Source organism: Streptomyces sp. AK02-01A (genome assembly GCF_033795305.1).
Taxonomy (GTDB): Bacteria; Actinomycetota; Actinomycetes; order Streptomycetales; family Streptomycetaceae; genus Streptomyces.
Map to the genome: position 1 here is coordinate 1 of NZ_JARBAE010000002.1, position 229,499 is coordinate 229,499.

At 70.0% G+C, this 229,499-nt stretch carries 199 protein-coding genes, 1 tRNA gene, 1 other RNA gene and 6 pseudogenes (1 of these 207 running past the window's edge); 110 read left to right on the top strand and 97 right to left on the bottom strand.

Annotation, left to right across the window (positions count from 1 at the left end; genetic code table 11):
* Positions 1 to 445 precede the first annotated feature (445 nt).
* Complete coding sequence (locus tag PV679_RS02425) at positions 446 to 1,756, top strand: NAD(P)/FAD-dependent oxidoreductase (protein WP_319678524.1); 1,311 nt, start codon at positions 446 to 448, stop codon at positions 1,754 to 1,756.
* 49 nt (positions 1,757 to 1,805) lie between these two features.
* On the opposite strand, the gene PV679_RS02430 is transcribed toward PV679_RS02425, so the two are convergent.
* Positions 1,806 to 3,257: a regulator gene (locus PV679_RS02430; RefSeq protein ID WP_319678525.1), complete on the bottom strand. Its 1,452-nt coding sequence runs from the start codon at positions 3,255 to 3,257 to the stop codon at positions 1,806 to 1,808.
* Positions 3,258 to 3,530: 273 nt separating this feature from the next.
* Here PV679_RS02430 and lipB point away from each other — a divergent pair, with 273 nt between their 5' ends.
* From lipB to PV679_RS02450, 4 genes are all read left to right on the top strand, one after another.
* Positions 3,531 to 4,328, top strand: a complete 798-nt coding sequence (lipB, locus tag PV679_RS02435) for a lipoyl(octanoyl) transferase LipB (RefSeq protein ID WP_319678526.1) — start codon at positions 3,531 to 3,533, stop codon at positions 4,326 to 4,328.
* Between the two features lie 133 nt (positions 4,329 to 4,461).
* Entirely contained in the window at positions 4,462 to 5,427 is a 966-nt protein-coding gene (gene lipA / locus PV679_RS02440) for a lipoyl synthase (protein ID WP_319678527.1), read from the top strand.
* A gap of 249 nt (positions 5,428 to 5,676) precedes the next feature.
* The gene (locus PV679_RS02445; RefSeq protein WP_319678736.1) at positions 5,677 to 5,922 is read left to right on the top strand and encodes a hypothetical protein; all 246 of its coding nucleotides are present in this window, start codon (positions 5,677 to 5,679) and stop codon (positions 5,920 to 5,922) included.
* A 9-nt stretch (positions 5,923 to 5,931) separates the two neighbouring features.
* Positions 5,932 to 6,630: a DUF4191 domain-containing protein gene (locus tag PV679_RS02450; RefSeq protein ID WP_319678528.1), complete on the top strand. Its 699-nt coding sequence runs from the start codon at positions 5,932 to 5,934 to the stop codon at positions 6,628 to 6,630.
* Between the two features lie 202 nt (positions 6,631 to 6,832).
* Here PV679_RS02450 and PV679_RS02455 read toward each other — a convergent pair whose 3' ends face one another.
* Positions 6,833 to 7,300 (bottom strand): RDD family protein, encoded by a 468-nt coding sequence (locus PV679_RS02455; protein WP_319678529.1) that lies wholly within the window; start codon positions 7,298 to 7,300, stop codon positions 6,833 to 6,835.
* A 230-nt stretch (positions 7,301 to 7,530) separates the two neighbouring features.
* On the opposite strand from PV679_RS02455, the gene glnA reads away from it, so the two are divergent.
* The gene (glnA, locus tag PV679_RS02460) at positions 7,531 to 8,940 is read left to right on the top strand and encodes a type I glutamate--ammonia ligase (protein WP_319678530.1); all 1,410 of its coding nucleotides are present in this window, start codon (positions 7,531 to 7,533) and stop codon (positions 8,938 to 8,940) included.
* Between the two features lie 32 nt (positions 8,941 to 8,972).
* Here the strand turns inward: glnA and PV679_RS02465 are convergent, their stop codons facing one another.
* From PV679_RS02465 to PV679_RS02475, 3 genes are all read right to left on the bottom strand, one after another.
* On the bottom strand, positions 8,973 to 9,293 hold the full coding sequence (locus PV679_RS02465; RefSeq protein ID WP_319678531.1) for an integrase: 321 nt from the start codon (positions 9,291 to 9,293) through the stop codon (positions 8,973 to 8,975).
* Between the two features lie 166 nt (positions 9,294 to 9,459).
* Positions 9,460 to 10,179, bottom strand: a complete 720-nt coding sequence (locus PV679_RS02470; RefSeq protein ID WP_319678532.1) for a hypothetical protein — start codon at positions 10,177 to 10,179, stop codon at positions 9,460 to 9,462.
* A 203-nt stretch (positions 10,180 to 10,382) separates the two neighbouring features.
* Positions 10,383 to 10,817: an ATP-binding protein gene (locus tag PV679_RS02475; protein ID WP_319678533.1), complete on the bottom strand. Its 435-nt coding sequence runs from the start codon at positions 10,815 to 10,817 to the stop codon at positions 10,383 to 10,385.
* Between the two features lie 185 nt (positions 10,818 to 11,002).
* Here PV679_RS02475 and PV679_RS02480 point away from each other — a divergent pair, with 185 nt between their 5' ends.
* From PV679_RS02480 to PV679_RS02490, 3 genes are read left to right on the top strand one after another with little or no spacing between them, the layout of a single operon-like run.
* The gene (locus PV679_RS02480) at positions 11,003 to 12,265 is read left to right on the top strand and encodes a hypothetical protein (protein WP_319678534.1); all 1,263 of its coding nucleotides are present in this window, start codon (positions 11,003 to 11,005) and stop codon (positions 12,263 to 12,265) included.
* Positions 12,266 to 12,297: 32 nt separating this feature from the next.
* Positions 12,298 to 12,789 (top strand): hypothetical protein, encoded by a 492-nt coding sequence (locus tag PV679_RS02485; protein ID WP_319678535.1) that lies wholly within the window; start codon positions 12,298 to 12,300, stop codon positions 12,787 to 12,789.
* A gap of 58 nt (positions 12,790 to 12,847) precedes the next feature.
* Positions 12,848 to 13,492, top strand: a complete 645-nt coding sequence (locus PV679_RS02490; protein WP_319678536.1) for a hypothetical protein — start codon at positions 12,848 to 12,850, stop codon at positions 13,490 to 13,492.
* Between the two features lie 463 nt (positions 13,493 to 13,955).
* On the opposite strand, the pseudogene PV679_RS02495 reads toward PV679_RS02490, so the two are convergent.
* The 3 genes and pseudogenes from PV679_RS02495 to PV679_RS02505 form a co-directional block, all read right to left on the bottom strand.
* Positions 13,956 to 14,186 (bottom strand): annotated as a pseudogene (locus PV679_RS02495) (integrase); the annotation flags it as partial.
* Between the two features lie 564 nt (positions 14,187 to 14,750).
* The gene (locus PV679_RS02500) at positions 14,751 to 15,230 is read right to left on the bottom strand and encodes a hypothetical protein (RefSeq protein ID WP_319678537.1); all 480 of its coding nucleotides are present in this window, start codon (positions 15,228 to 15,230) and stop codon (positions 14,751 to 14,753) included.
* 196 nt (positions 15,231 to 15,426) lie between these two features.
* Positions 15,427 to 16,230 (bottom strand): hypothetical protein, encoded by an 804-nt coding sequence (locus PV679_RS02505; RefSeq protein ID WP_319678538.1) that lies wholly within the window; start codon positions 16,228 to 16,230, stop codon positions 15,427 to 15,429.
* 225 nt (positions 16,231 to 16,455) lie between these two features.
* On the opposite strand from PV679_RS02505, the gene PV679_RS02510 reads away from it, so the two are divergent.
* Entirely contained in the window at positions 16,456 to 17,541 is a 1,086-nt protein-coding gene (locus tag PV679_RS02510; protein WP_319678539.1) for a Gfo/Idh/MocA family protein, read from the top strand.
* A 75-nt stretch (positions 17,542 to 17,616) separates the two neighbouring features.
* Here PV679_RS02510 and PV679_RS02515 read toward each other — a convergent pair whose 3' ends face one another.
* Positions 17,617 to 18,474: an NAD(P)-dependent oxidoreductase gene (locus tag PV679_RS02515; protein WP_319678540.1), complete on the bottom strand. Its 858-nt coding sequence runs from the start codon at positions 18,472 to 18,474 to the stop codon at positions 17,617 to 17,619.
* A 198-nt stretch (positions 18,475 to 18,672) separates the two neighbouring features.
* Here PV679_RS02515 and PV679_RS02520 point away from each other — a divergent pair, with 198 nt between their 5' ends.
* Entirely contained in the window at positions 18,673 to 20,544 is a 1,872-nt protein-coding gene (locus PV679_RS02520) for an SMI1/KNR4 family protein (protein WP_319678541.1), read from the top strand.
* A 168-nt stretch (positions 20,545 to 20,712) separates the two neighbouring features.
* Here PV679_RS02520 and PV679_RS02525 read toward each other — a convergent pair whose 3' ends face one another.
* A complete protein-coding gene (locus PV679_RS02525; RefSeq protein ID WP_319678542.1) occupies positions 20,713 to 20,979 on the bottom strand; it encodes a hypothetical protein in 267 nt (88 codons plus the stop codon).
* Positions 20,980 to 21,114: 135 nt separating this feature from the next.
* Complete coding sequence (locus PV679_RS02530; protein ID WP_319678543.1) at positions 21,115 to 21,786, bottom strand: hypothetical protein; 672 nt, start codon at positions 21,784 to 21,786, stop codon at positions 21,115 to 21,117.
* 173 nt (positions 21,787 to 21,959) lie between these two features.
* Here PV679_RS02530 and PV679_RS02535 point away from each other — a divergent pair, with 173 nt between their 5' ends.
* The 3 genes from PV679_RS02535 (at position 21,960) to PV679_RS02545 (ending at position 26,466) form a co-directional block, all read left to right on the top strand.
* On the top strand, positions 21,960 to 23,168 hold the full coding sequence (locus PV679_RS02535; RefSeq protein ID WP_319678544.1) for a HupE/UreJ family protein: 1,209 nt from the start codon (positions 21,960 to 21,962) through the stop codon (positions 23,166 to 23,168).
* A gap of 128 nt (positions 23,169 to 23,296) precedes the next feature.
* Positions 23,297 to 25,273 (top strand): metallophosphoesterase family protein, encoded by a 1,977-nt coding sequence (locus PV679_RS02540; RefSeq protein WP_319678545.1) that lies wholly within the window; start codon positions 23,297 to 23,299, stop codon positions 25,271 to 25,273.
* 113 nt (positions 25,274 to 25,386) lie between these two features.
* Positions 25,387 to 26,466 (top strand): WxL protein peptidoglycan domain-containing protein, encoded by a 1,080-nt coding sequence (locus PV679_RS02545; RefSeq protein WP_319678546.1) that lies wholly within the window; start codon positions 25,387 to 25,389, stop codon positions 26,464 to 26,466.
* A 153-nt stretch (positions 26,467 to 26,619) separates the two neighbouring features.
* Here PV679_RS02545 and PV679_RS02550 read toward each other — a convergent pair whose 3' ends face one another.
* Complete coding sequence (locus PV679_RS02550) at positions 26,620 to 27,534, bottom strand: Gfo/Idh/MocA family protein (RefSeq protein WP_319678547.1); 915 nt, start codon at positions 27,532 to 27,534, stop codon at positions 26,620 to 26,622.
* A gap of 565 nt (positions 27,535 to 28,099) precedes the next feature.
* Here PV679_RS02550 and glnII point away from each other — a divergent pair.
* Both glnII and PV679_RS02560 read left to right on the top strand, forming a co-directional pair.
* Entirely contained in the window at positions 28,100 to 29,119 is a 1,020-nt protein-coding gene (gene glnII / locus PV679_RS02555) for a glutamine synthetase (protein ID WP_319678548.1), read from the top strand.
* 367 nt (positions 29,120 to 29,486) lie between these two features.
* A complete protein-coding gene (locus PV679_RS02560) occupies positions 29,487 to 30,098 on the top strand; it encodes a winged helix-turn-helix domain-containing protein (protein WP_319678549.1) in 612 nt (203 codons plus the stop codon).
* 73 nt (positions 30,099 to 30,171) lie between these two features.
* On the opposite strand, the gene PV679_RS02565 is transcribed toward PV679_RS02560, so the two are convergent.
* Together PV679_RS02565 and PV679_RS02570 are read right to left on the bottom strand one after the other, a co-directional pair.
* Positions 30,172 to 31,650: a PepSY domain-containing protein gene (locus PV679_RS02565; protein WP_319678550.1), complete on the bottom strand. Its 1,479-nt coding sequence runs from the start codon at positions 31,648 to 31,650 to the stop codon at positions 30,172 to 30,174.
* 56 nt (positions 31,651 to 31,706) lie between these two features.
* The gene (locus PV679_RS02570; protein WP_319678551.1) at positions 31,707 to 32,399 is read right to left on the bottom strand and encodes a hypothetical protein; all 693 of its coding nucleotides are present in this window, start codon (positions 32,397 to 32,399) and stop codon (positions 31,707 to 31,709) included.
* Between the two features lie 115 nt (positions 32,400 to 32,514).
* Here PV679_RS02570 and PV679_RS02575 point away from each other — a divergent pair, with 115 nt between their 5' ends.
* Positions 32,515 to 33,501 carry an NAD-dependent epimerase/dehydratase family protein gene (locus PV679_RS02575; RefSeq protein WP_319678552.1) on the top strand — a complete coding sequence of 329 codons (987 nt, stop codon included), beginning with the start codon at positions 32,515 to 32,517 and terminating at the stop codon, positions 33,499 to 33,501.
* An 87-nt stretch (positions 33,502 to 33,588) separates the two neighbouring features.
* Here the strand turns inward: PV679_RS02575 and PV679_RS02580 are convergent, their stop codons facing one another.
* Entirely contained in the window at positions 33,589 to 34,038 is a 450-nt protein-coding gene (locus PV679_RS02580) for a DUF4259 domain-containing protein (RefSeq protein WP_319678553.1), read from the bottom strand.
* A 181-nt stretch (positions 34,039 to 34,219) separates the two neighbouring features.
* On the opposite strand from PV679_RS02580, the gene PV679_RS02585 reads away from it, so the two are divergent.
* Positions 34,220 to 34,870, top strand: a complete 651-nt coding sequence (locus PV679_RS02585; RefSeq protein WP_319678554.1) for a response regulator transcription factor — start codon at positions 34,220 to 34,222, stop codon at positions 34,868 to 34,870.
* A 175-nt stretch (positions 34,871 to 35,045) separates the two neighbouring features.
* Positions 35,046 to 36,515 (top strand): DUF1996 domain-containing protein, encoded by a 1,470-nt coding sequence (locus tag PV679_RS02590; protein WP_319678555.1) that lies wholly within the window; start codon positions 35,046 to 35,048, stop codon positions 36,513 to 36,515.
* A gap of 16 nt (positions 36,516 to 36,531) precedes the next feature.
* Here the strand turns inward: PV679_RS02590 and PV679_RS02595 are convergent, their stop codons facing one another.
* Positions 36,532 to 36,972, bottom strand: coding sequence for a hypothetical protein (locus PV679_RS02595; protein WP_319678556.1), 441 nt, complete (start codon positions 36,970 to 36,972; stop codon positions 36,532 to 36,534).
* Positions 36,973 to 37,059: 87 nt separating this feature from the next.
* Here PV679_RS02595 and PV679_RS02600 point away from each other — a divergent pair, with 87 nt between their 5' ends.
* Positions 37,060 to 38,994, top strand: a complete 1,935-nt coding sequence (locus PV679_RS02600; RefSeq protein WP_416069636.1) for a hypothetical protein — start codon at positions 37,060 to 37,062, stop codon at positions 38,992 to 38,994.
* Positions 38,995 to 39,035: 41 nt separating this feature from the next.
* On the opposite strand, the gene PV679_RS02605 is transcribed toward PV679_RS02600, so the two are convergent.
* The 8 genes and pseudogenes from PV679_RS02605 to PV679_RS02640 form a co-directional block, all read right to left on the bottom strand.
* A complete protein-coding gene (locus PV679_RS02605) occupies positions 39,036 to 39,353 on the bottom strand; it encodes a hypothetical protein (RefSeq protein ID WP_416069637.1) in 318 nt (105 codons plus the stop codon).
* Positions 39,354 to 39,484: 131 nt separating this feature from the next.
* The gene (locus tag PV679_RS02610; RefSeq protein WP_319678557.1) at positions 39,485 to 40,168 is read right to left on the bottom strand and encodes a DUF4230 domain-containing protein; all 684 of its coding nucleotides are present in this window, start codon (positions 40,166 to 40,168) and stop codon (positions 39,485 to 39,487) included.
* 52 nt (positions 40,169 to 40,220) lie between these two features.
* Entirely contained in the window at positions 40,221 to 42,317 is a 2,097-nt protein-coding gene (locus tag PV679_RS02615; RefSeq protein ID WP_319678739.1) for a regulator, read from the bottom strand.
* A gap of 135 nt (positions 42,318 to 42,452) precedes the next feature.
* Positions 42,453 to 43,829 (bottom strand): annotated as a pseudogene (locus tag PV679_RS02620) (alpha-amylase); the annotation flags it as partial.
* Positions 43,830 to 43,968: 139 nt separating this feature from the next.
* Positions 43,969 to 45,660, bottom strand: a complete 1,692-nt coding sequence (locus PV679_RS02625) for a glycoside hydrolase family 13 protein (RefSeq protein WP_319678558.1) — start codon at positions 45,658 to 45,660, stop codon at positions 43,969 to 43,971.
* 114 nt (positions 45,661 to 45,774) lie between these two features.
* Positions 45,775 to 46,656, bottom strand: a complete 882-nt coding sequence (locus tag PV679_RS02630; RefSeq protein ID WP_416069638.1) for a sugar ABC transporter permease — start codon at positions 46,654 to 46,656, stop codon at positions 45,775 to 45,777.
* On the bottom strand, positions 46,650 to 47,660 hold the full coding sequence (locus PV679_RS02635; RefSeq protein ID WP_319678560.1) for a sugar ABC transporter permease: 1,011 nt from the start codon (positions 47,658 to 47,660) through the stop codon (positions 46,650 to 46,652). The genes PV679_RS02630 and PV679_RS02635 overlap by 7 nt, the downstream gene beginning before the upstream one ends.
* Before the next feature lie 19 nt (positions 47,661 to 47,679).
* Positions 47,680 to 48,954 carry an extracellular solute-binding protein gene (locus PV679_RS02640; protein ID WP_319678561.1) on the bottom strand — a complete coding sequence of 425 codons (1,275 nt, stop codon included), beginning with the start codon at positions 48,952 to 48,954 and terminating at the stop codon, positions 47,680 to 47,682.
* A gap of 325 nt (positions 48,955 to 49,279) precedes the next feature.
* Between PV679_RS02640 and PV679_RS02645 the strand changes: the two genes are divergently transcribed.
* Positions 49,280 to 50,335, top strand: a complete 1,056-nt coding sequence (locus tag PV679_RS02645; RefSeq protein WP_319678562.1) for a LacI family DNA-binding transcriptional regulator — start codon at positions 49,280 to 49,282, stop codon at positions 50,333 to 50,335.
* 289 nt (positions 50,336 to 50,624) lie between these two features.
* Entirely contained in the window at positions 50,625 to 51,443 is an 819-nt protein-coding gene (locus PV679_RS02650) for a phosphatase PAP2 family protein (RefSeq protein WP_416069647.1), read from the top strand.
* Between the two features lie 77 nt (positions 51,444 to 51,520).
* Here the strand turns inward: PV679_RS02650 and PV679_RS02655 are convergent, their stop codons facing one another.
* The 5 genes and pseudogenes from PV679_RS02655 to PV679_RS02675 all read right to left on the bottom strand — a co-directional run bounded on the left by PV679_RS02655 (position 51,521) and on the right by PV679_RS02675 (position 57,713).
* A complete protein-coding gene (locus tag PV679_RS02655; protein WP_319678564.1) occupies positions 51,521 to 51,886 on the bottom strand; it encodes a hypothetical protein in 366 nt (121 codons plus the stop codon).
* Positions 51,887 to 51,888: 2 nt separating this feature from the next.
* Positions 51,889 to 52,806, bottom strand: a pseudogene (locus PV679_RS02660) (transcriptional regulator); the annotation flags it as partial.
* Positions 52,799 to 55,801 (bottom strand): bifunctional [glutamine synthetase] adenylyltransferase/[glutamine synthetase]-adenylyl-L-tyrosine phosphorylase, encoded by a 3,003-nt coding sequence (locus PV679_RS02665; protein ID WP_319678565.1) that lies wholly within the window; start codon positions 55,799 to 55,801, stop codon positions 52,799 to 52,801. The pseudogene PV679_RS02660 and the gene PV679_RS02665, both read right to left, overlap by 8 nt.
* Positions 55,802 to 56,057: 256 nt before the next feature.
* Entirely contained in the window at positions 56,058 to 56,465 is a 408-nt protein-coding gene (locus PV679_RS02670) for a hypothetical protein (protein WP_319678566.1), read from the bottom strand.
* Positions 56,466 to 56,654: 189 nt separating this feature from the next.
* Positions 56,655 to 57,713: a helix-turn-helix transcriptional regulator gene (locus tag PV679_RS02675; RefSeq protein ID WP_319678567.1), complete on the bottom strand. Its 1,059-nt coding sequence runs from the start codon at positions 57,711 to 57,713 to the stop codon at positions 56,655 to 56,657.
* 344 nt (positions 57,714 to 58,057) lie between these two features.
* Here PV679_RS02675 and PV679_RS02680 point away from each other — a divergent pair, with 344 nt between their 5' ends.
* A complete protein-coding gene (locus tag PV679_RS02680; protein WP_319678568.1) occupies positions 58,058 to 60,904 on the top strand; it encodes a M4 family metallopeptidase in 2,847 nt (948 codons plus the stop codon).
* 371 nt (positions 60,905 to 61,275) lie between these two features.
* Positions 61,276 to 61,887, top strand: a complete 612-nt coding sequence (locus PV679_RS02685) for a TetR/AcrR family transcriptional regulator (protein ID WP_319678569.1) — start codon at positions 61,276 to 61,278, stop codon at positions 61,885 to 61,887.
* A 123-nt stretch (positions 61,888 to 62,010) separates the two neighbouring features.
* On the opposite strand, the gene PV679_RS02690 is transcribed toward PV679_RS02685, so the two are convergent.
* Complete coding sequence (locus PV679_RS02690; protein WP_319678570.1) at positions 62,011 to 62,607, bottom strand: TetR/AcrR family transcriptional regulator; 597 nt, start codon at positions 62,605 to 62,607, stop codon at positions 62,011 to 62,013.
* Positions 62,608 to 62,801: 194 nt separating this feature from the next.
* On the opposite strand from PV679_RS02690, the gene PV679_RS02695 reads away from it, so the two are divergent.
* From PV679_RS02695 to PV679_RS02705, 3 genes are all read left to right on the top strand, one after another.
* Positions 62,802 to 63,821 (top strand): aldo/keto reductase, encoded by a 1,020-nt coding sequence (locus PV679_RS02695; RefSeq protein WP_319678571.1) that lies wholly within the window; start codon positions 62,802 to 62,804, stop codon positions 63,819 to 63,821.
* 195 nt (positions 63,822 to 64,016) lie between these two features.
* Positions 64,017 to 64,814 (top strand): SDR family oxidoreductase, encoded by a 798-nt coding sequence (locus PV679_RS02700; protein ID WP_319678572.1) that lies wholly within the window; start codon positions 64,017 to 64,019, stop codon positions 64,812 to 64,814.
* A gap of 110 nt (positions 64,815 to 64,924) precedes the next feature.
* The gene (locus tag PV679_RS02705) at positions 64,925 to 65,809 is read left to right on the top strand and encodes a GNAT family N-acetyltransferase (protein ID WP_319678573.1); all 885 of its coding nucleotides are present in this window, start codon (positions 64,925 to 64,927) and stop codon (positions 65,807 to 65,809) included.
* A 292-nt stretch (positions 65,810 to 66,101) separates the two neighbouring features.
* On the opposite strand, the gene PV679_RS02710 is transcribed toward PV679_RS02705, so the two are convergent.
* On the bottom strand, positions 66,102 to 67,295 hold the full coding sequence (locus PV679_RS02710; protein WP_319678574.1) for an esterase-like activity of phytase family protein: 1,194 nt from the start codon (positions 67,293 to 67,295) through the stop codon (positions 66,102 to 66,104).
* A gap of 297 nt (positions 67,296 to 67,592) precedes the next feature.
* On the opposite strand from PV679_RS02710, the gene PV679_RS02715 reads away from it, so the two are divergent.
* Complete coding sequence (locus PV679_RS02715; protein WP_319678575.1) at positions 67,593 to 68,642, top strand: beta family protein; 1,050 nt, start codon at positions 67,593 to 67,595, stop codon at positions 68,640 to 68,642.
* Between the two features lie 238 nt (positions 68,643 to 68,880).
* On the opposite strand, the gene PV679_RS02720 is transcribed toward PV679_RS02715, so the two are convergent.
* Together PV679_RS02720 and PV679_RS02725 are read right to left on the bottom strand one after the other, a co-directional pair.
* Positions 68,881 to 70,242 (bottom strand): glutamine synthetase family protein, encoded by a 1,362-nt coding sequence (locus PV679_RS02720; protein ID WP_319678576.1) that lies wholly within the window; start codon positions 70,240 to 70,242, stop codon positions 68,881 to 68,883.
* A gap of 380 nt (positions 70,243 to 70,622) precedes the next feature.
* The gene (locus PV679_RS02725) at positions 70,623 to 71,183 is read right to left on the bottom strand and encodes a MarR family transcriptional regulator (protein ID WP_319678577.1); all 561 of its coding nucleotides are present in this window, start codon (positions 71,181 to 71,183) and stop codon (positions 70,623 to 70,625) included.
* Positions 71,184 to 71,505: 322 nt separating this feature from the next.
* On the opposite strand from PV679_RS02725, the gene PV679_RS02730 reads away from it, so the two are divergent.
* The 5 genes from PV679_RS02730 to PV679_RS02750 all read left to right on the top strand — a co-directional run bounded on the left by PV679_RS02730 (position 71,506) and on the right by PV679_RS02750 (position 75,847).
* Positions 71,506 to 71,886 (top strand): hypothetical protein, encoded by a 381-nt coding sequence (locus tag PV679_RS02730; protein WP_319678578.1) that lies wholly within the window; start codon positions 71,506 to 71,508, stop codon positions 71,884 to 71,886.
* Between the two features lie 91 nt (positions 71,887 to 71,977).
* Positions 71,978 to 72,625, top strand: a complete 648-nt coding sequence (locus tag PV679_RS02735) for a DUF3105 domain-containing protein (protein ID WP_319678579.1) — start codon at positions 71,978 to 71,980, stop codon at positions 72,623 to 72,625.
* Between the two features lie 5 nt (positions 72,626 to 72,630).
* Positions 72,631 to 73,320, top strand: a complete 690-nt coding sequence (locus tag PV679_RS02740; RefSeq protein ID WP_319678740.1) for a DUF305 domain-containing protein — start codon at positions 72,631 to 72,633, stop codon at positions 73,318 to 73,320.
* Positions 73,321 to 73,464: 144 nt separating this feature from the next.
* The gene (locus PV679_RS02745; RefSeq protein ID WP_319678580.1) at positions 73,465 to 73,884 is read left to right on the top strand and encodes a CBS domain-containing protein; all 420 of its coding nucleotides are present in this window, start codon (positions 73,465 to 73,467) and stop codon (positions 73,882 to 73,884) included.
* A gap of 202 nt (positions 73,885 to 74,086) precedes the next feature.
* Positions 74,087 to 75,847, top strand: coding sequence for an NAD+ synthase (locus PV679_RS02750; RefSeq protein ID WP_319678581.1), 1,761 nt, complete (start codon positions 74,087 to 74,089; stop codon positions 75,845 to 75,847).
* Here PV679_RS02750 and PV679_RS02755 read toward each other — a convergent pair.
* The 4 genes from PV679_RS02755 to PV679_RS02770 form a co-directional block, all read right to left on the bottom strand.
* Complete coding sequence (locus PV679_RS02755) at positions 75,813 to 77,069, bottom strand: MFS transporter (RefSeq protein WP_319678582.1); 1,257 nt, start codon at positions 77,067 to 77,069, stop codon at positions 75,813 to 75,815. The two genes, PV679_RS02750 and PV679_RS02755, sit on opposite strands and share 35 nt — an antisense overlap.
* A gap of 170 nt (positions 77,070 to 77,239) precedes the next feature.
* A complete protein-coding gene (locus PV679_RS02760) occupies positions 77,240 to 78,265 on the bottom strand; it encodes an endonuclease/exonuclease/phosphatase family protein (protein ID WP_319678583.1) in 1,026 nt (341 codons plus the stop codon).
* A 279-nt stretch (positions 78,266 to 78,544) separates the two neighbouring features.
* Positions 78,545 to 79,153 (bottom strand): TetR/AcrR family transcriptional regulator, encoded by a 609-nt coding sequence (locus PV679_RS02765; RefSeq protein ID WP_319678584.1) that lies wholly within the window; start codon positions 79,151 to 79,153, stop codon positions 78,545 to 78,547.
* Positions 79,154 to 79,306: 153 nt separating this feature from the next.
* Positions 79,307 to 80,914, bottom strand: coding sequence for an MFS transporter (locus PV679_RS02770; RefSeq protein WP_319678585.1), 1,608 nt, complete (start codon positions 80,912 to 80,914; stop codon positions 79,307 to 79,309).
* Positions 80,915 to 81,098: 184 nt separating this feature from the next.
* Here PV679_RS02770 and panB point away from each other — a divergent pair, with 184 nt between their 5' ends.
* From panB to PV679_RS02785, 3 genes are all read left to right on the top strand, one after another.
* A complete protein-coding gene (gene panB, locus PV679_RS02775; protein ID WP_319678586.1) occupies positions 81,099 to 81,974 on the top strand; it encodes a 3-methyl-2-oxobutanoate hydroxymethyltransferase in 876 nt (291 codons plus the stop codon).
* A gap of 252 nt (positions 81,975 to 82,226) precedes the next feature.
* Positions 82,227 to 83,255, top strand: a complete 1,029-nt coding sequence (locus PV679_RS02780) for an ATP-binding cassette domain-containing protein (RefSeq protein WP_319678587.1) — start codon at positions 82,227 to 82,229, stop codon at positions 83,253 to 83,255.
* Complete coding sequence (locus tag PV679_RS02785; protein ID WP_319678588.1) at positions 83,252 to 84,106, top strand: ABC transporter permease; 855 nt, start codon at positions 83,252 to 83,254, stop codon at positions 84,104 to 84,106. Before PV679_RS02780 ends, PV679_RS02785 begins: the two co-directional genes overlap by 4 nt.
* Before the next feature lie 74 nt (positions 84,107 to 84,180).
* On the opposite strand, the gene PV679_RS02790 is transcribed toward PV679_RS02785, so the two are convergent.
* Positions 84,181 to 87,591 carry an AfsR/SARP family transcriptional regulator gene (locus PV679_RS02790; protein WP_319678589.1) on the bottom strand — a complete coding sequence of 1,137 codons (3,411 nt, stop codon included), beginning with the start codon at positions 87,589 to 87,591 and terminating at the stop codon, positions 84,181 to 84,183.
* Positions 87,592 to 87,846: 255 nt separating this feature from the next.
* Here PV679_RS02790 and PV679_RS02795 point away from each other — a divergent pair, with 255 nt between their 5' ends.
* Positions 87,847 to 88,653: a site-2 protease family protein gene (locus tag PV679_RS02795; protein WP_319678590.1), complete on the top strand. Its 807-nt coding sequence runs from the start codon at positions 87,847 to 87,849 to the stop codon at positions 88,651 to 88,653.
* Here PV679_RS02795 and PV679_RS02800 read toward each other — a convergent pair.
* Positions 88,643 to 88,837: a hypothetical protein gene (locus tag PV679_RS02800; protein ID WP_319678591.1), complete on the bottom strand. Its 195-nt coding sequence runs from the start codon at positions 88,835 to 88,837 to the stop codon at positions 88,643 to 88,645. The genes PV679_RS02795 and PV679_RS02800 overlap by 11 nt on opposite strands.
* Positions 88,838 to 88,939: 102 nt before the next feature.
* On the bottom strand, positions 88,940 to 89,650 hold the full coding sequence (npdG, locus tag PV679_RS02805; protein ID WP_319678592.1) for an NADPH-dependent F420 reductase: 711 nt from the start codon (positions 89,648 to 89,650) through the stop codon (positions 88,940 to 88,942).
* 106 nt (positions 89,651 to 89,756) lie between these two features.
* On the opposite strand from npdG, the gene PV679_RS02810 reads away from it, so the two are divergent.
* Together PV679_RS02810 and PV679_RS02815 are read left to right on the top strand one after the other, a co-directional pair.
* The gene (locus PV679_RS02810) at positions 89,757 to 90,368 is read left to right on the top strand and encodes a hypothetical protein (protein WP_319678593.1); all 612 of its coding nucleotides are present in this window, start codon (positions 89,757 to 89,759) and stop codon (positions 90,366 to 90,368) included.
* A 67-nt stretch (positions 90,369 to 90,435) separates the two neighbouring features.
* Positions 90,436 to 91,764 (top strand): MFS transporter, encoded by a 1,329-nt coding sequence (locus PV679_RS02815; RefSeq protein ID WP_319678594.1) that lies wholly within the window; start codon positions 90,436 to 90,438, stop codon positions 91,762 to 91,764.
* A gap of 26 nt (positions 91,765 to 91,790) precedes the next feature.
* Here PV679_RS02815 and PV679_RS02820 read toward each other — a convergent pair whose 3' ends face one another.
* On the bottom strand, positions 91,791 to 92,030 hold the full coding sequence (locus tag PV679_RS02820) for a hypothetical protein (protein WP_319678595.1): 240 nt from the start codon (positions 92,028 to 92,030) through the stop codon (positions 91,791 to 91,793).
* A gap of 99 nt (positions 92,031 to 92,129) precedes the next feature.
* Here PV679_RS02820 and map point away from each other — a divergent pair, with 99 nt between their 5' ends.
* Both map and PV679_RS02830 read left to right on the top strand, forming a co-directional pair.
* Positions 92,130 to 92,987: a type I methionyl aminopeptidase gene (gene map, locus PV679_RS02825; protein ID WP_319678596.1), complete on the top strand. Its 858-nt coding sequence runs from the start codon at positions 92,130 to 92,132 to the stop codon at positions 92,985 to 92,987.
* 163 nt (positions 92,988 to 93,150) lie between these two features.
* The gene (locus PV679_RS02830) at positions 93,151 to 93,816 is read left to right on the top strand and encodes a biliverdin-producing heme oxygenase (RefSeq protein ID WP_319678597.1); all 666 of its coding nucleotides are present in this window, start codon (positions 93,151 to 93,153) and stop codon (positions 93,814 to 93,816) included.
* Between the two features lie 31 nt (positions 93,817 to 93,847).
* On the opposite strand, the gene PV679_RS02835 is transcribed toward PV679_RS02830, so the two are convergent.
* The 3 genes from PV679_RS02835 to PV679_RS02845 all read right to left on the bottom strand — a co-directional run bounded on the left by PV679_RS02835 (position 93,848) and on the right by PV679_RS02845 (position 97,743).
* Entirely contained in the window at positions 93,848 to 94,516 is a 669-nt protein-coding gene (locus PV679_RS02835) for a PhzF family phenazine biosynthesis protein (RefSeq protein ID WP_319678741.1), read from the bottom strand.
* Between the two features lie 116 nt (positions 94,517 to 94,632).
* Positions 94,633 to 96,195, bottom strand: a complete 1,563-nt coding sequence (locus PV679_RS02840) for an HtaA domain-containing protein (RefSeq protein ID WP_319678598.1) — start codon at positions 96,193 to 96,195, stop codon at positions 94,633 to 94,635.
* Between the two features lie 117 nt (positions 96,196 to 96,312).
* Positions 96,313 to 97,743 (bottom strand): HtaA domain-containing protein, encoded by a 1,431-nt coding sequence (locus tag PV679_RS02845; RefSeq protein ID WP_319678599.1) that lies wholly within the window; start codon positions 97,741 to 97,743, stop codon positions 96,313 to 96,315.
* A gap of 187 nt (positions 97,744 to 97,930) precedes the next feature.
* On the opposite strand from PV679_RS02845, the gene PV679_RS02850 reads away from it, so the two are divergent.
* From PV679_RS02850 to PV679_RS02880, 7 genes are all read left to right on the top strand, one after another.
* Positions 97,931 to 98,956 (top strand): heme/hemin ABC transporter substrate-binding protein, encoded by a 1,026-nt coding sequence (locus PV679_RS02850; protein ID WP_319678600.1) that lies wholly within the window; start codon positions 97,931 to 97,933, stop codon positions 98,954 to 98,956.
* Between the two features lies 1 nt (position 98,957).
* A complete protein-coding gene (locus tag PV679_RS02855; RefSeq protein WP_319678601.1) occupies positions 98,958 to 100,091 on the top strand; it encodes an iron ABC transporter permease in 1,134 nt (377 codons plus the stop codon).
* A 50-nt stretch (positions 100,092 to 100,141) separates the two neighbouring features.
* Positions 100,142 to 100,978, top strand: coding sequence for a heme ABC transporter ATP-binding protein (locus tag PV679_RS02860; RefSeq protein WP_319678602.1), 837 nt, complete (start codon positions 100,142 to 100,144; stop codon positions 100,976 to 100,978).
* Between the two features lie 166 nt (positions 100,979 to 101,144).
* On the top strand, positions 101,145 to 102,284 hold the full coding sequence (gene efeO, locus PV679_RS02865; RefSeq protein ID WP_319678603.1) for an iron uptake system protein EfeO: 1,140 nt from the start codon (positions 101,145 to 101,147) through the stop codon (positions 102,282 to 102,284).
* Between the two features lie 25 nt (positions 102,285 to 102,309).
* Positions 102,310 to 103,590: an iron uptake transporter deferrochelatase/peroxidase subunit gene (gene efeB / locus PV679_RS02870; protein ID WP_319678604.1), complete on the top strand. Its 1,281-nt coding sequence runs from the start codon at positions 102,310 to 102,312 to the stop codon at positions 103,588 to 103,590.
* 21 nt (positions 103,591 to 103,611) lie between these two features.
* Positions 103,612 to 104,580: an iron uptake transporter permease EfeU gene (gene efeU / locus PV679_RS02875; RefSeq protein WP_319678605.1), complete on the top strand. Its 969-nt coding sequence runs from the start codon at positions 103,612 to 103,614 to the stop codon at positions 104,578 to 104,580.
* Positions 104,498 to 105,448: a hypothetical protein gene (locus PV679_RS02880; RefSeq protein ID WP_319678742.1), complete on the top strand. Its 951-nt coding sequence runs from the start codon at positions 104,498 to 104,500 to the stop codon at positions 105,446 to 105,448. The genes efeU and PV679_RS02880 overlap by 83 nt, the downstream gene beginning before the upstream one ends.
* Positions 105,449 to 105,475: 27 nt before the next feature.
* Here the strand turns inward: PV679_RS02880 and PV679_RS02885 are convergent, their stop codons facing one another.
* Positions 105,476 to 106,228 (bottom strand): bifunctional DNA primase/polymerase, encoded by a 753-nt coding sequence (locus PV679_RS02885; protein ID WP_319678606.1) that lies wholly within the window; start codon positions 106,226 to 106,228, stop codon positions 105,476 to 105,478.
* A 241-nt stretch (positions 106,229 to 106,469) separates the two neighbouring features.
* On the bottom strand, positions 106,470 to 107,093 hold the full coding sequence (locus PV679_RS02890) for a TetR/AcrR family transcriptional regulator (protein WP_319678607.1): 624 nt from the start codon (positions 107,091 to 107,093) through the stop codon (positions 106,470 to 106,472).
* A gap of 210 nt (positions 107,094 to 107,303) precedes the next feature.
* Between PV679_RS02890 and ddaH the strand changes: the two genes are divergently transcribed.
* Positions 107,304 to 108,119 carry a dimethylargininase gene (ddaH, locus tag PV679_RS02895; RefSeq protein ID WP_319678608.1) on the top strand — a complete coding sequence of 272 codons (816 nt, stop codon included), beginning with the start codon at positions 107,304 to 107,306 and terminating at the stop codon, positions 108,117 to 108,119.
* A gap of 7 nt (positions 108,120 to 108,126) precedes the next feature.
* Here the strand turns inward: ddaH and PV679_RS02900 are convergent, their stop codons facing one another.
* Both PV679_RS02900 and PV679_RS02905 read right to left on the bottom strand, forming a co-directional pair.
* The gene (locus PV679_RS02900) at positions 108,127 to 109,140 is read right to left on the bottom strand and encodes a small ribosomal subunit Rsm22 family protein (protein ID WP_319678609.1); all 1,014 of its coding nucleotides are present in this window, start codon (positions 109,138 to 109,140) and stop codon (positions 108,127 to 108,129) included.
* Positions 109,141 to 109,433: 293 nt separating this feature from the next.
* Positions 109,434 to 110,816 carry a Bcr/CflA family multidrug efflux MFS transporter gene (locus PV679_RS02905; protein WP_416069648.1) on the bottom strand — a complete coding sequence of 461 codons (1,383 nt, stop codon included), beginning with the start codon at positions 110,814 to 110,816 and terminating at the stop codon, positions 109,434 to 109,436.
* Between the two features lie 73 nt (positions 110,817 to 110,889).
* Here PV679_RS02905 and PV679_RS02910 point away from each other — a divergent pair, with 73 nt between their 5' ends.
* The gene (locus tag PV679_RS02910; RefSeq protein WP_319678611.1) at positions 110,890 to 111,942 is read left to right on the top strand and encodes a Gfo/Idh/MocA family oxidoreductase; all 1,053 of its coding nucleotides are present in this window, start codon (positions 110,890 to 110,892) and stop codon (positions 111,940 to 111,942) included.
* 37 nt (positions 111,943 to 111,979) lie between these two features.
* On the opposite strand, the gene PV679_RS02915 is transcribed toward PV679_RS02910, so the two are convergent.
* Entirely contained in the window at positions 111,980 to 113,626 is a 1,647-nt protein-coding gene (locus PV679_RS02915) for an alkaline phosphatase D family protein (protein WP_319678612.1), read from the bottom strand.
* Between the two features lie 332 nt (positions 113,627 to 113,958).
* Between PV679_RS02915 and PV679_RS02920 the strand changes: the two genes are divergently transcribed.
* On the top strand, positions 113,959 to 114,729 hold the full coding sequence (locus tag PV679_RS02920; protein WP_319678613.1) for an SDR family oxidoreductase: 771 nt from the start codon (positions 113,959 to 113,961) through the stop codon (positions 114,727 to 114,729).
* 114 nt (positions 114,730 to 114,843) lie between these two features.
* Positions 114,844 to 115,740: a PhzF family phenazine biosynthesis isomerase gene (locus PV679_RS02925; protein ID WP_319678614.1), complete on the top strand. Its 897-nt coding sequence runs from the start codon at positions 114,844 to 114,846 to the stop codon at positions 115,738 to 115,740.
* Between the two features lie 41 nt (positions 115,741 to 115,781).
* Here PV679_RS02925 and PV679_RS02930 read toward each other — a convergent pair whose 3' ends face one another.
* Complete coding sequence (locus PV679_RS02930; RefSeq protein ID WP_416069639.1) at positions 115,782 to 116,774, bottom strand: aldo/keto reductase; 993 nt, start codon at positions 116,772 to 116,774, stop codon at positions 115,782 to 115,784.
* A 192-nt stretch (positions 116,775 to 116,966) separates the two neighbouring features.
* Between PV679_RS02930 and PV679_RS02935 the strand changes: the two genes are divergently transcribed.
* The 6 genes from PV679_RS02935 (at position 116,967) to PV679_RS02960 (ending at position 125,989) form a co-directional block, all read left to right on the top strand.
* A complete protein-coding gene (locus tag PV679_RS02935) occupies positions 116,967 to 117,182 on the top strand; it encodes a ferredoxin (RefSeq protein WP_319678615.1) in 216 nt (71 codons plus the stop codon).
* Positions 117,166 to 118,536, top strand: a complete 1,371-nt coding sequence (locus tag PV679_RS02940) for an NAD(P)/FAD-dependent oxidoreductase (RefSeq protein WP_319678616.1) — start codon at positions 117,166 to 117,168, stop codon at positions 118,534 to 118,536. Before PV679_RS02935 ends, PV679_RS02940 begins: the two co-directional genes overlap by 17 nt.
* Before the next feature lie 35 nt (positions 118,537 to 118,571).
* Positions 118,572 to 119,786 carry a cytochrome P450 gene (locus PV679_RS02945; protein WP_319678617.1) on the top strand — a complete coding sequence of 405 codons (1,215 nt, stop codon included), beginning with the start codon at positions 118,572 to 118,574 and terminating at the stop codon, positions 119,784 to 119,786.
* Between the two features lie 167 nt (positions 119,787 to 119,953).
* Positions 119,954 to 123,778: a toll/interleukin-1 receptor domain-containing protein gene (locus PV679_RS02950; RefSeq protein ID WP_319678618.1), complete on the top strand. Its 3,825-nt coding sequence runs from the start codon at positions 119,954 to 119,956 to the stop codon at positions 123,776 to 123,778.
* Positions 123,779 to 124,171: 393 nt separating this feature from the next.
* Positions 124,172 to 125,317, top strand: a complete 1,146-nt coding sequence (locus PV679_RS02955; RefSeq protein WP_319678619.1) for a glutathione-independent formaldehyde dehydrogenase — start codon at positions 124,172 to 124,174, stop codon at positions 125,315 to 125,317.
* A 105-nt stretch (positions 125,318 to 125,422) separates the two neighbouring features.
* Positions 125,423 to 125,989 carry a type 1 glutamine amidotransferase domain-containing protein gene (locus PV679_RS02960; protein WP_319678620.1) on the top strand — a complete coding sequence of 189 codons (567 nt, stop codon included), beginning with the start codon at positions 125,423 to 125,425 and terminating at the stop codon, positions 125,987 to 125,989.
* A gap of 28 nt (positions 125,990 to 126,017) precedes the next feature.
* Here PV679_RS02960 and PV679_RS02965 read toward each other — a convergent pair whose 3' ends face one another.
* From PV679_RS02965 to rnpB, 4 genes are all read right to left on the bottom strand, one after another.
* Positions 126,018 to 126,437 carry a PPOX class F420-dependent oxidoreductase gene (locus tag PV679_RS02965; RefSeq protein ID WP_319678621.1) on the bottom strand — a complete coding sequence of 140 codons (420 nt, stop codon included), beginning with the start codon at positions 126,435 to 126,437 and terminating at the stop codon, positions 126,018 to 126,020.
* A gap of 433 nt (positions 126,438 to 126,870) precedes the next feature.
* Positions 126,871 to 127,530 (bottom strand): hypothetical protein, encoded by a 660-nt coding sequence (locus PV679_RS02970; protein ID WP_319678623.1) that lies wholly within the window; start codon positions 127,528 to 127,530, stop codon positions 126,871 to 126,873.
* 166 nt (positions 127,531 to 127,696) lie between these two features.
* The gene (locus PV679_RS02975; RefSeq protein ID WP_319678744.1) at positions 127,697 to 128,884 is read right to left on the bottom strand and encodes an XRE family transcriptional regulator; all 1,188 of its coding nucleotides are present in this window, start codon (positions 128,882 to 128,884) and stop codon (positions 127,697 to 127,699) included.
* Between the two features lie 289 nt (positions 128,885 to 129,173).
* Positions 129,174 to 129,574: RNase P RNA component class A (rnpB, locus tag PV679_RS02980), an RNA gene on the bottom strand.
* 160 nt (positions 129,575 to 129,734) lie between these two features.
* Between rnpB and yaaA the strand changes: the two genes are divergently transcribed.
* On the top strand, positions 129,735 to 130,541 hold the full coding sequence (gene yaaA / locus PV679_RS02985; RefSeq protein ID WP_319678624.1) for a peroxide stress protein YaaA: 807 nt from the start codon (positions 129,735 to 129,737) through the stop codon (positions 130,539 to 130,541).
* A gap of 74 nt (positions 130,542 to 130,615) precedes the next feature.
* Positions 130,616 to 131,245 (top strand): bifunctional 4-hydroxy-2-oxoglutarate aldolase/2-dehydro-3-deoxy-phosphogluconate aldolase, encoded by a 630-nt coding sequence (gene eda / locus PV679_RS02990; RefSeq protein WP_319678625.1) that lies wholly within the window; start codon positions 130,616 to 130,618, stop codon positions 131,243 to 131,245.
* Positions 131,246 to 131,316: 71 nt separating this feature from the next.
* On the opposite strand, the gene PV679_RS02995 is transcribed toward eda, so the two are convergent.
* From PV679_RS02995 to PV679_RS03020, 6 genes are all read right to left on the bottom strand, one after another.
* The gene (locus PV679_RS02995; protein WP_416069640.1) at positions 131,317 to 131,484 is read right to left on the bottom strand and encodes a GNAT family N-acetyltransferase; all 168 of its coding nucleotides are present in this window, start codon (positions 131,482 to 131,484) and stop codon (positions 131,317 to 131,319) included.
* Between the two features lie 65 nt (positions 131,485 to 131,549).
* Entirely contained in the window at positions 131,550 to 132,353 is an 804-nt protein-coding gene (locus PV679_RS03000) for a GNAT family N-acetyltransferase (protein ID WP_319678626.1), read from the bottom strand.
* An 83-nt stretch (positions 132,354 to 132,436) separates the two neighbouring features.
* Entirely contained in the window at positions 132,437 to 133,738 is a 1,302-nt protein-coding gene (locus tag PV679_RS03005; RefSeq protein WP_319678627.1) for a bifunctional RNase H/acid phosphatase, read from the bottom strand.
* A 3-nt stretch (positions 133,739 to 133,741) separates the two neighbouring features.
* Positions 133,742 to 134,485: a zinc ribbon domain-containing protein gene (locus PV679_RS03010; protein ID WP_319678745.1), complete on the bottom strand. Its 744-nt coding sequence runs from the start codon at positions 134,483 to 134,485 to the stop codon at positions 133,742 to 133,744.
* A complete protein-coding gene (locus PV679_RS03015) occupies positions 134,482 to 135,366 on the bottom strand; it encodes a Nif3-like dinuclear metal center hexameric protein (RefSeq protein ID WP_319678628.1) in 885 nt (294 codons plus the stop codon). The genes PV679_RS03010 and PV679_RS03015 overlap by 4 nt, the downstream gene beginning before the upstream one ends.
* 192 nt (positions 135,367 to 135,558) lie before the next feature.
* Complete coding sequence (locus PV679_RS03020; protein WP_319678629.1) at positions 135,559 to 136,599, bottom strand: iron-siderophore ABC transporter substrate-binding protein; 1,041 nt, start codon at positions 136,597 to 136,599, stop codon at positions 135,559 to 135,561.
* A 241-nt stretch (positions 136,600 to 136,840) separates the two neighbouring features.
* Here PV679_RS03020 and PV679_RS03025 point away from each other — a divergent pair, with 241 nt between their 5' ends.
* The 10 genes from PV679_RS03025 to PV679_RS03070 all read left to right on the top strand — a co-directional run bounded on the left by PV679_RS03025 (position 136,841) and on the right by PV679_RS03070 (position 146,721).
* A complete protein-coding gene (locus PV679_RS03025) occupies positions 136,841 to 138,067 on the top strand; it encodes a hypothetical protein (protein WP_319678630.1) in 1,227 nt (408 codons plus the stop codon).
* Between the two features lie 145 nt (positions 138,068 to 138,212).
* The gene (locus PV679_RS03030; protein ID WP_319678631.1) at positions 138,213 to 138,386 is read left to right on the top strand and encodes a hypothetical protein; all 174 of its coding nucleotides are present in this window, start codon (positions 138,213 to 138,215) and stop codon (positions 138,384 to 138,386) included.
* A gap of 281 nt (positions 138,387 to 138,667) precedes the next feature.
* Positions 138,668 to 139,669, top strand: coding sequence for an ABC transporter ATP-binding protein (locus tag PV679_RS03035; protein WP_319678632.1), 1,002 nt, complete (start codon positions 138,668 to 138,670; stop codon positions 139,667 to 139,669).
* Positions 139,669 to 140,388, top strand: coding sequence for an ABC transporter permease (locus PV679_RS03040; RefSeq protein ID WP_319678633.1), 720 nt, complete (start codon positions 139,669 to 139,671; stop codon positions 140,386 to 140,388). Before PV679_RS03035 ends, PV679_RS03040 begins: the two co-directional genes overlap by 1 nt.
* A gap of 254 nt (positions 140,389 to 140,642) precedes the next feature.
* Complete coding sequence (locus PV679_RS03045; RefSeq protein WP_319678746.1) at positions 140,643 to 141,284, top strand: response regulator; 642 nt, start codon at positions 140,643 to 140,645, stop codon at positions 141,282 to 141,284.
* Between the two features lie 296 nt (positions 141,285 to 141,580).
* On the top strand, positions 141,581 to 143,359 hold the full coding sequence (locus PV679_RS03050) for an MFS transporter (RefSeq protein WP_319678634.1): 1,779 nt from the start codon (positions 141,581 to 141,583) through the stop codon (positions 143,357 to 143,359).
* 240 nt (positions 143,360 to 143,599) lie between these two features.
* Entirely contained in the window at positions 143,600 to 144,187 is a 588-nt protein-coding gene (locus tag PV679_RS03055) for a class I SAM-dependent methyltransferase (protein ID WP_319678747.1), read from the top strand.
* Positions 144,188 to 144,281: 94 nt separating this feature from the next.
* Entirely contained in the window at positions 144,282 to 145,223 is a 942-nt protein-coding gene (locus PV679_RS03060) for an N-acetylmuramoyl-L-alanine amidase (protein WP_319678635.1), read from the top strand.
* A gap of 193 nt (positions 145,224 to 145,416) precedes the next feature.
* Positions 145,417 to 146,253 carry a DUF5336 domain-containing protein gene (locus PV679_RS03065; RefSeq protein ID WP_319678636.1) on the top strand — a complete coding sequence of 279 codons (837 nt, stop codon included), beginning with the start codon at positions 145,417 to 145,419 and terminating at the stop codon, positions 146,251 to 146,253.
* Positions 146,254 to 146,427: 174 nt separating this feature from the next.
* Positions 146,428 to 146,721, top strand: a complete 294-nt coding sequence (locus PV679_RS03070; RefSeq protein ID WP_319678637.1) for a hypothetical protein — start codon at positions 146,428 to 146,430, stop codon at positions 146,719 to 146,721.
* Positions 146,722 to 146,747: 26 nt separating this feature from the next.
* Here the strand turns inward: PV679_RS03070 and PV679_RS03075 are convergent, their stop codons facing one another.
* The 3 genes from PV679_RS03075 to PV679_RS03085 all read right to left on the bottom strand — a co-directional run bounded on the left by PV679_RS03075 (position 146,748) and on the right by PV679_RS03085 (position 150,017).
* Positions 146,748 to 147,836, bottom strand: a complete 1,089-nt coding sequence (locus PV679_RS03075) for a prenyltransferase/squalene oxidase repeat-containing protein (protein ID WP_319678638.1) — start codon at positions 147,834 to 147,836, stop codon at positions 146,748 to 146,750.
* Positions 147,833 to 148,567: a class I SAM-dependent methyltransferase gene (locus tag PV679_RS03080; RefSeq protein ID WP_319678639.1), complete on the bottom strand. Its 735-nt coding sequence runs from the start codon at positions 148,565 to 148,567 to the stop codon at positions 147,833 to 147,835. Before PV679_RS03080 ends, PV679_RS03075 begins: the two co-directional genes overlap by 4 nt.
* Before the next feature lie 109 nt (positions 148,568 to 148,676).
* Positions 148,677 to 150,017: a glycosyltransferase family 4 protein gene (locus tag PV679_RS03085; RefSeq protein WP_319678640.1), complete on the bottom strand. Its 1,341-nt coding sequence runs from the start codon at positions 150,015 to 150,017 to the stop codon at positions 148,677 to 148,679.
* Positions 150,018 to 150,314: 297 nt separating this feature from the next.
* On the opposite strand from PV679_RS03085, the gene PV679_RS03090 reads away from it, so the two are divergent.
* Positions 150,315 to 150,941 carry a TetR family transcriptional regulator gene (locus PV679_RS03090; RefSeq protein ID WP_319678641.1) on the top strand — a complete coding sequence of 209 codons (627 nt, stop codon included), beginning with the start codon at positions 150,315 to 150,317 and terminating at the stop codon, positions 150,939 to 150,941.
* 32 nt (positions 150,942 to 150,973) lie between these two features.
* On the opposite strand, the gene PV679_RS03095 is transcribed toward PV679_RS03090, so the two are convergent.
* Both PV679_RS03095 and PV679_RS03100 read right to left on the bottom strand, forming a co-directional pair.
* Positions 150,974 to 152,500: a GMC family oxidoreductase gene (locus tag PV679_RS03095; RefSeq protein WP_319678642.1), complete on the bottom strand. Its 1,527-nt coding sequence runs from the start codon at positions 152,498 to 152,500 to the stop codon at positions 150,974 to 150,976.
* 238 nt (positions 152,501 to 152,738) lie between these two features.
* The gene (locus tag PV679_RS03100) at positions 152,739 to 153,332 is read right to left on the bottom strand and encodes a flavodoxin family protein (RefSeq protein ID WP_319678643.1); all 594 of its coding nucleotides are present in this window, start codon (positions 153,330 to 153,332) and stop codon (positions 152,739 to 152,741) included.
* Positions 153,333 to 153,587: 255 nt separating this feature from the next.
* On the opposite strand from PV679_RS03100, the gene PV679_RS03105 reads away from it, so the two are divergent.
* Complete coding sequence (locus tag PV679_RS03105) at positions 153,588 to 154,415, top strand: class I SAM-dependent methyltransferase (RefSeq protein WP_319678644.1); 828 nt, start codon at positions 153,588 to 153,590, stop codon at positions 154,413 to 154,415.
* A 151-nt stretch (positions 154,416 to 154,566) separates the two neighbouring features.
* Here the strand turns inward: PV679_RS03105 and PV679_RS03110 are convergent, their stop codons facing one another.
* Positions 154,567 to 156,993 (bottom strand): endonuclease/exonuclease/phosphatase family protein, encoded by a 2,427-nt coding sequence (locus PV679_RS03110; RefSeq protein ID WP_319678645.1) that lies wholly within the window; start codon positions 156,991 to 156,993, stop codon positions 154,567 to 154,569.
* A gap of 258 nt (positions 156,994 to 157,251) precedes the next feature.
* Positions 157,252 to 157,398 (bottom strand): annotated as a pseudogene (locus PV679_RS03115) (SAM-dependent methyltransferase); the annotation flags it as partial.
* A 320-nt stretch (positions 157,399 to 157,718) separates the two neighbouring features.
* Between PV679_RS03115 and PV679_RS03120 the strand changes: the two are divergent.
* Genes PV679_RS03120 through PV679_RS03140 form a run of 5 tightly spaced genes read left to right on the top strand, consistent with a single transcriptional unit; the run spans position 157,719 to position 163,771 of the window.
* Positions 157,719 to 159,098, top strand: a complete 1,380-nt coding sequence (locus PV679_RS03120; protein WP_319678646.1) for a prenyltransferase/squalene oxidase repeat-containing protein — start codon at positions 157,719 to 157,721, stop codon at positions 159,096 to 159,098.
* Positions 159,095 to 159,811, top strand: a complete 717-nt coding sequence (locus PV679_RS03125; protein WP_319678647.1) for an SCO2322 family protein — start codon at positions 159,095 to 159,097, stop codon at positions 159,809 to 159,811. The genes PV679_RS03120 and PV679_RS03125 overlap by 4 nt, the downstream gene beginning before the upstream one ends.
* Positions 159,808 to 161,028: an energy-coupling factor transporter transmembrane protein EcfT gene (locus PV679_RS03130; RefSeq protein WP_319678648.1), complete on the top strand. Its 1,221-nt coding sequence runs from the start codon at positions 159,808 to 159,810 to the stop codon at positions 161,026 to 161,028. The genes PV679_RS03125 and PV679_RS03130 overlap by 4 nt, the downstream gene beginning before the upstream one ends.
* Entirely contained in the window at positions 161,025 to 162,896 is a 1,872-nt protein-coding gene (locus PV679_RS03135) for an ABC transporter ATP-binding protein (protein ID WP_319678649.1), read from the top strand. The genes PV679_RS03130 and PV679_RS03135 overlap by 4 nt, the downstream gene beginning before the upstream one ends.
* Positions 162,893 to 163,771: an ECF transporter S component gene (locus PV679_RS03140; protein WP_319678650.1), complete on the top strand. Its 879-nt coding sequence runs from the start codon at positions 162,893 to 162,895 to the stop codon at positions 163,769 to 163,771. Before PV679_RS03135 ends, PV679_RS03140 begins: the two co-directional genes overlap by 4 nt.
* 26 nt (positions 163,772 to 163,797) lie before the next feature.
* Here the strand turns inward: PV679_RS03140 and PV679_RS03145 are convergent, their stop codons facing one another.
* Positions 163,798 to 165,900 carry a bifunctional glycosyltransferase 87/phosphatase PAP2 family protein gene (locus tag PV679_RS03145; RefSeq protein ID WP_416069641.1) on the bottom strand — a complete coding sequence of 701 codons (2,103 nt, stop codon included), beginning with the start codon at positions 165,898 to 165,900 and terminating at the stop codon, positions 163,798 to 163,800.
* Between the two features lie 210 nt (positions 165,901 to 166,110).
* On the opposite strand from PV679_RS03145, the gene PV679_RS03150 reads away from it, so the two are divergent.
* Positions 166,111 to 166,776, top strand: a complete 666-nt coding sequence (locus PV679_RS03150; protein ID WP_319678652.1) for an O-methyltransferase — start codon at positions 166,111 to 166,113, stop codon at positions 166,774 to 166,776.
* Between the two features lie 73 nt (positions 166,777 to 166,849).
* On the opposite strand, the gene PV679_RS03155 is transcribed toward PV679_RS03150, so the two are convergent.
* Complete coding sequence (locus PV679_RS03155; RefSeq protein ID WP_319678653.1) at positions 166,850 to 167,611, bottom strand: hypothetical protein; 762 nt, start codon at positions 167,609 to 167,611, stop codon at positions 166,850 to 166,852.
* Positions 167,611 to 168,234, bottom strand: coding sequence for a hypothetical protein (locus PV679_RS03160; RefSeq protein WP_319678654.1), 624 nt, complete (start codon positions 168,232 to 168,234; stop codon positions 167,611 to 167,613). The genes PV679_RS03155 and PV679_RS03160 overlap by 1 nt, the downstream gene beginning before the upstream one ends.
* A 132-nt stretch (positions 168,235 to 168,366) precedes the next feature.
* Here PV679_RS03160 and PV679_RS03165 point away from each other — a divergent pair.
* Positions 168,367 to 168,861, top strand: a pseudogene (locus PV679_RS03165) (GNAT family N-acetyltransferase); the annotation flags it as partial.
* A 94-nt stretch (positions 168,862 to 168,955) separates the two neighbouring features.
* On the opposite strand, the gene PV679_RS03170 reads toward PV679_RS03165, so the two are convergent.
* Complete coding sequence (locus PV679_RS03170) at positions 168,956 to 171,004, bottom strand: MDR family MFS transporter (RefSeq protein WP_319678655.1); 2,049 nt, start codon at positions 171,002 to 171,004, stop codon at positions 168,956 to 168,958.
* Positions 171,005 to 171,152: 148 nt separating this feature from the next.
* Between PV679_RS03170 and PV679_RS03175 the strand changes: the two genes are divergently transcribed.
* Positions 171,153 to 172,037: a peptidoglycan-binding domain-containing protein gene (locus PV679_RS03175; RefSeq protein ID WP_319678656.1), complete on the top strand. Its 885-nt coding sequence runs from the start codon at positions 171,153 to 171,155 to the stop codon at positions 172,035 to 172,037.
* Positions 172,038 to 172,135: 98 nt separating this feature from the next.
* The gene (locus PV679_RS03180) at positions 172,136 to 172,813 is read left to right on the top strand and encodes an HAD-IA family hydrolase (RefSeq protein ID WP_319678657.1); all 678 of its coding nucleotides are present in this window, start codon (positions 172,136 to 172,138) and stop codon (positions 172,811 to 172,813) included.
* A 53-nt stretch (positions 172,814 to 172,866) separates the two neighbouring features.
* On the opposite strand, the gene PV679_RS03185 is transcribed toward PV679_RS03180, so the two are convergent.
* Positions 172,867 to 173,325: a MarR family transcriptional regulator gene (locus PV679_RS03185; RefSeq protein WP_319678658.1), complete on the bottom strand. Its 459-nt coding sequence runs from the start codon at positions 173,323 to 173,325 to the stop codon at positions 172,867 to 172,869.
* 168 nt (positions 173,326 to 173,493) lie between these two features.
* Positions 173,494 to 174,012, bottom strand: coding sequence for a hypothetical protein (locus PV679_RS03190; protein WP_319678659.1), 519 nt, complete (start codon positions 174,010 to 174,012; stop codon positions 173,494 to 173,496).
* Positions 174,013 to 174,375: 363 nt separating this feature from the next.
* Between PV679_RS03190 and PV679_RS03195 the strand changes: the two genes are divergently transcribed.
* From PV679_RS03195 to PV679_RS03215, 5 genes are all read left to right on the top strand, one after another.
* Complete coding sequence (locus PV679_RS03195; protein ID WP_319678660.1) at positions 174,376 to 175,029, top strand: HNH endonuclease family protein; 654 nt, start codon at positions 174,376 to 174,378, stop codon at positions 175,027 to 175,029.
* Positions 175,030 to 175,125: 96 nt separating this feature from the next.
* A complete protein-coding gene (locus PV679_RS03200; protein WP_319678661.1) occupies positions 175,126 to 176,784 on the top strand; it encodes an alkaline phosphatase D family protein in 1,659 nt (552 codons plus the stop codon).
* A 126-nt stretch (positions 176,785 to 176,910) separates the two neighbouring features.
* Positions 176,911 to 178,992, top strand: coding sequence for an FAD/NAD(P)-binding protein (locus tag PV679_RS03205; RefSeq protein WP_416069649.1), 2,082 nt, complete (start codon positions 176,911 to 176,913; stop codon positions 178,990 to 178,992).
* Positions 178,993 to 179,056: 64 nt separating this feature from the next.
* Positions 179,057 to 179,494: a DoxX family protein gene (locus PV679_RS03210; protein ID WP_319678663.1), complete on the top strand. Its 438-nt coding sequence runs from the start codon at positions 179,057 to 179,059 to the stop codon at positions 179,492 to 179,494.
* Positions 179,495 to 179,830: 336 nt separating this feature from the next.
* Entirely contained in the window at positions 179,831 to 180,469 is a 639-nt protein-coding gene (locus tag PV679_RS03215) for a DedA family protein (protein ID WP_319678664.1), read from the top strand.
* A gap of 121 nt (positions 180,470 to 180,590) precedes the next feature.
* Here the strand turns inward: PV679_RS03215 and PV679_RS03220 are convergent, their stop codons facing one another.
* Positions 180,591 to 180,836, bottom strand: a complete 246-nt coding sequence (locus PV679_RS03220) for a DUF2277 domain-containing protein (RefSeq protein WP_319678665.1) — start codon at positions 180,834 to 180,836, stop codon at positions 180,591 to 180,593.
* Positions 180,837 to 180,892: 56 nt separating this feature from the next.
* Complete coding sequence (locus tag PV679_RS03225; RefSeq protein WP_416069650.1) at positions 180,893 to 181,933, bottom strand: LacI family DNA-binding transcriptional regulator; 1,041 nt, start codon at positions 181,931 to 181,933, stop codon at positions 180,893 to 180,895.
* Between the two features lie 128 nt (positions 181,934 to 182,061).
* Between PV679_RS03225 and PV679_RS03230 the strand changes: the two genes are divergently transcribed.
* The 5 genes from PV679_RS03230 to PV679_RS03250 all read left to right on the top strand — a co-directional run bounded on the left by PV679_RS03230 (position 182,062) and on the right by PV679_RS03250 (position 188,662).
* Positions 182,062 to 183,360: an ABC transporter substrate-binding protein gene (locus PV679_RS03230; protein ID WP_319678667.1), complete on the top strand. Its 1,299-nt coding sequence runs from the start codon at positions 182,062 to 182,064 to the stop codon at positions 183,358 to 183,360.
* 32 nt (positions 183,361 to 183,392) lie between these two features.
* Positions 183,393 to 184,331: a sugar ABC transporter permease gene (locus tag PV679_RS03235; protein WP_319678668.1), complete on the top strand. Its 939-nt coding sequence runs from the start codon at positions 183,393 to 183,395 to the stop codon at positions 184,329 to 184,331.
* Complete coding sequence (locus PV679_RS03240; RefSeq protein ID WP_319678669.1) at positions 184,331 to 185,149, top strand: carbohydrate ABC transporter permease; 819 nt, start codon at positions 184,331 to 184,333, stop codon at positions 185,147 to 185,149. The genes PV679_RS03235 and PV679_RS03240 overlap by 1 nt, the downstream gene beginning before the upstream one ends.
* Positions 185,150 to 185,196: 47 nt before the next feature.
* Entirely contained in the window at positions 185,197 to 187,557 is a 2,361-nt protein-coding gene (locus tag PV679_RS03245; protein WP_416069651.1) for a glycoside hydrolase family 3 N-terminal domain-containing protein, read from the top strand.
* 148 nt (positions 187,558 to 187,705) lie between these two features.
* Complete coding sequence (locus PV679_RS03250; RefSeq protein WP_319678670.1) at positions 187,706 to 188,662, top strand: LysR family transcriptional regulator; 957 nt, start codon at positions 187,706 to 187,708, stop codon at positions 188,660 to 188,662.
* Between the two features lie 50 nt (positions 188,663 to 188,712).
* On the opposite strand, the gene PV679_RS03255 is transcribed toward PV679_RS03250, so the two are convergent.
* From PV679_RS03255 to PV679_RS03270, 4 genes are all read right to left on the bottom strand, one after another.
* Positions 188,713 to 189,486 (bottom strand): SRPBCC family protein, encoded by a 774-nt coding sequence (locus PV679_RS03255; RefSeq protein WP_319678671.1) that lies wholly within the window; start codon positions 189,484 to 189,486, stop codon positions 188,713 to 188,715.
* 3 nt (positions 189,487 to 189,489) lie between these two features.
* Complete coding sequence (locus tag PV679_RS03260; protein ID WP_319678672.1) at positions 189,490 to 190,452, bottom strand: xanthine dehydrogenase family protein subunit M; 963 nt, start codon at positions 190,450 to 190,452, stop codon at positions 189,490 to 189,492.
* Between the two features lie 318 nt (positions 190,453 to 190,770).
* Positions 190,771 to 191,043 (bottom strand): DUF4873 domain-containing protein, encoded by a 273-nt coding sequence (locus PV679_RS03265; protein ID WP_319678673.1) that lies wholly within the window; start codon positions 191,041 to 191,043, stop codon positions 190,771 to 190,773.
* Between the two features lie 230 nt (positions 191,044 to 191,273).
* Positions 191,274 to 191,957: an NADPH-dependent F420 reductase gene (locus tag PV679_RS03270; RefSeq protein WP_319678674.1), complete on the bottom strand. Its 684-nt coding sequence runs from the start codon at positions 191,955 to 191,957 to the stop codon at positions 191,274 to 191,276.
* A 556-nt stretch (positions 191,958 to 192,513) separates the two neighbouring features.
* On the opposite strand from PV679_RS03270, the gene PV679_RS03275 reads away from it, so the two are divergent.
* Both PV679_RS03275 and PV679_RS03280 read left to right on the top strand, forming a co-directional pair.
* Positions 192,514 to 193,449 (top strand): nitroreductase/quinone reductase family protein, encoded by a 936-nt coding sequence (locus PV679_RS03275; RefSeq protein WP_319678675.1) that lies wholly within the window; start codon positions 192,514 to 192,516, stop codon positions 193,447 to 193,449.
* 809 nt (positions 193,450 to 194,258) lie between these two features.
* Positions 194,259 to 195,221 carry an N-acetylmuramoyl-L-alanine amidase gene (locus tag PV679_RS03280; protein ID WP_319678676.1) on the top strand — a complete coding sequence of 321 codons (963 nt, stop codon included), beginning with the start codon at positions 194,259 to 194,261 and terminating at the stop codon, positions 195,219 to 195,221.
* Positions 195,222 to 195,417: 196 nt separating this feature from the next.
* Here PV679_RS03280 and PV679_RS03285 read toward each other — a convergent pair.
* Positions 195,418 to 195,489: transfer RNA gene (locus PV679_RS03285), tRNA-Val, on the bottom strand.
* A gap of 249 nt (positions 195,490 to 195,738) precedes the next feature.
* Between PV679_RS03285 and PV679_RS03290 the strand changes: the two genes are divergently transcribed.
* The 4 genes from PV679_RS03290 to PV679_RS03305 all read left to right on the top strand — a co-directional run bounded on the left by PV679_RS03290 (position 195,739) and on the right by PV679_RS03305 (position 198,272).
* A complete protein-coding gene (locus PV679_RS03290) occupies positions 195,739 to 195,915 on the top strand; it encodes a hypothetical protein (RefSeq protein ID WP_319678677.1) in 177 nt (58 codons plus the stop codon).
* 66 nt (positions 195,916 to 195,981) lie between these two features.
* Positions 195,982 to 197,358: a hypothetical protein gene (locus PV679_RS03295; protein ID WP_319678678.1), complete on the top strand. Its 1,377-nt coding sequence runs from the start codon at positions 195,982 to 195,984 to the stop codon at positions 197,356 to 197,358.
* An 81-nt stretch (positions 197,359 to 197,439) separates the two neighbouring features.
* A complete protein-coding gene (locus PV679_RS03300) occupies positions 197,440 to 198,003 on the top strand; it encodes a DUF4383 domain-containing protein (RefSeq protein WP_319678679.1) in 564 nt (187 codons plus the stop codon).
* Positions 198,004 to 198,047: 44 nt separating this feature from the next.
* Positions 198,048 to 198,272 (top strand): zinc ribbon domain-containing protein, encoded by a 225-nt coding sequence (locus PV679_RS03305; protein WP_319678680.1) that lies wholly within the window; start codon positions 198,048 to 198,050, stop codon positions 198,270 to 198,272.
* Positions 198,273 to 198,296: 24 nt separating this feature from the next.
* On the opposite strand, the gene PV679_RS03310 is transcribed toward PV679_RS03305, so the two are convergent.
* From PV679_RS03310 to PV679_RS03330, 5 genes and pseudogenes are all read right to left on the bottom strand, one after another.
* A complete protein-coding gene (locus PV679_RS03310) occupies positions 198,297 to 198,941 on the bottom strand; it encodes a response regulator transcription factor (protein WP_319678681.1) in 645 nt (214 codons plus the stop codon).
* Positions 198,932 to 200,069, bottom strand: a pseudogene (locus PV679_RS03315) (sensor histidine kinase). Before PV679_RS03315 ends, PV679_RS03310 begins: the two are co-directional and overlap by 10 nt.
* A gap of 194 nt (positions 200,070 to 200,263) precedes the next feature.
* Complete coding sequence (locus PV679_RS03320) at positions 200,264 to 201,097, bottom strand: HAD family hydrolase (RefSeq protein ID WP_319678682.1); 834 nt, start codon at positions 201,095 to 201,097, stop codon at positions 200,264 to 200,266.
* Positions 201,094 to 203,610, bottom strand: a complete 2,517-nt coding sequence (locus PV679_RS03325) for a phosphoribosyltransferase (RefSeq protein ID WP_319678749.1) — start codon at positions 203,608 to 203,610, stop codon at positions 201,094 to 201,096. Before PV679_RS03325 ends, PV679_RS03320 begins: the two co-directional genes overlap by 4 nt.
* Positions 203,611 to 203,735: 125 nt before the next feature.
* Positions 203,736 to 204,899 (bottom strand): HpcH/HpaI aldolase/citrate lyase family protein, encoded by a 1,164-nt coding sequence (locus PV679_RS03330; protein WP_319678683.1) that lies wholly within the window; start codon positions 204,897 to 204,899, stop codon positions 203,736 to 203,738.
* Between the two features lie 187 nt (positions 204,900 to 205,086).
* Here PV679_RS03330 and PV679_RS03335 point away from each other — a divergent pair, with 187 nt between their 5' ends.
* Positions 205,087 to 205,926 carry a TerD family protein gene (locus PV679_RS03335; protein WP_416069642.1) on the top strand — a complete coding sequence of 280 codons (840 nt, stop codon included), beginning with the start codon at positions 205,087 to 205,089 and terminating at the stop codon, positions 205,924 to 205,926.
* Positions 205,927 to 205,991: 65 nt separating this feature from the next.
* On the opposite strand, the gene PV679_RS03340 is transcribed toward PV679_RS03335, so the two are convergent.
* The 6 genes from PV679_RS03340 to PV679_RS03365 form a co-directional block, all read right to left on the bottom strand.
* On the bottom strand, positions 205,992 to 206,732 hold the full coding sequence (locus tag PV679_RS03340; protein WP_319678685.1) for a Tellurium resistance: 741 nt from the start codon (positions 206,730 to 206,732) through the stop codon (positions 205,992 to 205,994).
* 163 nt (positions 206,733 to 206,895) lie between these two features.
* Positions 206,896 to 208,035: a DUF475 domain-containing protein gene (locus tag PV679_RS03345; protein ID WP_319678686.1), complete on the bottom strand. Its 1,140-nt coding sequence runs from the start codon at positions 208,033 to 208,035 to the stop codon at positions 206,896 to 206,898.
* Positions 208,036 to 208,085: 50 nt separating this feature from the next.
* Positions 208,086 to 208,661 carry a TerD family protein gene (locus tag PV679_RS03350; protein ID WP_046502757.1) on the bottom strand — a complete coding sequence of 192 codons (576 nt, stop codon included), beginning with the start codon at positions 208,659 to 208,661 and terminating at the stop codon, positions 208,086 to 208,088.
* 215 nt (positions 208,662 to 208,876) lie between these two features.
* Positions 208,877 to 209,452, bottom strand: a complete 576-nt coding sequence (locus PV679_RS03355) for a TerD family protein (RefSeq protein ID WP_319678687.1) — start codon at positions 209,450 to 209,452, stop codon at positions 208,877 to 208,879.
* 210 nt (positions 209,453 to 209,662) lie between these two features.
* Positions 209,663 to 210,130 carry a peroxiredoxin gene (locus PV679_RS03360; protein WP_319678688.1) on the bottom strand — a complete coding sequence of 156 codons (468 nt, stop codon included), beginning with the start codon at positions 210,128 to 210,130 and terminating at the stop codon, positions 209,663 to 209,665.
* Positions 210,131 to 210,268: 138 nt separating this feature from the next.
* Positions 210,269 to 210,706, bottom strand: coding sequence for a DUF3052 domain-containing protein (locus PV679_RS03365; RefSeq protein WP_319678689.1), 438 nt, complete (start codon positions 210,704 to 210,706; stop codon positions 210,269 to 210,271).
* Positions 210,707 to 211,234: 528 nt separating this feature from the next.
* On the opposite strand from PV679_RS03365, the gene aceE reads away from it, so the two are divergent.
* Positions 211,235 to 213,967, top strand: a complete 2,733-nt coding sequence (gene aceE / locus PV679_RS03370; RefSeq protein ID WP_319678690.1) for a pyruvate dehydrogenase (acetyl-transferring), homodimeric type — start codon at positions 211,235 to 211,237, stop codon at positions 213,965 to 213,967.
* Positions 213,968 to 214,149: 182 nt separating this feature from the next.
* On the opposite strand, the gene PV679_RS03375 is transcribed toward aceE, so the two are convergent.
* The 3 genes from PV679_RS03375 to PV679_RS03385 all read right to left on the bottom strand — a co-directional run bounded on the left by PV679_RS03375 (position 214,150) and on the right by PV679_RS03385 (position 216,783).
* Complete coding sequence (locus PV679_RS03375) at positions 214,150 to 214,425, bottom strand: small hydrophobic protein (protein WP_319678691.1); 276 nt, start codon at positions 214,423 to 214,425, stop codon at positions 214,150 to 214,152.
* 85 nt (positions 214,426 to 214,510) lie between these two features.
* A complete protein-coding gene (locus PV679_RS03380) occupies positions 214,511 to 214,888 on the bottom strand; it encodes a peptidase inhibitor family I36 protein (RefSeq protein WP_319678692.1) in 378 nt (125 codons plus the stop codon).
* A 287-nt stretch (positions 214,889 to 215,175) separates the two neighbouring features.
* Positions 215,176 to 216,783, bottom strand: a complete 1,608-nt coding sequence (locus PV679_RS03385; protein ID WP_319678693.1) for a DHA2 family efflux MFS transporter permease subunit — start codon at positions 216,781 to 216,783, stop codon at positions 215,176 to 215,178.
* A gap of 126 nt (positions 216,784 to 216,909) precedes the next feature.
* Between PV679_RS03385 and PV679_RS03390 the strand changes: the two genes are divergently transcribed.
* The 7 genes from PV679_RS03390 (at position 216,910) to PV679_RS03420 (ending at position 224,772) form a co-directional block, all read left to right on the top strand.
* Entirely contained in the window at positions 216,910 to 217,614 is a 705-nt protein-coding gene (locus PV679_RS03390; RefSeq protein WP_416069643.1) for a TetR family transcriptional regulator, read from the top strand.
* Between the two features lie 392 nt (positions 217,615 to 218,006).
* The gene (locus PV679_RS03395; RefSeq protein ID WP_319678694.1) at positions 218,007 to 219,233 is read left to right on the top strand and encodes an alpha/beta hydrolase; all 1,227 of its coding nucleotides are present in this window, start codon (positions 218,007 to 218,009) and stop codon (positions 219,231 to 219,233) included.
* Between the two features lie 64 nt (positions 219,234 to 219,297).
* Positions 219,298 to 220,197, top strand: a complete 900-nt coding sequence (locus tag PV679_RS03400; protein WP_319678695.1) for a DUF4429 domain-containing protein — start codon at positions 219,298 to 219,300, stop codon at positions 220,195 to 220,197.
* Positions 220,198 to 220,348: 151 nt separating this feature from the next.
* The gene (locus PV679_RS03405; protein WP_319678696.1) at positions 220,349 to 221,695 is read left to right on the top strand and encodes a sensor histidine kinase; all 1,347 of its coding nucleotides are present in this window, start codon (positions 220,349 to 220,351) and stop codon (positions 221,693 to 221,695) included.
* Positions 221,692 to 222,375, top strand: coding sequence for a response regulator transcription factor (locus PV679_RS03410; protein ID WP_319678697.1), 684 nt, complete (start codon positions 221,692 to 221,694; stop codon positions 222,373 to 222,375). Before PV679_RS03405 ends, PV679_RS03410 begins: the two co-directional genes overlap by 4 nt.
* A 148-nt stretch (positions 222,376 to 222,523) precedes the next feature.
* Positions 222,524 to 223,567: an alpha/beta hydrolase gene (locus PV679_RS03415; RefSeq protein ID WP_319678698.1), complete on the top strand. Its 1,044-nt coding sequence runs from the start codon at positions 222,524 to 222,526 to the stop codon at positions 223,565 to 223,567.
* Positions 223,564 to 224,772, top strand: coding sequence for an acyltransferase family protein (locus PV679_RS03420; RefSeq protein ID WP_319678699.1), 1,209 nt, complete (start codon positions 223,564 to 223,566; stop codon positions 224,770 to 224,772). The genes PV679_RS03415 and PV679_RS03420 overlap by 4 nt, the downstream gene beginning before the upstream one ends.
* 31 nt (positions 224,773 to 224,803) lie before the next feature.
* Here the strand turns inward: PV679_RS03420 and PV679_RS03425 are convergent, their stop codons facing one another.
* Both PV679_RS03425 and PV679_RS03430 read right to left on the bottom strand, forming a co-directional pair.
* Positions 224,804 to 225,820 carry an aldo/keto reductase gene (locus PV679_RS03425; RefSeq protein WP_319678700.1) on the bottom strand — a complete coding sequence of 339 codons (1,017 nt, stop codon included), beginning with the start codon at positions 225,818 to 225,820 and terminating at the stop codon, positions 224,804 to 224,806.
* 6 nt (positions 225,821 to 225,826) lie between these two features.
* Positions 225,827 to 226,291: a MerR family transcriptional regulator gene (locus PV679_RS03430; RefSeq protein WP_319678701.1), complete on the bottom strand. Its 465-nt coding sequence runs from the start codon at positions 226,289 to 226,291 to the stop codon at positions 225,827 to 225,829.
* An 87-nt stretch (positions 226,292 to 226,378) separates the two neighbouring features.
* On the opposite strand from PV679_RS03430, the gene PV679_RS36115 reads away from it, so the two are divergent.
* The gene (locus PV679_RS36115) at positions 226,379 to 226,609 is read left to right on the top strand and encodes a hypothetical protein (RefSeq protein WP_416069644.1); all 231 of its coding nucleotides are present in this window, start codon (positions 226,379 to 226,381) and stop codon (positions 226,607 to 226,609) included.
* A gap of 10 nt (positions 226,610 to 226,619) precedes the next feature.
* On the top strand, positions 226,620 to 227,447 hold the full coding sequence (locus PV679_RS03440; protein ID WP_319678702.1) for a serine hydrolase domain-containing protein: 828 nt from the start codon (positions 226,620 to 226,622) through the stop codon (positions 227,445 to 227,447).
* 23 nt (positions 227,448 to 227,470) lie between these two features.
* Here PV679_RS03440 and PV679_RS03445 read toward each other — a convergent pair whose 3' ends face one another.
* Positions 227,471 to 228,124 carry a pirin family protein gene (locus PV679_RS03445; RefSeq protein WP_416069652.1) on the bottom strand — a complete coding sequence of 218 codons (654 nt, stop codon included), beginning with the start codon at positions 228,122 to 228,124 and terminating at the stop codon, positions 227,471 to 227,473.
* 61 nt (positions 228,125 to 228,185) lie between these two features.
* Between PV679_RS03445 and PV679_RS03450 the strand changes: the two genes are divergently transcribed.
* Both PV679_RS03450 and PV679_RS03455 read left to right on the top strand, forming a co-directional pair.
* Complete coding sequence (locus tag PV679_RS03450) at positions 228,186 to 229,367, top strand: helix-turn-helix domain-containing protein (RefSeq protein ID WP_319678704.1); 1,182 nt, start codon at positions 228,186 to 228,188, stop codon at positions 229,365 to 229,367.
* Between the two features lie 89 nt (positions 229,368 to 229,456).
* On the top strand, positions 229,457 to 229,499 hold the 5' portion of the coding sequence (locus PV679_RS03455; RefSeq protein ID WP_319678705.1) for an ACP S-malonyltransferase. Its footprint extends 899 nt past the window's final position; the window shows 43 of its 942 coding nt (coding positions 1–43); it begins with the start codon at positions 229,457 to 229,459; its stop codon lies beyond the right edge, outside the window.

Below are 229,499 nucleotides of genomic sequence, written 5' to 3' on the forward strand. Positions count from 1 at the left end.
CCCACCCCACCAGCCGGAGGCGGTCGTGACCGGCAGGACCACCGGCGGGAGGGGGACGGGGGCACAGGAGGATGGTGACCGGACGTAAAGCGTGATTTGCGGCGCGGCATCCCGGACGACCTCACGACCGCCCGAGCGCGCCGTAAATCATGCAGTCCGGACACCACCTCCGGCGCCCCCGGCACCCGCACCCGAACAACAACCCCGCCGGGACAACGCACCGCCGGAGGCCCACCGCCCGCCGCCACCACCGCCCGCACCCGCAACCCCCGCCGGACGGCGACCCGCACCCGCAACCCCCGCCGGACGGCGACACCGCGCCCCTCATGCATCGGTGCCCCCGCCCACGCGCGTCCGCCCCGCGCCCGTTCCCTTTCTACTCTCGACCGGGAGCTGGTCCAGGCATCAGCTCCCCACCAGCCGCGCCGACCTCGGGGAGGGGCACGTGCTCAGCAGCGCACACCACGCGGACGTCGTCATCATCGGAGCCGGAGTCGCAGGTCTGTCGGCGGCTCACCATCTGACCAGCGCAGGCGTCACAGTCAGTGTCCTGGAGGCCGCCTCGTACGTCGGCGGTCGCATGGCCACGGACCAGGTCGACGGTTTCCGCCTCGACCGGAGCGGACAGTTGCTCAACACCTCCTATCCGGAGCTGCACCGGACGCCGGGGCTGGAGGGCGGCGTCCTGCGGTTGTTCTCGCCGGGCGTGCTCGTGCACAGTGACGGCCGGAACTACCGGACCGGTGCGGTCGGTAGCGCGCGGAGCGCACTGACCGCGGCACGCGCCCTGGCGAGCGCCCCCCGTCCAGCGCTCGGCGGCGCGCTCGATCAGGCGCGGATCGGCGCGGCTCTCGGCCGCATCGCGACGATGCCGACACCGCGTCTGCTGGCCCATCCCGAACGCACCGCGCTGGACGCGCTGTCCGCCCGCGGCCTGCCCGTCCGTACCGTCAACGGCTTTGTCCGCCCGCTGCTGTCCGCACTGCTCTGCGATCCCGGACTCACCACGTCGAGCCGGTACGCCGACCTCGCGCTGCGCGCCTTCGCGCGAGGCCGGCTGTGTGTGACCGCGGGCGGCGCCGCGACGCTGCCGGAGCTGCTTGAGCGGGCGCTGCCGCAGGGCACCGTACGGAAGGAGGTGTGCGTCACGGACACCTCGATCAACTGCGTCACCACCAAGGAGCACGGTGAGATCGCTTGCCGCGCGCTGGTGCTGGCCACCGGCGCGCGCGCCGCGGCCGAGTTGCTGCCGGGGCTGCGGATGCCGGACTTCCACGCCGTGACGGTCCTTCATCACACCGCGCCGAAGCCGCCGTTGACCGATCCGGCGCTGTTGCTGGACGCGGAGCGGAGTGGACCGGTGGCGCACACCGCCGTGATGAGCGCGGTCGACGCCTCGCGCGCGCCGGACGGCCGGGTGCTGATCTCGTCGACGGTGCTCGGCACCCCGCCGCCGGCCGCCGAGCTGGACCGCACGGTCCGCGCGCATCTCGCACGGCTGTACGGGACGCCGACCGGCGACTGGGAGCTGCTGGCCGTCCATCACGACCCGGAGGCGGTACCGGCGATGCCTCCGCCGCACGATCCGCGCCGTCCGGTCCGGCTGCTGTCCGGTCTGTATGTGTGCGGCGACCACCGGGACACGAGCACGGTCCAGGGCGCGCTGTTCTCGGGCCGCCGGGCCGCCCACGCGGTCCTCGGCGACCTGGGTGTGAAGCCCTCGTACGGCACGGTCCCGCTGCCGGCCGTGGCATAGCCCGGGCCGCCGTCCGGCCGTGACCGGGCGGCGGCTCGGTCCGCCGGGCTCAGCCGAACGCCGCGGTCCGGTCGCGGTAGTTCCGTACGGCCGCGGCGTCCCGGTACGGCTCCAGCCGCCGCTCGAAGTCCCGTACGTACTCCACGGCTCGCGCCGAACGCATCTCGGTGGCCGCCTGGGCCGCCTCCGCGCCCAGCAGGCACGCCTGGTCCAGCTCGCCGAGGCCGAGCCGGCCACAGGCGAGCACAACGCGGCAGAAGAGGCGGCTGCGGGCGTACACGGGGGCGCGTAGCTGGAGCGAGCGCTCGGCGTGCTGCACGGACGCGCGGTACTGCTGCAGATCGCGGTAGCAGTGCCCGAACTCGTCGGCGAGCTGCGCCTCGTCGAAGAAGCGCGCCCAGTGCGGTACGTCGTCGCCGGGCCGGGCCGTCTCCAGCGCGCGTTCGGCCCGTACGAGCGCGGCGGTGCACGCCCGTACGTCGCCGAGGACACCATGCCCGCGGGCCTCGGCGGAGTGCAGCAGCGCCTGGACCACCGGCGGCGCGGACGCGCCGACTCCTTGCTGGGCGACGCGGGTGAGCTGCACCGCCTCACGGCCGTGGCCGAGGTAGACGGCCTGGCGGCTCATGGTGGTCAGGACGTACGAGCCGTAGGCCCGGTCGCCGGCCGCCTGGGCGAGCCGCAGGGCCTGGACGAAGTAGCGCTGGGCGAGGCCGTGTGCCGCGATGTCGTACGCGGTCCAGCCCGCCAGCCGGGTCAGATCGGCGGCCGCGGCGAAGAGACGCCGGCCGACGCTCTCGCCGTACAGGCCGCGGAGCATCGGTTCGGCCTCGTGTTCGAGATAGCGGACGAGGGCGTGGCGGGCATGGCCGCCGCCGTAGGTCTGGTCGAGGGTGCGGAAGAGGTCGCCGACCGAGCGGAGTGCGGAGATGTCTCCGGCCGTCACTTTCTGGCCGACCGCGCGTTCGGTGCGCGAGCGCGGGACCGCCGGGGCCTCGGGCCGAGACTGGGCGGGGACGCGGGTGTTGTTGTGCGCGACGAGGCCGGGGCTGCCGACGCGGTCGTCGGCGCGTCCGATCAGCCAGTCGCGACTGGGAATGACCAGGCCCGCCGGAGTGAACGCGATCTTGCGCAGTTCGCTGTGGCTGCCGGAGTCCTTGCGCCACAGTCCCGCGACGATGTCGACGGCTTCCTCGGGTGTGGACGCGAATTCGAGGCCCGCGTAGACCGGGGCGCAGGCGTCCAGACCCAGGTCCTGTGCGGAGAGCCGGCGACCGAGCCGGCGGGTGAAGACCTCGGCGATCAGCGCGGGTGTGGTGCCGCGTGGTTGCTGCCCGCGCAGCCAGCGCGTCACCGATGTCTTGTCGTACCGCAGATCGAGGCCGTGTTCGAGGCCGAGCTGATCCACCCGGCGGGCGAGACCTGCGTTGGAGAATCCGGCTTCTGCGATGAGTGCGGCGAGCTGGCGGTTGGGGATTCGCTGCGGAGGTCGTTCCGACATCAGCTGTACGGTCTCCTGCCTTCCGGGCCCGGTGAGCAGCCCTCATGGAACGGCGCGAATTTAGCGGTACAAACCGCCCTCACCGTCACCTTCGTCCCACATTCATCCGATCGTGTGAGGATCGAGCCACCGCTGACGCGAGCGCGGCGGAAGGGGCCGGAGAGCACCTGCCCGGCCTCTCCGCCGGGAGCCGCCGTACAGTTGCGAGAGCGCGACCCGTGCACGTTGAAGGTACTGACGGCGCACGATGAAGGGTTCTAAGGAGGCACTGCCGTGGGTGAGCTGCGGTACGTCCATCTGGGGTTCGGCGAGGATTCCGTCGACTACCAGGAGGCATGGCAGGAGCAGCGCCGGGTGCACGCGGCCCGCTTCGCGGAAGAGGTTCCGGACACCTGTCTGCTGCTGGAACACACGCCGGTGTACACGGCGGGCCGGCGCACCGCGGACAGTGAGCGTCCGCTGGACGGCACGCCCGTCATCGACGTGGACCGCGGCGGGAAGATCACCTGGCACGGTCCCGGCCAGCTCGTCGGCTATCCGATCCTCAAGCTGCCGCGGCCCGTGGATGTCGTCGCGCATGTCCGCCGCCTCGAAGACGCCCTGATCCGCACGGCCGCGGAGTTCGGCCTGGAGACGACGCGGGTCGAGGGGCGCAGTGGCGTGTGGGTGCTCGGTGATCCGGTGGAGAGCCGTCCCGCGCCGGGCGGACTCTCGCTGGACTTCGATCCACGGCTGCGGGACGAGGAGTTCGATCCGCGGCTGAACGGCCCGGAGTACGCGCCGTCCAACGCCGGCCAGCGCCGGGAGGACCGCAAGCTCGCGGCGATCGGCATCCGGGTCGCCAAGGGCGTGACGATGCACGGCTTCTCGCTGAACGTGAACCCGGACAACACCTGGTTCGACCGGATCGTGCCGTGCGGGATCCGGGACGCGGGCGTGACATCGCTCTCGTCCGAGCTCGGCCGTGAGATCACGATCGCGGAGGTCCTCCCGGTGGTGGAGCGCCATCTGCGGGACGTGCTGGAGCACGCGGAGCCGAAGCCGCGCGAGATCGAGCACGCGAGCGTCTGAGGCACCGCGGCCATCGGAGGGAATGCGCCCCGACGGCCGCCGGTTGGCCAGACGTAATGCCACGTAAACAACGGGCGTAACCTGGTATTCGCCGAAGAATCGAATGCCGCGCCAGCAGAGAGAGGTGCCGGACGTGTCCGCTGTCGCACCCGACGGACGCAAGATGCTGCGCCTGGAGGTCCGGAACAGCCAGACCCCCATCGAGCGCAAGCCCGAGTGGATCAAGACTCGGGCGAAAATGGGCCCCGAGTACAACCAGTTGCAGAAGCTCGTGAAGAGCGAGGGTCTGCACACGGTCTGCCAGGAGGCCGGCTGTCCGAACATCTTCGAATGCTGGGAGGACCGCGAGGCCACCTTCCTCATCGGCGGCGACCAGTGCACCCGGCGCTGTGACTTCTGCCAGATCGACACGGGCAAGCCGCAGGCGCTGGACCGTGACGAGCCGCGCCGGGTGGGTGAGTCCGTTGTCACGATGGACCTGAACTACGCCACCATCACCGGCGTCGCCCGCGACGACGTGGAAGACGGCGGTGCCTGGCTGTACGCGGAGACCGTCCGCCAGATCCACGCCATGACGGCGGAGCGCGCGGCCGGCGGCACCAAGGTCGAGCTGCTCATCCCTGACTTCAACGCCGTGCCCGAGCAGCTCGCCGAGGTCTTCTCCTCCCGGCCCGAGGTGCTCGCGCACAATGTCGAGACGGTGCCGCGGATCTTCAAGCGGATCCGTCCGGGATTCCGTTACGACCGCTCGCTCGACGTCATCACGCGCGCCCGCGAGGCGGGACTGGTCACCAAGTCCAACCTGATCCTGGGCATGGGCGAGGAGCGCGCGGAGGTCAGTGAGGCGCTGCGTGATCTGCACGACGCGGGTTGCGAGCTGATCACGATCACGCAGTATCTGCGTCCGTCCGTACGGCACCATCCGGTCGAGCGCTGGGTGAAGCCGCACGAGTTCGTGGAGCTGAAGGACGAGGCCGAGGCCATCGGCTTCTCCGGTGTGATGTCGGGACCGCTGGTGCGTTCTTCGTACCGCGCGGGACGGCTGTACCAGCAGGCGGTCGAGCGGCGTGGCGCGGCGGTCGCCGGCCAGGCCGTGTGAGCCGTGCCGATCCGGGCTGTGTGAATCTGAGCACAAGAGGCTACTCAGCAGTAGAACGCAGTCGTGACGCGGTCCGTACCCTCCTCCCAGGTCGGGGGTGGTGTACGGGCCGCGTCAGCGTTTCCGGGCCGCGCATCAAGGTTTCATTGCCGTTTGACCGGTCGGTCACGCCCTGGTAACACCGATGAGTAAGGCTGCTTGCACGCAGCTCGTACGCTCGTCACCACCGCTCCTGAGGGGACCGCCATCATGCAGGTCGCGCCGGCCCGACCCGTCACCGAAGCGGTGACGGCGACCACACGCATCACCCCTGTGCTGCCCTCCGTCTCCACCGCGCTGCGCGCCGTGGAGTCCCTGCTCCTCAGCGGCGGCCAGCGCACAGCCCGCCGTAACGCCTGGACGGCCGTCCTGGAGGACCGCCGCCGGGCCAAGGACCGGGTCGAGGCACAGCACGTTCTGGAGGCCGTGTCGGACCACACTTCCCACGCCACGTAAACTCTGGGCATGGCGAGGAAGGAAAACGCAGACTCTGCTGCGAACCCCGGGCGACTGAAGCAGATCGCCCTTACCTACAAGATGACCCGGCAGGCCGACTCGAAGGTCGGTCTTGTCGTCGCGGGTGTGGGAATCGTCACCTTCGGTGTCTTCCTCGCGATCGGCTTCTTGATCAACCACCCGATCTATCTGGGCATCCTGGGCTTCATCCTGGCGTTTCTCGCGATGGCGATCATCTTCGGCCGCCGTGCCGAACGTGCCGCCTTCGGGCAGATGGAGGGCCAGCCGGGCGCTGCGGCGGCCGTCCTGCAGAACGTGGGCCGTGGCTGGACCACGACACCGGCGGTGGCGATGAACCGCAGCCAGGACGTCGTCCACCGGGCCGTCGGCAAGGCGGGCATCGTGCTGGTCGCCGAGGGCAATCCGAACCGGCTGAAGAACCTGCTGGCGGCCGAGAAGCGGAAGATGGCCCGCATCGTCGTGGACGTACCGGTGCACGACATCATCGTCGGCGACGGCGAGGGCCAGGTGCCGCTGAAGAAGGTCCGTACGACCATGCTGAAGCTGCCGCGAGTGCTGGCGGGCCCGCAGGTGACGGTGGCCAACGACCGGCTGCGGGCCATGGGCGACCTGATGAGCAATATGCCGCTGCCGAAGGGTCCGATGCCGAAGGGCATGCGGATGCCACGCGGCGGAAAGATGCGCTGATCTCATCCACGCATAAATCCACACATAAGAGGGCGGTCCGGAACTCGGTTCCGGACCGCCCTCTTGACGTCTGCGGGCTGTGGCGCCACTGGGGCATGTTGCGAAAGCAGCGCCGTCCGCCCGGACGACTCGGACGGCTCCGACAACGCGGCGAGCGGGCGTGCCGGGCCTCGCGGGCCGGGCGGGACTTTCGCGACAGACCCTAGATCCGTACCTGTACGGCGCGGGCCAGGCGGTCGTGGAGGCCACGGCCGTCGCGGTCCCAGACGAGGGCCGGGACGGCCACGCACAGCAGCACGCTGCGTACGAGCACGCGGCCCAGGCCGAGCCGGCCGCCGTCCTCGGCGACGACGCGCAGGCCGAAGAGCCGCTTGCCGGGAGTGGAGCCGACCGTACCGACGGTAAGCAGGCTCAGTACGAGGAGGATGCCGAGCGCCCAGTTCCCGGACGCCTGCCAGTCACCTCTGGCCAGCAATCCGTATGCGATCAGTACGCACAGCGCCCAGTCGACCATCAGGGCACCGAAGCGCCGGCCGAGCGGGGCGACGGAGCCCGGCCCGTTCTCCGGCAGACCGAGCCGCTCGCCCCGGTAGCCGAAGTCGACGCCCATGTCCTCGGCTGCCGCGCGCGGCCCGGAGAGCCACGATCCGATTGCTTGCCTGTTATCCACCCGACCACGGTACTGCGGCCGTATTCGCACCCTCGGGACGGGGGTAAGGGGGCATGTGCGGCCCGGCGTGCGCCCGGCGCCCACCCGGGCCGGTTAACTTCTGCGAAACAAATGAGTCATGCTTGAGAAACCCCGGAAACCTAAGTTGGGTCCAACGTGTGCCACCGCACTGGCCGCACGACCGAGCGACAACCCCCGCCCCACCCCGGGACGGGAGGAGGAGGAGCTGGATGTTCCAGAACGCCGACGAGGCCAAGAAGTTCATCGCGGACGAGGACGTCAAGTTCGTCGACGTCCGCTTCTGCGACCTGCCTGGCGTGATGCAGCACTTCACGATCCCGGCGAAGGCGTTCGATCCGGTGGAAGAGCTGGCCTTCGACGGCTCCTCCATTCGTGGCTTCCAGGCCATCCACGAGTCGGACATGGCGCTGCGCGCGGACCTGTCGACCGCCCGGGTCGACCCGTTCCGCCGTGACAAGACGCTGAACATCAACTTCTTCATCCACGACCCGATCACGGGCGAGCAGTACAGCCGCGACCCGCGGAACATCGCCAAGAAGGCCGAGGCGTACCTCGCCTCCACCGGCGTGGCGGACACCGCGTACTTCGGCCCCGAGGCCGAGTTCTACGTCTTCGACAGCGTGCGTTTCAACACCACCGCGAACGAGGGCTTCTACCACATCGACTCCGAGGCCGGCGCCTGGAACACCGGTGCGATCGAGGACAACCGCGGCTACAAGGTCCGCTACAAGGGCGGCTACTTCCCGGCCCCGCCGGTCGACCACTTCGCCGACCTGCGCGCGGAGATCTCCCTGGAGCTGGAGGCGTCCGGCCTTCAGGTCGAGCGCCAGCACCACGAGGTCGGCACCGCCGGCCAGGCGGAGATCAACTACAAGTTCAACACGCTGCTCGCCGCGGCCGACGACCTGATGCTCTTCAAGTACATCGTGAAGAACGTCGCCTGGCGCAACGGCAAGACCGCGACCTTCATGCCGAAGCCGATCTTCGGCGACAACGGCTCGGGCATGCACGTCCACCAGTCCCTGTGGCAGGGCGGCAGCCCGCTGTTCTACGACGAGCAGGGCTACGCGGGCCTCTCGGACACCGCCCGGTACTACATCGGCGGCATCCTCAAGCACGCGCCGTCGCTGCTGGCCTTCACCAACCCGACGGTGAACTCGTACCACCGCCTGGTCCCCGGCTTCGAGGCCCCGGTCAACCTGGTCTACTCGCAGCGCAACCGCTCCGCCGCGATGCGCATCCCGATCACGGGCTCGAACCCGAAGGCCAAGCGCGTCGAATTCCGCGCCCCGGACCCGTCCTCCAACCCGTACCTGGCCTTCTCCGCGCTGCTCCTGGCCGGCCTGGACGGCATCAAGAACAAGATCGAGCCGGCCGAGCCGATCGACAAGGACCTCTACGAGCTCGCTCCCGAGGAGCACGCCGGCGTCCCCCAGGTCCCGACCTCGCTGCCCGCGGTCCTCGAAGCGCTGGAGTCGGACAACGAGTACCTGCAGGCGGGTGGCGTCTTCACGGCGGACCTGATCGACACGTGGATCGACTACAAGCGCACCAAGGAAATCGCGCCGATCCAGCTCCGCCCGCACCCGCACGAGTTCGAGCTGTACTTCGACATCTAGGCCGAAGCACCGCTGACCTGCGGTAATGCCCTTTAGGCCGCCGCCTGGGGCACAACGGGGGCACTCCCCCGAGATGTCAGGCCGTCGACCGCCGCCGTCAGGGCGCGGTCGACGGCCTTCTTCGTCCGCTCCTCGCCGGCGGGCATCAGGTGCGTGTACGTGCGCGGCGTGAAGCCCGGGTCGGAGTGGCCCAGGTACTCGGAGAGGGCTTTGACGCTCTCGCCCGCGTCGAGCGGCACGCTCGCGTAGTGGTGGCGGAGAGCGTGCATGCCATCGCTGCGGGCCTCGCCGCAGTTCTCGCCCTCGGGCTTGATGGGGACAACGCCTGCCCGCGCGAGAGCAGGCTTCCACACGTACCTGCGCTGACCAGGCACGCAACGACTGGGACGGGTGCGACACCACCACGCCCATCGGACCGCAAAGGGAGGGGTCACGGTACCCCGCCACGCATGGCCCCGGCGGAGCAAGCTGTGGGGTAAGGAGTCCTTGCCCCGGCAGAGCATGTTGTCGCGATCGAAGTCATCCAGAGCGCCCCGACGAGATCTCTGCCAGCTCGCCCGGTCCAGTTCCGATTTGCAGGTCGGTTGTCGTGAAATCACTGAGATGCATGACGAGTTGACCGCCCCGCATCCACGGCATCCGTGGGTCGCCGAAGCGGAGTCCCGTGACATCGACAGGCACGGGCAGGGTTTCGCCCCGCTGATAGAGCGCGCCGTGAACACCGGACAAAGCGAAGGCCCTTACCCGCAAGGCCACGTACCGGCGACGCAGGTGAGGACAGGCCGCAGCCGATTGGGCGGCGCAGGGCAGACAAACCGGTGGATGAGTGGTGTGCTCTTCCTCTTGCCACAATTCGGGTTCCTGCGCGTCTGCATCGAGCAGCCACAGCACCCCGTCGGGGTTACGGTCGGCGGGCTTGCCGCAGATCTGACACAGGAGACGACTCATGGCCAGCCGCTGCCGCAGGCTGTGCACGTTTCCGTACTCCGGCCGGCCCCGGCCCGGCTGTGAAGGAGTGCGGGTCCAGAGGACGCCGTTCGCGTCCCGGTCGTACGACCGCTCATCGGCGTACGCGATGCCTCGACCGTTCCGGCGAGCCACCACCGGCATACTGGCTTCCCCCTCCTCGCTCCACCGGGTGATGTACGGCACCAACTCCGGCCGCGCAAACCCTCGGGATGCAGGAAGCGCGGCCTTACGTCCGTGCACCGTGCCTCGGTGATCCGGCTTCGTCGTCATGACGCTGCTGTTCTTCTCTCAATAGATGTGATCCAAAGATGGGCGATGGCTGACTGAGGGAGACATGCATTGGAGACTGTCCCTGCGCTCGGCCGGGAATCGGCGTGCCGCCATGCAGCCCTCGTCCCACATACGTCCAGGCACGAGCCGGGGGTCAGCCCCAGCAACAACCAGCAAATGCGCTGGCATCAGGCCGCGGACGCCTATGCCGCCCCGCCCACGTCGGCGGCGAACCTGGCCCAGACCGACTTCCCCCCGCCGTCGCGGGGTTCGCTGCCCCACGCGTCGGCGAGCGCGGCGACCAGCAAGAGGCCGCGACCGTCTTCGTCCTCCGCCCCCGTTGCCTCGACCGACGGTTCGACGTCGGAGTCGTCGGCAACCTCCAACACCACGTTCGAGCCGTCGATCGTCAACCGCACCGGAATCTCCGTGGTCTTTCCATGCCGTAGCGCGTTACCCACCAATTCGGACGCGACCAGCACGACCGTGTCGGCCAGTTCGGACAGGTCCCAGGCCCGTAACGCCTCCCGCACGGCATGCCGGACATACGCCACGAGCGACGCGTCGCCAATCCGGATGGCCATCACCTTGTTGACGTGACGACTGGTCTGGAGAACTGGTTGGTGGGCATGATCCACGACCTTCCTGGCCCAACTCAGAGGATCAGTAAGCCGGGCAGGGTCGCACTCGGGGTTGGAGGGCCGATCGGTTCGGATGGGTTTCGTCACCAATCCAGGTTCGGCGGACCGGAGATCCGGGAGTAGTACCGGCAGGTGTTATCGCGGCGGTAATACGCTGGTGGCGGCCGGTGGCGGCCACCAGCATGTCCGGCAGCACGCAGGTCACCTCGTACGAGGTGCTGGCGCGCATCGCCGACGGACTGCGCGTTCCCGGCGACTTCATCGGCCTCGCCCCGCGTCCATGGGAGACCGAGGCCCCGCCCCGAGCGGAGACGGCGGAGGTGCCTGTGCGTATGGACAGTCCTTGGCAGACCCACACCACGATCGAACTCGCCGACCGGCTCACCCGAGCCGATCTGACCATGGACCGGCGAGCGTTGGCCCGTGCCCTCGCAGCCACGGCCATGTCCGGCGCCCCCCTCCTCAACAGCCTGGAAGGGTGGATGCACCCGGGCGAGGAAGGCCGACGGCGCACCCGCCCAGGGCGTCTGGGCCTGCGGGACGTCGAGCAGTTGGAGGAGACCGCGAAAGCGTTTCGCGCATGGGACCATCGCTACGGCGGCGGACTGCGCCGCCGAGGAGTCCTTGGTCAGCTTTCGGAAGTCGCGACCGTACTGGACGAGCACCAGGCCCCAGCGGTCGAGGTACGGCTCTACCGGGTGCTCGCGCATCTTGCCGGGACGGCAGCCACCATGGCGTGGGACAGCGGCCTGCAACGGCGGGCCCAGGACTACTACCGGCTGTCCCTGCGGGCCGCACACGCGGGCGGCGACCGTCTGTGGGGCGCCAACGTGCTGGCGGGCATGGCCCGTCAGATGCTGTACAGCAACCGACCACAGGACGCACTCGAACTCGTTCGCCTGGCCCAGGACGGCGCCCGCGACGTGGCCGGGCCCCGGGTGAGGGCGATGCTTCGGACCCGGGAGGCATGGGCACTGGCCGCCCTCGGGCGTACCTCGGCGTTCACACGGGCGACCGAACAGGCGCGACAGGACCTGGGCGAGGCCGCTCCCGAGCAGACCGAGCCGCACTGGATCGCCTACTTCGACGAAGCCGAACTCGCCGGCACCACCGGCGGCCGACTGCTGGAACTCGCCCGGCAAGATCCTCGTACACACGCCAACCGCGCAGGTGAGGAAATCCGGCAGGCCCTCTCACAGCGCGGCCCGGAGGCGGGCCGAAGCAACGCCCTCGACCGGCTCGGTCTCGCGGAGGTCTACTTCCTCAGCGGGGACCTGACTGCCGGGTGCCAGGAGACCCACGCCGCGCTGGACGTCGCCGAGCGGGTGCAGTCCGGACGTGTACGGGAGGGCATGGCGTGGCTCTACTCGTACACCGTCGGACATGGCGCGTCCCGCCCGGTCCGGGAAGCTCGGGCCAGACTCCGCGAACAACTCGCCGACTGATGAAGCCGCTTGGGAAAGAGGAAGAAGCCGCTGTGACGACGCTTGCCGTAACCGGCCACATGGACCTGACGGACGCATCGGTCCCCTTGGTCCGCGACGCAGTACGAGACCTGCTCGCCGGATACCGGGGCCCGAATCTGGTCGGGGTGTCCTGCATCGCCGCCGGATCGGACAGCCTCTTCGCCGAAGCCGTACTCGCGGCCGGCGGCCGTCTTGTAGCGGTGATCCCCTCGCACGACTACCGCCGAACAAAGGTCAGGCCGCAGCACGCTCCCCTATTCGACAAGCTCATTGAGGCCGCCGACGAAGTACTGACCATGCCCTTCGAAACGGCCGGCAGAGAGGCATACGAGGCAGCCAACCGCGTACTCCTGGACCGCGCCGACCGCTTGGTCGCCGTCTGGAACGGCCAGCCACCGGGTGGCAAGGGCGGCGGCACAGCCGACGTGGTCGTTGACGCCCGCACCGCAGGCATCCCGGTCGACGTGGTGTGGCCGGAGGGCGCCGAGCGCATCGGGGCCTAGCTAGGACGCCGTCACACGTGGAGGTCGTCTGGGTTCAGTTCGACCGTAGACTCGGGAGATGGATACCGCGTCAGTCGTCGCGCTCATCGCACTTGTAATCTCGGTTCCCTCCGCTCTCGTCACCTTTCAGTACAGCCACAAGCAAACCGAAGCAGCCGCGAGAGCAAACGCTCTCACTGAGCGAGCACAACGCGAACAGGCAGAGCCATACGTCATCGCCGATATTCGGCCGAGAGTACCCGGGTCATCGCTACTAGTTTTCGTCATCGAAAACATCGGGCCGACTCTCGCCCGCGATGTCCAACTGTCCGTCGACCCTCCTCTGCGGACAACTCTCGGTGCGGAGAAAGAGGCCATTCTCAACCAAGCGGTTACCAGGAAGATCGCTGCGCTGCCTCCTGGTCGGCGACTTCCGTTCGTCATGGACGTTGGCCACAAAGTGTTCTCTTCAAACCTTCCGCTCCTCTACACGGTCAAGGTCCAGGCCAGCGGACCCTTCGGCGTCATGGAGCCGCTGACCTACGTTATTGACCTTGAGATTCTGAGAAATACCGGATTGGACACTGAATCTTTAGAATGGAGCACGCACGTTCTTGCCGAGCAATCGAAGAAGTCGGCCAGATCTCAAAAGCAGCAGGCAGACGCTCTCAGGAGCCTCACAAGGCATGTCATCGAGACGTCTGCGCGGACCCACGAGGAATAGACTCCAACGGTCAATTAAGGGCGGCGGTGTCAACACCACGGCACGGCCATCCCAATACACTTATCTTCCCAACGCCGCGACCTTGGCCTATAGGTCCGCCTGCCCGGCCAGGCCCAGAGTGTCAGTGCACCCCTGTGGCCACGATCCAATGTCCCCTCGGAAGCCCGAGTGCACCGGAGCCGTCTGATCCAGCCGCTTTCATCCCTTCCATCTGGGCTTCATGGATTCGCCCTCAGACGTCCCGGCTTGAGGCGTAAGAATCTACAGAGCTTAGGACCCGAGTCGGGGGCACATGCAGGGCACACGGGAGTCAAAAATGCCCCGCATCCGTGCAAGGTCACGAAGGATGAAACGCCAGGTCAGCGGGCGTTTGAGCAGAAAGTCGCAGGTCAGCGGCGGGCGGGTGGCACTTCTTCGACATCTAGGCCGAAGCCGAAGCACCGCTGACCTGCGGTAATGCCCTTTAGGCCCCCGCCTGGAGCACAACGGGGGCGCTCCCCCGAGATGTCAGGCCGTCGACCGCCGCCGTCAGGGCGCGGTCGACGGCCTTCTTCGTCCGCTCCTCGCCGGCGGGCATCAGGTGCGTGTACGTGCGCGGCGTGAAGCCCGGGTCGGAGTGGCCGAGATACTCGGAGAGGGCTTTGACGCTCTCGCCCGCGTCGAGCGGCACGCTCGCGTAGTGGTGGTAGAGGGCGTTTGGGGCGCCACTGCACCCGATAGCGGGCTGTGGTGCCGGCGGCACATATCTCCTCTGTGGAAAAGCCGGAGCCGAGGAACGGCCTGTTCTGTACGCCGACTCCGAGGGCCGGGCCACGCTGATCGGTGCTGACCTCGTGGAGGCCGTCACGCTGATCGTGGTACTGCCTTTCTGGCATGAGCTGGCGGCGGGCTTCACTCCGACGGAGCTGGGATCGGATCTACGTGCCGACCGGCCCGATTTCGACGCCGAGCGCGACCGTCTCCTGGCCGCCCTCGGGCTCGCTCCTGTGACTGAGGAGGAAGCTGCCGCCCGGCTGCCGGCCATCGCCGCGTGTACGGCCCCCGACTATGTTCCTCTGGTTCCGGACGACGATCACCTGCCGTACGAGCTTCTCTTCGCCGACGGCCCCACGTCAGCGACACCAACATCGGGCCCTTGCTCGGTCTCCCCAGCTTCTCCTGCCTCGCTCCGCGGATGGCGAGACGGTTTCCGGTAGTTGAGCGGGATCGCGCCCAGCGGCCCGGTCGTCGCGTCGAGTGGACGCAGCGTCTTCCCGTATTACACGGCCGGATCCTTCTCGGTGCGGCGCTCCGCTCCCGGGGCCCCGGCGCGCGCGATGACGGCGGCCAGCGCGAAGCCCAGGACCGCCGGATTGACGTAACCCGGAACGGCGCCGGTGGCGTAGTCTCCACCGTCATTCGTCTCGCAGACGAATTGGAGCGGCAGGTAATTCACCGTGTAGTCGGTGATCATGTTGGCCATTGTCCGCTCCTGCCAGCCGGGTGTGCGGCAGGACCGGATCGGTGCCGAGTCGGCGCCGCCGTCCGCCGCGGACATGACCGCCCCGACGACATGGAGCAGGCCCCACGTGTACAGCGCGATGGCGACGGCGCCCAGGATGGCGGCGAGGCTCCTGAGCCACACCCGGCGGTCGGCACTCCGAAGGCCGACCCGGCCGAGGGTGCCGAAGCCATGGCCGGCGAAGGCGAAGGCCAAGATCAGTCCGGCCGGAACGAACAGCAGAAGCAGGAATGCCATCGGCCGAGTCCATCAGGCCAAGATCACGACGGCTGTGACGGAGCCCACAGTTCCGGCAACAGAGGCGTCACAGCTCAACCGCCGTCTCTCATAGAGTCATTGGCTCCGGAGCGTGCCGATCAGGCGGGTGCCTGTGAGGGTTTCCCGGAGGGTCTCGTACAGACGACCTCCGGGCCGGGCTCACATCGCGCGGCTGTCAGGCGAGTTCGAGGACGGGGCGGGTGCTGAACTCCTCGTACATGTCCGCGCCGTCCGGGCCGTTGAGGAACTCCGCCATGGCGGGGTTGCGGTTGGCGGTGGCGAGAGGCAGCCATTGGACAAAGGTGCCGTATCCGCCGCATACCGCCTCTCCGCCGTCGCCGCCGTACACCGACGCCGGGTCGGAGGTCATCTCCGCCTGGTAGACGTCGTAGGCGATGTGCAGGCCGAAGGCGTTGGGCTGGTGCTGGGGTCCGCGTCCGGCGCCGTACGGGAAGCTGTCGAGCGGGCAGTGGTCCCCCCAGCGGAACAGTGTCGCCACTCCCGCGCCACAGGCGTGCTCCCACTCGTCCGGGCTGGGCAGCCGCAGACCTTGTCCGGCGAGTGCCGCCGGGACCCTATCGGGCAGTTCGGTGAGTTGTTGGGATTCGACCGCGATCAGCAGTGTGGGAACCGTGACCGTGCGCCGCGCGGTGAGGAACTGGGCGAGATGGGCGCGTGGATCGGGGTCGAAGCCGTAACCGCCCCGCAGGCTCTCGGTCCGGTAGGAGTCGAGCTGCTCGGCCAGTGGCTGCCAGGCGTCCGGATCGAAGCCGACCGTCACCTCGCCACCGGGTATGAGAGCGAAACGCTGTCCCGCGCGTTCGACCAGCGCGCGGTGGAGCCTGCCGTCCAGGTGCGGGGCGCTGTCGAAATGGACGAGCTGCCCGCCCACCTGGCGGGCTGCCTCTCGGGCATGTCGCGCGGCGGCCTCGTGGTCCAGAGCGCGCCAGTGTTCGAAGGTCAGGTCAGCGACGGACATGACGCTCAGTCTGGCACCCGGCACCGACAACGTGATTCCCGGAACGTGGCTCCTGGCTGAGCACGGCAGGCGTTCAAACGGGCATTGACGCGGCGGCCACGGGAAACCACGCCGTCGGTGATCTGCTTCTGTCGCGCCCGGTACCGCCTGGCACGACAGAACCGAGCGGCGTCTATCGTGCACCGAGCCGTTACCCCACGGCCCGTCTTTCGAGGAGCGAATCACGTGAGCGCAGCACCTGTACGCTTCGGCCTGGTCGGCAGCGGCTGGCGGTCGGAGTTCTTTGTCCGTCTGGCGCGTAAGCTGCCCGACCGCTTCGCGGTGACCGGTGTGGTGAGCCGGTCCGCCGAGCGCGGCGCCGAGGTGGAGGCGTCCTGGGGAGTGCCCGCCTACCGCACGGTCGACGAGTTGCTGGCGGGCGCCGAGCGGCCGGAGTTCGTCATCCCGTCCGTGCCGTGGTCCGTCACTCCGGAGGTGACGAAGGATCTCGTACGCCGCGAGGTGCCGGTACTGGCGGAGACGCCTCCGGCGTCGGACCTCGAAGGGCTGCGGGACCTGTGGCGTGAGACCGGTGGCAGCGGCCTGGTGCAGGTGGCGGAGCAGTATCCGCTGATGGCGGGACACGCGGCCCGGCTCGCACTGCTGCGGGAGGGAGTGATCGGAGAGGTGACGTCCGTCCAGATGTCCTCCACGCACCTGTACCACGCGGTGTCCCTGATCCGGCACACGCTCGGAGCCGGCTTCGAATCCGCCACGGTGACGGCCAAAGACTTCACCGCTCCGCTCGCCGATCCGTTGTCCAGGGACGGGTGGTCCGGCGATCTGACGCCCAAGGACGCCTCGACGACTCTCGCGTTCCTGGACTTCGGCGGGCGGATGGGACTGTATGACTTCACGGACAACCAGTGGTGGAATCCGTTGCGCGGACGGCGCATGGTGGTGCGCGGTTCGCTGGGCGAGATCATCGACGACAGCGTGGTGCGGATGGCCGACCCGCGCACCCCGGTGGAGTCCGCGCTGGTCCGCCGCCGGACCGGGACCGACCTCAATCTGGAGGGCGTCGAGCTGCATCACATCACGTTCGACGGACGGGTGGTGTACCGGAACGAATTCGTCGGCGCGAACCTCTCCGAGGACGATCTGGCCGTCGTTGACCTGCTGTGGCGTACCGGTGCCTGGGTGCGCGGTGAGGGACCGCAGCCGTATCCGCTCGCCGAGGGCTGCCAGGACCATCTGATCAGCCTGGCGATCATGGAGTCGGCACGCACCGGGGCCGCCGTGACCACGACCCGGGAGGCCTGGGCGGTCTGAGCACCGGCGGTTCGCGAGGACTCTCTCGGTCCCGGCCGCCGGGAGGCTTCGTCCTCCCGGCGGCGGGCCGGGTCGTCAGCGGTCGATGATGTCGCGCCAGGAGTGCCGCGGCACGAAGCCCAGTGCTTCGCGGGCGCGGTCGATGCTCAGCAGTGTTCCGTATGTGCCGATCTCGCGGGTGAGCTCCACTTCTGGGAACACCTCGGCGAGCAGTTCGGCGGAGGGCCGGTCCATGATGGTGTCCGCCGCCGCGATGACGAAGCTCGGCGCTCCGGTCACGGGCGCGGCGAGCGCGAGGCGGCAGGCCGCCGCGACATCCCGGGCGTCGATATAGCCCCAGAGGTTCCACTTCCGCAGCCGCGCGTCGGCCCAGTAACCGGGCACCAGGTGGTAGTCCTCTTCGAGGTGGACGTTGGACAGGCGCAGCGCGACGAAGGGGATGCCGGACCATTCGGCGATGTGCTGGGCGGTGGTCTCGCTCGCCACCTTGGACAGCGCGTAGGTCGTGGTCGGGTACGGGTAGTGGTCCTCGTCCACCGGCGCGTAGCGGGGCGGGACGTCGAACGGCAGGCCGAGCGTGGTCTCGCTGGACGCCCACACGACCCGGGACAGCTTGTTGTGCGCGGCGGCGAGGAAGACGTTGTTGTTCATCGCCAGGTTGGTGTTCAGGGTGTGGGCGGCGGGAAAAAGGCCGGGCGCGGGGATATTGGCCAGGTGGATCACCGTGTCGGCCTCGCTCAGCGCGTCGACCGCTTGTCCGTAGTCCGTCAGGTCCGCGCGCAGCAGCGGTGCTCCGATCTTGGCCATGGTGTCCCGGTCGCCGGGCCCGGCGGCGATGTCCACGGCCAGGACGTCGAAACCGTGTTCCAGCAGATCCGCGACGACGACACGGCCGGTCTTCCCATTGGCACCAGTGACGGCGACTGTGGTCATGGACGTTCTCCCAACTCGGCATCACTACTCGCGACTCGACGTCACTCTCGCGACTCGGCATCGCTCTCGCGTCTTGCTGCTCCATCCTCTCCCGCCGCAGGCCGGCGGCACCACCGGCCCGGTACTCGGTAGACGGAAGTGGTGCCTCCGGATGTCCGCGCGGGCCCGGCTGTCAGTGGGCGCTGGCACGATGAGCCCATGAAGATCTACAACTGGCGGCCCTTCCTTGAGCGGTGGAGTGAGGACTGGGTCGACTCCGCCGGTGCGCTGGGGCAGGAAGTCGCGGACGAACAGGTCCCGCGGGAGCGATGGCTGGGGTTCGCGCCCGCTGACGAGGATCGGATCGAGGCTCTTGAGGAGCGGCTCGGCGTGGCTCTGCCGCCGACCTACCGGTCGTTTCTGGCGGCCACCGACGGCTGGCGGCCCGCCGGGACGTCCGTTCGTCTGATGGGGACGGCGGAGGGTGTGCACTGGCACGCGGACCCGGGCGGTCTTCAGGAGATCTACGAGAGCGACCTGGGTGAGAGTCCCTCCGAGGAGGAGGTGCTGACGGCCGGCATGTGGGGCAGGGCGCTCCAGTTGTCCCTGGACTCGGACATGACCGACGTCCTGCTCGACCCGGGCGATGTGAACGCGGACGGTGAATGGGCCGCCTATGTCCATCGTGGCTGGTCGGGCGAGTACCCGGATCGCTACGAGTCGTTCACGGAGCTTATGCAGGCGCTGTTCAAGGACTTCCACCGGGTGAACGGAGACAGGCCCGGGTTTGTGAATGAGACGACCCGTGAGCTCGACGCGGCCGTCGAAGGAGCGCGGGTGGCGTGTCTGGGCGGTGATGACATCGACGGTCAGCTCGATGTGTTCGCCGAGGCCGAGGAGTCCGGCAGAGTTCGCGCCCGTGGGCTGCGCGTCCAGGTGGAGGCGATGCTGGGCGGCGGTGAGGTGAGTTCCCGTGTCGCGGGAGGCCTGGACGATCCGCTGTACGCGCACGAGTTCCTGCCGCTGGCCGCTCGGGAGCATCTCCGGTCCCGCCGTGGCGAGGCGGAGTTCGTTCAGCCTCATGACGGTGCGGACCGGGAGCGGGCCCTGGCGGTGTTCCGGGAGATCGGCGAGCTTACGTTCCGGTACGAGCCGCCCGGCCCTTTCGGAGATGCCGTCGCCGTGGCGCGGGAGCAGGCGCGCTGGGGCGATACGGACGCGGCGTGGCGCACCGTCGCGGCCGCGGTGCCCGACTGGCAGCCGTATGGCAGTGAGCACGTGGCTCCGGTCGGACTGCTCGCGGATCCGCTGCTCGGGCCGGTGATCACTCCGGAGCGCGGTCGGTACATCCTGGAAACGCCTCGTGGCGAGCGGGCCGAAGAGGCGCCGGCGTGGGACGACGGCGAGGAGGCGGCGCCGGAACCGGACGGGTTGGCCTGGCTCGCCGATCAGGAGCCCGCGGAGCCGGCGGGTTCCTATCGCTTCGTCCTGGTTCATGGCGTCTCGCCGGAGGAGCTGGCCGGGCGAATAGGAAAGGGTCCGCTGCTGGCGCCGTCCGGTGAGCGGGACCTCTCCTCGCGACACGGGAGTGACGAGCATGGTGTGGCCCGGCTCGGATCGAGTGGAGACGGCTGGAGTTTCGCCTTCGAGAGCCGCCCGGAGGCTTTTCGGCCGGGACGGCTGAACGGCGTGGACGAGTCGGTTTCGCGGGGCGCGAAGTCCGTCGCGGTGTGGGTCGAGCGTGGCGGCCTGTCCGGCGCGTTCCCAGGATCCTTCCATTTCTCCTATGCCGAGGACGGGCGGCGTGTGTACGGATTCACCGCGCGCGGCGGAGAGATCGAACGATGGGGGACGCTTCCCGGGTCGCTCGCACCGGAGGACCTCTTTCCGGCGACTGGCTCCGGCGGTCCGGCTCTGGATCCCGATGACGAGTACGAGGCGCTCAGCGCTCTCACGGAAACGTTCGGCGTTTCCCTGCCCCGCTTCGCGATCGAGCACGGGCGGCTGCACGCCGTCGCGGCCGAGCCATGGGTGGCGCCGCCCGGCCCGGAAGAGCCGCCTGTCGGAGCTCGGAGCGATGTGATCGGCTGACGCACTGCTTGGCTGACGCACTGCTTGGCTGACGCATGGTCTGGCTGACGCATGGGACGGAAGGTGTGCCTGCGCCGCACCGGGCCGTGCGCGGTGCGGCCGGCCTCCGGATCCGGCCCTGGGCACGGATCCGGAGGCCGGCGTTGTCACGGCCGTGCGTCCGCTCCCTCAGCGGATCAGGGTGCGCACCATATGGCAGGTGGTGTCGGACGGCGGGCGGATGCCGATCCTCGCCGCCGTGCTGCGGATCCTGCGGTTGCTCGCGTTCGCCGGATGGTAGACGCCCGAGTCGAGCAGGGCGATGGCGAGGCGCATGGCCTTGAGCCGGCGGTTGTGCGTCTCGTACCACTCACGGGGCAGGCCCGCCGGCAGTGGCTTGCGCTTGAGGGATGGCAGGGTATCGAAGGGTTTCGTCGTGATTGTGGCAACGGCCATCGGCGACCTCCCGGCACGTGGTTGGACCCTCACGAACTCCCTCTATTTTACTGCCTCGCACTGACAATCGTCCCTGGCCAGAGGGCATTTGAGAGAGAGTCCGGCGGCACGGCCGACGCCACTCGGCCGGCTCCACTAGTGCTTGTCGAGCCAGATCACGATCCCGGTCCAGTCGTTGAGCACGGCCGCGACGCCCGCCCTGATGGCGGCCGCGCAGCGCTCGGCGGTGAACGAGTCGGCGTCGTACGTCGAGGACGCGCCGAGCCCTTCGCCGCGGAACGACGCGCCGGACCAGTCGACCGCCGTGACGTTGTGCGTGGGCTCAGCCAGTTCCGCTCCCACGACGAGGAACTGTTGTGACAGGTGGTTCGGCGTGACCGTCGAGAGAGGATCGATGAGGTCGTTGCCCGCGCTGACGATGAGGTCCGGGCTCAGCTCAAGGGCGCTGACGACGCTGGGAAGGAGGTCGGACGGACCGTCGGCGACCACCGTCCTGAGGTCGACGTGCTCGGTCTCGGCCCACTCCTTGACCGCCTTCACCAGGGCCTTGGTCGGGCGGTCGTCACCGGCGGTGAGGAGTACCACGCGGTAGTCCTTCGACGGGTGGACCCCGGTCCAGGAGCCGGGCCGCGGCGTGGCGGTCGCCTCCGGGGTGGGCGGGGCGGAGGGGTCGATGAACCCGGAGCCGAGAGTACCGATGGCGGAGGGCTTGGGATGCGGCCGTGACCAGTCGTCGCCGGAGCTGCATCCGGTGACCAGCGCGGCGGCCGCGGCCAGCGTGGCAGCGGCCCGAAGCGAGGGGCGCAAGGCGATCGTCCTTCGTGTGGTGGTGGATGGTGCGCCTACATCCTCCTATCCCAGTTCCTGTCGCTTTCCTCCACGGGTGTCGTTCTCGGCTTTGTTTTTCCGTAATTCGCCCGCGAGCCTGATCCTGTTCATCCGTGACATGGAACGTGCACTGGCAACCTCAAGGAGCCCTCATGTCACATCGGGTCCGCCTCAGCATCATCGGGATCACTGCGGCGGTAATCACTTTCCTGAGCGTCGGGCAGCCGGCGTTCGCCCACGGGTTCACGTCGGTCGTGTACGCCCATGTCACCGCAGGTGACGAGGGCCATATACGGACGACGCTGAAGCTCGAATACGACCTCTTCGTCGCCTCCGCCGCCGACTACGAGGACGACGATCAGCTCTTCCAGACCGGAAACGCCGCATTCGAAGCCGGTGACACCAAAGAACAGGCCGCGGCGCTCAACGCCCATTCGAAGTCGGCCGTGAAATATGTCACCGATCGCTTCCCGGTCTCCTTGGACGGCAAGGTCTGTACGCCGACCCAGGTCGGCGACTTCACGATGACCCGGCAGGAGGGCGTGCCGTACGCCGCTCTGCTGCTCGACTGGACCTGTGCCGGGCCGGGCGACGATCACGTACTGCGCAGTGGACTGTTCCCCGACTCCGAGGGCTATGTCACCAGCACCAAAACGATCGTCACCTACGAGATCGACGGCCGTGCCGGCAGCGCCGCGCTCGACGCCGCTCATCCGTCCTTCTCGTTGGGTCAGTCGTGGTACGAGCGGTTCTGGGAGTTCTTCAGCCTGGGTGCCGAGCACCTGCTGACCGGGACCGACCACATCCTGTTCCTGCTGGCGCTCATCGCCGGCTCACGGCGTCTGCGCGAGATCGTGCTCGCGGCCACGAGTTTCACGCTGGCGCACTCGGTGACGTTCATGCTCGCCGCCCTCGGTCTGGTCGACGTGCCGTCGAAGGTCGTGGAGCCCGTCATCGCGCTGTCGATCGCCGTGGTCGCCGGCTGGTACCTGTGGCGGATCTGGCGGCGCGGCGGCCATGCCGCCGACCTGGAGGCGGTGGAGGGCAGTCACTTCAGCCTGGACCGTGCGGGCTGGACCCGCCTCGGGGTCGTGTTCTGTTTCGGCCTCGTGCACGGCCTGGGCTTCGCGGGCGCGCTGGGCATCGACCAGGCGTGGTCGTGGACCCTGCTGTGGTCCTTGCTGGTGTTCAACGTGGGCATTGAGGGCGTGCAACTGGCGATCATCGCCATCGTTTTCCCGCTGCTGACCGTGCTGCGCCACCGGGCGCCGACAGCCGGCCTCTGGGCCACCGGCGCGATCTCCGCGGGTGTGGCCGCCATGGGGCTGGTGTGGTTCATGCAACGGGTGTTCGGGTTCTGAGACCGCCTCAGACCCCGTAGAAAGTTCAACCAGTCCCAAGATCGTATTTATGACTAGTTAACCAGGCGATGAGACCTTAACGGTCTCCATTCATGCACCTCAGTGTGCGCAAAAGGAACGAAAAACCGATGAAATTGAGCACCCCGACGCAGGCCTCCGGGCTTGTGCGGCGCCGCCTGGCCACAGGCGCCACAGCGGCATTCCTGGGCTTGACAGTGGCCCTCGGCAGCGGCATGGCGTCCCCCGCCGCCGCCGCCGAGCCCGCTTCGCTCACCGGCATCATCCTCGGTGTGGGCGCCAACGAGACCCAGCGCACCGTGACGTGGTACTCCTCGGCCGACACCGCGCAGAAGCTCCAGGTCGCCCCGACCACTGAGCTCGTCAACGGCGAGTTCCCGGCCGGCGCCGCCACCTTCGACGCCATCGGCGGAGCGAACATCGCCACGAGTGGCGGCTTCAACCGCCACGCGACGATCACCGGCCTGAAGGAAAACACGGCGTACTCCTACCGTGTCGGTACCGAGGGCAACTGGTCCACGGCGTACTCCTTCAAGACACAGGACTTCGAAGGCAACTACGACTTCCTGTTCTTCGGCGACCCGCAGATCGGTTCGTCCGGCGACCTGGCACAGGACCAGGCCGGCTGGCAGGACACCGTGGACGTCGCTCTCGCGGCCAACCCCAACTCCGAACTCCTGGTGTCGGGCGGTGACCAGGTCGAGAGCGCCAACAACGAGTCCCAGTGGAACTCCTTCCTGGCCCCGGACAAGCTGCGTCAGTACCCGTGGGCCGCCACCATCGGCAACCACGACGTCGGCGGCAAGGCCTACGAGCAGCACTTCTCCACCCCGAACACCGACCGCTCGGGCCCGCTGTACTCCAACGGGAACCCGGAGTCCAACACCTCTGGCGGTGACTACTGGTACATCTACAAGGATGTGCTGTTCATCGACCTCAACAGCAACAGCTACGCCACCTCTCAGGGTGGCGGCGGTGACGCGGCGCACATCAACTACGTCACCGACATCATCAACAAGCACGGTTCCGAGGCCAAGTGGAAGGTACTCACGTACCACCACTCGATCTACTCGCCGGCCTCGCACGCCAAGGACGGCGACAACAAGACGCGTCGGGTCGACTTCCCGACCACGTTCTCCAAGCTCGGCGTCGACCTGGTGCTGCAGGGCCATGACCACAGCTACTCCCGCAGCTACCTGATCAAGAACAGCGAGAAGGCGAACCCGGACGAGAAGCCCGGCGCCGCCGACGTGTACCCGGGTCCTGGTGGCGTCCTCTACGTGACGGCGAACTCCGCCTCCGGCTCGAAGTACTACGACATCACGAAGCCGGACAGCAGCGGCACGAGCGGCGCCGGCAACGGTGCCGACCCGCTGAACCCGGACAGCTACTGGTACAACTCGGTTCAGAACCAGGAGCACGTCCGCACCTACGTCAAGGTGCAGGTGCGCAACGACAAGCTCGTCGTCGAGAACGTCCGCAGCGGCACCTGTGACGCCCCGAACTCCGAGGTCTCGCAGGGTTCCTGGTGCAACAACACCACGGCCGACCAGCCCGTCGGCTCGCTCGTCGACAAGGTCACCGTGCACCCGTACAACGGTGACGGCCAGTCCCTCCAGGTCAACGTGCCGAACGCCGCTCCGGGTGAGTTCGGCTGGACGATCGACGGCTACAACGGCCTGGTGGACCTCGGCACCGCCCAGGAGCGCAACGGCGACCACTTCGAGGCGAGTGGCAAGATCAACCCGATCCTCGTGTCGGACAGCCGTCGCTCGCTCGCTCCGTGGTCGGTCTCGGCCAATGTGAGTGACTTCAAGGACGCCGACAAGACGTTCTCCGGCTCCTACCTCGGTTGGGCTCCGCACCTCCTTGACGGTGGCGCGGGTGCCGTGGCCAGCGAGCCGGTGGCTTCCGGCTACGACGACCAGGGCAAGGGTCTGTCCATCTCGCGCGGCCTCGGTTCGGCCGAGCAGGGCCACCCCCGTGGTTCGGCCAAGCTGGGCGCTGACCTGGGTCTGAAGATCCCGGACAGCGTCGACAAGGGTGGCTACCGTGCCACCCTCACGATCACTGCGCTGAGCAGCTGATCGGACCTGTTCCACCTGGCGGGGCAGGCGCCTTCCGGTGCCTGCCCCGCCTCACCTGGCGGGGTGGGCACCTTCTGGTGTCCTGCCCCGCCTCCCGCTCCAGGAGAACCCCGATGCACGCGCCCGTAATACGCCGGACGACCACCGTCGCCGCCCTCATTCGTACCGCCGTCCTGGTCCTGCTCACCGCCTTGACCGTCGCCGGCCTGTCCGCCGGCACCGCTCAGGCAGAGGACGGCAACGTCACCTGGACGGTCAGGACGGCCTCGAACAGCTACGGCGCCGACCGGTCCAGCTTCAGCTACAACGTCAACCCCGGTGGACAGGTCAAGGACACCATGGCCGTCGCCAACCGCGGCAAGTCCCCGCTCGAACTCGCGGTCTACGCCGCCGACGGCTTCACCACCGACATGGGCCGGCTCGACCTGCTCACCAAGGACAAGAAGTCCGTCGGAATCGGCGCGTGGGTCCACGCCGACCGCGACAGCGTCGTGATCCAGCCCGGTAAGTCCGCCAACGTGCCGTTCACGGTCACCGTTCCGGACAACGCCACGCCCGGCGACTACGTCGGCGGTGTCCTCACCTCCCTGAAGCAGGCCGACGACGCCGAGGGCATCAATGTCGACCGGCGCCTCGGCATCCGGGTCAAGCTGCGGGTCAGCGGCGAGCTCAAGCCGACACTCGCGGTCGAGGACCTCCACGTCGACTACGACGGCTCGTTCAACCCGTTCGCCAAGGGCGACGCCACCGTCACCTACACGATCCACAACACCGGCAACGCCATGCTGTCGGCCAAGCAGGCGGTGTCGGTCTCCGGCCCGTTCGGCTGGCTGCGGACCAACGCCGGCGGCATCGCACCGCCGCCGGAGCTGCTGCCGGGTGAGAGCTGGAAGGTGAAGGTGCCCGTGCACGGCGTGGCGCCCGGAGTCAGCCTGGCCGCCACCGCGACCCTCACTCCCGTGCTCGCCGACGCGTCGGGCTCCACCACCTCGCTCAAGCCGGTCCAGGCCACGACGCACGGCTGGGCCGTCCCGTGGACGCTGCTGGTGCTGCTCGTCGTGGTGATCGCGGTCATCGTCGGAGCGCTCGTCGTCTCGCGCCGCAACCGCGCACGGCGCAAGCTGCGTGAGGACGCCCGCGTACGGGAGGCCGTCGAGCAGACGCTCCGCGACCAGCAGACGCAGAAGAGCTGACCGTCCGCGTGCGTCGACGGACACGACCCACCGGACCGCACCTGACCGTCCCTGTCCGGCGGATGGCGCCGCCCGCCGTCGGACAGATCCCGGGACAGCCCGGGCGCGGGGTGTGCGCCGCCGGGCCTCATGGCGCACACCCCGCCGAGCCGGCTACTCCTTCGCCCGCGCCGCCGCGCGCTCCTCGGCCTCCGTCAGGATCTCCGTCAGCCGCAGCCCGAACCGTGCGTCGCAGCCGTGCGGCTGTCCCGTACGGACCGACTCCAGCAGCGCGTCGATCGCGTTCCGGAACGAGTCGACCGGGTCGCTGACGCTCTCCGGCAGCGCGGCCACACCGTGCTCGCCGCGCACTTCGATCCCCGTACCGCCGCCTTCCTTCGGCGCGCTCAGGCTCAGCGCCGCCGAGCTGGCCGCGCCCGAGGTGTGCCGGAGCACCAGATGCGTGAGATCGGGCTCGGAACGTACGGCCGTCACCTCCGTCACATCGCCGAGCAACGGAATGAGTACGGACAGCGCGTGCGGGCCGACGTCCCACAGACCGCCCTTCTCACGGCGCCAGGGCGATTCGGCGAAGGGACTGTCGTCGGCGCTCTCGCCGTACAGGGAGCCGAGCCAGTACGCGTGCGCCGTGAACCAGCCTCCCTTCGCGGCCTGTTCGTCGATCCAGCCGGCCGTGTCGGCCGCGAACCGCAGGGTGCAGAAGACCACCGAGGAGACACCGGCGCTCGCCACCGCGTCCGCCACCTCGCGGGCCGCGGCCACGGTCGTCGCGACCGGCTTGTCCATGAGGAGATGGCATCCGGCGGCAGCGGCGCGTGCCGCGAGCGGCGCCTGGATGTCCGGCGGAAGAGCGAAGGCTATGGCGTCACTCTCGGCGAACAGTGCGTCGAGTCCCGCCTCTCCCGAGTGGGCGGTGGTGCCATGGGCGGCGGCGAGGGCGGCGGCGGCCTCGGGACGCCGCCCCCAGACGCCGCTGAATTCGATTCCGGTATGGCCGGCGAGGGCGGGAGCGTGTGCGAGCTCCGCCCAGGGGCCGGTGCCGAGGAGTCCGATACGTGGCTTGCTCATGCCGCTCAGTGTGCCGCGTCCGCGCAGTACAGAGAGGCCCGGGAGGGCAAAAAGCGGGACAGCGGCGCCGGTCGCTTCGAGCCACACCGAGCGGCACTGGCGCGCGAGCTGTTCCCGGCCCCATACTCCTCCGTACGGACGCACCGGACGGTCTCGTACGAGCGATGCCGTTTGCGTCCGCCGGTCCGTCCGACCGGCGAGAGCGGCGCTTCGAAAACGATCACAAACTCACCGTGCGGACGGCGTGCCTCATGACGCTCCGGCGTCCCGGGGCACGGATCAGGCGCAGGCACCCGGCGAGTCAACCGGCCACTGGACAGGGGCACTTGGTATCTACGGCCGAGGTCTCGGGCACCGGCCGTGACGGACCGGCGCGCGTGCTCCCGGACACCGGATCCGAGTCGTCGCCGAATGACCACGCGGCCGCGCGGGCAGTTGCCCGGCTCGGGATCGCTGAAACAAAAGAAGCCTGAGTAACACGTGGTTCACAGTGAGGCAACAGCCGGGAAATCACATATTGCGAGGCTTCGGGTTAAAACTGCTGCACCCGCAAAGGATGAGGCCCGTGACCTTCAAGGCTGAGTACATCTGGATCGACGGCACCGAGCCGACAGCGAAGCTGCGCTCGAAGACGAAGATCCTGACGGACGGCGCCGAGCTGCCCATCTGGGGCTTCGACGGGTCCAGCACCAATCAGGCCGAGGGCCACGCCTCCGACCGGGTGCTGAAGCCGGTCTTCTCGTGCCCCGACCCGATCCGCGGCGGGGACGACGTCCTCGTCATGTGCGAGGTCCTGAACATCGACATGACTCCGCACGAGTCCAACACGCGTGCGGGGCTCACCGAGGTCGCGGAGAAGTTCGCGGGCCAGGAGCCGATCTTCGGCATCGAGCAGGAGTACACGTTCTTCAAGGGCACGCGCCCGCTCGGCTTCCCGGAAGGCGGCTTCCCGGCCGCTCAGGGCGGCTACTACTGCGGTGTCGGCTCGGACGAGATCTTCGGCCGTGACATCGTCGAGGCGCACCTGGACAACTGTCTCAAGGCGGGCCTGGGCATCTCCGGTATCAACGCCGAGGTCATGCCGGGCCAGTGGGAGTTCCAGGTCGGCCCGCTGGCGCCGCTGGAGGTCGCGGACCAGCTCTGGATCGCCCGCTGGCTGCTCTACCGCACCGCCGAGGACTTCGACGTCTCCGCGACGCTCGACCCGAAGCCGGTGAAGGGCGACTGGAACGGCGCGGGCGCGCACACCAACTTCTCGACCAAGGCGATGCGCGAGGGTTACGAGGCGATCATCACCGCGTGCGAGTCGCTGGGCGAGGGCTCCAAGCCGCTCGACCACGTCAAGAACTACGGCGCGGGCATCGACGACCGGCTGACCGGCCTGCACGAGACCGCCCCGTGGAACGAGTACAGCTACGGCGTCTCCAACCGCGGTGCCTCGGTCCGTATCCCGTGGCAGGTCGAGCAGGACGGCAAGGGCTACATCGAGGACCGCCGTCCCAACGCCAACGTCGACCCGTACGTGGTGACGCGGCTCATCGTCGACACCTGCTGCACCGCGCTGGAGAAGGCCGGCCAGGTCTGACCGTCCGGCTCAGCGCGCTTGTCGCACCGGCTCCATGAGGGGGCGGCCGCCCGTACGGCGGTCGCCCCCTCATTGTGCTGCCCGTCACTCGGTCCGGACGTCAGGAGAGCCGAAAGGTGCCTGCTGCGCTCCTCCGGTATCTGCTTCAATGGGTCCATGGCCAGCTTCGAACAAACCGCGACAGGTCGCACCGACCTTGAGCCGTTCTGGCCGTCCCGGCAGCATCACGACTTCGACCGGGTGTGTTGCCGCGCAAGGAACGCGCCGGCCCTCTAAAGCTTTCTTGGCCTTCGGCCGCCGCGCATGACGTACGTCCCGTCCGTCCTGTCGACTTGACGACTCCTTCGCGCGAAAGAGCTGACCCTCCATGGCGAACCCCCGTTCCTTCTCCGCGGCGAGCGCCGCCGCACTCGGCCAGCAGCCGGCCGCGTCCGGCCGGCACCGGCTCCGGGCCGTCGACCGTGACGAGACCGTCCCGGCCGGCGGTTCCGCCGGTCCGCCGGCCGGATTCCCGGCCGGTCAGGTCGTGGACTTCCTGCCGCCGGGCGCCACCTGGCTGCCCGCTCCCCCGCACACCCTGCCCTCGCTGCCGGGACAGCCGCCGATGATCGGCTATCTCGTACTCGTGCCGGCCGATCAGCAGGCGGCCGTGCTGGCGGCTTCAGCGCCCTATGTCTCCGCCGACACCGGAAGCCGTGGCGGTCCTGTGGTGATCGACAGCGTCCAGCGGACCGCCGGCGTCGACGGGCGGCAGCTCGACCTGACGTATCTCGAATTCGAACTGCTCTCCCATCTCGTGGCGCATCCGCACCGGGTACACACCCGCGATCAGTTGGTGACCACGGTCTGGGGCTACGGACATGTGGGCGACGGGCGGACCGTCGATGTCCATGTGGCGCGGCTGCGCCGCAAGCTGGGAGCGGAGCATCGCCACACCATCCAGACGGTGCGGCGGGTCGGATACAAATACGCGCCCTGAGCGGTACCCGGCTGTACGGAGCCCCGCCCGGCGACCGGCAGTGCTCCGTACAGCCGCGAGGTCCGGACAGGCCCTAGCCGCGTGCGGCGCGGGCGCGGGACAGCAGGCCCAGCGCTCCGTCCAGGACGAGGAAGGCCACCAGGCTGATGCCCAGCAACGGGACGAACCAGCCGGCCAGGGCCGCGGCCAGCACGACCGGCACCAGCCGGGCCGGTGGCACCTTGCGCCAGGCACCGCGCGGTATCGCCCGGCCCGCGCTCAGCCTCCGGCCTCTGGTGGGCCTGCGCTGCCACCACATCCGGTAGCCCCAGAAAATGATCAGGATCAGTGCCAGAGCCAGAGCCGCGAGTGCGAGCTGATTGACGAGCCCGAGGAAGACTCCCATGTGGGCGTCGATACCGAAGCGGGTGAGCTGGGCGAGCAGCGGATAGTCGGCGAACCGCAGTTCGTCCATGATCATGCCGTTGGCGGGATCGACGGCGACCGAGTCGAGACGGACCGGGAACTGGGTGTCCGTCTCCGCCACGACATAACCGCTGCCCTCGACCGGCAGGGTCACCGCGAGCGGACCGTCGAGGCCGGCCTGGCGGGCGGCGACGACGGCCAGGTCGACGCTGATCTCCTTCCCAGACATCCCCTCCATCCCTTCCATGCCCTCCATGCCTTCCATGCCCTCATGGGATCCGCCGCCGCTGCCGTGTCCCTCGTGGCCGGCACCGCCCGACCCGCCGCCGCCTTCGAGCGTGGCGCTGACGACGGGTGTGGCGCCGCCGAGCTGGTCCTGCACCGCGCCGATGTTCTCGCCCGCGAACCGCGACCAGGTCAGGCCCGTCGCGGAGAGCAGCACCAGCCCGGTGACGGCCCACAGCCCGAGCGAACCGTGCAGCGAGAGAGTCCTGCGGCGGCCGGTGGCGCCCCGCTCGGGCCTGAGCAGCGCCCGCTTCGAGGCCCGCTTCCGGCCGGTCCACAGCAGCAGTCCGCCGAGGGCCACCACCCACAGCCAGCTCGCGGCGAGTTCGCTGTAGATACGGCCCGGCTCGCCCAGGTGGAGATGACGGTGCAGCTCGGAGAGCCAGGTGCGCAGCGGCAGCGCGCCCGAGCTGCCGTAACTGGTCAGCTCTCCCCGTATCTCGGCGGTGTACGGATCGACGAAGACGGCGAGGGACTTGCCTTCCTCCGTCGTCGGCGTGGTCATCATGACCCGGGTGGTCGCGCCGTCCTCGGACGAGGGAAGCACCGAGGTGACCGTGCCCTCCGGATGCGTGGCTCGGGCGGCGTCGAGCTGGGCGGAGAGCGGGACGGTACGGTCACCGGCCGGGACCCGCAGCTCATGCCGGTAGACCACCTTCTCCGCCTGGAAGGAGAGGGCGTAGAGGAGCCCGCTGGTGGCGGCGACCAGCAGGAGGGGCGCGATCAGCAGGCCCGCGTAGAAGTGCAGGCGCAGCACGAGCGGGCGCAGGGAACTCCAGGCGGACGGAGTGTCCGTCGTGGTCTCGGATACGGCGGTGGGCCGTTCGGTCTCGGTGCCCTGTACGGGGTCGTCAATGGCCATGGCTGTCCTAGGAGTCGGCATCGGCATGGGGACATGGGCCCCGGGCCTGCCAGAGGTCAGACAGTGGTGGTGACGGCGGCTTCCGGGGCCGTGGCGCGAGATGTCCGCGGCGCGGGCGGACCGCGTCGCGACAGCGTGTGCGCGAGGACGACGCCGGCGGTTCGGTGCGGGGCCGGGGACGCGGGTCCGGTGCGTACCGGTTCCGGCGGCGCGGGCAGCCGGACCGCGGTGAGCGGCGGCCGGAGCGGGATGAAGGCCGGCGCGCCCGCGGCGCGTGCGAGCCGGAAGAGCGCGGCCTCGCCCCGGGCGAGCCAGAGCGCGCAGACGGCGGCGGCGAGAAGGTGCGCGGCGATCATTCCGGCGGGTCCGTCGAGGACCGCGACCGGGACCGCCGGGTCCGCGCCGGTGCCCGCGTCCATGTTCATGGCGGGGTCCATGCGCATGCCCGTGGCGCCGTCGCCATGAGGACCGTGCGGCGGCGAGGACAGGCCGTACGGCAGCTTCCCGGCGAAGATCAGGTGCAGCGCCCCCTGGACGGTGAGGAGCGCGGCTCCGATGGCGCGCACACCGCGGCGGCGTCCGCCGGCGAGCCAGGCCCCGACTCCGGTCACTCCGAAAGCGGTCCAGAGCGCATCGAACGGGATCTCATGCCCGGATGTGAACGAATGGCCCGCCGCCGCCAGCGTCACGCACACCGCCGCGAAGACCGCGGCCCGCAAGGCGCGCATCGGCGACCGGGCATCTGTCATGGTCCGCACATGCTGCCATCCCGGTGGGCACCTGGGGCAGATCCCAAAAGCCCACGATTCCACTTGCGGCGGAATCGTATGGCCCCGCCGCCGCGCGGCGGGCAGAGTCATTTTCATGAGACTCCTGATTCTCGGTGGTACGGAATTCGTGGGACGGGCGGTCACGGAGGAGGCGCTCGCCCGTGGATGGCAGGTGACCGTCTTCCATCTCGGACGGCACACGGCCCCGGCCGGTGCGACCAGGCTGGTCGGCGACCGTACGGCCCCGGACGGTCTGGCGGCCCTCGCCGAGGGCGAGTGGGACGCGGTCGTCGACACCTGGTCGGCGGCGCCGTCCGCGGTGCACGAGGCGGCGCGGCTGCTGGCGGACCGCGTCGGCCGGTTCGCGTATGTCTCCAGCCGCTCGGTGTACGCGTATCCCGCCGCGGCCGGGCTTTCCGAGGACGGTCCGGTGGTGGAGGGCGCGTCGCCGGACGCCGGACAGACCCGCTATCCGCAGGACAAGCGCGGCGGCGAGCTGGCCGCCGAGGCGGTCTTCGGCGACCGGGCCCTGCTGCTGCGCCCGGGCCTGATCATCGGTCCCTGGGAGAACATCGGCCGGCTGCCGTGGTGGCTGGGACGGATCTCCAGAGGCGGTCCCGTCCTGGCGCCCGGCCCTCGCGACAACCCGCTTCAGTACATCGACGTACGCGACTTCGCCGAGTGGACCCTGGACGCCTTGCGGCAGGGTCTGGGCGGTGCGTACAACCTGGCCAGTCCGCCCGGATACACCACCATGGGCGAACTGCTCGACACCTGTGTGCGGGTCACCGGCTCCGACGCGGAACTGCGCTGGACCGATCCGGAGGTGATCACCGCCGCGGGCATCAAGTCCTGGTCGGACCTGCCGATCTGGGTGCCGCCGGGCCCTCTGCACGACACCCTGCTCGGTGGCAATGTCTCCAAGGCCCTGGCGGCCGGCCTGCGGTACCGACCGCTGGCCGAGACCGTGTCGGACACCTGGACCTGGCTCACCTCGATCGGTGGCGAGGCGCCCCAGCGCCCGGACCGTCCGCAGCTCGGTCTCGCTCCCGAGCTGGAGGCCAAGGCGCTGAACCTCTGACCCGGGCCCGCGGCCCGGACCGGCCGCGGGCCCCGGCCGCCGGGTCCGGGACGACCGGACCGGCGGGACCGAGCCGACGGCTCCGGGTCAGTGCGCTTCCCGGGCCATCTCCGGCGCTCCCGGTATCCCGGACGCCGCTGCCGTCAGCGCCGTTCGAAGCGCGGTGACACCGCGCAGCCAGGGGCCGCTCTCACCTTCCGCGTCGGCCCACAGGCCACGCAGCTCGGAGCCGTCCGCGAGGACCCGGTCCAGGGCCCTGGCCGCGAGTCCGCCCAGCTCCGCAGGGAAGAGCGGCAGGGGCTCGTCGGGGCCGTAGACCGTCTCCACGGGCGGGCCGCCGGGGCACTGCGCCGCGACGAGCGCCGCCGCGGCGACGGCCACCGCCCCGTCCTCGTCGTCCAGTCGGCCGGCGCCGATCGCGCGCAGCAACGCCTCGCGCACGAGGTCCGTCCGCTCTCCGGCGGCGGATCCGTCCAGCTCTCCGGCGAAGTCCGCCGCGCTGTCGTTGTCGAAATGCCCCGTGTCCCACGTACCCATCGGTCCGCCCCCTGGTCGGTCTTCATCCGGACGTCCCGATCGTGCCACGAGGCACTGACAATCCGCCGCCAATACCCCGCGCTCAGCGCGCGAGGGCTCCGGGCCGGCCGGCTCGGTACATTCGACGGCATCCCGAGGGCTGTCACGCCGGCGGCCCCGCCACGGTGCTCCTGGAGATGCCTTGCGAGTTGTGCTGGCCGAAGATCTCTTCCTGCTGCGTGACGGTCTGGTCCGGATGCTGGAGGCGTACGACTTCGAGATCCTGGCGGCGGTGGAGAGCGGGCCCGAACTGACCAGGGCCCTCGCCGAGCTGGAGCCGGACGTCGCCGTCGTCGACGTCCGGCTTCCGCCGTCCCACACGGACGAGGGCCTGCAGTGCGCCCTCGCCGCGCGCCGCGCCCGTCCGGGCCTTCCGGTGCTCGTCCTGTCCCAGCATGTCGAGCAGTTGTACGCGCGTGAGCTGCTGGCGGACGGCGACGGCGGGATCGGCTATCTGCTGAAGGACCGGGTCTTCGACGCGGATCAGTTCGTCGACGCGATACGCAGAGTGGCGAGCGGCGGTACGGCGATGGATCCGCAGGTGATCTCGCAACTCCTCTCCCGCCGTGGGCAGGACAGGCCGATCGGGCGTCTGACGCCTCGCGAGCGCGAGGTCATGGAACTGGTGGCGCAGGGCAGGTCCAACGCCGCCATCGCCGCCCAACTCGTCGTCACCGAAAGGGCGGTGGCCAAGCACACCTCGAACATCTTCGGAAAGCTGGGCCTGCCGGTGTCGGACGACGACAACCGCCGGGTCCTGGCGGTCCTCGCCTATCTGGACCACGGCCGGTGATCTCCCGCGCGGCTCGCACCGCAATGAGGCGTATCCGCCCGGTTTGCTGACGGAGATTCATATGAATTCATCGAGCGGCTGAACACGCCGCCATTGCCGTCCGTATGGAACGGAGCGCTTCGCTTCCCCCCTGCCAAGATTTCCCTGTAAACGGCAACGAAGCTTGAGGAGTTCCATGGGACGCACATCGAGAAAACGCTCCACCCTGGCAAAGCGGGCGATTGTCGCTTCCGCCGCCTTGCTCCTGGGCGGGGGTGGGCTGGTGGCGGTCAATGTCTACGCGTCCGCGGGTGAAGGATGGTCCGACAAGCCACCGGCACAGCAGCAGACCGAGAATGCCGGACAGGCGATGTCGACCATCGACTGTCCGGATGTCGCGAACGAGGTCACGGATGTTCCTGAACCGGCGCGCCCGGAGGTCGACCGGGAACTGGCGGCGATCGACAGCCAGATCACGGACGCCTACCGGCAGTTCGCCGACCAGAAGGCCCGGATCGAACAGGATCCCGCATTGGCCTACAACGCGATCCTGGATCCGCTGAAGGAAAAGCGTCTGGCCGGTCTGGACCGGATCGCCGTCGCGATCAGCCGGGTCGCGGAGCGCCCGCAGGGCCTGGAGGCCCTCGCGCCCTGCACGCTGCGGGCCGACGACAACGCGGGCGCGCCGGCCGGTGACGGCGGGCAGCCGCCCGGCCCGGGCAGCGGCCAGGAAACCCCCGGCCAGGAGGCACCCGGTGAGGATGACGGCGCACCGGCCGGCAACGGCCCGGAGGCGTCCGACTTCGTCGACATCAAGTCCGTCCGGCCGAACGTCCAGCAGCCCCGGCCGCGCCGCGGAGCTTCGAGAGGTGCTTTCACCACCGAATGCGGGCGGAACGAGGCCGGCAAGTTCAATTCGGACAATGTCATCGTCGCCCCAGGTGTGAGCAATGGCGCTCACCATATGCATGATTACGTGGGTAATCAGGCCAATGACGCCTTCGCGAGCGACGACGCTCTCGCCGCCGGCGAGAGCAGTTGCCGTAATCAAGGTGACAAGTCGACCTACTACTGGCCTGTGCTCCGTCTCCAGAACGGTCAGGACGAAGCCGATGTCAATGCGGACGGCGGCGGCAAGGAAGGCAATGTCGGAGAGATCCAGACTCCGGCTCAAGTCACCCTGAAATTCGTCGGCAGCCCGGTCTCCCGGGTCACCGCCATGCCGCGTTTTCTGCGGATCATCACCGGTGACGCGAAGGCGTTTGTCAACGGCGACGCCAACGCCAATGCCTCCTGGAGCTGCACCGGATTCGAGAACCGCCAGCTCAAGGACAAATACCCGATCTGTCCCAGAGGCAGCAAGGTGGTCCGTACATTCAAGTTCCAGAGCTGCTGGGACGGCCAGAACACCGACAGCGCCAACCACCGCACCCATGTCGCCTTCGCCGATCGGAACGGCCGCTGCCAGAACGGATTCCAGGCGATTCCACAGCTCCAGCAGCGCATTGTCTACAACGTGCCGCCGGGGCCCGGCTTCGCCGTGGACTCCTTTCCCGAGCAGCTCCACAAGCCCGTCACCGACCACGGCGACTTCATCAATGTCTTCGACGAGCGCCTGATGAACAGGGTGGTGAGCTGCCTGAACAGCGGGCGCGCATGCCGCTGATCCGGACCGGCGCGGCTCAGTTCATGCGATGACCGGAGTGCCCCTCGTGCCCGCCTCCGCCCGCCGGGCGGTGGTGGGACGAGCCGGTCTCCACCGTCCCGCCGAGCCGGCCGCGCAGCGTCGCGACCACCTTCGCGTCCCCGACCGCGACCCACTTCCTGCCGACCAGGTAGGAACCGCCGTAGTCGTTGGCCTCGTTGAGCCACTCCCGCTGGCCGCGGTCGGTGGCGAAGGTGGCCAGCACGTACTTCCCGTCGCCGGTGACGCAGTTGGCCTGCCGCAGCTCGGTCGCGTCGGTCTGGATGTCCGGCTCGCACTCCGCCTTCGAGGCGATCTGTTCGAGGCTCCCGGTCGCCGTCTTCGGCACCTTGGGAGCCTCGTCGTCGTTCGCGCCACAGCCCGCCGCCAGAACCAGGGCCAGGACTGCCAGTACCACTCGGGGTCGTTCCGTACGCATGCGCCCATCGTGCCTCGTGCGCACCGTGTCGCGTGGAGAAACGTCCGCACCGGAGTGACCATCGGACCATCCACTCGTTCCCTCAGCGTGCGCCCACACGAAGCCGTCACCACTCCAGAGCCCGCCGACTCCTCAGGCCCGTACGCCACTTCCGTCGGTATCGAACAGGCCGAGGCGGCCCTCGTCGAGCACTACACCCGTCTCGTACGGATCGCCTATCTCGTCCTGCCGCCGTCACTGGGCCGCAACCGGCGCGTACTGACCGCGCACGCGCTGGTGCAGCGCTCACTGCCGCACGGCCGTACGGCCGGCGACGGCTCCGAAGTCCCGGCGCGCGAGCCCGGCTTCGCCTATGTACGCGGCCGGGTGCTGCGCCAGGCCCTGGACGCCGGACGTCCACTGCGCCGGCCGGTCTGGCCCAAGCGGGCCCAACTGCCGCCGCTGCTGCCGCACGTCTGGGGCCTGCGGCTGTTTCCGCGCGCCGGCGGCGCCGACGAACTCGCTCTGGACCAGCGGCTGTCCGGCCTCTCGTGCCCGGCCCGCGCGGCGTTCGTGCTGCGCGCCCTGGAGGATCTGCCGGATCCGGAGGTACGGCGCGTGCTCGCCGCGGCCGGGACCGAGGATCCGGACGCGGCGCTCGCCGGAGCGGACGGCGTCGACGCGCCGGAGGCCGCCGCTCTGCTGCTCTCCCCCGAGTTCGACCCGTGCTCGCTCCAGGCCCGGCCCACCGATCTGCTGCGCCGCCGCCGGTACGCCAGGGCCGCTGCCGCCGCCACCGCGGCCGCGCTGGTCTGCGGAGCGCTTCTCGCTCTGCCCGGTGACGGATGGGGCCCTGACGGCGCCGCGGCGCCGCCGTACGCCCGCAACCCCGCGGCCGAATCGGCCCTGGACCCGGCCAAGGTGCGCCGGATCGCGCCCGCCGCATGGGAGATCTCCGCCCGTACCGACTTCTCCGTCTGGCCCACCCGCGGCCCGCTGGCCCGGGATCACGGCCTGCTGCGCCGGGCGCTGGCCGTCTGGGCCCGGCCCGGCGCCGCCGTCCAGGTCTCCGCGACCCCGGCCACTCCCTCCGGACCTCCGATGGGCTCGCCGCAGCTTCTGTACGCGGGCAGGGTCGACAGCGCGCGGGTGGTGCTCTTCCACGACGGGATGCGGATCGTCCGGTACGCGGAGTCCGCGCGCGGCGGCGAGGCCGCGGCTCTGGACTTCGCCCGGGTCGACGGCGCGGACGCCACCGTCTCCGGCGCGCTGGTCGTCGGCCGCTCGGACGGCAACGTCCGCTATCTGACGGCGCCGTGGCTGCGGCGCACCTCCGTACGGGATCTGCTCGACCCCGACGGCTCCGCGCGGCCGCTGCGCCGCGACCGGGACGGCGTGACCGATCCGCTGCCGAGCCCGGCGACGGCCCGGGACTGCCGGTCCTGGGACACGCTCGATGTACGCGACAGGACCACCGACCGGCTGCTGACCGACCTCGGCGAGCTGACACCGGCGCGGCTGACGTCCGGGCCGCCGTCCGCGCCGAAGGACATCTCGGCCCCGGCGGACCGCGCGGCCTGGGCCCGGACGGCCTGTCTGCTGCCGGCGGTGCGCTCGCACGGCGTACGGTCCGTGAACTCCTGGCAGTACGCCCGCCAGCCGCTGCCGGAGGCCAACGGCGCCGCGGCCTGGCTGTGCACGCGCGCGGAGACCTGGCGCGGCACCGGGAGCCGGGTGATGGCACAGTTCCAGGCGCCGTCCCGCGAGCCGGCGGCGCCGGGCGCGGTCGCGGCGCGCGCCGAGGACACACCGGCGTGCGGCGTCCGGGATCCCCGGGTGCTGGCGGGTGTCCTGTGGAAGTCGCGCGGCGGCCATTGGTACGTACTGGCGGCGGGCAGCGGACAGTTCCGCTCAGTGGCCACGGAGGGCGGCGTGCGAGGCAGCGCGAAGGGCGCTCTGCTGGCGGTACGCGCGGCCCGAGGCGCCGGCGCGGAGCTGTACGGCCATGTGTCGGACGGCACCAGAGTGGAGTCACTGCGCTGAGCGTCACGAGTCGGTGGCGCGCGGCACCGCGCGCCCTCACCTCACGGCAGCAGCAGCCAGTCCGCGCCCAGCGCCGCCACCAGGCCCACGCCCAGCAGCCAGCTGGCCAGCCGCGTACGCCCGTGCCGGCTCAGCTCGATGACCACACCGCACAGGATCATCGCCAGCCCGTACACACCGACCACCAGCACGGACGTCCGCTGCGCCAGCCGCACCGCGAGCAGCACCGCCATCGCCACCAGCAGCACCGACGCGAGCGCGACGCGGACGGCGCGGGCCTGACGTGGCGTCAGGCCCGCTCTTTCCTGTTCCGGCTCGGGTATCGGCGTGTCCATGGCCTCGTGGTCAGATGCGCTCATGGACCGGGAGCGTAACGGACACTCCGCGAAGGCCGCCCGTCAGGCCGTGCGTCCGACGACCGGACATGGCGAGCCGGACAGGACACCGGAGACACGCCGCGGGACGGCCGTCCGGAAGCGGTGGCCGCCGGTCAGGCGTAGACCACCTTGACCTCGGTGAAGCCGAGAGACCGCAGCAGGCCCTCCAGCATGCCGGTGGTGTTCTTCTCGGCGCGGGCGGTGAGTTCGCTGTCCTTGGCCGCGTCGCCGATGTGCTGTGCGGCCAGCCGGTTCACGGCGCGCTCGTCGGCCGGATTGTCGGAGAAGAGGTCACCGAGCCGGTCGAGGAGTCCCCGCTCCTTGGAGACGGCGTACGAACGGTCCGGGTCCAGCGCGGGCTTGCCGAGCCGGGCGTGCGGCAGCCGGATCGTCGCGGCCGTACGGGCCTCGTTGACCTGGACGCTGTCCTCGCCGATCCCGCCGAAGTCGACATACGCGCCGACCGTGCCGGCTCCGACATAGAGGGTCCGGGTGCCGCGGATCGCGTCCGGCAGGTATGTGGCGTCCTTCTCCAGGTCGACGACGACCTGGAAGTTGCCCGAGGCCGCCTCGTACCGGTCCAGGTCCTGGATGGACCGCAGCAGCGTGGGCCCGGTGCGGTCCTGGGTCTCTTCGCCGAACAGGTCCCCGAACCCGGGCAGCAGATCGAGCCGGCTGCCGAGAAACAGCAGCGCGGCCACGACGACGAGTGCGATGGGCAGCTTGCCCCAGCGGGACAGCCGCGAGGCGCGCGTCCGGCTCCTGGGCTCTTCCGGTTTCACCTCGGTGGACGTCATACCTACCAGATTTCCAGCACGGCGCGGTTCACACGGAAACAGCCGGGCCCGTTCAGCTCTCCGACGGCAGATGGCCCAGCAGCGCGCGGGCGAGTCCGCTCTCGCCGTCGTCGACCAGACCCCGGTGGAACGCGTCCTCGTACGCGAGATTCCCGGCCGCCGCGCGGGCCTGCCGTTCGCACTCGGCGCGCACCGGCGCCAGTTCCGGTGTGCCGCGCTGCGGATGACCGACCATGCGCCAGTAGGCCTGGCCGGTGCCGTACGCGTGCGCGGCCCGTTCACCGTCGCCCTGCGCGGCGAACGCGGCGGCCATCAGATCGAGGCCGAGCGCGATACCGAAGCTGTCGCCCAGCAGGCGCTTGGCGTTGACCATCGAGCGCGCGTGGCCCTCCGCCTCGTGCGGCCGGCCCTGGAGCAGGCGTACCAGCGCGAGTTGGTAGTCGGCGTAGGAGCGGGTCCAGTACTCCTCGTGCTCCAGACACAGCCGCCGCAGATCGGCCGCCTCCTCGCCCGCCTCGTCGAGCCGTCCCGTCGCGGTGAGCGCGAAGATCCGGATCAGCCGGCAGCGCAGTCGCGAGCGGGAGTCGAAGGGTTCGCCGGGCAGCGCGCGCAGGGCGCGGTCGGCCACGGTGTAGGCGGCCTGCGGACGGCTCATCATCATGTACGTGATGCCGAGGAGGTAGGCCGCGGAGAGCATCGACTCGGGGTCCTGGTCACGCCACGCGGCCATGCTGCACTGCTCGCCGAGCCGGTGCGCGGTCTCGTGGTCGCCCTGGAGCACGACCGTCATACCGAGGGCCCACAGGGCGCGGGTGCGGTGCGGCCCGACGGTGTCGTCGGCGGCCAGCGCGCGTTCCAGATAGATCCGGGCCTCGTGCAGATGGCCGCAGCAGAACCAGAAGAAGCAGACCCGTCCCGCCATGCCGACGGCCGCCTCCGGATCGACGGCGAGCAGGTGGTTGAGTGCGGCGCACAGGTCGGCGTGGGTGTCGGCCATCCGCTGGTACCAGGCGACCTGTTCGGCTCCGAACCATCCGTCGTGGGCCTGCCGGGCGAGCTCGGCGAAGTGTGCGGCGTGCCGGTCGGTGAGCAGCCGCTCCTCGCCGAGTTCGGCCAGCCACATGAAGCCGTACTCACGAATGGTGTCGAGCATCCGGTAGCGGGTGCCGTCCTGCCGGACCACGGATTTGGCGATCAGTCCGGTCAGGGCCGTGGTGATGGCCTCGGCGGAGAGCGGACCGCCGGCGCAGACCGCCTGCGCGTCCACCGCTTCGATGTCGCCGCGGAAGACGGAGAGCCGTGCCCAGAGCAGGCGTTCCAGCGGTGCGCACAGTTCGTGGCTCCAGCCGATGGCGGTGCGCAGGGCGCGGTGGCGCTGGGGCCATACGTTCTCGTTGGTGAGTATGTCGAGCCGGGAGGTGAGCAGGTCGGCGATCTGCTCGACGGAGTTCTCGTCGAGCCGGGCGCAGGCGAGTTCGACGGCGAGCGGGATGCCTTCGAGCCGGCGGCAGATCTGCACGGCGGCGGCCGCGGTCCCGGGATCGTCGAGGGACACCTGGGGCGCGGCGTCGGCGGCGCGGTCGCGGAAGAGCTGGAGGACCTCGTCGTCGCCCTCCAGCGGCAGTGGCGGTACTTCAAGGCAGTACTCGCCCTTGGCGCCGAGAGGCTGTCTGCTGGTGGTGAGGACGGTGAGGCCGGGCGCGGCGGTGAGCAGTTCGCCGACGAGATGGGCGCAGGCGGGCACTATGCGTTCGCACGAGTCGAGGACGAGCAGGAGCCGCCGGTCCGCGAGCCATTCGCAGAGCGCCTCGATGGGCATCCGCAGCGAGTAGTCGGAGAGCCCGACGGCGTCGGAGACGGTGGCGAGCAGCAGCCGGTCGTCGTAGAGCGGTGAGAGGTCCGCCCACCACACTCCGTCGGGATGGCGGCCCCTGGCCCGCTCGGTGGCCGGTCCGTCCGGGCGCTCGGTGCGAGGTGCGTTCGTGAGTCCGGCCGCGACCTCGGCAGCGCGCAGCGCCAGCCGGCTCTTGCCCACACCGCCGCTGCCGGTCAGAGTGATCAGCCGGTGCTCTTCGAGTGCGTGCTCCAGGAGGACCAGTTCGGCCCTGCGACCTACGAAGCTGGTCGTCTCTTCGGGAAGGTTCCCCACCACGGGTACATTCTGGCCCAGTTGGGAACCAGAGCCGGTACCCATGGCGGGAAACACACAGAAGCGACCGAGGGTTCATCCTTTCCGGTCGAGATCAGCTCTTGACCGGATCCTCAGGGCCCGGACGGGTTCTCAGCAGTCGCGCGCGCCCGTGTGCAGCGCGACCGCGGTGTTCGTGCCGAGCGTCGCGGTGAACTGTCCGGAGCCGTTCACCGTCAGCCGCCGGCCGCTCTGCACGTCGCAGTAGTCGCCGCCGGGCAGCGAGGTCTGGAAGGTGCGGGTGAGCGTGGAGTTCTCGTGGTTGACGGCGACATAGCCCTTGTCGCCGCGTCCGAAGGCGATCTGGTCGCCGCCGTTGTCCCACCAGTTCGTCACCGCCGTGCCGCTCACGGTGTTGCGGAAGCCGACCATGGACGAGATCTCGCGCCAGGCGTGCTGGCACTTCCAGCCGTCGCTGTAACAGGCGTTGACGGTGCCGCCGTTGGGCGGTCCCGCGTCGCGGTCGGTGAACTCGTAGCCGGAGTGCACATCCGGCGATCCGTAGGGCCAGGCCAGCATGAAGACATTGGCGAGCGTGTAGTTCGCGCCGTCCCGGTAGCTCAGGGTGTCGCCGCCGCGCTCCGTGTCGTGGTTGTCCACGAAGACGGCCGACTCGCCGCTCGCCATGAAGCCCCAGCCCTCGCCGTAGTTCTTCAGGTAGGCGAGGTTCTCGTTGGTGAACACCTGCTTGAGGCTTCGCGCGTACCGGAACTCCTGTACGTCTCCGGTGCCGAGGTACTCGGTCGGCGAGACCGCCTCGCCGGCGCCGTAGATGACTTCCTGTTTCCAGTAGGCGCCGGGGTCGCTCAGCCGGCTTCTGATCGCGGCGAGGTCGGTGGCCGGCATGTGCTTGGCGCCGTCGATCCGGAAGCCGTCGACGCCGAGCGAGAGGAGGTCGTTCAGATAGGCCGCGATCCGGCCGCGTACGTACTCCTCGCCGGTGTCCAGGTCGGCGAGCCCGACCAGCTCGCAGTTCTGTACGTTCGCGCGGTCGGAGTAGTTGGTGATCTGCGCGCGGCAGTCGTCCAGGTCGGCGCCCGAGTAGATGCCGGGGTAGTTGTACTTGGTGTACGGCGAGCCGCCCGTACCGGTGCCGTCACCGGCCGCCATGTGGTTGATGACGCTGTCGGCGACGACCTTGACGCCCGCCGCGTGGCAGGTGTTCACCATGTCCGTGAAGGCGGCGCGGTCACCGAGCCGGCCGGCGATCCGGTAGCTGACGGGCTGGTACGAGGTCCACCACTGGCCGCCCTGGATGTGCTCCTGGGGCGGCGAGACCTGGACGTAGCCGTAACCGGCCGGGCCGAGCGTGTCCGTGCACGCGCTGGCTATGGAGTCGAATCTCCACTCGAAGAGTACGGCGGTGACGTCCTTGCCGCCGGGCGGCGCCGCCTGGGCGGTCCCGGCGGGCACCGCGAGGGCGGTGGCGCCGGCCACCAGGGCGAGCGCGGCGGCGAGATATCTGCGGACCATGGTTCCTCCTGCACTGAGGTGGGGGATGTGCGGATGACGGATGGTGCGGTCTCTCGTCGCGACGCGCTCCGCCCTCAAGGCCGCCCGCGGACGGCGTCGTCGGGCCGGCGGCGGGCGTCGCTCCGGCGGAGCGGCGCCGTCACACCGTCCACCACGCCGTGGTGTCCGCCGGCAGCTCGGTCTCGCCGGGCGTACCGGGACCGGCCGGCATGGGGCCGCTCGCCAGCAGCAGGCCCCCGCGCACCGGGATCCGTACGGCCCTGTCCGTCGTGTTGACCGTGCAGACGAAGCCGGGCCGGGCGAAGACGAGCACACCGTCGGGTGCGTCCAGCCACCGCACCGAGGTGCCCGCGCCCAGTCCCGGATGCTCCCGGCGTACGGCCAGCGCCGACCGGTACAGCTCCAGGGTCGAGCCGGGGTCGCCGGTCTGTGCCTCGACGCTGAGCGCGGCCCAGCTCTCCGGCTGCGGCAGCCAGCTTCCGCCGGTGCCGAAACCGTATGAACTGCCCGTGCGTGTCCAGGGGATCGGGACCCGGCAGCCGTCGCGGAAGCCGTCCTGGCCGCTCGCGCGGAAGTACGACGGGTCCTGCCTGGCCTCGTCGGGCAGATCGGTGACATCGGGCAGCCCGAGTTCCTCGCCCTGGTAGATGTACGCGGAGCCGGGCAGGGCGAGCATCAGCAGCGTCGCCGCGCGGGCCCGCCGCAGTCCGAGCGTCCGGTCGCCGGGCTCGCGTGTCTGGGTGCCGCCGCCGGGCGGGCCGGCGAACCGGGTGGCGTGCCGGGTCACGTCGTGGTTCGACAGCACCCAGGTGGCGGGAGCGCCGACCGGGCGCATCGCGGCGAGTGAGACATCGATGACCTCGCGCAGCGCCGGACCGACCCACGAGGTGCTCAGATACTGGAAGTTGAACGCCTGGTGCAGCTCGTCCGGACGCACGTAGTTCGCGGTGCGCTCGACGGTCGGGGTCCATGCCTCGGCGACGGCGATCCGGTCGCCGGGGTATTCGTCGAGGATCGTGCGCCAGCTCCGGTAGATCTCGTGCACTCCGTCCTGGTCGAAGAACGGCAGGCCCTCGTCACTGCTGCCGAGCAGCCTGAGCTGTCCGCGACCGCCGATGTCGGGCAGTCCCGCCGCCTTGACCAGCCCGTGGGCGACATCGACGCGGAAGCCGTCCACGCCCATGTCCAGCCAGAAGCGCAGGATCGAGCGGAACTCGTCGGCGACGGCCGGGTTGTCCCAGTTGAAGTCGGGCTGCTCGGGAGCGAAGAGGTGCAGATACCACTCGCCGGGCGTTCCGTCCGGGTCGGTGGTACGGGTCCAGGCGGGACCGCCGAAGATGGACTCCCAGTCGTTGGGCGGGAGTTCACCGGCGGCTCCCTTGCCGGGCCGGAAGTGGTAGCGCTCGCGCAGCGCGGATCCCGGGCCCTCCCGCTTCGCGCGCCTGAACCATTCGTGGTCCTCGGAGGAGTGGTTCGGTACGAGGTCGACGATGACGCGCAGGCCCAGCTCATGGGCGTCGCGGATCAGCGCGTCGGCGTCCAGCAGGGTGCCGAACATCGGGTCGATGGCCCGGTAGTCGGCGACGTCATAGCCGGCGTCGGCCTGCGGAGAGGCGTAGAAGGGACTGAGCCAGACGGCGTCGACGCCGAGCTCCTTGAGATACGGCAGACGGCGGCGCGCGCCGTCGAGATCGCCCATTCCGTCGCCGTTGCCGTCGGCGAAGCTGCGTGGATAGACCTGGTAGATGACCGCGTCCCGCCACCAGCCCGAGCGGTCGCCCGGGGCGTCGTCGGACGGGCCGGTGAGAGGGGCGGCGAGGTGCTGGGTCATGTCATCCCTGGAGTGTCTGCGATGGGAAGCGGCGCCGGGACCCGATGGGCCACGGGCCGCCGTCGTGGTGCGCGGTGATGCGGTGGGACATTCCGGCGCGCGGGCCGGCGCCGGTCAGCCCTTGACGGCGCCGGCCGACATACCGGTGACGAGATGGCGCTGGGCGAAGAGGAAGACGAGAGCGGCGGGAACGGCGATGAGTACGGACGCGGCGGTCATCGGGCCCCACTGGGCGCCGTACTGGTTGACGAATTTCTGGAGGCCGCCGGCGAGAGTGAGGTTCTCGTCGCCGACCATGAAGGCCGAGGCGTAGGCCACTTCGCCCCAGGCGGTGATGAAGGAGTAGAACGCGGTCACCGCGAGGCCCGGTTTCGCCAGCGGCAGGATCAGCCGGAAGAAGGTGCCGAACGGCGTCAGCCCGTCGACCTGGCCGGATTCGTCGATCTCCATCGGAATGGTGTCGAAGAAGCCCTTCATCATCCAGGCGCAGAAGGGCACGGCGATGGTGAGGTACGTGATCACCAGACCGGCCGGATTGTTGAGCAGTCCGAGGCCCGCCATGATGTTGTAGATCGGCACGATGAGGACGGCGACCGGGAACATCTGGGTGATGAGCAGGGTCCACATCAGACCGCGCTTGCCGGGAAAGCGGAAGCGGCTGACGGCGTAGCCGGTGGTGGCCGCCACGAACACACCGAGCACGGTGGTGAGGCCCGCGATGAGCAGTGAGTTGCCGAACCAGGTGAGGAACGGCGTGTCCCGCAGCAGCTTGGTGTAGTTCTCGAAGGTCGTCTCTTTGAAGAAGTCCGTGGTCGTCGCGTAGCTCGGCGGCTTGAGTGAGGTCAGGAAGACCCACAGCACCGGGAAGACGGCTGTCACGGACGCCACGACGAGGGTGGCGTGCAGCGCGGCCGAGGCCAGCGGCGAGCGCCGGCCGCGGCGCGGGATCCCGGGAGCGGCCTTGGAGACGGGACGGCGTGCGGCGGTGGTCACCACGTATCTCCCTGCTGACGGAGGACTCGCCGGTAGACCGCGGCGAAGAGCATCAGAAGGACAAGGATCAGCACGCCCCAGGTGGAGGACTGCGCGAAGTCGCGCGGGCTGATCTCGAAGGAGAACTTGTACGCCTGTGTGACCAGGATCTGAGTGGCCTCGCCGGGGCCGCCGCGCGTCAGCAGGAAGATCACCGGGAACATGTTGAAGGTCCAGATGGTGGAGAGCAGGATCACCGTCGTGCTGACCGAGCGCAGCCCCGGCATGGTGATGTGGCAGAACCGCTGCCAGGCGCTGGCGCCGTCCATCTCGGCGGCCTCGTACATCTCTCCGGGGATGGACTGGAGTCCGCCGAGCAGGGCGACCATCATGAACGGCACGCCGAGCCAGATGTTCACGGCGATGACGGAGAACTTGGCCCAGTCCGGGTCGTTGAGCCAGGGCACGGCGTCGATTCCGCCGCCGGCCAGCAGCTTGTTGAGGAATCCGCGGTCCTCGTTGTAGAGGAAGCGCCAGGCGAAGACGGAGACGAAGCCCGGTACGGCCCAGGGCAGGATCAGCAGCATCCGGTAGACGGAGCGGCCGGCGATCCGGCGGTTGAGGATGTTCGCCAGGGCGAGGCCCAGCGCGAAGGTCACGCTGACGCAGGAGAACGTCCACACCAGTGTCCAGCCGAGGGTGGCGAGGAACTGGCCGCCCGTCAGTGCCTCGGTGTAGTTGCCGAGGCCGATGAACTCGTAGGTGGCGGGCAGATGGTTGACGCCGATATGGCGCTCGACATTGCGCTCGTTGGCGTCGGTCAGCGACAGATAGACGCCGCGGACCAGCGGATAGCCGATGATCACGCCGATCACGGCCACCACCGGCGCGACCATGGTCCAGGCGTACCAGTGCGTCGAGAGGCCCCGCCGGAGCCTGCCGGGTGGGTTGCCAGAGCCGGGGCCGGAGCCGCGGACGATGTCGTCGCCCGCGGCCCGCGCCACCGACTGGCTGGTGTGGACAGCCATCAGCCGGCCCGCCTTCCTGTTACTTCCAGCCCTTGAGCAGCTTGCGGTAGGCGTCGCCGGTGGCCGTGACGCCCTGCTCCGGTGTGGCCTGGCCGGTGAGGACCTTGGTGTACTCGGTCACCAGCGGCGCGAACAGGCTGCCGGTCTCGGGGATCCAGGGACGCTCTACGGCCTTGTCGACGACGGGCTTGAAGAAGCTGACGATCTCGTTGTCGGCGACGCCCGGCCGGGAGTAGACGGAGGTACGGGTCGGCAGCAGGTTCAGTTCCTCGGCGACCCTGGCCTGGCTCGCCGCCGACGTCATGTACTCGGTGAACGCGTAGGAGGCGTCGAGGTTCTTGGAGCCGGCGTAGACCGCGAGATTGTGACCGCCCTGCGGCGCGCCCTGTCCTGCGGAGCCGGCCGGTACGGGCGCGATGCCGAGGTTCGCGCGGTCCTTGAACTGCGGGCCGCCGTAGGTGTCGGCGATCGCCCACGGGCCGTTGATCATCATGGCGACCTCGCCCTCCTTGAAGGCCGTCTGCATGTTCTCGAAACCGTCCGTGGCATCGGTCTTGGCGACGCCGGAGTCGACCAGGTCCTTGACGACGGTCATGGCCTTCACGCCGGCCGCGTTGTCGACGGTGACGGTCTTGCTCTCGGCGTCGACCAGGTTGCCGCCCTCGCCGTACAGGAACGACAGGAACCAGTAGGCGTCGTCGCCGCGCAGATACAGGCCGGTCTTGCCGGTCTTCTCCTTGACGGTCTTCGACACGGACTTCAACTCGTCGACGGTGGCCGGGACTTCGACGCCGGCGTCCTTCAGGATCCTCTTGTTGTAGAAGATGCCCATGGAGTCGATGACCTGCGGCACGGCATAGGTCTTGCCGTCGTACTCCGTGGAGGCGGCGGCCTGCCCGAGGAAGTCCTTCTCGTCCTTGAGCGCCGGTGTGCCGTCCAGCGGCGCGAGATAGCCGAGATCGGCGAACTCGGGTGTCCACGCGACCTCGGAGCGGATCACGTCGGGAGCGCCGGAGCCGGACTGCGCCGCGTTCTTGAACTTGTTCTGGGCGTCGCCGAAGGGCACGTTCACATACTTGACGTCGACCTTCGGGTGGACCTTCTCGAAGTCCTCGGCGAGCTTCTTGAAGACCTTGTCCTCGCTGCCGACGGTCGAGGTGTCCCACCAGGTGACCGTTCCCGAGAGCTCGCCGCCCGAGCTCTTGCCGCCGCCTGACTCCTCGTCAGTGCCACAGGCGGTCGCCGCGAGGACCAGGGTCGCGGCCAGGGCGGTGGCCGTTATGCCACGTCGCATCCGAACTCCTTCAACTGCCGTACCGCTCCATTGCGGCGCCGGGTCGGACGTGAAGGTAACAGCGATGAAAGAAGGCCGAAAGACCTTGCGGAATATTTCCGCAAGAGCTGCCGATCGTTACACCTGCGTGCCCTGCCCGCGCCGACCAGACTCTTGACGGGAACTCACATCACCTGGCAGAGACGGTTTACGCAGGCTGTCGGGGCCTCAGCAGCCGGCACGAGCACCGCAGGAAGGTTTCGCAAGATCTTGCAGGGCCTTGCCGCGACGGCCGGTTTCCGCAGCCGGTGTGCAATCCGACAGACGCCCGGTACAGTCCACTCCCATGACCGCACGGCTTGCCGATATCGCAACCCAGGCGGGGGTCAGCGAAGCGACGGTCAGCCGCGTACTGAACGGCAAGCCCGGGGTTGCCGCGACCACCCGCGAATCCGTTCTCGCCGCACTCGACGTCCTCGGCTACGAGCGTCCCGTACGGCTGCGCCGCCGCAGCGCCGGTCTGGTCGGCCTGATCACGCCGGAGCTGGAGAATCCCATCTTCCCGGCCCTGGCCCAGGTGATAGGCCAGGCCCTGACCCGGCAGGGCTACACGCCGGTGCTGGCGACCCAGACGCCCGGCGGATCCACCGAGGACGAGCTGACCGAGATGCTCGTCGAGCGGGACGTCTCCGGCATCATCTTCGTCTCCGGACTGCACGCCGACACCTCGGCGGACATGAGCCGGTACGAGAAGCTCCGCACCCAGGGCGTGCCGTATGTCCTCGTGGACGGTTTCTCGCCGAAGGTCCGGGCGCCCTTCATATCGCCGGACGACCGGGCGGCCGTCAGGCTCGCGGTGACCCATCTCGTCTCGCTGGGCCACCAGCGGATCGGGCTCGCCGTCGGCCCGAAGCGCTTTGTGCCGGTGCTCCGCAAGATCGAGGGCTTCCGGGCCACGGTCCAGGAGCTGCTCGGCCTCTCCGCGCAGGAGACGGAGGAGCTGATCCAGCAGTCGCTGTTCACTCTGGAGGGCGGCCAGGCGGCCGCCACCGCGCTGATCGAGCGCGGCTGTACGGCGGTGGTGTGCGCGAGCGACATGATGGCGCTCGGCGCGATCAGAGCGGCCAGACGGCTCGGTCTGGAGGTGCCCAGGGATCTGTCGGTGGTCGGCTTCGACGACTCACCGCTCATAGCGTTCACCGATCCTCCGCTGACGACGATCCGCAAGCCGGTGCCGTCGATGGGCCAGGCGGCGGTACGCACGCTCCTGGAGGAGATCGGTGGCACACCCGCTCCGCACAGCGAGTTCGTGTTCATGCCGGAGCTGGTGGTTCGTGGTTCAACCGCTTCCGGGCCGGCTCCGGGACCCCTCGGGTCGACGGAGCGGCGCGGTCGACTTTAGGGTGTACCGAATGCGGCACGAACCCGACCGGGGGATGATCGGTCGGTGGCGGGGAATCTGGCAGACTCTCTCGCTGTGACTCCTCCACCTCATGAATGGGGTGGCTTCTCACTTGGCTCGGCAAGGCCTCGTGACGGCCGGGCCCTGACGCCGCCCAAGGGCGGGGAGGCAGAGTACTGCACCGGGAGAGACGGGTGAATCGACCGTGAAGACACGGGAAGGCCGGACGGCCGCCCCGTCACTCATCACCGACGAGGAGACTGACGCGCCGCCGGCCGGCGCGACCCTCGTGGTGAGCGCCGAGGAGGAGAACCGCGGCCGGGTCCGGCTGTGGCGCCTCCGGTCACCTCGCCGCCCGCGGATCTGGTTCGAAATCCTGTTGATCGCGGTCAGTTACTGGACGTACTCCCTGGTCCGTAACGCCGTACCGGAGCAGCGCGTCAAGGCGCTGCACAACGCCAACTGGATCTGGCAGACGGAGCAGGCCCTGGGGATCGCGGTCGAGCAGTCCGTCAACCACGCCGTCAATTCGGTGACCTGGCTGATCGTGGCCATGAACTACTACTACGCGACGTTGCACTTCATCGTCACCATCAGTGTGCTGATCTGGCTCTTCCGCCGCCATCCCGGCCGCTACGCCGCCGCCCGGCTGGTGCTCTTCGCGACCACGGTCGTCGCACTGCTCGGCTACTACCTGTATCCGCTGGCACCGCCGCGTCTGATGACCGGAGGACACTTCGTCGACACGGTCGCCTTCCACCACACCTGGGGCTCGATGGCCTCGGGCGACCTGAAGAACATGTCGAACCAGTACGCGGCCATGCCGTCGATGCACATCGGCTGGTCCCTGTGGTGCGGCGTGACCGTCTTCGCGCTCGCCTCGGCGCCCTGGGCGAAGATACTCGGGCTGCTCTATCCGGCGGTCACCCTGCTCGTGATCGTCTCCACCGCGAACCACTTCTGGCTGGACGCCGTGGGCGGCATGGTCTGCCTGGCGTTCGGTTTCGGCATCTCGTACGCCTGGTACGGCGAGCTGCCGTACCGGCTCCCGCGCCAGGTCGGTCCCGGCCGACGACGAGAGCACGGACGCCGGCCGCTGACGGCCTGACGCCGTGGACGCGCCGGGACCTGGGATACACGGCCCGCGCGGCCGGCGGCGGGATCACGCCGCGCCGGTCGGCAAACTCACTCGATGGACTTCTCGACCGCCTCGAAAATGTCCGAGTCGGTCTCTTTCTGCCAGTCGGGGAGGTCCGGCCAGTCAGCCACGTAGCCCGGCTTGGGGGCTTCGAAGTGCTTGAACATCTGGGCGGTCCAGCACGTCGCGACGAACCAGCCCTTCTGCTCGCGTGACAGCCGCGAAGCATGCCCCTCGCTGACGAGGAGGAACTGTCGCACCTGTCCCTGGACGGCGGCGGCCGCCTGGCGTTCCCACTCCGGGGTGTCCTCCCAAGGAGTCACGTAGCCGGGCTTCGGCTCACCGGGAAAGTGCGCTCGTACGCCGGCGATCCACGTCTCCCGGAACAGGCGGCCGTCCTCGGTCTGCGGCATGCTTACCCCTCTCGTCGCGTGATGCTCAGTGCGCCGATCTCGGCGTCCAGCTCAGCGACGCGGTGGTCGCGGACCAAGGGGCCGAACTCGGTTCGCAGGTTGCGGAGTCTACGGGCGACGTACCCGGAGGATGTTTCCCTGGCGAGTCGCAGTGCCTCACGGCCGTAGACGAGAAGTTGGTCCGGGTCGCGCCGCTTGGCTCCGATCGCGGCCAGGTCCGTCAACGCGGCCCCACGGCGTCGCAACGAGGATCCTTCTCTCGCGAGTGAACCTTGGTCCAGCGCGCTCTTGAGCGCCTCTTCGGCCAGGTCGAGACAGCCGAGCTGTACGTATCGGGCACCCCGCTCCTCGGCCGGCCGCGAGCCGTCGAAGCGCAGCCATCCCCCGTTGTGACCGGGAGACGTCAGGTCCCGCACTTTCTCCGCTTCGTCCAGGGCACGCTCGCAGGCGGCCAGGTCACCCAGACCGGCATGCGCCTCGGCCTGGACCGAGGCGACCCAATGGCGTGTGGACAGCGAGCTGTCTCCTCGTCCGGCGAGCCTCTCGGCAGCCGACAGGATGCCTGCGGCTTCCTTGTATCTGCGCTCGTACATGTCGATGTACGCGTGCCGCACCAGCGAGCAGGCCCAGAGGTCGAACGAGCCCGCGTCTTTACTCGCCGCCGCGGCGAGCGTGTAGGACGCCGCGGCGTCTGTGTAACGGTTGCTGTCGAAGGCCAGCTCTCCGGCGAGCTGGAAGAGGTCGCCCGCCGCGCCGCACAGAGCTTGAACTTGCGTGTCCGAGCGCCCGTCCAGCGCCTTGCTCAGGGCCACGAGCTGCTCCCGAACGATCGGGTACACGGAGCCCTTCGCGCGGGCGAGCTGGTAGACCTGCCAGAGGTGGCTGTTCATGCGCAGGAAGTCGGCTACGGGATCACGCCGCGCCGTAGAACAGCTCCTCCACCACCGCGCGCGCCCTGCGCGTCGTCCGGCGGTAGTCGTCGATCATGTCGCCGATGTGGCCGGGGCCGTATCCGAGATAGCGGCCCATCGCGCCCAGCTCACGGCCGTCCGACGGGAAGGTGTCGGCCTGCCTGCCCCGGACCAGCATCACACCGTTGCGCACCCGGCTCGCGAGGACCCAGGCGTCGTCCAGGATCTGTGCGTTCTCGGCCGAGAGCAGACCCGCCGCGTGGGCCGCCGCGAGAGCCTCGCGGGTGCTCGTGGTGCGCAGTCCCGGCTCCGCCCAGCCGTGCTGAAGCTGAAGGAGCTGGACGGTCCACTCGACGTCCGAGAGACCACCCCGGCCCAGCTTGGTGTGGAGCGTCGGATCGGCGCCGCGCGGCAGCCGCTCCGATTCCATCCGCGCCTTGAGGCGGCGGATCTCCCGCACCGCGTCCTCGCCCAGTCCCTCCGCCGGATAGCGCAGCGGATCGATCAGCTCGATGAAGCGGCGGCCGAGATCCGCGTCGCCCGCCATGGGCTCGGCCCGCAGCAGCGCCTGGCTCTCCCAGACCAGCGACCAGCGCCGGTAGTACGCCTCGTAGGAGGCGAGCGTACGGACCATCGGGCCGCTCTTGCCCTCCGGCCGCAGATCCGCGTCGATCAGCAACGGCGGCTCGGAGGAAGGGACTTGCAGCAGCCGCCGCATCTCGGCGACCACCTCGTTCGCCGCGCGCGCCGCCTCGTGTTCGTCGACGCCCGCGCGCGGCTCGTGCACGAAGAGCACATCCGCGTCGGAGCCGTAGCTCAGCTCATGGCCGCCGAAGCGGCCCATGCCGATGACCGCGAACCGGGTCGGGAGCGTGTCGCCCCACCGCTCGCGTACGACGGCCCGGAGCGCGCCCGCCAGCGTCGCCGCGTTCAGATCGGTGACGGCGTTCCCGACCCGGTCGACCAGCGCGCCGTGGTCCTGCTCGGCCGGGCTGTCCTCCGTGCCGTAGGAGCCGATGATGTCCTCGGCCGTCGTACGGAACAGCTCCCGTCTGCGCACTCCGCGCGCCGAGGCGACCGCGCCCTCCGCCGTCTCCGCGCGTCCGACCGCGGCGAGCACCTCCTGCTCCAGCGCGGCACGGCCGCGCGGTGTCAGTCCGTACGGGTCGCCGAGGATCGAGACCGCTTCGGGCGCGCGCAGCAGCAGGTCGGGCGCGAGCCGCCCGGCCGACAGCACCCTCGCCAGATTCTCCGCCGCTGCTCCTTCGTCCCGCAGCAGCCGCAGATACCAGGGTGTCTTGCCGAGCGCGTCCGAGACCCGGCGGAAGTTGAGCAGCCCGGCGTCCGGATCGGCCGAGTCCGCGAACCAGCCGAGCAGCACCGGCAGCAGCGTCCGCTGGATCGCCGCCTTGCGGCTCACTCCTGACGACAGTGCCTCCAGGTGCCGCAGCGCCGCCACCGGGTCGGCGTAGCCGAGTGCTTCGAGGCGCTGTCCCGCCGCTCTCGTGCTGAGCCGGATCTCACCGGGTGCGAGCTGCGCGACGGCGTTGAGCAGCGGCCGGTAGAAGAGCTTCTCGTGCAGCCGCCGTACCACCGCGGTATGGCGTTTCCAGGCCCTGGTCAGTTCGGCGACGGGGTCGTTGCGCAGCCCGAGCGAGCGGCCGAGGCGGCGCAGGTCGTCCTCGTCCTCCGGCACGAGGTGTGTGCGCCGCAGCCGGTGGAGCTGGAGGCGGTGCTCCATCGCGCGCAGAAAGCGGTACGACTCGTCGAGCTGCGCCGCGTCGGCCCTTCCCACATAGCCGCCCGCCGCCAGCGCCTCCAGCGCTTCGAGTGTCGAACCGCTGTGCAGTGTCGCGTCACTGCGGCCGTGGACCAACTGGAGGAGCTGTACGGCGAATTCGACGTCCCGCAGTCCGCCGGGCCCGAGCTTCAGCTCACGCTCCGCCTGTCCGGCCGGGATGTTGTCGATGACCCGGCGGCGCATCTTCTGGACGTCGGACACGAAGTGGTCGCGCTCGGCGGCCTGCCACACCAGCGGCGACACGGCGTCGATGTACTCCGCGCCGAGCGCCGGGTCTCCGGCCACCACTCTGGCCTTGAGCAGTGCCTGGAACTCCCAGGTCTTGGCCCAGCGCTGGTAGTAGGCGAGATGGCTGCTCAGGGTCCGTACGAGTGGCCCGTTGCGGCCCTCGGGCCGCAGGTTGGCGTCGACGGGCCAGATGGCTCCTTCGCTGTTCGACTCGGAACAGATCCGCATGAGATGGGAGGCGAGACGGGTCGCGGCCTGGATGGCTTTTCCCTCGTCGGTGCCCTCTTCCGCGGTCTCCGGTGTCGCGCCGACGAAGATCACGTCGACGTCCGAGACGTAGTTCAGCTCATGGCCGCCGCACTTGCCCATCGCGATGACCGCGAGCCGGCAGGCGACGGCGTCCTCCGGGGCGGCGGCCTTGGCGATCGCCAGCGCGGCGCGCAGCGTCGCGGTCGCGAGATCGGCGAGTTCGGCGGCGGTCTGGGCGACATCGGTCGTGCCGCAGACGTCCCTGGCCGCTATGGCCAGCAGACAGCGGCGGTAGGAGATCCGCAGCGAGACGGGATCATTGGCGCCGGCGAGACCGCGCTCGAACTCCTCGACGCCGGGATGCAGGTCCGCCAGCTCATAGGTGACCAGAACGCGCCAGTCCTCGGGATGTCTGGCGAGATGGTCGGCGAGCGCCTCGGACGCGCCGAGTACGCCGAGCAGCCGGTCCCGCAGCGGCTTCGCCGTGACCAGCGTGTCCAGCAGGATCCGGCGCTCCTCGGGCCGCGCCGCCTCGGCGAGCCGGACGAGCCCGCGCAGGGCCAGATCGGGATCGGCGGTCGCGCCGAGCGCGTCGAGAAGCAGCGGATCGGACCGTACGGCGCACATCTCGGGAAGGTCGAGCAGCCGCTCGGCGGCGGAAGGATCGGTGAAACCGTGCCGCAGCAGGCGGATGAACGTACTGCTCCTGCGTCCCGGCAGCGTCATATCGCCGTCTCCTGTCCGCGTCCCCGTCCGACCAAAGCCCAGAGATCGAGCGTAGCCCCAGGAAGAGGCGCGGGACCGGCCGCGTACACGCACAGATCATGGGGTCGCGCATCTTGAGGGCACGCGGACGGCCGGGACGTTTTGGTCTTCAGCCGCGCGCGCTCGTCAATCGTCAGGTCACCGGCCCATGGCGGAGACAACGAGGAGGAAGCGAGCCTGACACCTGACGCACGGGACGGAGCACGGCGCCTGGCGTTCAGGCTTGTCCGGGCCGCACGGATCCGGACCGCGTCCGCATGACCCACATGTACGCGGCCAGCCCCAGTGATCCGCGCACCATGGCGTCAGCCCACACGGGCACGATGCCGTCCCAGGCGTTCCGCTCCAGACTCCAGAGGAGGAGCCAGCTCAGTGCGCCTGCCACGACGACCGCGCTCCCGTACTTGAGCGGTGTTGTGCGGCTTCTGCCCAGCCAGGTGCCCAGAAGCCCGGCCGGGATTTGCACCATCACGTGGAAGCTCACGCATGTCAGCGGCACGGCGAAGAGGAGGAAGAAGGGAGCGTCCGCGGTGGGATTACCTGGCGGCGTCGCGTCGACGGCGTCCAGCATCCACGACGGCGGCACCAAGAATGTGAGCAGGAGTACGGCTCCGCTCAGATGCATGGCGCCAAGGTGGCGCAGCGCGGGACGCGAAGACCCGGCGCTTCGCCGCCCGGCCGACGGACCATCAGTTCTCTCGCCCATGTTCGTCCTCCCACGACCGTATGCGACCGCGGGTCATGGTAATCAAGCGACGGCCCCGTCCTCGCGGCGCCCAGCACCTCCTGCGGTCGCGCCGCCGCACCGGCCGGTTCAGCGCCGGCCGATCCAGCCGCGCTCCCGCGCCAGCAGCGCGATCTGGAAGCGGGTGCGGGCGCCCAGCGCGTCCGCCGTGCCGCTGATGTGTTTCTGGATGGTCCGTCGGCTGAGCCCGAGCGCGCGGGCGATCGCGTCGTCGGTCAGGCCCGCGGCCATGAGGTCCAGGATGTCCCGCGCGCGTCCACTCAGCCCGCCTTCCTCGCTTCGTGCACGGTCCTGGAGCTTTTCCGCGGTGCCCGCCATGGACACCGGAGTCGCTCGCTCCCACAGGCTTTCGAACAGTGCCGTCAGCGCGTCCAGCAGCGGCGACGCGTGCACGATGACGGACCCGGCCGCCGGGTCCGCCTTGCTCAGCGGGATCATGCCCGCGGTGTCGTCGAACACCACGAGCTTCATGGGAAGTCCGGGCAGCAGCCGGAGCCGGCCGCCCCGGGCCGTGCCGCGTACGGCGGTCTTGAGGGACACCGCGTCCGTGAATCCGTCGCTGTCGTACACGGACCGGAGCCGTACGCCTTCCGGCGGCTGCGGGTCGGGATCCGGCTTCGGCTGCGGGCCCGCGACCGGCTCCGTGCCGGCGGCGCGGACCGGCGACGGTGACCGCTGCAGATACGGAGGCTTGGCCAGATGCAGCACCTCGCGCTTGCTGGACGCCAGCAACTGCGCGTAACGCGCGGCGACTTGATCCGCGCTCTCGACGACTTCGAAGAGGTCGGAGGTGACGCGCCGGGACGGCACCGAGCGGTACGCCTCCTGCAGCCGCTCCATGTACAGCTCGGTCCTGGCCAGTTCCTGCCGCCGCCGGGCCAGCAGCGCTCCGAGCGTCGAGCGCGGCGGGCCCGCGGCCCAGCGGGTCGGCCGGATACCCGTCCGCACCACGAGGTGTTCGCTCTCCAGCGCGCGCAGCGCCTCGCCGATCTCCTCCGCCGGGTACTCCACGGCGGACGCTATCTCGTCCTCGGTCAGTACGGGACGGCCGATGAGATGCTCCAGGATCCGGCCCGTGAGCGGAGCCAGACCGACCGCTCCCCATGCCGCGTCGGATGACGAATCCACGACGTCTCCCCCCTGGTGAACGTGGGGCTGATGGTACGTAAACCGACAGCCGTCGATGAGTGATCTCCAGCGTCGAGGAAGCGTAACCGCGGCCTGTTACAGCCGATCGCCGCCGCGTCCGGGAGACATCCGCCGTTCCGCCGGAGGGACTTGTGCCGTACGACCGGAGTGCGCCTCGGCTGGCGCTTCTCATCTGCGCAAGTGCGCGGACCCGCCCTCCCTCGGGCCTTGCCCGGCGCCATACGCGGCGGCGAAGGTGAGCCCGAGCCGCAGCGCAATGACGCGCCACTCCCCCTGGTCAACTCATCGTGAGCCGAAGTCACTTCGGCTCGTTGGAGGCCCCTGTGCCACGACTCGACGCCCGGATATCCAGACAGAGACGCGTTTCCCTCGCGATCGCGCTCGCCGGCGCCGCCGCCATGGCTGTTCCCGCGCTGCCCGCCCAGGCGGCCGGCACCGAACAGCCGCCCGCCATCGAGGTCGTACCGGGCACGGACACCCGGACGCCCGCGCTCGTCGAGGGGATCGCGGAGCCCGCCGAGGCGTCCGCCGACGCCGACGACGCCGCGCGTGAACATCTGGTGGACCGCCGCGCGCGGTACGCCATCCCGCACCCGGACCAGGACCTGAGCACCGCCGAGGTGGCCGAGGAGAGCGGCGGTCAGGAGACCGTCCGCTTCCAGCAGAGCCACCGCGGTGTGGAGGTCCTCGGCGGCCAGTATGTCGTCCGCATGGAGCGGAAGAACGGCAATCGCACCGTCACCGGCACTTCCGGCAAGTACTTCACGGATCTCACGGTCGGCACCACGCCCAGCGTCTCCGAGAAGACCGCCGTCAGCCGCGCCGTCGAGGCCGTCAGGCGCGGCTCCTCGGCCACGCTGACCAAGGGCACCGCGGTACGCAAGAACGGCGCGGCGAAGGCCGCGAGCACCTTCCAGGGCGTGGACAAGGGCCTGGTCGTGCTCGCGCGCGGCGCCGGTGTGCTCACCCGCCATGTGCGGGTCACCGGGACCAGTCCGACGACCGGCGAGCCTCTGATGCAGGAGGTGTACGTCGACGCCAAGTCGGGCTTCCCGGTCCTCCAGTACAGCGGTCTGCGCACCTTCGCGGCGCAGGGTGTCGTCCCGGCCGAGAAGGCCGGCAAGGCCACCGCGAGCGCGGCGCCGAAGAGCGGCGGCAGCGCCGCTCCCGCCGATGTCACCGGCTCCGGCAAGATCGTCAACGGCCGTGAGGTGACGCTGGGCCTGCGGCAGGACGCGTCGAGCGGCCAGTATGTGATGACGGACTACAGCCGGATGAGCGCCACCTCCAAGGCGGCCATCTCGACCTGGGACGCGTCGAATGTCGATGTCACCCAGGCGTCCGGTGTCTGGCCCGAGGGCATCGCGCTCTTCTCGTCGCCCACGCCCGCCTTCGCGGCGGACGCGACCGAGGCCGGAGCGGTCGACGCGCACTGGGCCGCGGGCCAGGTGTACGACTACTACCGTCAGCAGCACGACCGGGACAGCCTGGACGGCCGCGGCGGAGCCATCGACTCCCTGGTCGGCGTGACCGAGTACGGCAGCCCGTTCGTGAACGCCTTCTGGGACGGCCAGAAGATGGTGTACGGCAGCGGCGACTCGCAGTACCGGCCCATGGCGGCCGACACGGACGTCGTCGGTCATGAGATGACTCACGGCGTCGTCGAGAACTCCGCCGCGCTCGTCTACGCCGGCCAGTCGGGCGCGATGAACGAGGCGCTGGCCGACTACTTCGGCAACGCCATCGACGTCACCGCCTCGGGTGTCGCGATGACGGACCCGAACGCCGGTCTGATCGGTGAGGACCTGTGCCGTACCGCCGCGCCGCGCGACTGCGCGCTGCGCGATCTCAACGACGGTGCCACCACGTCCAAGAACTTCCTCGGTCTGTCGTTCCAGATCGACAGCGGCGCCGTGCACCTGAACTCCACCATCTTCGGCGGAGCGCTCTGGGACATGCGTGAGGACCTGGGCGGCAAGCTCGCCGACAAGATCATCTACCGTGCGCTCACCTCGTACATGACGCCGCTGGACGGTTTCACCGAGGGACGCGCCGCGGTGATCGCGGCCGCCAAGGACCTCGACGTCAAGAGCGCGCAACTGAAGACCGTGAAGCAGTCCTTCGACGCCCACGGCATCGTGCCGGGCTGGGAGAAGGCGCTCGGTATGGACACCGACACACTGCTCGGCAAGCTGAACATCAGCGGCACGGGCGCTGACGCCGACGCCGGCTGGTGGACCACGTCCAAGTCGAACGACGACGGCTCCGCGCCGTACACGGTCTTCGCCGGCCGCACCGACGGCAAGGGCGCGGCCAAGCAGATCAGTGACAACAACGGTTACTACAACGTCTACCCGGTCACCGACGGCAAGCGTGTGGTGTGGGCCGCCTACGGACCCATGGGCGTCAGCATCATGTCGCGCCCGATCAACGGCGGCGTTCCGAAGACGCTCTTCACCTCCTACTACTACGACATCCAGAATCTCCGCGTCTCCGGTGACACGGTGGCCTTCGAACTCCTCGACGACTACGGCATCTGGCATGTGAACTACCTCCGGGACGGCGACAAGCTCCCGAAGGCCGTCGACGAAGACCCGAACTCCCACTGGATCACCGACTCCCGGCTGCCCACGCTCAAGGACGGCAAGCTCGCCTACGCCAGGTCCTACGCGGACGACAACGGATGGACCACCATCGGCGTCGAGCTGCTCGATGTGAAGACCGGCAAGGTGACCCGGGTCGGAGAGGCCGGCGCGCCGTACAGCATCGGCCAGCCCGTCCTCACTCCGAAGTCCGTCTACTGGATCATCGACGAGACCGCCTACGACGACAATCACACGGCGGTGCGCAGGGCCGACCTCAAGGGCAAGAACGTCGTCGATGTCCTTCCGGAGTCCGCCGCGGACGCGGTCTGGGCGATGGACATGACCGCTTCGGACGACACGCTCACGCTCACCACCCTGCTGCCCGACACCGATTACCGCAACGAGACGTCGCCGAAGCTCCAGCAGTACGGCCTCGACGGCGAGCCGCTGGGCCGTGTCTCCTGCAACCGCGGCCTGCAGATGTTCGCGGCCTCGGACACCGGGAGGCGCGTGGTGTGGATCGACGGCACCACCAGCGACACCGACCTGGTGACCCGCGCCCGGCCGGCCGGCCGCTGCGGCTGACACCACCGGACCGACGCCCCTGACCGAGCCGCCCTCCGCCACCTCCCCTGTGGCGGAGGGCGGCTCGCCCAGTCGCGGCCCGGCTCGGTTCGGCCCGGTTCGGTTCGGCCCGGTTCGGTTCGGCTCGGCCCGGCTCGGTTCGGCTCGGTTCGGCTCGCTTCGGCTCGCTTCGGCTCGCTTCGGCTCGCTTCGGCATAGTGGCGGATACGGTCGGCTTCCTCGGCGTTTCAGCAGCTCAGGCAGGGTCCGGGAGCATCCGTGCGGTCAGGTGGACGACGGTGTCAGGCGCGGCGCCGCGAGTACGCTGAACCAGTGGAGCCTTCTGGAAGTGATCGGGAAGTGAGGGCTCTTCCGGAAGTGAGGTGGAGTCGTTGAGCCGGATTCTGACGGCGAAGGGCGAGGCCACACGGGCGCGTATCGTCGCCGGTGCCGCCGAGGTCCTGCTGGAGAGAGGCGTCGCCACGGCGACCCTGGACGACATCTGTCTGCGCACCGGTACGAGCAAGGGCCAGCTCTTTCACTACTTTCCCGGCGGCAGGGAGGACCTGCTGCTCGCCGCCGCGCGGTACGAGGCGGACCGGGTGCTGGACGACCAGCAGCCGCACCTGGGAGCGCTCGACTCCTGGGAGGCGTGGTACCGGTGGCGTGACGTCGTCGTCGAGAGGTACACGGCACAGGGCGACACCTGCCCGCTGGGCTCGCTGTTCGCGCACGTCGGACGCTCCACGCCCGGGGCCCGTGCGATCGTCATCCAGCTCATGCGGGAGTGGCAGGAGTATCTCGCCACCGGGATCCGGTCGTTGCGGCGTCAGGGTCATCTGTCGGCGTCGCTCGACGTGGACGAGGCCGCCGCGGCGCTTCTCGCCGGCATCCAGGGCGGAGTGTCGATCATGCTGTCCACCGGAGAGCCGACCCATCTCAAGGCCGCGCTCGACTGGGGCATCAGGCAGCTTCAGGCGACCGGCCGGCCCGTCGCGGACTGATCGCCGCACCGGTCGCCGACGCGGACGGAACGCTGCGTCCGTCCGGACGCACCTGTTCGTCGGTCATGACCGGCGGTCGGCCGATTCGGCGCCATGGGCGCGGCCGCGTCCACGGGCATCAGATCAGGCCGAGCGCGGTTGAAGCAGTCCCGCGACAAGCAGCTCGACCATGTGGCGTGGGTCGTAGCGGGAATCGTTGTCCCCGCCGATGCAGAGGTTCCCGACGCCGCGCATGAGTTCGTAGGCGTCCGTGTCGGAGCGGATGTCGCCGGCGGCGACCGCGGCGCCGAGCAACTGAGTGCACACGGGCACGAGGCGGTCGAGGAAGTAGGTGTGCAGCGCGTCGAAGCCGGCGTTGTCGGACTGCAGCACGGCCGCGAGTCCGTGCTTGGTGACCAGGAAATCAACGAAGAGGTTGATCCATCGTCCCAGTGCCGCGTGCGGAGTCGCGCTGGTCGCCAGCAGGGCTGGACCGGCCTCGGCGCATGCCTCCACCTGATGCCGGTAGACGGCGATGATGAGATCCGCTCGCGTCGGAAAGTGGCGGTAGATCGTGCCCATCCCGACACCGGCCTTGGCCGCGATGTCACGTACCGGCGCTTCCACGCCTGACGTGACGAACACCGCGGCGGCCGCGTCGAGCAGCGTCTCCTTGTTACGCCGGGCGTCCGCCCGCTTGGACCGGGCCGCCTGCCCCGCGCCCTCGTCGCTGTCGTTCACCGCGCCACTCCTTCCGCTGCCGGGTTCCGCTGCCGGGTTCCGCTGCCGGGCTAGCCAAACGGAACGACGTTCCGTATCGTTACCGGAACAAGGTTCCGCTTGCCCATGATGTCAGAGCACGGGCCCGGTAACCAAGCCTCGCATTGCCACCACGCGATGCCACCAGGCTTCATCCGCGACGGAGGAACACAGTCATGCAGTACCGCACTTTGGGCCGCACCGGCGTGCAGGTCAGCTCTCTCGCGCTCGGCGCGATGAACTTCGGCAAGATCGGGCGCACCACCCAGGACGAGGCCACCGCCATCGTCGATGCCGCTCTTGAGGCCGGGATCAATGTCATCGACACCGCCGACATATACGGCGACGGCGAGTCGGAGGAGATGGTCGGCAAAGCCATCTCCGGCCGCCGCGACGACATCGTGCTGGCCACGAAGGCGAACATGCCCATGGGCGAGGAGCGCAACCACCAGGGCAGTTCGCGCCGCTGGCTGGTCACCGAGCTGGACAACAGCCTGCGCCGCCTCGGTGTCGACCACGTCGATCTCTACCAGATCCACCGATGGGACCCGAGCACCAGCGACGAGGAGACTCTGTCGGCGCTGACCGACCTGCGGCGCGCGGGAAAGATCCGTTACTTCGGCTCCTCGACTTTCCCGGCCTACCGCCTCGTGCAGGCGCAGTGGGCCGCCCGCGAGCATCACCTGAGCCGTTATGTCACCGAGCAGCCCAGCTACTCGATCCTGCAGCGCGGTATCGAGACCCATGTTCTGCCCGTGACCGAGCAGTACGGGCTCGGTGTGCTGGCGTGGAGCCCGTTGGCTTCGGGCTGGCTGTCGGGCGCGATCCGCGCGGGCCAGGAGATCACCACCAGCCGCTCAACGTTCATGCCGCAGCGCTTCGACACCGCCATTCCCTCCAACCGGGCCAGGCTCGATGCCGTCGAGCGGTTGGCCGAGGTCGCCGACGAGGCCGGGCTGACCATGATCCAGCTCGCGCTCGGCTTCGTGACCGCGCATCCCGCCGTGACCGCCGCGATCATCGGTCCGCGCACGCTGGACCACCTGCGTTCACAGCTCGCCGCCGCGGACACCGTGCTCTCCGCCGACGTACTGGACGCGATCGACGCGATCGTCCCTCCGGGTACCGATCTCGCCGCACACGAGAAGCACGACACTCCGCCCGCGCTGCTGGACCCGTCACTGCGGCGCCGCTGAGCGCGTCGAGTCGCCGCTGGAACTGGTGACACGGGCCGGATCCTGATTTTTGGACTTGCGGGTCTATTTTTTGGAGTGCACTTTGGACGCGAGGCACGGCCCCGCCGAACAGAGGCATCCCACCTGCGGGAAACCCCTTCGGGCCCATGCCGTGGAGCACCGCGCGCGTGGTGCGCCGAAGGAAGGAAGAAGCAGATGGATCTTCAGCTCGCCGGCAAGAGGGCATTGGTCACAGGATCGAGCAGCGGTCTCGGCGAGGAAATCGCCAGGCTGCTGGCGGCCGAGGGCGCTTCCGTCGTCGTGCACGGACGGGACGAGGCGAGAACCGCGGCGGTGGCCAAGGCCATCCGCGAGGCAGCCGGCGAGGCAACCGTCGCGATCGGTGATCTCGGCACGGACGAAGGCGCCGACACGGTCGCCGCCGCGGCGCTCAAGGCCGGTCCCATCGACATTCTTGTGAACAATGTCGGCGTCTACAAACCCACCGCGGTATGGGAGAGCACCTCACCCGGAGAATGGGCTGACATTTACAACATCAATGTTGTCTCCAGTGTCCGGATGATTCAGCGCATCGTTCCCGGAATGCGTGATCGGCACTGGGGCCGAGTGATCCAGATCAGCAGTGTCACGGGCCATCTGCCGCAGTCGAGCCAGCCGCATTACGCGGCTTCCAATGCCGCCCGGAACAACCTGGCCAAGTCTCTCGCGCGTGATGTGAAGCATTCCGGAGTGACATCGAACGCGGTGGCGGCGGGAGGCATCCTCGTCCCCGCGGTGCGGGAGGCCCTGACCCATATGGGCAAGCAGAACGGCTGGGGCGACACCTGGGAGCAGATCGAGCCCAACCTGGTCGAAGCGCTCTCGCCCAACGACGTCGGACGCATCGGCCGACCGCGCGACTTCGCCGGCCTTGTCGCCTATCTGGCCAGCCCCATGTCGGAATACATCACAGGCACCACCCTGCGGATCGACGGCGGTTGGTACGACGCCTGAGCCGGAGTGAGTGGTCGCGTAACTCAGGGCTCCCGTAGCTCAGGGCTCCCATAACTCAGTGGTCGCGTAACTCAGTGGTCGCGATGTGCACAAGGTGATTGTCTGCCCGCGTGACCACCGCGAACCGCACGAGCAACAGCGATACGAACAGCGGCAGCGGCCGTGACCTCGCCCACGACCACGCTCTGCTGGACCGTATCGACCACTATCAGGACGCTCTCCACCGGCCGGACGCGCGGGCCGAGGACTTCGGGCCGCTGACTCTCTTTGTCCGCGACGGCTCGGGCCCGCCGCTCCATGCCCGGCCGACCCGTGGTCGGCCGGGCAGCCCGGTCACCGCCGCCGATGTCCGGCGGGTGCGCGCCCGCCAGCGCGAGCTGTCCCTACCGGAAACCTTCGAATGGGTCGCGCAGACCACGCCCGGCCTGCGGAAAGCCGCCGAGGAGGCCGGACTCCGGGTCGAGGCGCGCCCGCTGCTGGTGCTTCCCGAGGCCGCGCCGGTGCCGGCGGCCCGTACCGTACCGACCGGGACAGCCGTCCGGACGCTGACACCGGACGACCCCTGCCTCCCGAGCGCCGTCACCACTCCATGGCTGGCCTTCGCCGAGCTGGGTACGCACATCGGCGAGACGGGCGCCGCCGAACTGGCCGAGGCGATTCCCGCGTACACCGCCGAAATCACCAGGACGGCGGACCGTATCCGCGCGGGCCGCACCACGGTGGTGGCGGCGATCGAGGACGGACTCGCGCTCTGCTCGGGCCTGTTCCCAAGGCCCGTCGGAGGCGTCACCGAGCTGTGTGCCGTCGCCACACTCCCGGCCGCCCGCCGCCGGGGCCTGGCGCTCGCGGTCACCGCGGCGCTGGCGGCCGAGGCGCGCGGCCTCGGCGTGAAGACGGTGTTTCTGTGCGCGACGGACGAGACAGTGGCGCGGATCTACGCCCGGCTGGGCTTCCGCCATGCCGCCACATTCATGGAGGCGCGGCCGGAGGAGTGACCGGTCCGCTTCTTGAAGCTTCTGAGGTCGGGCCGGTCCGGGTCCTGGAGCGCCGGGTCGCGGAGACCTCGATCCGGTGGGACGGGCTCAACAGCCAAGATCAACCTCGGCCCAGACCGTCTTGTTGCACCACAGCATCACGCCACGCCGCCCAGTGGGCCGACTCCCGGCCCCCGGCCGGGAGTCGGCTGCCGCCCGCGCAATGACACGCGGCCACCGCGCGATCCTGAGGCGACGATCCTCTCGCCTCGCCAAGACCGCACGGTGGCCGCCGACGGCCGGACAACGCGTATCAGTTGAACGCGCGCCTGTCGGCGTCCAGGCGGTGTGCGAGCCGCACGGTGATGAACTCGTTGTTGTCCGGCTTGCCCGGCGTACGGCCGTTGGAGAACGGGAAGTTGTTGTCGTTCATGACGGCCAGCGTCTGGTCGTCGAGCAGAACCACGTCCTCGATCGTGGTGAACGGGAAGCGGAAGGTCTTTCCGAAGCCGCCGAGCCCCTTCGGGTTCGCCACGTTCAGCAGATCGACCACCAGCGTCTTGTCCATGACGCCGTCGTGGTCGCGGTCGCGGTTGTCAGCCAGGTAGATGCGCTTGAACGCGGCGGCATCGCCTTCACCGCCGTCACGCTCGATGATCAGGAAGCGGTGGCTGTCCACGGCGATGGCGTCGCCAATGGCGTTCGAAGGCGAGTCGAGGCGGTAGACCCAGTGCTTGCCCGTGTAACGCTCCTTGCGGAGGTCGAAGTCGTTCAGGCGCAGGTCGCCGGGCTCGTCTCCGTCCACCGTGCCCTCAAGCAGCGGGTAGAGGTGGCGGCCGTCGACCGAGCGGGCCATGCCCTCGAAGCCCTTGCTGCTCGCCAGGTTGGGCTTGTCGCCGTTCAGATACGGATTCTCCGGCGCCCGCACGCCCTTGAGCGGGATCGGGGCCTGGAGGAGCTGTCCCTTCGACGAGAAGTGCAGCAGGAACGGGCCGAACTCCTCGCCCATCCAGTACGTACCGTCTGAGGCCCGCACGATGGACTCGACGTCGAAGTCGGCGCCGGTCAGCACCCGGTCGGCCCGTGTGAGCGCGAACGGCACACGGCGGTGCGGGTCGCTCAGGTTGAAACCGCCCAGCACCTTGACCTTTCCGCTCCGCGCGTCCGGCTTGATGTGGTGGACGCGGAGCAGGAAGTCGGCGCTGTTGGCCTTGTTGCCGTAGCCGTTGTCGGACAGCACGTCGAAGGTGCCGTCGTGCCTGTTGAGGATCCCGCTGAATCCCTGCACGGGCTGGCCGGCGAACGGTGCCGTGATCCCGTTGTTCGGTGCGGTTCCGAGAGCGGAACCGGACGGCGCGCTGCCGGGCACGAACGTCTCGGCCGGAAGCGACGCGAATCCGGTCAGCGTGGCCTGGCCGAAGTCCGCGTGGCCGCGGTCGGCCATCGCCGGAGCGGCGAGACCCATGGTCAGCGCGGCAGCGCTCAGCGTGATCAGAAGCTTCTTCATGCGGCGGACGGTAGAGGTGGCGCATGACGGACGACCCAACAGGAGGCGACCCGAGTACGACCGGCATACGGCCCCTCCGTCCTCGGCGGGCCCCAAGTCCGGCGTGCCCACTGGACGCGTGGCCGCGCGATCTGAAGCACGAGGCGGAGAAACGCGCCGCTACGCGACGTCGGCCTCGCCTTCCGCCGTCTGATGACGGTCTGTCTGGTTCGCGCTCTGTTCAGTGCTCACTTCCGAAGTCACGCTGAGAGAGAACCCCGGCAGGGGTAGGCGCAGCGGCTCGGTGGGGGGCGGCCGATGACGTACGTACCGATCCTGAAAGGCAAGCGAGGCGAGTTCACCGCACTTGGCAAGGTGGCACCGGAGGTTCAGGCACAGATCCGTCCCGTGCTCGAAGTCGTTCCGGACGAAGGTCGGCGAGATGTCCTGGAGACGTTTCGAAAACATGCCTGGAAAGAGTTACCGAAGGGACTCGAAGTCGCCGTGGATTGCGGGGCTCTTTGGCATGCTGGTCCGGTCGGAGGATTCTTCACCGGGCACTCGATGAACTGGCTCAGCGAGGCATTCGGCGCATGGCTTCTTCCCATGGTGCCTGTCTTCCGTGTTTTTGATCCTCCGGGAGCCTTGAGGGAAGTGCGAGACGTCCACCGCGCCCACGGCCTAGGAGCCATGCTGCGGCTCGACATCGTCGCGCTCCCGGCGGATTCGTCCGCCATCTCACACGAAGTGCGCCGCGCACTGCACGCGCTCGGGATCACTCCCGAACAGGTGGACCTTGTGCTGGACGCGGGTTATGTCCCTTCCGACGTCGCGGTCGCCCAGGCAGTGCCCGCCATGCTGCATGCCTTGGACTGGGCGCGCACCGCGCCCTGGCGCCAGGTGGTGACGGCCGGCGGGTCCTTCCCTCAGACTCTCGCTCGGCTGCCCCGCGACCGCCCAAATCGGCTTCATCGCTGGGAGACCGCCTTGTGGCACAAGGTCGCCCGTAGCTTCGAGGGCACTCCCCCGGTCTTCGGGGACTACGGCGTCAGCCATCCGGCGATGCCGGCGAAAGGCTGGCGAGGTTCTCCGAATCTTCGGTACACGGTGGGCGAAGACTGGCAGGTCTACGTGGCGTCCCAACGTCGGCCGGGCAATGACGACTTCTTCGCCCTCTGCGCGCACCTACTGGAGTCCGATCACTGGGCCGCTCAGGGCGAAGCCACGTCTTGGGGAGATCAACAGTTCGCTCTCTGCGCCCATGGCCACCGTGCCAAGGCAGGAGCCGCCTCAGAGTGGCGCGCATGGGCCACGTCGCACCACCTGGCGGTGGTGGCCAATTCACTCGCTTCCCTGGGGACACCCTGAACAACGCGAGGACCGTGTAGGGAACTGGGAGAGCAAAGACGCCAGTGCGAGGTCGCAGCCCTTCGGCCCCGCGACGGGTGCGGGTCGCCGACGAGTTATCGGCTGATGAGCCGCTGCCGCACTTGGCTTCCCGGATCCCAGGACAACGTGGCCGCGTGACGTCGGGAACGATACGACTGCGGGCCGACGGTGCACGACCGCCGGCCCGGAGCAACGCCGGTGTGTTGTGGCCGGGCGGCTACAACACCGGGAGGTTCTTGCGGAGTTCGAAGGCCGTGACCTCGCTCCGGTACTCCTCCCACTCCTGCTTCTTGTTGCGCAGGAAGAAGTCGAAGACATGCTCGCCAAGCGTCTCGGCGACCAGTTCGCTGCGCTCCATCAGGGAGATCGCCTCGCCGAGGTTCTGCGGGAGGGGCTCGATGCCCATCGCGCGGCGTTCGGCGTCGGTGAGGGCCCAGACGTCGTCGTCGGCGCCCGCCGGGAGTTCGTAGCCCTCCTCGATGCCCTTGAGGCCCGCGGCGAGCAGCACCGCGTAGGTCAGATAGGGATTGGCGCCGGAGTCGATGGAGCGGACCTCGACGCGTGCGGAGCCGGTCTTGCCGGGCTTGTACATCGGGACGCGGATCAGCGCGGAGCGGTTGTTGTGGCCCCAGCAGATGTACGACGGAGCCTCGCCGCCCGAGCCGGCGGTGCGGCTGGAGCCGCCCCAGATGCGCTTGTACGAGTTGACCCACTGGTTGGTGACGGCCGAGATCTCGGCGGCGTGCTTGAGCAGACCGGCGATGAAGGACCGGCCGACCTTGGAGAGTTGGTACTCCGCGCCCGACTCGTAGAAGGCGTTGCGGTCGCCCTCGAAGAGCGAGAGGTGGGTGTGCATGCCCGAGCCCGGGTACTCCGAGAACGGCTTCGGCATAAAGGTGGCCTGCACGCCCTGCTCCAGCGCCACCTGCTTCATGACCAGGCGGAAGGTCATGATGTTGTCCGCGGTGGAGAGCGCGTCCGCGTATCGCAGATCGATCTCCTGCTGGCCCGGCGCGCCCTCGTGGTGGCTGAACTCCACGGAGATTCCCATGGATTCCAGCATCGTGATCGCCTGGCGCCGGAAGTCCATGCCCACGTTCTGCGGAGTGTGGTCGAAGTAGCCGGAGCTGTCGGCAGGTGTGGGCCGGGTGCCGTCGACCGGCTTGTCCTTCAGGAGGAAGAACTCGATCTCGGGGTGGGTGTAGAAGGTGAAGCCGAGGTCCGAGGTCTTGGCGAGCATCCGCTTGAGCACATAGCGCGGGTCCGCGAAGGACGGCGAGCCGTCGGGCATCAGGATGTCGCAGAACATCCGGGCCGTACCGGGAGCCTCGGCGCGCCAGGGCAGGATCTGGAAGGTGCCCGGATCAGGCTTGGCGATCATGTCGGATTCGTACACTCGCGCGAATCCCTCGATCGCGGAGCCGTCGAAGCCCATGCCCTCGTCGAAGGCCTGCTCCAGCTCGGCGGGCGCCACGGCGACCGACTTCAGGAAGCCAAGCACATCGGTGAACCAGAGGCGCACGAAGCGGATGTCGCGCTCCTCAAGCGTACGAAGCACGAATTCCTGCTGCTTGTCCATATCTGCTGTCCTACCCATCCTTGCTGGTCAGGCCACCTGCTCCCATGCCGCGGGGCACCCTGGGGCACACGAGCATCCCACCACACGATTTCCGGCGCGTTGCGAACCCTCGTCCAACGCTTCGCGTCGCGCGCGTGTACGAGTCTCTGCCCATAGTGCCTGTACGTCCGCTGCCCATGTAACAGGTGACCGCAATCCATGGTCCTGAACCCGGCGCGTGGAAGGCTTCCGTCCACATATCGGCCGCTCTCGCCGGTCGTTTCCCGCCGGCCGCCTCGTCGGCCGCTCTCGCCGATTGCTCTCGCCGGTCACTCTCGCCGATTGCTCTCGCCGGTCATTTCCTGCCAGCCGCCTCGCCGGTCGTTTCTCGCCGGTCGCCGTCAGCCGTCGTGGTGGCGTGCGTGAGTGTCCGACCAGCCCAGCGGGTACGGTTCCGCGTCGTCGTCCGGGACGGCCGGCGCGCCGCCCGCCTCGGTGAACGCGGTCAGCGCTCCGACCAGAGCCGCGCGCTGCCCGGGATCCAGCCGCTCGACGATCGCCGAGATCTCGCGGTGGCGGGCTTCCGAGACGTCCTCTACCAGCCTTCGGCCGTCCGGAGTCAGTCGCAGCATCGTCTCGCGGCGGTTGTCCGGGTTGCTCTGCCGGGTCGCCAGGCCCGCGACGATCAGCCGGTCCAGCATGCGCATGGCGGTGGAAGGGTTGACGCCCAGCCGCTCGGCGACCTCCACCAGCTTGGCGTCGCCATGGCGTGCGAGCACCGCCAGCAGCCGGAACTGCGGCAGAGTGACCCGGTCCGCCACCGCCGAGAGCGAGCGGGCGGAGACCGTGACCAGCAGCCGGGAGGCGGTCAGCAGGGCATGGGTCACCGCGTCGACGTCGTCCGTGCTTCCCTGTGCGGGCGCCGGGGAGTGCGTCGGTGGTGACTCCGGATGATCGGCCATGCCTCTTTGTACCGTGCCGGCGACCGGTCCGTACCCCGTCGGCGTCCGGTCCGTACCTCGTCGGCGACCGGTCCGTACCTCGTCGGCGTCCGGTCCGTACCTCGTCGGCGCCCGGTCCGCACCCCGTCGGCGCCCGTCCTCAGGACGCGAGTCGACGGGTCCGTACGACGGCGGTGCCAGGACCGTGCCGCGCCGGTGTCCGGTTCGGATCGCACCTGCGTCCGGTTTATACCGGATTGCGGGCGGCCCGGAGGCCGGATCCAGCCGGTGAGGCGGCTCCTCCCTGCTGCCGACAGGGATGCGCCCACTACGATCTGCGCTCATGGGGAGACCGCGTCGCACAGGCATCACGCGTCCCATGGCACTGGTGAGTGCCGTGGCGACGCTGTTCGCCGCGCTCTTTGTCTGTCTGGGCCCCGACACCGGTACCGGAGAGGCCCATCACCAGGAGCGTTCCCGCCTCGTCTCGGTCGCTCCCGCGCAGGCGGAGGCCGAGTTCAGTTGCCCGTACGACAACGGCGACTGCGGGCTCTTCCCGCATCTCAGCCCGGCCGTGCTCACCGTACCGCCGCCGGCCGCTCCGGCGGCCACCGATGTCCCGCTTCCGCACCGTGAACCGCCGTACCGCACCGGCCAGGTGCCCCGCTCCGGCCCGCTCATCCGCGCGCCGGACCTCCACGTCCTTCAAGTACTGCGGACGTAGCCGGGCCCGCACCCGCACCGGGTTCCCGAATCTCCAGATTTCCGTTCCGCGGTCATCCGCGTTCCGCAGTTATCGCAGAAGGACACACACCATGGCTTCCAAGTCCCAGTCGGCCGAGCGCAAGGCCCGAATAGAGCAGATGCGCCGCGCCGAGCAGGCCCGCGAGCGGCGCAATCGCATCATCACGATCACGGTGAGCGCCGTGGTGGTCGCGGGCCTCGTCAGCTTCGGCGCCTTCGTCCTCAACAAGGAGTCCGACAAGAAGGAGCAGGAGCAGGCGGCGGCCAAGGCGCCCATAAAGGACGAGAAGTCCTGGGACGCCAAGAAGCTCAGCCGCAACCATGTCACCGAGGCGGTCAAGTACCCGATGACGCCCCCGGTGGGCGGTGACCACAACCAGGTCTGGATGAACTGCGACGGTGACGTCTACAAGGACGCGATCCCCGAGGTGAACGCGGTTCACTCGCTGGAGCACGGCGCCGTCTGGGTCACGTACAACGACAAGGCCGGCGACGCCGATGTGAAGGCCCTCGGCTCGAAGGTCGAGAAGACCCCGTATTCGCTGATGAGCCCGGTGAAGGACCAGTCCGGTGTGATCATGCTGAGCGCGTGGGGCAAGCAGGTCTCGGTGGACAGCGCCTCGGACCCGCGAGTGGACCAGTTCCTCACGAAGCATGTCCAGGGCCCCGGGACTCCTGAGCCGGGCGCCGCCTGCACGGGTGGAATGGGCGCGCAGTGACCGCCGTGACGCGCACGCAGTGGGCCGCGATCACCGCCGTCGTGCTGGCGCTGCTCTTCGCCGGTACGGCGACAGTGGTCGGCGCCGGACGTGACGACGGCCCGGCGGCGCCCCGTGACCCGGCGGCGGACTCCGTGGAAGCGGGCTTCGCCCGTGACATGGCGGTCCATCACCAGCAGGCGGTGGAGATGTCCTTCATCGTGCGGGACAGCACGGACGACGAGGATGTGCGCCGGCTGGCGTACGACATCGCCAACACCCAGGCCAACCAGCGCGGCATGCTGCTGGGCTGGCTGGACATGTGGGGACTGCCGAAGGTCCAGGCGGACCAGGAGCCGATGGCCTGGATGCGGATGCCGATGGACATGGACATGGGGCCGGGTGACGGCGCCGGGATGGACCATGGACAGGCCGGGCACCAGGCCCACGACGGCTCACTGATGCCGGGCATGGCCACCAACACGGAGCTGGAGCGGCTCCGCGGGGCCCGTGGCAAGCAGGCCGAGATCCTCTATCTCCAGTTGATGACCGACCACCACAAGGGCGGCGTCTCGATGGCGCAGGGCTGTGCCCGGATGTGCACGGTCGGTACGGAGCGGAATCTGGCCGAGGGCATGGTCGCGGCTCAGCAGGCGGAGCTCGGTCTGATGGCCGACCTGCTGAAGGAGCGGGGCGCGAAGCCGCGCGAGGGCTGACCAGGCGAGGCCGCCGGTTCGAGAGAACCGGCGGCCTCCGTCCCGGATCGCTCACCCGTTCGGTCGCCACGAGTCGCGTCACCCGAACGGCCCTACGATGATGGATTTGGCTCGGGGGTGACGCCACTCTGGAGGTACGGACCCATGACCACCGCCAAAGACATGATGCATCCCGGGGCCCAGTGGATCCCCGCGCACGAGACCCTCGACCGCGCCGCTCAGCTCATGCGCGAGCTGGATGTGGGCGCGCTGCCGATAGCCGACTCGGACGAGCGGCTGACCGGCATCCTCACGGATCGCGACATCGTCGTCGGCTGTGTGGCCCAGGGCCACGATCCGTCGAAGATCACCGCGGGCGAGATGGCGCAGGGCACACCGCGCTGGATCGACTCGAACGCGGACGTGGACGAAGTACTGATGGAAATGCAGAGCCATCAGATCCGCCGGCTTCCGGTGATCGAGGACAAGCGTCTCGTCGGGATCATCAGCGAGGCCGATCTCGCTCGCCATCTCACCGAGATCCAGATCGCCGGGTGGGCGGAGCGGGTCTACTCGAACGACTGACCGCCGCCACCTCGGCGCGGTACGGCCCGGGGCCCGTGACTGACCGTCCGTGGCCGTCCGCGGACCCGGCGGTCACGGGCACGGCGGTCACGGGCACGGCGGTCACGGCTCCGGGCCGCTGTGTCCGTGACCGCCGGCGAGTGGGACGGACCACATCGCCGGGCCGGAAGATCGCGTCAGACAGACGATTACACTGGAGCGCGTGCCTCAACTACGCCTCGCTCTGAATCAGATCGACTCGACCGTCGGCGATCTCGCCGCGAACGCCGAGGCGATCGTGCACTGGACCCGGCACGCCGCCGAGCAGGGAGCGCATGTCATCGCGTTCCCCGAGATGGTGCTGACCGGCTACCCCGTCGAGGATCTGGCCCTGCGGTCGTCGTTCGTCGAGGCGTCCCGGGCCGCCGTGAGCGCGCTCGCGGCGCGGCTGGACGAGGAGGGCTTCGGAGAGATCCCCGTCGTCCTCGGCTACCTCGACCGCTCCGAGACGGCCCAGCCGCGGTACGGCCAGCCGGCCGGTGCCCCGCGGAACGCCGCCGCCGTACTGCACCGCGGCGCCGTCGTGCTGAACTTCGCCAAGCACCATCTGCCGAACTACGGCGTCTTCGACGAGTTCCGGTACTTCGTGCCGGGCGACACCATGCCGGTGATCCGGGTCCATGGTGTCGATATCGCGCTCGCGATCTGTGAGGACCTCTGGCAGGACGGCGGCCGGGTGCCGGCCGCCAGGTCCGCCGGGGCCGGGCTGCTGCTCTCCATCAACGCCTCGCCGTACGAGAAGGAGAAGGACGACACCCGCCTTGAGCTGGTGCGCAAGCGGGCTCAGGAGGCCGGCTGCACCACCGCCTATCTCGCGATGATCGGCGGCCAGGACGAGCTGGTCTTCGACGGCGACTCGATCGTCGTCGACAAGGACGGCGAAGTCATCGCCCGTGCGCCGCAGTTCGCCGAGGGCTGTGTCGTCCTGGATCTCGATCTGCCGGCGGCCGCCGCCGAGCCGCCGTCCGGCGTGGTGGACGACGGTCTCCGGATCGACCGGGTCGTCCTCTCCGAGGATCCCGTGCCGGCCTACGAGCCCGAGCTGACCGGTGGCTACGCGGACCGTCTCGACGACGACGAGGAGATCTACTCCGCGCTCGTCGTGGGGCTGCGCGCGTACGCCGCGAAGAACGGCTTCCGGTCCGTCCTGATCGGCCTCTCCGGCGGTATCGACTCGGCGCTCGTCGCCGCCATCGCCTGCGACGCGCTCGGTGCGCGGAACGTGTACGGCGTGTCCATGCCGTCCAAGTACTCCTCGGACCATTCCAAGGGTGACGCCGCCGAGCTGGCCCGCCGTACCGGGCTCAACTTCCGTACGGTGCCGATCGAGCCGATGTTCGACGCGTACATGGACTCGCTGGCGCTCACCGGACTCGCGGAGGAGAACCTCCAGTCACGGCTGCGCGGTACGACGCTGATGGCGCTCTCCAACCAGGAGGGTCAGATCGTGCTCGCGCCGGGCAACAAGTCCGAGCTGGCGGTGGGTTATTCGACGCTGTACGGAGACTCCGTCGGCGCGTACGGCCCGATCAAGGACGTCTACAAGACGGCGGTCTTCCGGCTCGCCCGGTGGCGCAACCGCGCCGCCGAGGAGCGCGGCCAGATCCCGCCGATCCCGGAGAGCTCCATCACGAAGCCGCCGAGCGCCGAGCTGCGGCCCGGCCAGGTCGACACGGACTCGCTGCCGGACTACGACGTACTGGACCGGATCCTGGAGCTGTACGTCGACCGCGACCAGGGCAAGGACGCGATCGTCGCGGCGGGCTTCGACGAAGAGATGGTCACGAAGACGCTCCGGATGGTGGACACGGCGGAGTACAAGCGGCGCCAGTACCCGCCGGGCACCAAGATCTCGGCGAAGGGCTTCGGCAAGGACCGGCGACTGCCGATCACGAACCACTGGCGGGAGTCGACAACGAGCTGATCCCGCTCTCCCGCTCCTGCGGCCGGGGGCCTTCCGCGACCACGCGGGAGGCCCCCGCCGTCGTCTCCCGCTCGCCCGCGCCACCTCGGTCCAGCAGCCCGGCCGTCACCGCGATGGCCAGCCCGACGACCGCCAGCACCGCGCCGACCAGCGTCGGAGACATCCAGCCCCAGCCCGCCGCGATGGCCGCGCCGCCGAGCCAGGCGCCGCCCGCGTTGGCGAGGTTGAAGGCCGAGTGGTTGGAGGCGGAGGCGAGCGTCGGAGCGTCCTTGGCCTTCCGCATGACCAGCATCTGGAGCGGAGTGGTCGTCATGAAGCCGACCGCGCCGAGCACCACCACCGTCACCAGCGCCGCCCACTGCACCTGCGCGGTGAAACGGAAGGCGACCAGCACCACGGCGAGCGTGCCGAGCGAGCCGTACAGCGTGGGCCGCAGCGCGCGGTCCGTGAGCGGTCCCGCCGCGAGCGCGCCCAGTGTCATACCGATGCCGAAGAGCGCGAGGACCAGCGTCACGGAGGACTCACCGAAGCCCATGACCTCGGTCGTCATCGAGGCGAGATAGGAGTACACGGCGAAGACACCGCCGAAGCCGAAGACCGCCGTCGCCAGTCCGAGCAGCACCTGGCGGTTGCCGAGGGCCCGCAGCTCCCGGCCCACGCTCTGGCGCGCGTCGACGGGCACGTACGGGACGAGCCGGGCGAGCGCCAGCATCGAGACCAGGCCGATGACCGTGACGACCAGGAAGGTGGCCCGCCAGCCGAGATGCTGGCCGAGCAGAGTGGCGGCCGGGACACCGACGATGTTCGCGACGGTCAGCCCGAGGAACATGGTCGCGACGGCCCGCGCCTGCCGGCCCTCGCTCACCAGCCTGGCGGCGACGACGGCGCCCACGCCGAAGAACGCGCCGTGCGGCAGTCCGGCGAGCAGCCGGCCCGCCAGCAGCCAGCCGAAGCCGGGCGCGAGCGCGGAGGCGAGATTGCCGACGACGAAGAAACCCATCAGCAGCAGAAGCATCCGCTTGCGCGGGATGCGGGAGCCGACGGCGGTGAGCAGCGGGGCGCCGATGACGACGCCGATCGCGTACGCCGAGACGAGATAACCGGCCGTCGGGACGGATGTGCCCAGATCGTCGGCGACATTGGGCAGCAGGCCCATCATCACGAACTCGGTGGTCCCGATGCCAAAGGCACTCACAGCTAGGGCCAGCAGGGCCAGGGGCATGGAAACAGACCTCTCCGTAGTAAGTACCTCCACGGAACAAAGTCTCTCAGGCCGTTTGTTCCGGCAGATGAACACCGGATTGCGTCAAACCTCCGCGACTGGCGGACGCTCCGGGAACACCCGCCGCGAGGACAGGCCGGCGGCCAGGCCTGCCTGGCGGCCAGACAGGCTCAGCGCAGCTCGACCCGGGCCGCGAGCGGCAGATGGTCGCTGTCCGTCGCCGGCAGGCTCCACGACGACGTGGGCTCGACGCCTCTCACCATGATCTGGTCGATCCGTGCCAGCGGGAACGACGCGGGCCAGCTGAAACCGTAGCCGTCTCCGGCCGCGCCCTGCGTCGAGCGCATCTGGGACGTGACGGCGTTGAGCGACCGGTCGTTCATCGTGCCATTGAGGTCGCCGAGCAGGATCACCTCGTCGAGCGGTTCGTCGGCGATCGCCTCACCGAGCGCGTCCGCGCTGTCGTCACGCTGGTTGGCGGTGAATCCGGCGTGCAGCTTGACCCGTACGGACGGCAGATGCGCCACATACACGGCGATCTGACCGTGCGGCGTGCTGACCGTGGCGCGCATCGCGCGCACCCAGCCCAGCCGGATGTCGACGGACCGGGCGGCGGTCATCGGATACCTGCTCCACAGTCCGACCGTGCCCTGTACGGAGTGGTACGGGTACTTCCCGGTCAGCGCCTTCTCGTACACCGGTACGGCACTGTCCTTCAGCTCCTCCAGCGCCACGACATCCGCTCCGGAGTCCGCGATGGCGCGTGCGGTGCCTTCCGGGTCCGGGTTCTCGGCGTTGACATTGTGCGTGGCGACCATGAGATCGCCGCCGCCGCCGGACTTGTCGGTGAGGAGCCCGCCGAAGAGATTGACCCAGACCACGGCCGGCAGCAGCAGCGCGATCAGCGCGGTGGCCGAGCGCCGCACGAGGGCCAGGACCAGGAGCAGCGGGACGAACAGCCCGAGCCACGGCAGGAAGGTCTCGGTCAGACTGCCCAGGTTGCCGATCTTGTTCGGGATCTGGGCGTGCAGGGTCATCAGCAGCGCGACCAGCACCGCGAGGACCGCCAGGACGACGCCGCGCCGCCAGATTCCCGGATCACGGCGCCAGCGGCCGAGCAGGGCTCTGACGCGGGATCCGGAGCGGTTGTCTTCTCCGCCGGCCGTCACCGACTGCGCCGTGTACTCCTGCGTCATCTGTTGCCCTCACTGCCTTGCCGTGCACGCCCGCCACCGACCCTAGGCGATGTACGGGCGCTTCTCCGCCGTCGGGGGGACGGCCGTACCGCCACAGACGAGAGCGACGGGGCCCTGGGTTCCGATCAAGGATGAATGACCGGCGGCTGTGACACAACGCGTACGGCGTGGACGGGCCCGGTTCCGGCACGATCGGCCGCACCGGCCGGGCGTTTCGCCGTCCGTACGAAGCCGGTTCCGCCGTTTTCACGCCCGTATGTGCCGGAGGCCCCGGATGCCTCACTTCCGCGGTGTCAGGCCCTGAAGCACGGCATCGATCATGCGTTCGGCCAGATCGTCGTCGAGCGGCGCCTCGGGCCGGTGCAGGGTGCGGACGAGCATCGGACCGACGATCATGTCGCTCATCAGGTCCACGCCGAGGTCGTCGCGCAGCTCCCCGGTGGCCACTCCTCGGCGGATGGCGGCCAGCGTGGCCATACGCCGTGGCTCTATGACCATCCTGTGGTACTCGCCCCACAGCTTGGGCCGGCTCTTCATCTCCGCGAAGACGTTGTGCAGCAGCACGGAGGAGCGCTGGGCCAGTCCGCGCCTGCGCAGTGATTCCAGGATGACGGTCAGATCGTCCAGAGCGGAGGTGCCGGGCAGCTCGGGCTCGGGCGGCTCGATCTCCCGCAGGACATCGACGAAGAGCTCTTCCTTGCCCTGCCAGCGGCGGTAGATGGTGGCCTTGCCGACGCCCGCGGTGCGGGCGATGCGCTCTATGGAGAGAGTGCCCAGCGGTACGCCGTCCTCCAGCAGGGTCACGACGGCGTCCAGGATCGCCCGCTCGGCCGCCTCACTGCGTGGCCTGCCGCGGCGGTGCTCCTTCTCGTGATCATGCTCCTGCACGTGTTTCCCTCTCGCTGCCGTCCACCGCGCCCGTTCGCCGCACTACTCGCTGCGACGATTCTCTTACACAGCGGCGGTGTCCGGTCCCGGCCGGTCCGTCCCGGCCCTGCCACGGGACGGACGGCCGGGAACGGCGGCGCCGGTGAGCGGGCCTCAGTGGCTGGCGGCCTCCGCCGGTGCGGGCGCCTCACTGGCCTCGGCCGGCTTCGCCGCCGGCGGCCGTCCCGGCAGGAACACCGCGACCACCACGGCGCCGATCAGCGCGACGGCCGCCGAACCGAGCGCGGTGACATGCATGGCGTCGAGGAACGCGTCGTACGCCGAGCCGATCAGCGGCTTGCCCGCCGGGCCGAGCTTCGCCGCGACACCGAGGGTCGCCTCGATCGACTCGCCCGCCGCGTCACGCGCGGCGGCCGGGACGGCACCGAGGTGTCCCTCGATCTCTCCCCGGTACGTCGCGGACAGCACCGAACCGAGGACCGCGACCCCGAGTGCGCCGCCGACCTGGCGGAAGGTGTTGTTGATCGCCGAGCCGGAACCGGCCTTCTCGCGGGGCAGGGCCTGCATCACGGCGACGGTCACCGGCGGCATGATGTGGGCCATTCCGGTGCCCTGGACGAAGAAGACCAGGCACAGGACCCAGACCGGTGTGCCGGTGTCGAAGAGCGCGAACGCCGCGAGGCCGGCCGCGACCAGCAGCATGCCGACCGTACAGACCACGCGGGCGCCGAACCGGTCCACGACCAGCCGGGCGCGCGGCGCGAAGATCATCTGGGCCGCCGCCAGCGGCAGGATCAGCAGGCCGGACTGGAGCGCGCTGTAGCCGCGCACGCTCTGCAGATAGAAGGCCGAGAAGAAGGTCACACCCATCAGCGCGAAGAAGACCAGCGCGATGGCGGCGACCGCGGCGGCGAAGGCCGGCTTCTTGAAGTAGCTGACGTCGATGGCCGGATGGGTGCTGCGCTTCTCGTGCCAGACGAAGACCGCCAGCACGGCCAGCCCGCCCAGCAGCGGGAGCAGCACCGTCGGCTCGGTGAAGTCGGCCAGCTCGCCGCCCCGGATGATGCCGTACACCAGCAGGACGAGTCCGACGACGGAGAGCGCGACACCGAGCGGGTCGAGCCGGCCCGGCCTGGGATCCCTGGAGTCCGGGACCAGCAGCACCATCGCGACCAGTGCGACGACGACCACGGGGACATTGACCAGGAAGATCGAGCCCCACCAGAAGTGCTCCAGCAGCAGTCCGCCGGTGATCGGGCCGATGGCGATGCCGAGGCCCACGCTGCCGGCCCAGATACCGATGGCCTTGGGCTGCTCGTCGCGTTCGAAGACATTCATCAGGACGGCGAGAGTGGCGGGCATCACAAAGGCGGCGCCGAAGCCCATCAGGGCGCGGTAACCGATGAGTTCGGCGGGCGATCCGGACATCGCGGCGAGCGCCGAGCCGAGGCCGAACACGAGTATGCCGAAGAGCAGCACCTTCTTGCGGCCTATGCGGTCACCGAGGAGGCCCGAGGTGAAGAGCAGCCCGGCGAAGACGAGCGTGTAGGAGTTGATCGCCCACTCCAGCTCGCTCTGCGTGGCGCCGATGCCGGTCGGTGCGGGAGCGGCGATCGTCTTGACCGCCACATTCAGTATCGAGTTGTCCAGCACGACGATGAGCAGGCTGAACATGAGGACGCCCAGGATGGCCCAGCGGCGACGGTGGACGGCTTCGGGTATTCGAGGTGCGGCGGCAGGGGCGCCGGACGGTGTGGACATGGCGTACAGACTAGGTGCATTCCGATACGAGACCGTCTCGTATTGGAAAGTCTTTACCGTGCGGCGACCGCGGCGCCGGGTCCGGCGCCGGGCCCACTTCCCGTGGACGGCCTCGGGATGCCACCATGGATACGGTCCGGGGACACCGTCAGGGTGCCTCGAGATGACGAAAGGGCCATTGGCCATGACTCTTCAGGCTGAGCGGACGCCGGCCACCGGCGGTCCCGCCGACAGCGCCAAGGCGCTCTACGGCGGCAAGAGCTCCCGTCGCATCACGATCCACGACATCGCCGCCGCCAAGGAGCGCGGCGAGAAGTGGCCCATGCTCACCGCCTATGACGCGATGACGGCCTCCGTCTTCGACGAGGCGGGCATCCCGGTCATGCTCGTCGGTGACTCCATGGGCAACTGCCATCTCGGCTACGAGACCACCGTCCCCGTCACGCTGGACGAGATGACGATGCTCTCCGCCGCGGTCGTCCGGGGCACAAGGCGCGCTCTGATCGTCGGCGACCTGCCGTTCGGCTCGTACCAGGAAGGCCCGGTGCAGGCCCTGCGCAGCGCCACGCGCCTGGTGAAGGAGGCCGGCGTCGGCGCGGTCAAGCTGGAGGGCGGCGAGCGCTCGCACACCCAGATAGAGCTGCTGGTGCAGGCCGGTATCCCGGTGATGGCGCACATAGGCCTCACTCCGCAGTCCGTCAACGCCATGGGCTACCGCGTGCAGGGCCGCGGTGAGGAGGCGGCTCAGCAGCTCCTCCGCGACGCCAAGGCGGTGCAGGACGCGGGCGCCTTCGCGGTGGTGCTCGAACTGGTACCGGCCGAGCTGGCCGCCGAGGTCACCAGGGTCCTGCAGATCCCGACCGTCGGTATCGGCGCCGGTCCCGAGACGGACGCCCAAGTGCTCGTCTACACCGACATGGTGGGACTGACCGGCGGCAAGGTGCCGCGCTTCACGAAGCAGTACGCGAACCTCCGGCAGACGCTCGGCGACGCGGCGAAGGCGTTCGCCGACGAGGTCGTCGGCGGAACGTTCCCGCAGGAGGAGCACACCTTCCACTAGGTCGTGTCCGGCGCGGCGCCGGACAGCGCCGTACGCCCGGAGGCCGCCGCGCGGCGGCCTCCCCCAGAGCCACTGCCCGCACGAACGACAGCCCGCCGATCTTCCCCCGTCGGCGGGCTGTCGCGCGTCCCGGGCCCGCCGGCCGGTGCTCGTGCGGTGCCTGTGCGCGCCTGTCGGTGGAGTGTCGGGAGTCGTTGGCCGCTGTCGGCGGATTGTCGGCGGATTGTCGGTGGCGGCGTGTCAAATGGTGGCATGACGCGAATCGACAAGAACCCCAACGGCAGCCGCTCGGGCAACGCCGTCGAGGTGCGGGGACTGGTCAAGCAGTACGGCGGACCCCAGGGCACCCGGGCCCTCGACGGAATAGACCTCGATGTGCGCGAAGGCACCGTCCTCGGTGTGCTCGGACCCAACGGCGCCGGCAAGACAACGCTCGTACGCATTCTGTCCACGCTCGTCCAGCCGGACGCCGGCACCGCGATGGTCGCCGGATACGACGTGCTGCGCCAGCCCCGGCAGTTGCGCCGCACCATCGGCCTCACCGGCCAGTACGCCTCGGTCGACGAGAAGCTCTCCGGCTGGGAGAACCTCTACATGATCGGACGGCTCCTCGATCTGTCCCGCAAGGACGCCCGCCGCCGCTCCGACGAGCTGCTGGAGCGTTTCTCGCTCACCGAAGCGGCGAAGAAGCCGGCGATGCAGTACTCCGGCGGTATGCGGCGCCGTCTCGACCTGGCCGCCTCGATGATAGGCCGCCCGTCCGTGCTGTATCTGGACGAGCCGACGACGGGCCTCGACCCCCGTACCCGTAACGAGGTCTGGGACGAGGTGCAGCGCATGGTCGCCGAGGGCGCCACCGTCCTGCTCACCACCCAGTACATGGAAGAGGCCGAGCAACTGGCGAGCGAGCTGACGGTCATCGACCGCGGCAAGGTCATCGCCAACGGCGGTGTGGACGAGCTGAAGGCGAAGGTCGGCGGACGCACGCTGCAGATCCGGCCGGCCGATCCGGCGCAACTGCCGGCGATGGCACGGGCGATCGCCGAGACCGGACTCGACGGAGTGTCCGGCACCCAGGCCGTGCCGGACGAGGGTCTGCTGTACGTACCGATCCTCAGCGACGAGCAACTGACCGCCGTCATCGGCCTGCTCGGCGAACGCGGCTTCGGCATCGCCCATATCGGCACCCATCTGCCCAGCCTGGACGAGGTGTTCCTGGCCGTCACCGGCCAGAAGACCAGCCACGCGTCCGACACCACCTCCGAGGAGATCGCGGCATGAGCACGACCACACTGCCCACCTCCGCTCCCACGCGGACGCCCGGTCCCGCTTCGGCCGCCGACGACGACGCACGGATCGGAGTGCGCGCCAATCTGCGCCACATCGGCGCGCTGGCGCGCCGCAACGTCCTCCAGATCAAGCAGGACCCGGAGTCGATGTTCGACGTCCTGCTGATGCCGATCGTCTTCACGCTGCTGTTCGTGTACGTCTTCGGCGGTTCCGTCGGCGCGAGCCTCGGCGGCAGCCGCGACGCCTATGTGAACTACGTGGTCCCCGGTCTGATGGCGATGATGGGCATGAACATCGCCATGGCGGTCGGCACCGGTGTGAACGACGACTTCCGCAAGGGCGTCATGGACCGGTTCCGTACGATGCCGATAGCCCGGTCCTCCGTACTGATCGCCAAGATCGTCGTCGAGATCGGCCGGATGCTGGTCGCCACGGCGATCCTGCTCGGCATGGGCTTTCTGCTCGGCATGGAGATCAGGACATCGGTGCTGGAGCTGTTCGGCGCCGTCGGTCTCTCGCTGGTGTTCGGCGCCTCACTGATGTGGATCTTCATCCTGCTGGGTCTCACCATGAAGACGGCGCAGGCCGTCCAGGGCGTGGCCATGCTGGTGCTGATGCCCTTGCAGTTCGGTTCGTCGATCTTCGCTCCGCCGGCCACCATGCCCGGCTGGCTGCAGACCTTCACGGACTACAACCCGCTGTCCAACCTCGCGGACGCGGCACGGAATCTGATCAACGGCGGTCCGGTCGCGCACTCGATATGGGTGACGCTGGCGTGGGCCGCGGCGATCACGGTGGTGACGGCCCCGCTGGCCGTCGCCAGGTTCCGTAAGAAGTCCTGAGAGCGGCGGGCACGGACGCGGCCGGCCGGACAGCGGATGCGAGGTGCTCCGGCGTACGCCGACGGCCCGGCGGCTCAGACGAGGGCGGCGGCCTCCTCCATCGTGAGGCCGCCGCCCTCGGCGCGTCCCGCCTCGTACGCGGCCTCGCCGAGCGCGGCGATCACGCTCTTCCGCGCCTTCGTCAGCAACTCCCGCTCCATGGAGGCCCGGAAGTGTCCCTCGGGCAGGAGTACCTCGTAGGCACCGAGCAGTCGCGCCGCGTCCCGCGCCCGGTCCGGCCGGCCGGCCGCGCGCTCCCGGTCCTCGCCTGCCAGGCCGCTCAGCGCCCAGGCGGCCGTCACCAGATCGAGCGCGGCCATCTCCGGCGCCATCATCCGCGACAGCGGCGAAAGCGATGTCTCCAGCGCGGCGCGCGCTCCCTCCAGCCCCTCCGCGTACCGGCCGTCCTCGCAGTCCAGCCAGGCCAGGATGCCCCGCACGAAGCCACCGAAGACGGCCAGTGTCTCGGAGCGGAACACCTCCATCAGCACCTCCAGTTGCTCCCGGGCCTCGTCCCCGCGCCCGGTACGGCCCAGCCGCACCGCGAGAAAGAGCCGGGCGGCGGCCAGCGCCTCATGGGCCCCGTCCCGGCCCTCGGCCAGCACCTCACGGAGGATCCGCTCGCCCTCGTCACCCCGGTCCGTCTCGATCAGCGCCGACGCCAGCCGGGACCGCAGCACCGCGACCTGGGACTGCGCGCCGAGCCCCTCGGCATGACCGATGGCCGCCGTGTAGTCCTCCGCGGCGAGAGCGTAATCGCCGCGCTTCTCCCGTGCCTCGCCCCGGGCCGCCAGCGCCTCCGCCGTGCCCCAGGCGTCGCCGAGCCGGTCGTAGATGGCCAGGCTCCGGTCTGCGTCACGGCTCGCGTCGCCCGCCGACGCGACGCGGTTGGCCAGGATATTGGCCCGCATCTGCAGCGCTCCGGCGAGCTCCCAGTCGTAACCGAACTCCTCACAGGCCCGCACGGTCTCGTCCAGGACGCCTCTGAGCTGCTCGGCCTCTCCGGTGAACATGAGCACGAAGAACCACAGCGTGCCGGGAAAGCGGCAGGTCTGCGGCAGACCCGGCCGGTAGACCGTGGCCACCGCGCTCAGCCAGGCGAGCCGCTCCGGCGAGGTCCAGTCGTGCGCCTCACGCTCCAGGGAGACCATTTCGATCAGCCGCACCTGGCGCCGGGCCTCCTGAAGCATCTCCGGGGCCAGCGGCGGCGGCGCGTCCGTGCACCGCTCGGGCAGCGGCGGCGCGGGCCGCGCCGGCGGTGCGAATGGATCGGGACCGAGAGCCGCGGCGGCTTTCGACCACTGCCGCGCGTCGGCGAGCAGATCGATCATCTGCCAGAACCACGCCAGCGAGAGCACGAGTACGAGCGCCTCGTCCTCGTCGCGGGCGGCGACGGCGCGGCGCAGCGCGGTGCGCAGGTTCTCCTGCTCCAGCCGGAGCAGGGCCATCCCGGCGCGCTGGCCGGCGCCGCGGAGCACCGGGTCGGTGGTGCGGGCCAGCTCCCGGTAGTGGACAAGGTGCCGGCGCTCGGCGGCGGCACGGTCGCCGGCCTCGTCGAGCCGCTCCGCGGCGTACTCCGCGACGGTTTCGAGCAGCCGGTAACGCATGTCGCCGTCCGGCGACGGCGCCGCGACGACCAGAGACTTGTCGATGAGTGCGCCGAGGAGCCCGGCGACCTCGCGAGGGCCGACGGCGGCGTCCGCCGTGCCGTCTCCGCACACCGACTCGGCGGCCGTCAGATCACAGCCGCCGGCGAAGACGGACAGCCGGCGCAGCACGGCGCGTTCCGGCGCGTCGAGCAGGTCCCAGGACCAGTCGACGACGGCGCGCAGGGTCTGCTGGCGTGGCAGTACGGTCCTGCTGCCGCTGGTCAGCAGGCGGAAGCGGTCGTCCAGGCGGTCGGCGATCCGGCGCGGCGTGAGCATACGCAGCCGGGCCGCGGCCAGTTCGATGGCGAGAGGCAGCCCGTCGAGCCGACGGCAGATCTCGGCGACGGCGCCGGGATCGTCGGCCGGGTCGAAGCCGGGCCGGACGGCGCGGGCCCGCTCCGCGAACAGCCGGTGCGCCGGGTCGGGCGGCAGCGGCTCGACGGGACGTATCACTTCGCCCGGGACGCCGAGCGGCTCCCGGCTGGTCGCCAGGACGGTCAGCTCGGGGCAGCGCGCGAGCAGTTCCTCGGCGAGGGTCGCGGCGGCCTCGACGACATGCTCGCAGTTGTCGAGAAGGAGCAGCATGCGGCGGCGCGCGCAGTGCTCGACCAGCCGTACGAGCGGCTCGCTGCCATGCCGGTCGGCGGCTCTCAGCTCCTCGGCTCCGGCGCCGCGCAGCACTGTCTCGCGCGCTCCGAGCGCGGTCAGCACGGCCTCGGCCACGGTCTCCGGGTCGTCGACGGGCGCGAGTTCGGCCAGCCACACACCGTCCGGCCAGCCGTCGGCGACCCGCTCGGCGGCCTCCTGCGACAGCCGGGTCTTCCCGGCGCCGCCGGGACCGAGCAGGGTCACGAGCCGGGCCCGCCCGAGATCGTCGCGAATGGCCTCGATGTCCGCCTCGCGGCCCACGAAACTGGTCAGCCGCGCGCGGAGGTTGCCGTACGGCGCCGGGCTCCGCCGGTCCGCGGTTCCGCCGGCCGGACCGGCCCGCCGGACCGCACCGCCCGGACCGTCCTCCCGGCCGGATCTCTCTCCTCGGTCCGGGCCGGGACCGCTCCCCCGCTCGTCGGTCCGGTCGCCCGCGTGGAGCAACTCCTGGTGCAGTGCGCGCAGTCCGGGGCCCGGATCCGTACCGAGACGGTTCGCCAGAGCGCGGCGGACCGTGTCGTACGCCACCAGGGCCTCGGCCGGCCGGGACGCGTCGCGCAGGGCCCGGATACGCAGCGCGTGCAGCGGCTCGTCCAGCGGGAACTCGTCGCAGAGCGCGGCCAGTTCGGGCAGTGCCTCCTCGGCGCGGCCCAGGTCGAGCGTGGCCGTCAGCCGGGCCCGGCGGGCCTCCAGACGGCGGGTCTCCCAGCGGGCGGCTTCCGGCGCCCGGTCGGGCAGATCGGCCAGGGCCGGGCCCTGCCAGAGCGCGAGCGCGTCGTCGAGAAGGGCCGCCGCCTTGATCGCGTCTCCCTCCTCCAGGGCCCGCGCGCCCTCGGCGGCGAGCCGTCCGAACCGGTGGAGATCGATGTCCTCCTCGTCGGCGCGCAGCCGGTAGCCGCCGTCGGACGAGGACACGGCCTCGTGTCCGAGCGCCCGCCGCAGCCGTCCGACGAGCGCCTGAAGGGCGCCCACCGCGTCCGCCGGCGGATCGCCGGCCCAGACCTCGGCGACCAGCGCGCCGACCGGCACCGTCCGCCCGGCCCTCAGGGCGAGAACCGTCAGCAGCGCACGCAGCCGTGTTCCGCCGAGGGCGACGGGCGTGCCGTCGTCGTGCAGTGCTCGTGTGGTGCCGAGGACGCGATAGCGCATCCGCCCATTGTCCCCGGCACGGCCCGGTCGTCCACGCACCCCTCCCCCGGCGGCCGGGACCTCCTCGGCGGCGGTCCGCGCGGTCAGGAACCACGGAGCCCTCGCGGGACGTTCTTCCGGCGTCGCCGGGCCCTGTCCGGCACACGGCACCGTCCACCCGCGGGCAGCCCCGTACTCCGGACGGACGGCGTTACTTTCGCAACACGCCCTAGTACGGTCGATCCGCACAGCCACCGATCCCTGGGAGCCCCGTCCATGACCACCGCCACCGTCCGCAGCAGCGATCGGCGGATCTCTCCCGTCTTTCTCGGCATCGTCGCCGTCATGGCCGTCTCCGGCTGGGCCGTGTGGACGGACTTCTCCGCCAACGTCGGAGTGGCCGTCTTCCTGTTCGTCACGGCCGCCTGGATCGTCTCGCTCTGTCTGCACGAGTACGCGCACGCCAGGACCGCGCTGCACGGCGGAGACATCTCCATCGGCGCGAAGGGCTATCTGACGCTCAACCCGCTCAAGTACACGCATGCGCTGCTGAGCATCGTGCTGCCCGTGATCTTTGTGATCATGGGCGGGATCGGTCTGCCCGGCGGAGCGGTCTTCATCGAGCGGAACCGTATCCGGGGCCGCTGGAAGCACAGTCTGATCTCGGCGGCCGGGCCGCTGACGAACGTGCTGTTCGCGGTCGTGTGCACGGCGCCGTTCTGGCTGGGCGCGCTGGACGGCGTACCGCTCGGTTTCCAGTACGCGCTCGGCTTCCTCGCACTGCTCCAGGTCACCGCGGCGATCCTGAACTTCCTGCCGGTGCCGGGTCTGGACGGCTACGGAGTGATCGAGCCGTGGCTGTCGTACAGGATCCGCCGGCAGGTGGAGCCGTACGCGCAGTTCGGGCTGCTCGGCGTCTTCGTCATCATCCTGATCCCCGGCGTGAACGAGGTCTTCTTCGACGTGATCCACGCGATCCTCGGCGGGCTCGGCGTATCGGATCTGGACGCCTACTGCGGACGTAATCTGTTCAGTTGGTGGACCGACCGGAACGAATTCGCCTGCGGTCCTGTCAGCTCGTAGCCGTGGTCGTACGGGCCGCTCGCTCGGCCTTCGCCCGGCGCAGGTAGTACCAGGCCATGTTGGACGACAGCGCGGCGAGCAGCACCCAGACGACGCCGAGCCAGTTGCCGGCGGCGAAGGAGACCACCGCCGCGACGACGGCGAGGGCGCAGACGGCGAAGGCGTACAGAGCGAGGCGGGGCATGGGGGTCGGCTCCTGTCGGGGACGGCTTACCGGACCGCGTCCACGCGGCCGGCGCCGTCAAGTCTCCCCCATGCCCGCCGGTGCCGGTCGCCCGGCCGCCGGTCACACGTCGGTCACCCGCAGTCCGGCGTGCGCCTTGTAGCGGCGGTTGACCGAGATCAGATTCGCCACCAGCGACTCCACCTGGTGGGCGTTGCGCAGCCGGCCCGCGAAGACCCCGCGCATTCCCGGAATCCGGCCGGCCAGCGCCTGCACGACATCGGTGTCCGCGCGGGCCTCGCCGAGCACCATCACATCGGTGTCGATCCGCTCGACCGACGGATCCTGGAGGAGCACCGCGGACAGGTGGTGGAAGGCGGCGGTCACCCGTGAGCCGGGCAGCAGGACGGCGGCCTGCTCGGCGGCGCTGCCCTCCTCCGGCGTGAGCGCGTACGCGCCCTTCTTGTCGAAGCCGAGCGGATTGACGCAGTCCACGACGAGCTTGCCCGCGAGGTCGTCCTTGAGGGCCGCCAGGGTCTTGGCGTGGCCCTCCCACGGCACGGCGACGATGACCACGTCGCTGCGTCGCGCGCATTCGGCGTTGCCGGCGCCCTCGACGCCGTTGCCGAGTTCGGCGGCGGCCGACTCGGCCCGCTCGGCGGCCCGGGATCCGATGATCACTTTCTGCCCGGCCCTGGCCAGCCGGTAGGCGAGGCCGCGGCCCTGGTCGCCGGTGCCGCCGAGCACGCCGACGACCAGCCCGGAGACGTCCGGGAGGTCCCAGGGTTCCCTGGCCGGAGGCGTGGGCGCGCTGCCACTGTCATGTGAAGTCATGCTCCGACCCTACTTCCCGCACTACTCGTAGGTAGCGGTCCCCGTTCGGGTGAGCCCGTGGTGACCGGCCCGCGCGGGAGGCCCGGCTGCGGCAGGATGCGGGCCCATGGATGCCGTACGCGTCGCACTGCTGCGTGAAGTCCTCGCCGGGACGCAATGGCCGTCCGCGGCGCGCCGCTTCGCCGGGGCCCTGCGGTCCTCCGTCGTACCGCAGGGCGGCGGGCTGCTGCTGGTCGGCACCGAGGAGTACGAGCCGTGGCATCTCGCCGCGCATCTGGTGGACGAGGCCGCGTGGTCCGGTCAGCCGGAGCTGAATCCCACGCTGGTGCGGCACCGGGTGCGGCCGGAGGATCCGGCGCATCTCGCCGTCGGACTGGGCCGGCTCAGGGCGGTGGGCCGCGGCGAGACGCTGCTCGTCGTGGCGCCGGAGCGGCCGGACGGCGGGCTGCTGGAGCGGGTGCACGACGCGCGGCGGGCCGGCGCGACGGTGCTGTCGCTCGACGGCGGGGACGCGGAGGTGCGCGGGCTGGCGCACGAGGCGCTGACGGTGGCCGCGGCGGACCTGGAGCACGGTGTGGATCTCGACACCGTGCAGCATCTCGTGAGCGCGGCCGCCGGAGAGAACAGCGTGCCGGGACCCCGTGGGCGGCGGCGCTTCCGGGACCGGCTGTCGCGGCTGGCGGAGCAGCTCACGGCGCCGCCGCCGGCCCGCTGGTAGCGGAGCGGCCGGCGTCACCAGGATTTCGCTTGCATGTTCCACGTATCAGCACGGAACATGGCCCCTCGTGACCAAAAAGCTCCAGGCGATCCTGCCGGATCTCACTCCGCTCCGTACCCTGCGCGAATTCCGGCTGCTCTGGATCCAGGGGCTGGTGACCTCCTTCGGCAGCTCCATGGCCATGATCGCGCTGCCGCTCCAGATCAAGGACCTGACCAACTCGCCGTTCGCGGTCGGTGCGATGGGCGCCGTCGAAATGGTGCCGCTGATCGTCTTCGGGCTGTACGGCGGAGCGCTGGCCGACGCGGTCGACCGCCGCAGGGTCATCCTGCTCTCCGAGGCGGGACTGGGCCTGCTCGCCGCCGTCCTGCTGGTGAACGGACTGCTGCCGCGTCCGGCGCTCTGGCCGCTGTATGTGGTCGCGGCCGGCGTCTCCGCGCTCTCCGGCCTCCAGCAGCCCGCGCTGGGCTCGCTGATCGCGCGGATCGTCCCGCACGACCAGCTCACCGCGTCCGCCGCGCTGAACTTCATGCGCGGGCAGATCGCGGCCGTGGTCGGTCCCGCGTTCGCCGGTGTCGTCGTCGCCTTCGCGGGCGCGCCGACGGCGTACGCGGTGACGGTCACCGGCTTCACGGTCTCGGTCCTGATGTGTCTGCGGCTGTCGCCGGCGCCGCCTTCGCACACGGCAGGCAAGCCGTCGCTGCGCAGTGTGGTGGAGGGCGCGCGCTACGCCTGGAGCAAGCCCGTCCTGCTCGGTACGTACGCGATCGACATGGCCGCGATGTTCTTCGCCTATCCGATCGCGGTGTTCCCGTTTCTGGCCCAGGACCTGCACGCCGAGTGGGCGCTCGGGCTGATGTACGGAGCGATCCCGCTCGGCGCCGTACTGGTGAGCCTGACCAGCGGCTGGGCCTCCCGGGTGCGCCGCCACGGCCGGATGGTCACGCTGGGCGCGGCGGGCTGGGGTCTCGCGATGACCGCCGCCGGATGGATGTCGAACATCTGGCTCATCCTGGCCTGTCTGGTGATCGCGGGCGGCGGCGACATGGTCAGTGGCCTGGCCCGCCACACGATCTGGGACCAGACCGTCCCGGAGGAGCTGCGCGGCAGGCTCGCGGGCATAGAGGTGCTGTCGTACAGCACCGGGCCGCAGCTCGGCCAGCTACGGGCCGGCACCGTGGCCGGCTGGACCGGCACGCGTCCGGCGATCTGGAGCGGCGGCCTGGCCTGTGTGGCGGCGGTGGGACTGCTGGCGGCCGTACTGCCGAAGCTGATGACGTACAACGCCGACACGGACGAGGACGCGCTGCGCCGCCGGGCCCAGCGGGAGGCGACTGCTCGGGAGGCGACGGCCGAGGCCGGCGCGGCCCCCGCGGGCGCGGAGGCCGCGGCCTGAAGCGCGCCGCCTGAACCGCGCCGCCGTCAGGCGGACGGAGTGTCGTCCTCCTCGCCGCGGGAGCCGTCGTGCCAGCGAGGGTCGTTCTCCCACTCCAGGTTGCGTTCCCGCGCCGTGTCCATCGCGTGTTCCGCCTCCTGGCGGGTCGCGTAGGGGCCGAAGCGGTCCTTGGCCGGGCAGTCGGGGCCTTCCTCGACCTTCTTGTGCTCCAGGCAGTAGTACCACTCGCCGGCTTTAGCGGTCGTGCGCTTCTTGAACAGGGCCATCATCGGCTCCTTCCTCTGACGCCATGCTGCCCCACGGTCGCTGGTCGGGCCCTGCGGGCGGACGACGCCACTTCTCCAACACGCCCTAGACTCGCTGGCATGTCTGGCCAGTCACTGCTCGTACCAGGAGAGCTCTCTCCCATCCGTTCCGTTCCCGGAAACATCCGGCGCCCCGAATATGTCGGGAAGCCTGCTCCTACCCCGTACAACGGGCCGGAAGTGCAGACACCGGAAACGATTGAGCTGATGCGGATCGCGGGACGGATCGCCGCGCAGGCGATGGAGGAGGCCGCGAAGCACATCGCGCCCGGTGTGACCACGGACGAGCTCGACCGGGTCGCGCACGAGTTCATGTGCGACCACGGGGCCTATCCGTCGACGCTCGGTTACCGCGGTTTTCCCAAGTCGCTCTGCACATCCGTCAATGAGGTGATCTGTCACGGCATCCCGGACTCCACGGTGCTCCGTGACGGCGACATCGTGAATCTCGATGTCACCGCTTACATCAACGGTGTGCACGGCGACAACAACGCCACCTACTTCTGCGGAGATGTCGACGAGGAGTCGAGGCTCCTGGTGGAGCGGACCCGCGAGTCGCTGAACCGCGCGATCAAGGCGGTGCGGCCCGGCCGCCAGATCAATGTGATCGGGCGGGTCATCGAGTCGTACGCCAAGCGGTTCGGCTACGGCGTCGTCAGGGACTTCACCGGTCACGGGATCAATTCGTCCTTCCACTCCGGACTGATCGTCCCGCACTACGACAGCCCGCACGCCACCACCGTCATCCAGCGCGGCATGACCTTCACGATCGAGCCGATGCTCACTCTCGGCACCTACGAGCACGACATGTGGGACGACGGCTGGACCGTGGTGACCAAGGACCGCAAGCGGACCGCGCAGTTCGAACACACGCTGGTGGTGACGGAGACGGGCGCCGAGATCCTCACGCTGCCCTGAGGTTGCCTCCGGGCGGGTGAGGAGTAGCGTTTTTACCGACAGGACGTCGGGAACCAGTTGACTTAGGTAAGCCTAAGTAAGAGTATCGGTCCTGGCGGCGGCCCCGTGCCGTCGCCGCCGGCCTTTGCCTGCTCCCGTCCCCTTCGGTCCCTGGAGGCCCGCCTTGGACGCCACCGCCACCGCCACTCCGTTCTCCACGCTCATCCGAGTCGCCTCGCACGAACAGCACACGGAGGCGGAGACCTCCGCCTTCATGAGCGACATGCTGGGCGGCAGACTCGGAGTGGACGCGTACACGCGGTACACCGAGCAGCTCTGGTTCGTGTACCGCGCGCTGGAGGACGCCGCCGAGTCGCTGAGAACGGACCCGGTCGCCGGTCCCTTCATCCAGGACGAGCTGTTGCGTACGTCCGAACTGGAGCGCGACCTGGCGCATCTGCGCGGTGCGGACTGGCGGACGGACCTTGAGCCGCTGCCCGCGACCGCCGCGTACGCCGCGCGGATCGAGGAGTGCGCGCGCGTCTGGCCGGGCGGATATGTGGCGCACCACTACACCCGCTATCTCGGAGACCTCTCCGGCGGCCAGATCATCCGCGACACGGCGGAGAAGACCTGGGGCTTCGCCCGCAAGGGCGACGGCGTCCGCTTCTATGTCTTCGAGCGGATCTCCAACCCGGCCGCGTTCAAGCGGGGTTACCGCGAGCTGCTGGACCAGGTGGCGGCGGACGATCTGGAGAAGCAGCGGATCATCGCGGAGTGCAAGCGCGCGTTCGACTTCAACGGCGCGGTCTTCCGCGAGCTGGGCGCGCGGTTCCCGCTGAGTGCCTGACCGGGCTCCCGCCGCGTCGGACGTTGATCTCTCAGTGGGCCGAGAGCAGGCGTACGCGTCCGCCTATCTCGATGGAGCCGTCGGGGCCGGGGGCCGTGAGGAGTTGCGATCCCCGGCCCTGAGTGATGTTCAGAGCGCGGCCCAGCTCCGCCGTGAGCAACAGCGCCGCCGCGCCGGTCGCCTCGTCCTCGACGATGCCGTCGTCGCGGCGCGGGAAGGCGCGGGCCCTGACCCGGCCCGCCGCCTCGTCCAGCCAGGCCCAGGCGTAGAGCCAGCCCTCGCCGGGCGGCGGAGCGGGCAGCGAGTCGACCTCGGCGGCTGACGCGTACCGCTGGATCGTGCGCGGCGGCGCCCATTCGGGACGGGCCGTGATCCAGGTGAACTCGCCGTCCTGACGCACCCAGACCTCTCCGGCCGGCGGATTGACCGCCTCCAGGTCGAGCAGCCAGGCGGCGCCGACGAGCGGATGTCCGGCGAACGGCAGTCGCAGCCCCGGCGTGTAGATGTCGACCACGCCGCGCTCGGGGTCGTCGACGAACACGGTCTCGCTGTAGCCGAGCCGGGCCGCGATGGCCTGCCGGGACGCCCGGTCCGGATGGGCGCGGCCCTCGCGGACCACCCCGAGCGTATTGCCGTGCCGGCCGTCGGCGGCGCAGAAGACGCTGAGTACGTCGATGTCTGTCACCCGGGCATTCAACATCACGGGCCCGCCTCGCGGCACCGCGGTATGTCCCTGGCCGCGCATCGCGGCGGACACGACGGCAGGGCCGCACCGTCCTTCCGGTCGGTGCGGCCCTGCCGTTGGCGGCGTGAGCGTTACGCGGTCTCCTCCTGAGATGTCCGGCGGCGCTTCGCGGCGAAGACCACGGCCACGCCCGCCGCGGCGACGGCGCCCGCCGCGCTCAGCAGCGTGCCGGTGGGGATCTCGGAGCCGGTGGAGGCGAGCGAGCCGGTGCCGCCGACGGTACCGCCGCCGACCGTGCCGCCCGTGGTACCGCCCGTCGTGCCGGAGTCGCCGCCCGTGCCGCCGGAGTCGCCGCCGGAGTCGCCGCCGCCCGGGAGGTCGGCGTCGTCGTCCAGCGAGACCGCGAGGGTCAGCTTGTCGAGAGCCGTGCCGGCCGGGTACATGCCGCCGAATGCCTTCGTGCCGTCGGCGGTGAGGGTCGCGGGGACGCCGCTCAGCGTGACCACGCCGTCCTTGGCCACCGGGCCACCGGCCGGGAGGTCCAGCGTGGCGAAGGTCAGGTCCTTGAAGGTGGCGACCTTGTGCGTGTCCCGGTCCTTGGTGCTGACGTCCGCGACGAGCGTGCCCTTGCCGTCCTTCACCTCGACCCGGAGACCGCTCAGTCCGAGGTCGAGCACATACTCACCGGCCTCCTCGTGGCCGAGGAAGCGGACCGTACCGGCGAAGGACGCGGAGAGCGTGTGCGCGTCCGCGTCGAAGGAGCCCGTTCCGTCGGAGAAGCGGTAGGCGGCGCCGGACTGGGTGGCGCCGCCGGAGAGTTCGACCTTGCCCTTGGCGATCGGTCCCGTGACATAGGACCGGAAGGACTCCTTCACACCCCAGTCCAGATTGCCGTCGACGATCGCGCCGTCCTCGGCGGCCGGCGGCGCGTCGCTGGCCGGCGCGGTGGGAGCCGGAGTGGTTCCGCCGGTGGGCGTGCCGGTGGGCGCGGTCGCCGTCGGTGTCGGTGTCGGCTCGGACTCGGTCGGATTCGGCGTCGGAGTCGGTGTCGGTGTGCCGCCCGTGGAGTACGCGACGGCGAGCGTGGCCTTGTCCAGCTCCGTGCCCGCCGCGTACATGCCGTTGAAGGCCTTCGCGCCGTCGGCGGTCAGCTTGGCGGGGATGTCCTTGAAGACCATCGTGCCCGCCGCGGTCTCCGGACGGATGCCCGCCAGATCGATCTCGGCGAGCTCGATGTCGTCCTGGGTGGTGCCGTTGAGGCTGACGTCCGCCTGTATGGCGCCGCCGGTGCCCTCGGTGACCAGCTTCACATCGGCGATCTGGATGTCGAAGCCGTGCGCGGCGGAGGTGAAGCGCACACCGCCGTCGAAGTCCGTGGTCACGTTGTGTGTCGCGGGGTCATAGGTGCCCGTGCCGCCGGTGAAGGTGAAGGGACCGTTTCCGGCGGCCTGGGTGGCGCCTTCGGTGGCCGAGATCGTGCCCGCGGCGATGCCCGTCACATATTTCCGGAAGGACTCCTTCAGGCCCCAGTCCAGGGTGCCGTCCTTCAGCTCCAGCTTCGGAGCACCGGGCGCGGCGGGCGCGGCGGCGGGCACACCGGCCGCGAGGGCCGGGAGGGTGAAGGCGGTGGCGCCGAGGGCGGCTGCCGTCGCGATGGCGGCGGCGAGGGCCCGGGGGCGGCGAGTGGCTGGCATGGTGGTGTTCTCCTCGATGGTTCGTATGTCGTGTGGTTCGCGCGGGCGCGGACCGTGCGTCTGCGACGGCCGTCCTGACGGCGCGGAACGCGCGCCGCGCGTGGATCGCGTGGGTGTTCAGTGGCCGCCGGGTCCGGCGGCGCCGCGGCGCCTGCGGACGACGAGCACGCCGAGTCCCGCGACGACGAGCAGGCCCGCGCCGATCGCCGCGTACGTTCCGGTGCCGACGGACGGCGCGGAGGACGCCGACGCCGCCGCGTCTTCGGTGGCCGGGCCTGCGGTGCGGCTGGTGGCCGCCGAGGGCTCCGGCCGCGCGGAGGCCGTGGCCTCGCTGCCCAGATCCGGCAGAGCGGGCAGGCGTGCCGTCCGGTCGACGGCGACGGCGAGCGAGACGGGATCCATCGCCGTGCCCGCCGAGTAGAGGGAGCCGAATGCCTTGGCGCCTTCCGAAGTGAGCGTGGCGGGAGCCTCGTTGACCGAGGCGAGGCCGTTCTTCGGCGTGAGGTCCTTGGCCGCGAAGGTGACGAGCGGCACCGCCTTCATGGCCGCCCGGCCCGCCGCGGCGTCGGCGACATCGGCGGACAGGGTGCCCCGGCCGTCCCTCACCCGGACGGTGACCTGACTCAGCGTCAGGTCGAGGCCGGTCCCGGTGAACCGGACGCTGCCCGCGAAGCCCGCGTCGAGCGTCCGCTTCGCGGCGTCGTAGGAGCCCTTGCCCCGAGGGAAGCGGAACAGCGCGCCGCCGTCCTGGGCACCGCCGCTCAGCGCCCACCGGCCCTGGGCGATGGAGCCCGTGACGTACTCGCGGTAGGTGCGGCGTACGCCCCAGTCGACGGCCGCGTCCTGGAACGCTCCGGCGGCCCTGGGCTCCGTCTTGGTGTCCTTCTTGGCGCCATCGCTCGTGGGCTTCTGCACGGGCTTCTTCGCCGCGACATCCACGGAGAGGCTCACCGGGTCGAGCGGCGTACCGGCCGTGTAGTAGCCGGCGAAGGCGGTGGCGCCCGTCGAGGTGAGCTTCGCCGGGACATTGGCGAGAGCGACCGGGCTGCCGCCGCCCGCCATGGTGATCCCGGAGAGATCGAGCGCGGCGAGCGGGACCTGGGAGGCGGTGGTGACCCTGCCCGATCCCTTCGCCTTGCTGGTCATGTCCGCGTAGAGGGTGCCGCCGCCACCGGAGATGCGCACGGTGGGCCGGCTGATCGTGAGGTCCAGTTCATACGTTCCGTCGGTCTTCCGGTGCCCGAGGAAGCGGACACCGCCCGAGAATCCGGCGCGGAAGGCCCCGGTGCCGGGGTCGTAGGTGCCGGTGGCGGAGTGGAAGCGGAACTGGCTGCCGCCCACGGTGGCGGCGCCGCCGGTGAGGCTCCAACTGCCGTGCGCTATGGGCCCGGTGACATAGCTCTGGAACGAGGACTTGATGCCCCAGTCGAGTCTGCCGCCCTGGACCGTGCGGTCCGCCGCCTGTGCGCCGGCGGCCGGAAGCAGGGCCACCGGCAGCGCCATGAGAAGCGCGACGGCGAACGCGCGCAAGGGTCTGAAGGACGGCATGAAGTCACTCCCACGTCTGAACGAGCCGGAATCCGGGCAGCCCCGGACCTGACAAGCAAGGCAAGGCTAACCTAAGCTATCTCAAGCCGTTCCGGAACCTCTCAGTCCAGCGAAACCTCAACAAAGCGTTGCAGAACGATGGATAGACCTCATAACCACCAGCAGAACGAACAGGACGGTGCACTCCGTGCGCAGATCACGTCTGGCGGGTGCGCTTCTCTCCGTACTCGCCCTCGCCCTGACCGCCACCGGCTGCGGTGACAGCGGCTCCGGCTCCGGCTCCGGCTCCGGCTCCGCGGACAAGAGTGGTGCGAACGCCGTCGCGGCGGACCGGGTCGAGCCGCTGGCGTCCGTGCCCGCGCCACGGCTGCCGGTCACCGTGGACTCGGCGGACGGCCGGCGGGTCACGGTCACCTCGGCCGACCGGATCGTGCCGCTGACCGGCTCGCTGAACGAGATCGTCTTCACTCTCGGCCTCGGCGCGAAGGTCGTGGCCCGCGACATCACCGCCACGTTCGAACAGGCGGCGAAGCTGCCGGTGGTGACCCGGGCGCACGATGTCTCGGCGGAGAGCGTCCTCTCGCTGAAGCCGACCGTCGTCATCGCGGACACCTCCACCGGACCCGCCGAGGCCATCGCGCAGATCCGGGACGCCGGCGTCCCTCTGGTCGTCGTCGAACCGGCGAAGAGCCTCGGCGACGTCGGGACGAGGATCGACACGGTGGCCGCCGCGCTCGGCGTCACCACGGCGGGCACCGAGCTGAAGGCACGTACCGAGCAGCGGATCGCCGCCGTACGCGCGGACATTCCCGCGCGGCAGGACGGCGCGAGGCCCCGCGTCGCCTTCCTCTATCTGCGCGGCTCGGCCTCCGTCTATCTGATCGGCGGCGGTGACTCCGGAGCGAGCTCGCTGCTGGAGGCCGCCGGCGCGGTCGACGCGGGCAAGGAATCCGGGCTGCGGAAGGACTTCACCGCGATCACCAGCGAGGCGCTGGCGAAGGCCGCGCCCGACGCGATCCTGGTGATGACCAAGGGCCTTGAATCGGTGGGCGGGACGGACGGCCTGGTGAAGATCCCGGGAGTCGCGGAGACACCCGCCGGGATGGACCGCAGAGTCGTCTCCGTCGACGACGGCGTGCTGCTGAACTACGGCCCGCGCACCGACCGGGTGCTGCGGTCGATCGTCGACCAGCTCTACGGAGACGAGAACTGATATGACGACGACTCCCGCGCCGGCGCCGGCCGGCGGCGTCCCGGACACGGACGATCCGCCGGCGCCGGCCACCGAAGCGCCCGCCGAGTGCCGGAGCCGACCGCGGCGGCCCGGGAAGACATCCCTGCTGACCGGCGGGCTGCTCGGCGCGCTGATCGTGCTCTGTCTGCTCTCCGCCGGGACCGGCGCCTACCACATACCGCTCGCGGACGTGCTCGCCTCCGTCCAGCACCGGGCCGGACTCGGCGGCGCCGCGCTCGACCGCGTCGGCGAGAGCGTCCTGTGGAACGTCCGGCTGCCACGGGTCGTGCTCGCGCTGCTCGTCGGCGCCTCGCTCGGCTGCGCCGGCGCGCTGATGCAGGGCGTGTTCGGCAATCCGCTCGCCGAACCGGGCGTCATCGGCATCTCGTCGGGCGCCGCGGTCGGCGCGGTGGCCTCGATCGCGCTGGGCCTGAGCTTCTTCGGCAACTGGACGGTGACGGTCTGCGCGTTCGCCGCCGGGCTGGCGACGGTGCTGCTCGTCTACGCGCTGTCCCGCTCCGGAGGCCGTACGGAGGTGGTCACGCTCATCCTGACCGGGATAGCGGTGAACGCCTTCGCGGGCGCGCTGATCGGGCTGTTCATCTTCTTCGCGGACAGCGCGCAGATCACCCAGATCACCTTCTGGCAGCTCGGCTCGCTGGCGCAGGCGACCTGGCCGAAGGTGCTGGCGGTGCTGCCGTGCGCGCTGGCCGGGCTGGCCATCGCGCCGTTCCACGCCGGGAAGCTGGACCTTCTCGCGCTCGGAGAACGGCCCGCCCGCCATCTCGGAGTGGACGTCGAGCGGCTCCGTACGGTCCTCGTCCTGGTGGTCGCGCTGCTCACCGCGGCCGCCGTCGCGGTGGCCGGGATCATCACCTTCGTCGGGCTGCTGGTGCCTCATCTGCTGCGGATGGCGCACGGACCCGGCCATCGCTTCCTGGTGCCGGGCAGCGCGCTCGGCGGCGCGCTGGTCCTGGTGGCCGGCGATCTGGCGGCCCGTACGGTCGCGGCCCCGGCCGAGCTCCCGCTGGGCGTGCTCACCGCGCTCCTCGGCAGTCCGTTCTTCTTCTGGCTGCTGCGCAGGACCCGTCGTAGGCAAGGCGGTTGGGCGTGACCCGCGCCGCGCCGCCCTATCCGCCGCATCCGTATCCGAGGAAGTCCCGTATGCGTCTCAAGAGTCTGTTCGCCGCGCGTGAGCGCGCTCTGCCCGGGCCCGTCCGGCCGGGCACGGCCGTCGCCGAAGCGGAGGGCCTTCAGCTCCGCCTCGGGCAGCGCGAGGTGCTCTCCGGGATCAATCTCACCGTCCGCGCCGGTGAGGTGCTCGCGCTCGTCGGGCCCAACGGCGCCGGTAAGTCGACCCTGCTCGCCGCGCTCGCCGCCGATCTGCGTCCGGACGGCGGTGCGCTACGGATCGACGGCCGTCCGGCGCACCACTGGTCCGCACCGGAACTCGCGCTGCGCCGCGCCGTGCTGCCGCAGGCCGCCACGCTCTCCTTCCCGTTCCCGGTCGCGGAGGTGGTACGGATGGGCCGGGCGCCATGGGCCGGGACCGCGCTGGAGGACGAGGACGGCGCCGCCGTCGCCGAGGCGATGGCGCTCACCGAGACCGCGGAGTTCGCCGGACGTCCCTTCTCCGCACTCTCCGGCGGCGAGCGGGCCCGGGTCGCTCTCGCCCGGGTGCTCGCGCAGCGGGCGCCACTGCTGCTGCTCGACGAGCCGACCGCCGCGCTCGATCTGCGCCATCAGGAACTGGTGCTGCGGATCTGCCGGGCGCGCGCGGCGGCGGGCGACGCCGTCGTGGTCGTACTGCACGATCTCGGACTGGCGGCGGCGCACGCGGACCGGACCGCCGTCCTGCACGACGGCCGGATCGCGGCCGAGGGCCCGCCGGAAGGCGTCTTCCGCGACGAACTGCTGAGCCGGGTCTACCGGCAGCCCGTCGAGGTCCTCCGCCATCCCGGTACCGGAGTACCGCTGGTGATCCCGAAGCGGGCCACTTGACCGGCGCTTTGCGTCGCCGTGGGGCCTTGATGGAGCTGTCGTAACCTTCCCGTATCCGGCCAAAAGAGTGAGATCTGAATCACCTGACCGGCGGGTAGCGCTTAGGGAAGCCTCGGTTAAGTTAGGTCCGCCTCAGTACCTCATTCCATCCATCGTGGAGCCCTGTATGCGACCTGTCCGCCTCTCCGTCGCCACCGCCATCGCCGCGGTGGCCGCCCTGACCGCCGTCACGGGCTGCGCCGAGAAGAGCGACACCAAGGCCGGCGACGGCGCCGTCCAGGTCACCGCGAAGGACGACTCCTGCGAGGTCTCCAGGACGGAATTCCCGGCGGGCCATGTCGAACTGGCCGTCGAGAACAAGGGCTCCAAGGTCACCGAGGTCTATGTCCTCTTCCCGGACGACCGCATCGTCACCGAGCGGGAGAACATCGGCCCCGGCACCAAGGCCAAGGTCACCGCCGAGGTGAAGGCCGGTACGTACGAGATCGCCTGCAAGCCCGGCATGAAGGGCGACGGCATCCGCCAGAAGATCACCGTCACCGGCGGCACCGCCGCGAAGCGCAGCCCGGAGATGGACGCCGCGGTCGCCGCGTACCGCAAGTACGCCCAGACGCAGGCCGACGAGACGCTGCCCCTGGTCAAGGTGTTCACCGACGCCGTGCGCGCCGGAGACGTCGAGGCCGCGAAGAAGGCATACGCCACCTCCCGGATCGGCTGGGAGCGCACCGAGCCGGTCGCCGAGTCCTTCGGTGACATCGACCCGAAGGTGGACGTCCGCGCCGACGGCCTGGAGGACGGCCAGAAGTGGACCGGCTGGCACCGGCTGGAGAAGGAACTCTGGCAGGACAAGAAGCTCGGCCCGGACGCGAAGGCGCTCGCCGACGCCCTCGACACGGACCTCACCGACTGGCAGACGCGCGTCGGCAAGGCGGAGATCACACCGACCTCCATGGCCAACGGCGCCAAGGAACTCCTCGACGAGGTCGCGTCCGGCAAGGTCACCGGCGAGGAGGAGCGCTACAGCCACACCGACCTGGTCGACTTCAAGGCCAATGTCGAGGGCGCGCAGCACTCCTACGAGCTGCTCAAGCCGGTCGCCTCGAAGAACGACCCGGCGCTGGTGACCGAGCTGGACAAGCGGTTCGCCGCGATCAACACGCTGCTCGACACGTACCGCGCCGCACCGGACTCGTACGACTTCACCTCGTACGAGAAGGTCGGCGAGGCGCAGCGCAAGGAGCTGTCGGACGGTGTGAACGCGCTGGCCGAGCCGCTCTCCAAGCTCGCCGCCGCCGTCGTCAAGTAACCGTCGAGCAAGGGAATACCGGGACATGTCCGATGAAACAGCGGAGTCCGCGGCGACGGGCCACGGCGGCCCGTCCCGTGCCGCGCCGTCCCGCCGTGCGCTGCTGGGCTGGGGCGGCGCCGGGCTCGCGCTGGGCGCCGCCGCGGCCGGCGGCGCGGTGGCCGCCGTACGGGACGGAGACGGCGCCGGGCCCGCGAGTGACACCGGCGCGGCGGTTCCCTTCCACGGGCCGCACCAGGCCGGTATCGCCACCGCCGTCCAGGACCGGCTGCACTTCGCCGCGTTCGACGTGACGACGGAGGACCGCGCGGAACTGGTCCGGTTGCTCAAGGACTGGACGCGGGCCGCCGAGCGGCTGACGGCGGGACACCCGGTCGGCGAGGGAGCGTACGGCGGTCTCGCCGAGGCCCCGCCGGACGACACGGGCGAGGCGCTGGGCCTCAAGCCGTCCCGGCTCACGCTCACCTTCGGCGTCGGCCCGTCGCTCTTCGCCAAGGACCGGTTCGGACTGGACGAGCGGCGTCCGGCCGCGCTGGTGGACCTGCCGAAGTTCCCTGGCGACCATCTCGATCCGGCGCGCGGCGGCGGCGATCTGTGTGTCCAGGCGTGCGCGGACGATCCGCAGGTCGCGGTGCACGCGATCCGCAATCTGGCCAGGATCGGCTTCGGAAAGGTCGCGGTGCGCTGGTCGCAGCTCGGCTTCGGCAAGACGTCGTCGACCACGCCGGGCGCTCAGACACCGCGCAATCTCTTCGGCTTCAAGGACGGCACCAGCAATATCGCGGGCACCGACACCGCCGCGCTCTCCCGGCATGTGTGGGCGGCGGAGCAGGACGGCGCCGCCTGGATGGCCGGCGGCTCCTATCTGGTCGCGCGCCGGATCTCGATGCGGATCGAGACCTGGGACCGTACGTCCCTCCAGGAGCAGGAGGACGTCTTCGGCCGGGACAAGGGCGAAGGCGCGGCGGTCGGCCGGGCCCGCGAGCACGACCGGCCCCGTCTGGAGGCCATGCTGCCGACTTCGCACGTACGGCTGGCGCATCCGGACTCCCATCACGGGGCCCGGCTGCTGCGCCGTGGCTATTCCTTCACGGACGGTACGGACGGTCTGGGCCGGCTGGACGCGGGGCTGTTCTTCCTGGCGTACCAGCGCGACATACGGGCCGCCTTCATCCCCGTACAGCAGAGCCTCGCGCGCTCCGACGCGCTCAACGAGTACATCCAGCACGTGGGTTCAGCGGTCTTCGCGATCCCGCCGGGCGTCCGGGACACGGACGACTGGTGGGGCCGGACCCTGATCTCCTAGAAGCAGAAGGGACCCGACGCCGTGTTCGGCAACTACCTGATCGGTCTGCGCGAAGGGCTGGAGGCCAGTCTCGTCGTCTGCATCCTGATCGCGTATCTGGTGAAGACGGACCGGCGTGACGCGCTGCGGCCCATCTGGACCGGTATCGGCGTCGCGGTGGCTCTCGCGCTCGGCTTCGGCTGCGCGCTCGAATTCGGCTCGCAGGAGCTGACGTTCGAGGCGCAGGAGGCGCTCGGCGGGTCGCTGTCGATCGTCGCGGTGGCGCTGGTGACCTGGATGGTCTTCTGGATGCGGCGCACCGCGCGGCATCTGAGGGCGGAGCTGGGCGCCAAGCTCGACGCGGCGCTGCGGATGGGCACGGGCGCGCTGGTCGCGACGGCGTTCCTGGCGGTGGGCCGGGAAGGGCTGGAGACCGCGCTGTTCGTCTGGGCGTCGGTGCGGGCGTCGTCGGACGGCACGCACGGGCCGCTGATCGGAGTGCTGCTCGGCATCGCCAGCGCGGTGGTGCTGGGCTGGCTCTTCTACCGGGGCGCGGTCAGGATCAATCTGGCGAAGTTCTTCACCTGGACCGGCGGAATGCTGGTGGTCGTCGCGGCGGGTGTGCTCGCGTACGGCGTCCATGACCTTCAGGAGGCGCGCTTCCTCGGCGGTCTGTCCGACCGTGCCTTCGACATCAGCTCGACGGTCCCGCCGGACAGTTGGTACGGCACGCTTCTCAAGGGCGTCTTCAACTTCCAGCCGGACCCGACGGTGCTTCAAGTCGTCGTGTGGTGCCTGTATCTGGTCCCGACGCTCGCGCTGTTCCTGTCCCCGGTATGGTTCGGACGGTCAGTGGGGGTCAAGGAGCAGAAGGCGACCGATGAGCAGGCTGAGAAGGCCGATTCGGGCAGCGGCGGGGCTCGCGACGGTGACGGCGCTGGCGCTGACGGCGAGCGGGTGCGTGACGGTGCACGGGGAGCTGGCGGTCGTACCGTCGGCGAAGCGGACTGAGGCCGCGCGGGCGCTGAAGGACTTCACCGACGCGTACAACAAGGCGGACAAGGCCTACGATCCGGCGCTCGACGCGGACCGGGTGACCGGCGCGCTCGGCGCGATCAACCAGGCCGGTCTGAAGGCGCGGAGCATCACGAGCCCGGACGGCAATCCCGGGCACCAGCCGCTCGAACTGGCCGACGCGAGGTTCACGATCCCGAAGAAGGCCGGCTGGCCGCGCTGGTTCGTCGCGGACACCGACAGCAACCGGGACCGGGACGGCGGCCCGGAGGACAACCGCTGGGTGCTGGTCTTCGTCCGCGAGGCTCCCGGCAAGCAGTGGCAGGTGCCGTATCTGACGATCCTCTCTCCGGACGAGGTCCCGGTCTTCAAGACGGACAAGGACGGCTGGGGCGAGGCGGTGGCGGCGGACAGTGAGGCGCTGTCGGTGGCGCCGAAGGAGCTGAGCGCGCAGTACGCCGCGTATCTGGGAAGCGGCGAGCCGGCGCGTTTCGCGGCCGGCCCGCACACGGACGCCTGGCGGGAGAGCCGCGCGAGGAACGCGCGGCTGCCCGGTCTCACCACGCAGTATGTCGACCAGCCGCTGACCGGCGGCGACTTCGCGCCGCTGGGCCTGATGACACAGGACGGCGACGCGCTTGTCTTCTTCGCCACGCGCTACTTCGAACGCCAGACGGGCGCGAAGGGTGTCCGGCCGCCGGCGAACGCGGATGTGAAGGCGCTCATGACGGGTGAGGTGAAGACCACTCTCACCAAGGAGTGGGTCTCCAGCCAGGCGGTCCTGGTGCCGCGCGGCGGAGCGGGCGCGTCTCAGGTCGTGGTGTCGGGCCGCCTTCAGGGAGTCATCGGGGCCACGGGCTCCTGAGGCCGGGCGAGAGGCGGCGCCGTCCGCTCAGCGGCCCATCGGCCAGGCCACCGCGTGCGGGTCCAGTTCGGCGTTCTCACCGGCGTAGCGTGCGCACGCGTCGGTCAGCGCCTCCAGGAGCGTCAGCGGGTCCGGCAGCGGGTGTTCGGGACCGCGCAGCCAGCGCAGCGCGAGTTCGCCGGGAAGCCGGGCCGGAGGTACGAGCACATAGCTGCCCCGGCAGTGCCAGCGCAGGCCCGGATGCTCGTCCATCGTCTCGGGATGGCAGTCCAGCTCACAGGGCCACCACTCGTCCTCGTCCTCCGGAGTGCCTCGGGTCGCGGTGAAGAAGAGCATCCGGTCACCGCCGGAGTCGGCCACAGGACCGACGTCGACACCCTCTTCGAGCAGACGCTCCAGCGCCCGGCTGCCGGCTTCCAGCGGGACGTCCAGGACGTCGTGGACCATGCCGGTCGCGGTGATGAAGTTGGCCTCGGGCTGGTTCCGCGCCCACCGCTCGATCTGCGCGCGGTCGGTGGTGGACTGGGTCCCCCAGGCGAAGGAGATCGGGTGTCTGGCCGGGGTCGGACAGCCGATCCGCTCGCAGGAACATCGGTAACCGACCGGATGCGCGGCGGGCGAGAGCGGCATACCGGCATCGGCGACGGCGAGGAGCAGTGCCTCCCGGCCACCGGCGTCTCCGTCGAGCCCGGCGTCACCGGCGCTCTTCTTGGGGCGCCTGCGCAGCCACTGGGGAATCCTGCTCTCCGTGCCGCGGTAGCGGCCGAAATCGTCGCCCATCTATCCCCTCACACACCTCACGCTCGTCCCTGCGGACACTCCCATCGTCGCACCATCCTGCTCCTCAGGTGGCCGTGCTCCCCAACCGGGGTACGGAGACCGAACGGCGACCCTGGTGAACTTCTCGCCGTATATGCCGATATGCGACAAGGCTTCGGCCGCCGGTGGCCCATGGCGTCGGACACACGGCGGCGCCGTCCGCCGCCTCGCGGGACACCACTCGGACCGGCGCCGCGACGGCTCAGCGCCGCGGCGCCAGACCGTACAGCGCGTACTCGACGACCCGGTCCGCGTACTCGTGCGTCAGCGGAAGCGTCCGCAGCAGCCAGCGATGCGCCACCGGTCCTGTGAGCTGCTCCAGGGCGGTCCGGAGGTCGATGTCCTGGCGCACCTGTCCGGCGTCCTGGGCGGCCCGCAGCCGCTGCACATAGAGCTGGAGCTGTGGTTCGAGCAGCTTCCCGGTGAACTCGGCGCCCAGCTCCGCGTCGACGATCCCCGCGGCGGTGAGCGCCCGGCTCGGCACGTCGAACCTGGGGTCGTTCATCTCGTCGACCGTGGCCCGCAGCACCAGCTTGAGGTCGGCCTCCAGATCGCCGGTGTCGGGAATCCCGTCCGCCATCTCTCCGTCGGCCGCCTCCCGCGCCGTGCGGTCGGCGAGATCGAGAAAGGCATCCAGCAGCACCGCTCCCTTGGAGGGCCACCAGCGGTAGATCGTCTGCTTGCCCACACCGGCGCGGGCCGCGATGCCCTCGATCGTCGTCTTCGGATAGCCCACCTCACCCACCAGGGCGAGGGCCGCGTCATGGATGGCGCGGCGGGAGCGCTCGCTGCGCCGGGTGGAGTCGGGTGCCTTGATCTCAGCCATGGGCCCAAATCTACCGAGGGATGAGCCGATACGTATCGTCTCATTTCGGCACCGGAGCAGGCGGCCGGTGCCCGATGACCGCCGTACGGCTGACCGGTGTACGGCCGTCCGGTGGAACCACCCGAATGGATCACAGCGCGAGGCCGCCGCGGAGCGGAGCATGGCTTGCACGCACATGTTGTGCGCATCACCGCTCGTGAGGAGCCCTCCTTGCCTCGTGACGCCTCGCCTCGCCGCTATCTCATGTGTCCGCCGCACCACTTCCGGGTGACGTACTCGATCAACCCGTGGATGGATCCGGCGAAACCGGTGGACCTGCCGCTCGCGCTCGCCCAGTGGGAAGACCTCCGCGACCGCTATCTCGCTCTCGGCCACACCGTCTCGCTGCTGGACCCCCGGCCGGACCTGCCCGACATGGTCTTCGCGGCCAACGGCGCCACGGTCGTCGACGGCAAGGTGCTCGGCGCCCGCTTCGCGCATCAGGAGCGCATGCCGGAGGCCGAGGCGCATCTGGCCTGGTTCCGCGCCCGGGGATACGCCGAGATCCATGAGCCGGTACACATCAACGAGGGCGAGGGCGACTTCGCCGTCACCGCCTCCTATCTGCTGGCCGGGCGCGGCTTCCGGTCCAGTCCGCTCTCCCACGACGAGGCACAGGAGTTCTTCGGCCGGCCGGTGATCGGCCTGGATCTGATCGATCCGCGCTACTACCACCTGGACACGGCGCTCTGTGTGCTGGACGACACGGCGGACGAGATCATGTACTACCCGGGCGCCTTCTCGCCGGGCAGCAGATCCGTGCTCGCCCGGCTCTTTCCCGGCGCGCTCGTCGCGTCGGAGGAGGACGCGGCGGTGCTCGGCCTGAACGCGGTGAGCGACGGCCGCCATGTGCTGCTGCCGGCCACAGCGGCCGGGCTGCTCGCGCCGCTGCGCGACCGCGGGTTCGAGCCCGTCGGCATCGATCTGGGCGAGCTGCTCAAGGGCGGCGGCAGCGTGAAGTGCTGCACCCAGGAGCTACGGGCCTGAACGCGTCCTACGCGTCCGGCCCGTCCTCCGTGGCGCGCGGCGGCCAGACGTCGCCCCAGGCCGTGTCCCGCGCCGCGCGGTACAGCGGGCCGTGCCGCTTGGTGACCGTCTCCCGCCGCAGCCCGTCCTCCACGGTGCACAGATCGAGCAGCACCTGTCCCTTGCGGATCTGCGGCTTGCGCGTCACCCGGCCCCGCGCCGGCCGCGCCTCGAAGCGCACCGCCGCGACATAGCTGAACTTCTCGTCCTCGTAGGCCAGCGAGCCTCCCTTCACCTGCCGGTGCAGGGAGGACCGGCTGACCCGCGCCGCGAAGTGGCACCAGTCCTCGCCCGGCTCGATCGGGCAGGCGCCGCTGTGCGGACAGGGCGCGGCGATCCGCAGCCCGGCCGCGATGAGCTGATCACGGGCCTCGATGATCCGGAGATAGCCGTCCGGAGTGCCGGGCTCCACGACCACCACGGCGCGCGCGGCCCGCGCGGCCTCGGCGACCAGCGCGCCGCGGTCCCGCTCCGCCAGCTCCTTCAGTACGTACGAGACGGTCACCAGATCGCTCTCCGGCAGCTTCAGCGCCGCTCCGATCCTGGCCTGCCGCCACTCGGCGGCGCGCAGCCCGGGAAGTCCGGAGGCGGCGGCCAGCTCACGGCCAAGAGCCAGCGCGGGCTCGGCCCAGTCCAGGACGGTGGTGGTGCGCGGCTCCGCCCAGATCGCGTCGGCCGCCCAGATCGCGGCCCCGGTCCCGCCGCCGACATCCACATGGCTGCCGGGAGCCCAGTCCGGCGCGGCGCCGGCCAGCCCGTCCAGTGCCGCGCGTACCGCCTCGAAGGTCGCGGGCATCCGGTACGCCGCGTAGGCGGCGACGTCCGACCGGTCGCGGAGCACCGGCGCGTCCGTGGGAGTGGCGCCACGGTAGTTGGCGATCAGCCGGTCGACGGCCTGTCCGGCCTGCTTCGGCGGCAGCCCGTCGAGCAGTCCGGCGAGCGCGGTCCGCAGGACGTCCGGAGTGGAGAGGGTGACGTTCACCGCCGAATTCTACGGCTCCTCCCGGCAGCGCGTCCCGCGACCGCCGTGACGGACGACGGCACGGCGTACGGCGCGTCGGACGCCCGGGGCCCGGCGAACGCTCTGGCGGGCGGTGGCAGCCCGGTCGCCGTGGACCTGGCGACCGGCACGCCGACGGCCCTCACCGCCGGCGTCCGGCTGCCGAGCGGGACACCGGCGGGGTCGGCGTCTTCCGCTGGACGGACGCCAGGGACACGCCGCATCTCATCGGATACGCCTGGCGCGGCTGACCGGACGCGGCCGGGCGCCGCGCGTCAGGCGCCGGCGGGCTGTTCCATGGGCCGCTGGTGCTGCCAGGGACGTACGAGACCCAGGAAGCAGGCGACCGCGCCGACCGCGCACACGAGCTGGACGACGGCCATCGGCACCGCGGTCTCCTCTCCCGCGATACCGACGAGCGGTGAGGCGATGGCACCGATCAGGAACGACGACGTGCCGATGAGCGCGGAGGCCGAGCCCGCCGCGTGCGGGGTCCGCATCAGCGCCTGGGCGTTGGTGTTGGGCATCGCGAGGCCCATCGCCGACATCAGCACGAACAGGGCCGCCGCCACCGGGAAGAGCCCCACGGTCCCGAACACTCCGGAGGTCATCAGCAGCAGCGCCAGCCCGGCGAGCGTGATGACGACCAGGCCGAAGCCCAGCACGCGGTCCATGCTGACCCGGCCGACCAGCAGCTTGCCGTTGATCTGGCCGACGGTGATCAGGCCGATGGAGTTGACGCCGAAGAGCAGGCTGAAGGTCTGCGGCGAGGCGCCGTAGATCTCCTGCACCACGAACGGCGAGGCGGAGACATACGCGAACAGCGCGGCGAAGGCGAGCCCGCCCGCCAGCATGTAACCGGTGAAGACCCGGTCGGCGACCAGTCCGCGCATGGTGCGCAGTGCCTCGCCGACGCCACCGCTGTGCCGCTTCTCCGGCGGCAGAGTCTCGTGCAGATACTTCCAGACGACCAGTGTCAGCAGGGCGCCGATCACGGTCAGGACGACAAAGATGCCGCGCCAGTCCGTGAGGCGCAGCACCTGGCCGCCGAGTACGGGCGCGATGACCGGCGCGACTCCGGAGATCAGCATCAGCGTCGAGAAGAAGCGCGCCATCTCGACGCCGTCGTACAGATCGCGCACCACCGCGCGGGAGATCACGATGCCCGCCGCGCCCGCCAGTCCTTGGAGGAGGCGGAAGCCGATCAGGAGTTCCGTGGTGGGTGCCAGCGCGCAGATGGCCGTGGCGAGGACATAGACGACCATGCCGAGCAGCAGTGGCCTGCGCCGGCCCCATTTGTCGCTCATGGGTCCGACGACGATCTGGCCGAGGGCCATGCCTGTCAGACAGGCGGTGAGGGTGATCTGGACGGTCGCGGCGGGCGAGTTCAGTGCGCGGGTGACCTCGGGCAGCGCCGGGAGGTACATGTCCATGGAGAGCGGCGGCAGCGCGGTGAGCCCGCCGAGGACCAGTGTGACCAGCAGTCCGACACCGCGCCCGGCCGCCTTGGGCGGGGTCGCGGACGCGGTCGCGTGGGTGGCTGACGGAGCCCCGGCCGGTCCCGGACGCTGAGCCGGCACCTCTCCCGACAGGCGCCGTCCTGACCGTATATGCCCCTTACGTCCCTCGGTTGTCTGGCCGCCGTCCGGCATCCGCATCTCCATGTCGTTGAATCCTTACCTATGCTCTCAGCTCAGCGAGAGTGGTCGAGACCTTTTTAATGGGGCGGATATGGCAGCCGGACAGGTGGTACAGGACAGAGCCGTGCGCTGGGGCGTGCTGGCGACTGGCGGAATCGCGGCGCGGTTCACGGCCGACGTGCTGGAGATGGCGGACGCCGAGGTCGTCGCGGTGGCCTCGCGCGATGACGCCTCCGCGCGGGAGTTCGCGGGACGGTTCGGGATCGCCCGGGCCCATGGCGACTGGGCCTCGCTGATGGCCGACGAGGAGGTGGATGTCGTATACGTCGCGACTCCGCACTCCGCGCACCGGGCCGCCACCGGGCTCGCTCTCGCCGCCGGAAAGCCGGTGCTGTGCGAGAAGGCGTTCACGCTCAACGCCAGGGAGGCCGGCGAACTGGTGTCGCTCGCCCGGGAGCGGGACGTCTTCCTGATGGAGGCCATGTGGACCTACTGCAACCCCGTCATCCTGCGCCTGGCGGAGCTGGTGCGGGACGGAGCGATCGGTGACGTCCAGACCGTCCAGGCCGACTTCGGCATCCAGGGTCCGTTCGCTCCGGAGCACCGGCTGCGCGACCCGGCGCTCGGCGGCGGCGCCGTCCTGGACCTCGGTGTGTATCCGGTGTCCTTCGCGCAGCTTCTGCTGGGCGAGCCCGACCGTGTGCACGCCGACGCGCTGATCTCTCCCGAGGGCGTGGACCTCAACACCGGAATACTGCTGGGCTGGGACTCGGGAGCGACGGCGCTGCTGTCCTGCTCGGTGACGGGCGAGACTCCGAGGACCGCGACGGTGACGGGCACGACCGGCCGGATCGAGGTGCCGGCCGGTTTCTTCGACCCGGAGCGGTTCGTCCTGCACCGGAGCGGCGCCGAGCCCGAGGAGTTCACGGCCGCGAGCGGACTGCGCGGGATGCAGCACGAGGCGGCCGAGGTGATGCGCTGCCTGCGGGCCGGCGAGACGGAATCACCGCTGGTACCGCTGGACGGCACGCTCGCGGTGATGCGTACGCTCGACGCGGTGCGGGAGCGCGTCGGTGTCCGCTTCCCGGTGGACGAGCCGCCCGTCAGCGAAAGCTCCGCGAGCGGACCGGCCGACCGCATCTGACGGTGCGCCGGCGGAGCGGTCCTCGGGTGCCGGGCCGTCAGGCCGGCTTGAGACCCGGGTCGCCCGCCTCGGTCACGAAGGACGCCGCTGTCGTGACCGGGGCGCCGGACTTCGTGACGGCGGAGACGGTCTTGAAGTCCGCCCGCGCCTGGCGCTCGCCGAGGGTCACGGTCACATAGCCGCGCCGCCCGTTGTAGAACCTCATGTGCGGATTGGCCGCCATGTGCGCGGCCCAGTCGAGCGGCTCGTCCTTGCCGTCCTTGCCGCTGGCGATGGAGGTCGCCACGATCTCGGTGCCGAGCGTGCGCGATCCCGGGTCGTTCCAGTCCTTCTTCAGGTCGTACGCGTTACCGGTGTGCACATCGCCGGTCAGCACCATGAAGTTCTTGAGGCCGGACCGCTCCACACCGTCCATGAGCCGCTGCCGGGAGGCCGGATAGCCGTCCCACGAGTCCATCGACAGCTTGAAGTCGGGCGTGGAGAGATTGCGCCGCCGGGCGAAGGTCACCTGCTGCGGTACGACGTTCCAGGTCGCGCCGGACGTCCGCCAGCCGTCCAGCAGCCACTGCTCCTGGGCCTCGCCGGTCAGCGTGCGCGACGGGTCCTCGGACTCCGGGCCCGGGGTCTGCCAGCCGTCGCCGTACGCCTGGTTGGAGCGGTACTGCCGGGTGTCCAGGATGTCGAACTGCGCGAACCGGCCGAAACTCAGCCGCCGGTAGAGCCGCATGTCGGGACCCCTGGGCTGCTGCGGCTTGCGCAGTGGCTGGTTCTCCCAGTACGCGCGATAGGCGGCGGCCCTGCGCAGCAGGAACTCCTCCGGCGGCACGTCGTTCTCCGGCGTCTCCGTCGCGTAGTTGTTCTCGGTCTCGTGGTCGTCCCAGGTGACGACGAACGGATGCGCGGCGTGCGCGGCCCGCAGATCGGGATCCGACTTGTAGAGGCCGTACCGCAGCCGGTAGTCCTCCAGCGTGACCGTCTCGCGGTTGAAGTGCGCGGGCAGCCTGCGGTCGGTGTAGGCGCGGGCGCCTCCGGAGGAGGTCACGGCGTATTCGTACAGATAGTCGCCGAGGTGGAAGACGACATCGAGGTCTTCCTCGGCGAGGTGCTTGTACGCGGTGAAGTAGCCGTCGTGGTAGGCCTGGCAGGAGACCGCGGCGAGCCTGAGCGAGCTGATCCGCGCGGTGCGCAGCGGCGCGGTGCGGGTGCGGCCGACGGGACTGAGCCAGGTACCGGCGCGAAAGCGGTAGTAGTACACCCGGTCGGAGGCCAGTCCCCGGACATCGACATGCACGCTGTGGTGCAGCTCCGGATGCGCCAGCGTGTGTCCGCGGAACACGATCCGGCGGAAGTTCGCGTCGCGGGCCAGCTCCCAGCGCACGGACACCCGGCTCGTCGGCAGTCCGCTGTCCGGCTCGTACGGACGCGGTGCGAGCCGGGTCCAGAGCACCATGCCGTCCGGGCGCGGATCACCGGAGGCGACACCAAGGGTGAATGGATTCTCCGCGATCTTCCTGGCGTCCAGTTCGGCGGCGCTCGCGGTGCCGGTGGCCGGGAGATCGACGGCGAACGCGAGGGCGGCGGCGGCCGCGGTGCCGGTCAGAAACCGGCGGCGCGCGATGTGCGCGGCGGCGGCCCTGAGCTCGGGCGCGTGGATGTCCGTCGTGCGGCGCTGAACAGGTGTCATATGCCCCTCCCCTGGTGGCGGTTGTCGCATACATCACGGTGGGAGACGAAAGCGCCCTATGTCGCGTACACAACATCAACGTGGCGAATGGATGATTTCCGCTAGGTCCTGGCCTAGGACGTGTCTGACACATAGCGCCGTCCGCCCGGAGGGCGGGGCCCGCGACGTCTGGTGCGTGCGATCCCAAGGCGGAGGATCATCCGTGTACTGGACGTACTCGGATGACTCCGACAACGCGGTCAGCGTGCGTGCCAGCCGTCGCAGGCCAGGCGGGATGTGTCAGACGGGGCCTAGCTGCGCCCACAGTTGTATCTCACGTACGCTGCGTAGCCATGGACGCCATGCGGAACATCAGCACCAAGCGGAAGTTCGCCGTGGTGACGGGCGCGGGCTCGGGCATCGGACGGGCGGTCGCGCTGGTTCTCGGTGAAGCGGGCTGGTCGGTGACGCTCGCCGGACGGCACAGCGAGACGCTGGAGGAGACGGCCGGAGCCATGAGCGGCGAGTCCCTGTGCGTACGTACCGATGTGTCGCGTCCCGAGGACGTCGACGCGCTGTTCGCGGCGGTGAGCGAGCGGTACGGCCGGCTCGACCTGCTCTTCAACAACGCGGGCACATTCGGTCCCGGAGGCATATCGCTGGAGGACCTGCCGTACTCGGCCTGGCGGAAGGTCCTCGACACCAATCTGACCGGGACGTTCCTGTGCGCGCAGGCGGCGTTCCGGCTGATGAAGACTCAGCGTCCGCAAGGCGGCCGGATCATCAACAACGGCTCGGTCTCCGCGCACGCCCCGCGGCCCGACTCGGTGGCCTACACCGCCACGAAGCACGGCATGACCGGGCTCACGAAGTCGCTGTCGCTGGACGGCCGTCCGTACCGGATCGCCTGCGGCCAGATCGACATCGGCAACGCGGCGACCGATATGACGGAGCGGATGCGCCGCGGAGTGCCGCAGGCGAACGGCGAGTTGGCGGTGGAGCCGGTGATGGACGCGGCGGACGTGGCCAGGACGGTGCTGCACATGGCGGAGCTGCCGCTGGAGGCGAACATCCAGTTCGCCACGGTGCTCGCGACGGCGATGCCCTTCGTGGGCCGGGGCTGAGGACCGCCGGGAGCGCGGGCCCGCCGCGCCGTGCCGGCCGCGCGGCTCCGGCGCGGCTCCGGCGCTCCTGGCGCGCGCGGGAATGCGCGACGCCGCCGGCGCGGTTGGCCCGTCATGAGACCGCATACCGGCGCCTCCGCCGATGTCCTCCGGTACACCGCCTTCGCCACCGATCCCCGCGGCGGAAATCCCGCCGGAGTCCTCCTGGACGCGGCCGGGCTCGGTGACGACGAGATGCTCGCCGTCGCGGCGAAGCTGGGATACAGCGAATCCGCGTTTCTGACCGCGCCGCCCGAAGGGCTCGGCGCACCGGGCCGGGCGTTCACCATCAGGTATTTCAGCCCGAGGGCCGAGGTCCCGTTCTGCGGACACGCCACCATCGCCACCGCCGTGGCGCTGGCCGAGCGGATCGGTCCCGGCGATCTGGTCTTCGAGACCCGCGCCGGGACCGTGCCGGTGACGGTCACCGAGCAGGACGGCACGCTGCGGGCCACGCTCACCAGCGTGGAGCCGCGGATCAGCGGCGTGGCCGAGGAGGACGTACGGGAGGCACTCGCCGCTCTGGACTGGCCGGCCACGGATCTCGACCCGGAGCTGCCGGCCCGGATCGCCTTCGCCGGAGCCCGTCATCTTGTCCTGGCCGCCGCGACCCGGGCGCGGCTGGCGGATCTCTCGTACGACTTCGACCGCCTCGAAGCGTTGATGCGTCGCCTCGACCTGACGACCGTCCAGCTTGTCTGGCGGGAGTCCGCGACGGTCTTCCACGTACGCGATCCGTTCCCGGTGGGCGGTGTGGTCGAGGACCCGGCGACGGGAGCCGCGGCGGCCGCGTTCGGCGCGTACGTCCGCGAACTCGCCGCCGTACCGGCCGAGTCGGTGTCGGTGCTCACGCTGCACCAGGGCGAGGACATGGGCCGTCCCGGCGTCCTGACGGTGGAGCTGCGTCCCGGCGACCCGCGCGTCCGGGTGAGCGGCGCGGGTGCCCGGATCCCGGAGCCGTCCGGTAGTTAGGTCCGGTCCGGGAAGGGCACCGGCCCGGCGCCGGGCGGGCGTTACGCGGCCAGCAGCGTGGCGATCTCCTGGAGCTGCCGTTCCCGCAGCGGACCGAACGCGATGGCGCCCGCGTTCTCCTCGGCCTGCGCGACCGAGCGGAAGCCCGGGATCGGCACCGTGTGCGGGCTGCGCGCCCACAGCCAGGCCAGTGCGCCCTGCGCGAGCGTGCGGCCGTCCTCGGTGAGGACGTCCCGCACGGCGTCGACCCGCGCGGACCACTCGGGCGACGGCGCTCCGCCCGCGCCGAACCACCGCAGCCAGGCCGGCGGCACCGCCCGGATGTCTCCGGCCGCGCCACGGCCGCCGGGCCGGTACTTCCCGGTGAGCAGGCCCATCGCGAGCGGACTGCGGACGACGCTCGCGAGACCGCGCTCGGCGCAGAGGTCGAACATCTCCGGCGTGTCCTCCAGGACATTGCAGGCGTGCTGTACGGCCGCGCAGTGCGGTCCCTCGGCGAAGAGCGCGGCACGCTCCGGGTCGTCGGTGCTCCAGGCGTACGCGCGGATCAGCCCTTCGCGTACGAACTCCTCGCAGGCGTCGCGGAGTTCGGCGGCCCGGTCCAGCGGTGCGTCGGAATGATGAAGCTGATAGAGGTCGACATGATCGGTGCCGAGCCGGCGCAGTGAGGCGGTGAGCGCGCGCCGGGCGTACGCGGGGGTGTCGTCGGTGCCCGTGAGCGTCCGCGTGCTCTCGTCCAGCGTGTTGCCCCACTTGGTCGCGATCACCACCTCGTCCCGCCGTCCCTGGAGGGCGCGGCCGAGTACGCGTTCGCTGTGGCCGGTGCCGTACACGTCGGCCGTGTCGAAGAAGGTGATCCCGAGGTCGAGAGCCCGCCGGATCGCGGCGACGGACTCCTCGTCGTCGACCTTGCCCCAGCCGAGCGGATTGCCGTCGTTGTCCTGCCACTCACCGCCGATCGCCCAGCAGCCGAAGCCGAGCGCGCTCACGGTGATTCCGCTCTGTCCCAGCGTTCTGTTCTCCATGGCTTCCATGGGCACCACGCTAGGAGTTGAAGCGCGCACGAAGGCAACAGGCCGGTGCGTCCCGGAACCGGCCCGCGCGGACGGCCGCCTCCGGCCGGTCACGCTCAGCCATCACCCGGACGGAGCAACACCGTCCGCGCCGTCGTCCGATCGGTAGTAGGACGGACATCACGGGCGTCGCGGTGGGAGGAGTGGCTCGGGATGAACGTCGTCGTCGACCTCAATCGATGCCAGGGCTACGCACAGTGCGCGTTCCTCGCTCCACAGGTGTTCGAGATGCATGGCGAGGAGGCCCTGCTGTACAGCCCCGTCGTGCCCGCGGACCAGCACGAACGCGTCGCACAGGCCGCGGCGGCCTGTCCGGTGCAGGCCATCCTCGTCGGCGAGGAGGCGGGCGCCGATGCCGGGCGACGGTGAGCTGCGCGGCTGCCGGATCGTCGTCGTCGGCGCGTCGCTGGCCGGACTGCGGGCCGCCGAGACGCTGCGCGCGGAGGGCTTCACCGGCTCGCTGACCATGGTCGGCGACGAGCCCCATCCTCCGTACGACAGACCGCCGCTGTCCAAACAGGTGCTGCTCGGACGAGTGGCCGCGCGGGACACCGGGCTGCCGCGCCGCCGTGACGTGGACGCGCGCTGGAAGCTCGGCGTACGGGCCACCGGTGTCGACCCGGTCGAGAAGCGCGTCCTCCTCGCCGACGGCGAGGAGCTGCCGTACGACCGGCTGCTGATCGCCACCGGAACCCGGGCCAGGCCCTGGCCGAATCCCGCCGAGGGCGCACTGGACGGAGTGTTCACGCTGCGCACGAGCGACGAGGCGGGCCGCCTGGCCGCACGGCTCGACGCCGGGCCGCGCCGGGTGCTGGTGATCGGCGCCGGGTTCACCGGCTCGGAGATCGCCTCCGCCTGCCGGGAACGCGGTCTTGAGGTGACGGTCGCCGAGCGCGGTCCCGCGCCGCTGGTCGGCGCGCTCGGTGGAGCGTTCGGCGCGCTCGCCGCGAAGTTGCAGCTCGCGCACGGTGTCGACCTGCGCTGCGGAGTGACCGTCACCGCGCTGGAAGGCACCGACCGGCTCACCGGTGCGACGCTCTCCGACGGCAGCAGGATCGACGCCGATGTCGCCGTGGTCGCGCTGGGCGCCGTCCGCAACACCGAATGGCTGGCCGAATCAGGACTCGCCGCGGGCCCGCTCGGAGTGACCTGCGACGCCGGATGCCGTGCCTTCAACATGTACGGGATCGTCACCGACGATGTCTTCGTCGCCGGCGATGTGGCCCGCTTCCCGCATCCGCTCTTCGAGTACCAGATGCTCTCCCTGGAGCACTGGGGCAACGCCGTCGCGCAGGCCGAGGTCGCGGCCCACAACATGGTCAACCCGGGGCCGAAGAGACGTCCTCATCTGGCGATGCCGGCCTTCTGGTCCAGCCAGTTCGGCCTCAACATCAAGTCCGTCGGTGTACCCACCTTCTCCGACCAGGTGGTCATCGCCCAGGGCTCCCTCAAGGAGGCCCGGCTCGTCGCCGTCTACGGCTACCGGGGCCGGGTCACCGCGGCGGTGAGCGTGAACCGGACCAAATGGCTGGAGTACTACCAGAACCAGATCGAGACGGCGGCGCCGTTTCCGCCCGAGCCCGGCGCCGCCGACCATCCCGACACGGCCGGCCCCGTCTCCTCCGACGTACTGGACCCGAAGGTGCTCTCGCACGGGCCCACCGTCGCGCTCACCGGCTATCTGCCGGACCGGCGCCTCACCCTGGTGCGGCACGCCGACTGAACCGCCCGCACCTCCAGCGACAAGGAGCGTCTCCCATGGCCGGCGACACCCTGCTCCACCGGATCACCGACTACGCCAACCGCGCCGATCCCTATCCGCTCTACGCCGAGCTGCGCCAGAACCGGGTCGCGCGCCAGGACGACGGCAGCTATGTGGTCGGCACCTATCACGACATCGCGGCGCTGCTCCACGATCCGCGGATCAGCTCGGACCGCCGCAAGCTCAACCGTCCGGACGAGGACGCCTACGAGCTGGAGCCGGCCTTCATCTCGGTCGACGATCCCGAACACGACCGGCTCCGCCGCCTCGCGATGCGGCCCTTCGGCCCGCCTCACACCCCGGGCCGGATCGACGCCATGCGCGGCGACATCACCAGGATCGCCGGGGAACTCATCGCCGACTTCCGGGACAAAGAGCGGATCGACCTCGTCGACGACTTCGCCTACCCGCTGCCCGTCACCGTGATCTGCCGGCTTCTGGGCGTGCCACGCGAGGACGAACCGCGGTTCCGCGCGTGGTCGGACACCATCATCGCCAGAATCGACCCCGTCTCCGACGCCGACTCCGCCGAGCGCCTGCGCGCCGGCGTGGAGGCCCGGCAGGCGATGGGGCTGTATCTGGGAGAGCTCGCCGACAAACGCCGTGGACATCCGTCCGACGACATGCTCTCCGCGTACGTCAACGACGAGAGCCCGGAAGGACACCTCACCAGGACGGAACTGATGGCCACCGCCGTCCTGCTGCTCATCGCCGGTCACGAGACGACCGTCAATCTCATCAGCAACGGCATGCTCACACTGCTGCGCCATCCCGACGAACTGGAGCGGCTGCGCCGGCAGCCCTCGCTGATGCCGAGAGCGGTGGAGGAACTGCTCCGCTTTGAGCCGCCCGTCCAGATGCTGCCGCAGCGCACTCCGCTGACGGACATCGACGTCTCGGGCACCCTCGTGCCCAAAGGCGCGCCACTGGTCCTCATGATTGCCTCCGGCAACCGTGACCCCAAGCGCTTCCACGATCCGGACCGCTTCGATCCGACCCGTGAGGACAACCAGCATTTCGGCTTCGGCAGCGGCATCCACAACTGCTTCGGCGCGCCGCTCGCCCGCGTCGAGACACAGATCGCGCTGACCGAGCTCATCAGGCACCTCGACCGCCCTCGTCTGATCGAGGACCCGCCTCCGTACCGGCGCAGCGCCATACTGCGCGGCCCGCGTCATCTCGCGGTCGGGCTCGGTGCGGTGGGTTCCTGAGCTCCGGCCGCGCACGCTCCCATGACGCCGGTCACGTCCGCGCGGTGGCCGCCGGGCACCACGATGGTCCCGGCGGCGCGGGCGCCATATCCTGGCGTGTGTGCCGGACCATCGGGCTGACGATGCGTCAGCGTGCCGCCCGAGGAGCGGAGAAGGGGGAGCGAGGAGTGGACCATCCCCGAGCGCTGATCAGCTGGGCGCACCAGGACCGCCGCTGGGACAGCGAGCGGACGGCCGCCTGGCGGGAATCGGTGGTCGGGTTCGCGGAGACTCTCCTCGCACACGGCATCGACGCCGAGCTGGATCTCTGGGCGCCCAGTCGCACGGACTGGACACGGCGCGGACAGCAGTTGGTCGTGGAGTGCGACTTCGTGCTCATCGTCATCAGCCGCGCCTGGAGCGAACGCTGGCAGGGACACAACGACCCGCGTGAAGGCGCCGGCGTGGTGGTCGAAGCGGACACTCTGAAGGGTCTCTTCACCAAGAACCAGGACGTCTTCCAGAACAAATGCGTGATCGTCCTCCTTCCCGGAGTCGACGCGAAGGACGTCCCGCCGGACCTGGAGCGGCTGCGGCGGGTGACGGTCCCGGAGATCACTCCGGCGGGAATCGAAGAGCTGGTCCGGGTGATGACCGATCAGCCGGAGTACCTCAAACCACCGCTCGGCGCCTTGCCGCGACTGCCGCCCAGGCCGCGTTCGGCAGTGCTCCACGCGGACCCGCCCGGCACCGGCGCACCGGACCATCTGCTGGAAGCGGTGGTGTCGAGCAGCCGTCAGGCCAGATCCGTCGTATGGCCGGACATCATGCCGAACATGGACCGGCTGGCCGGTCTCACGGACAAGCTGGGTGCTCCCGTCTCTCGTCTGAGAGCGCCCGTTGTCATCGTCGGTGACGGCGGCTACGGCAAGAGTGTGCTGCTCGGCCAGGTCTTCGACGCGCTGGTGCGGGACGAGAAGGACAGCGGCGCCCGCACACTCCTCCTTCCGTGCGGGCGCGTTCCGGCGTCGGCGGATCTGTCGGACCTTCAGTCCCTGGACCGCGCGCTGGGAAACGCGGCGGTCGACTCCCGTGATTCACCGGCGCTGACCGGCATCGTCGCCGCGCTCGCCGCGAACGGCCGTGTCCGTCTCCTCATCGACACTCTCGATCTCGTACTGAGCGAGGTGAACGCCGACGACATCGCCTATCTCCTCAGGCAGTTGGCGCGCCACTGCGAGCTGGTCATCACCTGCCGCGAGCAGGAGTGGGGCGCGTATCTGGGCAGCGACGGCGAGATCGCGCGGTCTCTCTACCGCATGCCGGTCCTGGGAGTGGAGGAGATCGGCCGGTGGGCGGAGGCGTATCTCCGGTCGTCGGACCTCGACGTGGAAAAGAGACGGACGTTCCTCGCGAGCCTGGTGACCGACCGGAACGGCCGCCGGGTACGGGACGTCTGCGCTTCACCGCTGAGACTGGCCATGGCGTGCGACATCTACGCGAAGTCCGGTGGGATCCCGGAAGACCTCACCGTCACGCAGTTGTACGAGCAGTACTGGGAGCGGCGTATCGCGCAGGATCGCCGGGGCCGCGGTGGCGCGGCCGCCACCGCGCAGGAGACGGCCGCCGAGGGGCTCGCCGCCGAGGTATGGGCCGCCAGCACCTCCAGGTTCGTGGAGTCCGTCACCGGAGATCTGGCCAACAGCGATCCGAGCGCGCTGAACAGCCTGCTCAGCGACGGCGTGGTGACAAAGACCACGGGCCGTTACGCGTTCTTCCACCAGACCTACGCCGAGTTCGCGGTCGCCCGTCTTCTCGTCCGTACCGGGGACGGCGAGGACCTCGCGCGGCTGGCGGCGGATCTCCGGTCGACTTCGTCGGCCTACTGGCCCATCGCCAAGCACCTGTTGATGATGACGATGAACGCCGACCGCTACGAGCTCATGGCCGAGGCCGTCCCGTGCGACGCGGTCGAAGGAGTACGGGCCCATTTCCTCGGCGCCTTCAACCGTGGCTCGGCCACTCTGGTGAAGCGGGTCTCGGAGAGAGTGTGGGCGCAGTCGCCGCACACGCTGCTGACCAGTGTCAGTGTGCTGGACAAGAGCCCTCCGGAGTGTGTCGGTGTCACTCTCGACACACTGCTGAAGTGCGCGGCGGCGGCGGAGACGGCGAAGGACCTCTCGGGCGTCGGCATCGCCGCCGCGTCGCTGATTCTCAACAGCCGTCCCGAGGAACAGGCGCGGGAACTGCGCCGGGTGGTCACCGGGATCGCGGCCGGACCCGAGAAGCTCGGACACGCTGTGGTGTCGTCGGTCATCAGCAGGCTGCTGTCCCAGACCGTCAAGGTGTCGCCGTCCGGGCCCGCCATGGTGCGGGTGCTGGCCGACGAGTATCCGGCGCTGCCCGATGCCGCTCGCGCCGAGGTCCTGAGCCTGGTCGCCGCCGGATCCAGGGATCCTGTACTCGATCGCTCCCTGCTGGTGAAGGCGCTGCGACTGCCGTGCCCGCAGGGTGCGGTGGAGCACGCGACCGCCATTCTGATACGGAGCTGGGAGGACGCCGCGTTCCGGAGTGAGGTCCACTGGCCGGGCTGGACCGACATGCTGGAAATGGACCTTCCGACGCGCTGGGACGCGTGTCAGGTGCTGCTGGCCGCGGAGCTGTGCCGGGACGAGGCCGCCGCACAGAAGCTGCTCGGCACCGTGACCGGCCCAGCGAATGTCGCGCGTGTCCGGTACACCAATGCCGCCAAGAGGATCGCCGACGCCAATCCGGAGGTGATACGCCGGATGCTCCTGAGCATCGGCGACGGACTCACCGCGAGTGCGCTCGGCTCGGTCTGCTCGGTGGCGAGCCATGTCGCTCCGCTGCTTCCGGCCGGGGAGCGGCAGGACCTGATCGCCGTGCTCGACCGCTACGCCTCGGCCGAACCACGACGGGTGTGGCCGACGACGATCAAACTCTGCGCCGGCGACATCGGTCTGCTGCGTGCCAGAGCGGCCTCGCTTCAGGGCATGGTGGAGCGGGCGGAGCGAGGCGACGCCATGGTCCGCACGGTGTTGCAGAGCAGCTTCGACGGATTCCTCAGCCTTCTGAGCAGGCGACAGGTGGCCGAGATGAAGGAGGAACTCCGTGTGCTGTGTTCCGACAAGGCGGTGGACCGGGTGAGGAGGGCGCGGCTGGAGGGGACGATCGCGCTGTGCTCCGCCGAAGCGCGGGACTGGGTCGAGTCGGAGCTGCTCACGGGGCACGGCACCAAGGTCGTTTCGGCTGCCGCGCGGGCCGTGGTGGAGGCACTCCCGGAGCTGGCGGCCGCCGAGCCGCACTCGGACGCCATTCCCTGGCTGTTCGGTCTGCTGGCTTCGCCGCACTCGAACGCGGTACGGATGGTGGCCAGGGGCCTGGCGGAGACGGCACCGCTCGTTCCGCTGCCGGGCCGGCACGGTGTGACCGTGAGCGGCCATCTCGTCACCTGGGCCCAGCGCGACGCCGACGCGCAGGTGCAGAGCGCGCTGCTCGATCTCCTCATCGCGGTCGATCAGTCCTCGGAACTCGACGCGCGAGTGGCGAGAAGCGTGGTCGCCACCTATTTCGACATCGTGATCGACGGCCTCGGGCCGGATTCCGCTCCGAAGAGAAGGGCTCAGCTTCCCGCTCTCTTCCTGCTCTACACCAAGGCGGTCGCGGCCGTCGGGCTCAGGCATCTCAGCCACGACCAGGTGACCGAGTTGGTGACCGAGGTCGTCACGCGCGTCGACTCGGGCAGGATCGGCGGCCGCTCACGGCGTTCCCTGGCGTCCTTGCTGGAGACCGCCGGCCTGCGGTATCCACAGGTGCTGTCGACACTGGAGCGGCTCTGGACCACCACGTCGAGTGACAACAAGTACGCGATCGCGGAGTGTTTCGCGCGCGTGGAGACGGGAACTCCGGGACATCGAAGCCTGGCACTGGCCAGACGCCCGGACTGTCCGCCCGAGGCGGCCAACCATATCCATGGCAAGTTCGGCGGCTGAGCGCGTTCCGTCGAGCGCTTCCGTTCGCGGTGACCGGGCCGGAGTGAGCGAAGGTCTTTCGCGCGGCGGCCTCCTCTCCGCTTTGACAGGCGGATTCCTGGTGAGAGGCTGGAAGGGAGCACGGTGTCTCGCCTCTCAGAACGGCGGACACACCACACCGCAGCCGCCATCGGCGGCACGACAGCGCTCGCGCCATTCGCGGGGATTCGCGCGGCGGGCATGGAAGCGCCTCCTCACCGGCTGTGTGTCTCACCAACCACCGCTCCTTGTGCCGCGAAAATTCCTTTTTGTACCGCGAGAACTGTGTCGTTTGTACCGCGAGAACTGTGTCGCGAGAACACGCGGCCTCAGCAGCGGACACGCACACGGGCGGTGGAGCGAAGGGAGTACACCATGAAGGCAGTCGTGTATGAAGGACCGCGCTCGGTGAGCGTGAAGGAAGTACCGGACGCGAGGATCGAGCGACCGACGGACGTCCTGGTGAAGATCACCACCACCAATATCTGTGGCTCTGATCTGCACATGTACGAGGGACGCACCGACTTCGAGAAAGGCCGGATCCTCGGCCACGAGAACATGGGCGAGGTCGTCGCGATCGGTGACGCCGTGGACCGGGTGCGGGTGGGTGATCTGGTCTGTCTGCCGTTCAACATCAGCTGTGGCTTCTGCCGCAACTGTGAGAAGGGCCTGACCGCCTTCTGTCTGACGACACCGGACGATCCCAAGATGGCCGGCGCCGCGTACGGCTTCGCGGACATGGGCCCTTACGCCGGCGGACAGGCCGAACTGCTGCGGGTGCCCTACGGCGACCACAACTGCCTCGTTCTGCCGGAGGAGGCGCGGGAGAAGCAGAACGACTACGTGATGCTTTCCGACATCTTTCCCACCGGCTGGCACTGCACCGAGCTCGCGAACGTGCAGCCCGGAGACACCGTGGTGATCTACGGCGCCGGGCCGGTCGGGCTGATGGCCGCCCTCTCCGCGACCCTCAAGAGCGCCTCCAAGGTCATGGTCGTGGACCGCCATCCGGACCGCCTGAAGCTGGCCGAGGAGATCGGGGCGATCCCGATCGACGACTCCAAGTCGTCGCCCATCGACCGGATCAACGAGGAGACCAATGGCCTCGGCGCGGACCGGGGCTGTGAGTGCGTGGGCTATCAGGCACACGACCCGCAGGGCAGTGAACACCCCAACCTCACACTGAACAACCTGGTGCACTCCGTGAAGTTCACCGGCACCATCGGCGTGGTCGGCATCTTTGTCCCGCAGGATCCCGGCAGCCCCGACCAGCTCTACAAGCAGGGCGAAGTCGCCTTCGACTACGGGCTGTTCTGGTTCAAGGGCCAGTCCGTGGGCAACGGCCAGGCCAACGTCAAGGCGTACAACCGTGAGCTCTGCGACCTGATCCAGCAGGGCAAGGCCAAGCCGTCCTGGATCGTCTCCCACGAGCTGCCGCTGGACAAGAGCCCCGAGGGCTACCAGCACTTCGACGCCCGCGACAACGGCTGGACCAAGGTCGTCATGCATCCCGCCTTCTGATCCACGGCCGGACGCGGGCGGCCCGCCCGGTCGCGCGGGCCGCCCGCTCACGGCGTCGGCGATACGCCAACTCACCTGCCCGACTGGGCCGGACAAGGAATCCTCATGACACACCACGATCTGCACGGCCGCACCGTGGCCATCCTGGCCACCGACGGAGTCGAGCGAGTGGAACTCGAAGAACCACGCGGCGCCCTGCACGGCGCCGGCGCCCGCACCGAACTCCTCTCCATTCACGACGGCGACATCCAGGCACGCCAATTCGACCTGGATCCGGCCGGGAGCTTCGCCGTACAGCGCCTGGTGTCCAACGCCAGGCCCGAGAACTACGACGCGCTGCTGCTGCCGGGCGGCACCATGAACCCCGACCAGCTACGCATGAATCCCGACGCGCTCGCCTTTGTGAAGGCATTCGTCGCCACCGGCAAACCGATCGCCGCCATCTGCCACGGCGCATGGACTCTCGCCGAGGCCGACGTCGTACGGGGACTGCGGCTGACCTCCTGGCCCAGCATCCGCACCGACCTGCGCAACGCCGGAGCGAATGTCGTCGACGAGGAGGTCGTCATCGACCGCCAGTTCATCACCAGCCGCTCTCCCGACGACCTGCCGGCCTTCTGCGCGGCCATCGTCGAACGGTTCGCCGAGTCCCGCCAGCCGCAAGCGGCCTGATGGCCGCAGCACCGCGCGGAAGCGCGCGTCAGCCGGGCTGGCCCGTGTCCTTCAAGGTGCCCCAGCCGTGCCAGCGGTCGACCTCGATCCATGCGTTGATCCGCCGGCGGGCCCGCTCCGGGTACGGCTTGCCGAGATATCGCTGGGCCAGCCGGTCGCTGTCGGCCAGTCCCTCGTCCTCGCTGATCTCGGTGACGCGGCCGATGATGCTGATGTGCGTGTACCAGTTGCCCTCGTCGAGCACCGTGAGCGTCACCCGAGGGTCGTTGCGCATATGCTCCAGCCGCTTGCGGCCCTCATCCATGTTGACCAGCGCCCGGCCGTTCTCCCACAGATACCAGGTGGCTGCGGACACCGGCTGGCCGTCCGAGCGCAGAGTCGTGATGACGGCCGGGTTGGCCTTCGCCAGCAGGGCGACGGCCTCTTCGGGAAGCGGCGGTTTCGACATGAGACATCCTCCTTGACGCGTTGCCGCGTGCCATTGCGGATCACCACCATGATCATCCCTGCCATGCGCTGTGTCCGCTTCCCGGAGGCGGCTGCCCTCCGCGCACATGCCGACACGCCGCCGGGCCTCCCGCCGCTCCGTGGCACCGACCGCTACAGTGATCACACGACGCGGGTACGAATCCCGCCGCCGGCCGTCCGGCGCAGTCGAGCAGGCGAGATCAGGGCCCCCACCACGGTGGGGGCCTTCGTCGTGCCTCTTCGTCGCACGGACCGGGCCGTCCAGTCACCATTCACCCGGTGGCAACGGGAACGCGGTCATAAGCAGCGTATGAACAGAGCTATCTATCGAGCTGAGCGTCATCGCCACGGTACCGTCCTTGATTTCCGCTCGACAGGCATCGCGAAGCACATAAAGCGTCGAAAAATCGAGACTAATCATCCACCCTGCGCGACCGCCATTCCTTGAAACAAACAGCCAACGAAGTCCGCGTGTACGGTGGAAGTCCATCGCCAAACCCACGCAGCTTCTCGTAGACTTTCTTCAATTCACCCTCAGTGGGAAACTTACCGAATTCCACTGCCATTCCCAGGACGTCTTCCATGGTGAGGACGTCAAGACCACGGACCGCCGCGAGGGCCTGGCCACCCTGGTCATCGATGGCGACATAAACCTCGTGCCCCAAGTCCTGGTGATGGACTCCGTGAGCCACTACGACTGCTTCACCAAGGTCCTTCGACTCCCGCAGGGCGTCTTCGAGTTGACGGCCTCGTACGTCCTCGAAGACCTCGACCACACGGCTCGGCGCCGACTCGGCCTCGATCGCCGGGAGAATCCGTATGTATCGGCTGCTTGTGAGCCGGGACCACCTGAGCTTGAGTCCCTCGTACTTCCTGTCCTTACGGGTGACTTCGTCGCAGACTTCCTGCGGTACCAGAAGCACCAAGTCGGCCTTCTGCAGGACATCAATCAGCAGGCGCTGAAGGTTGGCGCCGACGAAGTGCACACAGATGACCGCGTCCAGAATGCAGACCGGTTCCAACTGCTCTGGCGATACATCCTCGTTGGATGTATCGCCCTGTTCCTCGGACAAGCCCCCACCCCTCCGACGCGTACGTCGGAACTACTCTACTAGGGCGGATTTAGAAGTAGTGCCGTCCGCCCGCAGAGCAGGCTCGCGGCATCTGGCGCGTACGTTCACAGGGCGGAGGATCGTTCTCGTACAGACGTACGCGGACGACTCGGCAAACACTCCCTTTCTAGCCCTTCGCCAACCCACGAGCGACCAGCCGCGAGAGATTGGCACGCCTGGGAGTCAGAGGCTCGGGAAGTATGCCGGCTTCCCTTAGCCTCTCTTCGACTTCCTCTGGCTTGCGGCCTTCAAGCATGGCGAGAGCTCGAACCCCAATAAGATTCTGACGATATGCTTCCACCGCGCGTTCAAGGATGCGCCTCGGGGCCCGTACCGCCTCGGCGGCCTCTTGTTCCTGTTCGTATGCCGGCCCCCATCCGTACCGCTGCGCCAATTGAGCGCCGGTCGGACCTCGCAGCTCTCTTTTCCGCTCTGTCGTGATGAGCGCCATTGCCTCAAGCTGAATGAGAATCACGATGAAGCTGACCCGGAAATGACGTGCCAAACGTGCGACCGTGCGTTCGTCCAAACTGTCATTCTCGGGGAGGCGCTCAGCGGACAGCCAGGCTTTGATGCCGTCCTCAGGCGCCAAGAGGTGACGGGCGAAGGCGTCACATCGTTTCTCGCCCGGGGTCCTGGCCTCGCTCAACTCATGCACTTGCGCCCCGTCATCCCACAGAAGATGGCCAAGCTCGTGAGCGAAACTAAAACGCTGGCGTTCCGGGATGTCACACGCGCGGACGGCGATGAGCGTGGTCTCACGCTCTGGGTCAGTCGCGGTGAACCCTTCGGCTGTCCTGGGTAGCTGCAACACCGCCGTGTCGACGCCGGTGAGTTGCTCGATCAGTTCATCGACATCAGCAATGGGAGCGCAGCCGAGACGAAGAGCCTTTCGTACACATTGAGCCAGGTCCTTGGCCTGTCGCTGCAGTGAGAGCTGCTCGTCCGGCACGGGTAGCAAACCGCTCGGCTTGCGTCGCTGTGCCGCACTGGGCCCCAGCTTGTCCAGGCGAGCATCCAGCTCCAGCACTTCGAGGGTGTGCCGCAGCGCCTCCTCGCGCTCCTCAGCCACCACCTCATTGGTTCGTGCCGCGATCCGGACTCGGGTGCGCACAGGATTTCCGCTGGTCAGCAGCCGCACAGGAACGTCCAGTGCCACTGCGAGGCAATCCAGTTCAGCGAGCGTCACGTTGGCGCGGACGCCCTTTTCGATGCGGTTCAAAGTCGGCTGGGAGAGGTGAGCGCGAGCAGCGAGGTCGCGCTGGTTGAGTCCAGCGCGCTCACGTTCACGGCGGATCCGCTCCCCCACAAGCATGAGATCCACGTGGCACCTCCTTCTGAATCAATTCTACCGGCCTGATTCAAGATGGCCAGTGGTATGTGTACCACCCGGCACTGACACCGAGAGGGCTGTCATGGTTGGCCGGCCGGAGAATCACCTGCGGCGCACCGGTGCGCCGGGCCTTCCGGGCATCAGCCCGGCGCCACCCTTCGCCGGATGTGCGGCCTGGCTGATGAACGTGCCGCTCGCACCCCTGGGAGCGCTGCCTCGGTGGGCAGCCCGATCGTTCACTTCGGCCCGTACATAAAACCGCAAGCGACGGCAGACGAGTCGGGCTGTACGCCGGATTTTGTCGCCCGGTCGCCTCGCGGCGGCCGGGGAGACGGCCATCCATCTAGGACCGGCGTTGCCGCCGGCCTCGTGCGGTCTACCCGCGGACTCGGGCGGGCAGCCCTCAGTCGTCCGCGCAGGGCCATCAGCCGATGGCCCCTCTTGACCTTGCTCCGGGTGGGGTTTACCAAGCCGTCCGAGTCACCTCGGACGCTGGTGGTCTCTTACACCACCGTTTCACCCTTACCGAGGACCGAAGTCCCCGGCGGTCTGTTTTCTGTGGCACTGTCCCGCGGGTCGCCCCGGGTGGGCGTTACCCACCACCCTGCCGTATGGAGTCCGGACGTTCCTCGGCAAGATCGAAGATCTTGACGCGGCCGTCCGCCCGGCTCGTCTGCCGTGTCGGCCATGTTACCCGGCGGGAGCGGAGCGGTACGCATCGGCGCCGGTGGCCGGCCACCGTGAAGGACCGCGTCCGCCGGGGCCGCGGAGGTCACCTACGCTGGCGCTGGAACCGCTCCGCCGTTCCGTATGCCGTCCGAGGAGAACCACCGTGCTCGTGCTGTTGCCGCCTTCGGAAGGAAAGGCCGCTTCCGGACGCGGCACTCCGCTGAGGCCGGAGTCCCTGTCCCTGCCCGGTCTGGCCGCGGCGAGGGCCGCCGTGCTGGACGAGCTGGTCGCGCTGTGCGCCGCGGACGAGGAGAAGGCGCGCGAGGTGCTGGGCCTGAGCGAAGGGCTGCGCGGCGAGATCGCGAAGAACGCGGAGCTGCGCACGGCCGGCACGCGTCCGGCAGGCGAGATCTACACCGGCGTGCTGTACGACGCACTGGACCTGGCCACGCTGGACACCGCCGCACGACGGCGGGCCGGCAAGTCGCTGCTGGTCTTCTCCGGGCTGTGGGGCGCGGTACGGGTGAGCGACCGGATCCCGTCGTACCGCTGCTCGATGGGCGTACGGCTGCCGGGGCTCGGCGCACTGGGCGCGTACTGGCGCGCGCCGATGGAGTCGGCCCTGCCGGAGGCGGCCGGCGAGGGACTCGTACTGGATCTGCGTTCGTCCGCGTACACGGCGGCGTGGAAGCCGAAGGGTGAGCTGGCGGGACGTACGGCGACGGTACGGGTGCTGCACGCGCAGACCGACAGGACGACCGGAGTGGAGAAGCGGTCCGTGGTCAGCCACTTCAACAAGGCGACCAAGGGCCGGCTGGTGCGGGACCTGCTGTCGGCGGGCGTCCGGCCGAAGAATCCGGCGGAGCTGGTGGAGGCGCTGCGCGAGCTGGGGTACGCGGTGGAGGCGACGGCTCCGGCGAAGACGGGCCGGACCTGGGCGCTGGATGTGGTGGTGACCGAGATCCACTGAGGCCCTCGCGAGAGCTTGTTGCATGACACGCAACGCTCGTTGCACAGTCTGATGGCGCCCGGCAGGATAAGGACATGACCTCCGTGCTGGACCTCGCGCCCGTGATCCCTGTTGTCGTCATCGGCGATGCCGCCGACGCCGTGCCTCTCGCCCGCGCTCTGGTCGCGGGCGGACTGCCCGCGATCGAGGTGACGCTGCGGACGCCGGCCGCGATCAGCGCGATCCGCGCGATCGCGGCGGAGGTGCCGGACGCGGTGGTCGGCGCGGGCACGGTGATCACGCCGGACGCGGTGTCCGAATCGGTGACGGCGGGCGCGCGCTTCCTGGTCAGTCCCGGCTGGACGGAGGCGCTGCTGGCCGCGATGAAGTCGTCCGGCGTGCCGTTCCTGCCCGGTGTGTCGACGGCCTCGGAGGTCCTGGCGCTGCTGGAGCGCGGAGTGACGGAGATGAAGTTCTTCCCGGCCGAGGCGGCGGGCGGCACTGCCTATCTGAAGTCCCTGGCCGGTCCCCTCCCCCAGGCCCGGTTCTGCCCGACGGGCGGCATCACGGCGGAATCGGCCCCGTCCTATCTCTCCCTGCCGAACGTCGGCTGCGTAGGCGGTACTTGGATGCTCCCGGCGGACGCGCTGGCGTCGAAGGACTGGGACCGGGTGGAGTCGCTGGCGCGCGAGGCGTCGACGCTGCGCCTGAGCAGCCAGTCCTGAGCCCGCCCGTCCTGAGCCGCCGGTCCTGAGCCGCCGGTCCTGAGCGGCCGGTCCTGGAAGTCCTGGGCCACTCAGGCGATGTCCCCGCCGCCGCCGAAGTCCAACGAGACGAACTCCGCCATCGGCCGGTATCCCAGGCGCCGGTACAGCGCGTTGCTCGTCGGATTGGCCACATCCGTGAAGAGCACCACCTCGTCGGCGCCCGCCTTCCGCGCGGCCTCGCTCACCGCGGCCGTCACCGCTCCCGCGTATCCCTGACCGCGCAGGAGCGGCGGGGTAGGGCTGTCCCGTCATCCCTGGTGGATCAGCGCGCGGCGTCAGATGCGGTGCATCGCAAGGCGGAGGGGCGCCCGAATACTGGACGTATTCGGGAGTTCCGACAACGCGGCGAGGCGCCGTAGCTGTCGTCGCGCGCCCGCCGGGGACGACGGGACAGCCCTGAGACGGGAGCGATCCGGATCTGTCCCGCGACCAGCGGTGTACGGCCCGCCATCGATACCGGCAGGCCCTCGGCCTCCCAGAGCAGCAGGCGTCCCTCCTCGATCCGCCGGGCCGTCGCCGCCGTGTAGTCCGTACCGGCCGGCTCCCCGATGTCCGCGGCGAACGCGCTCATCCACTCCGCCGCCCGCGCGGTGTCCTCGGTATCCGCGAGCCGCGCCCGGCCCCGGGGCGCGGGCCGCGGCGGAGTCAGTGCGCCGAGGCGGAACAGCCGCATCCCGACAGAGCCGCCGGGCCCTTCCGCTCGTACGACGCCGCCGGTCCACTCCTCGGCGAAGGCCGCCGCGCTCTTCCGCTCGCCGCGTACTCCCGGCACCGGCCGGCCGCTCGCTCGCAGCGCGCCGGCCAGTTCGGCCGCCGCCCGCGCGCTCATCGGCCCGAGGCCCGGCGGCTGCGGCGGAGTCTGGATGAACGCGCCGCTCACCGGGGCGTTTTCGCTCTCCCGCCACCAGCCGAACAGCGCGGGAGCGACGGCGGCGCCCGGCACGCCGTCGCCGCGCAGCGACTCGCTGACGGTCAGCAGTACGGTGTTCCGCGCCGGATCGCGGCTGAGCCACGAGTCCGCGGCGCGGCGGAACTCCTCGACGTCCTCGGTCAGTTGCCAGGTCATGCCCGATGGTCCTACGCCGCTGTCTTCCGCCGCACACGCTTTTCCCGGCCGCCGGCGCGGTGAACTGTCACTGACCTGGGCTGTCAGCGCAGATGGGAGGTGTCGTTCAGCAGCCGCACCGAGGCGTTTCCGTCCGCGTAGTACGCCACGGCCGACAGTGAGGCCGCCGACAGCTCCATCCGGAACAGCGACTGCGGAGGTGCGCCCAGGGCCAGCCGGACCAGGGTCTTCACCGGCGTGACATGCGTGACGACGAGCACCGTCCTGCCGCGGTGGCCGTCGAGCAGCCGGTCGCGAGCGGCCGCGACCCGCCGTCCCACGGTCGCGAAGCTCTCGCCGCCGCCCGTGGGCGGCGCGGCGGGCGATGCGAGCCAGGCGTTCAGATCGTCCGGATACCGCTCCCGGACCTCCGCGAAGGTCAGACCTTCCCAGGCACCGAAGTCCGTTTCGCGCAGGCCCTCTTCGACGCCGACGTCCAGGCCGAGCCGGGTGGCCACGGCCTCCGCCGTCTGGCGGCAGCGGCCGAGCGGCGAGGAGACGATGGACTGCACGGTGCCGCGTGCGGCCAGTGCCTCGGCGACGGCCTCGGCCTGGCGCAGGCCCACCGCCGACAGGTCCGGATCGCTGCCGCCGCTGCCCGAGAAGCGCTTCTCGGGAGTGAGCGCGGTCTCGCCGTGCCGCAGCAGGACGAAGGTGGTGGGGACGCCGAGGTCGGCGGCGGCGCCCCAGCCGACCGACGGAGTGGCCGCGGAGGCCCGCTCCGGCGCGGCGGGCTCGGTCAGCGCCGTACGTCCGGCACCGCCCGGTGATCCGGTCCGTCCCGCCAGGGCCGCTCGCGCCCTCGCCGCGCCCGCCGCCGCGTCACCGGGCGGACCGGCCGGCGGCGCGGTCGAGGCGGCCGAACGCGCCGCGGCTGCGTCCAGCGCCGCCGTGGACGCCGACGGCTCCCACCGCTTGCCCTTCTTGCCCGCGTCCATCGCCTCGTTGGCCAGCCGGTCCGCGTGTTTGTTCTTCTCGCGCGGGATCCACTCGAAGGTGACCTGTCCCGTGGGAAAGACCCGCGCGGCCTCGGCGGCCAGCGGCTTCATGTCCGGGTGCTTGATCTTCCAGCGGCCCGACATCTGCTCGACGACCAGCTTGGAGTCCATCCGGACATGGACCTCGGCGGCCGGATCCAGGGCCTTCGCGGCGCGCAGACCGGCGAGCAGTCCCTTGTACTCGGCGACATTGTTCGTGGCGACACCGATGTACTCGGCGGCCTCGGCGAGCGTCTCTCCGGTCACCGGGTCGAGGACGACGGCTCCGTAACCCGCGGGCCCCGGGTTGCCCCGGGAGCCGCCGTCGGCCTCGACGACGAACTTCGGAGTCCGCTGCGGCTCCGGCATCCGCTACAGACCCGAGTCGGCGGTACGGACCAGGATGCGGCGGCAGTTCTCGCACCGCAGCACGGTGTCCGCGGACGCGGCCCGGACATCGTTGACCTCGGTGATGTTGAGTTCGAGCTGGCAGCCCTCGCAGCGGCGCCGGTAGAGACGGGCCGCGCCCACCCCGCCCTGCTGCACCCGCAGCTTCTCGTACAGCTTCAGCAGATCGGCCGGGATGGACGCGCCGACGACCTCGCGCTCCTTGGCCACGGAGGCGGCCTCAAGGTCGAACTCCGCGACGGCGGCGTCCCGGCGCGCGACCGCGTCGTCGGCCTTGGCCTGGACGGAGGCGACACGTTCCGTCAGCTCGGCCACGCGCTCCTGGGCGGACTCCCGGCGCTCCATCACTTCGAGGACGACGTCCTCCAGGTCGCCCTGGCGCTTGGCGAGCGAGACGATCTCGCGCTGGAGGTTCTCCAGGTCCTTGGGCGAGGTGACCGCGCCCGAGTCCAGGCGCTGCTGGTCGCGTACGGCGCGCTGGCGCACCTGGTCGACGTCCTGCTCCGCCTTGGTCTGCTCGCGGGCCGTGTCGCTCTCCTCGGTCGTCGCGGCGACGAGCAGATCGCGGAGCTGGACGAGATCCTTGTTCAGCGACTCGATCTCGGCGTGCTCGGGCAGCGACCTGCGCTTGTGGGCGAGCTGCGACAGCCGTACGTCGAGGGCCTGGACGTCGAGGAGTCGGATCTGGTCGGCGGGGGCGGCGTTCAGTTGGGGGCTCCTGGGGAATCGGCGGAGGCGCTCGAAGCGCCCGCTGGAAGGACGGTGGCAGGGGCGAGGCTGGAGGACCAGGGATCGGTGACCGTCTTCGAGACATGGACCCGCAGGTCCCAGCCATGGCGGTCGGAAATCTCGTCGAGCTGGGCGGCGGCCTGCTCGCACCAGGGCCATTCGGTGGCCCAGTGCGCGGCGTCGATCAGTCCGAGCGGTGAGTGCTGGACGGCCTCGGAGGCGGGGTGGTGGCGCAGGTCCGCGGTGAGGAACGCGTCGACGCCCGCCGCTCTGACCTCGTCGAAGAGACTGTCGCCGGAGCCGCCGCTGACCGCGACCGTACGGACGAGGGCGTCCGGGTCACCGGCGACCCGGATGCCCTGCGCGGTGGCGGGCAGCCGGTGCGCGACGCGCAGCGCGAAGTCGCCGAGAGTGGCGGGGCGGTCGAGCTCGCAGACCCTGCCGAGGCCGCGCCGGCCGGCCGGGTCGGTGGGATCCGGCACGAGAGGCCGCACGATCCGCAGGTCCAGCGCGCCCGCGAGGGCGTCGGAGACGCCGGGGTCGGCGCTGTCGGCGTTGGTGTGGGCGACGTGCAGCGCGATGTCGTGCTTGATGAGGGTGTGTACGACGCGGCCCTTGAAGGTGGAGGCCGCGACCGTCGTCGTACCGCGCAGATAGAGCGGATGGTGCGTGACGATGAGCTGGGCGCCGAGTGTCACGGCTTCCTCGGCGATGTCCTGGACGGGATCGACGGCGAACAGGACGCGCGTCACCGTGGCATCGGGATCACCGCAGACCGTCCCGACGGCATCCCACTGCTGGGCCCGCTCGGGAGGCCAGAGGGCGTCGAGAGCGGCGAGGACTTCGGACAGACGGGGCACGTGGGAAAGGCTACCTGTCCTGGGTGCGCCGCCCACCATGGCTCCGGCCGCGCGAACGGCCACCGGCCGCCCGGGTCGCCGTGCGGTGCGGCCGGTGTGGACCGGGGCCGCGCGGCTTCCCGTGGCGCCGGGCCGGAGCCGTGCGCCACGGAGCCGTGCGGCCCCGTGCGGCGGTCGTCGCCGGCCGTCGTACTACTTGACGAGATAGCCGCGGAGGTCGTCGAGGACCAGGTTGGCCGCCGTGACGCCCAGGCCCAGATACCAGGTCTCGTCCTTGACGTCCTTCGCCTGGCCGGCCTTGACCGCCTTCAGGTTCTTCCACAGAGGGTTGGAACGCGCGGTGTCCCGGTCGGTCTTCTTCGCGTCGCCGTACACACCGGTGAAGATCCAGTCGGCGTCCGCGTCGTCGATCTTCTCCGGGCTGATCTCCACGGCCAGATCGTTGATCTGCTGGTTCGCGGGCCGCGGCAGACCGACGTCCTGGAGGATCGTGCCGATGAAGGACGCCTTCGCGTAGAGCCGCAGCCGGCCCGGCATGTAGCGGACCATCGAGACGCTCGGCTTGTCGGGGCCGATCGCCGCGCTCAGGTCGGCCGCCTTCTTGTCGTACGCGGCGAGCGCGGCCTTCGCCTCGGCGGTGCGGTCCAGCGCCTGGGCGTTGAGGAGGTAGTTCTCCTTCCAGGTGAAGCCCGGCCGGATGGCGAAGACCGTCGGAGCGATCTTCGCCAGCTCCTGGTACTTGTCGGCCGCGCGAAGCTGACTGCCGAGGATGAGGTCGGGCTTGAGACCGGCGATCGCCTCAAGGTTGAGATTGTTGATGGTGCCGACGTTCTTCGGTTCGCCCGCGCCCTTCTCCAGATAGCTGGGGATGGCCTCGTCACCCTCGGTGGGCGCGTATCCGACCGGCTTGACGCCGAGTGAGACCACGTTGTCGAACTCACCGACGTCGAGCACGACGACCCGCTCGGGCCGCGCCTTCAGCTCCGTCTTGCCCATGGCATGCGTGATCGTGCGCGGGAACTGGCCCGGTTCGGCGTCGGTGCCGTATCCGGCCGTCTTCTTGGCCGCGTCGGCGAAGTCCTTGCCGCCCGTGGCGACGGCGGCCTTCTTGCCGCCGGCGTCGTCGGACTTGGCGGAGCCACTGCTGGAGGAGTCGCCACTGCCGCAGGCCGCGAGGGAGAGCGCGGCGGCGAGGGCGACGACGGCGGCGGCGCCACGGCGTCGTATGGACATCTACATGCTCCTGATGGAGAGGTCGAGCAAGGCGTGCAGGCGAAGAAGAGCGATGCAGGGCGGTGCTCAGGGTGGTCACTTAGGCGTGCCTTACCTTAACGGTGGCCCTCCGGACCAGCACACCCACCCCCGCACATTCAGGCGAATCGCGGCGTGGCCACCCTTATGTGTGAAGTAGACGCTCCCGTGCTGTTCGGCAGGAAGTGCGAAAACTAGCTTCGTCGCCGGAGGTGACGAACCGATGACAGCCTGTGCCATCGAGTTGACCGCCGAGGACGGAGCGGTACGGCGTACGGAGTTCGCGATGACGGCGGACGGGACGTATGCCGCACGGCTGACACTCGGCCGGCCCCGGAACGGCGGAGACGTCGGCGACGACGCGGGCGGGGACGCGTGGTTCCCGGAGCGGTGGACCCTCGACGGGCCCGAGCCCTATGCCGTGTCCCTTCCGCTCGACCAGCCGGAGGAGCCCGGCACCGAGGTCCTTCCGCTGGCCGACGGGCGGGTGCTGATCCGCCGTCGGGTCGCTGACCGGCATGACTTCTCCCTGCTGTATCCGACCGGACCGGGTACGGGGCAGCTCCCGGTGGGCGCGATCGGCTGTCCGGAGCTGACGCTGCTGCCGCCGTCGCCGGACGGCCGGTGCGTGTACGCCCTTTCGCCGGGTGAACACTCCACCGCGGTCTGGCTGGTGGCGGACGGCGGGCGCGGACCCGAGCGGGTCGCGGAGGTCCCGGGCCGCTGCTCGGGCGGCGTATGGCTGGACCGTACGGGCCGGATGCTGGCCCTGGACCGGGAGCGGGACGGTGTGGTGAAGGCCGTCGTCGTCGACCTGGAGCGCGGCGGCGAGGTGTCGCCTCTGTTGCAGATCACGGAGGAGAGCAACGACCGGCTGCTGCTCGCGGACGCCGACAGCGGACTGCTGCTGATCCGCTCGGACGCGCCCGGCCATGACCGGCTGGGCTGGGGCGTGCTCGGGAGTCCGCGGCCGGTGCGTTTTCCCGAGAGCCTGCGGCAGGCGGACTGCGCGGTGACACCGTTCGCGGTGCAGCCGGGACAGGCGCTGATGCCGGAGAGCTGCGCGGTGGCGTTCCGGATCGACGGCGCGGCGGGTAGCTGGGTGGGAGTGTGGCGGCCGATGGGCCGTGGGCTGCGTCAACTGCCCGCGCCCGAGGGATGGCTGGCGGGCGCAGGGCTGTGGACCCGCGAAGGTGTGCTGCGGCTGCCTTACGCGACAGCGGCGGTGCCGTGCGGGCTGGCCAGCCTCGTGACCGACGCACCCGGTCCCGGAGCCGGATTCGAACCGCGCTCCGGCGGCGGACCGGGCTCCGGATCCGGCGTGATCACGGAACCGGCGCGAACGGAATCCGCGGACACGGAACCGTCCGGCGCTCCGCGCACTCCTGTGATGTGCAGGCCGGTGCCCTTGCAGCAGGCGCCGCTCACCGGCCGGGCGGCACCTGGATAGACTTTCGCGGGGGCTACGCAGCCGTACCGACCGGACGCCGTCGGTGACTGTGATGTGGACAGTGACCGTGCCGTTGTCGGGGTGGTACGGGACGGCTGGTGCCCTGTGCCACGCAAGCAGCGATCACGACGGGGTGACTTCCCACATGTCTGAAGCCCGAACCGACACGACCCAGAAGCGCCCGCAGGGAACGGCGGCCGACCGGGACGAATTCGGCAACCACGGCAAGCACCGAGGAGGTGCGGCCTCGACGGAGGACTCGATGTCTCCGGCGTACGGCCGCCACCGCCGACCAGCGGAAACCAGCAACGCGGCCTGACGGCCCACGCGTACACCGAGAGGCCGCCGCGGCAGCTCCGCGCCGGCCTCTCGGCATGCCCGGCCGCACCGGGACGCGTCCAACACGGCGTCCAACACCGGTCGTACGGAGCGGAATTGACGTCACGTCATGCCGACTCATCCGGAGCCGGAGACCCAACGGCCTCTCTCCCGGCGCCATTCGGTGATCCGCGCCGCCGCCGACGGCGGAACATCGGTACTGGCCACGTCCGTACACGAACATCTGTCGGGACCACGGGTCTGTTCCGTAGCGTCATCGGCATGACGCAGACAGCGGACACCTCGCCCGCGGTGAGCTTCACCGGCGTGGTCAAGAGTTTCGGAACGGTCCGGGCGGTCGACGGAGCCGGCCTCGACATCCCGCGCGGTGAGACCGTCGCGCTGCTCGGACGCAACGGCGCCGGCAAGTCGACCGCCATCGGGCTGCTCCTCGGGCTCGACGAGCCGGACGCCGGCGCCGTACGGCTCTTCGGCCGCCCGCCCGCGCGGGCCGTCGCGGCCGGGCGGGTCGGAGCGATGCTTCAGGACGGCCGGCCGATCCGCCGCGTGACCGTGCGGGAACTGGTCACATTTGTCGCGAGTACTTTTCCGCGTCCGCTGCCCGTGGCCGAGGCACTCGCCCTCGCCGGGCTCACGGAACTCGCCGGCCGCCGCGTCGACAAGCTCTCCGGCGGCCAGATACAACGCGTCAGATTCGCGGTCGCGCTGGCCGGCGGCCCGGAACTGATCGTCCTCGACGAACCGACCGCCGCCCTCGATGTGGAGGCCCGCCGCGCGTTCTGGGCCTCCATGCGCGCCTATGCCGACCGGGGCAACACCGTGCTCTTCTCGACGCACTATCTGGAGGAGGCCGACAGCTACGCCGACCGGATCGTCGTCATCGACCACGGCCGGATCGTCGCCGACGGCACCAGTGAGCTGATCAAGCGCTCGGCCGGCGGCCATCTCGTCGCCTTCGACCTGCCGGACGGCGCGAGCGGCGACGACACGGAGTGGCTCGGGCTGCTGCCGGGCGTGGTGTCGGCCGAGATACGCGGCGCTCGCGCCCGGCTCCGCTCGGACGACTCCGACGCCACCGTGGTCGCGCTCGCCGGGCTCGGCGCGATCCGCCGGCTCGAAGTGTCCCCGGCGACCTTGGAGGACGCCTTCCTGACGCTCACACGGAAGACGGCGGAACGCCTCCACGAGGCAGCCACGGAGAACGCCGGAGAGAACGTGCCGGAGAACGCCACGGAGAGCGTGCCGGAGAAGGAGACCGCGTGATGCTGGAGTACATCAAGCTCGAAGTGCGCCGGACGCTGCGCGATCCCGGCTTTGTCATCTTCGGTGCCGGGATGCCGGTCCTGATGTATCTGCTGTTCACCAACCTCGGCGGAGGCGGCGACGACGGCTGGAAGACCACCTCCATGGTCGGCATGGCCGCGTACGGTGCGCTCGGCGCGGCCGTCAGCACCGGCACCGGCATCGCCGAGGACAAGTCCCTCGGCTGGCTGCGCCAGCTCCGCGTGACACCCATGCTGCCCCGTCAGGTCGTACTCGGCCGCGCGATCAGCGGCTCCGTGACGGTCCTGCCCGCGCTGCTGGCGGTGCTCGTCGCGGGAGCCGTGGTCAATGGCGTACGGCTCGGCCTCTGGCAGTGGGCCGCACTGACGGTCCTGCTGTGGGCGGGCGCGCTGCCCTTCACCTTGCTCGGCATCGCGAACGGCTACCGGCTCTCCGCCCAGACGACCGGCGTGGTGAACACGGGCTGTCTGATGGGCCTGGCCATCATCGGCGGGCTGTGGTTCCCGGCGGACGCCTTTCCCGGCTGGCTGCGTTCGGTCGCCGAGTACACACCGGCCAACCGGTTCGCCGACCTGGGCTGGTCCGCCGCGCGGGGCACGGCCCCGGGCGCCGTCACCGTCGCGGTCCTGCTCGGCTGGCTGCTCGTGTTCGGCGCCTACGCCGTGGTCTCGTACCGCCGTTCGGCGAGGACGATATGACACCGCGGACCTCCCGGCAGCCGAGAGGGATAAAAAGGCCAAAAGCCTAAAAAGGCCACAGAATCCAGCCGTTCCCGTCCACCGCCGAACGGGCCGGCTCCTGGCGGGTGTCGCGCGGCTCCAGGACGGTCTCCGCCGGACGGACTGTCCGCCGGGCGGTGAGACAGGACCGTCCCGGCGAGCCGGCGTCACCGGCCCGGGCGCATGCCCGCGCCGGACGGCCCGGGCCGCCCTACCCTGTGCTCGTGACGGAGATGCCCCGGGACCGCAGGCCGGCCACGCGCGTACGCGTCCTTCTCGCCGAGGACCAGAGCATGACGCGCGGCGCGCTCGCGCTGCTGCTGGGCATGGAACGGGACATCAAGGTCGTCGCCCAGGTCGGCACCGGCGACGCCATCGTGGAGACCGCGCTCCACTCGCGTCCCGATGTGGCGCTGCTGGACATCGATCTGCCCGGCCTCAGCGGGCTGGACGCCGCCGCGCTGCTGCGGGACGAGGTGCCCGACTGCCGGGTCCTGATCCTGACGACCTTCGGCCGGCCCGGCCATCTGCGGCGGGCCATGGCGGCGGGAGCGGCGGGCTTCCTGGTCAAGGACGGTCCGGTGGAGGAGCTGGCCACCGCGATCCGCCGGGTGCTGACCGGCGAGACCGTCATCGACCCGGCCCTGGCAGCGGCCGCGTTGAGCGCGGACCCGAACCCGCTCACGGCGAGGGAGCGGGACGCGCTGAACGCGTCCATGGACGGCGCGGACCTCGCAGACATCGCAGACATCGCGGCGAAGCTGCGGCTGCCCGAGTCGACCGTACGGAACTCTCTCTCCTCGGCCATCGGCAAGACCGGCGCCAGCGACCACACGGAGGCGGTACGCACCGCCCGCCGACAGGGCTGGCTGTGACCGCGCGACGGCGCCGACCGGTCTGACGGCGCGGGAAGATACCACGGCCGGTTTCGCGCCCCACGAGCGCCCCCGCCATGCACGCCTGACGCACCGTCAGCACAACCGCTTCGCGGGCTTCAGGTGCTGTTCGTAACACGTTCGTCGGAATATCGCGCCGCCAGTGAAGGTTTCATGGTGCACCGACTTCATGGAATCCCCGCGCCGACTTCACGGACAACGCTGTCCGGCCAGGGCCCGCGCGCCCGCCCGCATCTCATTCCCATAACACCTTTTGCCGCCCGGAGGCCGCACGAATGCCGCAGACGACGACCGCTCAACACGCCGGGACTCGCCCGGACTCACGGGAACGGGGCACCGGCGGTGTCGTCCCCGTCCTCGCCTTCGCGGGCATCACCGTCGCGGTGATGCAGACCCTGCTCGTACCCGTCATCAAGGATCTGCCCACACTGCTCCACACGGAGCCCGCCAACGCCACCTGGGTGATGACGGCGACACTGCTCGCCGGTGCGGTCTCCACACCGATCATGGGACGGCTCGGCGACCTCTTCGGCAAGCGGCGGATGCTGCTCGCGAGCCTCGCCGTCATGGTGATCGGCTCGCTGATCTGCGGATTCACCGACGATCTGGTCATCATGATCGTCGGCAGGTCGCTCCAGGGCTTCGCCATGGGCGCCATACCGCTCGGCATCGGCATCATGCGCGACGAGCTGCCGCGCGAGCGGCTCGGCTCGGCCATGGCGCTCATGAGCTCCTCCATCGGTGTGGGCGGCGGTCTCGCGCTGCCCGCGGCGGCCCTGGTCGCGCAGAACGCCGACTGGCACGCGCTCTTCTTCGGCGCCGCCGGTCTCGGTGTGCTGTCGATGCTGCTCACCGTCTTCTTCGTACCCGAGTCCTCGGTACGCGCCCCGGGCCGGTTCGACTGGCTCGGCGCGCTCGGTCTCTCCGCCGGACTCGTGGCCCTGCTGCTGCCGATCACCAAGGGCAGCGACTGGGGCTGGGGCTCGTCCACCACTCTCGGACTCTTCGGCCTGGCGGTGGCCATCCTGCTGCTGTGGGGCGTGATGGAGCTGAGGAGCTCCGCGCCGCTGGTCGATCTGCGCACCAGCGCCCGGCGTGAGGTGCTGCTCACCAACCTCACGTCGATCATGGTCGGTGTCGCCTTCTACGCGATCTCCCTCGTGCTGCCCCAGCTTCTCCAGCTCCCGGCCTCCACCGGATACGGCCTGGGCCAGTCGATGGTGGTGGCGGGTCTGTGCGTGGCACCGCTCGGCCTGACGATGATGTTCACCGCGCCGCTCTACGCCCGTATCTCGGCCAAGCACGGCCCCAAGGTCTCCCTGATGCTCGGCATGCTGATCATCGGCATCGGTTACGGAGCGGGCCTCGGCCTGATGAGCGCGGCCTGGCAGACCATCATCATCTCGGTGGTCGTGGGCGCGGGCATCGGCCTCGCGTACTCCTCGCTTCCCGCGCTGATCATCGGCGCCGTCGACCCGTCGGAGACGGGCGCGGCCAACGGTCTGAACACGCTGATGCGCTCCATCGGTACCTCGGTGTCGAGCGCCGTCATCGGCATGGTGCTGGCGCACACCTCGGTCCAGTCCGGCGGGATGGCGGTACCGACGATGAGCGGCTTCCGTATCTCGTTCGTCATCGCCACCGGCGCGGTGATCGGCGGTCTGGTGCTGGCGTCGTTCCTGCCGTCGCAGCGGGCGTCGAGGACGGCGGCCGCCAAGTCCCCGGCCGGCGAGACCAGGCAGCATCCGACGCTGGTCGCCGGATCCGGCGGCTTCCGGGGACGCGTGCTGGACGCCGAGGGCATGCCGGTCCCGCGGGCGAACATCACGCTGATCGACCGCCGGGGACGGCAGGCCGGCCTGACCGTCGCCGACGAGGACGGCCGCTACACGCTGCTCCCGCCGTCCGACGGTGACTATGTCCTGGCCGGCTCGGCCACCGGTTACGCGCCGCACGCGTGCCCGGCGGTGTATCCCGGCGGCGGCCGTCCGGTCGATGTCGATCTGGTCCTGGCCCTGAGCGCTCCGGAGCGCCGGGCAGTGGTCCCGTCCTGATCCAGGGACCACCGGAGCGGACCCGCAGGGCCCGCTCCGGTGGTCCTTCCGGCCCTCGGCCACACCCCGGCGCCTTCGCTCCCGTCGGTGTACGGCAGCATGGGCGGCCACACCGCGTACCAGCGGGAGGAGAGTGCGTTGGCCGTCGGGACCGAACCCCAGGCACCCGCCGTCCAGGCATCCGAGCCGCCGGAGCCGCCGGCCGGGATTCTCGCCGCCTTCGAGGCGGCCAAGGGATTCATGCCCGTCCATGAAGGGCTGGCGCTGTACGCGGCGGCGGTCGGCGCCGGCGCGCTCGGCCTGCCGCTTGTGGAGATCGGCACCTACTGCGGGCGCTCCACTCTGCTGCTCGCCGCCGCCGCCAAGGAGGCCGGGACGGTCGCCGTCACCGTCGATCACCACCGCGGCAGCGAGGAGCAGCAGCCCGGCTGGGAGTACCACGACCCGACCGTGGTCGACCCGGAGACCGGTGTGATGGACACGCTCCCGGCCTTCCGCCGCACGCTTCACCGGGCCGGTCTCGAAGACCAGGTGATCGCGGTCGTCGGCCGGTCGCCGCAGGTGGCTCAGGTCTGGGGCCGCCAGGTCGGCCTGGTCTTCATCGACGGCGGCCACACCGACGAGCACGCCAACGGCGACTACGAGGGCTGGGCGCCGCATCTCGCCGAGGGCGGGCTGCTCGTCATCCACGATGTCTTTCCCGATCCGGCGCACGGCGGCCAGGCTCCGTACCGCGTCTGTCTGCGAGCCCTCGCGTCCGGCGCCTTCACCGAGATCTCGGCGACCGACTCGCTGCGCGTGCTGCGCCGTACGGCCCCGGGAATCTGACCGGCCGGTCCCGGCCGACCGTGCCGTGCCGGCCGGCGCCGGACGCCGCTCCGTCGTCCACGGAGATCGGCCACGCAGGCCATAGCATCGCTGTGTGTCGTACGACGAGAGCAAACCCCCAGCCCGCCGCCGCTTCGGCCGGAGCAGTCTCACCGTCGCGGTCACCGTACTGGTGCCGACCGCGCTGGCCGGATGGCTCGTCTGGCAGGGAGCGAGCGGTCCCGGAAGCGGAGGTCCGGCCGCCGCGACGGCGGCCACCGGCACCTCCGCGGCGGCGGCCCCGGGCGTCGGCGATGTCGCTCCCGGCGGCACCGGACCGACCGGTTCGCGTGCCGCCACCGAATCCGCCGCACCCGCCGCCCGCCCGCTCGCGGGCAAGGTCGTGGTCATCGACCCGGGCCACAATCCGCGCAACCGCGATCACACCGCCGAGATCAACAAGCCCGTGCGCATCGGGACGGGCAGCAAGGAATGCGACACCACCGGCACCGCGACCAACGGCGGCTACGCGGAGGCCCGCTTCACCCTCGATGTCTCCCACCGGCTGCGGACACTGCTCCAGAAACAGGGCGCGACGGTCACGTTCACGCATGACAACGACCGCCCGTTCGGTCCCTGTGTCGACGAGCGCGCCAGGATCGGCAACCGGGCGAAGGCCGATGCCGTCGTCTCCGTCCACGCCGACGGCTCCGCGGCCGGCAATCGCGGCTTCCATGTGATCCTGCCCGCGCTGGTCAAGGGCGGCGGCGCGGACACCACGGCGATCGTGGGCCCGTCGCGGAAGCTGGGCGAACGCGTCGTGGACAGTTTCGCGCGGGCCACCGGCAGCGCGCCGTCCAATTACCTCGGCGGCGGCACCGGGCTGGATGTACGCGAGGATCTCGGCGGCCTGAATCTCTCCACCGTGCCCAAGGTCTTCGTCGAATGCGGCAATATGCGCGACTCGAAGGACGCCGCTCTGCTCACCAGCGCGAAATGGCGGCAGAAAGCGGCCCGGGGTCTGGCGGACGGCATCGGCGCGTTTCTGGCGAAGTGACCGGGCGGACCCGGCCGTTCAGCCGCCTCGTAACAGGCCGGAACCGGGCCTGATACCCGGCAGACGCCCCGACCGGGCAGACGATACATTCATCCGTACGATAGGGAGCCGCCCCCGAGCTTCGCACCGCGCACCGCCGCACCGGCGACCGCGACGACCGCCCCGACGAGACAACTGACGAAGGACTTTTCACGTGAACATCCGCTCCCTCACACGAGGCGACGGCGTGGTGATCGGAGCAGCGGTGTTGCTGTTCATCGCCTCGTTCCTCAATCTGTACGAGTCCAGTGCCTTCGGGTCCGAGAACGCCCCGAACGCATGGGACTCACTGGGCACCGTGATGAGCATCCACCTGGCCGGGGTCATCGCCGCGGCACTGATCGTCGCCTCCCGCGCACTGCCGCAGCCGCGCAAGATCGCGGGACTCGACCTCGGGCAGTTCGGTATCGCGCTGGCGGTCTTCGCGGCCTGGACCGCGCTCTGGTCCCTGATCGGCCTGGACGGCCTCGACGCGGGCAGCGGTCTGATCCTCGGCTTCATCGCCGCTCTGATCCTCGCGGCCGCCGCCGTCGCGACGCCGCTCCTGCCGCCTCTGAAGGCTCCTCTCCTCGGCACGCCGAGGCCGGCGGCTCCGGCTCCGTACGCCGGACAGCCGGGCGGGCCCGGACAGGGTTACGGCTACCCGGGCGGCCAGCAGCCGTACGGCACACAGCCGGGCCAGCCCCAGCCGTACGGTGCCCAGCCCGGCTCCTTCGGCGGGCAGCAGGGCCAGTCCCAGCCGGGCCGGCCGTCGGCGGGCGGTCAGCCGCAGCAGGGCGCCGCTCCGGCGGCCGACTTCGCGCCGTTCTGGTTCGCCGTGCCGGTGGCCCGTCCGCTCTACGGCGAGGACGGATCGCCGTCGCCGATCGCCGAGCTGGCGCCCGGCACCTGGTACCTCGCGGTCGAGCAGCGCGGACCCGGCCTGGTGGCCCAGACTCAGGACGGCCGCCGCGGTGTCCTCCAGGACACCTCCGGCATCCAGCGCGGCTGACCTCGCGCCTCAGCACCACGGACCGCGGCCCTCGCCCTCCCGGCGAGGGCCGCGGCCGTGTCGGCTCATCTGGCGTGCTGTCAGAGAACGCGCGAACGGCAGGCGCCGTCCCGCGTCCGGAACCCGGCCGCGCCCGGACGGTTTCACCCGGGCACAACCGGCAACACGTTCGGCATGTCCTCACGTCATCGCAGTGGAAGTGGCTCCGCGGCGACGATCATCATCGTCATCGCGGACATCATGGCCTTCATACTGGGCCTCTGGATTCTGATGTACCTGCTGGACGCCAACCGCGCCAACGACCTGGTCAACTTCATCCAGGACGCGGCCCGCTGGCTCGCCGGCTGGTCCTACGACTTGTTCACCTTCGACGAGGCATGGGCCCGCGTGGTCTGCGGCTACGGCCTCGCCGCCGTCGTCTATCTGCTCGTCGGCCATGGGCTGGCGAACCGGCTGCGCCGTATCTGACCGGCCCGCGTGGACCGGTCGGGAACTCAGCAGCAGTCGGGCTCCAGCACACGCGGCAGACGTTCGCCGCTGAACACGGCGGTGGTCGCCTCGTCTCCTCCCAGAGCGGCCACCGCCAGCAGCAGCGAACCCGCGGTCCAGGTGGTGAGTTCCTCAGGCCAGACGGCCCGGTTGCCCTCGAAGACGTAACCCGTCCAGTACATTCCGCCGTCGGCACGCAGGTGCTGGATGGACTGGAGGATCTCCAGCGCCCGGTCCGACTCTCCCATCACCCAGAGCGTCAGCGCGAGTTCACAGCTCTCGCCGCCCGTCACCCACGGATTCGGCACCACACAGCGCACTCCGAGGCCCGGCACGACGAAGCGGTCCCAGTCCGTCTCGATCCGCTCCTTCGCCTGCGCTCCGGTCACCGCTCCGCCGAGCACCGGGTAGTACCAGTCCATTGAGTAGCGGCTCTTGTCGAGGAACCGCTCCGGATGGCCGCGTATCGCGTGCCCGAGCGCACCGGCCGCCAACTCCCAGTCGGGCTGCGGCTCTTCGCGTGCCTCGGCGATCGCGAGCGCGCAGCGCAGCGCCTGGTACATCGACGAACACCCGGTCAGCAGAGCGTCGCCGACCGGTGTGCCGTCGGCCTCGCGCTTCCAGCCGATCTGTCCGCCGGGCTGCTGGAGCACCAGGACGAACTCGATCGCCGCGTGCACGACGGGCCACATCCGGTCCAGGAACGCGTCGTCGCCGGTGGCCAGATAGTGGTGCCAGATGCCGACGGCGACATACGCGCAGAAGTTGGTCTCGCGCCCGCGGTCACTGGGAAGGACCGTTTCTCCGTCGAGGTCGGCGTAGCCGGCGTACCAGGATCCGTCCTCGTTCTGATGCCGGGCCAGCCACTCGTACGCACGGGCCGCCGCCTCGTGTTCGCCCGAGGCGTCCAGCGCCATGGCCGCCTCCGTATGGTCCCAGGGGTCGAGATGGTGTCCTCGGAACCACGGAATCGCACCGTCCGGTCGCTGTACGGCGAGCAGGCCCGCGACGGTCTCGACGGCCTGCCCGGCGGTGAGGACTCCGGGCAGGACGAGATGTTCCGTGGCTTCGGGGCCGCGGCCGGGCAAGGTCACTTGGCGGCCGTCGCGGGCAGGTGGGGCTTGGTCGCGTAGGCCACGAAGCTCTTGCCCACGACGGGGTTGAGGAGCTGTTCGGTGATCCGGGTGGCGCGCGGCTTCTTCATGATGTCCCACACCAGCAGCTTGTGGTACGCGCGGACGGGCAGCGCCTTGTCGTTGTCGACTCCGAAGGCACACTTGAGCCACCAGTACGGCGCGTGCAGGGCGTGCGCGTGATGGGTGCCGTACGGCTTGAGTCCGGCCTCGCGCATCCTGCCGAGCAGTTCGTCGGCCTTGTAGATGCGGATATGGCCACCCTCCACCTCGTGGTAGGCGTCGGAGAGCGCCCAGCACACCTTCTCGGGACCGTAACGAGGCACGGTGACGGCGATCCGGCCGCCCGGCCTGAGCACCCGGACCATCTCCGCCAGCACTCCCTTGTCGTCCGGGATGTGCTCCATGACCTCGGAGATGATCACGACGTCGAAGGACTCGTCGGGAAACGGCAGCCGCAGCGCGTCGCCCTCCATGGCGGTGGCGGTGGCGCCGTGCGGCGCTTCTCCGGCCTCCTTCATCGCGGCGAACCACTTGGCCACCTCGCGGATCTCCTCGCCGTTCCGGTCGAGGGCCACGACCTGAGCGCCGCGCCGGTAGCACTCGAAGGCGTGGCGGCCCGCGCCGCATCCCAGATCGAGCACGCGGTCGCCCGCGGCGAGCGGGAAGCGGGTGAAGTCCACGGTCAGCACAGGGTCCTGCTTTCGCGGTCGAGGAAGTGGGCGCGGGAACGGAGACGAACTCGGGCGCGCACCCGGCGAGTTGCGGCGGCGCGCGGGAACGGCGGCTGCGGACGCGGCATCAGCGAGCGCCGCCATGGACCGCGATGGTGCGGCCACGCCGGGCACCGGCCCGCTGAGCGACGGCCGCGCGGTACAGCTCGGCGGTGCCCTGCGCGGCTCTGGCCCAGGTGAAGCGCGACAGCACCCGCTCCCGGCCCGCCGCGCCGAGCCGGGCCCGCAGCTCCGCGTCGTCGAGCAGTCGTCCGAGTGCGGCGGCCAGCGCGCCGGCGTCGCCCGGCGGCACGGCCAGACAGGTCTCGCCGTCGGCGCCCGCGACCTCGGGAATCGCGCCGCCGGTGGTGGCGACCAGAGGTGTGCCGGTGGCCATGGCCTCGGCGGCGGGCAGCGAGAAGCCCTCGTACAGCGACGGCACACAGGCGATCTGCGCGCCGCGCACCAGATCCACCAGCTCCTCGTCGGAGATGCCCTTGACGAACCGGACCGCGTCTTCGAGCCCGTACCGCTCCATGGCCTGTGCGACAGGGCCTTCCTCAGCGCGCTTGCCGACGACGACGAGATGCGCGGCGGGGTGCTCGGTACGGAGCTTGGCGAGAGCCTCCAGGAGATGGACGAGGCCCTTGAGCGGGACATCGGCGCTGGAGGTCGTGACGATCCGTCCGGGAATCTCCGGCACGGCCGGATCCGGCGCGAACCGCTCGGTGTCGGCGCCGATGTGCACCACGTCGATACGCTCCGCCGGCACGCCGAGCTGGTCGGTTATCTCCTGCTTCGACGAGCCGGAGACTGTGAGGACGGACGGCAGCCGGCGCGCCACGCGCCGCTGCATGCGGGTGAAGCCGTACCAGCGGCGCACGGAGGCGCGTCTGCGCCAGTCCTCGGCGGCGTCCAGATCCAGCCGCCGGTCGACGGTGATGGGATGGTGGATGGTGGTGACCAGCGGCGCGCCCAGCTCGCCGAGGAGCCCGTATCCGAGTGTCTGGTTGTCGTGGATGACATCGAACTCGCCTCGCCGGGCGGCGAGATGGCGGCGCGCGCGGAGCGAGAAGGTCAGCGGCTCGGGAAAGCCGCCCGTCCACATCGTGGCGACTTCCAGCGTGTCGATCCAGTCGCGGAACTCGTCCCGCTTCGGCGTACGGAACGGATCGGGCTGGCGGTAGAGATCGAGGCTCGGCAGCTCGGTGAGCGGCACGCCCTCGTCGAGTACGGGATACGGCTGGGCGCCGATCACCTCGACACTGTGCCCGAGCCGGGCCAGTTCACGGGAGAGATGCCGGACATAGACGCCCTGGCCCCCGCAGAACGGGTTGCCCTTGTAACTGAGGAGAGCGATACGCAACGGGCGGTCGTCCTCGCCTCGGGACCCCGCTCCGGTGCCCGCCTCTATGGCCTCAGCGGTCACTCTCGGCCCCCTTCTCACTGCGTACTCCGCGTTTTCGCCGGAGCGTAACCGCCGACGCCAATCTAGAACAAGTTCTTGTCGACCGGCGGGCCGGGGCCGCTCGCCTGCGATCGGCCGCGGTTGATCGCTCACGGACTTCGAATCTACCGGCAGGTAGCGTCGCTGTACGGGCTCGCTCAGGTGATTCGCGCCACGACACGCGTCTGCCATGCTGTGCGGTCCGGAGGCACCCCCTCGACCCCGGAGAGGCCGGAGCCCTCCCGGGGTGCGTCGGGCGAAGGGCATGGAGTGGGACATATGGCAGCGGAAGCCGAACCGGCCTCCACCCCGCTGACGGAACGCCAGCAGGCGCGGCGCCGCCGCATCCTGACCGCCACCGCCGAACTGGCGGGCCGCGGCGGTTTCGACGCCGTACAGATGCGTGAGGTGGCCGAGGAGGCGGGCGTCGCCCTCGGCACGCTCTACCGCTACTTCCCTTCCAAGATCCATCTGCTGCTGGCCATTACGCGGGAGCGGCTGGAGCGGCTGCACACCGCGCTGCGCGAACGGCCGCCCGGCGGCGCGGACCCGGCCGAACGCGTGGCCGAGACGCTGATGTGCGCCTTCCGCGCTCTCCAGCGCGATCCGCAGCTCGCGGACGCGATGGTGCGGGCGCTGACCTTCGCCGACCGGTCCGCGAGCCGCGAGGTGGACACGGTCTCCCGGCAGACGACGGCGATCATCCTCGACGCCATGGGCCGGGCCGTCGGCGGCGACGGCCCGACGCCCGAGCAGCTCTCCGCCGTCCGCGTCATCGAACAGACCTGGCACGCGGCACTGATCGGCTGGCTCTCCGGCCGGGCGTCGGCCGGCCAGGTGCGGGTGGACATCGGGACGGTCTGCCGGCTGATCGACCTGACCACGCCCGCGACACCGGCGCGCTGACGCCTGGCCGGCGGCCGGCCGCCGTGCACGCTCTATGCCGCGATGAGGGCCGCCGCGCGCTCGGCGATGGCGTAGACCGTCGCGTTCGTATTGGCGGACACGAGGGAGGGCATGACGGAGGCGTCCGCCACCCGGAGCCCTCCGATGCCCCGTACGCGCAGGTCGGTGTCGACCACGGCCGTCGCGTCGGTGCCGATCCGGCAGGTGCTGGTGTAGTGGAAGTAGGGCAGCAGGCTCTCGCGCAGATACGCGCGCACGGTGTTGTCGTCGGCACCGCGGACACCGGGTCCCGGCAGCGCCTCCTTACCTCGCCAGGAGCTGAGCGCGGCGGCCCGGCCGATCTCCCGGGCGATCCGGAGACCGGCGGTCATCGTCCCGAAGTCCGCCTCGTCCCCGAAATAGTTCGGGTCGACCAGCGGCGGCACTCCGGCGTCCGCGCTCGCGAGGCGGACCGAGCCCCGGCTGCGTGGGTTCATGGCGGAGAACGCGATCGTGTAGCCACTGTCGGGTCCCGGCAGCGTGAGCGCGCGATAGGGCACGCTGACAAAGAGGATCTGCACGTCCGGTATGTCCAGAGCGGGATCGGTCCTGACGAGCCCGAGCGCCTCTCCCATCAGGTTGTCCACGATCCCGGGAACCGGCTGTCCGGCGCTGTAGGTGACGGTCGACATGGGATGGTCCCGCAGACCGTTTCCCACCCCGGGCAGATCCAGCGCGACCTCCACTCCCGTCTGCCGCAACTGGGCCTCCGGCCCGATCCCGGACAGCAGCAGCAACTGCGCCGTACCGATCGCGCCCGCCGTCAGGACGACCTCCTCGGTGCAGCTCGCCGAGACGGTCATGCCCGCCTTCCGGTACTCGACACCGGTGCACCGGTCGCCGGAAACCCGCAGACGGCCCACTCGCGCGTCGGTCACGATGTCGAGGTTCGGCCGTCCGGCGACCGGTCTGAGATAGGCGTCGGCCGCGCTCTGCCGCGCACCGTCGACGATGTTGCCATCACTCCAGCCGAATCCGGTTTCCAGGCCGCCGTTGATATCGGTCGCCCGCCGATGCCCCGATTCCACCGCGGCCTCGACACACGCCTCCACCAGCGGGTTGGCCACCGCCGCCGGTGCCACGGTCAGCGGCCCGTCCACACCCCGGACCGCCGGGTCGCGTCCCGGCGCCGTCTCGCTGCGCCGGAAGAACGGCAGCAGGTCGTCAAAACCCCATCCGGCCGCGCCGAAATCCGGCCACACGTCATAGCTGGAACGGTGCCCGCGCAGGAAGTTCAGCCCGTTGATGCTGGACGAACCGCCCAGGGCCCGGCCACGCGGCACGGGTATCACCGTTCCCGTGGCCGCCTGCACAACACTGGTGTCGGCCCAGTCGGCCACGCTTCCCAGCAGGGTCGGCCAGGCCGCCGGCACCGCCATCGCGTTGAGGGGTTCTTGGCCGCCCGCCTCCAGCAGCAGCACCCGGACGTTCGCGTTCTCGGACAGCCGTGACGCGAGCACACACCCGGCCGTCCCGCCTCCCACCACGATGTAGTCGTAGCTCGACGCAGTTGGTCCCACGGTGGGCCTCACAGATCTCAGGCACTTACCGGCACAGACCACCGTACGCCCGCGCCTGTCGCGCTTCGACCGGAAGAGGCGCGGAGGAGGCGCGGAAGCGACGCGGCCGGATCCGGCGGCGGCCGAGCGGGACCGTCCGCCGGATCGGCCCATGGCACGCTCCGGAAGCCGGCAACCCGCGCGACACCCGTGCCGCTTGCGACCGCCCGTCCCGCTCCGCCGGGAAAGCGCCGCCTCGTCAGACCGCGAGGGACGCGGGCCGCCGCGCGAAGAAGTTCACCGCGTCCGCCAGCGCCGCGCTGTCGTTGAGGACCTGGCCGGGCGCGCTTCCATTGCCGACCAGTGTCCCTCCCCAGTGCATGCCCAGGAACTCCGCGCTGTTGCGCAGTGTGCCGATGAGCGGGTCGGCCTTCGACCGGTCCTCGGAGGCGAGCGTGGTCACGGCCCACATCGTCTTGCCCGCCATCCGTGACCGGAAGTCGAGACCGGGCACACGCATCCAACTGGACCAGTGCTCCAGATAGAGCTTGGCGCTCGTCGAGACGCTGTACCAGTAGAGCGGCGAGGCGATCACCAGATCACTCGCGGCCAATGTGGCGTCGAGCAGCAGCCGTGCGTTGCCGTCGGGCTCCGGATACTGGCCGGTTCCGCTGTGCCGGAGGTCCTCGAACGGCGGCAGCGGCAGTTCGTTCAGCCGCAGCCACTCCTGGGCCACACCGTCGGGCAGTCCGTCGGCCGCGCGCCGGGCCAGTTCCTCGGTGTTCCCGCCTCCGCGCGAACTCGCCAGAAGGAAAAGGAACTTCCGCTCGGCGTCCTGCTCCGCTGCCCCCATGCTGTGCACACCTCTCGCTCGTCTCACACGTCGACCGGCCGACATACACAAGCCCGGGCCGCGTCCGGCTATTCCGCGGCGGGCCCGATCGTGTGCCGGACGGCCGGGCCCCGGTAGGGGCCGTGACCGGCCACGGTCGGAGCGGAACCCGGCCGGCACGGCTGTGACATACGCGATCCGCGGGACTCCCGGGCGTCCAGATCAGCCAAGTCGCAGCGCGGCACAGCCTCCGATGGCGAGGAGCACAATGGCCGCATGACGCCTCAGCGGGTAGCCCCGGAAGTGGTCGCGTTCTATTCGACCGCCATCGAGGAGGCCGACCGGCTCACCGGCTCGGCCGACGGCGTGCTGGAGATGATCCGTACGCGGGAACTCCTCCGGCGGTTTCTGCCAGCGGCTCCCGCGCGTGTCCTCGATGTCGGTGGCGGCCCCGGAACGCACGCCCGGTGGCTGGTCGAGGACGGATACACGGTCCATCTTGTCGACCCTGTCGAAAAACACATCGAGCAGGCGCGAACCGCCGGCTGCACCGTCGAACTGGGCGATGCGGGAGCGCTGAGCGCCGAGGACGATTCGTATGACGTCGTGCTGGTCCTCGGCCCGCTCTACCACCTGCTCAGCCGGAAGGAGCGTGACCAGGCCCTGGCCGAGGCGTACCGCGTCGTACGGCCCGGTGGCCTCGTAGCGGCGGCGGCGATCAACCGCTATTCGTCACTCTTCGAGCAGACCGCCTTCGCGCGTCTGCACACCGAACGGCTCCAAAGCGCCGTCGGAAGGATCCTCGCCACAAGCGTCCACGACGGGAGAAGAGGATTCACCACCGCCTACTTCCACCGCGCCGAGGAACTGGCCTCCGAGATGCGCGAGACGGGCTTCGGCGACACGACGGTGTACGGGATCGAGGGCCCTGCGTGGGGGATGCTGAAGGCCGCCGAGCAGCACACCGGCGAGTCCGTCGTCGGGTCGAGCCTGTTCGAGTCGGCGCTCGCCGCGGCGCGGATGGCGGAGCCGTATCCGGAGTTGCTGGCGGCCAGTTCGCATCTGCTGGCGGTGGGCCACCGGCCGGAAAGCGGCCTCCGGTAGCGGCACACCGCGACTGGCCGGCACGGTGTGACCTTCGCCGAGCGCATGGACCGTGAGTCGTGATCGCGGCCGGCCCGGCGCTTCCTCGACGCGCGTGTGGCGTGTACGCGCTCCTGTCCGGAGTACGTACACGCCACATGCCGGGCCGGGGTCAGCGGAGGCGGGCCACCTGGGGATCGTGGTCGCTCGCCTTGTCGGCGAACTCGGCGTTGATGTGGACGACGTCGTAGCCGGGCTTCTTGAGCGCCGGGCTGACGAGGATGTGGTCCAGGGTCTGCGAGTTGCCGTCGTAGACGTAGCTGTAGCGCTCGTTCTTCGGCAGCGTGCTCATCAGGTCGGTGAGGACCCTGCCCTTGGTGAGTGCGTCGACGGGCGGGGAGAACGGGAAGTCGTTCAGGTCACCGAGGACGACGACCTTGGCCTTCTTGTCCTTGGCGAGCAGGCCGGAGACAAAGGTGTTGACCTCCTTGGCCTGGGCCAGGCGCTGGACCTCCGAGCTGAGGGTCGGCGGCTGGAACCGGCCGTACAGCGGCTGGTCACCGCCCTTGGAGTTGAAGTGGTTGCCGATGACGAAGTACTGCTCGCCACGGAAGGTGAATTCGCCGACCAGCGGCTTGCGGCTGTTCTGCCAGGCGTCGGAGGTCGGGTTGATACGGCCCGGCGAGACGGACAGCGTGATGTCCTTGCCGTGCTTGCCCTTGCTGACGACCTCGACCGCGGTGGTGGCGTCGCCGCCCGCGTGGTCCACGAAGCCGACGCGCTTCGGGTTGAAGAGAAAGACGTTGCGGATGTTGCCGCCCGGTTCGCCGCCGTCGGTCTTGTCCTGCGGGTCGACGGAACGCCACTCGTACGAGGGACCGCCGGCGGCCTTGATGGCGGCGGTGAACTGCGCGAGCGTCTGGTCGGCGGTGACCGTACCGTCGTCCTTGGCGCCGTTGCTGTCCTGGATCTCCTCCAGGCTCACGATGTCCGGCGTCGCGAGGTTCTTGACGATGCCGACGGCCAGCCGGTCGAACTTGGACTGCGGGTCGGTCGGGTCGAGGTTCTCGACGTTGTACGTGGCCACGGAAAGCTCGTTGGACTTGGCCTTCTTGGTGACTTCCGGCTTGAGACCGCCGGACCTGACCGTGCCGATCGTGGTCGCCTGGAGGCTGTAGCCGCCGTAGTTGGCGTAGTCCAGCGGGCCGGAGGTCGAGCCGGTGAGTGTGTCACCGACGTTGGCGACGGGCGCGCCGCCGGTGAGTGAGGTGACCAGCAGACGGCCCGAGTTCACATCGGCGTAGGAGCCGTAGAGGGTGCCGCCGCGAGGGGTCGGGTTCTGCCGGGGCTTGGTGGTGACAAAGGTCTCGCCGTACTCGTTGGACGCGCCCACCACCCGGCTGTCGCCGACGCGCACCAGCATGCCCTCGCGGGACTCCAGCCAGTCCAGGGCGTACTTGCCGGTCCGCAGTGGCAGCGGCTCGATGGTGCCGCCGTCCGCGTCCGGAGCGTATGTCTCGGGGAGCGTCTTGGCGCCGATCAGCTCGGCGGCCGGGATCCGGTTGCCGGAGGACAGCACGATGGTCGTCGGGCCGGTCAGTTCGGTGACGGACTGTCCGCCGGCGCTCGCGCCGCCCGGGTAGTACTCGCTGACCTTGCCGGAGACCAGGACCGAGTCGCCGGCCCGTACCTGCGGCGTGGCCGAGCCGGTGAAGACGAAGACGCCCTCGCTGGTGGCCGGGTCCTTGTCGGGCTCGGAGTCCTGGAACCAGAAGCCGCGCGAGGAGCCGGTGGAGCGGACTCCGGTCACCACTCCGGGCACATTGGCGACCGTCGCGCCGGACTTCGGCGAGAGCCGCGTACTGCCCTGGATGTCGTGGATGCGCAGCTCGCCCGGGGTGGTGTCGGTGGGCGAAGGTGTGGGCGACGGCTCGTCGCCACCGCCGCCGGCGCTGTTACGCGGAGCCGGCGCGGTCGCGGCGAGGTCGGCGGAGTTGTCGTCCGTGTCGCCGAGTGCGGCGTTCCTGCTGACCGAGGTGGTGTTGCCGGCGCCGGTGGCGGGCGCGGTCTCCCGGACCACGGCGGTGCCGAAGCCGACCAGGTCCTTGATACCGGGGTCGGCCGCGCAGTCGGCGGCGGTGAGGCAGGTCAGCGGAGTCGTGGAGTGGACCAGTGCGACGGTGCCGCTGGTCGCCGACATCGGGATGGTGCCGGCGGCGTCCGGCGTGGGCAGTGCGGTGGTGCCGCCCGCGCCCTTGGACTCCTCGACGAGATAGCTGCCACCCGCCGGGATGGCGCCGCTGATCTCGGTGACCTGCCACTTGGAGCCGGAGGAGGGCGACCCGCTGAGGTACTGCACGGACCAGCCGGTGAGGTCGAACGCACCGTCGCCGGAGTTGCCGAGCTCGATGAAGTCGTTGGTGAGCGTGGCACCGGAGTTTCCGCCGCCGCCGTAGACCTCCGCGATGACCGCGTCCGGAGACGCGGCCTGAGCGTTGATCGGGAGCGCGAGAAGCGATCCGGCCAGGCCGACAGGGATCGTCAGGGCCAGGAACCTGGCCCGCCGGCCGCGCAGGGCCGAGGGTATCGATGGAGGCACGGTGAACTCTTTCTGTCGCGTGATATCTCGCGTGAATCTCTCGCGGGTTCCCTCGCGTGTCCTCGCGTGAATCATGTGGACGTGCCGTGCAGGAGAGGTGCGAGAGGGCCGGAAGTCGGCTCAAGATACGCGCGTAGATACCGCGCCAACAAGAGGCTTCCCCACTCAAGAGGCAAGTGTTTCCCCGCTGTTCGCCGGATTTAACCTGGTTGGCGGAAGAGAGTGCCGTCGAGCCGGACCGGAGGACCGCCGAGTGTCCTCGGCCTCCGCCATCCGGCCCGCGAGCAATGTCGCGTATCCCCAGGACGGACGCTGCTCGGTCGCACGGCCGGTGAACCAGGAGAAGTCCCAGCCCTCCACAGGAACGGCTGCGCCTTCGGCGACAAGATCCTCGAACCTGGGCATGCGGCGAGAATGGCAGACGCCGGAGACGCCCGCACCGGAATTCCGGCTCCGGACGGGGCCTACGGGACCGGTGACCACGGGTCGGTAGAGTGGGCGAGTCGTCATCACGCCCGTACGGTGAGAAGCCGGTGCAAAACCGGCGCAGGCCCACAGCTGTGAGCCGCCGTCACCGGCGGCGGACCGGACTGTTCCGTACGCGGTCGTGAGCGGCTCGTGCCATCGGAAACCGCCGGTGGCCGGCATCGTCGAGTTTTACGGGGCCGGAGTCTGGTGCCTGAGTGTGCCGGCGCCCGGCTCCCGCAGGAGAGGCACAGCCCGCCATGACCACCGTCCGCCGCTGCGCAGCGGCGCTCGCCGCATCCGCCGTGCTCTGCGTGGCTGTCGCTCCGGCCGCAGTCGCGGGAGGCGATGTGCCTCCCGCCGCCGCACCTTCCCGGTCCGCCTCCTCCACCCCGTCACCTTCGCCTGCCGCGCCGGAGGCCACCGCCACGCCGGAGGCCAGCGCCACGCCCGCGCCCGTCGTGATCCCGCCGGGGCTGTACGGCGAGACGGACCCGGCCTACGACGGCGTGTGGCGGCAATCGCTCGCGCTGCTCGGGCAGTTCACGGGCGGTGTGCGGCCCGCCGACCAGGCCGTGGCCTGGCTGAAGGGCCAGCAGTGCGCCAACGGCGCCTTTCCGGCGTACCGCGCCGATCCCGCCACGGCGTGCGACGCGCTGACGACGGTCGACTCCAATTCCACCGCTGCCGCCGTGCAGGCGCTCTCCACGCTCGGTGGTCAACGCGTGCCCATGGACAGGGCGATCGAGTGGCTGAGGTCCGTACAGAACCAGGACGGTGGCTGGGGCTACACTCCCGGCACTCCCAGCGACGCGAACTCGACCTCCCTCGTGACGGGCGCGTTGACGGTCGCGGGAGTACGGCCCAGCTCGATGAGGTCGGCCACGGGGAAGAACGCGTACGACGCACTGGTGAGTCTCTCGATCCCGTGCGACGCCGGGACACCGGGTGCGGCGGACGGTGAGGCGGCCGGCTCGGACGACGCCGGAGCCTTCGCGTATCAGCCGGACACGTCCGGCCGGTTGACCGCCAACGCGGACGCCACCGCGGCGGCCGTCCTCGCCGGCGTCGGCAAACGCATGGTGACCGGCCCGGTGGACACGGGCCCGGCGCCGTCCTGCGTGCCGATGAGGGACCTCGCGCCGGAACGGGCGGCGCGCAACGGCGCCGCCTATCTGGCGGCGGCGCTCGCGAAGACCGGACATCTCGACCAGCCGCCGATGCCCGGCGCGGCCGACAGCGCTCCGGTGCCCGATCCCGGGAACACCGCGGACGCGATCGTCGCTCTGATGGCCACCGGATACGGAAACCAGGCGACCGGCGCACTGGAGTGGCTGAAGGCGAACTCCGGCGCCTGGGCCCAGGAGAACGGGCCCGCCGCCTACGCCCAGTTGATCTTCGCCGCCCATGCGACGGGCACGGATCCGCGCAACTTCGGCGGTATCGATCTTGTGCAGCGGCTGAACGAGACCGGACCGGCCCCGAAGTCCGTGGCGTCCGCCAGTGCGTCGGCCGTCCACGCGAGCGGCGCGGGCTCCGGCAGTGGGCTCACTGTCCTGTGGCTCGCGGGAATCGCTCTGGTCATCTGTGTCGCGGCCGGCTTCCTGATCAGCGGTCGCGGGAAGACGCAGCACCGGTGATCCGCCATCGGCTCAGCGTCCCGCTGCCTCCGCTTGTCTGCCTTGTACTTGTCTCCGCCTGCCTCGCCCTCGTGCTCGGCGCCGGGACGGCTCGGGCGGCCGGCTACCGGTACTGGTCGTTCTGGGAGAGCGACGGCGGGAAGTGGACCTACGCCACCCAGGGCCCGGCGACGGCGCGGCCCGCCGACGGTGATGTCAACGGCTTTCGCTTCTCGCTGAGCGCGGACAACGGAGCGGCGGCCCAGCCTCGCAGAGCGCCCGGCTTCGACGCGGTCTGCGGCGACACACCGGCGAAGGACGGCGGCAAACGGATCGCGGTCGTCGTCGACCCGGGTACGTCCGCCGACGCGGCGGACGGCCGGACACCGCCCGCTCTGCGGGCGAAGTGCGCGCTGGTCGGCGAGGACGCGACCGCGGCGGAAGCCCTCGCGGCGGTCGCCAAGCCGCTCCGCTACAACAGCGACGCTCTGCTCTGCGCCATCGCCGGTTATCCGGAGTCGGGCTGCGGTGAGCAGGTGTCCGACGGAAAGGCGTCGTCGGCGCCCGCGCGGAAGCCTTCCGAGGCCGCGCGTCCCGGCGAGGGCGCCAGCACAGCGGGGAGCGCGGGAGCACAGGACGGCGGCGGGCCGTCCGTCGGTCTGCTCGCCGGAGGCGCTGCCGTGGTCCTGCTGGGCGCCGCCGGGTTCTGGCAGGCCCGCCGCCGGCGCCGATGAGCCGCCTCGCGCCGTACGCGACGAGCCGCACCGCAAGCCGCCGCACTCCGCTCCGCCGTGCGCTCTCCGCGCTGCGTCCGCCCGAGGCCGACCGTGGCAACGCCCTGCACGCGGGCGCGTGGTGGCTGTGGGCGCTCGGGCTGGCCGTCGCCGCGTCCCGCACGACCAATCCGCTGCTCCTCGGGCTGCTGGTCGGGGTCGCGGGCTATGTGGTGGCGGCCCGCCGTACCGACGCGCCGTGGGCCCGCTCGTACGGCGCCTTCGTCAGACTCGGCCTGGCCGTCATCGCCGTCCGGCTGCTGTTCTCGGTCCTCCTCGGCTCGCCGGTGCCCGGCGCGCACACCGTGCTGACCCTGCCCGAAGTGCCGCTGCCCGACTGGGTGCGGGGCATCCGCCTCGGCGGCCGGGTGACGGCCGAGCAACTGGTCTTCGCGCTCTACGACGGCGCGAAACTGGCCGCGCTGCTGAGCTGCGTCGGCGCGGCGAACGCGCTGGCCAATCCGGCGCGGCTGCTCAAGTCGCTGCCCGGCGCGCTGTACGAGGCGGGGGTCGCCGTCGTCGTGGCGATGACCTTCGCGCCGAACATGGTCGCCGACGTGGTGCGGCTGCGCACCGCCCGGAGGCTGCGCGGCAGACCGGCCGGCGGTGTCCGGGCGGTTCTCCAGATCGGACTGCCGGTCCTGGAAGGCGCGCTGGAACGGTCGGTCGCGGTCGCGGCCTCGATGGACGCCCGGGGATACGGCCGCACGGCCCACGTCCCGGCCGTCGTACGGCACACCACCACCGCGCTCACACTCGGCGGGCTGCTGGGCGTGTGCGCCGGTTCGTACGCGCTGCTCGCCGCGCGAGGCGCCGGATACGGACTGCCGCTGCTCGGTGCCGGCGCCGCCGCCGCGCTGGCGGGGCTTTGGCTCGGCGGACGGCGCTCCGTCCGTACCCGCTACCGCCCGGACCGCTGGGGATCGCGCGCCTGGCTGGTCGCCGGTTCCGGCGCGGCCGTGGCGGCGCTGATGATCCGGGCGGGCGCCGCCGATCCGGAGGCTCTGCACCCGGGCGTCGTCCCGCTGGTGGCGCCGGCGCTGCCGCTGTGGCCGGCGGCCGGCGCGCTGATCGGCCTGCTGCCGGCGTTCGTCGCGCCCGTACCGAAGCACGGGTCCGGGTCTCCGGCGAAGGATTCCCGGGCCACGGCCGCCGCGTGGAAGGAGACGACTCCGTGATCCGTTTCGAGCAGGTGTCGGTGGTGTACGGCGATGCCAGGACGGCCGCGATCAGCGGCGTCGATCTCACCGTGCCGGAAGGCGAACTGGTGCTGCTCGTCGGCCCGTCCGGAGTCGGCAAGTCGACCTTGCTCGGGACGGTGTCCGGCCTTGTCCCGCACTTCACGGGCGGCACGCTGCGCGGTCGTGTCACCGTCGGCGGCCGCGACACCCGCACGCACAAACCGCGTGAACTCGCCGATCTCGTCGGCACGGTGGGCCAGGATCCGCTGGCGCATTTCGTGACCGACACCGTGGAGGACGAGCTGGCGTACGGCATGGAGTCGCTGGGACTCGCTCCCGATGTGATGCGGCGCAGGGTCGAGGAGACGCTCGATCTGCTGGGCCTGGCCGAGCTGCGCGACCGGCCGATCGCCACGCTCTCCGGCGGCCAGCGGCAGCGGGTCGCGATCGGTTCCGTACTGACGCCGCATCCCGCGGTGCTGGTGCTCGACGAACCGACCTCGGCGCTGGATCCGGCGGCGGCCGAGGAGGTGCTCGCGGTACTGCAACGGCTGGTGCACGACCTCGGGACCACCGTCCTGCTGGCGGAGCACCGGCTTGAGCGGGTGGTGCAGTACGCGGACCAGGTCATCCTGCTGCCGGGCCCCGGTCAGACACCGGTCGTCGGCGACCCGGAGCGGATCATGGCGGTGTCGCCGGTGTATCCGCCGGTGGTGGCGCTGGGCCGGCTCGCCGGCTGGAAGCCTCTGCCACTGTCCGTGCGGGACGCGCGGCGCGGCGCGGCGGGTCTGAGACAGCGGCTGGCCGGGACGGAACCCGCGCCGATCGCGGCCGGGCCGACCGGACCACCGCCGGTGGCGGTCGCGAAGAGCGCGGACACGGGCCCGGGTACGGGTACGGAACGGAACCGGCGGGCCGCGCGTGGCGCGTTCGCCGCGTTTCTGCGCCGCCGCGCGGTGCCGGAGCGTATTCCTCCTGAGGAGACCGACGCGGCCGCGGTCGGCGAAACCTCGGCCGTCGCCGCGGAGCGCGCCGAACCGCTCGCCGTCGTCAGGGATCTCGCCGTACGGCGCGAGCGGACCGAGGCGCTGCGCCGGGTCTCGCTCACGATCACGCCCGGCGAGACCGTCGCGCTGATGGGACGTAACGGCGCGGGCAAGTCCACGCTGCTCAACACCTTGGTGGGCATGGTCGAACCGGCCTCCGGCTCGGTCCTGGTCGGCGGCCGCACTCCGCACCGGACACAGCCGCGCGAGCTGATACGCGAGGTCGGTCTCGTACCGCAGGAGCCGCGCGATCTGCTGTACGCCGACACGGTCGCGGCCGAGTGCGCGGCGGCGGACGGCGACGCGGACGCGCCGCCCGGCACCTGCCACAGGCTCGTCGGCGAGCTGCTGCCGGATGTGCCGGACACGACACATCCACGCGATCTGTCCGAGGGACAGCGGCTGGTGCTGGCTCTCGCCGTCGTACTGACCGGCCGGCCGCCGCTGCTGCTTCTGGACGAGCCGACACGCGGCCTGGACTACGCGGCGAAGGCGCGTCTTGTCGGTGTGCTGCGGGCGCTGGCGGCCGAGGGCCACGCGATCGTCCTGGCGACGCACGATGTCGAACTGGCCGCGGAGCTGGCACACCGAGTGGTGATCCTGGCCGACGGCGAGATCGTGGCGGACGGCCCGACGCCTCACGTGGTGGTCTCGTCTCCGGCCTTCGCACCGCAGGTGGCGAAGATCCTGGCACCTCAGGAATGGCTGACGGTGACTCAGGTACGAGCGGCGCTGGCGTCCGGGACCGAAGGAATACGGAGCGACGGCGCACCGGAGAGCCGGAAAGAGCGCGGCCCGGCGGCCGGTGGTCCCGGATGACCGCCTGCGGTAAGGAGATCACCGGCGGTCCGGAGGACGCGTCCGCCGGACTCGCGCGGGCGCGCGCCGTGCGGCTCGGGCCGCGCTCCGTCGTCGCTCTCGCTCTGATCAGCGCGATCGGCGTGGTCGCCTTCGGCTGGCCGCTGCTGGCCGACTCCGCGTCCGGACTCGCGCACTCGCGGGACGCGCCGTGGCTCTTCGCCGTGCTGCTCCCGCTGCTTGTGGCCGTTGTCGTCGCGACGATCGCCGACTCCGGGCTCGATGCCAAGGCGGTCGCGATGCTGGGAGTGCTGGCCGCCGTCGGAGCGGCGCTGCGCCCGCTGGGAGCGGGCACGGCGGGGCTGGAGCCGATGTTCTTTCTGATGGTGCTGAGCGGCCGGGTGCTCGGTCCGGGATTCGGTTTTGTGCTCGGCTCGGTCACGATGTTCGCGTCCGCGCTGCTGACCGGCGGTGTCGGTCCATGGATGCCGTTCCAGATGCTGGCGATGGGCTGGTTCACGATGGGCGCGGGACTGCTGCCGGGTCCGGACCGGCTGCGCGGCCGGGTTGAGCTGCTGATGCTCGCGCTGTACGGCGCCTGCGCGGCGTTCGCGTACGGCACCGTCATGAATCTGCAGGGCTGGACGTATATCGGCGGGCTCTCGTCCGGCGTCTCCTTCCGGCCCGGCGATCCGGTCCACGAGAACCTGGTCCGCTTCCTCGCGTACTGCGCGGCGACCTCGTTCGGCTGGGACCTGGGACGGGCCGTGCTCACGGTCGTACTGACTCTCACCATCGGTGCCACGCTGCTCAAGGCGCTGCGCCGGGCCACGCGCCGGGCCGCGTTCGAGGCGGCGGCCACGTTCGAGGGCCCGCCGGGCGACCGGGAAAGCTGAGCGGCGGCCGGACGGCGCCGCGCGCGCTATCCGGACTCGCCCGCCACTCCTCCGGCCGGGACGGCCGGACCGCCTTCGCCGTCCGCCCGACCGCCCTTCGGGAACGGATCGGACTTCACGCGCGGCGGCGGCAGCAGCTTGCGCGGGCCCGCGAGTACATACGTCAGCGCGAAGCCCGTGCCGACCACCGTCGCGCCGCCCACCGCGTCCAGCACCCAGTGATTGGCCGTGGCGACGATCGCGCTCACCGTGAAGAGCGGGTGCAGCAGACCGAGCAGTTTCATCCACGGCTTCGGTGCCAGGACCAGGATCACCACACCGCACCAGAGCGACCATCCGAAGTGCAGTGAGGGCATCGCCGCGTACTGGTTGGTGACCGCCGTCATCGCGCCGTAGTCCGGGTTGGCGAGGTCCTGCGGGCCGTGCACGGTGTCGATGAAGTCGAGGCCCGGCATCAGCCGTGGCGGAGCGAGCGGATAGAACCAGAAGCCGATCAGCGCGAGGACCGTGGCGAAGCCGAGCGAGGAGCGCGCCCAGCGGTAGTCGGCGGGACGGCGTACGTACAGCACACCGAGGATCGACAGCGGCACCACGAAGTGGAAGGACGTGTAGTAGAAGTTGAAGAAGTCCTCGGCCCACTTCGCGTTCACGACCGCGTGGTTGGCCCAGCGCTCTATGTCGATGCCGAGCGCACGCTCCACGGAGATGACCTGACGGCCGTGTTCCTCGGCGGCCTCGCGGCCGCCCGTCGCGGCGAGCCGGATATGGGAGTAGACCGAGTATCCGACGCGTATGACAAGCAGTTCGAGCAGCAGATTGGGACGGCTGAGCTGCCGCCGCCAGAACGGCGCCAGTGGGACGGCGCTCCAGCGCGCGGGCACGGGCCGCGCGTAGGCGGTCGGGACCGGTCTGTCGAAGTACGGCGAGGCACGCGGCAGGAACGGCACCACGCAGGCCGCCGCCAGCGCGGCTATCAGCGGCACGTTCTCCCGCAGAGGATGGAGCGCCGTCATGTTCGGCAGCAGCATCCTTCCCGGCAGCGTCATCGCCAGCACCACGACGGCCGGCCACACCAGCCGGTCCCTGGCCCGGACACCGACCCGGCCGACGAGCGCCAGCAGCACCCAGAGAAGCTGGTGCTGCCAGGCCGTCGGTGAGACCGCGACCGCGACGCAGCCGGTCAGCGCGACGGCGAGCAGAAGCTGTCCGTCCTCGGCGTAGCGGACCGCGCGCCGCAGGCCGACGACGACCACCGTGATCGCCAGAACGCCGAAGAGCACGATCTCCAGAGGCCCTTCCAGGCCGATCCTGAGCAGCGCTCCGTGCAGGGACTGGTTGGCGAGGCTGTCCGCGCGCTCGCCGAGACCCGCGCCCGCCACATGGTGCACCCAGTACGTCCAGGAGTCCGCGGGCATGGCGGCCCAGGCCAGTGCCGTGCAGGCGGCGAAGGTCCCGGCCACGCTCACGGCGGCCTTTCTGCGGCCGGTCAGCCAGAGGAGCGGCGCGAAGAGAAGAACGGCGGGCTGGAGGGCCGCGCCGACGCCGATCAGAAGGCCGGAGCTCCGTTCGCCACGTATGACAAAGCAGCCGAGCAGCACCAGCAGGACGGGAATGATGCTGGTCTGGCCGAGATAGAAGCTGTTGCGTACCGGCAGGGACAGCATGAGCAGACTGATCGCGACCGGCGCCGCCAGCAGTCCGGTCCGGCGCGATATACGACCCGGCAGCGCGCGGGCCGACACCAGGCCGAGAGCCACCACAAGCAGCAGCGTCCCGAAGGTCCACGCGATGCCGAGGCTCCGCTCCGCCGAGCGTGCGAGCGGTTTGAGGACCAGTCCGGCGAACGGCGTACCGGTGAACAGCCCGGTGTCGTACAGCGAACCCGTCACATGCAGGACGCCGTTGTCGCCGATCCAGGTCTCCAGATCGGTGAGCCGTTCTCCGGGCGGCTGCCGGAGCACCGCCGCTGTCTGTCTGACCGCCAGCACCGCGGCGACGAGCCAGAGAACCGCGCGGGCTCTGCCGAACCCGCCTCCCGCGGTACCCGCCGCCGCACCGCCGTGCACGCTGTGCTCCGCATTCACCACGCCGCGCCGACCCTCCGTCCGAAACCGCCGTCCTTGGGGCATAGAGCCTCGCACTGCCCCTTCGGGAAGACTCAGGCAACCCCCTCTTCGCCTGACCGTCATCCGCGTTTTGTCTCAATGCCCATGACATCCGGCGGAAACGGGCTCCCGGACCGGCTCATTTCCATGTCCCGGACGCGCTTCTCCGTCACAGCGGGCCGACTAGGATATGTTCCCAGCGGGAACTAACTCTGCCGTCCACGAGAGGCCCTCATGTCCCAGGAGCAGTGGAACGCTGTCGACAGCTATTTCACCGATCAGCTCGTCCCGGCCGACGATGTGCTCTCGGCGGCGCTCGCCGCCAGTGACGCGGCCGGTCTGCCCGCCATCAATGTCGCTCCGAACCAAGGCAAGCTGCTGCATCTGCTGGCCCGTATCCAAGGCGCTCGTACGATCCTGGAGATCGGCACACTCGGCGGCTACAGCACCATCTGGCTGGGCCGCGCGCTGCCCGACGACGGCAGGCTCGTCTCGCTGGAGTACAACCCCGTGCACGCGGACGTGGCCCGCGCCAATCTGGCACGCGCCGGACTCGACAAGGTCGTCGAGGTCAGGACGGGGCCCGCGCTGGAGACGCTCGCCGATCTCGTCGCGGCCGGGACGGGCCCATTCGATCTCGTCTTCATCGACGCCGACAAGCCCAACAACCCGCATTATCTGGAGTGGGCGCTGAAGCTCACGCGTCCGGGCAGCGTCATCATCGGCGACAACGTCGTACGGAACGGCGCGGTTGCCGACGCGGACAGCACCGATCCTTCGGTGCGGGGCACCCGGCGCCTGATCGAGCTGATGGCCGGCGATCCGCGGCTGTCCGCGACCGCGATCCAGACGGTGGGCAGCAAGGGATACGACGGTTTCGCGCTGGCCCGCGTCAACTGACCGCTTCGCGGCGCGCGTACGGAGGCGGCGGGCCGTCCCTTGCCCACCGCCTCCTGGTCCGACGCGACTCCGGTCAGATGCGGAGCAGGCGTTCCGTCACCTCGCGGTAGCTCCGCAGCGCGAGCCGCAGATCCTCCGTGTCGGAGCCGTCCGCCGTACGGTTCTTGTCGCTCTTGGCGTCTCCGTCCCAGCTCGCGCGCAGCGAACGGGGCCGCTCGGCAAGCGCGTTCGTCAGCCGCTCGGCGGCCTCCTCCAGCACACCGGCCGCCTCCTCGACGGAGCGCCGCGGCCCGTCGACAAAGGTGTTGAGGGCCTCCTGGAGACGCTGGGCCAGCTTGTCGCTCTCGTCCTGCGGGAACAACTGCCCGCTGGTGTGGTCCGTACCGCGCCCGGGACTCTTGCCGCCGGTCCGGCCGTCCGTCCGGCTCTCCGTACGGCCCGACGCTCCGCCGGCGGTCGTGGCCGTGGTCCCGTCCGGAGTCGTGTCCGGAGCGTGCGACGGCTTGGCCGGTCCGCGCGTCTCGTCGGCCCGACGGCTGTGGAGAGGCCTGACGGTCTCCGCGCTCTCGGGAGGACGCACGGGCCTGACGGCCGCCATCCGGTTGTCGACGGGACCGGCCTGGTCACGGGTCCCGGCGGGTCCGGCCTGCTCGCGGGTCTCACGGCTCCCGGGCACCTCACGGGCCTCGCGGCTCGCGGCGGAACGCTCGCGCGCCTTTCCGTCCCGGTCGGTCCGGTCAGTCCGGTCAGTCCGGTCAGTCCGGTCAGTCCGGTCAGTCCGGTCGGCCACGGGTATCTCCTGGTTCTTCCGCTCATTCTCCGCGTCGTATGTCATCACGCACCACTCCCTTTGGGCCGCAGTGAGAAGTTCCGGTTCCGGCCGGCGTTCCCGGGGCGGCTCCTGCCGCTCTCCTCCGGGCGGGCGAGGATCAGTCGCTCAAAGAGCTCGCGCGCGCCGACCATCGCCTCACGCAGCTCCTCCGTGCTCGCACCGCGGCCGTCTTCCGAGGCCACCTGATGCACCCTGCGGTAGCCGTCCACCTGATGCGCGTGGTGGACGGAGAGGGCGTCGAGCTGTTCGTCGTACCGCGCACCGTCGGGATAGCCGCGCTCTTCCGCCAGCCGCGCGACCAGCCGGTCGGCTTCCGCGACCGCTTCCCGCGGCGCGTCGACAAAACGCTCCTGGAGTCCGGCCCAGCGGGCCACGTACTGTTCGCGCTGCTCCGCGGTGAGAGGCTCCGGCCGCAGGTCGCCATGGCGCTGGACCCGATCGGTCAGCTCTCGCTCGGCGGCCTTGCTGTCACCGTCATGGCGGGCGACAACACGGTCGTACTCCGGGCCGAACCGGCGCTTCAGTCCGCTTCGCCCGCTTGCCCTGCCGGGCCCGAGATACAGGACCGCGGCCACAATGATCACAAACACCACGATCAGAGCGACGACGATCAGGACTGTGGACATGGTTGCCTTCCTGGTTCTCGGCTCGTCTCGGCTCGTACTCGTTTCGGTACTGCTCGCAACGGGTCGTTCACCGTCACGGGTTGCCCGGAATCCGGTGGCCAAACGGTCCGGTGCCGAGGTACAGAGATGACCATGAACTGGTCCGTCCGACCCGAGTCCTTCGACACCTCAGACGCCCGCCGGCTGCGCCGCGCCTACTACGCCGAGGTGGCGAGCCGCTATTGGAGACGCGCGGCGACGACGGCCGAGATCGACCGGGGGCTCGCCGATGATCCGCCCGATCACCTCGTCCCGCCCACGGGCGAGTTCGTCGTCGGACGGTACGAAGTCGTCGGACGGTACGGATGCGAGGCCGCCTCCTGCGGCGGGCTGCGGCTGCTGGACGCGGACACGGCGGAGCTGACGCGGGTGTATGTGAGTCCCGCCGTACGCGGCACCGGGGGCGGCGGGGCTCTGCTGGCCGCTCTGGAGGAAGCCGCGCTGCGGCTGGGAGCCGGCCGGCTCGTCCTTGACACCCGGCTCGATCTGGTCGAGGCGCGGGGGCTGTACGCCAAGCACGGCTTCCGGGAGATCCCGGCGTACGGCGAGAAAGGCCCGTACAGCGAGATCTGGTACGGCAAGCGGCTCACGGCGCGCGCTGCCGGACAGGACTCCGGCAGCGCGTGTACGGCGGCCCGGAGCCCGTCGAATGACCTCCGGCCGAAGACCACCCGACAGGCTCTCAGGCCGCGTGATCCCTCGGCGGCTCGGGTGCGTGCGGGCGTTCGCCGTCGGAGCCGCACAGCTCGCTGTTCAACTCCCGTACCAGCCGCACCAGATCGGTGGGCCGGTCGGGCCCCCACCAGTCACCCAGCAGTTCGGTGAGCGACTCCTCGCGCGCCTGTGACAGCGCGTCCGCCGTCCGCGCCCCGCGGTCGGTGAGCGTCAGCTCCAGGCCCTCGCGATGGGCCAGCCCCCGCTCCTCCACCTGCCGCGACGCGTCGGTGAGGGACTTGAGCGGTACGGGAATGGTGTCCGCGAGCAGACCGGGCCTGACGGAGCCCTGGCGTCTGATGCGCAGCAGCAGCCAACTGGCCGCCGGAAGCAGGTCGTAGCCGGCTTTCGCGGTGATCGTCTCGTAGATCCGGTGGCGGCCCTCACGCGTGCCGAGGACCGACAGGGCGCGGGCCACCTCGTCACGGGAGGAGCGCTCGACCGGGTTGGACGCCAGGGTCTCGGTGATCTCCGGCGCGGTCACCGAGCCCCGCAGCTTGTCCTCCCTGATGTACCAGGCGACGACGAAGGCGAGGAGCACGACCGGCACGGCGTACAGGAAGACATCGGTGATGGAGGTCGCGTACGCGTTCAGTACGGCGGGCCGCAGCTCGGCCGGCAGCCGTTCGACGGCTCTCGGGTCGGCGGCCAGTTGGCTCGGGCCCATGTCGGGCGGGAGCCGCCGGCCGGCCAGGGCGTCGCCGAGCTTGCCGATGAGGAGATTGGTGAAGACCGTACCGAACACGGCGACGCCGAAGGACGCTCCGATGGAGCGGAAGAAGGTCGCGCCCGCGGTGGCGACGCCCAGGTCCTGGTAGCTGACGGCGTTCTGGACGACGACCACGAGCACCTGCATGACCAGTCCGAGGCCCGCGCCGAAGACGAAGAAGTAGACGCTCATCATCCAGGCGCCGCTGGCCGGAGTGAGCTGATGGAGCAGCAGGAGTCCGACGGCGGTCACGGCGGTACCGAGGATGGGAAACGCTTTCCAGCGGCCGGTACGGCTGACTATCTGCCCGGACAAGGTGGAGGTGATCAGCAGGCCGAGCACCATGGGCAGCAGGCGCACGCCGGAGAGTGTGGGTGTCACTCCCTGCACCACCTGGAGGAATGTCGGCAGATAGGTCATCGCGCCGAACATGGCGAAGCCCACGATGAAGCTGATGAGCGCGACCAGTGTGAAGGTCCTGACCCGGAAGAGCCGCAGTGGCAGCACGGGTTCGGCCGCGCGTCGCTCGACCCGGATGAAGACGGCGAGCAGGACGAGTCCGAGGATGGTGAGACCGATGACCTGGACCGAGCCCCAGGCCCAGGTGGTACCGCCGAGCGAGGCGACCAGCACCAGACAGGTGGCGACGGCCGCGATCAGGAAGGTGCCGAGATAGTCGATGGTGTGTTTGGCCGAGCGCGCCGGTATGCGCAGCGCGGCGGCGATGACGAGCAGAGCGACGGCACCGATCGGCAGATTGACGTAGAAGACCCAGCGCCAGCTCAGTTGCTGGGTGAAGAATCCGCCGAGCAGTGGGCCGAGGACGCTGGTCGTACCGAAGACGGCGCCGAACAGGCCCTGGTACTTGCCGCGTTCACGCGGCGCGACGATATCGCCGACGATCGCCATGGCCAGGACTATCAGGCCGCCGCCGCCCAGCCCCTGGAGCGCGCGGAAGCCGATGAGCTGGGCCATGTTCTGGGATATGCCGCAGAGTGCGGAGCCGGCGAGGAAGATCACGACGGCGGTCTGGAAGAGCCTCTTGCGGCCGTACAGGTCACCGAGCTTGCCCCAGAGCGGGGTGGCGGCGGTCGAGGCCAGCAGATACGCGGTGACGACCCAGGAAAGATGCTCCAGGCCGCCGAGATCGCTGACGATGGTCGGCAATGCGGTGGACACGATGGTCTGGTCGAGCGAAGCGAGTAGCAAACCCATCAGCAGTGCGCTGATGGCGAGCATCACGGTGCGCGGTGTCTGGCCCTCGCCGGGGGCCGGACTCACAGCCGGGATGCGCACTTCCTGAGCCATGGGACATCTCCTCGGGGTCTGCGAATCTCCATCCTGTCCGCTCTGTCCCGTTATGGCCTGCCGAACATCCTTGTGGACCACGGGCGTGCGTACGCCGTTCGGAAAGGGCCTGCATAATCGCTGGCAGTTCAAGGGGAGGGGACCCACGTTGACCGGACAGCTCTGTCCTGAGTGCGAAACGCCGCGTGCCACCGAAGGCAGACCCGGCTGCGACTGCGCCGACCGCGCGACACAGGCCGTACAGGCCGGGCGCTCCGCGGAGATCGCGGCGGCGGAGGACTTCGATCCGCTGCGCCTGCGTCCGTATGTGACGCTCGGCGCCGGGGACGGGCAGGCGCCGACGGCGTTCCGTACGGCGGGTCCGCTGCCGCCTCTCGCGACGGAGAGCGGCCCCGTCGGGCCACCGGCCGTGGAGCCGCTTCCGGCGGCGCCGCCACCGTCACCGTCCCGCCGTAAGCCGTTCAAGGCGGTGGTCATCGGCGCGGCGGCCATTGCGGTGATCGGGACCGCGGTGATCGTCGCGGGACTGTTCCCGGGCGACCGGCAGGAGCGGGCGCTGCCGGACGAGACGCTCCCGCCGCTGCCTTCGTCGAACCTCGTGGAGCCGGACGCGTCGACGCCGTCGGTCACCGCGTCGGCGTCACACTCCGCGCCGGCGACGGTCTCCTCACAACCGGCTCCGCCACCGGCGCCGACGGCGAGCGCGCCGCGCTCGACCGCGCCGCGGGCGCCGTCGGCCCCGGCCTCCGCCAAGCCTCCGACCCAGCCTCCGCCGCAGCCGGTCCAGCCGCCCGCGGGCGGCTCACTGAGCCCCGGTGACTCCGGCCCTGAGGTCGTCGAGCTGCAGAACCGGCTGGAGGAGATCTGGCTGTATCGCGGGCCTTCGAACGGCGAGTACGACCAGCGCGTGGAAGGCGCCGTGCGCGTCTACCAGTCGTACAAGCACATCGAGGGAGATCCTGAAGGCGTCTACGGTCCAAACACCCGGCGCGCCCTGGAGGCAGAAACCAGGGGCCGGGGTCGCGGACACTGAGCTCTTTTGTACAATGACGAAACAAAGTGGCTTCGCCCGTACTCCCTGACCGGCGGGCGGAGCCGCTTGTCTCCGCTCACGCCCTCTGGAGTCCGCCGATGCCGGCCACCGCTTCGCCCACGACGTCCGTCCTGACCGCCCGGGGCCTGCTCCTCGACATGGACGGCACCCTCGTCAACTCCGACGCCTCGGTCGAGCGCGTCTGGCGCGGCTGGGCGGTGGACCACGATCTGGACCCGGACGAGGTCATGAAGGTCGTCCACGGCCGCCAGGGCTACGCCACGATGGCCGTACTGCTCCCGGAACGGCCCATGGAGCTCAACTACGCGGACAACCGCCTGATGCTCGCCCGGGAGACGGCCGACACGGACGGCGTCGTCCCGATCCCCGGCGCGCCGGCGTTCATGGCGGCCATCGCCGCGCTCCCGCACGCGCTGGTCACCTCGGCGGACGTACCTCTGGCGGACGCCCGCATGGCGGCGGCGGACCTCCCGATGCCGAAGATCCGCGTCACGGCCGAAAGCGTCACGGCCAGCAAGCCCCACCCGGAGGGCTTCCTCAAGGGCGCGGAGGCCCTGAGCCTCGCGCCTGCGGACTGCGTGGCCTTCGAGGACTCCGAGGCGGGCATCACGGCGGCCCGGGCGGCCGGCATGCGCGTGGTGGGCGTGGGCCCGCGAGCCAAGGCGATGTCTCCGGACGCCCATGTCGAGGACCTGACACAGCTCCGGGTGGAACCGACGGCGGAGGGCGGCATCCGCCTCTATGTGACGGCCTGACCGGCAGCGGCGAGGCCGGCCATCACCTCACCGCACGCCTCTTTGAGGAACTGTCAGTCGGGCAAGTCACCGTTGCCGCCCAGGTTCGCCACCATGCGACGCAGGACGTTGATCGTCGTCACGAAGTCGGCTGTGTCGATGCCTTCATGCGTCTGCTCGTGGATACGCCAGTTGCGCTCCCTGGCCCGGAGGCGGCCGGCCTCTCCGGCCTCGGTCAAGGTCATCAGTCCCGCCTTCTCCGTGACCCAGCCGCGAGCGAGCAGATCCTCGAAGACACCGTCGAAGTCGATGCCGAGGTCGTCGTACGAGGTCAGCCGCTCCGTCAGCGTCGCACGGCTCCAGACGCCCGGCTGCCCGGCGACATGGTTGAGCGTCCACCAGTGCGGCTGAGTGAGATCCTCCGCCGCGAGCTGTTCGCGAAGAGCTCCCACCACTCGGCGGTATGCCTCACCGCTCCACGCACCAATGGGCTGAGCGGCCAGTTCCTCCCGCGAGTACTCCTTGATTGCCATGCCAACGCGCCCCCTTCGAGCGATCACCGGACATGACGACGGTAGGACCTCAAGCTCGATTGAGGTCAAGACGCGTCGCGCGCGCCGTCGCACGCCGGTCCACCAAGGATCGCGCCGGTCCACCGGGCGTTGACGCCGATCCGCCAGGGATGGATTACGCAACGGCCTTCAGGCGCGGGTCGTGTGCCGGTCGAGCAGCGAGCGCAGATGCTCCATCTCGGCCGGAGTCGCCACCGCGCGTTTGGGCAGCACGGTGAATTCGAACCCATGCTTGTCGGGACTCAACAGCACGAAGACGTCAGGGCCTTCGGCGAGACGTGGCCGCGTTGTCCAGTCCATGGCCGTGGAGGAGTGATCCGTTGTGATGTGCAGACCAGCGGCTGCGACCACAGTGCGCAACTCTCCCTGCCTCTCCGCCAGTTTCTGAAAAGCCCTGGCCTGGAGCCGGGGCATCAGCGGAACGGCGACCAGAGCGAACAGGGCCGGCACGAGGAGAGGCACCGGAATGTCACTGACGCCACCTCCGGTGATGACGGCCATCACCGCACAGAAGGCGATGAAAGGCAGACCGATGGCGAAGATCTTTCGCTGCCGGCGCGCCATCGGACTCGCCCGGCGCCGCGCTCGCAGCGCGGCGGCGAAGTCCCGCGCGGTCGGCCGGTAGATCAGCTCCACCGTCTGTTCCATGCTCGGCCCCTCGGCCATGGCCCCTCCCCAGGTTGATGATCCCGGGGATCGTAACCATCACCACGGCCGGTGCGCCGCGCGGCAGGTCACCGACCGGACGCGACGTCAGGACATCAACCGCCGCCGCGCGCCCCGCCGCGCGCGGCAACTCTGCGCTCAATCACCCCAATTGCCCCTGCGCCAGGCGCGAGATCGCCACCTTTGGCCTCTTGATGTGACGTGCTCATGTCGTCACGCTGTTACCTGACACCCACTCCGCGGCAACCCACCGCCGACACGATGGCGGCCGGGCCACGACCCGCACGGCCGGGCCCGCAGCCTCGCACGGTCAGGTCAGGTTCCCCCCATCCCAAGGGAGTTCGCATGTCCGGTATCTACGCGCGTCGAGTGCCCCGTATAGCCGTCCTCGCCGCATCGGCCGCCCTCGCCACCGCGACCACGCTGCTCACCGCTCCCACCGCTCAGGCCGCTCTGCCGACGCCGGTCAGCGCCGCCACCGCCCGCACCTACCTCGGCCAGCTCACCGTCAAGGCGGAAGGTTCCTCCAGCGGCTACAGCCGTGACGCGTTCCCGCACTGGATCACGCAGTCCGGCTCCTGCGACACGCGAGAGGTCGTCCTCAAGCGCGACGGCTCGAACGTCCAGCAGAGCTCAAGCTGCTCGGCCACGAGCGGAAGCTGGTACTCCGAGTACGACGGCGCGACCTGGACCGCCGCGTCCGACGTGGACATCGACCACATGGTGCCGCTCGCCGAAGCCTGGACCTCGGGCGCCAGCGGCTGGACCACCGCGCAGCGGCAGTCCTTCGCCAACGACCTGACGCGTCCGCAGCTCATCGCCGTCACGGACAATGTGAACCAGTCGAAGAGCGACCGGGACCCCGCGGAGTGGCTGCCGCCGCGCACCGCGTACCGCTGCACCTACGTCCGCGCCTGGGTGCAGGTGAAGAAGTACTACAACCTGAGCGTCGACTCCGCCGAGAAGAGCGCGCTCCAGAGCGTCCTCAACGGCTGCTGACCTGCGGTTCCTGGACCGGGACGCTCATCACACCGGACCGCCCTCCCCGCGCCCTCCGTCGTTCCGTACCGTACGGGGCGACGGAGGAGGGCATCTATGACCGGGCTGCGCCTGGGACCACTGCTGAGGTACGTCGACTGGGACGGCGGCGGCACAGCGACCGTTTGGATCGAGGCCGACCGCCCCTGCACGGCGGAGGTCCGCTGCGAGGACGGCGCCTACGGCACGACGCGTACCTTCCAGATCTCCGGCCACCACTACGCGCTGATCACGGTGACCGGGCTGACGCCGGGCACCGCGACTCCGTACGAGGTACTGCTCGACGACCGCCGCGTCTGGCCGCCCGAGGACTCTCCCTTCCCGCCGAGCACGATCCGCACGCCCGACGCCTCCTCGCCCGGAACCGAGCTGCGCGTCTCCTTCGGCTCCTGCCGCTGGGCCTCGCCGCCGCACGGCGAGCCGGACCCGGTCGGACCCGACGCGCTCGACACCCTCGCCACCCGCATTTCCGCCGACCCGGACGCCGTACGCCCGGACGTACTGCTGCTCCTCGGTGACCAGGTGTACGCGGACGAGACCTCGAAGAAGACACAGCACTGGCTGGCCCAGCGCCGCGATCTGAGCGAGCCGCCGGGCGAGGAGGTCGCGGACTACCAGGAGTACACCCATCTCTACGACGAGTCCTGGGGCGATCCTCAGGTGCGCTGGCTGCTCTCCACCGTCCCCAGCTCGATGATCTTCGACGACCATGATCTGGTCGACGACTGGAACACCAGCGCCGCCTGGGTGGCCGACATGCGCGTGAAGCCCTGGTGGCAGGAGCGCGTGCTCAGCGGGCTGATGTCGTACTGGGTCTATCAGCATCTCGGCAATCTCTCTCCCGCGGAACTGGCGACGGACGAGCTGTACGCGGCGATACGCGCCGACCCCGACGGCACCGACCTGCTGCGGCGTTTCGCCTCCGAGGCCGACCGCGATCCGGCGTGCGCGCGCTGGAGCTACCGGCGCGACTTCGGCCGCACGCGGCTGCTGATGGTCGACTCCCGGGCCGCGCGAGTGCTGGAGGAGCAGCACCGCGCGATGCTCGACGACGGTGAGGCGCTGTGGGTGCGCGAGCAGGCGCTGGACGGGCGCGGCTCGTACGACCATCTCCTCGTCGGTACCTCACTGCCCTGGCTGCTGCCACCGCTCATCCATGACGTGGAGTCCTGGGACTCCGCGCTCAGCCGCGGCGAACGCGGCGCGCGCTGGGCGCGCTTCGGTGAATGGCTGCGCAGGGCCGCCGACTTGGAGCACTGGGCGGCCTTCCCCGACTCCTTCGAGAAGCTGGCGGCGCTGATCTCGGAGGCCGGCAGCGGGCCCGAGGCACCGGCCACGGTGTGTGTACTGTCGGGCGATGTGCACCACGCGTATGTCGCCGAGCCCTCGTGGCGGGCGGGCGACCCGGACGCGCGCGTCCTCCAGCTCACCTGTTCGCCGGTGCACAACTCCATCCCGGCCTCGATGAGGTTCGGATTCCGCTTCGGCTGGAGCCGGTTGAGCCGGTATCTGGGCAAGGCCCTGGCACGGCACGGGCGGGTGCCCGATCCGTCGGTCAACTGGCGCAAGACGGGCGGACCCTGGTTCGGAAATCAGCTCATGACCCTGACGATGCGCGGCCGTTCGGCCGAGCTCCGGCTGGACCATGCCCGCGCCCGCGGCGAGACCGCGGAACTGGTGACCGTCCATGAGAGGACGCTGACACCGGGCCACTGATCTGCCGACGGCGGGTCAGCGGCGGCCGGACACCGGTTCAGTGGCCCTTGTCCGCGCGTCCGTGATCCTTGCCACAAGGCGTGATCCTTGGCCCAACGGTTCGGCGGCCGTGGCACCAACGGCATGATGAGGCGGACCATTCCGCTTCCAGAGGCGGGCCGTTCCCCTTCCCGCACCCCACATGCCCCGGGAGTCACAGCTTTGTCCGATGTACGGCAGCACCTGCCCCGCTCACTCGCCGTCGTCGGCGCCGGTCCCCGCGGCACCTCGGTCCTCGAAAGACTCTGTGCGTCCGTACCCGAACTGGCCGCCGGCACACCGCTGACGGTCCATCTCGTCGACCCGGCGCCGCCCGGCGCGGGCCGCGTCTGGCGCACCGACCAGCCGGCCGAGCTGCTGATGAACACGGTGGCCTCGCAAGTGACGGTCTTCACCGACCGGAGCGTCGAGTGCGAGGGTCCGATACGCCCGGGTCCGAGCCTGTACGAGTGGGCCGCGAGCCGCCCGGCCGAGCGGCTCGGTCCGGACGACTATCCGAGCCGCGCCGCCTACGGCCGCTATCTGGAGTGGGCGTTTCGCCGGACGGTGGAGGGCGCTCCGGCGAATGTGACGGTCACGGTCCACCGGGCTCTCGCGATCCGTCTCGATGACGACGCCGACAGCGCGTTCCTCGACCCGGCAGTCCCGCCCGCCACACCCGGTTCGCTCGATTCGCCCGCTCTGTCCTCGGCGCACCACCCGACCCAGACGCTCACACTCGACAATGGCACGACGATTTCCGGCCTCTCCGCCGTCGTCCTCGCGCAGGGTCATCTGCCGGTGGTTTCCGGACAGACCCAGGCGGTCCTGGCGGAGTACGCCGTCCGTCATCGGCTGCGTTATGTGCCGCCGGCGAACCCGGCGGAGGTCGATCTCTCCGCGATCGAGCCGGACGAACCGATTCTGCTGCGCGGGCTCGGCCTCAACTTCTTCGACCACATGGCCTTGCTGACAGCGGGCCGGGGAGGCACCTTCGCGCGCGGGACCGGCGACGGCGTTCTCGTATACCAACCTTCGGGGCGGGAGCCGCGGCTCTACGCGGGATCGCGGCGCGGCGTTCCGTACCAGGCGCGCGGGGACAACGCGAAGGGACCGTCCGGCCGGCACCTGCCGCTGGTGCTGACCCCGGATGTGATCGCGGTGTTCCGCAAACGCGCGGGCGAGGGCGACCCGCCGGACTTCCTCACCGAGATATGGCCACTGGTCGCCAAGGAGGTGGAGGCGGTCTTCTACGGGACGGCGATGACGGCCGCCGGCCGGCCGCCGAGCTTCCGCGAGCGCTTCCTCGACCGCTTCCTCGGGGCTCCGCACGGCAGCACGCAGGAGGCAGCCGCGCTCGACGAGGCCGGGATCGGTCCGGCGGACCGCTGGTCCTGGGACGCGATCACGCGTCCGTACGGCGGGAGGACCTTCCGGGATCCGGCGGATCACCGCGCCTGGCTGATGGCACATCTGCGCCAGGACGCGGCACAGGCGGCGCTCGGCAATGTCGCGGGTCCGCTCAAGGCCGCGCTGGACGTGCTGCGCGATCTCCGCAATGAGCTGCGGCAGATCGTGGACCACTCGGGTCTCTCCGGCACCTCCCGCCGCGATCATCTCGACCGCTGGTACACACCATTGAACGCCTTTCTCTCCATCGGCCCGCCGCGCCGCCGTATCGAGGAGATGGCGGCCCTGATCGAGGCGGGCGTGCTGGATGTGATCGGCCCGCGCATGACCGTACGGACAGGGGACGGCGTGTTCGTCGCCGAGTCTCCGGACGTGTCCGGATCCGCCGTCAGGGCGAGGACGCTGGTGGAGGCCCGGCTGCCGGAGGCGGATCTGCGGCGCAGCCGTGATCCCTTGCTGTCACGGCTCCTGAAGACCGGTCAGTGCCGGCCGCACGCCGTCGGTGGTTACGAAACCGGTGGGGTGGATGTAACACGCCGTCCGTACCACCTGATAGGCCGCGAGGGCGAAATCCACTCCAGGAGGTTCGCTCTCGGTGTGCCCACGGAAGGGGTGCACTGGGTGACGGCCGCGGGAGCACGGCCGGGAGTCGATTCGGTGATGCTCTCGGACACCGACGCGGTGGCACGCGCCGCCTTGCGGACCTCGGTCCGAGGGCAGGCGCGGCACTCGGCGCGAATTGATCCCCGACAGGATGTTGAACTTGCAAGCATTGATTAGGGATGCCTAACGTGAGGGAGCTTCTCATCGGTCCAGACCATTGATCGAAGGAGTACAACCCCCCATGTCCACACGCCTCAATGACGCCCAGCCGTACGCGCTGGGCCTGTTTCGCATCGTCGTCGGGCTGCTCTTCGCCTGCCACGGTGCCGCCACGCTCTTCGGCTTGTTCGGCAACGACACGACTCCAGCCGGTGCCTGGCCGGGCTGGTACGCCGCCGTGATCCAGCTCGTCGGCGGCGGCCTGGTGCTCCTCGGCCTCGGGACCCGGATCGCGGCACTGGTGGCCTCTGGTTCCATGGCGTACGCCTACTTCAATGTCCACCAGCCCACGGGGCTCTTCCCGATGGAGAACGGTGGTGAAGCGGCGGCGATATTCGCCTGGACGTTCCTGCTGATCGTCTTCACCGGCCCGGGCGCGCTCTCCGTGGACCGGCTGTTCTCCTCCGGCGGAGGCTCGGAGGAGGAGAGGCAGGAGACGCGTACGGCCGTCGCCGCCTGACATTCGACCGGACGGCGCCGATGTGACGGCGCCCGGACCCGCGACCGGGGTCCGGGCGCCGCTCGCACGGCGCCGCCGTCCGTCCCACGGGCCGCCGCTCCTTCATGGCACGCCGTTCACGCATGGACCGGTCCTGGGCCACGGACCGGCTTCGCGCCACGGACCGGCCTCATTCCATGACATTCCATGATCCGGCCGCGCTCTCCGAGCTGGCTTCATTTCACACCTGGCCGATCTGTCCGCCGCCCACGGGCGTACGCTGTATGGCTGCAGCCGCCCCTGCCGCTCCCTTGCGACATCGCGGCGTTTTCGGAGAACGGGGCGGGGAGTCACAAGGTGCTGGAGAGTCTGGGGTCGCTGACGGGCAGTCCATGGATATACGCCGTCGTAGGCGCCTCCGTACTGCTCGATGTGTTTCTGCCGGTGCTTCCCAGCGGTGTTCTGGTGATCACGGCCGCCACGGCGGCCGCCGCCGGCTCGACCACGGTCGCGGAGGCCGCCGACAAGGTGGCGCACGTGCCTCGCGAGGTGCCGTCGCTGATCATCCTGATGCTGTGCGCGGCCGGCGCGTCCGTGCTCGGCGATCTCGTCGCCTTCCGGCTGGCCTGGCGCGGCGGCGAACGCCTGCACCGGGCCATCGCCCGGTCACGCCGGCTCACCACCGCGCAGGAACGCCTCGGCGCGGCACTCAGCGGCGGCGGCGGAATCCTTGTCGTCATCGCCCGTTTCGCTCCTGCGGGCCGCTCGGTCGTCTCGCTCGGCGCGGGCGCGGCACACCGCACGGTGAAGGAGTTCCTGCCCTGGTCGGCGCTGGCGGGCGTGGCCTGGACCGGCTACAGCGTGGGCCTCGGCTACTTCGGCGGCCAGTGGCTGGGCGCGAGCTGGGTGGGCGCCGCGATCTCCGTACTGGCGCTGTTCGCGGCGGGCACGCTGGCCGCGTACATCATGCGCCGTCCGTCGGCGCAGCCGGTCTGAGGACCGTCGGCTGTCCCTCACACGGGCCGGACTTGCCCCGGAGGAGCACTTTTCCCGGCGGGAAAACCCCTGCTTCTGAGAAAACTTGCCCCGTTGGCCAACTTTTCCCGGCCGCGCCGCTTCAGGCTCCCTGAGCCTCCCCGGGCGCCGGCCTCGCCGAGCCGCGTACCTCGATGCCCTTGAGCAGCCTCTCGGTCGCCTCGGCGATCTCGTCGACCGCCTGTTCGAAGACCACGCGGTTGTGCGCTGCGGGCTCACGGAAGCCGGAGACCTTGCGTACGTACTGCAGGGCGGCGGCCCGGATGTCCTCCTCGGTGGCCTCCTCGGGGAGGACGGGCGGGCGGAGGGTCTTGATGCTGCGGCACATGCCTCCAGTGTGACCGAGACCCGGCGGCAGGCGCCGCCGGTTCCGTGCCGGTCCCGCTAACGGTCCGTCCCGGCCTCCAGGGCCGCCGTGCTGTCTCTGACGACCAGCCGGGTGCCGAATTCGATACGGGCGTCGGCCTGGTCGGAGTGGCGCAGCCGGAGCAGCATCCGGGTGGCCTCCTCGGCCATCTGCGCGAGCGGCTGGTGCACGGTGGTCAGGGCCGGACTGGACCACTGGGCGGGCGGGATGTCGTCGTATCCCACGACCGAGAGGTCCTGCGGGACCTGGAGCCCGAGCACCCGGGCCGCCTCCAGCACACCCAGTGCCTGGAGGTCGCTGCCCGCGAAAATCGCGGTCGGTCTGTCGGGATCCCGCAGCAGTTCCATCGCGTGCGCATGGCCGGAGCGGACATGGAAGTCGCCGAATCTCACCAGCGCCGGGTCGGTGTCGAGTCCGGCCATGCCCATGGCCGAGCGGAAGCCGTCGAGCCGCGCCAGAGAGCAGAGCATGTCCTCGGGGCCGGTGATGACGGCGATCCTGCGATGGCCGAGGTCGATGAGATGACGGGTGGCCGCGACCCCGCCCGCCCAGTTGGCGGAGCCCACGGACGGCACATCGGGTTCCGGGTCGCCGGCCGGGTCGATGATGACGAACGGGATCGCCCGGGACCACAGCTTCTTCTTGAGATCGTCCGGCAGCGTGGAGAAGACGAGGACCACGCCCAGCGGGCGGCGGCGCAACACGCCCTCGACCCAGTCGGCTCCCGGTGAGTGCCGGGTGCCGGTCTCGGTGAGGACCACGCTCAGCCCTGCCTCCTTGGCGACGCTCTGGACGCCTCTGATCAGCTCCATCGACCAGGTGCTGTCCAGCTCGTGGAAGACGATCTCGACCAGCGGTGACTCCGGAGGCGTGGGCGCGGAGCGCCGGTAACCGTGCTCCTCCAGCAGCTCCTCGACCTTCACACGGGTAGGGGCCGACACATCGGGGCGCCCGTTGAGGACTTTCGAAACTGTCGAGAGGGATACGCCGGCTTGCGAAGCCACCTGGGCCAGGGTGACTCGGCCCGTACTCCTGTCATCACGCATGGACTGAAGGATAGGGCACCGCCGCTTGTAACGGTTTGATAGCGCAGCGACAGCGCTGTTGACCGTCCCGGAAGAGAAACCTACGGTCGCTCGACAGAAGACTTTCGGCAATGTGGCCGATACTTTCGAGAGGTCGATCGATGAAGACACGCGCACGGTTTCTTCGCACCGTCGCCGGCGGCGCGACGCTTGTCCTGGGCCTGAGCCTGGCGGCCTGCGGCGGCAACGCCTCCTCCTCCGGTGCCGGGGAGTTCCACGTACTCGTCTACGGCGACTCCGCGAACAAGGTGGAGAAGCAGATCGTCGCGACGTTCAACAAGACCTCCAAGGTCAAGGCCGTCCTGGACACCGTCCCGGGCGCGGACTACCAGCAGAAGCTCCAGACCGTCATCGGCACTCCGCAGGCGCCGGACGTGTTCTTCAACTGGGGCGGCGGGAGCATCCAGCCGTTCGTCAAGGCGGACCTGCTGATGCCGCTCGACGACCTGATCAAGAAGGACCCGGGGCTGAAGTCCAACTTCCTGCCGTCGGTCTTCAACACGGCCATGGTCGACGGCAAGGCGTACGGCGTTCCCATGCGCGGCACCCAGCCGGTCCTGCTGTTCAACAACAGCAAGGTGCTCGCGGACGCCGGCGTGCAGCCGCCGAAGACCTGGGACGAGCTGCTGGACTCGGTGAAGAAGCTCAAGGCGAAGGGCGTCACGCCGATCGCGCTCGGCGGCGGCGACAAGTGGCCGACGCTGATGTGGTTCGAGTACCTCTACGACCGGGTGGCGGGTCCCGGGCTGTTCGAGAAGGCGCTGTCCGGTGACAAGAGCGCCTGGGAGAGCGCCGACAGCAAGAAGGCGCTGAGCATGCTCAAGGAGCTGATCGACGCGGGCGCGTTCGGCACCAACTACGACTCCGTGAAGTTCACCGACGGCGGCTCCCCGGCCCTGCTGGCCGGCGGCAAGGCGGGCTTCGAGCTGATGGGCTCCTGGGCGTACTCCACGCACCAGGACGCCAGCCCCGACTTCGCCAAGAACGACCTGGGTTACACCACCTTCCCCAGTGTCGACGGCGGCAAGGGCGACGCGGCCGACCTCGTCGGCAACACCAACAACTTCTACTCGGTGCGCAAGAGCACCAAGCACGCCGACGACATAGCGAAGTTCCTCAAGCTGATGTATTCGGACGAGTTCGTGAAGGCCCAGCTCGCCATCGGCAATCTGCCCACCACCACGAACACCGGTAAGTTCCTGGACTCCTCGGACAACCCGGAGTACCTGAAGTACCAGCTCGACCTGGTCGACAAGGCTCCCGCGTTCCAGCTCTCGTGGGACCAGGCGTATCCGCCCGCGAACATGACGCCCATCTATGTGGCGGTCCAGCAGTTCTTCAACGGGCAGCTCGACGCGGCCGGCTTCATCACGTCCATGCAGGCCCTGACCACCGCCTGAGCCGAGAACCAGAACTGAGAGTGACGTCCGACATGGTTACCCTCTCCGCCCCGGCGAAGGGCGAACGGCGGCAGTCACAGCGGCCCGGTCCGGGCGGGCGCGGAGTCGCCCGCCCCGGCCTGGGCTGGGCCCTGCCCGCCACCCTGTTCTTCGCCTTGTTCGCGATCGTCCCGCTGGCACTGGTCGCCGTGCTGTCCTTCACAAGCTGGAGCGGTCTGGGATCGCCGACATTCGCCGGGTTCGACAACTGGACCGCGCTGTTCCACGACCCGGTGATGATCAAAAGTCTCTGGCTGAGCGTGCTGCTCACCGTGCTGGGCGTGGCGGTCCAGACGCCGCTGAGCATCCTGCTCGGCGTCTGGGCCGCCGGTCCCCAGCGGAACAGGGCGGTCCTGTCGGCCGTCTTCTTCATCCCGCTGCTGCTGTCCGCCACGGCGGTGTCCGTGCTGTGGCGGGCGCTGCTCGACCCCAACTTCGGAGTGCCCGCGCAGGCGCGCTGGCTCTTCGGGGACGGCAATCTCCTGGGCACGCGCACCGGCGCCATCGGTGTCCTCGTACTGGTCGGCGCGTGGCAGTTCACGCCGCTGCACGCGCTGATCTACCAGGGCGCGACACGGGCGATCCCGACGGTCCTCTACCAGGCGGCGGCCATCGACGGCGCCGGGACCGTACGGCAGTTCTTCCACATCACGCTGCCGCAGCTACGCAACTCGATCATCACGTCGGTGATCCTCATGGTCGTCGGCGGACTCACCACCTTCGACACCGTGCTGATCCTCACCCAGGGCGGACCGGGCACCGACACCACCATCAGCGCCTACTACATGTACCAAAAGGCGTTCAAGGGCTTCGACTTCGGCGCGGGCGCCGCCGTCGCGCTGCTGCTGGTGCTCGTGGCGACGGCCATCTCGCTGATCGTCGTACGGATCTCCGGCTACGACAAAATGGCCGGCACGAAGGAAGGCCTGTGATGAGGCGCCGCCCCAACTATCTCGCCGGGCTCGGCGCCCTGTTGTGGCTGTGCCTGGTGGGACTGCCGGTCTATGTGATGCTCGGCGCGACCGTACAGTCCCGCGCGGAGTACAGCGCCAACGGTCCGCTGGCGTTCCCGAAGACCTTCAGCCTGACCAACTACGTCCAGGACTTCTCCAACGGCTTCGGCCAGTACTTCCTCAACACCGTGATCGTCACGACGAGTGTCGTGGTGATCGTGCTGCTCCTCGTACCGCCGCTGGCCTTCTCGATCGTGCGCAACCGGGGCCGGGCCACCTCGCGGGTCTTCCGGCTCTTTCTGCTGGGCCTGGCGATCCCCGCCCAGGCGGTGATCGTCCCGATGTTCTATGTCATCAGCCAGGCCGGCCTGTACGACAACCTCATCGGTGTCATCCTGCCGACCGCCGCGTTCTGTCTGCCGGTCTGCGCGCTCATCCTCACCGGCACCATGCGCGACATCACCGACGAACTCTTCGAGGCCATGGCCCTCGACGGAGCCGACACACGGCGGGTCTTCTTCCAGCTCGTCGTACCGCTGTCCAAGAGCGGGCTGGCGACCATCGTCGTCTTCTCCGCGCTCCAGGCGTGGAACGGCTTCCTCTTCCCGCTCGTACTGACCCAGTCCGAGAACACCAAGGTGCTCACCCTCGGGCTGTACAACTTCCAGACCCAGTACGGGATCAACATCCCCGGGCTGCTGGCCGCCGTGGTCCTGTCCACGCTGCCCGTCCTGCTCGTCTACCTGTTCGCGCGCCGCGCCCTGGTCCAGGGGCTGATGGGCGTCGGAGGAAAGTGAACGACAACGTGACCGCCGATACCCGCCCCGGCACCCCGGCCTCCGACATCCCCGCGTCCGGCGCCCCGGCGCCCGGCCTCCGCGACCACCGTGCCGAACGGGTCGAGACACTGATCTCCGCCATGACCCCGGAGGAGAAACTCGCACAGCTCTACGGCCTGTGGGCGGGCGCTTCCGCCGACGGCGCCGAAGTCGCCCCGCACCAGCACGACATGGACAAGCCGCCGTCTCTGGAGGAGCTGCTTCCGCACGGCCTCGGCCAGCTCACCAGGCCCTTCGGGACGGTCCCCGTCGATCCCGCACTGGGCGCCGTGTCCCTGGCGCGCACCCAGCAGCGCATCGTGGCGGCCAACCGCTTCGGCATCCCCGCCATGGCGCACGACGAGTGTCTGGCGGGCTTCGCCGCCTGGGGCGCCACCACCTATCCCGTCCCGCTGTCGTGGGGCGCCGCGTTCGACCCGGACCTGGTACGGCGGATGGCGGGCGCGATCGGCCACGACATGCGGTCGGTCGGTGTCCACCAGGGCCTGGCCCCGGTGCTCGACGTGGTGCGCGACGCGCGCTGGGGCCGCGTCGAGGAGACCATCGGCGAGGACCCGTATCTCGTCGGCACCACCGCCACCGCCTATATCCAGGGCCTGGAGTCCGCCGGGATCGTGGCCACGCTCAAACACTTCGTGGGCTACTCGGCCTCCCGGGGCGGACGCAACCTCGCTCCGGTGAGCATGGGCGCCAGAGAGCGCGCCGATGTGATGCTGCCGCCGTTCGAAATGGCGGTGCGGGAGAGCGGCGTACGGTCCGTCATGCACGCGTACACCGATACCGACGGCGTGCCCTGCGCCGCCGACGAGGAGCTGCTGACCGGACTGCTCCGCGACACCTGGGGCTTCGACGGCACGGTGGTGGCCGACTACTTCGGTATCGCCTTCCTCAAGACGCTGCACGGCGTGGCCGCCGACTGGAGCGGCGCCGCAGTCGCCGCACTGACGGCCGGCGTCGATGTGGAACTGCCGACCGTGAAGACCTTCGGAGAGCCACTGCGGGACGCGCTCGCCGCCGGAGAACTCTCCGAGGAGACGATCGACCGCGCGCTGCGCCGCGTCCTGACGCAGAAAGCCCAGCTCGGGCTGCTCGATCCGGACTGGAGTCCTCTGCCACCGGCCCTGGCCGGCGCCGCGCTCGACGATCCGCAGGCGCTGCGCGGCACCGTCAGTCTGAACTCCGCCGCGCACCGCGACATCTCCCGCCGGCTCGCCGAGCAGTCGGTGATCCTGCTGCGCAACAACGGCACGCTCCCGCTGGACGGGCCCCGCAGGATCGCGCTCGTCGGCCCGCAGGCCGACACTCCCACGGCCGTCCTGGGCTGCTACTCCTTTCCCGTCCATGTCGGATCCCAGCACCCGGGCACACCGGCCGGCGTCGGACTGCCGACGCTCCGGGAGTCTCTGGCCGCCGAGTTTCCCGGCAGCGAGATCATCACGGTGCGGGGCGCGGGCATCGACTCCGCCGACACCGACGGATTCGCCGAGGCGGTCCGCGTGGCCCGCCACGCGGACCTGGTCGTCGCGGCCCTCGGCGACCGGGCGGGACTCTTCGGCCGGGGCACCAGCGGAGAAGGATGCGACGCGGAGTCCCTGGAGCTGCCCGGTGTGCAGCGCCGGCTCCTCGACGCGCTTCTCGACAGCGGTACGCCGGTGGTGGTGACGCTGCTGGCGGGACGCCCGTACGCCCTCGGCCGGGCCACCGACGAGGCCGACGCCATCGTGCAGTCCTTCTTCCCCGGCCAGGAAGGCACTCCGGCCCTCGCCGGAGTCCTCAGCGGCCGGATCAACCCGTCGGGACGCCTTCCCGTCAGCGTCCCACGGCTCCCGGGCGCGCAGCCGTCCACCTATCTGGCGGCCACGCTGGCCCGCGTCAGCGAGGTCTCCAGCATCGATCCCACACCGGCCTTCGGCTTCGGGCACGGACTGACGTACACCTCGTTCGCGTGGTCGGACCTGGAGGCAGGCGACCCGCTCCGGGCGGACACGGACGGTTCGGTGGAGCTGTCCTTCACCGTCCGCAACACCGGAGAGCGGCCGGGCGCGGAAGTGGTGCAGCTCTATCTGCACGACCCCGTCGCCTCGGTCGTCCAGCCGGTGCAGCGGCTGATCGGCTACGTCCGGATTCCTCTGGAGCCGGACGAGCGGGTCAGGGTCGGCGTGACCGTACCCGCCGATCTCGCCTCCTTCACCGGCCGGGACGGGCGGCGCGTGGTCGAGCCGGGTGAGCTGGAGCTGCGGCTGGCCGCGTCCAGTACCGACATCCGGCTCACCGCGGGAGCGGTACTGACGGGTCCGGTACGGCACGTGGACCACACCCGCGAGCTGCACGCCCGGTTCACCGTCAGCCGGGACGTCCCGGCCTGAGCGCGGACAGCGACCAGGGCCCGCCACTCCGTCCGGGACGGGGTGCGGGCCCTGGTCCTGTGGCCGCTCACCGTCACGGAGGATAATTTGGGGCACGTCGCCGCGGTCGCCATGAAAGACCGCCGGCTCGGTTCGCTGGGAGGCAGATATGACGCCCGCCCAGCTACGAGCCTTCGCGGCGGTCGTCCGGCTCGGATCGGTCAAGGCCGCCGCGGCGGATCTGTCGGTCTCCGAGGCCGCGGTCTCGACGCATATCGCGCGTCTGCGCGGAGAACTCGGCGACAAACTGTACGCGCGCACCGGCGCCGGGCTGGCGTTCACTCCCGGCGGGCTGCGACTGGCCGGCCGGGCCGCGGAACTGCTCGGACTCCAGGACCGCACCCTGCTTGAGGTCAGCCAGGCGGGATCGGGCCGACGGCTGCTGCGGGTCGCCGCGTCGAGTCTCTTCGCCGAGCACGCGGCGCCCGGCCTCATCGAACTGTTCGCGAGCCGCGCCGACGATCTCGACGTCGAGCTGAGTGTGCAGTGCCCGGAGCGGTTCAGCACGCTGCTGCTGAACCGCGCGGTCGATGTGGCGCTCGGCCCACGCCCGGCGGAAGTCGACAAAGCGATCAGCGCCGCGCCGTTCCTCAACTACCAGGTGGTAGGCGTCGTCGGAGCGCGCCATCCGCTCGCGACGAGGCACGCGAGCACGAGCGAGCTGCGGCAGCAGACCTGGCTGCTCGGCCCTTCGGCCACCGGCCGGACCGGAATCGTTCCCACGGTCCTGCGCCGGCTCAATCTGGACGAGGAGCACCAGCGGATCTTCCAGAGCCATGCCGCCGCACTGGAGGAGGCCAAGCACGGCAAGGGTGTGGCACTGGGTCTGTCCTTCGCCGTCGCGGAGGATCTCGCGCGCGGCGATCTCAAGCGGCTGACGGCGCCACCGCTTCCCGCGAAGGGCGTCTGGAGCAGCCTCGCGCTGGACGGACCGAGCGCGCCGGCTGCCGTGTCCGAGCTGATCCGCTTCCTCACGACGCCAGGCGCGATCCAGGCGATGCAGCGGAGCGCTGGCGTCACGGCGGGGCGCTTCCGTCCCGCGATCCATGTGACCCACTGGAGTTAGGCCCCATCGGTGAGCGCACCCGATCCGCCGCGGCAGCGCGCCGTAGCCGGTCAGTGGACCAGGAAGTAGACGATCAGCGCGGCGACGACCAGCGCGCCGGCGATGATCGGAATGGAACGCCGGTAGATGGAGGTGCCCGCGAGGCTCATCAGATCAAGCGGCTCGACCTGCTGCCGCTGCCCCGGATGGTGCGGTGTCGGCACCTGGCTGGTTCCGTCCGCCTCCGGTGTCCCGCTCGACGCCGCGGCGCCGGGAGAGCGGACCTCGCCCGTACCGCCGGGCGCCGGAGACGCCATGCCGGACAGCATGCCCGTACCGACGACCGGGCCGGGCTCGCTCGCCGCGTCCGAGGAGATGCCGGGCCCGTGGTCCGGGGTCGTCAGCGGGTGCAGTTCGGCCTCCAGGTTCTCGACGAACCGGTCCACCAGCCTCACCGAGACCTCCTTGATCATCCCGCTGCCGAACTGAGCGATCTCGCCGGTGACATCCAGATCGGTCGCGACGGTGACAACCGTCGCCGCGCCCTCCGGCCGCAACTCCGCGTTGATCAGCGCCGTCGCGTTTCCCGCGCCCCGGGAGTCGCTTCCCTTGGCGCGGATCACGGCCCGGTGCGCCGCTTCGTCCTTCTCGACGAGCTGCGCCGTACCCGCGTACTGGCTGATCACCGGGCCCACCTTGATCTCCACCTCGCCGCTGCAGACCGCACCGTCGACGCCCGTGAGGTGCGCGCCCGGCATGCACGGCGCGATGCCCTCCAGGTCGGTGAGCGCCTCCCATGCCTCGTCGATCGGCACTCCGACGGTGAACTCGTTGTCGATCCGCATTGATCAGTCTCCCGGTCCTTCGGGTGCTGTCGGCTGCCCGCCGTCCCGCGCGGACGGATCATCGGAGGCGCCGGCCGGAACGCTCTTCGCGATCCGGTCGCTCCTGGCCCGTGCGACGGAGCGGCGCAGCACGCGCGCGGTCAGTTCCCTGACGAGATGGCGTTTGTAGTCGGCGCTGCCACGGCGGTCGGTGACCGGTTCGCAGGACGCCGCGGCGATCGCACCGGCCTCCGTGTACAGCTCCTCCGACGGAAGCCGCCCGCGCAGTGCGCGCGAGATCTCCGGCAGCCCCATGCTGTTCGGTCCGACGGCCGCCAGCCCCACGCGCGCGTCGGCGATGACCACACCGTCCAGCCAGACGGCCGCGCCGGCCGAGGCCACCGCCCAGTCCCCCGCGCGCCGCTCGACCTTCTCGTACGCGCTGGAACCGTACGGCCGGACCGGGAAGCGCGCCTCGATCAGCATCTCGGCGTCGCCCACGGCCGTCTCGTACGGTCCTCGGTGGAAGTCCTCCATCGCGACCAGCCGCCGGCCCTCGCGGCCCTGGATCACACAGCTCGCGCCGAGGGTCGTGCACACGGCGGACAGATCCTCCGACGGATCGGCCTGACAGAGTGAGCCGCCGAGCGTGCCGCGCTCGCGCACCACCGGGTCGCTGATCATCTGCTCGGCGTCCGCGAAGATCGGAAACGTCTCGGCGAGAGCGGTGGATTCCAGCATTTCGCGATGGCGGGTCAGGGCACCGATACGGATCCGGTCCGGCTCCACCTCTATGTAACGCAGCTCCGCGGCGAGATCGTTGATGTCGATCAGATACGCGAAGTTGGCCTGGCGCAGTTTCATCATCGGGAGCAGGCTGTGACCGCCGGCGACCAGCCTTGCCGCGTCTCCCAGCCGATCGAGAAGCCCGATGGCGTGGTCGACGCTGGTGGCACGTTCGTACGCGAACGGCGCGGGAACCTGCATCAGCGGTCCTTCTTCCCGCCCCCGCTTCTCATGCTTCTCATGACGTCGTCCCGGTCGTGACAGCGCCTGTCTCCTGACAGCGTGCTGCTCATCACTGCGTGCTACTGCTCATGACGCCAAACCTGCCATTTGGCCGCCATTGAGCCCTTTGTCCTCGTCATTGGGCTCTTCGGGACGGAGAAAGTCAACAGCGACTTAAGGTGTCGCTTAAGTCGCTGTTGTCGCGGTCTCGCGGCTGCGTACTGTCGCTGCCGCCGGTGCGCGTACGCACGCTCCGTTATGTGGGATCAAGAACGGGACGGTGCCCGGTCTTCGGGATCAGAACGGAATGGCGCCCGTTCCCGAGACCCGCAGCCGACCGCTGCCGATGGCGGTGTGCGTGGCCACGACGGTGCCCTCCTGGCCGTCGGGGAAACGGATCTTCACATCGGCGCTGTCCAGAGCCGCGTAGAAGTCCTCACCCGCTTCCCTGGTCTGGACGCTGCCGCCCCACTGGCGCACCGCGCCGGAGAGACTCGCGCTCAGTGTGGCTTCGACTTCGATCTCGGAGTCGCCGGCGACAAGAGTCGCGGGCCCCTGGTAGTTGCTCACGGGCCCAGTGTGCGCCCAAAGAGGCCCGGCTCCCGCCAAGGCCGCTCGTATGATCTGCCAGTCGAGCGGCGCCGGCGCCGCACTGTGCCGCGACGGCGGAACGCCACGCCGGCCGACGCGGCCCTGTGCGCCTTCCGGCCCGCCAAGAGGGTCCACCGAGAGGGGACCGCCGTCATGAACGCCGCGTCCGGCGACACAGCGGCGCGGCGGCCCCATCCGTCATCGGTGTGTCAGCGCTTGGCCGCCGCCAGGTCTTCGGCGATCTTGTCCGCCGGAGCGGGGCCGGCCGGCGCGTCCATGAACTGGGACGGCGACTTCTCGGCGTAGGGCACGCCGTAGACCGGCGTACCCGGCTGGAACCGCCAGCCTTCCGCGAGCGGACCCGCGTCCACGGTGTCGAAGCCGAGAGTGTCGATCAGCTCCGCCGCGTTCACCTTGGCGGTGGCGTCGTCACCGGCGATCGGCAGTGCGCTGCGGTCGGCCGCGCCCGACGGCCGCGGAAGGACGGCGAGGTGCTTGAAGAAGATGTTGTTGAAGGCCTTGACGACATGCGAGCGCTCCAGGTGGCGCTGGAGAAGCTCACTGCTCGTCGTCTCACCCGAGTCCAGCTCGGGAAGCTTCCCGTCCCGGTCCGGGTAGTAGTTGTTGGTGTCGATGACGGTCTTCCCGGCCAAAGGCGCCGCCGGGACCTGCTGATATGCCTTGAGCGGGATCGTCACCACCACCCAGTCACCCGCGGCCGCCGCCTCCTGCGCGGTGCCGGCACGAGCTCGCGGACCGAGCTCCGCGACAAGCTCGGAGAGGGTTTCCGGGCCTCGCGAGTTGCTGAGCACCACATCCAGACCGGCGCCAACCGCCAGCCGTGCGAGCGCGCTTCCGATATGTCCGCTGCCGATGAGTCCAAGAGTAGCCATAGAAGGAAGAACGCGTGATCCGCGCGATTCCTTCCGCACCGGCCCGCGAAATCCCGCACCGTCCTGCGCGAGGCCGGCCGCTCTCCGAGTGCCGCGCGGAGGAGCTCCTTGATACGGGAACCACCCGCGTCCGGGCGCGCGCCCCCGGCCAGGGCCACGCGTTGACAGCCAACCGCCGGATGAATGTAATGGAGCCGGTGTCGCGTGACGCCGGCCGAAGAGCAGTGGGCGGGCCGGTGATCGGGCGAACACCTCTCACAGGGGATCTCGCCTTGAGTCCATACTCCGCACCCCGTATCTGACGTCAGCGCGTCCGCGCGTCGTCCCGCGCGTCCGCGGTCCCGACATCCCGTACGACCTCGGCGTGCCATGCCTCCTGACGGCCATCACCTCGGGAGCCGTCTGTCGCCGCGCGTATCCAGTCGGTGTCCGTCTCCGGACGAATATCCGCGCGCGATCGACACCCGCCGCGCGCGGCGCGCTCGTCGTTGTATTCCGCCGTCACCCGTCACCGCGCTCGGCGCGGACCATGCCTTTTCTGGAGAACCGAAGCCGTATGCCCACGTCTTTCAATCAATCGGTCATCGATGAGTTCCGCGCCCATGAAGGAAAGGTCGGCGGTCCCTTCAAGGACGGTGATCTCCTTCTGCTGACGACCACCGGCGCACGGTCGGGGACGGAACACACCACGCCACTCGGTCATGTCCGCGACGGCGGCCTGCTGCTGATCGTCGGCTCCAACCTCGGCGCCGCGCACCACCCGGACTGGTACCACAACCTGCTCGTCCATCCCGTGGTGCGGGTGGAGATCGGCAGCGAAGTGTTCGAGGCCATCGCGGTCCCTGCCGAGGGCGCGCGGCGCGAGGAACTGTTCGCGCGCTTTGTGCGGGACGCGCCCGGATACGCCGACTACCAGGCCCGGACCGCCCGGCCGCTGCCGGTCGTCATACTGGAGCGCGCCGAGCCCGACTCCTGGGAGCAACCGCGTGAGGTCAGCACTCTCGCCGACAAGCTCATGGAGGTCCACACCTGGCTGCGCGCCCAGTTGCGTCACGTGGGCGCGGAGGTCGATGCGCATTTCGCCGCGCACGCCGCGTATGACGGCCACGGCGAGCCACCGGTGCCACGCCTCGGACTGCAGATCCGTCAGCGCTGTCTGGCGTTCTGTCAGTCGCTGGAATTCCATCACACCAGCGAGGACGCACACCTTTTCCCTGGGATCGCGCACTATCACCCGGATTTGGCCGACACTTTCGGCCGGCTCGGCGACGAACACCGTACGATCGCGCGCGTCCAGGGCGAACTGGCCGCGCTGCTGGCCGACATCGGCGCCGCCGATCCTCAGCGTTTCCGCGTCGAGCTGGACCGGATGTCGAGAGAACTGAACGCGCACCTCGACCACGAGGAGGAATCGCTCCTTCCACTGCTGGCCGAGGTCCCGTGGCCGCCGTCCGCACCGCCGCCGGACACGGCGGAAGGACCCGTCACCTGACAGATGGCCGGTGCGGCCGTCGCACCGGCGCGTGTCGCCGTGTCCGGCGCGGGACGTGAGACTCCCGCGCCGGCACCGGTCTTCGGTCTCCGGTCGCCAGTCACCAGTCACCAGTCACCAGTCACCAGTACGGATACTGAACTGGCCTGCGTCGTCATCCTCTTCACTCAGCAGGCCGGACGCATGTACGAAATCCGCCACCGGATCCCGGTAACACCCGGTGGCGGACACTGAGTTCAGGTAAGAGTAGACAAGGAAGCCGTCACGGGCAGCCCAGCACCGTTCGACAGCTTCCGCTTCCCGGCACCGAATTCAGGGAATTACTCGTTCGAGTTCAACCAGAATCTCCGGCCCGACGGGCCCGGGCATTCTGGCGATGCTCACGGGACCGCGAACCACGCGGCCGGGCCGACACAGACCGCCCATGCCGCCGCGTCCACCGCTACGGCGACCGAGTAGGTGATCACAGAGAATATCGGACCGGCTTTCGATTTCGCCGACGCGAGAGCCTCCGACTTCCCTGCTCACCACGTACGAATGGAACATTTGATGGCCCTGCCTGACGGAACGGAAAAGGTTGTTCACCACGCCATTCGGTACGGAATCGGCCGCGGCCCGGACATAGCCGACCAGGCCGCTTTCGCCGGCATCGTCGACGGATCCGGCGTGGCGAGCGCCGCCGCGTCGTTGACGAAGAATGCCTTCGCGGCCGCGTCGGGGCGTCGGACGGGCGCGCTCGTACCGGCGAACAGAACGTACCGGCCCAGTCGGCGCGGCGACGCCCGGCCTGTCGAACGAGGAGCGAACTGATGGCCACACCCTTGACCGCCTCGGCGGCGCTCGCCGCTCTCCGGGCGGAAGGCGTCGTCGTTGTCGAGGTCGGGTCCTGGCGGACCCACAACCGCAACTCGGTGGGCGCCTGGGGCCCGGTGAACGGCTCGGTCGTCCACCACACCGTCACCAAGGGCACCGCGAACAGCGTCGCGATCGTCCGGGACGGCTACAGCTCCCTGCCAGGACCGCTCTGCCACGGCATGATCGCCAAGGACGGCCGGGTCCATCTGGTCGGCTGGGGCCGCACGAATCACGCCGGCGGCGGCGATCCCAAGGTGCTGGAGCAGGTGATCGCCGAGTCCTACGGCTCCCGCCCGACGCCGCCCACCAGGGGCAACGCGGACGGCGTCGACGGCAACTCCCGTTTCTACGGCTGGGAGTGCGAAAACCTCGGCGACGGCAAGGACCCCTGGCCCGCCGCCCAGTACAACGCGATCGTCCGCGTCCAGGCGGCCATCTGCCGAGCGCACGGCTGGACGGCCAAGTCGGCGATCGGCCACCTGGAGTGGTCCAACGACAAGATCGACCCGCGTGGCTTCTCCATGGTCGATCTGCGAGCCGACATCGCCGAACGCCTGACCCACCCCGCCAACTGGAACCCGACCACGCCACCCGAAGAGGAAGACACCATGGCCGGCATCACCAAGAAGGACATTTTCGACGCGGTCTGGTCCACCGACGCGATCGCCGCACCGACCGACGCTCCCGACGTCAAGACCAACCCGACCTGGCAGGCACAGTCCCTGCTCAAGGACGTCGTCGCCCGGGTCCGCGGCCTGGAGAAGACCGTCGCCGCACAGACGGCGGCCATCGCCGCGCTGGCCGCCGCGGTCGGCGGAGACGACGACACGGCCACCATCGTCGCCGCCGTCCAACAGGCCATCGCCGACGCCGTCGTCAAGGTCGACGTCGACATCACCGGCGCCTCCAACTCCTGACATCTCACACCCGACTTCTCACACCTGACCACAGGAAGCGGATCGTCGTGCGCTCCGGGCTCGGCATCGTCCGGCCGGGACGGGCGTGATCCACGTCGCGATGTGCAACGTATGTGGCATACGGACCCTCCACACACAGGAGACCCCCTTCCTCTGATCTACAAGGAAGGGGGTCTCATCTGCGCTTGTCCGTCTGTGGGCGCGGACGGTTTCGAACCGCCGACATCTGCTTTGTAAGAGCAGCGCTCTACCCCTGAGCTACGCACCCGTGGATGAGGCAACAGCGTACATGGCCAGGAGGGCAGGCCCGCAAACCGCAGGTCCGGACAGCAGCCGAGAGATGCGGCCGCGGCGCACAGGGGGCGAGGGGCGGGTATCCCAGCACCGAGACGGTGGGCGGCCGGATCGGCCGCCGAGGCGTCCGCTCGCCCTGTCCGCCGCGAGGAGGTCGCGAGCGACCGCCACGCCCGGATCGGTCCGGCCGCGGCTCACCGGCATGGCCGACCAGGTGGACACCGTGAGTAACAACGGAAAGATCGAGATCGATCTGCCCAGGTCAGGCACTCCATACGCCGTGCGGGCGACGAGCCACAACGGCCAGGTCCAAGTGGGCGTTCCGACCGACGACGGCAGCACCCATGTGCTGAACGCGCGCAGCGACAACGGGCAAGTCACTGTACGAAGTGCGAACTAACCGGCTCGTGTGTTCGTCCTTACCTGGTGGGAGAATGGACCGGGCAGGCGAGCACGGGAGAGGGATGTGACGGCGACACACACGCGGCCGCGCACAGGAGCGAAGGCGAGTGCCGTCCGTGATGTCCTCACGCTGATGCTGCTGCCGGTGCCACTGATCGTTGCCGCGCTGCCGGGCGCCTTCGCCGGCGGGGGCACGCGACGCTGGTTCGGCGGGCGCGGCGAGAGCCAGCGCGCCGACGCACAGGCCGCCAAGGACGCCGCTGCCGCCGCCTTCTATGAGCTGGACACCGCCCAGCGCGATCTGCGGATCTCGATCGAGACCATCACCGCTGTGGACAGCTCGCCGGGAGCCCGCAAGGCCGTGGACGACTTCGCGGCGCTGGGACAGCGCATCGACGAGGCGAGCCGCGGCTATATCAGCGCCGTCGACGCGCACGATCTGGACCGCGACGATCTTGAGCCCTCGACCGCGTCGAAGGCGCGCGGCGAGCTGACAAAGGCCAAGGACGAGCTGGAGCGGGTCAAGGTCGAGCTGGACCGGTTCGAGCAAGGCCTGGGACCGCTGCTCGACAAGGCCGAGACGCAGTTGGCACGGCTGGCGCCTTCGGTGGAGCGGGCCCGGCAGGCACTCCGTTCCGCGAGCAACGCTCTCGATGTCGTGCGCGGCTCCGGACTGCGGGCGGACGATCTCGCCGCCCGGCTCGCCGTGCTCGGCCCCGAGCTGACAAAACTCAACCAGGGTGCGGGACAGCACGGTGTGGCGGAGACACTCCAGCGCGCGGACCGGGTCGTCCGGGACGCCGAGTCCGTACGCGTCGAGGCGGAACGCCTCCCGGAGCGCGCCCAGGAGATCGACCGACGGCTGGTGTCGCTGCGCACCCGCGCGCAAGCCCTGACGAACCGTGCCGGCTCGGTGGAGCCCGTGCTCAGCGAGCTGCGCCGCCGCTTCACCGCCGCGTGCTGGCAGGATCTGCAGCACGTCCCCGACGAGGCGGCCGGCAACGTGCACCAGGCCGAGGAGAAACTCAAGGAAGCCGGCAAGGCACGGGAAGAGCAGCGATGGGCGGACGCGACGGCGTTGCTCAGTACGGCACGAGCCCTGCTGAACAGCACCGATGAGGCGGTCTCCGCTGCCGGTGACAGGCTGCGACGACTCAATGCCGTCTCAAAGGATCCGCAGCAGGAAATCGACCGCACGCGGTTCGCGATCCGGGACGCACAACGGCTGGCCATGAGCGGACGGAATACGCCCGAACCTCGCCATGCCCGTCCGCTGGACGAGTCCGTGGCCAGGCTGGACCGGGCGGTGGCCGCGCTGGAGGGCCGCCATCCCGACTACTGGCATTTTTTGACGGAGACCGAGGCGGTACGCCAGACCGTGGCCCATGTCGTTTCGGAGATCCGCGAGGAGCGCGGAGCGGGGGCCGGGCATCGCGCCTGAGTTGTCCACCACCGGCTGTGGACGGATGCTGGACCTACGTACGTATCACCACTAGCCGTGCACCGCCAAAGGAGGCCGCCCATGGCCACCCAAGCGCTCCGTCGGCCACCTCGGCGCCGGCATGTCAGGCTCGACGAACAGCTTCCCGTCGATCACCGGCTCAATCAGGTGTACCGCATCGGGGCCGGAGTGACCGGCCTCATTCTCATCGTTTTCGGGATCCTCGGACTGATCGACAAGATCGGCTTCTTTGACACCGGGGGCGCCCGAGTCGCGGGCCTGAGCACCAATGGGTCGCTGAGCGTGCTCTCCATCTGTGTGGGCCTCCTGCTTCTCATCGGCATGGTGATCGGCGGAAATATCGCTTCGACTCTGAATATGGTCCTCGGCGTCCTTTTTATCGCGAGCGGCTTCATCAATCTCGCGCTGCTCGACACCGGCTTCAATTTCCTCGCCTTCCGCATCCAGAATGTGCTGTTCAGTTTTGTGGTCGGCGTGATGCTGATGTTTTTCGGTATGTACGGGAGAGTCAGCGGCAGCCTGCCGCACGACAACCCGTACTGGCGGGCCCGCCATCCTGAGCAGGCGGAGCGCGAGCAGCTCCACAGGGCCAGGGGCGGCAGAGGCCAGGTGGGAGTCGGATAGTCGGAATCCGGATGGCTGATCCCTGCCTCGGATAGCCTGACCCCATGCCTCGCTACGAGTACCGCTGCCGCTCCTGTGGTGACACCTTCGAACTCAGTCGACCGATGTCGGAGTCCGCCGCTCCCGCGTCGTGTCCGGCAGGGCACAACGACACCGTGAAGCTGCTCTCCACCGTCGCCGTTGGCGGAACCGCCAAGGGCGGCGCCCCGGGCCCTGCCCCGGCGGCCGGTGGTGGCGGTGGTTGCTGCGGCGGAGGCTGCTGCGGCTGACCCGCCGGGCAGGCAGGACAGGGCTCACGTGTCCAGATAGCGCAGTACAGCCAGGACCCGACGACTGTAGCCGGTGCTTCCGGTCAGTTCGAGCTTCTCGAAGATCGCATTGATGTGCTTCTCGACAGCGCTCTGGGAGATGTGCAGCCGCTGCGCGATGCTCGCGTTGGTGTGCCCTTGCGCCATCTCGGCGAGCACTCCTTGCTCCCTGTCGGTGAGCCGGGACAGCGGATCGGTGCGATGGGAACGGGCCAGTAACTGCCGTACGACCTCCGAGTCGAAGGCCGCCCGGCCGGCGGCGACCCGCTCCAACGCGTCCAGAAACTCGTCCACTTCGACGACGCGGTCCTTGAGCAGATATCCCACACCTTCCGACTCTCCGGTCATCAATTCGGTCGCATAGCGCTTCTCCACATACTGGGAGAGGACAAGCACGCCCACGGCCGGCCAGCGCTTCCGGATCTCCAGTGCGGCGCGCAGACCCTCGTCCGTGTGTGAGGGCGGCATCCGGACATCGGCCACAACGACGTCCGGCTGCTCCTTCGAGACCGCGACGATCAGCGCATCGGCGTCGGCGACCGATCCGATCACCTCATGGCCTTCCTCCATGAGGAGCCGTGCCAGCCCCTCCCGGAGCAGGGTCGAGTCCTCGGCAAGGATTACTCGCATGGGATCTCCGCGGTGATGGTGGTGGGGCCGCCGGGCGGACTCCTGATGTGAAGCAGTCCGTCGAGCGCGGCGACGGCGGGCCAGGCCGAGGAGACCGCTGCCCGCGGGGTCCGCGCCACCCTGACCGTAGTCCTTTACGCGTATGCGCAGCGTGCGCGCTTCTTCGAGGACCTCAACCTCGATACGTGGCGCACCGGAGTGCTTGACGGCGTTGGTGACGCTCTCCGCGACCACGAAATAGGCGACGTTCGCCGCGGTCTTCGTCGGCTCGGTCTTGAGGACACATCTCAACCGCACGGGGAGCGGAGAGCGTTCCGCCACGGTCTCCAGCGCCGCCCGGAGTCCCGCCTCGTCGAGCACGGTCGGATAGACGCGCCAGGCCACTTCACGCAGCTCCGTCAGGGCCTCACGGCTCTGCTCGTGGGCCTGGCGCAGCAGTTCGTCCGCGCGTACGGCGTCGCTGCTGCGCCGGGCGCGGCCCAACAGCATGCCGAGGGCGACGAGCCGCTGCTGAACCCCGTCGTGCAGATCCCGCTCGATGCGCCGGCGTTCGTCATGGACGGCGTCCACGACTCCGGCGCGACTGGTGGCGAGCTGCACTATCCGGCGTTCCAACTCCTCCTGATGGCTGGGCCCGAGGAAATGCCGGGCCAGATTCCCTTCGAGCGCGGCGACCCCGAAGATTCCCTGCAATGCCAGAAAGAGAAGGAAGAGCCCGCCAAGGCTGCCCACCACGACCACGCCGGGGCTCTGGATGTCGATGATCAGCCAGGCGTAGACGAAGAACGTGCCATACCCACCGCCGATCAGCACGGACAGCAGAACGACCGCGCCGAGCAGTCCGAGCGTCCAGCGCACGGCGAGATAGCGCAGCACGCCGCCCGGTTCATAGGCACCGGAGACCCGCTCGCCGAGCAGCGTACGGAGCCGGTGACGCTCCATCTCGACCAGATTCCGGGCGCAGGCCGAGAGCGGACGCATGACGGCCTGCCGGCCGCGCGGCCAGGCGAGCACCAGCAACAGCGCGATGCCCGCGAAGAGAGTGAAGAGCAGCTCGACGAGCGCCGCGCCGCTACCGATGAAGAGTCCTGCCGAGAGCCGCAGCCCTCGGCGTACCACCGCTTTCATGATCAGTCACGCTAGTCGGGCGGCACCGGGACGCGCACTGCGGAAAACCTCATTGTTCCTTGCGGTCGGCTTCAATGCGCCTTCGCCCGCCGCTGCTTAGCGTTGAATGCATGATCGAGAAAAGCGCGGTTACACGGGTCAACGATGTGATGGACGCTCTCCGGCCGATGGACACTCTCCGCGGCGCCGGATGGTCAGGCCAGGGTCTGAGCGGCGGCGAGGCCGAGGCGTCGGAGGATCTCCTCGCCCGCCGCGACGCCTGTCTCCTGGAGCGCGTCCACATGCGGGGCGCTCCAGCCGGTGTCGGCGAGTTCACCGTGGCCCGGGCGCCAGGCGCGGTCAGCGGCGAGCAGCATATCGGCGTCGAGCAGCGAGTCACCGGCAGCCAGGGTCAGTTCGGCTCCGGTGCGACGGGCCACCTCGCGCACCGCGGCGCTCTTGGTGAGCGGCTGCGGTACGGCGTAGATCTTGCGCCCCTGGAGGGAGACGCTCCAGCCGCGGCTCCCGGCCCACAGGGCGAGTTCCTTCACCCAGCCTTCGGGCAACAGGGCCCGGTCCACGACGAGATAGGCGAAGAGATCCTCCGCGATCCGCTCCTTGAGGAGCCATGCGGGGTCGGCGGCGGAGAGCAGATGGGCGCGGACCTCGGCGAGGGAGGCGCACTCGTCGTCAAGCCGGCCGGCCACCTGGGCCGCCCAGTCGCGGTCGGACACTCCGTCGACCAGGAGATGGCCGCCGTTGGCGCAGATCGCGAAGCGCGGGGCGGGTCCTGGCAGATGGATGCGTCCATACTGCTCACGAGTGCGGGTGGTCGTCGGTACGAAGACGGTGGTGCGGGAGAGCTGGTCCAGGAGCCCGGCGGCCGTCTCTGTCAGATACGACAGGGGTCTGTTCTCATACACCTCGACACAGAGCAGCCGGGGAGCGTCCGCATCGGGCATCGGAAGCTGGAGTGCCGCGGCCGAATAGATGAGAGTGCGGTCCAGGTCGCTCGCGACGAGGGTCGGCGGCTTCGAGAGAGTGCTCACTTCGCGGTCACAGCCTTGCCAGTCGCGCCGGTCGCGCCGCGGGTGTACTGAGGATGGATCAGCCCGACGGAGGTGTACGGAAGGCCGTCTACTTCCTCCACGGGCACACCGCGTTGTTCGGCCAGCAGCCTGACATGGTCGAGGTCGGTGCCCGCGCCGCGCTGGGCAAGGATCTTCCAGGGAACGCGGCGCAGCAGGACGCGCGTCGTCTCCCCGACACCCGGTTTGACGAGGTTCACATCGTGGATGCCGTACTCCTCGCTGATCCGCTCGACGGCCGCCCAGCCGGCCCAGGTGGGGGCACGGTCCGCTGTGAGCATCTCTTTCACCTCACCCTCGACGGCTTCCGCGACCTCGTCGAAGCGGGCCGCGACAGTGTCCAGGAAGTAGGCCGAGACGTCCGTGCCGGCAAGTTCGCGGTAGTACTTCGCGCCGTGGAAATCGTGCGGGCCGACCAGATCGGCTCTGAGGACCGTACGGGATATCAGTCCGGAGACAGTCGAGTTGAGGCAGGCGGAAGGGATGAGGAAGTCCTCGCGGGTGCCATAGGTCCGCACGCAGCCGCCGGGGTCGGCGAGGACGGCGATCTCCGGGTTGAATCCGCCGAACTCGGTGAGGGCCTCCGCCAGTTCGCGGGTAATGGCGCCTTTGCCGGTCCAGCCGTCGACGAAGACGACATCGGCTGGGTCGTGGTGGGCGGCAAGCCAGCGCAGGGCGTTGGCGTCGATGCCTCGGCCACGGACGATGGAGACGGCGTAGTGCGGCAGATCCAGGCCGTGCCGCCGCTGAGCCCAGCGCCGCATCAGTACGCCGACCGGCGTGCCCGCACGGGCCAGGGAGACAAGTACGGGGCGGGGTGATCGTTCGGCGAGCACGGTCTCGGTGACGGTGCCCACGGCCCGCGCGATACGGGCTGCCGAGGCATCCAGAGCGGACTTGAAGAGCTCCTGGTACTGGGCGCTCGGCTGGTATTCGACAGGAAGGGATTCGGCATAGTGCGCGCCACCGTTCTGCACGGCCTCCTCGCGTTCCTCCGTGGGCGCCTCCAGTTCCACATCCGACATGTCCTGGAGGAGCCAGCCCACATCGTCGGGCGCGTAGGAGGAGAAGGCGGGACCGCGAAGGGGCTCGGGCAGCATGGGAGGTTCCTGCCGTTCGGAGTGGTGCGAGGGGCCCGGAAGGGAGGACGACGACGGGACATACGAGGGGATGACGGTAACGAGGACACGGGGTATGTGCGCGGCGAGCTGCGCCAGCAGTCCGTCAGGAGCGTGCAGCTCGGAGGAGTCCGCCACGGAGTCGATGACGGCGACCACGGCGTCGAAGCCCGCACCCGCGACGTTGTAGGCGTACCGGTCGCCGATGCCGTCGCCGTCCGGGAAGGCCGCGGTGTCATGCGCGGGGAAGACCAGACGGCTACGGATCGCGTATCCGGGATCGTCCACGGCCAGTACCGGCGACCGCGTCGTGGTGGAGTACCTCACCTCCGCCTCGACTGTCCGCTCCAGCGCTTCGGCCAGCCGCAGAGGGGCATACATCAGCTCCTCGAAGCCGAGTATCAGGACGCGGCGCGCGGCGCCGAGCTCAGCGGCGACGGCGGCCGCCATGGCGGGCAGCGAGGACTCCAGCCGGATCCGGTGGGCCGGGGTGAAGCCGTGTCGTCCGCCGTCGGGCACTCCGGCCGGCCAGTCGAGCGGCACGCGGACCGCATGGGCCCCGGCGACGCCTCCCGCGCCGCTTCCGGAGTCCTCTTCGTGTGGCGTCGGCACCGGCGTCGGGGCGGAGGCCGGCGCCGGTGCGGCCAGGGCCGAGGTCAGTGCCTCCTGCTCCGCCACGAGCCGCCGGCCCTTCTCCAGGACGCCGTCCGGGAGCCGGACCGTGCCGGACGCCAGGGTGACCAGATCGACGCGGGCCCCTATGTCCCGGGCGAACTCGGCGAGCCGGCCGTGATCGGCGGCGGAGCGCATGTCGACCAGAGCGACCACGACATACCGGGTGCGTGGATAGCGCTCATGGAGGTCGCGGATGGTGTTGAGGACGGTGTTGCCCGTGGAGAACTCGTCATCGACAAGGACCAGCGGGCCGTCGCCGGTGAACAGTCCGGGATCCTCGGGCAGCAGCAGATGCGAGGTGGCGTGCGAATGCGACTCCTCAAAGCCGCCCGCCCTCGCGACGCCCGCGACCGGGCGGCGCGTCGAGTGGAGATACGGAGAGCGTCCCATCCCGTCTGCGACCGCGTGGCCGAGGCCGGTCGCGGTCTCCGCGTAACCGAGCACCACTGCCCGCTCGACGTCCGGGCCCAGAAGGTCACTCACGCGCTTTCCGAGTCCGAAACCGGTCCCGTATACGACTCGGGGGCTCTGAGGCACATGTTTACCCAGCACATTGGAGACCAGGAGGTGAGCCCGCTTGGGGTTGCGGCGCAGGGCCAGACCCATCAGATCCCGTAGTTCTCGGCCACCGACGAGTTCGACTCCCAGCCGTTCAGCGACCCATGTGCCCGACCACACCATATTGGCGATCTCTTCTCTCGCTGACGACGCGGCCTCAACGAGCCGGCCTGCCTCCAGGGACCGGTCCCTCACTGGCCGGTCTGCCTTCCCGGGCCGGTCGGCCCGGGCGGACGACTCCGGCCCGGTCACCGGCCGAGGCCGGCGGTGAGCAGCTCCACGAAGCCGATGTCCTCCCGTGCGACACCGAAGACCTCGGCCCGCTGGATGGTGCGTACGGCCCAGGCTCGATGGGGTTTCACTTCGTTCATTTTGTTCGTGTACGCCGAGCGCAGCACCCCGCCACCGCCGCGCTCGGGCCGCAGGATGTCCTGGGCGTCGCTGAACTCCTCGTGGCTGACGACCGACAGCGCGTGCACGGGAGGGACATGGGAGGGATGAATGCAGGTCTTGCCCTGAAGGCCATTGGCCCGGTCGAGTTCGATCTCGCGGAGCAGCCCGTCGAGGTCGTGTTCGATCAGTGCGGTGCGCAGCTCTTCGGCCCGGCCTTCGAGGAACGGACTGCGTCGGAGTTGCGGTTTGAACATGCGCTCCTGCAGCCGGAAGTACTCCCAGACCGGGCCGGTGATCGTAAAGCCAGAGCCGTCGGCGCGTCCCAGCACGTTCACCACGTCCGCGATGACGCCGGCCACGATCTGTACGTCGTACGCGGTCATGTCGGGCGAGCGGCGCAGGCCGTACGCCGAGCAGAAGTCGGTGACTCCGAGTCGCAGGGCGAGCACCCGGTCGCGGTATTTGTCCACGACGTTGGCAATTCCCGTGAGCGTCTCGGTCCTGGTCTCAAGGTGCAGCAGCTCCGGAGATTCGAGCACCGGCATCGCGTACAGCCTGCGGCCGCTCGCGCTCTCCGCCTCCGCGAGCGCTTCCAGGAAGGACGTCCCGCGCTCCTCGGTGAACTTGGGCAGTACAAATCCGGACAGCAGTCGGATCGCCGGTCCCAGCCGCCTCGCCAGGTCCGGGATCTGCTCCGGCTCACGGACACGGATGAACAGCAGCGGGACCTCCGCGCCCCGCTCGTCGAGATCCTCGAACTGCCGGACCAGATTGGCCTCGGCCGCGGGGACCTCGGAGTCGTCGATGGAATCCTCCAGGCAGAGCACCATGGACACGACTCCACGCCCCGCCTGCTTCAGCACATCATCGGCGAGCCCGGGCCGGGTGGCCGGGCTGTAGAGCGTGGCGCCGAGAGCCGCCGACAGCACCCTGGCCGGTGAGTCGGCGGTGAACTCGCACGGCTCCTGATGGAACAGGCCCTCGCGAGCAGTGGGCGGGATATGCCCGAAATGACGCATGTGGATCCCCCGTACTGCCGTTATGGCCCGTTGGTCATGTGGCCGGTAATAGTACGTATGGACGCGTGTCGCAAGTTCCCCGGCCGCATGAAATTCTGGTAACCCATCCGCTTCAGTTCCGTGTCCGCGACGTGGTGAAGAGGCCCCCACGTTGTCCGCGTGGCGATGGGAAGGCAGGATGACCGGCATGACGCACGCGATGCTGAAGGGCTCGAACGTCCCCCTCGATGCCATGGCCGTACGAGCCGTGCTGCGCTGGTCCCCGGGCACCGGCGTGCCCGATGTGGACGCCTCCGCTCTGCTGCTCGGGCCCGAGGGCCGGGTGCGTTCGGATGAGGACTTCGTCTTCTACAACCAGCCGCGGCACCCTTCGGGGCTGGTGCGGCGGCTGCCCAAGAAGCAGGTCGGTGAGGGACTGACCGATGCGGTCGAGGCCGACCTCGCCGCGCTCGACCCCTCGGTCGACCAGGTGGTGCTCGCCGCCTCGTCGGACGGTGCGAGCTTTCAGCATGTCAGCGATCTGCGGATACTGCTCTACGACGCGGGTTCGGCCGACGGCGAACCGCTGGCCTTCTTCGATGTCCGCCCGGAGACCGGCGAGGAGACCGCGATCATCTGCGGTGAGCTCTACCGGCGCGGTGAGGGCTGGAAGTTCCGTGCGGTGGGACAGGGCTATCCGAGCGGTCTGGTCGGCCTGGCCACGGCGTTCGGCATCTCGGTGGACGAGACGGAGGAGGCCGTCGACGACCCGTCGTCCGTCTCTTCCACCAACGACACGGTGGCTGTCGAGCCACCCGTTCAGCGGCCGCCGCTGCCGGCCCAGCCCGCCACCGAGCCACTCGCACCGTCGGCGTACGGATACCCCCAGCCCGCCCTGCCGTCGGCCCCGCCCGCCTATGGCTATCCGCAGCCCGTGTCGTCGCCGCGGCCCGCGTACGGATATCCGCAGCCGGCCGCCGCGGCGGCTCCCGCGCCCGATCCCCACTTCCGGCTGCCGCCGATGGGGCCGCAGTTCGCCGGTCAGTAGACACTCGCCGCCCCGGCGGTCGCGGTCGCTCCTGCCGCCAGGGCCTCCCCCGTACAAGGCCGCCCTCAGGTCTTCGTCTTGTAGCCGCGCCCCCACTGCATGCCCCAGCCGTACAGCCGGTCCAGCTCCGCCTGGAAGCCGTAGACGAACTTCACCTCACGGCGCACGATCAGCTCGCCCTTGACGCTCTCCAGCGAGAACACCGCGCACGACCGGGCCTGAGGCGCGTGCTCGTCGAGTTCGATCTCGATACGCGGCCCGTTGCTCGGGTAGAGCGTCACCTTGGCGTGCGTACGGTCGAAGGCGGGCGTCTGGTCGTAGATGTAGACGAAGACCAGCAGCCGCTTGATCTCCTCCTGGTGGTCGAGATTGACGAAGATCGTCTCGCCGGACGGAGCGCCGAACCGGTCGTCGCCACTGAGCTTGACGTACGGCGGGCCGTTGAGATCCCCGAAGAGGCTGCCCAGCGGCTGGACCACACCCTTGCTGCCGTCGGTCAGCTCGTACATGCAGCCGATGTCCAGGTCGACATTGACCACGCCCTGCGTATGGGCCTGCACCACTTCGGGCTTGAAGAGTTTGAACGGATGCCGCAGGAGGCCGCCGCTCCGCCTCGACCGTCCTTCGATGTCGGACGAACGCATCCGCCAGGAGAGGTTCACCCGAAGATTGCCGGTCGCCGCGCCCTGCTTGGAGAGCGAGACCGACGGATGCCGCTTGGTCAGCTCGATGGAGTTGGAAGCCGCATTGCCCGAATCGAACTGCGTAGCCCTTTGCCCCTGCCACAGATTGTCCCAGAAGGCCATGCCCACCCCACCCCTGTCGTCGTCAACTCGCCACCATCGCTCGTAACAACGGGGCGGCCGGGAGGCTTCCGCCTCCCGGCCGCCCCGTTCAGAGCGTTCCCAGAATCCCCTCCAGGTCACACCCCGGAGGACCGGCTCACCAGAGGGCTCACCGGAGCACGGCTCAGACGCGCAGCGCCGATTTGTCGTCGTTGGGATCCTTGCCGGCCTCCTCCGCCTCCAGCGCCTTGTTGCGGCGCACCGAGGACCAGAAGGAGGCGGCGATCAGGACGACTCCGATCAGACCGGTGATGATCTCGTTGATCGAGTGCTCGATGGTGATCAGCAGGATGACGGCGAGCGCACCGATCGCGTAGTGCGCGCCGTGCTCCAGGTAGACGTAGTCGTCCAGAGTGCCCTGGCGGACCAGATAGACCGTGAGCGAACGGACATACATGGCACCGATGCCGAGGCCCAGCGCCATCCAGAAGATCTGGTTCGTGATGGCGAAGGCGCCGATCACGCCGTCGAAGGAGAAGGACGCGTCCAGGACCTCAAGGTAGAGGAAGAGGAAGAACGCGGCCTTGCCCGCCAGGCCGACCGCCGAGACCTGCTTGCCCTCGGCCCTGGCCTTCTCCTCTTCCTCGTGCTCGTGCTCCTCCCGCTCCTCCAGCCGGTTCTCGAAGAAGCTCGAAAGTCCGCCGACGACGAGGTACGTGATCAGGCCGCCGACCCCGGCGAGCAGCACGGTGGCCGACTTGTCCTGGTAGCCCGTGCTGGTGTGGGCGTGGGTGGCGAAGGTGAGTGCCGTGACCAGAAGAACGATCAGCGCGATGCAGACCGACAGCATGTCGACCTTGCCGAGCTTGGCCAGCGGGCGCTCCAGCCAGCCCAGCCACTTGATGTCCCGGTCCTCGAAGATGAAGTCCAGGAAGATCATCAGCAGGAACATGCCACCGAAGGCAGCGATCGCCGGGTGGGCGTCGGTGACCAGGGATTCGTACCGGTCGGGGTTGTCCACCGCGATCTGGACGGCTTCGATCGGCCCGACCTTGGCGCTGATGGCGACAATGACGACGGGGAACACCAGCCGCATGCCGAACACCGCGATGAGGATGCCGACGGTGAGGAAGATCTTCTGCCAGAAGGCATTCATCTTCTTCAGGACCCCGGCATTGACGACCGCGTTGTCGAACGACAGCGAGATCTCAAGGATCGACAGGATCAGTACGATCCCGAACGCCTCCCACCCCCACTGCCAGGCCGCGAAGGCGAGGCCGACCGCCGTGATGGCGATCGACCAGCCGAAGGTTTTCAGGATCACTGGTTACCCCATCTGGTGATTAACGGGTTTCCCCCGCGCAGAGCACTGCTTTACGAAACGTTGACCCCGAAGTCTAGAGCGATGCCCCGAAGTCCGGACGCGTACCCCTGTCCCACGGCCCTGAACTTCCACTCGCCGCCATAGCGGTACAGCTCGCCGAAGATCATCGCCGTTTCCGTGGAGGCATCCTCACTGAGGTCGTAGCGCGCGAGTTCCTGTCCGTCGGCCTGGTTGGCCACGCGAATGAACGCGTTACTGACCTGTCCGAAAGTCTGGCCGCGATTGTCGGCCTCGTGGATCGAGACCGGAAAGACGATCTTGTCGCAGTGGGCCGGCACCTTGGAGAGATCGACGAGAAGCGACTCGTCGTCGCCCTCGCCCTCACCCGTCAGATTGTCACCCGTATGTTCGACGGATCCGTCCGGGCTGGTCAGATTGTTGTAGAAGATGAACCACTCGTCGCCGAGCACCCGGCCCGACTGGCAGAGGAGTGCGCTGGCATCGAGGTCGAAGGGCGCTCCGGTGGTGGAGCGCGCGTCCCAGCCGAGCCCGACCAGCACCTGGGTGAGGTTCGGTGCGGCCTTGGAGAGGGAGACATTGCCTCCCTTGGCGAGTGTGACGCCCATGATGGTGAGTCCTCCCCGAGGTGGTGTGGTGCCGTGCTGCCGGGCATGGCGCGCCTGACGTCATGCCCGTTCAAGCCTTCTTCATGCCGTTCGTCGCGCACCGATGCGCGTACGACGCGGCGACGCGCGCGGGCGGCCCGGGATCCGCGCTCCCCCTGAGCGCGTCCGGCGCCGCACAGGACTGTGCGGCGCCGGACGCGACGGGACGGATCGGCTCAGACGTTGACGCCGAAGTCCTGTGCGATACCGCGCAGACCCGAGGCGTACCCCTGGCCGATGGCGCGGAACTTCCACTCCGCGCCGTTGCGGTAGAGCTCGCCGAAGACCATCGCGGTCTCCGTCGAGGCGTCCTCACTCAGGTCGTACCGCGCCAGTTCGTTGTTGTCGGCCTGGTTGACCACGCGGATGAAGGCGTTGCGTACCTGGCCGAAGGACTGCTGACGGCTCTCCGCCTCGTAGATCGAGACAGGGAACACGATCTTCTCGACGTCGGCGGGGACCGCGGCCAGATTGACCTTGATCGCCTCGTCGTCGCCCTCGCCCGCACCGGTGAGGTTGTCACCGGTGTGCTCGACGGATCCGTCCGGGCTCTTCAGATTGTTGAAGAAGATGAAGTTCCCGTCGATGGCGACCTTGCCCTCGGAGTTCGTCAGCAGGGCGCTGGCGTCGAGGTCGAAGTCGCTGCCGGTGGTCGTACGGACGTCCCAGCCCAGACCCACGGTGACCGCGGTCAGATTGGGCGCGGCCTTGGTCAGCGAGACGTTTCCGCCCTTGCTGAGGCTGACTCCCACGAGTCCTCCTTATGGTTTCTCGGGGCCGGCAACCGTGGCCGGCGGCTGACCTGGCGAGATCAGTGGCCGGCGGCGCGGGCCGCGCGCCCCCTGGTGCGTTGGCATCGGATCAACGAGTGGATCCTAGTGACCGGTTCCCGGTCACTGTGCGATTTCCGACTGACACCCCGGGCCGTGGAGAGCGCTTCGCCCGATGGACTCAGCCCCGGGTCAGAGCGCCGCCAGCGCCTTGATGTATTCGTTGAGGTCCCTGGCGTCCGGCAGGCCGTGCACCACCGTCCAGCGCACGACGCCCTCCTTGTCGATGATGAAGGTGCCCCGCACGGCGCATCCCTTCTCCTCGTCGAAGACGCCGTACGCGCGCGAGATCTCGCCGTGCGGCCAGAAGTCCGACAGCAACGGATACTCCAGGCCCTCCTGCTCGGCGAACACACGCAGAGTGTGGATGGAGTCGTTGGAGACGGCGAGGAGCTGCGTGTCGTCGTTGACGAACGCGGGCAGCTCGTCCCGCAGGGCGCACAGCTCACCCGTGCACACACCGGTGAAGGCGAACGGATAGAAGAGCAGCACCACGTTCTTGGGACCATCCGGCCCGCGGAAGTCGGACAGCCGCACGGTCCGGCCGTGGTTGTCCTTCAGCTCGAAGTCCGGGGCGATGGTGCCGACCTCGATCGCCATGGGTACACGTCCCTTCACTGGCCCGGCAGATGCCTTCCAGCGTACGCACAAGGCCCCCGCCGACAGAGGTCGGCGGGGGCCGTCAAGGCTGCTTGCTGATGGCTGCTGCGGCTTGCGCGCTCGATGCGGCGCTCGGAGTCAGCGCTTGGACTTCGCCGCCTTGGGCGTGACGAGCCGACTGCCGGTCCAGTCCTTGCCGGCGTTGATGCTCTTTGTCTGGGACAGGCCCGCGGTCTGGGCGGCCTCGTTGATGTCGCTCGGTTCGACGTAGCCATCACGGCCGGTCTTGGGCGTGAGCAGCCAGACCGCTCCGCCCTCCTCGATCAGACCGATGGCGTCCACCAGCGCGTCCGTAAGGTCGCCGTCCTCGTCACGGAACCACAGCAGGACGGCGTCAGCCACGTCCTCGTAATCCTCGTCGACGAGCTCCTGGCCAATGACAGCCTCGATGGACTCGCGGAGCTCCTGCTCGACGTCGTCGTCGTAGCCGATCTCCTGGACCACCTGTCCGGGTTCGAACCCCAGCCTTGCGGCCGGGCTGGTCCGTTCCTCCGCGTGGTCCGCGGTCGCGCTCACGGATTGCCTCCTGATCTTGTTTCGGAAAATGCTTCAGCCACGCGCGTGCGCGGGGCATTGGCCGTAGTCCACACGGGCGGGGCGGATCGCGCAAGTACCCGGCCGCCGAGACCGCCGAAACGGTGACGATCCGGGCCACTCCACCGCAACTCCTGCCACTTCGGCACCGCCTTCCGCGATATACGCCATACGTTTCCTCCCTCTTTGTAATGTTATGCCGCTTCGGTACGCCAATCGGGTCCGAACGGCCGAACGAAACGCATAGACGGGTTGGGCGTAAGGTTGCGATTTGACCGACGCGCGAGCCGGACCGGAAGCCGGATTTGGCGGAGAGCGCGGGTTACCCCTCAGTAGAGATGACGTTTCCGTCGCAGCGGTACACGATGGAGGCGGCGTACGTGCCCATGCCCAGGGCAACTCCGCGGGGACACCCGGGGGCCCCTGGCCCGCGTAGAAGCAGTATCCCGACGGCGTGCACTGCATCGATCGCGTGCAGGGCACGACACGACCAAACAGCGAAGGAAAAGCGTGGCTTCCGGATCCGATCGCAACCCGATCATCATTGGCGGCCTTCCCAGCCAGGTCCCGGACTTTGATCCCGAAGAGACCCAGGAGTGGCTCGACTCGCTCGACGCCGCTGTCGACGAGCGAGGCCGTGAGCGCGCCCGTTATCTGATGCTCCGACTGATCGAGCGCGCGCGTGAGAAGCGTGTGGCTGTGCCCGAGATGCGCAGCACGGACTACGTCAACACCATCGCCACCAAGGATGAGCCCTTCTTCCCCGGCAACGAGGAGATCGAGCGCAAGATCCTCAACGCCACCCGCTGGAACGCGGCCGTGATGGTGTCGCGTGCGCAGCGCCCCGGTATCGGCGTCGGCGGCCACATCGCCACCTTCGCCTCCTCCGCCTCCCTGTACGACGTGGGCTTCAACCACTTCTTCCGGGGCAAGGACGGCGGCGACGGCGGCGACCAGATCTTCTTCCAGGGCCATGCCTCTCCCGGCATCTACGCCCGCGCCTTCCTGCTCGACCGGCTGAGCGAGACACAGCTCGACGCGTTCCGCCAGGAGAAGTCGAAGGCTCCGTACGGCCTGTCCAGCTATCCGCATCCGCGGCTGATGCCGGACTTCTGGGAGTTTCCCACCGTCTCGATGGGGCTCGGTCCCCTCGGCGCGATCTACCAGGCCCGGATGAACCGCTACATGGAGGCGCGCGGTATCGCCGACACCTCCTCCTCGCACGTCTGGGCGTATCTCGGCGACGGTGAGATGGACGAGCCCGAGTCGCTGGGCCAGCTTTCCATCGCCGCACGGGAGGGCCTCGACAATCTGACCTTTGTCGTCAACTGCAACCTCCAGCGGCTCGACGGCCCGGTGCGCGGCAACGGCAAGATCATCCAGGAGCTGGAGTCGCAGTTCCGCGGCGCCGGCTGGAATGTCATCAAGCTGGTCTGGGACCGCTCCTGGGACCCGCTGCTCGCGCAGGACCGCGACGGCGTGCTCGTCAACCGGCTGAACACGACGCCCGACGGGCAGTTCCAGACGTACGCCACCGAGACCGGCTCGTACATCCGTGACCACTTCTTCGGTGACGACCAGCGGCTGCGCGCCATGGTCGAGAACATGTCCGACGAACAGATCCTGCACCTCGGCCGCGGTGGCCACGACCACAAGAAGGTCTACGCGGCGTACGCGGCGGCCAAGGCCCACAAGGGCCAGCCGACCGTGATCCTGGCGCAGACCGTCAAGGGCTGGACGCTCGGACCGAACTTCGAGGGCCGCAACGCGACCCATCAGATGAAGAAGCTGACGGTCGCCGACCTCAAGGGCTTCCGCGACCGGCTGCACATCCCGATCACCGACCAGGAGCTGGAGGGCGGTCTGCCGCCCTACTACCACCCCGGCAGGGACTCGGAAGAGATCCAGTACATGCACGACCGGCGCAAGTCGCTGGGCGGATATGTGCCGACCAGGATCGTGCGGGCGAAGCCGCTGAATCTTCCCGGGGACAAGACCTACGCGGCGGTAAAGAAGGGCTCGGGCCAGCAGTCGATCGCCACCACCATGGCCTTCGTCCGGCTGCTCAAGGACCTGATGCGGGACAAGGAGATCGGCAAGCGCTTCGTGCTGATCGCCCCGGACGAGTACCGCACGTTCGGCATGGACTCGTTCTTCCCGAGCGCCAAGATCTACAACCCGCTGGGCCAGCAGTACGAAGCCGTGGACCGCGAGCTGCTGCTCTCGTACAAGGAGTCCCCGACCGGCCAGATGCTGCACGACGGCATCTCCGAGGCGGGCTGTACCGCCTCGCTGATCGCGGCGGGTTCGGCGTACGCCACACACGGCGAGCCGCTGATCCCGGTGTACGTGTTCTATTCGATGTTCGGATTCCAGCGGACAGGTGACCAGTTCTGGCAGATGTCCGATCAGCTCGCGCGTGGCTTTGTACTGGGTGCGACCGCCGGACGGACGACTCTGACCGGTGAAGGGCTCCAGCACGCGGACGGCCACTCGCATCTGCTGGCCTCGACCAATCCGGCCTGTGTCGCGTACGACCCGGCGTACGGCTTCGAGATCGCGCATATCGTCAAGGACGGTCTGCGCCGGATGTACGGCCCGGCCAGCGAGGACGTCTTCTACTACCTCACCGTCTACAACGAGCCGATCCAGCATCCGGCCGAGCCCGCCGATGTGGATGTCGACGGGATCCTCAAGGGCATCCACCGCTTCAAGCAGGGCGAGCGGGGCGCGATCCCCGCGCAGATCATGGCGTCCGGAGTGGCGGTGCCGTGGGCGGTGGAGGCGCAGCGGATCCTCGCCGAGGAGTGGAATGTCCGGGCCGATGTCTGGTCCGCGACGTCCTGGAACGAGCTGCGGCGCGAGGCCGTCGAGGTGGAGCGGCACAATCTGCTGCACCCGGACGCGGAACAGCGCGTGCCGTATGTGACGCGCAAGCTGTCCGGCGCGGAGGGCCCGTTCGTGGCCGTATCCGACTGGATGCGTTCGGTACCCGACCAGATCTCGCGCTGGGTTCCCGGCACGTACCAGTCACTGGGCGCGGACGGTTTCGGCTTCGCCGACACGCGCGGCGCGGCCCGTCGCTTCTTCCACATCGACGCGCAGTCGATCGTGCTCGGAGTACTCACCGAGCTGGCGAGGGAGGGCAAGGTCGACCGTTCCGTGCTGAAGCAGGCGGTGGACCGCTACGAGCTGCTGGACGCCTCCGCGGCCGACCCGGGCGCGGCCGGTGGCGACGCCTGACCGCGGTGATGTCTGACCGCGGTGATGTCTGACCGCTGCGACGCCTGACCGCGGCCGGTCCGCGACGCCACGCGGACAGTAGGACGCGCGCCGGAGGGCGGTGGGACCCATGGGTCCCACCGCCCTCCGGTCGTTCCCGCCGGTTACGACGCCGGCTCTCCCGAACCGCCCGGCCGGACGTGTCAGGCCAGCCAGAGGATCGCCAGCAGGGTGTCGATCGCACCGAGCGCGACCGCGACCACCGCCGGAATGTGCGCACCGCTCCAGCGGCGGCCCATGGCCAGCCGGCCACACACGATCGCGACCGGGCCGAGCACGATTCCCAGCACGAACAATCCGGCGACCGCGCAGACCAGTCCGACGATCCCGAGCGTCACGCGGTCCGGCCCGGTCCGCGACCTCATCCGGCCGTGTGAGCGGGGGCCCCTGCGTGTACGGGTGTTTCCGAAGCCCGTCATCGTCCCTCCTCGGGTCGGTCGGGGGCTTTCTCCTCCGTCGGGTACCCCCGCTCCGCGCTCCCAGACGCCCGCGGCCCGGAGCGGCTCAGTGCTCCCAGACCTTGAAGGCCCTGACGCGGTACGGCGACCGCGGCAGCCAGGTGCCGCCGCCCGGATAGGTCTCGAACTCCCCGGTCTCCGCGCACTCTTCGGACTGATAGGTCGTCACCGGCCGTCCGGTGCGGTTGGCGAGGGACTCGACGGTGGCGCCCCGAGGAAGCGGCGTACAGCTGTCGATGCTGATACCGGACAGTTCATGCGTCTGCCGCGCTCCCTTGAAGTCGCCTTTCTCCCACAGGCAGAGCTCGCCGGCCGCGCACTCTCCGAGGCGCGGCGGTGCGGCAGCGGCGGCGGCGGTGACATCGACGGATCCCGGCAGCAGTGCGGCGACGGCCAGCGCCCCGGCGGCGACGGCCTTCGGCATACAGGCCGGCCCGGTCCTCCGCCCGGACCTGAGCGCCGCCTCCGGCCGCGGCCGGAACACCGCCTCCGGCCGCGCCTTCGACCTCGGCCCGGACGTGTACATGGTCTTGCGCATACGGATGAACCCCCGTGTCGTACGAAACTGTGCACCCCACCCTGACCCGCGGCGTACGGGCCCGGGAAGAAGACCGGAGCACCCTCCACCCGGATAGGCGACAGCCCCGCCGGAAGGTTTCGGCGGGGCTGTCTCAGGCACGTGATTGACGTCGGGTCATCCGTGGACTGACCTCAGATGTGAACCCCGCCGCCCGACGCGTCGGCGTTGACGCCACGCTTCGTCAGCAGCGCGACAAAGACCGCCACGGTCGCGACAGCGGCGGCGACCAGACAGGCCAGCCCCATGCCGGACATGAAGGTGTCGTGCGCCACGCTGGTGATCTTCGCGGCGACCTCGGCCGGAGTACCGGGCGCCACCGGCGCCACACCGCCCTGGACCGCCTCGGCGGCCTGGGCCTCCTGCGCGGGAGTGAGCGGCGGGAGCCCCGCCTCGGTCCAGTTGCCCGGCAGATCGCTGGTGACCTTGGAGGCCATGACCGCGCCGAGTACGGCCGTACCGAGGCTGCCGCCGATCTGCATGGCGGCCTGCTGCAGACCGCCCGCCACACCGGACAGCTCCATCGGAGCGTTGCCCACGATGACCTCGGTCGCGCCCACCATGACCGGCGCCAGGCCGAGCCCGAGCAGCGCGAACCAGATCGACATGGTGAGGCTGCTGGTGCCCGTCTCCAGAGTGGACATACCGAACATGGCGGCGGCCGTGAGGACCATGCCGCCCGCCAGCGGGATCCGGGGGCCGAGCTTGGTGATCACCACGCCCGCCAGCGGCGATCCGACGATCATCATCCCGGTCAGCGGCAGCAGATGCAGACCGGCGTCGATCGGGCTCATGCCGTGCACGTTCTGGAGGTAGAAGGTGACGAAGAAGAGGCCGCCCAGGAAGGCGATGGCCATCAGCACCATCAGGACCACACCGGCGGACAGCGGTACGGAGCGGAACAGCCCGAGCGGGACGAGCGGCTCCTTGACCTTCGTCTCCCAGAAGGCGAAGAGCACGAAGCAGGCGACGGAGACGGCGATGAACAGCCAGGTCAGGCCGTCGCCCCAGCCCCAGGCCGGGGCCTTGATGATCGCCCAGACAAGGCAGAACATGGCGGCGGAGAGCAGCAGGATGCCGAGGATGTCGAAGGACTTCGGGGCGTTCTCCGCCCGGTGGTCCCGGAGGATCACCGCGCCGATCACCAGGGCGACCACGCCGACCGGCACATTGATGAAGAAGACCGACTGCCAGCTGACGTGCTCGACCAGCACGCCGCCGAGGATCGGCCCGCCCGCCGTCGAGGCGCCGATGACCATGCCCCAGATACCGATGGCCATATTGAGCTTCTCGGCCGGGAAGGTGGCACGCAGCAGGCCGAGCGCCGCCGGCATCAGCAGCGCTCCGAAGAGGCCCTGAAGCACCCGGAAGGTGACCACGAGCGAGATGCTGTGGGAGAGGCCGATGGCCCCCGAGGCCGCGGCGAAGCCGATGACGCCGATGAGGAAGGTCTGCCGGTGGCCGAAGCGGTCACCGAGCTTGCCCGCGGTGATCAGTGCCACGGCGAGGGCGAGGAAGTAGCCGTTGGTGATCCACTGGACGTCGGCGAAGGTCGCGCCGAGGTCCTGCTTGATGGCCGGATTCGCGATCGCGACAATGGTGCCGTCGAGCGCCACCATCATCACGCCGATGGCCACGGAGAAGAGCGTCAGCCAAGGATGGCCGCGCAGGCCCTTGGACGGCGCGGCGGCCGGAGATTCCGGGACCTGTGGCGCCTTGTCGACGGTGGTCTGACTAGTCATACCGGACACGCTAGTGTCAGTCACTGACAGTTGACAAACCAATTCACAAGTCGGTAACTGTCATGTAGCTCACAGATAGACCGATCTGGGCAAAGTGCGATGAAGCGGTGGAATGAGGACCATGCGGTGACTCTCGGGCAGCACATAACCACCGGGCGGGAAACAGCGGTTGAACAGCCGGCCGGACTGCGCGCCCGCAAGAAGCAGCGCACGCGTGACGCCCTGCTGCGGGTGGCGCTGGAGCTGTTCACCACGCGCGGATACGAGCAGACGACCGTCGATGAGATCGCGGACGCCGTCGAGGTCTCCCAGCGCACCTTCTTCCGCTATTTCGCCAGCAAGGAGGAGGTCGCCTTCGCTGTGGTGGACATGGTCGAGGACAGGTTTTTCGAGGCTCTGAGCCGCCGGCCCGCCTCGGAGGGGCCATTCGAGGCGATGCGCAACGCCGTCACGTCCGCCTGGAACACCATCGGAGAAGCGATCGAGGCGGTCGTACCGGCGGAGCTCCATATGCGTGCATATCTGATGATCGAGTCCACCCCGGCTCTCCTCGCCACGCATCTGCGCCGCTCCGCCGAACTGGAGGACGGGATCGCCCGGCTGATCGCCGAGCGCGAGGGCCTCGACGTGGACGCCGATCCCCGGCCGCGGGTCGCCGTCGCCGCGTTCGCCGGCGTGATGCGGGTGACCGGCCGGCTCTGGGGACAGGGACAGGACCCGAGCGTGGAGGCACTCGGTGAGCTGACCGAGGCGTATCTCGACCATCTCGGTCCGGCGCTCGCCGGGAACTGGCGGAAGCCGGCGTGCGACCGGAGCAGCCGGTCCGCCTGAGGACGGCACAGGGAGCGCGGCCGACGACACGCGCGGCCGTCGAAGAGGACCCGCGACGCGGACCGCCGAGAAGACCGACGACATGGACCGCCGGAGAAGGCCGCCGCACGGCCGTCCGACGCACGGTCCCACAAGGCGCGACACCACGGCACCGCGGCCGGTCCACCACCGGCGTACGACCTCTCGCCGCCGGTGCGCGGGACCGGGAGCCGGTCTGACGGCCCGGAAGCCTACGGTCCGTCACGTTTGTTGTCCGGTACGCCCGTAACACGCCGAAGCGTGCGTGTCGCTCGCATACGCGGCGAGGTTACCGGCGGTTCATTCCTCCATGAGGCGTGATCTGCCTCACCGTTGCCACAAGCGCCGCCGTGCGCGTCCTAGGGTGGTCCGCAGTGACTTCCTTCGGCTCTTCCCCCTCCCTCAACGCATGGCGCACGCTGCTCGCCCTCGCCGTGGTGTTTGTGTTGCTGACGACCACCGGATGGACCGCCGTACGACATCAACGCGGCCCCGGCGAGCCCCTGCGAGCCGCCTTTCTCGCCTGGGAGCGGGGCCGGTCAGGAGACCGTCCGCTACCGCGCCCGACCGCGCCGCCAAGGCTGCTGTCGTCGTTCTTCGCCTCCCTCACCACCAGAGAGCAGGTGCGGCTGGCCACGAGGTATCCGCTTGTCGTCGGCAATCTCAACGGCGCTCCCGTCACCCTGCGATACCTCGCCAACCGGCTGGCCCTCTCCCAGGCGCGCCGGGTGGAGCACGACCGTATGACCGACACCAGACTCTCCAGCGACGGCCGGTGGCAGGCGGGCCGGCGGATGCACCGCTATGCGTCGATGCTCGGCGGCGGCCGTCAGATCCTCGCCTTCGACCCGTCGGGAAAGGGCCGCGCGGCCGAGGTCTTCGGAGACCTCGACCTCGCGGAGCGCGTCTCGGTCGTGGTCCCTGGTGTCGACACCAATGTGCTGACGTTCGAGAAGACACACCGCAGGTACACGGCGCCGGTGGGCATGGCCAAGTCGCTGTACGACGCCGAGCGGGCCGCCGACCCGGACACCCGTACCGCCGTCATCGCCTGGGCCGACTACACCGCGCCCGCCGGGCTCGGCATGGACGCGGCGATCGGCAAGCTCGCCGAGGACGGCGCCGTACGGCTCTCCGCGCTCGCGGCGGCGCTGCCCGGGAACTCGCGGATCTCACTGTTCTGCCACAGCTACGGCTCCGTGGTGTGCGGAGTGGCCGCCCGCGCGCTGCCTGCCAGGGTCGCGGACGTGGCGGTCGCGGGCAGCCCCGGCATGCGGGTCGGCAACGCGCGGCAGCTCCGCACCGCTGCCCGCGTGTGGGCCATGCGGGACCAGGACGACTGGATCCAGGATGTCCCGTATCTGGCGGTGGGCGGCCTCGGGCACGGCGCGGACCCGGTGTCCCGGGGATTCGGCTCTCGGGTGCTCTCGGCGGAGGGCGCGATCGGCCACAGCGGCTACTTCGAGCCGGGCACGGAGAGCCTCGGCAACTTCGCGGAGATCGGGGTCGGTTCGTACTCCGCGGTGAGCTGTGCGGATGGCGATGTCACCTGCCGGAGTGGAATTCCGGGTGCCGATGAGACCGGGGCGGAAGAGATCTGACGCGCGTAGAATTCGTGCGTTGCGGCAGGCGACGCGCGGACGCACGCCGCCTACGATGAAGCACATGGGTGATGTGCTTGCGGGGATTCATGCCACCTGGGAGTTCGAAAGCGACTCCGTGCTCGTCCGCTTCGAACGGGGGATACGGACGCCGAAGCTCTTTCAGGCGCTCGGCGAACGCCGTGTGCCGCACGAGGCGTTGTCGTCGGTGAGCCTCTCCGCCGGCAAGCGCGGGACGGTCGTGCTGCACGCCGTGCCGAGACCCGGCGCCGACCCGCTGATGGAGGCCGCGGCCGGTCAGCTCAAGCAGGGCTGCGATCCGTACCGGCTGGTGCTGCCCGCCGAGCGCGAGACCCTCGCGGAGTACTACGCCGACGAGTTGCGGGCCGCGCTCGACCGGGACGGCGCGCCGGACGCACGGGAGCGGCAGGAGCCGGCCGAGCGGTATCTGGTGGCCTCGCCCGGACCTTCGCTGCACTTCAAGGCGTACGACGGCAAGGCGTCCTTCGACGGAGACCGGGTGTCCTTCCGCTGGTTCTGGACGGGCGCCTCGTCCGCCAAGTGGAAGGCGGGCGACCAGAGCTTTCCGGTGCGGGAGCTGCACGGCGTCGAGTGGCGCTCGCCCGACGGCTTCGAGGGATATCTGCGGCTGCTGCGGCGCGACGGCCACGGACCGGAGCTCTCCCGTCCGCCGGGGGCCGACCATGACCCGGCGGCTGTCGTCTTCGGCCTCGGCTATGGCCCGGTGCACGAGTCGCTGCCCTTCGCGGCGGCCGTCCTGCGGGCGATCCAGGGCGCGGGGTCGAGCCGCGCGGCCGTGCCGGTGTCCGCAGTGGCGTCCGGCCGCCGCGACCCGGCCGATGTCGCGGACCGCATCCGCCATCTCGGTGATCTGCACCGGGCGGGCCTGGTGACGGACGAGGAGTTCACCGCGAAGAAGGCGGAGCTGCTGGCGGAGTTATGACGGCGCGGGTCATCGGCGCCGGCGGGCCCGGCGAGCGGCTTCGGTCACGCCGCCCGGCGCCGGACCCGCGTGTCATACCTCGGTATGACGTCCGGACCGGCCCTCTGGTATGACGCCCGGCGAGGTCGGCGCTGCCTACGCTGGACCGGCCATGAGAACCGCATCCCTGTCGCCGCGCACGCCTCCCGCCCTGAAGAGATCGGCTCGGGCGCTCACCGGTGGGCTGCGGACGCCGGCGGACTCCGCCGAGCCGCTTTTCGCCCACGCGCCCCGGCTGTGGCAGCGGCTCGTCCCGTATACGATCGCCCTCGCCTTCGCCGTCGCGCTGCTGCCGGTCACGACCACCGTCCTCATCCAGGACTACCGGCTGGGCGGCGGCTGGTCCGGAGCGCTCGCCACCGCGCAGAGCGTGCCTCTGCTGCTCGCGGTGACCCGCCCGCTCCGGGCGTGGTGGATCATCTTCGCCGCCGATGTCATCGGCGCGGTCCTGCTGCAGGGCGCGGACGGCGTGGCGGGCCGTCCCTGGCCATGGACCCCGATGGCCGTCATCGGCTACCTGCTGCTGATGGCCTGTCTCGGGCTGCGCGAACCGCGCCGCACGCTGCTGGCCGTATGGCTGGCGACCGGCGCGGCGGGCTTCTTCTTCGAGCTGATCTCCCGGAAGGACAGCGGCGGCGTCGATCTGCTGCTCTTCGTGCTCAGCGGTGTGGTCCTCGTCGTCACGGCCGCGCTGCGCGAACGCGGTGACGCCCAGCGCAGACTTGTGGTGCAGGAGACCATCAGCGAGGCGGAGCGCTCCCGGCGCACGCTGTTGGAGGAGCGCGCGCGGATCGCCCGTGAGCTGCACGATGTGGTGGCGCACCATATGTCCGTGATCACCGTGCAGGCCGACTCCGCGCCCTATCGGATCGAAGGGCTGCCGGACGCCGCGCGCGAGGAGTTCTCGGCCATCGCCGCGAGCGCGCGGGAGTCCCTGACCGAGATGCGGCGGCTGCTCTCGGTGCTCCGCAGCGACGGTACGGAGAGCGAGCGGGCGCCTCAGCCCGGGCTCGGCCGGGTGCCGCAGTTGGTGGAGGCGACCGTGCGGGCCGGAGTGCCCGCCGAGGTGTCGCTCCCGGCCGGCCCGGTCCCGGTCCCGTCCGCCGTGGACCTCTCCGCGTACCGCATCGTGCAGGAGGCGCTCGCCAATGTGGTGCGGCACGCGTCCGGCGCGCGGACCCGGGTCTCGGTGACCGCCGACGGTGACTGGCTGACCGTCCTGGTCGTCAACGGCCCGGCCGCGCCAGGCACTTCGCCGCTGGAGACCACCGGGACCGGCCACGGCCTGGTCGGCATGCGTGAGCGCGTGCGGTTGACCGGCGGCACGCTGGACACCGGGCCGCTGCCCGACGGCGGCTTCCGGGTCGCGGCACGGCTCCCGCTGACCGTCCCGGCCGGTCTGCACACGACGGCCGCACCGGCCGGCCGCACCGCCCCGGCTCCGCAGGACGCCTCGTGACCATCCGCGTGATCATCGTCGATGACCAGGCCATGGTGCGCGCCGGGTTCGCCGCGCTGCTCTCGGCGCAGGCCGACATCGATGTGGTGGGTGAGGCGCCGGACGGCCGCCGTGGTGTGGAGGTGAGCCGTTCCGTCCATCCGGATGTGGTGCTGATGGACGTACGGATGCCGGAGCTGGACGGACTGGCGGCCGCCCGCGAACTGCTGGATCCGCCGTTGGGAGTGATCCACCGGCCAAAAGTGCTGATGCTGACCACCTTCGACGTGGACGACTATGTGTACGAGGCACTGCGCGCCGGCGCGTCGGGCTTTCTGCTCAAGGACGCGCCACCGGCCGATCTGATCGCGGCGGTACGGATCGTCGCGTCCGGCGAGGCGCTGCTCGCGCCGTCCGTGACCCGCCGGCTGATCGCGGACTTCGCCCGGACCCGGCCGGCGCCTCGCAAGGACCGCGCCCTGCGGCTGCGCGGTCTCACGCCACGCGAGACCGAGGTGCTCGAACTGATCGCGCGTGGCCTGTCCAACCAGGAGATCGCGGGCCGGCTGATCGTCGCCGAACAGACCGTGAAGACCCATATAGGCCGTGTCCTGTCGAAGCTCGGCCTGCGCGACCGCGCACAGGCCGTGATCTTCGCGTACGAGTCGGGTCTGGTCACGCCGGGCGACGCGTCCTCCTGAGCCGTCCGCCGCTCCCGAGCGCCGCGAAGAGACAGCCCCTACCCAGGTATCACTCGCCAGTTGGCTCCCCGGTGTGACGTGCGCGCGTACACCGTCTCCTTACCTTCCTGCTCGCCACCTCATGGACGAGCAGCAGAAGGAGACGGACATGCGCCACCACAGGAGGACCCTGGTCGCCGCCGCACTGGCGGCGATCGCGGTCGTGGGCACGGCGGGCTGGGCCTCCGGCACCGCGCAGCGGGCCGTGACCGGGCCGCCGCCCGGGAGCGCCGCCTGGCGCGCGGACGGTTCGCTCGGCCGGCCGCTGCCCGATCCGGCGACGGCCTCGCCGGATCAGGTGGCCCGCTTCTTCCGCTCTCTGACAGCTCCTCAGCGCGAGGCCCTGATCCGGCGTCATCCGCTGGTCGTCGGCAATCTCGACGGCGTACCGGTCGCGCTGCGGTACCGGGCCAACGCCGTCGCGGTACGGGCCGCGCGCGATCCCCGCTATGAGCGGCTCGCGCGGCCGGGCCGTCAGATCCTCGCCTTCGATCCACGCGGCCGTGGCCAGGTCGCCGAGGTGTACGGAGATCTGACGGCCACCGGCCGGGTGTCGGTCGTCGTACCGGGCTCGGACATCGACGCGGGCTCCTTCGACCGTACGAGAGATCCGTACGGCACACCCGCCGGCATGGCCGCTTCACTGCGGGCCGCGACCAAGGACCGGACCGCCGTCATCGCCTGGGCGGGCTACACCACCCCGGTCGGAGCCGGTCCGGACGCGGCCACCGGTGAGCTCGCCGAGGCGGGAGCCGAGCGGCTCGTCCGGTTCACCCAGGGACTCGCGGCGAGCGGTGTGAGAAAACCCGCGCTGTTCTGCCACAGCTATGGTTCCGTCGTCTGCGGGCTGGCCGCGCATCAGGTGAACGCCTCGGACATCGTGGTGTTCGGCTCCCCCGGCATGCGGGCCCGGGATGTGACGGATCTGCGTACGGACGCACGGGTCTGGGCCGCCAAGGATCCGACCGACTGGATCTCCAAGGTCCCGAACGTCGAATTCGCGGGACTGGGCCATGGCGAGGACCCGGCCGGTCCGGGCTTCGGTGCCCGCCGGATTCCGGCCAAGGACGCGCGGGGCCACACCGGTTACTTCGCTCCCGGCACCGACTCGCTCCGCGCCTTCGCGGCCGTCGCCCGAGGTGAGGTCCGATGACGCTCAGCGGGACGGTCGAAAGGATCGAGGCGCGGACTCCGGCCCACCGCGACCGCGCGATCGACGGCCTGCGCGCTCTCGCGCTGATCGCCGTACCGACCGGACACTGGCTGCTCGGCGGCTTCACCCTGGACGGCGGCGGCGCCCTGCACAACGCCAGTCCGCTCGCCGTCTTCGGCGGTTTCGCACCGGTGAGCTGGGTGCTCCAGACGCTGGGCGTCTTCTTCCTGGTCGGCGGCTATGCCTCGGTGCTCTCGTACCGGCGGAGGCCGTCGACGACCGTCGTCTGGCTGCGGCGGCGGCTGGCGCGGCTGGGCCGACCCGTCCTCGGCGTGACGGCCGTCTGGGCGGGCCTGATCCCGCCGCTGTACGCGCTCGGCGTGCCCGCCACCACGCTGCGCACCGCGTCGACGCTGGTGATCCAGCCTCTGTGGTTCGTCGGTGTCTATCTGGTGGTGACAGCACTGACTCCTTACTGTGTGCGCGCCGCACACAGGCTGGGTGCCTGGGCCACCGCTCCGCTGGTCATGACCGTCGCCGCCGTTGACTTCCTGCGCTACGGGCCATGGTCCGACTCCATGCCCTCCTGGCTGTCCCTGGTGAACATCCTTCCGGGCTGGCTCTTCGCGTATCAGCTCGGAGTCTGCTGGGCCGAGGACCGGATCAGCGGTCGCGGAGCGCGTGTGCTGCTCATCGGCGGCACGCTCCTCTTCGCCGCGCTGCCGGCCGTCTTCCACTATCCGGCGTCGATGGTCGGCGTCCCAGGTGAGGCCCGTACCAACTCGCATCCGCCGTCGCTGCTGGTGCTCGCGCTCGCCGCCGCGCAGAGCGGAGCGGCGATCCTGCTGCGGGACCGTATCGGACGCCTGCTGAGGAGGCCCGTCCTGTGGGCACCGGTCGTTGTCATCAATCTCTCGGCGATGACGATCCTGTGCTGGCATCAGACGGCGATGCTCACCGCCGCCGTGCCGGCATCCTTTCTCGGTGCGGTGCCCGGACTGACGACCGCGCCCGACTCGGCCGGCTGGATTCTCGCCCGGCCGGCCTGGCTGCCGCTCTTCGCCGTGCTGCTGGTCGTCATCGGACGGTACGCGCGCGGCTTCGAAGCCCCGTGGGCGTCCGGGACACGGACGGCGAAAGCCCGCCGCGCGGCAGCGGCGCTGCTCGCGGCGGGCTTCGCGGTGTTCGCGCTGGGACTGGCGTGAGCGGGCCGGCCCGCGCCAGGTGTGGGCGGGCCTACTCGCGGCCGGCCGAGGTGAAGGCCATGTCGGCGTACCGGCCGCCGGCCACCTGGTCCGCGATCGGCTCCAGCAGTTCCAGCTCGCTCGCGGTGAGGATGAGGCGCGTCGCGCCGGTGTTCTCCTCGATCCGGCTGGGCCTGCGCGTCCCCGGGATCGGTACGACGCCGAGTCCGTGCACCGCCGCACGCTGCTGCACCCAGGCGAGCGCGACCTGTCCGAGCGTGGCGCCGCGTCCTTCGGCGATCTTGCGCACCGGTTCGAGCAGCACGGCGTTCGCCGCCGCGTTGTCGCCGGTGAAACGGGGCTGCTGACGGCGGAAGTCGTCGGCGCCCAGCTCCTGCTCGGCGTTGACGAACGCGCCGGTCAGAAAACCCCGGCCGAGCGGCGAGTACGGCACGAGCGTGACACCCAGTTCGGCGGCGGCCGGTACGACGGCCGCCTCGATGTCACGGCTGAACAGCGACCATTCGGACTGCACGGCGGCGATCGGGTGCACGGCGTGCGCGGCGCGCAGCTCGGCGGCGGTGACCTCGCTCAGCCCGAGCTGCTTGACCTTGCCCTCGGACACCAGCTCGGCCATCGCGCCGACCGTTTCCTCGATCGGGACGTTCACATCGCGCCGGTGCATGTAGTAGAGGTCGATCACCTCCACGCCGAGGCGCTGGAGACTTCCCTCGACGCTCTGGCGGATATAGGGCCGGTCGTTGCGGATGAGCCGCTTGGTGGGCTCGGCCGGATTGATGCCCAGAGCGAACTTCGTGGCCACGACGACCTCGTCGCGGTGTGCCCGGACGAACGGCGCGATGAACTTCTCGTTCTCGCCGTTGCCGTACACGTCCGCCGTGTCGTACAGCGTGACGCCCAGCTCCAGAGCGCGTTCCAGGGTGGCCCGCGCCGCGTCGGCGTCCGTCGGTCCGTACGCGAAGCTCATGCCCATGCAGCCGAGGCCCTGGACACCGACCTCGGGGCCGCCGGTCCCGAGCCGCACCTTTGTGATCCCGCTGTCACTCATCAGGGTTCAAACCCTCTCCGACGCCCTGTGGGCGTCCGCGTAAAAGCCGATCTTGTGGTCGAGTACGGCGACGGTGTCCTGGAGCTCCGCGATCCGGCCCAGGACATCGCGCCTGGTCCGCGCCAGCAGTTCGCGCCGTTGCTCGAACGTCTCCTCGCCTACCCGGATCAGCTCGGCGTAGCGGACCATGTCCGCGACCGGCATCCCGGTCAGCCGCAGCTTCCCGACAAAGGCGAGCCAGTCCAGGTCACGGTTGCTGAAGCGGCGCTGGCCGGTGTGCGACCGGTCGACGTGCGGCATCAGACCGATCCGCTCGTACCAGCGCAGAGTGTGCGCGGTGAGCCCGGTGAAGGCGGAGACCTCGCTGATCGTGTAGCGGTCCTCGCCGTCGGGACGCGGATGCGCGCGGGGCGCCGCTACGCAGATCTCCACGCGTTCCGTCCGTACGGCCCTGCTCTCGATCAGCGTCATGACCTCAACGCTAATTCCTTGGAGTGCACTCGAAGCAAGCGGAAAAGGCGACGAGTTTCCCGGCGCCGCGCACTACCCTCCAGCCTCATGATCCTCGCACGCCGCGCGACGCCCGGCGACGCCGAAGAACTGGTCCGTCTCCGCAAGAACGATCTGCACGCGTCACGGGAGGGCGAGCCGCTGTACGCGTCCCTGGGCTTCGCCCGCACGCCCGATCCCTCGATGCGGCTGACGTTCCAGGACCTGGTCCGCCCGGACCCGCCGCAAGAGCCCGCCCGGCCCGCGACGGGGCGGACGCGGCACGGGAGCCGGCACTAGAGTCGGAGCCATGCAGAGCCTGGCGCTGATCGAGAACTGGCCGGCGACAACCGCCGCGGCCGCCGTCGTACGAGTGGACGGCACGGTCGCCGGGTCACACGGCCCCACATCACACCGGTTTCCGCTCGCCTCCGTGACCAAGCCGCTCACCGCGTACGCGGTGCTGGTGGCGTACGAGGAGGGCGCGGTCGAGCTGGACGAGCCGGCCGGGCCCGAGGGCTCCACGGTCCGTCATCTGCTCGCGCACACCAGCGGTCTGGCCTTCGACGAACACCGCGCGACCAGTGCGCCGGGCACCCGCAGGCTCTACTCCAACGCGGGGTTCGAGGCGCTCGCCGACCATGTCGCCAAGGCCACCGAGATCCCGTTCGCCGACTATCTCCGCGAGGCCGTGCTCGAACCGCTGGGCATGTCCTCCACATCCCTGGAGGGCTCGCCGGCCAGAGACGGCGTCTCGACCGTGGACGATCTGGTGCGGTTCGCCGCCGAACTCCAGGCACCACGGCTGCTCGACGCGCGCACCGTGCTGGAGGCGATGACGGTGGTGCACCCCGGGCTGTCCGGTGTCCTGCCCGGCTACGGCCACCAGAGGAACAACGACTGGGGTCTGGGCTTCGAGATCCGGGACACCAAGTCACCGCACTGGACGGGCGGTTCGTCCTCGCCGCGCACCTTCGGCCACTTCGGCCAGTCCGGTACGTTCCTGTGGGTCGACCCGGACGCCGGGGCGGCGTGTGTGGCGCTGTCCGACCGGGCCTTCGGCTCCTGGGCCGTCGACGCCTGGCCGCCCTTCACCGACGCCGTCCTCGCGGAGCTGCGCCGGGACTCCGCCCGCTGACCGCCGCCGGGCCGGGGCGGGGCTCAGCCCGACATCTCCCAGAGCAGCACCTCCGCCGCCGGGCCCGCGGCCAGCTCCAGTCCCTCGGCGTCCGTGACGCGCGCCGAGTCGCCCGGCCCCAGTTCCGCGCCGCCGAGGCGTACCGCGCCGCGGACCGCGTGGACATACACATGGGGCGCGTCGGGCACGGCGGCCCGCTCGCCCGCTCCGAGGCGCCGCACATGCAGCATCGCCCCGGCCGCGGGCACGGCGTACGGCGTGGAGTCGGCGATGCCGCGCACGATGTCGTACGCGGGCTCGCCGCCCGGCTCCAGTGGCGCCAGCCACATCTGTACGAAGACCAGGGGCCGGTCGCCGTCGTTGCGCTCCACATGCCGCACGCCGCCGGCCGAGCTGAGCCGCTGGACGTCGCCGGCCCTGACGACCGTGGCGTGCCCCGCCGAGTCGCGGTGTGTGAGCTCGCCCTCGACGACCCAGGTGACGATCTCCGTATGGCTGTGCGGATGTTCACCGAACCCGGCGCCCGGCGCGAGCCGCTCCTCGTTGCAGGCGAGGACCGCGCCGAAGCGGAGGTTCCCGGGGTCGTAGAAGCGCCCGAAGGAGAAGGCGTGCAGGGACTCGATCCCGGCGGAGGCATCGCCGCCGTGGTAACGCTCCGCCGCGTCGCGTACGAGAATCACAGGTCCACCGTAGCCCCGGCACCACAGGCACCCGACCCGATAAGGCAGTCTTGTCCCCGTGCCAGAACCCGCGAACGAACCCCATCCTCATCCCGCGACGCTGCGTCGGCTGGAGCAGTCCTCGGGACGGCTCGCCGCCAACGCCATCGCACGCATGGACGGGACGCTCCCGTGGTATCGCGCGATGCCGCCGGAGAACCGTTCCTGGATCGGGCTGGTCGCACAGGCCGGTATCGCCGCGTTCACAGAATGGTTCCGCCATCCGGAGACCTCGCAGGCCATCTCCACCGATGTCTTCGGCACGGCCCCGCGCGAGCTGACGCGGGCGATCACGCTGCGCCAGACGGTGGAGATGGTGCGGACCACGATCGAGGTCATGGAAGCGGCCATCGAGGAGGTCGCGGCGCCTGGCGACGAGGCGATACTCCGCGAGGCGCTGCTCGTCTACGCCCGTGAGATCGCCTTCGCGACCGCGCAGGTCTACGCGCAGGCCGCCGAGGCGCGCGGCGCGTGGGACGCCCGGCTGGAGTCCCTCGTGGTGAACGCCGTGCTCTCCGGCGAGGCCGACGAGGGCGCCGTCTCGCGGGCCGCGGCGCTCGGCTGGAACTCACCCGAGCATGTCTGTGTGCTGCTCGGCACCGCCCCGGACGGGGACAGCGAACTGACCGTCGAGGCCATCCGCCGGGCCGCCCGGCACGCGAAACTCCAGGTCCTCACCGGCGTCCTCGGCGACAGGCTGGTGGTGATCGCGGGCGGCAGCGACAACCCGCTCCAGGTCGCCAAGGCACTGATCGGTCCCTATGCCGCGGGACCCGTCGTCGCGGGCCCCGTGGTGCCCGATCTGCTGGCCGCCACCAGGTCGGCGCAGGCCGCGGCCGCCGGACTGAAGGCGTGTTTCGCCTGGCAGGACGCGCCGCGCCCGGTCCTGGCGGACGACCTGCTGCCGGAGCGCGCCATCGCCTCGGACCCTTCCGCACGTGACCAGTTGGTGGAGGAGATCTACAGACCGCTGGAAGAAGCGGGTTCCGCGCTGCTGGAGACTCTGAGTGTCTATCTTGAACAGGCGAGCAGCCTCGAAGGCGCGGCGCGGATGCTCTTCGTTCACCCCAACACCGTGCGATACCGGCTCCGACGTGTGACTGACGTCACCGGCTGGTCACCCTCGGACGTACGGTCCGCGTTCACGCTGCGGATCGCTCTGATCCTCGGGCGTCTGGCCGACGGGGATCCCCAGTCCTAGACTTTTGTCGTACTCCAACAATTCCCCTGATGGTTCTTCGTCCCTGTCCCCACGGGCGGTGAGGACCGTCCCCAAGAGAGAGTGTGAGGGTGCTCGTACTCGTCGCTCCCGGCCAAGGCGCTCAGACGCCCG

Excerpts from the sequence above, each read along its gene's own strand:
- PV679_RS03000 (WP_319678626.1), bottom strand. The coding sequence starts at position 132,353 with ATGACCTGGCAACTGACCGAGGACGTCGAGGAGTTCCGCCGCGCCGCG.
- PV679_RS02640 (WP_319678561.1), bottom strand. The coding sequence starts at position 48,954 with ATGCGACGTGGCATAACGGCCACCGCCCTGGCCGCGACCCTGGTCCTC.
- PV679_RS02695 (WP_319678571.1), top strand. The coding sequence starts at position 62,802 with ATGCAGTACCGCACTTTGGGCCGCACCGGCGTGCAGGTCAGCTCTCTC.
- PV679_RS03360 (WP_319678688.1), bottom strand. The coding sequence starts at position 210,130 with ATGGCGATCGAGGTCGGCACCATCGCCCCGGACTTCGAGCTGAAGGAC.
- PV679_RS02525 (WP_319678542.1), bottom strand. The coding sequence starts at position 20,979 with ATGGCCGTTGCCACAATCACGACGAAACCCTTCGATACCCTGCCATCC.
- PV679_RS03055 (WP_319678747.1), top strand. The coding sequence starts at position 143,600 with ATGCCCGTCCATGAAGGGCTGGCGCTGTACGCGGCGGCGGTCGGCGCC.
- PV679_RS03400 (WP_319678695.1), top strand. The coding sequence starts at position 219,298 with ATGGGTGATGTGCTTGCGGGGATTCATGCCACCTGGGAGTTCGAAAGC.
- PV679_RS03120 (WP_319678646.1), top strand. The coding sequence starts at position 157,719 with ATGACCACCGTCCGCCGCTGCGCAGCGGCGCTCGCCGCATCCGCCGTG.
- PV679_RS02935 (WP_319678615.1), top strand. The coding sequence starts at position 116,967 with ATGAACGTCGTCGTCGACCTCAATCGATGCCAGGGCTACGCACAGTGC.
- PV679_RS02925 (WP_319678614.1), top strand. The coding sequence starts at position 114,844 with ATGAGACCGCATACCGGCGCCTCCGCCGATGTCCTCCGGTACACCGCC.
- PV679_RS03190 (WP_319678659.1), bottom strand. The coding sequence starts at position 174,012 with ATGGAACAGACGGTGGAGCTGATCTACCGGCCGACCGCGCGGGACTTC.
- PV679_RS02470 (WP_319678532.1), bottom strand. The coding sequence starts at position 10,179 with ATGACGACGAAGCCGGATCACCGAGGCACGGTGCACGGACGTAAGGCC.
- PV679_RS02845 (WP_319678599.1), bottom strand. The coding sequence starts at position 97,743 with ATGCCGTCCTTCAGACCCTTGCGCGCGTTCGCCGTCGCGCTTCTCATG.
- PV679_RS03340 (WP_319678685.1), bottom strand. The coding sequence starts at position 206,732 with ATGGCCTTCTGGGACAATCTGTGGCAGGGGCAAAGGGCTACGCAGTTC.
- PV679_RS02780 (WP_319678587.1), top strand. The coding sequence starts at position 82,227 with ATGACGCGAATCGACAAGAACCCCAACGGCAGCCGCTCGGGCAACGCC.
- PV679_RS02715 (WP_319678575.1), top strand. The coding sequence starts at position 67,593 with ATGACGTACGTACCGATCCTGAAAGGCAAGCGAGGCGAGTTCACCGCA.
- PV679_RS02590 (WP_319678555.1), top strand. The coding sequence starts at position 35,046 with ATGGGACGCACATCGAGAAAACGCTCCACCCTGGCAAAGCGGGCGATT.
- PV679_RS02670 (WP_319678566.1), bottom strand. The coding sequence starts at position 56,465 with ATGCATCTGAGCGGAGCCGTACTCCTGCTCACATTCTTGGTGCCGCCG.
- PV679_RS02560 (WP_319678549.1), top strand. The coding sequence starts at position 29,487 with ATGGCGAACCCCCGTTCCTTCTCCGCGGCGAGCGCCGCCGCACTCGGC.
- PV679_RS03045 (WP_319678746.1), top strand. The coding sequence starts at position 140,643 with ATGCCCCGGGACCGCAGGCCGGCCACGCGCGTACGCGTCCTTCTCGCC.
- PV679_RS02570 (WP_319678551.1), bottom strand. The coding sequence starts at position 32,399 with ATGACAGATGCCCGGTCGCCGATGCGCGCCTTGCGGGCCGCGGTCTTC.
- PV679_RS03220 (WP_319678665.1), bottom strand. The coding sequence starts at position 180,836 with ATGTGCCGCAGCATCAAGACCCTCCGCCCGCCCGTCCTCCCCGAGGAG.
- PV679_RS03275 (WP_319678675.1), top strand. The coding sequence starts at position 192,514 with ATGCCCACGTCTTTCAATCAATCGGTCATCGATGAGTTCCGCGCCCAT.
- PV679_RS03005 (WP_319678627.1), bottom strand. The coding sequence starts at position 133,738 with ATGCCGGAGCCGCAGCGGACTCCGAAGTTCGTCGTCGAGGCCGACGGC.
- PV679_RS02505 (WP_319678538.1), bottom strand. The coding sequence starts at position 16,230 with ATGTCCGTCGCTGACCTGACCTTCGAACACTGGCGCGCTCTGGACCAC.
- PV679_RS03280 (WP_319678676.1), top strand. The coding sequence starts at position 194,259 with ATGGCCACACCCTTGACCGCCTCGGCGGCGCTCGCCGCTCTCCGGGCG.
- PV679_RS03440 (WP_319678702.1), top strand. The coding sequence starts at position 226,620 with ATGCAGAGCCTGGCGCTGATCGAGAACTGGCCGGCGACAACCGCCGCG.
- PV679_RS02500 (WP_319678537.1), bottom strand. The coding sequence starts at position 15,230 with ATGGCATTCCTGCTTCTGCTGTTCGTTCCGGCCGGACTGATCTTGGCC.
- PV679_RS02545 (WP_319678546.1), top strand. The coding sequence starts at position 25,387 with ATGCACGCGCCCGTAATACGCCGGACGACCACCGTCGCCGCCCTCATT.
- PV679_RS03300 (WP_319678679.1), top strand. The coding sequence starts at position 197,440 with ATGGCCACCCAAGCGCTCCGTCGGCCACCTCGGCGCCGGCATGTCAGG.
- efeO (WP_319678603.1), top strand. The coding sequence starts at position 101,145 with ATGCGACCTGTCCGCCTCTCCGTCGCCACCGCCATCGCCGCGGTGGCC.
- PV679_RS02720 (WP_319678576.1), bottom strand. The coding sequence starts at position 70,242 with ATGGACAAGCAGCAGGAATTCGTGCTTCGTACGCTTGAGGAGCGCGAC.
- PV679_RS03250 (WP_319678670.1), top strand. The coding sequence starts at position 187,706 with ATGACGCCCGCCCAGCTACGAGCCTTCGCGGCGGTCGTCCGGCTCGGA.
- PV679_RS02785 (WP_319678588.1), top strand. The coding sequence starts at position 83,252 with ATGAGCACGACCACACTGCCCACCTCCGCTCCCACGCGGACGCCCGGT.
- PV679_RS03025 (WP_319678630.1), top strand. The coding sequence starts at position 136,841 with ATGACAGCCTGTGCCATCGAGTTGACCGCCGAGGACGGAGCGGTACGG.
- PV679_RS02965 (WP_319678621.1), bottom strand. The coding sequence starts at position 126,437 with ATGTCGAAACCGCCGCTTCCCGAAGAGGCCGTCGCCCTGCTGGCGAAG.
- PV679_RS02635 (WP_319678560.1), bottom strand. The coding sequence starts at position 47,660 with ATGGCTGTCCACACCAGCCAGTCGGTGGCGCGGGCCGCGGGCGACGAC.
- PV679_RS03185 (WP_319678658.1), bottom strand. The coding sequence starts at position 173,325 with ATGGCAATCAAGGAGTACTCGCGGGAGGAACTGGCCGCTCAGCCCATT.
- PV679_RS02735 (WP_319678579.1), top strand. The coding sequence starts at position 71,978 with ATGGCTTCCAAGTCCCAGTCGGCCGAGCGCAAGGCCCGAATAGAGCAG.
- PV679_RS02945 (WP_319678617.1), top strand. The coding sequence starts at position 118,572 with ATGGCCGGCGACACCCTGCTCCACCGGATCACCGACTACGCCAACCGC.
- PV679_RS02725 (WP_319678577.1), bottom strand. The coding sequence starts at position 71,183 with ATGGCCGATCATCCGGAGTCACCACCGACGCACTCCCCGGCGCCCGCA.
- PV679_RS02450 (WP_319678528.1), top strand. The coding sequence starts at position 5,932 with ATGGCGAGGAAGGAAAACGCAGACTCTGCTGCGAACCCCGGGCGACTG.
- PV679_RS03305 (WP_319678680.1), top strand. The coding sequence starts at position 198,048 with ATGCCTCGCTACGAGTACCGCTGCCGCTCCTGTGGTGACACCTTCGAA.
- PV679_RS03160 (WP_319678654.1), bottom strand. The coding sequence starts at position 168,234 with ATGTCCACAGTCCTGATCGTCGTCGCTCTGATCGTGGTGTTTGTGATC.
- PV679_RS03310 (WP_319678681.1), bottom strand. The coding sequence starts at position 198,941 with ATGCGAGTAATCCTTGCCGAGGACTCGACCCTGCTCCGGGAGGGGCTG.
- PV679_RS03425 (WP_319678700.1), bottom strand. The coding sequence starts at position 225,820 with ATGAGTGACAGCGGGATCACAAAGGTGCGGCTCGGGACCGGCGGCCCC.
- PV679_RS03385 (WP_319678693.1), bottom strand. The coding sequence starts at position 216,783 with ATGACTAGTCAGACCACCGTCGACAAGGCGCCACAGGTCCCGGAATCT.
- PV679_RS03430 (WP_319678701.1), bottom strand. The coding sequence starts at position 226,291 with ATGACGCTGATCGAGAGCAGGGCCGTACGGACGGAACGCGTGGAGATC.
- PV679_RS02905 (WP_416069648.1), bottom strand. The coding sequence starts at position 110,816 with ATGCGGATGCCGGACGGCGGCCAGACAACCGAGGGACGTAAGGGGCAT.
- PV679_RS02890 (WP_319678607.1), bottom strand. The coding sequence starts at position 107,093 with ATGGCTGAGATCAAGGCACCCGACTCCACCCGGCGCAGCGAGCGCTCC.
- PV679_RS02580 (WP_319678553.1), bottom strand. The coding sequence starts at position 34,038 with ATGGGTACGTGGGACACGGGGCATTTCGACAACGACAGCGCGGCGGAC.
- PV679_RS02445 (WP_319678736.1), top strand. The coding sequence starts at position 5,677 with ATGCAGGTCGCGCCGGCCCGACCCGTCACCGAAGCGGTGACGGCGACC.
- PV679_RS03420 (WP_319678699.1), top strand. The coding sequence starts at position 223,564 with ATGACGCTCAGCGGGACGGTCGAAAGGATCGAGGCGCGGACTCCGGCC.
- PV679_RS02540 (WP_319678545.1), top strand. The coding sequence starts at position 23,297 with ATGAAATTGAGCACCCCGACGCAGGCCTCCGGGCTTGTGCGGCGCCGC.
- PV679_RS03210 (WP_319678663.1), top strand. The coding sequence starts at position 179,057 with ATGTCCACACGCCTCAATGACGCCCAGCCGTACGCGCTGGGCCTGTTT.
- PV679_RS03240 (WP_319678669.1), top strand. The coding sequence starts at position 184,331 with ATGAGGCGCCGCCCCAACTATCTCGCCGGGCTCGGCGCCCTGTTGTGG.
- PV679_RS03030 (WP_319678631.1), top strand. The coding sequence starts at position 138,213 with ATGTCTGAAGCCCGAACCGACACGACCCAGAAGCGCCCGCAGGGAACG.
- PV679_RS03040 (WP_319678633.1), top strand. The coding sequence starts at position 139,669 with ATGCTGGAGTACATCAAGCTCGAAGTGCGCCGGACGCTGCGCGATCCC.
- PV679_RS03050 (WP_319678634.1), top strand. The coding sequence starts at position 141,581 with ATGCCGCAGACGACGACCGCTCAACACGCCGGGACTCGCCCGGACTCA.
- PV679_RS03415 (WP_319678698.1), top strand. The coding sequence starts at position 222,524 with ATGCGCCACCACAGGAGGACCCTGGTCGCCGCCGCACTGGCGGCGATC.
- glnA (WP_319678530.1), top strand. The coding sequence starts at position 7,531 with ATGTTCCAGAACGCCGACGAGGCCAAGAAGTTCATCGCGGACGAGGAC.
- PV679_RS03405 (WP_319678696.1), top strand. The coding sequence starts at position 220,349 with ATGAGAACCGCATCCCTGTCGCCGCGCACGCCTCCCGCCCTGAAGAGA.
- PV679_RS02480 (WP_319678534.1), top strand. The coding sequence starts at position 11,003 with ATGTCCGGCAGCACGCAGGTCACCTCGTACGAGGTGCTGGCGCGCATC.
- PV679_RS02960 (WP_319678620.1), top strand. The coding sequence starts at position 125,423 with ATGACACACCACGATCTGCACGGCCGCACCGTGGCCATCCTGGCCACC.
- PV679_RS02770 (WP_319678585.1), bottom strand. The coding sequence starts at position 80,914 with ATGTCCACACCGTCCGGCGCCCCTGCCGCCGCACCTCGAATACCCGAA.
- PV679_RS02755 (WP_319678582.1), bottom strand. The coding sequence starts at position 77,069 with ATGCCCCTGGCCCTGCTGGCCCTAGCTGTGAGTGCCTTTGGCATCGGG.
- PV679_RS02940 (WP_319678616.1), top strand. The coding sequence starts at position 117,166 with ATGCCGGGCGACGGTGAGCTGCGCGGCTGCCGGATCGTCGTCGTCGGC.
- PV679_RS03325 (WP_319678749.1), bottom strand. The coding sequence starts at position 203,610 with ATGGTGTGGTCGGGCACATGGGTCGCTGAACGGCTGGGAGTCGAACTC.
- PV679_RS02625 (WP_319678558.1), bottom strand. The coding sequence starts at position 45,660 with ATGACCCAGCACCTCGCCGCCCCTCTCACCGGCCCGTCCGACGACGCC.
- PV679_RS03100 (WP_319678643.1), bottom strand. The coding sequence starts at position 153,332 with ATGGGGGCAGCGGAGCAGGACGCCGAGCGGAAGTTCCTTTTCCTTCTG.
- PV679_RS02975 (WP_319678744.1), bottom strand. The coding sequence starts at position 128,884 with ATGCTTGTGGGGGAGCGGATCCGCCGTGAACGTGAGCGCGCTGGACTC.
- PV679_RS03200 (WP_319678661.1), top strand. The coding sequence starts at position 175,126 with ATGACCGGGCTGCGCCTGGGACCACTGCTGAGGTACGTCGACTGGGAC.
- PV679_RS02490 (WP_319678536.1), top strand. The coding sequence starts at position 12,848 with ATGGATACCGCGTCAGTCGTCGCGCTCATCGCACTTGTAATCTCGGTT.
- PV679_RS03035 (WP_319678632.1), top strand. The coding sequence starts at position 138,668 with ATGACGCAGACAGCGGACACCTCGCCCGCGGTGAGCTTCACCGGCGTG.
- map (WP_319678596.1), top strand. The coding sequence starts at position 92,130 with ATGTCTGGCCAGTCACTGCTCGTACCAGGAGAGCTCTCTCCCATCCGT.
- PV679_RS03335 (WP_416069642.1), top strand. The coding sequence starts at position 205,087 with ATGACGCACGCGATGCTGAAGGGCTCGAACGTCCCCCTCGATGCCATG.
- PV679_RS02915 (WP_319678612.1), bottom strand. The coding sequence starts at position 113,626 with ATGACACCTGTTCAGCGCCGCACGACGGACATCCACGCGCCCGAGCTC.
- PV679_RS02800 (WP_319678591.1), bottom strand. The coding sequence starts at position 88,837 with ATGCCCCGCCTCGCTCTGTACGCCTTCGCCGTCTGCGCCCTCGCCGTC.
- PV679_RS02760 (WP_319678583.1), bottom strand. The coding sequence starts at position 78,265 with ATGACGCAGGAGTACACGGCGCAGTCGGTGACGGCCGGCGGAGAAGAC.
- PV679_RS03090 (WP_319678641.1), top strand. The coding sequence starts at position 150,315 with ATGGCAGCGGAAGCCGAACCGGCCTCCACCCCGCTGACGGAACGCCAG.
- PV679_RS02645 (WP_319678562.1), top strand. The coding sequence starts at position 49,280 with ATGACCGCACGGCTTGCCGATATCGCAACCCAGGCGGGGGTCAGCGAA.
- PV679_RS03145 (WP_416069641.1), bottom strand. The coding sequence starts at position 165,900 with ATGCCCCAAGGACGGCGGTTTCGGACGGAGGGTCGGCGCGGCGTGGTG.
- PV679_RS03330 (WP_319678683.1), bottom strand. The coding sequence starts at position 204,899 with ATGCGTCATTTCGGGCATATCCCGCCCACTGCTCGCGAGGGCCTGTTC.
- panB (WP_319678586.1), top strand. The coding sequence starts at position 81,099 with ATGACTCTTCAGGCTGAGCGGACGCCGGCCACCGGCGGTCCCGCCGAC.
- PV679_RS03350 (WP_046502757.1), bottom strand. The coding sequence starts at position 208,661 with ATGGGCGTCACACTCGCCAAGGGAGGCAATGTCTCCCTCTCCAAGGCC.
- PV679_RS02655 (WP_319678564.1), bottom strand. The coding sequence starts at position 51,886 with ATGCCGCAGACCGAGGACGGCCGCCTGTTCCGGGAGACGTGGATCGCC.
- PV679_RS02595 (WP_319678556.1), bottom strand. The coding sequence starts at position 36,972 with ATGCGTACGGAACGACCCCGAGTGGTACTGGCAGTCCTGGCCCTGGTT.
- PV679_RS02710 (WP_319678574.1), bottom strand. The coding sequence starts at position 67,295 with ATGAAGAAGCTTCTGATCACGCTGAGCGCTGCCGCGCTGACCATGGGT.
- PV679_RS02550 (WP_319678547.1), bottom strand. The coding sequence starts at position 27,534 with ATGAGCAAGCCACGTATCGGACTCCTCGGCACCGGCCCCTGGGCGGAG.
- PV679_RS02910 (WP_319678611.1), top strand. The coding sequence starts at position 110,890 with ATGGCAGCCGGACAGGTGGTACAGGACAGAGCCGTGCGCTGGGGCGTG.
- PV679_RS03140 (WP_319678650.1), top strand. The coding sequence starts at position 162,893 with ATGACCGCCTGCGGTAAGGAGATCACCGGCGGTCCGGAGGACGCGTCC.
- PV679_RS02790 (WP_319678589.1), bottom strand. The coding sequence starts at position 87,591 with ATGCGCTATCGCGTCCTCGGCACCACACGAGCACTGCACGACGACGGC.
- PV679_RS03180 (WP_319678657.1), top strand. The coding sequence starts at position 172,136 with ATGCCGGCCACCGCTTCGCCCACGACGTCCGTCCTGACCGCCCGGGGC.
- PV679_RS02840 (WP_319678598.1), bottom strand. The coding sequence starts at position 96,195 with ATGCCAGCCACTCGCCGCCCCCGGGCCCTCGCCGCCGCCATCGCGACG.
- PV679_RS02745 (WP_319678580.1), top strand. The coding sequence starts at position 73,465 with ATGACCACCGCCAAAGACATGATGCATCCCGGGGCCCAGTGGATCCCC.
- efeB (WP_319678604.1), top strand. The coding sequence starts at position 102,310 with ATGTCCGATGAAACAGCGGAGTCCGCGGCGACGGGCCACGGCGGCCCG.
- PV679_RS03155 (WP_319678653.1), bottom strand. The coding sequence starts at position 167,611 with ATGACATACGACGCGGAGAATGAGCGGAAGAACCAGGAGATACCCGTG.
- PV679_RS02515 (WP_319678540.1), bottom strand. The coding sequence starts at position 18,474 with ATGACCACAGTCGCCGTCACTGGTGCCAATGGGAAGACCGGCCGTGTC.
- PV679_RS03260 (WP_319678672.1), bottom strand. The coding sequence starts at position 190,452 with ATGCAGGTTCCCGCGCCGTTCGCGTACGAACGTGCCACCAGCGTCGAC.
- PV679_RS03230 (WP_319678667.1), top strand. The coding sequence starts at position 182,062 with ATGAAGACACGCGCACGGTTTCTTCGCACCGTCGCCGGCGGCGCGACG.
- PV679_RS02835 (WP_319678741.1), bottom strand. The coding sequence starts at position 94,516 with ATGTTGAATGCCCGGGTGACAGACATCGACGTACTCAGCGTCTTCTGC.
- PV679_RS03195 (WP_319678660.1), top strand. The coding sequence starts at position 174,376 with ATGTCCGGTATCTACGCGCGTCGAGTGCCCCGTATAGCCGTCCTCGCC.
- PV679_RS03170 (WP_319678655.1), bottom strand. The coding sequence starts at position 171,004 with ATGGCTCAGGAAGTGCGCATCCCGGCTGTGAGTCCGGCCCCCGGCGAG.
- PV679_RS02665 (WP_319678565.1), bottom strand. The coding sequence starts at position 55,801 with ATGACGCTGCCGGGACGCAGGAGCAGTACGTTCATCCGCCTGCTGCGG.
- PV679_RS03205 (WP_416069649.1), top strand. The coding sequence starts at position 176,911 with ATGAGGCGGACCATTCCGCTTCCAGAGGCGGGCCGTTCCCCTTCCCGC.
- PV679_RS02520 (WP_319678541.1), top strand. The coding sequence starts at position 18,673 with ATGAAGATCTACAACTGGCGGCCCTTCCTTGAGCGGTGGAGTGAGGAC.
- PV679_RS02605 (WP_416069637.1), bottom strand. The coding sequence starts at position 39,353 with ATGAGCGCATCTGACCACGAGGCCATGGACACGCCGATACCCGAGCCG.
- PV679_RS02610 (WP_319678557.1), bottom strand. The coding sequence starts at position 40,168 with ATGACGTCCACCGAGGTGAAACCGGAAGAGCCCAGGAGCCGGACGCGC.
- PV679_RS02810 (WP_319678593.1), top strand. The coding sequence starts at position 89,757 with ATGGATGCCGTACGCGTCGCACTGCTGCGTGAAGTCCTCGCCGGGACG.
- PV679_RS03020 (WP_319678629.1), bottom strand. The coding sequence starts at position 136,599 with ATGTCCATACGACGCCGTGGCGCCGCCGCCGTCGTCGCCCTCGCCGCC.
- PV679_RS03255 (WP_319678671.1), bottom strand. The coding sequence starts at position 189,486 with ATGCGGATCGACAACGAGTTCACCGTCGGAGTGCCGATCGACGAGGCA.
- PV679_RS03130 (WP_319678648.1), top strand. The coding sequence starts at position 159,808 with ATGAGCCGCCTCGCGCCGTACGCGACGAGCCGCACCGCAAGCCGCCGC.
- PV679_RS02855 (WP_319678601.1), top strand. The coding sequence starts at position 98,958 with ATGACGACGACTCCCGCGCCGGCGCCGGCCGGCGGCGTCCCGGACACG.
- PV679_RS02430 (WP_319678525.1), bottom strand. The coding sequence starts at position 3,257 with ATGTCGGAACGACCTCCGCAGCGAATCCCCAACCGCCAGCTCGCCGCA.
- PV679_RS02860 (WP_319678602.1), top strand. The coding sequence starts at position 100,142 with ATGCGTCTCAAGAGTCTGTTCGCCGCGCGTGAGCGCGCTCTGCCCGGG.
- PV679_RS02820 (WP_319678595.1), bottom strand. The coding sequence starts at position 92,030 with ATGGCCCTGTTCAAGAAGCGCACGACCGCTAAAGCCGGCGAGTGGTAC.
- PV679_RS02700 (WP_319678572.1), top strand. The coding sequence starts at position 64,017 with ATGGATCTTCAGCTCGCCGGCAAGAGGGCATTGGTCACAGGATCGAGC.
- PV679_RS03270 (WP_319678674.1), bottom strand. The coding sequence starts at position 191,957 with ATGGCTACTCTTGGACTCATCGGCAGCGGACATATCGGAAGCGCGCTC.
- eda (WP_319678625.1), top strand. The coding sequence starts at position 130,616 with ATGACCTCCGTGCTGGACCTCGCGCCCGTGATCCCTGTTGTCGTCATC.
- PV679_RS03150 (WP_319678652.1), top strand. The coding sequence starts at position 166,111 with ATGTCCCAGGAGCAGTGGAACGCTGTCGACAGCTATTTCACCGATCAG.
- PV679_RS02930 (WP_416069639.1), bottom strand. The coding sequence starts at position 116,774 with ATGGAAGCCATGGAGAACAGAACGCTGGGACAGAGCGGAATCACCGTG.
- PV679_RS02795 (WP_319678590.1), top strand. The coding sequence starts at position 87,847 with ATGACCACCGCCACCGTCCGCAGCAGCGATCGGCGGATCTCTCCCGTC.
- PV679_RS03375 (WP_319678691.1), bottom strand. The coding sequence starts at position 214,425 with ATGACGGGCTTCGGAAACACCCGTACACGCAGGGGCCCCCGCTCACAC.
- PV679_RS02885 (WP_319678606.1), bottom strand. The coding sequence starts at position 106,228 with ATGGGCGACGATTTCGGCCGCTACCGCGGCACGGAGAGCAGGATTCCC.
- PV679_RS03235 (WP_319678668.1), top strand. The coding sequence starts at position 183,393 with ATGGTTACCCTCTCCGCCCCGGCGAAGGGCGAACGGCGGCAGTCACAG.
- PV679_RS02955 (WP_319678619.1), top strand. The coding sequence starts at position 124,172 with ATGAAGGCAGTCGTGTATGAAGGACCGCGCTCGGTGAGCGTGAAGGAA.
- PV679_RS36115 (WP_416069644.1), top strand. The coding sequence starts at position 226,379 with ATGATCCTCGCACGCCGCGCGACGCCCGGCGACGCCGAAGAACTGGTC.
- PV679_RS02575 (WP_319678552.1), top strand. The coding sequence starts at position 32,515 with ATGAGACTCCTGATTCTCGGTGGTACGGAATTCGTGGGACGGGCGGTC.
- PV679_RS03380 (WP_319678692.1), bottom strand. The coding sequence starts at position 214,888 with ATGCCGAAGGCCGTCGCCGCCGGGGCGCTGGCCGTCGCCGCACTGCTG.
- npdG (WP_319678592.1), bottom strand. The coding sequence starts at position 89,650 with ATGACTTCACATGACAGTGGCAGCGCGCCCACGCCTCCGGCCAGGGAA.
- PV679_RS03105 (WP_319678644.1), top strand. The coding sequence starts at position 153,588 with ATGACGCCTCAGCGGGTAGCCCCGGAAGTGGTCGCGTTCTATTCGACC.
- PV679_RS02535 (WP_319678544.1), top strand. The coding sequence starts at position 21,960 with ATGTCACATCGGGTCCGCCTCAGCATCATCGGGATCACTGCGGCGGTA.
- PV679_RS02730 (WP_319678578.1), top strand. The coding sequence starts at position 71,506 with ATGGGGAGACCGCGTCGCACAGGCATCACGCGTCCCATGGCACTGGTG.
- PV679_RS02565 (WP_319678550.1), bottom strand. The coding sequence starts at position 31,650 with ATGGCCATTGACGACCCCGTACAGGGCACCGAGACCGAACGGCCCACC.
- PV679_RS03070 (WP_319678637.1), top strand. The coding sequence starts at position 146,428 with ATGTCCTCACGTCATCGCAGTGGAAGTGGCTCCGCGGCGACGATCATC.
- PV679_RS02920 (WP_319678613.1), top strand. The coding sequence starts at position 113,959 with ATGGACGCCATGCGGAACATCAGCACCAAGCGGAAGTTCGCCGTGGTG.